137 protein-coding genes, 1 tRNA gene and 6 pseudogenes are annotated in these 166323 nt (G+C 71.0%); 59 read left to right on the forward strand and 85 right to left on the reverse strand.

What is annotated here, in order from left to right; genetic code table 11:
- Positions 1–799: 799 nt before the first annotated feature.
- Positions 800–1801 carry a tryptophan--tRNA ligase gene (gene trpS / locus ACFVXA_RS16885; protein ID WP_390025404.1) on the forward strand — a complete coding sequence of 334 codons (1002 nt, stop codon included), beginning with the start codon at positions 800–802 and terminating at the stop codon, positions 1799–1801.
- An 82-nt stretch (positions 1802–1883) separates the two neighbouring features.
- Here trpS and proC read toward each other — a convergent pair whose 3' ends face one another.
- The 3 genes from proC to ACFVXA_RS16900 form a co-directional block, all read right to left on the reverse strand.
- Positions 1884–2693, reverse strand: coding sequence for a pyrroline-5-carboxylate reductase (gene proC / locus ACFVXA_RS16890; protein ID WP_362028622.1), 810 nt, complete (start codon positions 2691–2693; stop codon positions 1884–1886).
- Between the two features lie 251 nt (positions 2694–2944).
- On the reverse strand, positions 2945–3775 hold the full coding sequence (locus ACFVXA_RS16895) for an ABC transporter permease (RefSeq protein ID WP_362028619.1): 831 nt from the start codon (positions 3773–3775) through the stop codon (positions 2945–2947).
- A complete protein-coding gene (locus tag ACFVXA_RS16900) occupies positions 3772–4638 on the reverse strand; it encodes an ABC transporter ATP-binding protein (RefSeq protein WP_389932338.1) in 867 nt (288 codons plus the stop codon). Before ACFVXA_RS16900 ends, ACFVXA_RS16895 begins: the two co-directional genes overlap by 4 nt.
- Positions 4639–5087: 449 nt before the next feature.
- Between ACFVXA_RS16900 and ACFVXA_RS16905 the strand changes: the two are divergent.
- Positions 5088–5348: pseudogene (locus ACFVXA_RS16905) on the forward strand (STAS domain-containing protein); the annotation flags it as partial.
- On the opposite strand, the gene ACFVXA_RS16910 reads toward ACFVXA_RS16905, so the two are convergent.
- The 3 genes from ACFVXA_RS16910 to ACFVXA_RS16920 form a co-directional block, all read right to left on the reverse strand.
- The gene (locus ACFVXA_RS16910) at positions 5312–6103 is read right to left on the reverse strand and encodes a class I SAM-dependent methyltransferase (protein ID WP_390025406.1); all 792 of its coding nucleotides are present in this window, start codon (positions 6101–6103) and stop codon (positions 5312–5314) included. The pseudogene ACFVXA_RS16905 and the gene ACFVXA_RS16910 sit on opposite strands and share 37 nt — an antisense overlap.
- Before the next feature lie 200 nt (positions 6104–6303).
- Positions 6304–6870: an EamA/RhaT family transporter gene (locus tag ACFVXA_RS16915; protein WP_390025408.1), complete on the reverse strand. Its 567-nt coding sequence runs from the start codon at positions 6868–6870 to the stop codon at positions 6304–6306.
- A gap of 43 nt (positions 6871–6913) precedes the next feature.
- Positions 6914–7234, reverse strand: a complete 321-nt coding sequence (locus ACFVXA_RS16920) for a peptidase (RefSeq protein ID WP_390025410.1) — start codon at positions 7232–7234, stop codon at positions 6914–6916.
- Between the two features lie 160 nt (positions 7235–7394).
- Between ACFVXA_RS16920 and ACFVXA_RS16925 the strand changes: the two genes are divergently transcribed.
- Positions 7395–9695: a PQQ-binding-like beta-propeller repeat protein gene (locus tag ACFVXA_RS16925; RefSeq protein ID WP_390025412.1), complete on the forward strand. Its 2301-nt coding sequence runs from the start codon at positions 7395–7397 to the stop codon at positions 9693–9695.
- Positions 9696–9844: 149 nt separating this feature from the next.
- Here ACFVXA_RS16925 and ilvD read toward each other — a convergent pair whose 3' ends face one another.
- The 4 genes from ilvD to ACFVXA_RS16945 all read right to left on the reverse strand — a co-directional run bounded on the left by ilvD (position 9845) and on the right by ACFVXA_RS16945 (position 14646).
- Positions 9845–11698: a dihydroxy-acid dehydratase gene (gene ilvD, locus ACFVXA_RS16930; protein WP_390025414.1), complete on the reverse strand. Its 1854-nt coding sequence runs from the start codon at positions 11696–11698 to the stop codon at positions 9845–9847.
- Between the two features lie 193 nt (positions 11699–11891).
- Complete coding sequence (locus tag ACFVXA_RS16935; RefSeq protein WP_362028598.1) at positions 11892–12509, reverse strand: TetR family transcriptional regulator; 618 nt, start codon at positions 12507–12509, stop codon at positions 11892–11894.
- Positions 12506–13330: a sugar phosphate isomerase/epimerase gene (locus ACFVXA_RS16940; RefSeq protein ID WP_362028595.1), complete on the reverse strand. Its 825-nt coding sequence runs from the start codon at positions 13328–13330 to the stop codon at positions 12506–12508. Before ACFVXA_RS16940 ends, ACFVXA_RS16935 begins: the two co-directional genes overlap by 4 nt.
- Positions 13331–13713: 383 nt before the next feature.
- Positions 13714–14646 (reverse strand): Ppx/GppA phosphatase family protein, encoded by a 933-nt coding sequence (locus tag ACFVXA_RS16945; RefSeq protein WP_362028592.1) that lies wholly within the window; start codon positions 14644–14646, stop codon positions 13714–13716.
- Between the two features lie 71 nt (positions 14647–14717).
- On the opposite strand from ACFVXA_RS16945, the gene ACFVXA_RS16950 reads away from it, so the two are divergent.
- The gene (locus ACFVXA_RS16950; RefSeq protein ID WP_383739819.1) at positions 14718–15566 is read left to right on the forward strand and encodes a hypothetical protein; all 849 of its coding nucleotides are present in this window, start codon (positions 14718–14720) and stop codon (positions 15564–15566) included.
- A gap of 123 nt (positions 15567–15689) precedes the next feature.
- On the opposite strand, the gene ACFVXA_RS16955 is transcribed toward ACFVXA_RS16950, so the two are convergent.
- Positions 15690–17450 (reverse strand): hypothetical protein, encoded by a 1761-nt coding sequence (locus ACFVXA_RS16955; RefSeq protein ID WP_390025416.1) that lies wholly within the window; start codon positions 17448–17450, stop codon positions 15690–15692.
- Between the two features lie 485 nt (positions 17451–17935).
- Here ACFVXA_RS16955 and ACFVXA_RS16960 point away from each other — a divergent pair, with 485 nt between their 5' ends.
- From ACFVXA_RS16960 to disA, 5 genes are all read left to right on the forward strand, one after another.
- Positions 17936–18754 (forward strand): PaaX family transcriptional regulator C-terminal domain-containing protein, encoded by an 819-nt coding sequence (locus ACFVXA_RS16960; RefSeq protein ID WP_362028651.1) that lies wholly within the window; start codon positions 17936–17938, stop codon positions 18752–18754.
- 264 nt (positions 18755–19018) lie between these two features.
- Positions 19019–20374 (forward strand): alpha/beta hydrolase, encoded by a 1356-nt coding sequence (locus tag ACFVXA_RS16965; RefSeq protein ID WP_383739825.1) that lies wholly within the window; start codon positions 19019–19021, stop codon positions 20372–20374.
- A 169-nt stretch (positions 20375–20543) separates the two neighbouring features.
- A complete protein-coding gene (locus ACFVXA_RS16970; protein WP_390025418.1) occupies positions 20544–22130 on the forward strand; it encodes an MFS transporter in 1587 nt (528 codons plus the stop codon).
- A 246-nt stretch (positions 22131–22376) separates the two neighbouring features.
- Complete coding sequence (radA, locus tag ACFVXA_RS16975) at positions 22377–23786, forward strand: DNA repair protein RadA (protein WP_362028579.1); 1410 nt, start codon at positions 22377–22379, stop codon at positions 23784–23786.
- A gap of 68 nt (positions 23787–23854) precedes the next feature.
- A complete protein-coding gene (disA, locus tag ACFVXA_RS16980; protein ID WP_362028575.1) occupies positions 23855–24979 on the forward strand; it encodes a DNA integrity scanning diadenylate cyclase DisA in 1125 nt (374 codons plus the stop codon).
- Between the two features lie 302 nt (positions 24980–25281).
- On the opposite strand, the gene ACFVXA_RS16985 is transcribed toward disA, so the two are convergent.
- The gene (locus ACFVXA_RS16985; RefSeq protein WP_390025420.1) at positions 25282–26076 is read right to left on the reverse strand and encodes a hypothetical protein; all 795 of its coding nucleotides are present in this window, start codon (positions 26074–26076) and stop codon (positions 25282–25284) included.
- A 291-nt stretch (positions 26077–26367) separates the two neighbouring features.
- Between ACFVXA_RS16985 and ACFVXA_RS16990 the strand changes: the two genes are divergently transcribed.
- The 5 genes from ACFVXA_RS16990 (at position 26368) to cseC (ending at position 30893) form a co-directional block, all read left to right on the forward strand.
- Positions 26368–27276, forward strand: coding sequence for an A/G-specific adenine glycosylase (locus ACFVXA_RS16990; RefSeq protein WP_383739836.1), 909 nt, complete (start codon positions 26368–26370; stop codon positions 27274–27276).
- Between the two features lie 239 nt (positions 27277–27515).
- Entirely contained in the window at positions 27516–28067 is a 552-nt protein-coding gene (locus ACFVXA_RS16995) for a SigE family RNA polymerase sigma factor (RefSeq protein ID WP_362028566.1), read from the forward strand.
- Entirely contained in the window at positions 28055–28699 is a 645-nt protein-coding gene (locus tag ACFVXA_RS17000) for a hypothetical protein (protein ID WP_362028563.1), read from the forward strand. Before ACFVXA_RS16995 ends, ACFVXA_RS17000 begins: the two co-directional genes overlap by 13 nt.
- A 98-nt stretch (positions 28700–28797) precedes the next feature.
- Positions 28798–29502 (forward strand): two-component system response regulator CseB, encoded by a 705-nt coding sequence (gene cseB, locus ACFVXA_RS17005; RefSeq protein WP_362028560.1) that lies wholly within the window; start codon positions 28798–28800, stop codon positions 29500–29502.
- An 80-nt stretch (positions 29503–29582) separates the two neighbouring features.
- Positions 29583–30893: a two-component system sensor histidine kinase CseC gene (cseC, locus tag ACFVXA_RS17010; protein ID WP_362028557.1), complete on the forward strand. Its 1311-nt coding sequence runs from the start codon at positions 29583–29585 to the stop codon at positions 30891–30893.
- A gap of 246 nt (positions 30894–31139) precedes the next feature.
- Here the strand turns inward: cseC and ACFVXA_RS17015 are convergent, their stop codons facing one another.
- Entirely contained in the window at positions 31140–32741 is a 1602-nt protein-coding gene (locus ACFVXA_RS17015; protein WP_362028554.1) for an MDR family MFS transporter, read from the reverse strand.
- Positions 32742–32877: 136 nt separating this feature from the next.
- On the opposite strand from ACFVXA_RS17015, the gene ACFVXA_RS17020 reads away from it, so the two are divergent.
- Positions 32878–33465, forward strand: coding sequence for a TetR/AcrR family transcriptional regulator (locus tag ACFVXA_RS17020; RefSeq protein WP_362028551.1), 588 nt, complete (start codon positions 32878–32880; stop codon positions 33463–33465).
- Between the two features lie 12 nt (positions 33466–33477).
- On the opposite strand, the gene ACFVXA_RS17025 is transcribed toward ACFVXA_RS17020, so the two are convergent.
- A complete protein-coding gene (locus tag ACFVXA_RS17025; RefSeq protein WP_383739842.1) occupies positions 33478–34164 on the reverse strand; it encodes a M23 family metallopeptidase in 687 nt (228 codons plus the stop codon).
- 468 nt (positions 34165–34632) lie between these two features.
- Here ACFVXA_RS17025 and ACFVXA_RS17030 point away from each other — a divergent pair, with 468 nt between their 5' ends.
- On the forward strand, positions 34633–34761 hold the full coding sequence (locus tag ACFVXA_RS17030; protein WP_383740042.1) for a hypothetical protein: 129 nt from the start codon (positions 34633–34635) through the stop codon (positions 34759–34761).
- 321 nt (positions 34762–35082) lie between these two features.
- On the opposite strand, the gene ACFVXA_RS17035 is transcribed toward ACFVXA_RS17030, so the two are convergent.
- Entirely contained in the window at positions 35083–37608 is a 2526-nt protein-coding gene (locus ACFVXA_RS17035) for an ATP-dependent Clp protease ATP-binding subunit (protein ID WP_362028546.1), read from the reverse strand.
- A gap of 430 nt (positions 37609–38038) precedes the next feature.
- Here ACFVXA_RS17035 and ACFVXA_RS17040 point away from each other — a divergent pair, with 430 nt between their 5' ends.
- Positions 38039–38656, forward strand: a complete 618-nt coding sequence (locus ACFVXA_RS17040) for an SCO3374 family protein (RefSeq protein WP_390025422.1) — start codon at positions 38039–38041, stop codon at positions 38654–38656.
- On the opposite strand, the gene ACFVXA_RS17045 is transcribed toward ACFVXA_RS17040, so the two are convergent.
- The 10 genes and pseudogenes from ACFVXA_RS17045 to ACFVXA_RS17090 all read right to left on the reverse strand — a co-directional run bounded on the left by ACFVXA_RS17045 (position 38635) and on the right by ACFVXA_RS17090 (position 47093).
- Positions 38635–38970, reverse strand: coding sequence for an Lsr2 family protein (locus tag ACFVXA_RS17045; protein ID WP_330310228.1), 336 nt, complete (start codon positions 38968–38970; stop codon positions 38635–38637). The two genes, ACFVXA_RS17040 and ACFVXA_RS17045, sit on opposite strands and share 22 nt — an antisense overlap.
- Positions 38971–39195: 225 nt before the next feature.
- A complete protein-coding gene (locus ACFVXA_RS17050) occupies positions 39196–39771 on the reverse strand; it encodes an amino-acid N-acetyltransferase (RefSeq protein WP_390025424.1) in 576 nt (191 codons plus the stop codon).
- Positions 39772–39780: 9 nt separating this feature from the next.
- Positions 39781–40236, reverse strand: coding sequence for a BlaI/MecI/CopY family transcriptional regulator (locus ACFVXA_RS17055; protein ID WP_383740020.1), 456 nt, complete (start codon positions 40234–40236; stop codon positions 39781–39783).
- Between the two features lie 135 nt (positions 40237–40371).
- Positions 40372–40551, reverse strand: coding sequence for a hypothetical protein (locus ACFVXA_RS17060; protein WP_362028535.1), 180 nt, complete (start codon positions 40549–40551; stop codon positions 40372–40374).
- A 13-nt stretch (positions 40552–40564) separates the two neighbouring features.
- A complete protein-coding gene (locus tag ACFVXA_RS17065; RefSeq protein WP_389467266.1) occupies positions 40565–41176 on the reverse strand; it encodes a hypothetical protein in 612 nt (203 codons plus the stop codon).
- A gap of 320 nt (positions 41177–41496) precedes the next feature.
- On the reverse strand, positions 41497–42294 hold the full coding sequence (locus ACFVXA_RS17070; RefSeq protein WP_362028532.1) for a type III pantothenate kinase: 798 nt from the start codon (positions 42292–42294) through the stop codon (positions 41497–41499).
- A 71-nt stretch (positions 42295–42365) separates the two neighbouring features.
- Positions 42366–43337 (reverse strand): annotated as a pseudogene (gene nadC / locus ACFVXA_RS17075) (carboxylating nicotinate-nucleotide diphosphorylase); the annotation flags it as partial.
- A 5-nt stretch (positions 43338–43342) separates the two neighbouring features.
- A complete protein-coding gene (locus ACFVXA_RS17080) occupies positions 43343–45133 on the reverse strand; it encodes an L-aspartate oxidase (protein ID WP_390025553.1) in 1791 nt (596 codons plus the stop codon).
- A gap of 29 nt (positions 45134–45162) precedes the next feature.
- Entirely contained in the window at positions 45163–46155 is a 993-nt protein-coding gene (panC, locus tag ACFVXA_RS17085) for a pantoate--beta-alanine ligase (protein ID WP_389512441.1), read from the reverse strand.
- A complete protein-coding gene (locus ACFVXA_RS17090; protein ID WP_383739852.1) occupies positions 46152–47093 on the reverse strand; it encodes a Rossmann-like and DUF2520 domain-containing protein in 942 nt (313 codons plus the stop codon). Before ACFVXA_RS17090 ends, panC begins: the two co-directional genes overlap by 4 nt.
- Positions 47094–47265: 172 nt before the next feature.
- Between ACFVXA_RS17090 and ACFVXA_RS17095 the strand changes: the two genes are divergently transcribed.
- A complete protein-coding gene (locus tag ACFVXA_RS17095) occupies positions 47266–48546 on the forward strand; it encodes a threonine aldolase family protein (protein ID WP_390025426.1) in 1281 nt (426 codons plus the stop codon).
- A 301-nt stretch (positions 48547–48847) separates the two neighbouring features.
- On the opposite strand, the gene ACFVXA_RS17100 is transcribed toward ACFVXA_RS17095, so the two are convergent.
- Positions 48848–49060 (reverse strand): hypothetical protein, encoded by a 213-nt coding sequence (locus ACFVXA_RS17100; RefSeq protein ID WP_362028521.1) that lies wholly within the window; start codon positions 49058–49060, stop codon positions 48848–48850.
- A 165-nt stretch (positions 49061–49225) separates the two neighbouring features.
- On the opposite strand from ACFVXA_RS17100, the gene ACFVXA_RS17105 reads away from it, so the two are divergent.
- Positions 49226–50332 carry a DUF5937 family protein gene (locus ACFVXA_RS17105; protein WP_362028518.1) on the forward strand — a complete coding sequence of 369 codons (1107 nt, stop codon included), beginning with the start codon at positions 49226–49228 and terminating at the stop codon, positions 50330–50332.
- A 60-nt stretch (positions 50333–50392) separates the two neighbouring features.
- Here the strand turns inward: ACFVXA_RS17105 and ACFVXA_RS17110 are convergent, their stop codons facing one another.
- The 3 genes from ACFVXA_RS17110 to ACFVXA_RS17120 form a co-directional block, all read right to left on the reverse strand.
- Positions 50393–51025, reverse strand: coding sequence for an AAA family ATPase (locus tag ACFVXA_RS17110; protein WP_390025428.1), 633 nt, complete (start codon positions 51023–51025; stop codon positions 50393–50395).
- Positions 51026–51234: 209 nt separating this feature from the next.
- Positions 51235–51906 (reverse strand): response regulator transcription factor, encoded by a 672-nt coding sequence (locus ACFVXA_RS17115; protein WP_362028513.1) that lies wholly within the window; start codon positions 51904–51906, stop codon positions 51235–51237.
- A gap of 67 nt (positions 51907–51973) precedes the next feature.
- Positions 51974–53179, reverse strand: coding sequence for a sensor histidine kinase (locus ACFVXA_RS17120; protein WP_362028510.1), 1206 nt, complete (start codon positions 53177–53179; stop codon positions 51974–51976).
- A gap of 118 nt (positions 53180–53297) precedes the next feature.
- On the opposite strand from ACFVXA_RS17120, the gene ACFVXA_RS17125 reads away from it, so the two are divergent.
- Positions 53298–54407 (forward strand): SAM-dependent methyltransferase, encoded by a 1110-nt coding sequence (locus ACFVXA_RS17125; RefSeq protein ID WP_383739863.1) that lies wholly within the window; start codon positions 53298–53300, stop codon positions 54405–54407.
- Here the strand turns inward: ACFVXA_RS17125 and ACFVXA_RS17130 are convergent.
- A complete protein-coding gene (locus ACFVXA_RS17130) occupies positions 54372–55523 on the reverse strand; it encodes an NADH-quinone oxidoreductase subunit D (RefSeq protein WP_362028504.1) in 1152 nt (383 codons plus the stop codon). The genes ACFVXA_RS17125 and ACFVXA_RS17130 overlap by 36 nt on opposite strands.
- A 31-nt stretch (positions 55524–55554) precedes the next feature.
- Here ACFVXA_RS17130 and ACFVXA_RS17135 point away from each other — a divergent pair, with 31 nt between their 5' ends.
- Together ACFVXA_RS17135 and ACFVXA_RS17140 are read left to right on the forward strand one after the other, a co-directional pair.
- Entirely contained in the window at positions 55555–56049 is a 495-nt protein-coding gene (locus ACFVXA_RS17135; protein ID WP_362028501.1) for a PH domain-containing protein, read from the forward strand.
- Positions 56046–57500, forward strand: a complete 1455-nt coding sequence (locus ACFVXA_RS17140; RefSeq protein WP_390025430.1) for a PH domain-containing protein — start codon at positions 56046–56048, stop codon at positions 57498–57500. The genes ACFVXA_RS17135 and ACFVXA_RS17140 overlap by 4 nt, the downstream gene beginning before the upstream one ends.
- Positions 57501–57803: 303 nt before the next feature.
- Here the strand turns inward: ACFVXA_RS17140 and ACFVXA_RS17145 are convergent, their stop codons facing one another.
- The 4 genes from ACFVXA_RS17145 to ACFVXA_RS17160 all read right to left on the reverse strand — a co-directional run bounded on the left by ACFVXA_RS17145 (position 57804) and on the right by ACFVXA_RS17160 (position 61929).
- On the reverse strand, positions 57804–59252 hold the full coding sequence (locus ACFVXA_RS17145; protein ID WP_390025432.1) for a hypothetical protein: 1449 nt from the start codon (positions 59250–59252) through the stop codon (positions 57804–57806).
- Positions 59253–59447: 195 nt separating this feature from the next.
- On the reverse strand, positions 59448–60410 hold the full coding sequence (locus ACFVXA_RS17150) for an ABC transporter substrate-binding protein (RefSeq protein ID WP_390025434.1): 963 nt from the start codon (positions 60408–60410) through the stop codon (positions 59448–59450).
- Between the two features lie 104 nt (positions 60411–60514).
- On the reverse strand, positions 60515–61195 hold the full coding sequence (locus ACFVXA_RS17155) for an ABC transporter permease (protein ID WP_383906188.1): 681 nt from the start codon (positions 61193–61195) through the stop codon (positions 60515–60517).
- Positions 61192–61929, reverse strand: coding sequence for an ABC transporter permease (locus ACFVXA_RS17160; RefSeq protein ID WP_383739874.1), 738 nt, complete (start codon positions 61927–61929; stop codon positions 61192–61194). Before ACFVXA_RS17160 ends, ACFVXA_RS17155 begins: the two co-directional genes overlap by 4 nt.
- Before the next feature lie 163 nt (positions 61930–62092).
- On the opposite strand from ACFVXA_RS17160, the gene ACFVXA_RS17165 reads away from it, so the two are divergent.
- On the forward strand, positions 62093–63241 hold the full coding sequence (locus ACFVXA_RS17165) for an ABC transporter ATP-binding protein (protein WP_390025436.1): 1149 nt from the start codon (positions 62093–62095) through the stop codon (positions 63239–63241).
- An 18-nt stretch (positions 63242–63259) separates the two neighbouring features.
- On the opposite strand, the gene ACFVXA_RS17170 is transcribed toward ACFVXA_RS17165, so the two are convergent.
- Complete coding sequence (locus ACFVXA_RS17170) at positions 63260–64390, reverse strand: alpha/beta hydrolase (RefSeq protein ID WP_384398769.1); 1131 nt, start codon at positions 64388–64390, stop codon at positions 63260–63262.
- Positions 64391–64615: 225 nt separating this feature from the next.
- On the opposite strand from ACFVXA_RS17170, the gene ACFVXA_RS17175 reads away from it, so the two are divergent.
- From ACFVXA_RS17175 to ACFVXA_RS17200, 6 genes are all read left to right on the forward strand, one after another.
- Positions 64616–66421, forward strand: a complete 1806-nt coding sequence (locus ACFVXA_RS17175; protein WP_383739884.1) for a phosphatidylglycerol lysyltransferase domain-containing protein — start codon at positions 64616–64618, stop codon at positions 66419–66421.
- A gap of 149 nt (positions 66422–66570) precedes the next feature.
- The gene (gene folP, locus ACFVXA_RS17180; RefSeq protein WP_362028477.1) at positions 66571–67479 is read left to right on the forward strand and encodes a dihydropteroate synthase; all 909 of its coding nucleotides are present in this window, start codon (positions 66571–66573) and stop codon (positions 67477–67479) included.
- Complete coding sequence (locus ACFVXA_RS17185) at positions 67476–67970, forward strand: nuclear transport factor 2 family protein (protein WP_362028475.1); 495 nt, start codon at positions 67476–67478, stop codon at positions 67968–67970. Before folP ends, ACFVXA_RS17185 begins: the two co-directional genes overlap by 4 nt.
- Positions 67971–68218: 248 nt before the next feature.
- Entirely contained in the window at positions 68219–68578 is a 360-nt protein-coding gene (gene folB / locus ACFVXA_RS17190; protein ID WP_362028472.1) for a dihydroneopterin aldolase, read from the forward strand.
- A complete protein-coding gene (gene folK, locus ACFVXA_RS17195) occupies positions 68575–69186 on the forward strand; it encodes a 2-amino-4-hydroxy-6-hydroxymethyldihydropteridine diphosphokinase (RefSeq protein WP_362028469.1) in 612 nt (203 codons plus the stop codon). Before folB ends, folK begins: the two co-directional genes overlap by 4 nt.
- A gap of 50 nt (positions 69187–69236) precedes the next feature.
- Complete coding sequence (locus ACFVXA_RS17200; protein WP_362028466.1) at positions 69237–69725, forward strand: DUF3180 domain-containing protein; 489 nt, start codon at positions 69237–69239, stop codon at positions 69723–69725.
- A gap of 62 nt (positions 69726–69787) precedes the next feature.
- Here ACFVXA_RS17200 and folE read toward each other — a convergent pair whose 3' ends face one another.
- The 6 genes from folE to dacB form a co-directional block, all read right to left on the reverse strand.
- Positions 69788–70393 carry a GTP cyclohydrolase I FolE gene (gene folE / locus ACFVXA_RS17205; RefSeq protein ID WP_362028464.1) on the reverse strand — a complete coding sequence of 202 codons (606 nt, stop codon included), beginning with the start codon at positions 70391–70393 and terminating at the stop codon, positions 69788–69790.
- Positions 70394–70538: 145 nt separating this feature from the next.
- Positions 70539–72566 (reverse strand): ATP-dependent zinc metalloprotease FtsH, encoded by a 2028-nt coding sequence (ftsH, locus tag ACFVXA_RS17210; protein ID WP_362028462.1) that lies wholly within the window; start codon positions 72564–72566, stop codon positions 70539–70541.
- 201 nt (positions 72567–72767) lie between these two features.
- The gene (hpt, locus tag ACFVXA_RS17215) at positions 72768–73328 is read right to left on the reverse strand and encodes a hypoxanthine phosphoribosyltransferase (protein WP_010986089.1); all 561 of its coding nucleotides are present in this window, start codon (positions 73326–73328) and stop codon (positions 72768–72770) included.
- 54 nt (positions 73329–73382) lie between these two features.
- The gene (gene tilS / locus ACFVXA_RS17220; RefSeq protein WP_383906204.1) at positions 73383–74546 is read right to left on the reverse strand and encodes a tRNA lysidine(34) synthetase TilS; all 1164 of its coding nucleotides are present in this window, start codon (positions 74544–74546) and stop codon (positions 73383–73385) included.
- A gap of 192 nt (positions 74547–74738) precedes the next feature.
- A complete protein-coding gene (locus tag ACFVXA_RS17225) occupies positions 74739–75863 on the reverse strand; it encodes a zinc-dependent metalloprotease (protein ID WP_362028456.1) in 1125 nt (374 codons plus the stop codon).
- Positions 75864–76031: 168 nt separating this feature from the next.
- Positions 76032–77585, reverse strand: coding sequence for a D-alanyl-D-alanine carboxypeptidase/D-alanyl-D-alanine-endopeptidase (gene dacB / locus ACFVXA_RS17230; protein ID WP_362028453.1), 1554 nt, complete (start codon positions 77583–77585; stop codon positions 76032–76034).
- A gap of 79 nt (positions 77586–77664) precedes the next feature.
- Here dacB and ACFVXA_RS17235 point away from each other — a divergent pair, with 79 nt between their 5' ends.
- Both ACFVXA_RS17235 and ACFVXA_RS17240 read left to right on the forward strand, forming a co-directional pair.
- Positions 77665–78156 carry an inorganic diphosphatase gene (locus tag ACFVXA_RS17235; RefSeq protein WP_121406362.1) on the forward strand — a complete coding sequence of 164 codons (492 nt, stop codon included), beginning with the start codon at positions 77665–77667 and terminating at the stop codon, positions 78154–78156.
- A 177-nt stretch (positions 78157–78333) separates the two neighbouring features.
- Positions 78334–79992 carry a threonine/serine exporter family protein gene (locus tag ACFVXA_RS17240; protein ID WP_383739896.1) on the forward strand — a complete coding sequence of 553 codons (1659 nt, stop codon included), beginning with the start codon at positions 78334–78336 and terminating at the stop codon, positions 79990–79992.
- 97 nt (positions 79993–80089) lie between these two features.
- Here the strand turns inward: ACFVXA_RS17240 and ACFVXA_RS17245 are convergent, their stop codons facing one another.
- On the reverse strand, positions 80090–81082 hold the full coding sequence (locus ACFVXA_RS17245; protein WP_390025439.1) for a VTT domain-containing protein: 993 nt from the start codon (positions 81080–81082) through the stop codon (positions 80090–80092).
- 141 nt (positions 81083–81223) lie between these two features.
- Here ACFVXA_RS17245 and ACFVXA_RS17250 point away from each other — a divergent pair, with 141 nt between their 5' ends.
- Entirely contained in the window at positions 81224–81589 is a 366-nt protein-coding gene (locus ACFVXA_RS17250; RefSeq protein ID WP_362028444.1) for a YbjQ family protein, read from the forward strand.
- Between the two features lie 148 nt (positions 81590–81737).
- Here ACFVXA_RS17250 and ACFVXA_RS17255 read toward each other — a convergent pair whose 3' ends face one another.
- The gene (locus tag ACFVXA_RS17255; protein ID WP_362028441.1) at positions 81738–82505 is read right to left on the reverse strand and encodes a MerR family transcriptional regulator; all 768 of its coding nucleotides are present in this window, start codon (positions 82503–82505) and stop codon (positions 81738–81740) included.
- A 167-nt stretch (positions 82506–82672) separates the two neighbouring features.
- Here ACFVXA_RS17255 and ACFVXA_RS17260 point away from each other — a divergent pair, with 167 nt between their 5' ends.
- The 3 genes from ACFVXA_RS17260 (at position 82673) to ACFVXA_RS17270 (ending at position 86102) form a co-directional block, all read left to right on the forward strand.
- A complete protein-coding gene (locus tag ACFVXA_RS17260) occupies positions 82673–83959 on the forward strand; it encodes an ion channel protein (RefSeq protein ID WP_362028439.1) in 1287 nt (428 codons plus the stop codon).
- A 16-nt stretch (positions 83960–83975) separates the two neighbouring features.
- Positions 83976–85382, forward strand: a complete 1407-nt coding sequence (locus tag ACFVXA_RS17265; RefSeq protein WP_362028436.1) for a glutamate decarboxylase — start codon at positions 83976–83978, stop codon at positions 85380–85382.
- A gap of 102 nt (positions 85383–85484) precedes the next feature.
- Positions 85485–86102, forward strand: a complete 618-nt coding sequence (locus tag ACFVXA_RS17270) for a Uma2 family endonuclease (protein ID WP_362028434.1) — start codon at positions 85485–85487, stop codon at positions 86100–86102.
- Between the two features lie 6 nt (positions 86103–86108).
- Here ACFVXA_RS17270 and ACFVXA_RS17275 read toward each other — a convergent pair whose 3' ends face one another.
- From ACFVXA_RS17275 to ACFVXA_RS17295, 5 genes are all read right to left on the reverse strand, one after another.
- On the reverse strand, positions 86109–86837 hold the full coding sequence (locus ACFVXA_RS17275) for an ABC transporter permease (protein WP_383740031.1): 729 nt from the start codon (positions 86835–86837) through the stop codon (positions 86109–86111).
- An 80-nt stretch (positions 86838–86917) separates the two neighbouring features.
- Complete coding sequence (locus tag ACFVXA_RS17280; RefSeq protein WP_362028431.1) at positions 86918–87874, reverse strand: ATP-binding cassette domain-containing protein; 957 nt, start codon at positions 87872–87874, stop codon at positions 86918–86920.
- Between the two features lie 75 nt (positions 87875–87949).
- Positions 87950–88591: a PadR family transcriptional regulator gene (locus ACFVXA_RS17285; protein ID WP_383739909.1), complete on the reverse strand. Its 642-nt coding sequence runs from the start codon at positions 88589–88591 to the stop codon at positions 87950–87952.
- 122 nt (positions 88592–88713) lie between these two features.
- Entirely contained in the window at positions 88714–90174 is a 1461-nt protein-coding gene (locus ACFVXA_RS17290) for an aldehyde dehydrogenase family protein (RefSeq protein ID WP_384398757.1), read from the reverse strand.
- 125 nt (positions 90175–90299) lie between these two features.
- Positions 90300–91124, reverse strand: coding sequence for a helix-turn-helix transcriptional regulator (locus ACFVXA_RS17295; RefSeq protein ID WP_362028634.1), 825 nt, complete (start codon positions 91122–91124; stop codon positions 90300–90302).
- Positions 91125–91461: 337 nt separating this feature from the next.
- Between ACFVXA_RS17295 and ACFVXA_RS17300 the strand changes: the two genes are divergently transcribed.
- The gene (locus ACFVXA_RS17300; RefSeq protein ID WP_362028423.1) at positions 91462–92037 is read left to right on the forward strand and encodes an ATP-binding protein; all 576 of its coding nucleotides are present in this window, start codon (positions 91462–91464) and stop codon (positions 92035–92037) included.
- Positions 92038–92129: 92 nt separating this feature from the next.
- On the opposite strand, the gene ACFVXA_RS17305 is transcribed toward ACFVXA_RS17300, so the two are convergent.
- The 8 genes from ACFVXA_RS17305 to rpmG all read right to left on the reverse strand — a co-directional run bounded on the left by ACFVXA_RS17305 (position 92130) and on the right by rpmG (position 95947).
- A complete protein-coding gene (locus tag ACFVXA_RS17305) occupies positions 92130–92414 on the reverse strand; it encodes a DUF397 domain-containing protein (RefSeq protein WP_389467178.1) in 285 nt (94 codons plus the stop codon).
- Positions 92415–92629: 215 nt separating this feature from the next.
- Positions 92630–93103, reverse strand: a complete 474-nt coding sequence (locus ACFVXA_RS17310) for an SRPBCC domain-containing protein (RefSeq protein WP_362028417.1) — start codon at positions 93101–93103, stop codon at positions 92630–92632.
- A complete protein-coding gene (locus ACFVXA_RS17315) occupies positions 93100–93504 on the reverse strand; it encodes a metalloregulator ArsR/SmtB family transcription factor (RefSeq protein WP_362028414.1) in 405 nt (134 codons plus the stop codon). The genes ACFVXA_RS17310 and ACFVXA_RS17315 overlap by 4 nt, the downstream gene beginning before the upstream one ends.
- A gap of 7 nt (positions 93505–93511) precedes the next feature.
- Positions 93512–93991, reverse strand: a complete 480-nt coding sequence (locus ACFVXA_RS17320; RefSeq protein ID WP_390025555.1) for a VOC family protein — start codon at positions 93989–93991, stop codon at positions 93512–93514.
- A gap of 105 nt (positions 93992–94096) precedes the next feature.
- On the reverse strand, positions 94097–94330 hold the full coding sequence (gene rpsR / locus ACFVXA_RS17325) for a 30S ribosomal protein S18 (protein WP_362028410.1): 234 nt from the start codon (positions 94328–94330) through the stop codon (positions 94097–94099).
- 5 nt (positions 94331–94335) lie between these two features.
- A complete protein-coding gene (locus ACFVXA_RS17330; RefSeq protein WP_390025442.1) occupies positions 94336–95517 on the reverse strand; it encodes a GTP-binding protein in 1182 nt (393 codons plus the stop codon).
- Positions 95518–95519: 2 nt separating this feature from the next.
- Positions 95520–95777: a type B 50S ribosomal protein L31 gene (locus ACFVXA_RS17335; RefSeq protein ID WP_362028405.1), complete on the reverse strand. Its 258-nt coding sequence runs from the start codon at positions 95775–95777 to the stop codon at positions 95520–95522.
- 5 nt (positions 95778–95782) lie between these two features.
- Positions 95783–95947: a 50S ribosomal protein L33 gene (gene rpmG / locus ACFVXA_RS17340; RefSeq protein WP_030573688.1), complete on the reverse strand. Its 165-nt coding sequence runs from the start codon at positions 95945–95947 to the stop codon at positions 95783–95785.
- A gap of 72 nt (positions 95948–96019) precedes the next feature.
- Here rpmG and rpmB point away from each other — a divergent pair, with 72 nt between their 5' ends.
- The 4 genes from rpmB to ACFVXA_RS17360 all read left to right on the forward strand — a co-directional run bounded on the left by rpmB (position 96020) and on the right by ACFVXA_RS17360 (position 98181).
- Positions 96020–96256: a 50S ribosomal protein L28 gene (gene rpmB / locus ACFVXA_RS17345; RefSeq protein WP_362028399.1), complete on the forward strand. Its 237-nt coding sequence runs from the start codon at positions 96020–96022 to the stop codon at positions 96254–96256.
- Positions 96256–96561 (forward strand): 30S ribosomal protein S14, encoded by a 306-nt coding sequence (gene rpsN / locus ACFVXA_RS17350; RefSeq protein ID WP_362028396.1) that lies wholly within the window; start codon positions 96256–96258, stop codon positions 96559–96561. Before rpmB ends, rpsN begins: the two co-directional genes overlap by 1 nt.
- 54 nt (positions 96562–96615) lie before the next feature.
- Complete coding sequence (locus tag ACFVXA_RS17355; RefSeq protein WP_384398749.1) at positions 96616–97146, forward strand: hypothetical protein; 531 nt, start codon at positions 96616–96618, stop codon at positions 97144–97146.
- A 489-nt stretch (positions 97147–97635) separates the two neighbouring features.
- Positions 97636–98181, forward strand: a complete 546-nt coding sequence (locus ACFVXA_RS17360) for a DUF4232 domain-containing protein (protein ID WP_389752319.1) — start codon at positions 97636–97638, stop codon at positions 98179–98181.
- A gap of 24 nt (positions 98182–98205) precedes the next feature.
- Here the strand turns inward: ACFVXA_RS17360 and ACFVXA_RS17365 are convergent, their stop codons facing one another.
- Positions 98206–99381, reverse strand: a complete 1176-nt coding sequence (locus tag ACFVXA_RS17365; protein ID WP_389752317.1) for a DUF2786 domain-containing protein — start codon at positions 99379–99381, stop codon at positions 98206–98208.
- A 442-nt stretch (positions 99382–99823) separates the two neighbouring features.
- Here ACFVXA_RS17365 and ACFVXA_RS17370 point away from each other — a divergent pair, with 442 nt between their 5' ends.
- Both ACFVXA_RS17370 and ACFVXA_RS17375 read left to right on the forward strand, forming a co-directional pair.
- Complete coding sequence (locus tag ACFVXA_RS17370) at positions 99824–100561, forward strand: Clp protease N-terminal domain-containing protein (RefSeq protein WP_362028386.1); 738 nt, start codon at positions 99824–99826, stop codon at positions 100559–100561.
- An 84-nt stretch (positions 100562–100645) separates the two neighbouring features.
- Positions 100646–102346 carry a bifunctional 3'-5' exonuclease/DNA polymerase gene (locus tag ACFVXA_RS17375; protein WP_390025444.1) on the forward strand — a complete coding sequence of 567 codons (1701 nt, stop codon included), beginning with the start codon at positions 100646–100648 and terminating at the stop codon, positions 102344–102346.
- Positions 102347–102508: 162 nt separating this feature from the next.
- Here the strand turns inward: ACFVXA_RS17375 and ACFVXA_RS17380 are convergent, their stop codons facing one another.
- The 4 genes from ACFVXA_RS17380 to ACFVXA_RS17395 form a co-directional block, all read right to left on the reverse strand.
- Entirely contained in the window at positions 102509–105535 is a 3027-nt protein-coding gene (locus tag ACFVXA_RS17380) for a BTAD domain-containing putative transcriptional regulator (RefSeq protein ID WP_390025446.1), read from the reverse strand.
- A 298-nt stretch (positions 105536–105833) separates the two neighbouring features.
- Entirely contained in the window at positions 105834–106739 is a 906-nt protein-coding gene (locus ACFVXA_RS17385; protein WP_383739937.1) for a glycosyltransferase family 2 protein, read from the reverse strand.
- A gap of 133 nt (positions 106740–106872) precedes the next feature.
- On the reverse strand, positions 106873–107169 hold the full coding sequence (locus ACFVXA_RS17390) for a hypothetical protein (RefSeq protein WP_390025448.1): 297 nt from the start codon (positions 107167–107169) through the stop codon (positions 106873–106875).
- Positions 107170–107337: 168 nt separating this feature from the next.
- Positions 107338–107955: a hypothetical protein gene (locus tag ACFVXA_RS17395; RefSeq protein WP_362031431.1), complete on the reverse strand. Its 618-nt coding sequence runs from the start codon at positions 107953–107955 to the stop codon at positions 107338–107340.
- Between the two features lie 342 nt (positions 107956–108297).
- On the opposite strand from ACFVXA_RS17395, the gene ACFVXA_RS17400 reads away from it, so the two are divergent.
- The 6 genes from ACFVXA_RS17400 to ACFVXA_RS17425 all read left to right on the forward strand — a co-directional run bounded on the left by ACFVXA_RS17400 (position 108298) and on the right by ACFVXA_RS17425 (position 118246).
- Positions 108298–112275 carry an SGNH/GDSL hydrolase family protein gene (locus ACFVXA_RS17400; protein ID WP_390025450.1) on the forward strand — a complete coding sequence of 1326 codons (3978 nt, stop codon included), beginning with the start codon at positions 108298–108300 and terminating at the stop codon, positions 112273–112275.
- 78 nt (positions 112276–112353) lie between these two features.
- Positions 112354–112746, forward strand: a complete 393-nt coding sequence (locus tag ACFVXA_RS17405) for a hypothetical protein (RefSeq protein ID WP_383906236.1) — start codon at positions 112354–112356, stop codon at positions 112744–112746.
- A gap of 154 nt (positions 112747–112900) precedes the next feature.
- Positions 112901–114274 (forward strand): ATP-grasp domain-containing protein, encoded by a 1374-nt coding sequence (locus ACFVXA_RS17410; protein ID WP_389512355.1) that lies wholly within the window; start codon positions 112901–112903, stop codon positions 114272–114274.
- Complete coding sequence (locus tag ACFVXA_RS17415; RefSeq protein ID WP_362031439.1) at positions 114271–115404, forward strand: GNAT family N-acetyltransferase; 1134 nt, start codon at positions 114271–114273, stop codon at positions 115402–115404. Before ACFVXA_RS17410 ends, ACFVXA_RS17415 begins: the two co-directional genes overlap by 4 nt.
- Positions 115401–117224 carry an ABC transporter substrate-binding protein gene (locus tag ACFVXA_RS17420; RefSeq protein WP_389752308.1) on the forward strand — a complete coding sequence of 608 codons (1824 nt, stop codon included), beginning with the start codon at positions 115401–115403 and terminating at the stop codon, positions 117222–117224. Before ACFVXA_RS17415 ends, ACFVXA_RS17420 begins: the two co-directional genes overlap by 4 nt.
- Positions 117221–118246: a GNAT family N-acetyltransferase gene (locus tag ACFVXA_RS17425; protein ID WP_362031443.1), complete on the forward strand. Its 1026-nt coding sequence runs from the start codon at positions 117221–117223 to the stop codon at positions 118244–118246. Before ACFVXA_RS17420 ends, ACFVXA_RS17425 begins: the two co-directional genes overlap by 4 nt.
- Here ACFVXA_RS17425 and ACFVXA_RS17430 read toward each other — a convergent pair.
- Genes ACFVXA_RS17430 through ACFVXA_RS17445 form a run of 4 tightly spaced genes read right to left on the reverse strand, consistent with a single transcriptional unit; the run spans position 118198 to position 122299 of the window.
- Positions 118198–119202, reverse strand: a complete 1005-nt coding sequence (locus tag ACFVXA_RS17430) for an EamA family transporter (protein ID WP_383739958.1) — start codon at positions 119200–119202, stop codon at positions 118198–118200. The genes ACFVXA_RS17425 and ACFVXA_RS17430 overlap by 49 nt on opposite strands.
- Entirely contained in the window at positions 119199–120704 is a 1506-nt protein-coding gene (locus tag ACFVXA_RS17435) for a Cpe/LpqF family protein (RefSeq protein WP_390025452.1), read from the reverse strand. The genes ACFVXA_RS17430 and ACFVXA_RS17435 overlap by 4 nt, the downstream gene beginning before the upstream one ends.
- Before the next feature lie 9 nt (positions 120705–120713).
- Positions 120714–121037 (reverse strand): ferredoxin, encoded by a 324-nt coding sequence (locus ACFVXA_RS17440; RefSeq protein WP_383739964.1) that lies wholly within the window; start codon positions 121035–121037, stop codon positions 120714–120716.
- Positions 121038–121042: 5 nt separating this feature from the next.
- Complete coding sequence (locus tag ACFVXA_RS17445; protein ID WP_389467217.1) at positions 121043–122299, reverse strand: cytochrome P450; 1257 nt, start codon at positions 122297–122299, stop codon at positions 121043–121045.
- Between the two features lie 269 nt (positions 122300–122568).
- Here ACFVXA_RS17445 and ACFVXA_RS17450 point away from each other — a divergent pair, with 269 nt between their 5' ends.
- Both ACFVXA_RS17450 and ACFVXA_RS17455 read left to right on the forward strand, forming a co-directional pair.
- Positions 122569–123384 (forward strand): SDR family NAD(P)-dependent oxidoreductase, encoded by an 816-nt coding sequence (locus tag ACFVXA_RS17450; RefSeq protein ID WP_389752348.1) that lies wholly within the window; start codon positions 122569–122571, stop codon positions 123382–123384.
- Positions 123385–123714: 330 nt separating this feature from the next.
- A complete protein-coding gene (locus tag ACFVXA_RS17455; RefSeq protein ID WP_390025455.1) occupies positions 123715–125031 on the forward strand; it encodes a LysR family transcriptional regulator in 1317 nt (438 codons plus the stop codon).
- Here ACFVXA_RS17455 and ACFVXA_RS17460 read toward each other — a convergent pair.
- The 6 genes from ACFVXA_RS17460 to ACFVXA_RS17485 form a co-directional block, all read right to left on the reverse strand.
- Positions 125007–126662 carry an ABC transporter substrate-binding protein gene (locus tag ACFVXA_RS17460; protein ID WP_383906258.1) on the reverse strand — a complete coding sequence of 552 codons (1656 nt, stop codon included), beginning with the start codon at positions 126660–126662 and terminating at the stop codon, positions 125007–125009. The genes ACFVXA_RS17455 and ACFVXA_RS17460 overlap by 25 nt on opposite strands.
- A 144-nt stretch (positions 126663–126806) precedes the next feature.
- The gene (gene argJ, locus ACFVXA_RS17465; protein ID WP_389746370.1) at positions 126807–127997 is read right to left on the reverse strand and encodes a bifunctional glutamate N-acetyltransferase/amino-acid acetyltransferase ArgJ; all 1191 of its coding nucleotides are present in this window, start codon (positions 127995–127997) and stop codon (positions 126807–126809) included.
- A gap of 170 nt (positions 127998–128167) precedes the next feature.
- Positions 128168–129148, reverse strand: coding sequence for a clavaminate synthase Cs1 (gene cs1 / locus ACFVXA_RS17470; protein ID WP_362031457.1), 981 nt, complete (start codon positions 129146–129148; stop codon positions 128168–128170).
- A 22-nt stretch (positions 129149–129170) separates the two neighbouring features.
- Positions 129171–130112, reverse strand: a complete 942-nt coding sequence (speB, locus tag ACFVXA_RS17475; protein ID WP_362031459.1) for an agmatinase — start codon at positions 130110–130112, stop codon at positions 129171–129173.
- Between the two features lie 59 nt (positions 130113–130171).
- Positions 130172–131725, reverse strand: coding sequence for an asparagine synthase-related protein (locus tag ACFVXA_RS17480; protein ID WP_390025457.1), 1554 nt, complete (start codon positions 131723–131725; stop codon positions 130172–130174).
- 2 nt (positions 131726–131727) lie between these two features.
- Positions 131728–133449, reverse strand: a complete 1722-nt coding sequence (locus ACFVXA_RS17485; RefSeq protein WP_390025459.1) for a thiamine pyrophosphate-binding protein — start codon at positions 133447–133449, stop codon at positions 131728–131730.
- 476 nt (positions 133450–133925) lie between these two features.
- Between ACFVXA_RS17485 and ACFVXA_RS17490 the strand changes: the two genes are divergently transcribed.
- The 5 genes from ACFVXA_RS17490 (at position 133926) to ACFVXA_RS17510 (ending at position 141768) form a co-directional block, all read left to right on the forward strand.
- Entirely contained in the window at positions 133926–135572 is a 1647-nt protein-coding gene (locus tag ACFVXA_RS17490; RefSeq protein ID WP_389467228.1) for a penicillin-binding transpeptidase domain-containing protein, read from the forward strand.
- A gap of 297 nt (positions 135573–135869) precedes the next feature.
- On the forward strand, positions 135870–136679 hold the full coding sequence (locus ACFVXA_RS17495; RefSeq protein ID WP_390025461.1) for a BTAD domain-containing putative transcriptional regulator: 810 nt from the start codon (positions 135870–135872) through the stop codon (positions 136677–136679).
- A 332-nt stretch (positions 136680–137011) separates the two neighbouring features.
- Complete coding sequence (locus ACFVXA_RS17500; RefSeq protein ID WP_362031469.1) at positions 137012–138709, forward strand: hypothetical protein; 1698 nt, start codon at positions 137012–137014, stop codon at positions 138707–138709.
- Positions 138710–138834: 125 nt separating this feature from the next.
- The gene (locus tag ACFVXA_RS17505) at positions 138835–139833 is read left to right on the forward strand and encodes an MBL fold metallo-hydrolase (protein ID WP_390025463.1); all 999 of its coding nucleotides are present in this window, start codon (positions 138835–138837) and stop codon (positions 139831–139833) included.
- A 264-nt stretch (positions 139834–140097) separates the two neighbouring features.
- Positions 140098–141768: an APC family permease gene (locus tag ACFVXA_RS17510; RefSeq protein WP_390025465.1), complete on the forward strand. Its 1671-nt coding sequence runs from the start codon at positions 140098–140100 to the stop codon at positions 141766–141768.
- 83 nt (positions 141769–141851) lie between these two features.
- On the opposite strand, the gene ACFVXA_RS17515 is transcribed toward ACFVXA_RS17510, so the two are convergent.
- From ACFVXA_RS17515 to ACFVXA_RS17525, 3 genes are all read right to left on the reverse strand, one after another.
- A complete protein-coding gene (locus ACFVXA_RS17515; protein WP_390025557.1) occupies positions 141852–143300 on the reverse strand; it encodes a hypothetical protein in 1449 nt (482 codons plus the stop codon).
- A 549-nt stretch (positions 143301–143849) separates the two neighbouring features.
- The gene (locus ACFVXA_RS17520; RefSeq protein ID WP_362031475.1) at positions 143850–144509 is read right to left on the reverse strand and encodes a response regulator transcription factor; all 660 of its coding nucleotides are present in this window, start codon (positions 144507–144509) and stop codon (positions 143850–143852) included.
- Positions 144482–145771, reverse strand: a complete 1290-nt coding sequence (locus ACFVXA_RS17525) for a sensor histidine kinase (protein WP_383739993.1) — start codon at positions 145769–145771, stop codon at positions 144482–144484. The genes ACFVXA_RS17520 and ACFVXA_RS17525 overlap by 28 nt, the downstream gene beginning before the upstream one ends.
- A gap of 492 nt (positions 145772–146263) precedes the next feature.
- On the opposite strand from ACFVXA_RS17525, the gene ACFVXA_RS17530 reads away from it, so the two are divergent.
- The 3 genes and pseudogenes from ACFVXA_RS17530 to ACFVXA_RS17540 form a co-directional block, all read left to right on the forward strand.
- A complete protein-coding gene (locus ACFVXA_RS17530; RefSeq protein ID WP_383906279.1) occupies positions 146264–147001 on the forward strand; it encodes an ABC transporter ATP-binding protein in 738 nt (245 codons plus the stop codon).
- The gene (locus tag ACFVXA_RS17535; protein ID WP_390025467.1) at positions 146995–149502 is read left to right on the forward strand and encodes an ABC transporter permease; all 2508 of its coding nucleotides are present in this window, start codon (positions 146995–146997) and stop codon (positions 149500–149502) included. The genes ACFVXA_RS17530 and ACFVXA_RS17535 overlap by 7 nt, the downstream gene beginning before the upstream one ends.
- A 146-nt stretch (positions 149503–149648) precedes the next feature.
- A pseudogene (locus tag ACFVXA_RS17540) lies at positions 149649–149741 on the forward strand (integrase); the annotation flags it as partial.
- Positions 149742–150064: 323 nt separating this feature from the next.
- On the opposite strand, the pseudogene ACFVXA_RS17545 reads toward ACFVXA_RS17540, so the two are convergent.
- The 3 genes and pseudogenes from ACFVXA_RS17545 to ACFVXA_RS17555 all read right to left on the reverse strand — a co-directional run.
- Positions 150065–150310: pseudogene (locus ACFVXA_RS17545) on the reverse strand (nitroreductase family protein); the annotation flags it as partial.
- 356 nt (positions 150311–150666) lie between these two features.
- Positions 150667–151395, reverse strand: a complete 729-nt coding sequence (locus ACFVXA_RS17550; RefSeq protein WP_383906285.1) for an SDR family oxidoreductase — start codon at positions 151393–151395, stop codon at positions 150667–150669.
- A gap of 119 nt (positions 151396–151514) precedes the next feature.
- A pseudogene (locus ACFVXA_RS17555) lies at positions 151515–152160 on the reverse strand (nitroreductase).
- A 131-nt stretch (positions 152161–152291) separates the two neighbouring features.
- Between ACFVXA_RS17555 and ACFVXA_RS17560 the strand changes: the two are divergent.
- Positions 152292–152867, forward strand: a pseudogene (locus ACFVXA_RS17560) (tyrosine-type recombinase/integrase); the annotation flags it as partial.
- 95 nt (positions 152868–152962) lie between these two features.
- Here ACFVXA_RS17560 and ACFVXA_RS17565 read toward each other — a convergent pair.
- From ACFVXA_RS17565 to ACFVXA_RS17600, 8 genes are all read right to left on the reverse strand, one after another.
- Positions 152963–153036 (reverse strand) — tRNA-Thr (locus ACFVXA_RS17565).
- A gap of 107 nt (positions 153037–153143) precedes the next feature.
- Positions 153144–154724 carry an alpha/beta hydrolase gene (locus ACFVXA_RS17570; protein ID WP_362031481.1) on the reverse strand — a complete coding sequence of 527 codons (1581 nt, stop codon included), beginning with the start codon at positions 154722–154724 and terminating at the stop codon, positions 153144–153146.
- 418 nt (positions 154725–155142) lie between these two features.
- A complete protein-coding gene (locus ACFVXA_RS17575; protein WP_383740003.1) occupies positions 155143–156348 on the reverse strand; it encodes a DNA polymerase III subunit delta' in 1206 nt (401 codons plus the stop codon).
- A 138-nt stretch (positions 156349–156486) separates the two neighbouring features.
- On the reverse strand, positions 156487–159900 hold the full coding sequence (tmk, locus tag ACFVXA_RS17580; RefSeq protein WP_390025469.1) for a dTMP kinase: 3414 nt from the start codon (positions 159898–159900) through the stop codon (positions 156487–156489).
- 214 nt (positions 159901–160114) lie between these two features.
- Positions 160115–162928, reverse strand: a complete 2814-nt coding sequence (topA, locus tag ACFVXA_RS17585) for a type I DNA topoisomerase (protein ID WP_362031489.1) — start codon at positions 162926–162928, stop codon at positions 160115–160117.
- A gap of 246 nt (positions 162929–163174) precedes the next feature.
- Complete coding sequence (locus ACFVXA_RS17590) at positions 163175–163372, reverse strand: hypothetical protein (protein WP_362031491.1); 198 nt, start codon at positions 163370–163372, stop codon at positions 163175–163177.
- Positions 163373–163725: 353 nt separating this feature from the next.
- On the reverse strand, positions 163726–165258 hold the full coding sequence (locus ACFVXA_RS17595) for a methyltransferase (protein WP_390025471.1): 1533 nt from the start codon (positions 165256–165258) through the stop codon (positions 163726–163728).
- A 254-nt stretch (positions 165259–165512) separates the two neighbouring features.
- Positions 165513–166106 (reverse strand): small secreted protein, encoded by a 594-nt coding sequence (locus ACFVXA_RS17600; RefSeq protein WP_362031495.1) that lies wholly within the window; start codon positions 166104–166106, stop codon positions 165513–165515.
- Positions 166107–166323 lie beyond the last annotated feature (217 nt).

The following is a 166323-nucleotide window of genomic DNA, read 5'->3' on the forward strand; positions in this document are numbered from 1 at the left end:
CGAGGAATAATCGGAAGGTTCACAGCGTCCTCGCTGTGCGCCTGCCGGACACTGCCCGACAGGACTTTTTCAAAGGAACCTCGCCCCAGCCGAAATGGCCGGAGACGGGGTATCAACATATCTGGCGTTGATTTTTGGCACGCTGTTGAGTTCTCAAGGAACGGACGCTTCCTTTGTACTCACCCTCTCGGGCTTTCCTCCGGGCGCTTCCCTTCGGTCTTGCGTTTCCGACTCTATCAGACCGTTTCCGGTTCCGATTTCCTCGGCGCTTTCCAGGTTTCCGCTTTCGCGTTTCCCTTTCCGGCGGTTCCGACTCTATCAGATCCTTTCGGGCCTGATTCCCAGTCAGCGGGGCTTGTCTTCGCGGCTGTTGGGCCGTTCCGACGAGTGAGACTTTAGCGGATTCCTGGCTCCCGAGCTAATCGGGGTGGCGCCCTTTCGAACGCGGATTCCTCATTTCGCAAACGCGCATGAAAACGAGCTGACGACGAGTCGTCGTTCGTTGTGTGCTTGCTGCGGAATGGCTGTCCGGGGACCGACCGGAGTCGACGCTCACGTCGGACAGCTCGGAGAACATTACGTACGGGGCAGGGGTGTGTCAACTTCGCTCCGGGAGCCGTCCCGGAGGCGTAGCCTCGTACCCATGACTACGCATACGTGCACCCAGCAGTGGTGGGCCGCCTGACGGCGGCCGTACTCACGTATGTACTCAACGGCCGCCGCCTCGGCGGCCGTTTTCGTGTCTCCCTCCTGGAGCGCCGGCCGGCGGGCGCGGCGGCCTCGATCAGGAGGTGGCGGGATGACGCGGATCTTCAGTGGGGTCAAGCCGACCGGGCATCTGACGCTGGGGAACTATCTGGGCGCCGTGCGACGGTGGGCCGACGTCGATCAGCACCGGGCCGATGCCCTGTTCTGCATCGTCGATCTGCACGCGCTGACCGTGGACCACGATCCCGGGCGGGTGCGCAGGCTCAGCAGGCAGGCGGCGACGTTGTTCCTGGCGTCGGGGCTCGATCCCGAGCTGTGCACCGTGTTCGTACAGAGTCATGTGGACGAGCACGCGCGGCTGTCGTATCTGCTGGAGTGCGTCGCGACCGACGGGGAGATGCGGCGGATGATCCAGTACAAGGAGAAGGCCGCGCGCGAACGGGAGCGGGGCGGGAGTGTGCGGCTGTCACTGCTGACCTATCCCGCGCTGATGGCGGCGGACATCCTGGCGTACGGGACCGATGAGGTGCCGGTGGGGGACGACCAGACGCAGCATGTGGAGCTGACGCGGGATCTCGCGGTGCGGTTCAACCAGCGGTACGGGCACACGTTCGTCGTTCCCCGGGCCACGCGTCCGGAGGTCGCGGAGCGGGTCATGAATCTTCAGCAACCGACGTCGAAGATGGGCAAGAGCGATGACGTCGGGCCCGGGGTCGTCTATCTGCTCGACGAGCCGGATGTCGTGCGGAAGAAGATCATGCGCGCCGTGACGGACAGCGGGCGGGATGTGGAGTACGACCCGGAGGGGCGGCCGGGAGTCTCCAATCTGCTGGAGATCCTCGCGGCCTGTGAGGGTGGGAACCCCGAGGCCTTGGGCGGTGTATATGAGTCGTACGGCGCTTTGAAGAAAGACACCGCCGAGGCCGTGGTCGAACTCCTCAGGCCCGTACAGGACAGGCACAAAGAGTTGTGCGCGGATCCTGCGTACGTGGAGGGGGTGCTGCGAGACGGTGCGAAGAGGGCCAGTGACATGGCAAGACCAAGGGTGAACACGGCGTACGAGGCGATCGGCCTGCTGCCGGCAGCGGAGTAACCGACCGCCGTCACCGCAGGGGTTGTGCAAGGGGGCCCGGCCCGGGCGCCGGGTAAGGGCGAGCCCGGCGCCCGGGGAGGGGTCAGCTGTTGCCGGAGGCGAGCTCGCGGCTCCGGTCGCGGGCCGCTTCCAACGCCGCGATGAGCGCCGCACGCACCCCGTGGTTCTCCAGCTCACGGATCGCGTTGATCGTGGTGCCCGCGGGGGACGTGACGTTCTCGCGGAGCTTCACGGGGTGCTCCCCGCTGTCGCGAAGCATCACGGCGGCGCCGATCGCGGACTGGACGATCAGGTCGTGGGCCTTGTCGCGGGGCAGGCCGAGCAGGATGCCCGCGTCCGTCATGGCCTCGACCAGGTAGAAGAAGTACGCCGGTCCGGAGCCGGAGAGGGCGGTGCAGGCGTCCTGCTGCGACTCGGGGACGCGGAGCGTCTTGCCGACGGCGCCGAAGATCTCCTCGGCGTACGCGAGGTGCTCGGCGGTGGCGTGGGTGCCGGCGGAGATGACTGACATGGCCTCGTCGACGAGGGCGGGCGTGTTCGTCATGACGCGGACCACCGGGGTGCCTGGAGCCAGGCGCTCCTCGAAGAAGGAGGTGGGGATGCCTGCCGCGCCGCTGATGATCAGGCGGTCGGCGGGGATGTGTGGGGCGAGTTCGTCGAGGAGGGTGCCCATGTCCTGCGGCTTGACCGTGAGGATCAGGGTGTCGGCGCTCTTCGCCGCCTCCGGGTTGCTGACCGGGGTGACTCCGTGGCGCTCCTGGAGTTCTTTGGCCCGCTCGGGGCGGCGGGCGGTGACCAGCAGGTCCGCGGGGGCCCAGCCGGCTCGGATCATTCCGCTGAGCAGCGCTTCGCCGATTTTGCCGGTGCCGAGGACTGCGACTTTCTGGGTCATCAGGGGGTGCCCTCCGGGGGGTGCGTCGTCCGGGGTCCATCCTCGCACCGGAGGTGCCGGCGGGGCGGGGGTGTCCGTTGGGCGGGACGCCGGTTGCCCAGCTGGCCGGGGTCGGGGCTGGGCTCGGGGCGGGTGGGCCTACCGGCACCGGCGGGATGCCGCTCTCTTCGGGACAGGTGCCGCTCTCTTCGCTGCTCTCTTCGGGACGGGCGCCGCCCCTGACGGCACGCATGCCCGCAGCCAGGTCGGTTCTACGCCGTCCGCCTCCTCAGCGTTGCCGCGCCCAAGGTCAGGACCAGAAGGGCGCAGCCCGCGACGATCAGGGCGTCGCGGACGAAGCCGGCTGTCATGTCGGTGTGCTTGAGGACTTCGTTCATGCCGTCGACGGCGTAGGACATGGGGAGGACGTTGGAGATGGCCTCCAGGACGGGGTGCATGTCGGGGCGGGGGGTGAAGAGGCCGCAGAGGAGGAGCTGGGGGAAGATCACGGCCGGCATGAACTGGACCGCCTGGAATTCGGAGGCGGCGAAGGCCGAGACGAAGAGGCCGAGGGCGGTGCCGAGCAGGGCGTCGAGAAGGGCTACCAGGAGCAGGAGCCAGGGAGAGCCCGTGACGTCCAGGCCGAGGAACCAGACCGCCAGGCCGGTGGCCAGGGCCGACTGGACGATGGCCAGGGCTCCGAAGGCCAGGGCGTAGCCGGCGATCAGGTCGCCCTTGCCGAGGGGCATGGCGAGGAGACGTTCGAGGGTGCCGGAGGTGCGCTCGCGGAGGGTGGCGATCGAGGTCACCAGGAACATCGTGATCAGCGGGAAGATCCCGAGGAGGGAGGCGCCGATGGAGTCGAAGGTGCGCGCGCTGCCGTCGAACACATAGCGGAGCAGTACGAGCATCACGCACGGGATGAGGATCAACAGCGCGATGGTGCGCGGGTCGTGGTGGAGCTGGCGCAGCACGCGGGTCGCGGTGGCGGTGGTGCGGGAGGGGCTGAGCGCCCTCGGTCGTGGCGTCGTGCCGGAGCCGGCGCTGGGGTCCGCGCCCTTGCCCGTACCCGTGCCGGGGCTCGTGGCTGAGGTGGTGGTCATCGGAGGGTCTCCTTGCGGGAGGCGCCGGACGGGGAGTCGGGGTCGGCCGCGTCGCCCGTCGCGGTCCGGTCGGCCGCCGCGATCGCCTCGTCCACCAGGTGGAGGAAGGCGGCCTCGACGGTGTCGGAGTCGGTGCGCTCGCGCAGGGCGTCGGGGGTGTCGTCGGCGAGGATCTCGCCCTCGCGCATGAGCAGGAGGCGGTGGCAGCGCTCGGCCTCGTCCATGACGTGGGAGGAGATCAGGAGCGTCGCTCTCCGTTCGGTGGCGATGGTGTGGAAGAGGTTCCACAGGTCGCGGCGCAGGACCGGGTCGAGGCCGACGGTGGGTTCGTCCAGGACCAGGAGTTCCGGCGTGCCGAGCAGGGCGACCGCGAGGGAGACGCGGCTGCGCTGGCCGCCGGAGAGGTTTCCGGCGAGTGAGTCGGCGTGGGAGGTGAGGTCGACGTCGGCGATGGCCTGGGTGACGTCGGCGCGGCGGCGTTCGGCGGCGGCGCGGCCCGGGTCGAGGATCGCGGCGAAGTATTCGAGGTTCTGGCGGACGGTCAGGTCGTCGTAGACGGAGGGGGCTTGGGTGACGTAGCCGATGCGGGAGCGGAGGTGCGCGTGGCCCGCGGGGAGGCCGAGGACTTCCAGCGTGCCGGTGACCTTGGCCTGGGTGCCGACGGTCGAGCGCATCAGGGTTGATTTGCCGCAGCCGGAAGGGCCGAGCAGGCCGGTGATCTGGCCGCGCGGAACGGCGAAGTCGAGTCCGCGCAGGACGGTGCGGGTGCCGCGTACGACGCTGAGGTCTTGGGCGCGGACGGCGGCCGGTTGCGCGGGCTCGGGTGAGCCTGCGGGGTCGGGTGGGCGCGGGTTTATAATCATCACTCGATGAATATTCCTCCTGCGGGGCGTGCCGGTCAAGCCCGGTCGCATTCGACGGCGCAGGCGCGCATCGGCGCGATCGGAAGGGGGCACTCCGGCGCGAGTGGGGTGGCGCGCTTCCGCGTTCACGCCGCGGTCACACCGAAGGGGTGCTCGATCAACTCCCGTACCTGACAATGGATTTCAGTGCGCGGTCATATGCCCGAGCGCCTGTGCGTCTTGGGGCGCAGGCCCAGGTGTCATGGGTCCGGTGTCATGGGTCCGGTGTCATGGGTCCGGTGTCATGGGTCCGGTGTCATGGGTCCGGTGTCATGGGTCCGGTGTCATGGGTCCGGGTGTCATGGATCCGGGTGTCATGGTCTGGGGGCCCCTGGGCGTGTGGGCCCTGGGCGTGTGGGCGCGTCGTAGGTTCGCCGTGCCCTCCCCCGGCTCGGCGCCCACGCATCTAGACCGCGTGGGACATCAGCCATGTGCATGTGGAGACCGAGGACCGGGGGGCCTCGGGGCTGGTGGTGAGGGTGGTCGGGAACGCGACCTTCCTGCGGCTGCCCAAGCTGCTGGACGCCCTGGAGGCGTTGCCGCAGGACCGGGACGTACGGCTGGAGTTGGGCGGACTGCGGCATGTGGACCACGCGTGCGCGGCGGCCCTGGAGGGGTGGGCCGCCGGGCGGGATCACGAACGGGTCGCCACCAGTAGGTCGACGACGTAGGTCTCCTCCACGATTCCGTCCGGGAAGATCGGGAGGAGATGGCTTCTCTCCTCGGTGAGGAACGCCGTGGCGCGCTCCTCGCCGAGGACCAGGAACGCCGAGTGGCTGCCGATGTTGGCGAGGTGCGTGTCCAGCGGGACGCGGCGGCTCCAGCGGACCTGGTGGCGGTCGAAGGCGAGTCGGCCGCTCGGGTCGGCGGCGAGGGTGACGGCGGCTCTTGCGCCGCTGCCGCTCTTTTCGCCCACCTGGTCGATGCCGAGGTAGCGCTCGATGCGGGTGGCCGCCGCCGCGATCCACGGGACGTCCAGGGCGTGGGTGTTCCACCAGAGGGCCAGGGCACCGCCCGGGCGCAGGACGCGCAGTGCCTCCGGGACGGAGTGGGCCGGGTCGGTCCAGTGCCAGGACTGGGCGTACGTGAGGAAGTCCGCGGAGGCGGTGGCCAGGGGGAGGGCGTCGCCGCTGCCCCGGACGAGCGGGACCCGCGGGAGGGTGCGGCGGAATTCCGCCGCCATGCCGGCGCCGGGCTCCACGGCGATGACGTCCGCGCCCCTGTCGTGGAGGAGGGCGGTCGCTATGCCGGTGCCGGCGCCCACGTCGATGACCTTCGCGCCGGTGAGGGGACGGACGGCGAGGTCTTCGATCGCGTCGAAGAGGGTGGGCGGATACGAGGGACGGTTTGCGGCGTACTGGGCTGCGGCGGTGTTGAAGGAATGGGCCCGGGTGGTGTGGGAGGAGGAGTGGCCGCGCGTGGTCATGGGGTCATGATGGCGGGTGGTGCTGTGGGTGGGGTGAGGTTTCGTCCTTCTCTGTTTTTGCCCTCTGCCCTCTGCCCTCTGCCCTCTGCCCTCCCCCAAGGTCTCGGCTTCGCTCGAGCAGGGGCCCCCATGGTCCCTGGGGCTCCGCTCCCCGGACGGCGGTATCGGTCCGAACGGCCTCGTCCGCAAACGCCGGTCGGCTAAGGCCGCCTTTTCCGGGACGGGTTGCCCGTGCGGCGCTTGGTGCGGCGGGCGTACTGTTCGCGCGCCGTCTCGTACTCCTCGCGGTGGAGCTTCTCGCCGGGCGCCTCGGTGAGGGAGCGGAAGGCGTAGGCGAGGAGGGAGCCGATGAAGCCGATGGCCAGAAGGCCGCGGAGGGAGGCCTGGCGGTCGGGGTCGGGGCGCTTGGTGAACGCGTCCCAGGTGTGCCGGAACGCCAGGGCGCTGCACACCGCGAACATCACCACGACCATCAGAGTCACGGGCTTGCCGACGTCCGCGATGGCCAGGCCCTGGTAGGCGAAGCGCAGGACGAAGCAGGCGGCGACGGCGGCCGCGAGCGAGCCCACGGCCACGCCGACCCGGCGGCCGGTGTAGCCGCCGTCGTGCTCCACCCAGGTCGTGCCGAAGAAACGCAGGGGCTCGGGCTGGGGCCCCGCGGGGGTACCGGTCGCAGCTTGGGTCTCGTCGCTCACCCGATGATTATCGCTCCGGCGCCGCCGCGGCGGCTTCCGGCGCCCGCCGCGGGGGTTTCCGGCGCCCGTCATGGGGGTTCCGGCGCCCCCCGCGGCGGTTTCCGGCCACCGCCCGTCAGGAACACTTCGGGGCTACGTAGCCGTCGGTGCCCGTCTGTACGTAGGCGTCCGACACGAACTGGCCGTTGGAAATGTTGTCCCAGATCTTCGTCGTCCCGTACGGACCGCTGACGGTCTCGCCCGGGCACTGGCAGTAGATCGGGACGCGTGAGCCGGCCGGCAGGGTGCGGACGACGCTGAAGTGGGTGCCCGGGCCGCTGCGGACATTGACGTTGTAGCCCGGTGCGATCGGGTACGTGCGCAGCGCCTCGGCGCTCAGTGGCTCAACTGCCGCCGTCTCCCCCGCGCCCGCGATCTCTATCTCTTCCGTGGCCATCCTGGCCTCCCCCGTCGAATGGTTCACGTGAACGGTTCACGTGAACCGTTCACGCCAAATTTGTGATGCGGGCCGAGGCTAGCAAGCCGCCGAGGTTTCGCACGAAGCATCGACTAGGCTCTGCGCGTCGCGCATGCGGACGGACCCACGGGGGTGAGCGATGCCGCCACAGCGCAGCGCCGGTACTGATCCGGAAGCGGAACATCCGCGCTATGCCGGGCAGTACCTGCTGGAGGCGAAGCTCGGTTCCGGTGGCATGGGCATCGTGCATCTCGCGCGGTCCGCTTCCGGGTTGCGGCTCGCCGTCAAGGTCGTGCATGCCGAGTTCGCCCAGGACCCCGAGTTCCGGGGGCGCTTCCGGCAGGAGGTCGCAGCCGCCCGGAAGGTGAGCGGTGCCTTCACCGCGCCCGTCGTGGACGCCGACCCCGAGGCCGACCACCCGTGGATGGCGACCCTGTTCATCCCCGGCCCGACCCTCGCCGAGCACGTGAAGCGGAACGGCGCGCTGCCGCCCGCTCGGCTGCGCCATCTCATGGCGGGGCTGGCCGAGGCACTGCGGGACATTCACCGGGCCGGTGTCGTGCACCGCGACCTGAAGCCCAGCAACGTCCTGCTGGCCGGCGATGGCCCCAAGGTCATCGACTTCGGTATCTCGCGGCCTTCGGACAGTGAACTGCGCACCGAGACGGGCAAGTTGATCGGCACTCCGCCGTTCATGGCTCCTGAGCAGTTCCGCAGGCCACGGCAGGTCGGACCGGCCGCCGATGTCTTCGCGCTGGGCTCGGTGATCGTGCACGCGGCCACCGGGAGCGGGCCCTTCGACTCCGACAGTCCGTATCTCGTCGCGTATCAAGTCGTGCACGACGAGCCGGACTTGACAGGCGTACCGGAGGATCTGGTCGATCTCGTCTCCCGCTGTCTCGCCAAGGAGCCCGAGGACCGGCCCACACCGGACGAGCTGATGACCGCGCTGCGATCGGTTTCGGCCTCGTACGACACCCAGGCGTTCATACCCGAGCAGCGCTCCGGAGACGGGGAGTCGGCGCGGGCGGTGAAGGGGAGTCCTCCTGAGCCGAGGCGCGACCGGTCCGGCCCGGACCGCCGAGAGACGGCGACCCACGCGAAGGCTTCCGGTCCCCACAAGGGGTCGGATCCCCACGAGGCTTCCAGCCCTCGCGAAGCTTCAGGTCCCCACGAGGCATCGGATCCCCACGAGGCTTCAGGTCCCCGCAAGGCATCGGACGCCTCCAGGGTGTCGGATCCCGAGAAGGCTGCCGGGAACCGGCGTTGGCGGCTGCCCGCCGCGGTCGTCGCCGCCGTGCTCGTCGCGGCCGCCGGCGCCTTCACCGTACTCAACGCCGCTGACACCCCGGCCTCGGCGACCCACGAGGGGCGGCAGGCCCAGAGCAGCGACTTCAAGCCGTGGGACGTCGACCTGAGCGCTCCCGGCGCCAGAGCCGATGGTCTGCCGCAATGCACGTACACGCCCCGCACGTTGTACTGCGTGCGGCCCGGTGTCCTGGCCGCCGCGGTCGATCCGGCCGACGGCCGGGTGCTGTGGTCCCGGAGCGACACAGGACGGGCGAGTTCCTACGCCACGCCCCCGCCGGTACTGACCGGCGGGCTCCTGCACGTCGTCAGTCGGAACGGAAAGCGCCTGACGGCGCTGGACCCTGCCACGGGCGTGACCCGTTGGAGCCGCGACATCGCGCGCTACGACGGCCGGATCGCCCACGTCGGCGGCATCGTCCTGCTCACCGGTCCCGACTCCAAGGTCGTCGCGCTGGACGCGGCGACGGGCGAGGAGAAGTGGCGTCACGCGATCCCGGGGCAGGCCCTGCCCCAGTTCCTCGCGTACGGGGACGGGGTCGCCTACGCGATGACGCCGAGCGGGGACGAGACCCGGGTGGCCGCGGTGGACCCGCAGACCGGTGCCGTGGAATGGCAGCAGCGCATGGACGGGGTACTGAGCCTCGTGGGCGCCCATGACGGAGCGGTCTGGTTCACCTCGACCACGGTCGACCAGTACACGGACTCCGTCGTGCGATACGACGCCGCGAACCGCACGGCTCACCGCATCGCGCTGCGTCACGCGCTGCCGCAGGCGCAGGCCGTCGTACAGGGCGACACCGTGTATCTGCTGGGCGGCGACGGCACGCTGGTGGCCGTGGACACCAGGACGTCGGCCCAGCTCTGGCGTGTGGAGACCTCCGTCAGCAAGTCCTCGGCTCCGGTAGTGGCCGGACATCGGCTCTACTTCACCGCGGTGGACGGACGGCTCCTCGCCGTCGACACCGATCGCGGCACACTGCTTGGGCAGACGAAGCCACGGCTGGGCAGCGACCGGGGCTCGCTCGTCAGCGCCATCCCGGCGCCGGTCACCGCCGACAACAAGGTCTACTCCACCGCCCCCGACGGCTCCCTCTTCGCAGTCGACGCCCGCGACCCGTCGGGGTGGTGAACGGAAAGGGGGCCGCTCCCGAGAGAGCGGCCCCCTGATTCCCGTTCCGAGGCGTCAGGCCAATTTGGAGACATCTTCCAAGGCGTCAGCCCCCGGCTTGGAGACATCTTCCAATGTGCCAGCCCAGCTGGGTGACGTCTTCCAAGGTGTCAGCCCAGCTTGGAGACGTCCCGCACCGCGCCCTTGTCCGCACTCGTCGCCATCGCGGCGTAGGCGCGGAGGGCGGCGGAGACCTTGCGGTCACGGTTGGCCGGGGCGTAGACACCGTTCAGGGCGTCGCGGCGGGTGGCCAGTTCCTCGTCGGAGACCAGGAGCTCGATGGTGCGGTTCGGGATGTCGATGCGGATGCGGTCGCCGTCCTGGACCAGCGCGATGGTGCCGCCGGAGGCCGCCTCCGGGGAGGCGTGACCGATCGAGAGGCCCGACGTGCCGCCGGAGAAGCGGCCGTCGGTGATCAGGGCGCAGGTCTTGCCGAGGCCGCGGCCCTTGAGGAAGGAGGTCGGGTAGAGCATCTCCTGCATACCCGGGCCGCCCTTGGGGCCCTCGTAGCGGATGACGACGACGTCGCCGTCCGTGACCTGCTTGTTCAGGATCTTCTCGACGGCCTCCTCCTGCGACTCGCAGACGACCGCCGGGCCCTCGAAGGTCCAGATGGACTCGTCGACGCCCGCCGTCTTCACGACGCAGCCGTCGACCGCCAGGTTGCCCTTGAGGACCGCCAGGCCGCCGTCCTTGGAGTACGCGTGCTCGGCGGAGCGGATGCAGCCGTTCTCGGCGTCCTCGTCGAGGGCTTCCCAGCGCTCGGACTGGGAGAAGGCCTCGGCGGAGCGCTTGCAGCCGGGGGCCGCGTGCCACAGCTCGATGGCCTCGGGGGACGGGGAGCCGGCGCGCACGTCCCACGACTTCAGCCAGTCGTTCAGCGACGGGCTGTGGACGCAGTGCACGTCCTCGTTGAGCAGACCGGCGCGGTGCAGCTCGCCCAGCAGGGCCGGGATGCCGCCCGCGCGGTGCACGTCCTCCATGTAGTACGTGCGGTCCTTCGCCACGTTCGGGGCGACCTTGGCGAGGCACGGCACGCGGCGCGAGACCTCGTTGATCTCGTCCAGGCCGAAGGGGACGCCCGCCTCCTGGGCGGCGGCCAGCAGGTGCAGGATCGTGTTGGTGGAGCCGCCCATGGCGATGTCGAGGGCCATGGCGTTCTCGAAGGCGGCGTGCGTGGCGATGTTGCGCGGCAGGACCGACTCGTCGTCCTGGTCGTAGTAGCGGCGCGTGATGTCGACGACCGTGCGGGCCGCGTCCTCGTACAGGCCCTTGCGGGCGGTGTGCGTGGCGAGCACCGAACCGTTGCCGGGCAGGGACAGGCCGATCGCCTCGGTCAGGCAGTTCATCGAGTTGGCGGTGAACATGCCGGAACAGGAGCCGCAGGTCGGACAGGCGTTCTCCTCGATACGGAGGATGTCCTCGTCCGAGATCTTGTCGTTCACGGCGTCGGAGATCGCGTCGACCAGGTCGAGCGTACGGACCGTGCCGTCGACCAGCGTGGCCCGGCCGGACTCCATCGGGCCGCCGGAGACGAAGACCGTCGGGATGTTCAGGCGCAGGGCCGCCATCAGCATGCCCGGCGTGATCTTGTCGCAGTTCGAGATGCAGATCAGGGCGTCGGCGCAGTGGGCCTCCACCATGTACTCGACCGAGTCCGCGATCAGGTCGCGGGACGGCAGGGAGTACAGCATGCCGCCGTGGCCCATCGCGATGCCGTCGTCGACCGCGATCGTGTTGAACTCGCGCGCGATGCCCCCGGCGGCCGTGATGGCCTCACTCACGATCCGGCCGACCGGCTGGAGATGGGTGTGGCCGGGCACGAACTCCGTGAACGAGTTCGCGACCGCGATGATCGGCTTCCGTCCGATGTCCGCGCCCGGTACACCGGAGGCGCGCATAAGGGCGCGTGCGCCCGCCATGTTGCGGCCGTGGGTGACTGTGCGGGACCTCAGCTCGGGCATCGTCGCTCGCTCCTTCGGGGAGGCATGAGGAGAGTCATGACTGATGTCGAGCGTACGCCGGTGCTCCAGGATCCGGACAGGCCGTCCGCCATACGGGACGCGTGTCTCGACCAGCGGCCACTTCCGGACGGCGTACGTGCTGGTCAGCGGAGCTTCGGCGGATCCGCCGCACCTCGTCGGGGTGCCCGGTCGCTCACGGGTTCGTCAGATGTCCTTGGACCACGGGAGCGACCCGTCCGATGATCCGCTCCGGGTCCGCCGAGGCCAGCGGCTCCACCTGGATCACGTACCGCAGCATCGCGACCCCGACGAGCTGGGCGGCGGCCAGCTCGGCGCGCAGCTCGGCGTCCGGGAGGTCGAGCTGCCCGGCGATGCGGCGCAGCAGCTGGGTGGCGATGAGGCGGCGGAAGACGGCGGCGGCGGCCTCGTTGTTCACGGCGGAGCGCACGATCGCGAGAAGCGGGGTGCGGGTGGCCGGGTTCTCCCAGATGCCGAAGATGAAGCGGGTCAGGCGTTCGCCGACGCCGTCGAGGGGACCCTCCTCGACGGCGGCCGGGGCGTCCAGGGCGGGGGCGAAGGCGACCTCGATGGCCGCCTCGAAGACCTGCTCCTTGGTGCCGAAGTAGTGGTGGACGAGCGCGGAGTCCACGCCGGCGGCCTTGGCGATGCCACGGACCGACGTCTTCTCGTAGCCCCGCTCGGAGAACTCCTCGCGGGCCGCCTCCAGAATGCGGTCGCGGGTGGCGGGGCCCGCCTCCGTCTGCGTACGGGAGGGGCGTCCCCGGCCTCGGCGGGGGGCGGCGTTCGTCACCGGCGGGGCACCTTCACCGCGGAGGCGAGGTGGAGGCGGGTGAAGGCCAGGGCCTCCGCCAGGTCGGCCTCGCGTTCGGCGCTGGACATCGCGCGGCGGGTGTTGACCTCGATGACGACGTGGCCGTCGAAGCCGGTGGTCGCGAGGCGCTCCAGGAGTTCCGCGCAGGGCTGGGTGCCGCGGCCGGGGACGAGGTGCTCGTCCTTGTTGGAGCCGTTGCCGTCGGCGAGGTGGACGTGGCCGAGACGGTCGCCCATGCGGTCGATCATGTGCAGGGCCTCGGTACGGGCCGTCGCGGTGTGGCTGAGGTCGATGGTGAAGTGACGGTAGTCCTCTTTCGTCACGTCCCAGTCGGGGGCGTACGCGAGCATCTCGCGGTCGCGGTAGCGCCAGGGGTACATGTTCTCGACGGCGAACCGTACGTCGGTCTCGTTCGCCATCCGCCAGATCCCGGTGACGAAGTCGCGCGCGTACTGCCGCTGCCAGCGGAACGGCGGGTGCACCACGACGGTGCTCGCGCCCAGCTTCTCGGCCGCCGCCCGCGCGCGCTGGAGCTTGATCCACGGGTCGGTGGACCATACGCGCTGGGTGATCAGCAGGCAGGGGGCGTGCACGGCGAGGATCGGGATCTGGTGGTAGTCGCTGAGGCGGTGGAGGGCTTCGATGTCCTGGCTGACCGGGTCGGTCCACACCATGACCTCGACACCGTCGTAGCCGAGGCGCGCGGCGATCTCGAAGGCCGTCGCCGTCGACTCCGGATACACGGAGGCCGTGGACAGCGCGACCTTCGCATCCGGGATGCGCACCACTGGTTCTGCCACGAGGGACAGAGTACGGGGTGCCTCCGGCGGTTCGGCGGGGGTGGTGGGGGTCGGCCCGGAGGTCCGGTGCCCCCCAGCCGACCCCGGCCAAGGCCCCTTTTCGCCGGTCGCGGTTCACCACCGTGAGCGAGCCGGGCTCGATGTGGCAGGTCGCGCGGTTCACCACCGTGAGCGGGCCGGGCTCGATGTGGCAGGTCGCGCGGTTCGCCTCGTCCCCGCGCGGGCCGGCGGCCCTCTCGCGGGGTGCGGGGGCCCTACGGCTTCTTCGCTACTCCGATGCCGTCGGGGACTGTCCCGCTACCCCGATGCCATCGGGACTTTTCCGCTATCCCGATGCCGTCGGGGAGTGTTCCGCTACCGCGATGCCGTCGGGGCCCTTTCCGCTACTCCGACGCCATCTGGTCCAGGCGGCGCAGGATGACGCCCTCGCGAAGAGCCCAGGGGCAGATCTCGACGGCCTCCACGCCGAAGAGGTCCATGGCGCCCTCGGCGACGAGGGCGCCGGCGAGGAGCTGGCCGGAGCGGCCCGGGGAGACGCCGGGGAGTTCGGCGCGCTCCTCCGCGGTCATGGAGGCGAGGCGGGGGACCCAGTCCTCCAGGGTGCGGCGCTTGAGCTCACGCTGGACGTAGAGACCCTCCGTGGAACGGGCGGCGCCGGCCAGGCGGGCCAGCTGCTTGAAGGTCTTGGAGGTGGCGACCACGTGGTCGGGGGCCCCGAGGCGGGTGAACTCGCCGACCGTACGGGCGATCTGGGCGCGCACATGGCGGCGCAGCGCCTTGACGTCGGCGGGATCGGCGGGGTCGGTGGGCAGCCAGCCGGCGGTCAGCCGCCCGGCGCCGAGCGGCAGCGACACCGCCGCGTCCGGCTCCTCGTCCATGCCGTACGCGATCTCCAGGGAGCCGCCGCCGATGTCGAGGACGAGCAGTCTGCCCGCCGACCAGCCGAACCAGCGGCGGGCGGCCAGGAATGTGAGCCTGGCCTCCTCCGCACCGGTCAGCACCTGGAGCTCGACGCCGGTCTCGGCCTGCACCCGGGCCAGTACGTCGTCGGCGTTGCCGGCCTCCCGGACCGCGGAGGTCGCGAACGGCAGCAGAGCCTCGACGCCCTTGTCCTCGGCGGCCTCCAGCGCGTCCTGGACCGTCTGGATCAGTTTGTCGACGCCCTGGGGATCGATCGCCCCGCTCGCGTCGAGCAGTTGGGCAAGGCGCAGTTCGGCCTTGTGCGAATGCGCGGGCAGCGGTCGCGCGCCGGGGTGGGCGTCCACCACCAGCAGATGCACCGTGTTCGAACCCACGTCGAGGACACCGAGTCTCATGTACGGAACGCTACTGCGCGTGCGGCGCTCGGCCGTCCCCGGAGTGGGCAGAAGCGACTTACCCTGGACGAGTGCCAAAGACGAAAAAGGCGAAGCCCGACAAATCGGCCAAGGGTTCTTCGCAGGCGACGGCCACCAAGCCCAAGAAGTCCCCGAAGAAGACGTCCGTGTCCGACGAGAAGGGGCTCGACTTCGCTCGCGCATGGGTGGAGTTTCCGGATCCCGCCGACGAGGAGCAGGTCTTCCGGTGCGATCTGACATGGCTGACCTCTCGCTGGAACTGCATCTTCGGAAGCGGCTGCCAGGGCATCCAGGCAGGGCGCGCCGACGACGGCTGCTGCACGCTGGGGGCCCACTTCTCGGACGAGGACGACGAGAAGCGGGTGGCCGGGCATGTGGCGCGGCTCACGCCGGAGATCTGGCAGAACCATGACGTGGGCGTGGCGACCGGCTGGGTCTCGCAGGACGAGGACGGCGACCGCCAGACCCGCCCGTACCAGGGCTCGTGCATCTTCCAGAACCGGCCCGGCTTCGCCGGCGGAGCGGGCTGTTCGCTGCACATCCTCGCCCTGAGGGAGGGCCGCGAGCCGCTGGAGACCAAGCCGGACGTCTGCTGGCAGCTGCCCGTGCGGCGGACGTACGAGTGGATCGACCGGCCCGACGACACCCGGGTCCTCCAGGTCTCCATCGGCGAGTACGACCGTCGCGGCTGGGGTCCCGGCGGCCACGACCTGCACTGGTGGTGCACCTCGGCGACCTCCGCGCACGGTGCGGGCGACCCGGTGTACGTCTCGTACCGCCCAGAGCTGATCGAGCTCATGGGCAAGGAGGGGTACGACCGCCTGGTCGAGCTCTGCGAGGAGCGGCTGGCCTCGCAGCTGCCGCTGCTGGCACCGCATCCGGCGGACCCGGTCACCTGACGCTCGACGGGAACACTTGGACGGGACTGGACGGGAACTGCTTCGACGGGACTGACGGGAACTATCTCGCCGGGACTGATGAGAACTATTTCGTTGGGACTGACGGAGCTGCTTCGCCGGGGTTTACGAGGTGGACGGGCTCGGGTCGCCGCTGTCGCTGGGCGGTGGCGTCGAGCCCCCTGGGTCGGAGGGGGCCGAGTCCGTGGGGGTCGGCTGAGGGTCGGACGGGGTCGGGTCGCTGGGCGTCGGGGTCGGATCGCTCGGGGTGGGATCCGGGTCGGTGGGGGTGCCCGGGGCGCTGGGCGTCGGGTCGGGGTCGTGGCTGCCCGGGGCGGACGGGCCCGCGTTGCCATACCCGTCGATCGTGACCACGGCGCCCGCCGGGGCGATCGACACCCGCGCGCTCCAGGGGCCCACCGGCTCGCGAAGATGATCGACGTACACCTTGATCGTCAACGATTCGCCGGGTTCGAGCGTTCCCGACGACTGGCTCAGGTAGAGCCAGGGCGCTCCGGTGTGCGCGGACCAGTGCACCGGTGAACTGCCGGACGCGGTCAGCCTGACGAGGGTCGTGTCGCCGCTGCTGCCCGCCGCCACCGAGAGATGTCCGCCACCCGGGGCCGCGGTGCTTCCGGGGGCGCTGATGACCTCCACGGAGACGTCGGGCGAGCGGCTGCCCTTGGTGAAACGGCCGTCGGGTCTGGTGCTGGCGTTGCCGGCGTTCTCGTAGCCGCCGCCCGCTTCCTCGCCGTTCATGCCGTCGGGGCCGTGCGCCTCGCTCGCGGTGACGGGACGGCCGTCGGTGCCCTCGCCGGTGAGGGGCGCGCCACGATAAGCCGCCCAGAGGGCGAGCACGGGCGCGGCGACGACCGTGGCGACGACCGTGGTCGTGACGGCACGCGCGCGGAGACGGTCCCTTCGCGCGGCGTGGTCCTTGGGGTCCATCGGGAAACCGCGCCGGTCGAAGCGCGGAGCGCTGCCCCGCGCGCGCGGGGCGTGCCCGATGGCGATGTGCAGGGCGGCGCGCGGGGCTTCCAGGACGGGGAGCGCGGCCGGGGTGACGCTGGTGCCGGGCCAGGCGCCGGGGACCGCGCGCTCGGCGGTACGGCGGCAGCGCGGGCAGTCGTCGACGTGCCGGACCAGCTCACGGCGCAGGGTGGCGCTCAGGACGAGCTGGTTGTCGCCGGTCAGGCGGGCGACACTCGGACAGGTTCCGGTCTCCACGACGGCGAGCGCGGCGCGGGTGCGTTCGACCTCGCAGGCGGCGGAGGCGAGCAGCTCGCGCGCCCGGGCGAGGTCCATGCCCAGGACGGCGGCGACCTCGTGGGCGGCGAGCTGATGGCGCACGGCGAGTTCGAGCGCCTCGCGCTGCTCCGGGGTGGTGCCGGCGGCCTCCGGCCAGGCCAGCAGGGCGAGTTCGCGCCGGCGCTGCGCCTGGGCCTCTTCGGAGACGGGGACGCTCAGCGCCTCGGCCGCGCGCCGGTCGGCGGCGCCCTTGTGGTCCTTGGGGCTCGCGCGGCGCCCGGAGGCGTGCGCCGCCTGGCGCCTGCGCCGGGCCTCGGCGAGTTTGCGCAGGCAGGCCCAGCGGGCGAGCGCGTACAGCCAGGCCCTGCGGTCGTCCGCGGCCTCCGGGGCACGCACGCCCCGGCGCTCGGCGAGCGCGAGCGCGTCCCCGAGCGCGGCGGTGGCCGCGTCGTGGTCGCAGAGCACGGACAGGCAGTAGGTGAACAGGCCGTCCAGATAGGGCTCGTAGCGCGCGGGAGGGCGCTGAGCCATCGTGCGGGGGTTCGCGCCATGGGGCGCGGCCACCCGCTTGCGCGCGTCTCCGTGCGCCCGGTGTGCGCCGGTGCTGTGCGTGGAGGTCTCCGGACTGCTGCTCATCACCCGTGCGACCGTAGGTGCCCGGGGGTGGCCCCTTCTTCCACCTTGAGCACATTTAATCCGTACGGGTGAAACGATCCCTCATAAGGGGACAGGAACCCCCGATGCCGTGGCCTGGGCCGTCACGGGCGGCAATGGCAGTCCATGGCATATGACACGGCGCCGGGATCGCGTCTGCGGCTCCGGGACGACGTATGGCGGCTTCGCTGGGGCGACTCCGATGCCTCGGCTTCGCTGGGGCGACTCCGATGCCTCGGCTTCGCTGGGGCGACTCCGATGCCTCGGCTCCGTTGCGGCGGATTCGCCGTGTCGGCTTCGCTGGATCGGATTCGCCGCGTCGGCTTCGCTACGTCGGCTTCGCTGGATCGGATTCGCCGCGTCGGCTTCGCTACGTCGGCCCCGCGTTCGCCTCGTGCCGTCTCGTACCGTCTCGTGGTCTACCGGCGGTCCCCCGCCGGGCGCCGGCGTCGTACCGTACCTCCGTGCCCATGGACAACGCCCCGCGCCCGCAGTCCCTGATGCTGTCGTTTCTCGGCGATCAGGTGCTGGGCCGGGGTGTGTGCGTGTACTCGGGGAGCGTCATCGAGGTGTTCGCGCGGGCCGGGGTCGGCGAACACGCGACGCGCTCGACGCTGACCCGGATGGTGAACCGCGGCCTGCTGCGTCGCCGGCGCGAGGGCCGCCGCATGTACTTCGGGCTCACGGAACGTTCCGAGGCGATCCTGCGCGACGGCGAGCGGCGCATCTGGAAGACCGGCGCGGTCAACCGCGACTGGGACGGCACCTGGTCGCTGCTCGGCTTCTCGCTGCCCGAGTCGTGGCAGCGGCAGCGGCACGATCTGCGCGCGCAGCTGACCTGGGCCGGTTTCGGGCCGCTGTTCAGCGGTCTGTGGATCGCTCCGGGCGAGGTCGACGTCTCCGGGATCGTCGCGGAACTCGGGCTCGCGGCACACGTCAAGGTGTTCCGCGCGCGGGCCGACATCGGCATGGACATCGCCGAGATGATCAACGACACCTGGGATCTGGCCGAACTCGCCGACCACTACCGGGCGTTCGACCGCGCCTGGCGCCCGTTCAGGGAGCGGCCCGAGGCGCGGCCGGACGACGCCCTCGCCCAGCGGCTGCGGCTGTCGGCGGAGTGGCTTCAGGTCATCCGCAGCGACCCCCGCCTGCCCGTGCAGCACCTGCCCGCCGACTGGCCCGCCGGCCCGGCGGAGGAGACGTTCCGCGTGGTGCACGCGCACCTGGACGCGCCCGCGCGGGAGGCGGCGCGACGGGTGCTGGAGACGGTGCCGACGGAGGCGTAGGCCTCGACTTACCGGGCCACGTCCGCCGCACCCCCTCACGAACCAGCCCCGCCCCCTCACCCGTCACCCCTCACCCTTCACGAACCGACGCCGTACCTCGCCACGTCCTGGCCTCGCGCACCTCCGCACCTCCCTCACCGATGATGTTGTGCATTCCATTGACGGCAGTCAGATAACAGCCCTACATTCCAAGCATTCAGTGCACTGAGCATCCCCCGCACAGCGCTCCCCGCACTCCCTGCCTGCAGATCGGAGCCCCGGAACATGCCCGCACGCGTCCGCCTGGCCCGCACAACAGCCGCCCTGGGCACGGCAGTAGCCCTCTCCGTCACCGCGCCCGCCGCGCACGCGGAGACGACCACCCCCCGGCACCTGACCGGCACTCTCGCCGACGGCGCCACCTGGATCGCCGACGTCCCGGCCGAGTGGAACGGCACCCTCCTCCTCTTCAGCCACGGCTTCGGCCCGACCGTCGCCCAGGACGCGCCGTCGGACGCCGCCCGCAGCGAACTGCTCGCCGAGGGCTACGCGCTGGCCGGTTCCTCGTACGACCCGAAGGGGTCCATGTGGGCGTTGGAGAGCGCCGAACGCGACCAGTTCGCCACCCTCGGTGCCGTCAAGGCGGAGATCGGCACACCCAGGCGCACGTACTCCGTCGGGCAGTCCATGGGCGGCCTGGTCAACGCGCGGATCGCCCGGGACGGCGCGGGTCGCGTGGACGGCGCGCTCGGCCTGTGCGGCCTGGTCGCAGGCGGTACCGACCTGGACAACTACCAGCTGGACGCCGAGTACGCGATCGCCCTCCTCCTGCTGCCCGCCGAGGACCTGAAGCTGGTGAACCCCGATTCGGCGGCGGAGGCGTCCGCGACCGCCGACCGCCTCACCGCGGCCGTCACCGCCGCGCAGGCGTCCGCCCAGGGCCGGGCCCGCGTCGCCCTGGCCGCCGCCTTCCTCAACCTCCCCACCTGGGCCCCGGGCCGAGACCGCCCCGCGGACGACGACTGGGCGGGGCAGGAGGAGCAGCAGTACGCGTGGCTCGCGCAGGGCCTGCTGTCCTTCATCGAGGGCGGCCGGTACGCCGTCGAGCAGTCCGTCGGCGGCAACAACTCCTGGAACCGGGGCGTCGACTACGGGCGTCTCCTCGCGCGATCCGTCCACGCTCCGCAGGTCCGCGCGCTGTACCGGGCGGCGGGACTCGACCTGCACGCGGACCTCAAGGCCCTCACCCGAGGCGCCGACATCACGGCGGACCCGGCGGCCGTAAGCACGGCTCAGCGCACCTCCTCCGCCGGTCAGGGGCTCGCCGTCCCGCTCCTCGACGTCCACACCACGGCCGACAACCTCGTCCCGGTGGAGCAGGAGGAACGGTTCGCGGACCGGGTACGGGCGTCCGGCGACGGCGCGCTGCTGCGCCAGGCGTACGTCGAACGACAGGGCCACTGTGCGTTCACCGCGGCCGAGACGGTCGCGGCCCTGCACGCCGTCGAACACCGCGTGACCACCGGCCGCTGGGGCGACGCCGCCACCCCGGCCGCCCTTCAGCAGGCGGCGCTCGGTCTCGGACTGGACGGGGCGGCGTACGTCCCTTACCGGCCGGGGGAGTTGACGGTGGGGCGCTGAGCGCGGGCATGTCCTCGCCCCCTCCACCCCTGGTCCTCGCCCCTCCGCCCCTGCCCGTCCCGTACCTGGGGAGCTCCGCCCCCAGCCCTCCGTATCGGCGGCCTGGACGGCCTCGTCATAAACGCCGGACTGGCCGAAAGATCTCGCCTCAGCGACCTAGGGACTCCCCATGCCTCCATCACCCTCACCCCGTCTGCCTCTTGGCACCCTGATCGCCGGTTGCCTCGCCGTGTGTCTGGCACAGATCGGGATCGCGATCCCGGCCACCCTCAACGGCCTCTTCCAGGAGCATCTGCACCCGGTCGGCTCGCAGTTGACGTGGATATCCGACGCCTTTCTCCTCCCGGTCACCGTCCTCGAGCTGTCCTTCGGGGTCCTCGGCGACCTCTTCGGCCGCAAGCGTCTGCTGGTCGGCGGCGCGGTCCTGCTCGGCGCCGGCGAGGTCGTCGCGGCCGCGAGCTCCGGCGTCCACCAGTTGTGGATGGGACAGGCGCTGGCCGGGCTGGGCGCGGCGGCGCTCTTCCCGACCTCGCTCGCGATGATCGCCGCGGGCACGCACACACACGCCCAGCGGGCCCGGGCGATCGCCGTGTGGGCGTCCAGCCTCTCCGCGGGCGGTTTCCTCGCACCGCTTCTCGGCGGGATCACGGGCACATACGGATCGTGGCGCTGGTCCTTCGTGGTGGTGGCGATCGTCGCCGCGGTCAGCGCGCTGGTGAGCGTCCTGCTCGCCACCGACTCCCGCTCCCCGGAGGGGCGTTCGCTGGACATCGGCGGTCAGATCACCATCGGGGTGGGACTCTTCGCGCTGCTGTACGCGGTCATCCAGGGGCCGACCGACGGCTGGGGGTCGGCACCGGTGGTCGTCGCGTTCGTCGTCGCGGCGGCCTTCCTCGTCCTGTTCGTCACCGCCGAGCGGCGCGCCGCCTCCCCGCTCCTGCGGCTCGACCTGTTCCGCAACCGCTCGTTCGCGGTGGCGTCCGTCGTGGCCGTCGTGGGCATGTTCAGCTTCCTCGGCACGGCCTACGGGGCGAGCATCCGGCTCGGCCCGATCCAGCACCAGAGCCCGATGCGTACGGCCTTCGCGTTCCTGCTCCTCAACGGCATCACCCCCTTCCTGACCCCGCTCACCTCACGCCTCCTCGCCCGCGTGTCCGCGCGCAGGCTGCTCACGGCCGGCCTGCTGCTGATCGCGGCCGGTGACTTCCTGGCGGCCACGCTCGCGGTCGACGACCGGGCGCTGACGTCGCTGATCCTTCCCCTCGGACTGGTCGGCGTCGGCTTCGCGTTCACCGTCTCGTCGATCACGGCGACGGCCGTGAACACCGTGCCGGTGCCTCTCGCGGGCATGGCCAGCGCCTCCACGAACCTGCTGCGCGACTTCGGCTTCACCCTCGGCCCCGCCGTCATCGGCGCGGTCGCCCTGAGCCAGGCCGCCTCCCAGGTCACGAAGTCGCTCGCCGGTTCGCAGCTGGCCCCCGCGTCCCAGGCCGCGGCCCACGAGGTCCTCAAGGAGGGCGGCCCCCTCGCCCTCAACTCCGTCCCCGCGAGCTCCCCACCGGGCGCCGCCCGCGCGTACGCCCTCGATGCGCTCGGCCACGGCTACTCGATCGGTTTCGTGGTGTGCGGCTCGGCAGCCCTGTTCGCGGCGCTGCTGGTGCTGCTCGCCCTGCGCGGCGGTACGGCGCGGGAGCCCGAGGCGGCGATGGACGAGGGGGTCGAGGGGGTCGGGGTCGAGGGTGCCGTGACGGGGTGATCCCGAGCCGGACCGACCAGCGCCACCCCGGATGCCGGTCTCCCCAACCGGACCGCCCAGCGCCGCCCCGGGAAACCGGCCTCCCCCAACCGGACCGCCCAGCGCCGCCCCGGGAAACCGGCCTCCCCCAACCGGACCGCCCAGGCCGCCCCGGGAAACCGGTCTCCCACGCTCGTACGACCGGTCTCGGGCCCGCCTCACACGGCCGGCCCCGCGCTGTCAGTGGCCTCGGCTACGGTTCCGTGCATGGCTGCCCGTACGAAAACCGCGAAGGACCGGCCGTCCTACCGCTGCACCGAGTGCGGCTGGCAGACGGCCAAGTGGCTCGGCCGCTGCCCCGAGTGCCAGGCCTGGGGGACGGTCGAGGAGTACGGCACGCCCGCGGTCCGCACGACCACACCCGGCCGCGTCACCACGTCCGCCGTGCCCATCGGGCAGGTCGACGGCCGTCAGGCCACGGCTCGCAGCACCGGCGTGCCCGAGCTGGACCGCGTCCTGGGCGGCGGCCTGGTCCCCGGCGCGGTCGTCCTCGTCGCCGGTGAGCCGGGGGTCGGCAAGTCCACGCTCCTGCTGGACGTGGCGGCGAAGTCGGCGAGCGACGAGCACCGCACGCTCTATGTGACGGGTGAGGAGTCGGCCGGCCAGGTCCGCCTCCGCGCGGACCGCATCAAGGCGATCCACGACCACCTCTATCTCGCCGCGGAGACCGATCTGGCCGCCGTCCTCGGCCACTTGGACGCGGTGAAGCCGTCCCTGCTCATCCTGGACTCGGTCCAGACGGTCGCCTCCCCGGAGATCGACGGCGCGCCCGGTGGCATGGCGCAGGTGCGGGAGGTCGCGGGCGCGCTCATCCGGGCCTCGAAGGAGCGTGGCATGTCCACCCTCCTCGTGGGCCATGTCACCAAGGACGGCGCGATCGCCGGCCCGCGGCTTCTCGAACACCTCGTGGACGTGGTGCTCTCCTTCGAGGGCGACCGGCACGCGCGCCTCCGTCTCGTCCGAGGGGTCAAGAACCGTTACGGGACGACGGACGAGGTCGGCTGCTTCGAGCTGCACGACGAGGGCATCACCGGCCTGACCGACCCGAGCGGTCTGTTCCTCACCCGCCGTGCCGAGCCGGTCCCCGGCACCTGCCTGACCGTCACCCTGGAAGGCCGCCGCCCCCTGGTCGCAGAGGTCCAGGCGCTGACCGTCGACTCGCAGATTCCCTCCCCCCGCCGCACCACCTCCGGTCTGGAGACCTCCCGCGTCTCGATGATGCTCGCCGTCCTGGAGCAGCGCGGACGGATCACCGCCCTCGGGAAGCGGGACATCTACTCGGCGACGGTCGGCGGTGTGAAGCTCTCCGAGCCGGCCGCGGACCTCGCCATCGCGCTCGCCCTCGCCTCCGCCGCGAGTGACACCCCGCTCCCCAAGAACCTCGTGGCGATCGGCGAAGTCGGGCTCGCGGGCGAGGTCAGACGGGTCACGGGCGTCCAGCGCCGGCTAGCCGAAGCGCACCGCCTCGGCTTCACGCACGCCCTTGTCCCGACCGACCCGGGCAAGATCCCTCCCGGCATGAAGGTCCTGGAAGTCGCGGACATGGGCGACGCGCTGCGTGTCCTTCCACGCTCCCGTCGCAGAGAGGCCCCACGGGAGGACGAGGACCGCCGGTAGACTTTGCCCTGGTCTCGCCCGTCCGTACGAACCGAGGGCGACCGGAAACCCGCGACCGGAGGAGTGCAGTGGCAGCCAACGACCGGGCAGCAGCTCCCGGAAAGTCCGGTGGGAGCTCCGGTGCCGATGGCCTGATGCGCGCCTCGCTGAGCGCCGTGGCACCCGGCACAGCGCTGCGCGACGGGCTCGAGCGGATCCTCCGCGGCAACACGGGCGGACTCATCGTGCTCGGCTCCGACAAAACCGTCGAAGCGATGTGTACGGGCGGTTTCGTGCTGGATGTCGAGTTCACCGCGACCCGGCTGCGCGAGCTGTGCAAGCTCGACGGCGGCATCGTGCTCGACAAGGACATCACCAAGATCCTGCGGGCGGGCGTGCAGCTGGTGCCCGACCCGACCATCCCGACGGAGGAGACCGGCACCCGGCACCGCACCGCGGACCGGGTGAGCAAGCAGGTGGGCTTCCCCGTCGTCTCGGTCTCCCAGTCGATGCGCCTGATCGCCCTGTACGTCGACGGTCAGCGCCGCGTCCTGGAGGACTCCGCCGCGATCCTCTCCCGCGCCAACCAGGCCCTCGCGACCCTGGAGCGCTACAAGCTCCGCCTCGACGAGGTCGCGGGCACGCTGTCGGCGCTGGAGATCGAGGACCTGGTCACCGTCCGGGACGTCTCGGCGGTCGCCCAGCGCCTGGAGATGGTGCGCCGCATCGCCACCGAGATCGCCGAGTACGTGGTCGAACTGGGCACCGACGGGCGGCTTCTCGCGCTCCAGCTGGACGAGTTGATCGCGGGTGTGGAGCCCGAGCGCGAACTCGTGGTCCGTGACTACGTGCCCGAGCCGACCGCCAAGCGCTCCCGCACGGTCGACGAGGCACTCGCCGAGCTGGACGCGCTCAGCCACGCGGAGCTGCTCGAACTGTCCACCGTGGCACGGGCGCTGGGCTACACCGGCTCCCCCGAGGCCCTCGACTCCGCCGTCTCTCCGCGGGGCTTCCGGCTCCTCGCCAAGGTGCCCCGGCTGCCCGGCGCGATCATCGACCGGCTCGTGGAGCACTTCGGCGGTCTGCAGAAGCTGCTCGCCGCCAGCGTGGACGACCTTCAGACGGTCGACGGCGTGGGCGAGGCACGGGCGCGCAGCGTCCGCGAGGGCCTGTCGCGACTGGCGGAGTCGTCGATTCTGGAGCGGTACGTCTAGCCTCTGCGGCTTCCAGCGGCGACCCAGGGCAACGTTGTCCCGGTCTGGCGCCCGGCGCCGGAGCCACGTGGCCGACGCCGAGCACTGCGGAGGGGTTCTGGCGCCTGGCGCCGCGGAGTGGCCCTGGCTCAGGCGCCGCGGAGGGGCCCTCGTGCCAGCGCCGCGGACGGAGCCACAGGACGGACTCACCAACTCCTGTCGGCCCGGCGCCCGTAGCGCCTGTCGGTGCCCCGTCGCCCGTAGCGCCTGTCCGTGACCCGGCGCCGTAGCGCCCGTAGTTCCTGCCGGTGCCCCGGCGCCCGTCAGTCCTTGGACAGGACGAACGACGTCTGGGCCTTCGTCAGGCCGGGCGCCTTCGCCTCCAGCAAGTACGTGCCCGCGGACGCGGAACCCGCCGGAGGCGTGGCGCACCGGGGGGCGCTCGCCGTCCGGTCCCACTCCACCGTGTAGACCACCTGGTCGTCGGCCGGGACGCGGAAGAGCAGGCTCCCGGCGCTCTTCGGGCAGTCGTCCGAGGACCAGAAGTCGGCGTCGCTGCTCGCCTGAGTGATCGTCAACACGGCGTTCTTCGGGCCGAGATCGACCTTGCAGTCGCTGCCGGAGGAGTTCTTGGCGATGAGCCGGAACGTGGGCTTCTCGCCGGGGGCGTACGCGTTGTGGACGCTGCGCAGGGTCAACTTGACCGCGCCTGCGGTGCAGTTGGGGAGGCTGGAACCGGCTGGGAGTTGTCCGTCCGTCCCGCCGGTGGCGTTGGACCCGTCGCCGGAACCGCCGGCCGACGTGCCGCCGGAGCCCCCGGAACCGGATCCCGATCCGCCGCCGCTTCCGCCGCTACCGGTGCCGCCACCGCTCGACTCGTCGCGTCCGCCCGGGTGTTGGCTGATCGCCGGGCCCGAGCCGGAGGGGCCCGGAGTGATCGTGGGCGCGGGATTCTTGCCGTTCGAGCCGTCCGAGTTGTTCTTGCCGCCTCCACCGCCGGAGCCGACCACCCAGACGATGAGCAGCGCCAACAGGGCGACCGCGGACAGCAGAACGGCCCTCCTACGCCAGTAGATGGTGGAGGGAAGCGGCCCGACCGGATTGCGCAGTGATCCCACGGCGCAAACTGTACGAGAGATCCGCCCGGGCGCTCGCCCCACCCGCCGCCCCGGCGTCAACTTTTCCGGATCATCATCCCGGAGACAGAGGGTTGTTCACCCTGGACCGCGCCCTGAAGCAGCGCGGGGAACCGCGCGACAAGCCCCCACCACCCGCGGCCGAAGGACCACCCAGGGCGTCTGGGCGCAGCCCCGGGATGGGACGGGTAGGGGCGGAGAGGGCGAGAAACACCCCAGCCACCGGCCGCCACCACGCGCCCCCCACCTCCATACATGGCAGGATCGACCCCGATGACTGCACCCACCAAGCTCCCCCAGAACGCCCCCGGCGAGACCCTGCACACCCCCGTCATCGCCTGGTTCGACGAGCACGCCCGTGATCTCCCGTGGCGGCGTCCCGACGCCGGACCGTGGGGAGTGATGGTCAGCGAGTTCATGCTCCAGCAGACGCCGGTGAACCGTGTGCTGCCGGTGTACGAGCAGTGGCTGGCCCGCTGGCCCCGCCCCGCCGACCTGGCGAAGGAGGCCTCGGGCGAGGCCGTCCGCGCCTGGGGCCGGCTCGGCTACCCCCGGCGCGCGCTGCGGCTGCACGGCGCCGCGGTGGCCATAACGGAACGGCACGGCGGCGACGTACCCACCGAGCACGCGCAGTTGCTCGCGCTGCCCGGGATCGGGGAGTACACGGCGGCCGCGGTCGCGTCGTTCGCGTACGGGCAGCGGCACGCCGTGCTCGACACGAACGTCCGGCGGGTCTTCGCCCGCGCGGTGACCGGTGTGCGGTACCCGCCGAACGCCACCACAGCCGCCGAGCGCAAGCTCGCCCGCGCGCTGCTCCCCGACAGCGAGCGCACGGCCTCCCGCTGGGCCGCCGCCTCCATGGAGCTCGGCGCGCTCGTCTGCACCGCGAAGAACGAGGACTGCCGGCGCTGCCCGATCGCCGCGCAGTGCGCGTGGCGGCTGGCGGGCAAGCCGGAGCACGAGGGACCGCCGCGGCGCGGTCAGACGTACGCGGGCACGGACAGGCAGGTCCGCGGGAGGCTCCTCGCCGTTCTCAGGGACAACGCCGCGCCGGTTCCGCAGGAGGCCCTGGACCGCGTATGGGACGAACCGGTACAGCGGGCCCGCGCTCTCGACGGCCTGGTCGCCGACGGACTCGTGGAACCGCTTCCCGGCGGTCTGTATCGCCTCCCGCTGACATAGCCGTTGGCGCGACAGGGGTGATAAATCCAGCCCGGACCGGACATAAAATCACCTTGCCTTACCCCGCACCTACATCCGTTACACAACCGACGGACAGCCGATTGCTTGCCGCAGGCTGGCTCGGACACCCCCGTGACAACAGCTCCGTAGCTTCATTTGCGTACCGCACACAGGGCGGCGCAGAGGTAACGGACAACCGGCAGCAGGCAGGTCGGAAACGGGGATGGAGGCGGTTGATCATGGCGCACGGCGAGGTGCTCGAATTCGAGGAGTACGTCCGCACTCGACAGGACGCGCTGCTGCGCAGTGCCCGCCGTCTGGTCCCCGACCCGGTCGACGCCCAGGACCTGCTGCAGACCGCGCTCGTGCGGACGTACGGACGCTGGGACGGCATCGCGGACAAGCGGCTGGCCGACGCCTACCTGCGCCGGGTGATGATCAATACGCGTACCGAGTGGTGGCGGGCCCGGAAGCTGGAGGAGGTCCCGACCGAGCAGCTGCCGGACGCGTCCGTCGACGACTCCACCGAGCAGCACGCGGACCGGGCGCTGCTGATGGACATCATGAAGGTGCTGGCTCCCAAGCAGCGCAGCGTCGTGGTGCTGCGACACTGGGAGCAGATGTCCACTGAGGAGACGGCCGCCGCGCTCGGCATGTCGGCCGGAACGGTCAAGAGCACACTGCACCGGGCGCTGGCCCGGCTCCGCGAGGAGCTGGAGAGCCGGGACCACGAGGAGCGCGGCGCCCGCGCGCTCGAACCGGGTGAGGAGCGGGAGCGTTGCGCGGCCTAGGAACTCGGGCCAGGCAGGTCCTGAAGGCGGGGAGTGCGGCGGCGGCCGTGCTCGCCGCCCTCGGCCTTTTCCTTACCGCCTGCGCCACCGGCGGTACGGGCGCCCGCGACGAGGGTCCGGCGGGCAGTGAGGCGGTGGCCAAGGGCGCCACCACGTCCCCCTCCGCCTCGCCCGGCAAGCCGCCCACGCGGGTGGACGCGGTCCAGCTCGTCAAGGACGACCCCGAGGTCAGCACGTCGGTCAAGCGCGATCTGAAGCCGTGCGTCGCCGACGAGTACCCGGTCGACGTGTCGTACGGAGACCTGACGGGAGGCTCCTCGGACGACGTCGTGATCAACGTGATGACCTGCGGCGATGCCGTCGGCGTCGGCTCGTACGTGTACCGCAGGGAGGGCGGCAGGTACCAGAATGTCTTCAAGGCCGAGGAGCCGCCGGTCTACGCCGAGATCGACCGGGGCGATCTGGTGGTCACACAGCAGCTGTACAAGAAGGGCGACCCGGTGTCGTATCCCTCCAGCGAAGAAGTGATCACCTACGGCTGGTCCGCGACCCGGTTCACCGAGGAGTCGCGGATCCACAACGACTACAGCAACGCGGTGGGCGGCACCGAAACGCCCGCCCCCTCGAACTGATCACACTCGGCCCCCTCGAAGCGACCGACACCCCCCGCCCCCTCGAACCGACCGACACCCCCGCCCCCTCGAACCGAGAGCACACGGAGAGCAGCCGGATGGCAGAGCAGACCCACGTCCTGTTCGTCGAGGACGACGACGTCATCCGCGAGGCCACGCAGCTCGCCCTGGAGCGCGACGGCTTCGCGGTCACGGCCATGCCCGACGGACTGTCCGGCCTGGAGGCCTTCCGCGCCGACCGCCCCGACATCGCCCTGCTGGACGTCATGGTGCCCGGGCTCGACGGAGTCTCGCTGTGCCGCCGTATCCGGGACGAGTCGACCGTGCCCGTGATCATGCTGTCCGCCCGCGCCGACTCGATCGACGTCGTGCTGGGGCTGGAGGCCGGCGCCGACGACTACGTGACCAAGCCGTTCGACGGTGCGGTCCTGGTGGCCCGGATCCGCGCGGTGCTGCGGCGCTTCGGGCATGCGAACGGCGGCGCCCAGACAACCGAGGGCGCCTCGTCCGTCGACGGCGGGGTGCTCGCCTTCGGCGATCTGGAGATCGACACCGAGGGCATGGAGGTCCTCAAGGGCGGTACGCCGGTGGCGCTGACGCCCACCGAGATGCGGCTGCTCCTGGAGTTCTCGTCCGCTCCGGGTACGGTGCTGAGCCGCGACAAGCTGCTCGAACGTGTGTGGGACTACGGCTGGGGCGGGGACACCCGCGTCGTCGACGTCCACGTGCAGCGGCTCCGCACGAAGATCGGCCAGGACCGGATCGAGACGGTCCGCGGCTTCGGCTACAAGTTGAAGGCCTGAGCGGGAGTATGCGGGGGATATTTCAGCGACCGGACCGGGGCGGTGCCGCCGGCGGCCCGGACAGACCCACGGGTGACGGTATGAGCCTGCGCACCGGCATCCGGTGGAAGCTCAGCGCCGCGATCGCCATGGTCGGCGCGCTCGTCGCGATCGCGTTGAGCCTGGTCGTGCACAATGCGGCGCGCGTCTCGATGCTCGACAACTCGCGCGACCTGGCGGACGAGCGCATCCAGCTCGCGCAACGCATGTACGGGCCCGGCCGGCCGCCCCCTTTCGGGGCCAAGATCGACGACCCTGCCATCCCCCCGGACCTGCTCGCGAAGGTCTCGGCGGGACGTCGGGCGACCTACGTCTCGGAGGGCGCGAACGGTGTGCCGGACATCTGGGCCGCCGTACCGCTGCGGGACGGTCGGGTGCTGTCCTGGCACGAGCGGTTCACCGACCGCAACACGAAGGTCATGAAGGACCTCGACCAGGCCCTCGTGATCGGCTCCATCGCGGTCGTCTTCGGCGGCAGCGCGCTCGGTGTGCTCATCGGCGGCCAGCTGTCGCGCCGGCTGCGCAAGGCCGCGTCCGCCGCGAACCAGGTCGCCAAGGGCGAGACCGAGGTCCGCGTACGGGATGCGATCGGCGGGGTCGTGCGTGACGAGACCGACGACCTCGCGCGGGCCGTGGACGCCATGGCGGACGCGCTCCAGCAGCGCATCGAGGCCGAACGCCGGGTGACGGCGGACATCGCGCACGAGCTGCGGACGCCGGTGACCGGGCTGCTGACGGCGGCGGAGCTGCTGCCGCCGGGGCGGCCCACCGAGCTCGTCCGGGACCGGGCGCAGGCCATGCGCACCCTCGTCGAGGACGTCCTGGAGGTCGCCCGGCTCGACGGCGCCTCCGAGCGGGCCGAGTTGCAGGACATCATGCTCGGCGAGTTCGTGACCCGGCGGGTGGCGGCCAAGGACCCGGACGTCGAGGTGCGCGTGGTGCACGAGTCGGAGGTCACGACCGACCCGCGCCGCCTGGAACGCGTCCTGTTCAACCTCCTCGCGAACGCCTCCCGGCACGGCAAACCGCCCATCGAGGTCACCGTCGAGGGCCGCGTCATCCGCGTCCGCGACCACGGGCCCGGCTTCCCCGAGGCGCTGCTCGCCGAGGGCCCGAGCCGCTTCCGCACGGGCAGCACCGACCGGGCGGGCCACGGCCACGGCCTGGGCCTCACCATCGCCGCCGGCCAGGCCCGGGTGCTGGGCGCCCGCCTGACCTTCCGCAACGTACGCCCCGCCGGGGCACCGCACGACGTACCCGCCGAGGGCGCGGTCGCGGTCCTGTGGCTGCCGGAGCACGCTCCGACGAACACGGGAAGCTATCCGATACTGCCGCCGACGACGGGGAAGTAGCCCCGAGGGTTCCACCCTGTGCACGGAGCAATGGCGCCAAGGACTCCACCCTGTGCACAGGGGAATGCACCGCGGATTCCACCCCGTGCACGGGGGAATGGCACCGCGGATTCCACCCCGTGCACGGGGGAATGGCACCGCGGTTTCCACCCCATGCACGGAAGAAGTAGCACCGAGGACTCCACCCCATGCACGGAAGAAGGCCCCCGGGGCGGACAACGCCGGGGGCCTTCGAACCAGGAGGGGTCAGACCACCTCGACCACGGTCGCCTTCGACAGCACGTCGTCCGAGGGCGCATCCGCCCCCGGTCCCGCTCCCTTCAGCGGAACCTCCTTCACGAACACCGCCGCGACCAGCGCGACGACGGCCACGATGGATCCGAGCAGGAACGCGGAGTGCGTACCGGCGGACACCGCGTGCTGGTAGGCCTCCCGGGCCACCGCAGGCAGCTTCGCCAGGCTGGCCGCGTCGAGCTGCGCGGACTGCTCGGTCACCTTGGACCCGATCGCCCCGGCCCGCTGGGTCATGACGTCCTGCACCCGGTGGTTGAACAGCGCGCCCATGATGGCGACGCCGAAGGACGAGCCGAGCGTACGGAAGAGAGTGGTGGACGAGGACGCGACGCCCATGTCCTTCATCTCGACGCTGTTCTGGGCGACCAGCATGGTGATCTGCATCAGGCAGCCCATGCCCGCGCCGAGCACCGCCATGTAGAGCCCGGACGTGAGACGCGTCGTGCCGGTGTCCATCTGCGCGAGCAGGAACAGCCCCACGATCATCAGCACGCTGCCGACGAGCGGGAAGACCTTGTAGCGGCCGCTGTTGGTGGTGACCCGTCCGGCGATCATCGAGACGACGAGCATCGCGCCGAGCATCGGCAGGAGCAGCAGCCCGGAGTTGGTGGCGGACGCACCCTGCACGGACTGCTGGTACAGCGGCAGGAAGAGCACCGCGCCGAACATCACGAAGCCGGTGATGAATCCGATGATCGACATCAGCGTGAAGTTGCGGCTCTTGAAGATGTGCAGCGGCACGACCGGCGCGGCGGCCTTGGTCTGCCAGAAGACGAAGCCGACCAGCGCGGCGACACCGATCCCGATCAGCTCCATGATCCGGGCGGAGCCCCAGGCGTACTCGGAGCCGCCCCAGGTGGTGACCAGCACGATGGACGAGATACCGAGGGCCAGCAGCCCGGCACCGAGGTAGTCGATCTTCGCCTCGACCCGCTTCTTCGGCAGGTGCAGGACGATGCTGACGGCGATCAGCGCGACGACGCCGAGCGGCAGGTTGATGTAGAAGGACCAGCGCCAGCCCCAGTGGTCGGTGATGGTGCCGCCGACCAGCGGTCCGAGGATCATGGCGAAGGCCATCACGCCGGCCATCATGCCCTGGTACTTGCCGCGCTCCCGCGGCGGAATCAGGTCGCCGATGATCGCCATGACGCCGACCATCAGACCGCCGGCGCCGAGGCCCTGAACGGCACGGAAGCCGATGAGCTGCCCCATGTCCTGGGCCATGCCGCTGAGCGCGGAGCCGAGCAGGAAGATCACGATCGAGGTCATGAAGGCGCCCTTGCGCCCGTACATGTCGCCGAGCTTGCCCCAGATGGGAGTCGAGGCGGCCGTCGCGAGCGTGTACGCGGTGACGACCCAGGACAGGTGCTGGAGCCCGCCCAGTTCGCCGACGATCGTCGGCATCGCGGTGCCCACGATCATGTTGTCGAGCATCGCGAGAAGCATCGCGATCATGAGCGCGAAGAGCACGACCCGTACGCTGCGCGGTTGTTTCTCCCCCGGCGCCCCTGGCTGCTCAGCGGTCTGCGCGACCGTTTCGGTGTTGTCCGCCATCGTTTCCACTCCCCTAGGTACCGCTGCCGCGGCCGGCCACTTACTTGCCGCCCGGCTAGTTGACTACACTCGGGAAGGTAGACCGGTAACTAGCCGGGCGTCAAGTAAGTTTTCAGGGAGCGCGAGGAGTACGAGGATGGGCGGCACCATGGACGGCACCAAGCGACAGCGCCGCGGGGACACCCGCCAGCGCATCCAGGACGTGGCCCTCGAACTCTTCTCCGAGCAGGGCTACGAGAAGACCTCGCTGCGCGAGATCGCCGAGCACCTCGACGTCACCAAAGCGGCGCTCTACTACCACTTCAAGACCAAGGAAGAGATCCTCATCAGTCTCTTCGAGGACCTGACGAGGCCGCTCGACGAGCTGATCGAGTGGGGCGGGCGGCAGCCGCACACCCTGGAGACCAAGCAGGAGGTGCTGCGCCGCTACAGCGAGGCCCTCGGCGGCGCGTCACCGCTCTTCCGCTTCATGCAGGAGAACCAGGCGACGGTCCGGGAGCTGAGCATCGGCGAGACCTTCAAGGACCGCATGATCAGCATGCTCGAGATCATCAAGGAACCCCAGGCGCCGCTGACCGACCAGGTCCGCTGCATCAGCGCGCTCTTTACGATGCACGCCGGGATGTTCGTCCTCAAGGACGTCGAAGGCGACCCCGAGGACAAGCGCAAGGCGGTCCTGGAGGTCGCGATCGATTTGGTGACGCAGGCGCACGGCGGCGCCTGAGCACCTGATGCGTCAGACGGTGACGCCCTTGCCGCGCAGGAAGGCGACGGGGTCGATGGCGGAGCCGTAGTTGGGGGTCGTGCGGATCTCGAAGTGCAGGTGCGGCCCGCTGGAGTTGCCGGTGTTGCCGGACAGCGCGATGTGCTGGCCGGTGGCGACGACCTGGCCGATCTTCACGTCGATCCGGGACAGGTGGGCGTACTGCGAGTAGGTCCCGTTGGCGTGCTTGACGACGATGGCGTTGCCGTACGCGGGACCGTCACCGGCGCCGTTGCCGCCGGCCTTGACGACGGTGCCGCCGTGCGCGGCGACGACCTCGGTGCCGCTGGCCACGGCGAAGTCCTGACCGGAGTGGGTGGACTGCCACATGGCGCCGGCCTGGTTGAAGCCGGCGGACAGGGTGTACTTCTTCACCGGGTCGACCCAGCCGGCGGCGCCCTTGGCGGCGGCCTGCGGGGCACCCTCGGCGGCCTTGGCGGCGGCCGCGGTCTTCGCCGTGGTGGCGGCCTTGGCCTGCGCGGCGGCCTGCGCCTGCACGGCGTTCGCCGCCGTGACGGCCTTGCCGCTGCTGAGGGTGTCGGCGGCGCCCGCTACCCCGGCGCCCAGTACGACCGAGGCGCCGAGTCCGACGGCCAGGACGGCCGCCCGAGTGCGGATACGGGACGTGTGGGAGTGACGGGACGTGACGCGCTTCGACATGGGTACCTCGCGGGGACGGGGACGGGGACACCACCACCCGGCGCACTGTCGTCCACCGGTGGGGGCATCCCTTGGTAACCCCGAACCCCACGGGCGCCCAAACCCGTCATCTACGACGTCCGGTCGTACTTCATCGCAAAACTTAACGATCCTTGACAGCGCCCGAACCCCTGTCAGGGATCTTCCGGATTTATCGCGGGAAACTCGGTTTAGACCCACTTGAGAAGGTCACGCCCCAACGGAATCCCCTATCTCGGCGACCACACCCCTCGATGCGCGACCCACCCTCCGCGTCCCGGGCCAAAGGTCCCTTTTGACCACTTTCGACTCTCCACTATTCCCCCTAGTAACGGACAAAACGCGTGTGCGTCATGTCACCGCGCGACAAGATCAAGGCCCCCGAGAATGTGACGGCGGCTACGCCTGCTGCCCTGCGTCAGCGGTAGGGGATCAGGGCTGTCAGGGCTCATGGGGGAGGTCGGCTACGAACGCTCCCTCCTCGACGCCGTCCGGACCGAGCCCGACCTCGGGCGCCTCCCCACCAACCCCCTGACGTGCGGCCTGATCTGCGCCCTGCTCCGCGACCGGCGCCCCTGAGATGGCTTTCGGTCGATTCCCTGCCGGGCCTCGAGAAGCCGGGTGCCCTGGCGCCGCTCTCGTCGTCCCGCGTCCTGCGCATGCTCGACGTCGGCATCGCGCGCTGCACGGCGACTCCGTCGACTCGGCACTTCCCCGGGGGCTGCCGCTGGAGTAGCGCCCGACGTGACCGACACGACCGACGTACCGGAACACCTCTTGGCGTTCTTCCTGGGCACTCCCGTCATCGAGCGGACCGAGGGCGTGATCCGAGCACACGAAAGGGGCTGCCCCGGGACCGAAGTCCCGGGGCAGCCCCTGTTCAGGCGAGCGCCGAAGCGCCTACGCCTCCTTGCTCAGGTTGGGCCCGGCGCCGCCGGCCGCCTGCTCGATCGGCGGGACGTCGGGGAGGGCCGACTTCTCCTCACCCCGGAAGGTGAAGGCCTTGGCATCGCCCTCGCCCTCCGTGTCGACGACCACGATGTGGCCGGGACGCAGCTCGCCGAAGAGGATCTTCTCGGAGAGGATGTCCTCGACCTCGCGCTGGATGGTCCGGCGCAGCGGCCGGGCGCCCATGACGGGGTCGTAACCCTTTTTCGCGAGGAGCGACTTGGCGGACGGGCTGAGCTCGATGCCCATGTCCCGGTCCTTCAGCCGCTCGTCCACCTTGGCGATCATGAGGTCGACGATCTGGATGATGTCTTCCTCGGTGAGCTGGTGGAAGACCACCGTGTCGTCGACACGGTTCAGGAACTCCGGGCGGAAGTGCTGCTTCAGCTCGTCGTTGACCTTGGTCTTCATGCGCTCGTAGTTGGTCTTGACGTCACCCGAGGCCGCGAAGCCGAGGTTGAAGCCCTTGGAGATGTCCCGGGTGCCGAGGTTGGTCGTCATGATGATGACCGTGTTCTTGAAGTCCACGACCCGGCCCTGGGAGTCGGTCAGGCGACCGTCCTCCAGGATCTGCAGCAGCGAGTTGAAGATGTCCGGGTGGGCCTTCTCGACCTCGTCGAAGAGGACCACCGAGAACGGCTTGCGCCGCACCTTCTCCGTCAGCTGCCCGCCCTCTTCGTAGCCCACGTAGCCGGGGGGCGAACCGAAGAGACGCGAGACCGTGTGCTTCTCGCTGAACTCCGACATGTCGAGAGCGATCAGCGCGTCCTCGTCACCGAAGAGGAACTCCGCGAGGGTCTTCGACAGCTCCGTCTTACCGACACCCGAGGGGCCGGCGAAGATGAAGGAACCACCGGGACGCTTCGGGTCCTTCAGACCCGCTCGCGTACGACGGATCGCCTGCGAGAGCGCCTTGATGGCGTCCTTCTGGCCGATGACCCGCTTGTGGAGCTCGTCCTCCATGCGCAGCAGACGCGAGGACTCCTCCTCGGTCAGCTTGAAGACCGGGATGCCCGTGGCCGTGGCCAGGACCTCGGCGATCAGCTCGCCGTCGACCTCGGCGACGACGTCCATGTCGCCGGCCTTCCACTCCTTCTCGCGCTTGGCCTTCGCCGCCAGCAGCTGCTTCTCCTTGTCGCGGAGAGAGGCCGCCTTCTCGAAGTCCTGGGAGTCGATCGCCGACTCCTTGTCGCGGCGCACGCCCGCGATCTTCTCGTCGAACTCGCGGAGGTCCGGCGGAGCGGTCATCCGGCGGATGCGCATCCGGGAGCCCGCCTCGTCGATCAGGTCGATCGCCTTGTCGGGCAGGAACCGGTCGGAGATGTAGCGGTCCGCGAGCGTCGCGGCCTGGACCAGCGCCTCGTCCGTGATGGAGACGCGGTGGTGAGCCTCGTAGCGGTCGCGCAGGCCCTTGAGGATCTCGATCGTGTGGGGGAGGGAAGGCTCCGCCACCTGGATCGGCTGGAAGCGGCGCTCGAGGGCCGCGTCCTTCTCGAGGTGCTTGCGGTACTCGTCGAGGGTCGTCGCACCGATGGTCTGCAGCTCGCCGCGGGCCAGCATCGGCTTCAGGATCGAAGCCGCGTCGATGGCGCCCTCGGCGGCACCCGCACCGACCAGCGTGTGGAGCTCGTCGATGAACAGGATGATGTCGCCGCGGGTGCGGATCTCCTTGAGCACCTTCTTCAGGCGCTCCTCGAAGTCACCGCGGTAGCGGGAGCCGGCGACCAGGGCGCCGAGGTCCAGGGTGTAGAGGTGCTTGTCCTTGAGGGTCTCGGGCACCTCGCCCTTGACGATGGCCTGGGCGAGGCCCTCGACGACGGCGGTCTTGCCGACGCCGGGCTCACCGATCAGGACCGGGTTGTTCTTCGTACGGCGGGACAGCACCTGCATGACCCGCTCGATCTCCTTCTCGCGCCCGATGACCGGGTCGAGCTTGGACTCACGAGCGGCCTGGGTGAGATTCCGGCCGAACTGGTCGAGGACCAGGGACGTGGAGGGGGTGCCCTCGGCAGGACCACCGGCAGTGGCGGTCTCCTTGCCCTGGTATCCGGAGAGCAGCTGGATCACCTGCTGCCGCACCCGGTTGAGATCGGCGCCCAGCTTGACCAGGACCTGGGCGGCGACGCCCTCGCCCTCTCGGATCAGGCCGAGCAGGATGTGCTCCGTGCCGATGTAGTTGTGGCCCAGCTGAAGAGCCTCTCGGAGCGACAGCTCCAGGACCTTCTTGGCACGGGGGGTGAAGGGAATGTGGCCCGAGGGCGCCTGCTGGCCCTGGCCGATGATCTCCTCCACCTGCTGGCGGACCGCCTCGAGCGAAATCCCGAGGCTCTCCAGGGCCTTAGCGGCGACACCCTCACCCTCGTGGATCAGGCCCAGGAGGATGTGCTCGGTGCCGATGTAGTTGTGGTTGAGCATCCGGGCTTCTTCCTGAGCCAGGACGACAACCCGCCGCGCGCGGTCGGTGAACCTCTCGAACATCGTTAATCGCTCCTCAGAGCGGTCAGGCAGTAAGGGGACGCTCCCCTCCCTGTCCTTCCGCAGCTTAGTCCCGCAAGCGGGGACCGCTCATTCCAACTGCCGACACCGTCCTTGGCCTCCTGACCCCGAACGCCGACATCTGCTCCAACCTGATGGTGCGAGACGATGTTCCCGCAGGCCAGGCAGATACCCTCACCATCTGTACGCCGATGGCGAACGTGAGATGCCCGAACCATGCGTGTCGCCCCTCCCACTAGGGATGTCTTACCCGTACGCACTGACACTCCATGCGGCGCGCACCGGTTCCCTCAGCTATGGGCGAACATCCTTGCGCCGCTCAACGCCTCCGCACGCCCCCCTTTCCGGCACTCTGTGCGCATGCCGGAACACCCAGCGTAACCCTGGGGGTCTTCCGGCTGTTGCTCCTGGCATGGTTCCCACAGTTCCCACCGTCCCTCTCCCGCGTCGGCCGCTCAACTCGAGCGATCCAGTGCGGCGGTGGTACGAGAACGAACTGGGCTGGGCGACCGTGCCCGGCCCGCCGGTACACCTCGTCACGGGCCTGCGCTTCGACGTGCTGGAGGCCCCCGCCGAGGCGGGATTCGCGGCACTGCGGCACCTGGGCCCGGGGTCTCCGGTGGCCTTGCGGGGGGACCGGATGCGGCTTCTGGTGGCCGCGGGCAGCGCGGACGAGCTGCCGGGGCTGCTCGACTGGCTGGAGTGGGGCGCCCTCGCGCCGGATCTGGATCTCACGGCGATCGGCGCGGACCGGAGCATCGAGGCCCCGCTGCCACCGGGTACGGCCGGGGCTCTGCGCTCATCGGGAATGCCCTCGCGGTCGAGGGTCCCGGAAAATTCACAGGGGGCCGCCGTGTGGCTGCGGCCCCCCGAAATGGGGCGCGAGGTCGAACCCTCGCTGCCGACACTGTCGGCCGTGGGGGGCGGTGGGGGCGCCCCCGATCTCGTACGACTCGTGGACACGATGGCGACGCAGTGCCATCGAGTAAGGCTGCGGCGCGCGTGCGCTCAGCCGTTGGCCTTCTCGTAGGCCTCACGAATGGTCGCGGGAACTCGGCCACGGTCGTTGACCTCGAAGCCGTTCTCCTTCGCCCACGCGCGGATCTGCGCGGTGTCCTGGCTACCGCCGGAAGCGACGCGCGCCTTTCCGCGTCCACCCGAAGCACGGCCCCCGGTGCGACGACCACCCTTCACGTAGGGCTCGAGAAGGCCACGGAGCTTGTCCGCATTGGCGGTCGTGAGATCGATTTCGTACGTCTTGCCGTCCAGCGCGAACGTCACGGTCTCGTCCGCCTCGCCACCGTCGAGGTCGTCGACAAGAAGGACCTGAACCTTCTGTGCCACCGGATTTCCTTTCATCGATAACTTCAGGGCCGGGGGTCAGCGGCATCCGCCGTTTCGCGGTCCCCTGTTATATGCAGTACTGCAGTACGTCGGAAAGCAAACCGCTTTTGCTGGAAAAACACAAACCCCTGGGGGAGACCGACAGGGCACCGGCAGACCGGAAACGTGCGCGTTTCGGACATAGGGCACCTGGGCAAGGCGGTCCGCCGGAATAGTCGGCGGCGATCACAGATGCAGAAGCATCCGGCTGTTGCCCAAGGTGTTCGGTTTCACTCGTTCGAGACCGAGGAACTCCGCCACACCCTCGTCATAGGAACGCAGGAGCTCGGCGTAGACATCGGTGTCAACGGGTGTCTCGCCGATCTCCACGAAGCCGTGCTTCGCGAAGAACTCGACTTCGAAGGTCAGACAGAAAACCCGTCGAACGCCGAGCCAGCGGGCGGTCTCCAGCAACTTCTCCAGCAACTGATGTCCGACTCCATGGCCCTTGACCACGGGGTTCACCGCGAGAGTGCGGACTTCCGCGAGGTCTTCCCACATCACGTGCAGCGCACCGCAGCCGACCACCTCGGCACTTGAGCCGGTACCGCGTTCCGCGACCCAGAACTCCTGGATGTCCTCGTAAAGCGTCACCGTCGCTTTGTCGAGCAGGATGCGGCGGCGGACGTTCGCGTCAAGGAGACGGCGTACGGCCGCGACATCGCCGGTCCTGGCCCGCCGGACGGTGATGGCTTTCGCGGTGGCTTCGCGATGGTCTGCCGGATGCTCCGCCGGAACCTCTGCGGGATGCTCTGCTGGCATGAACGGACGCTATCGCCCGGCGCCGCCCTCGGCGGCGGCGGGGTTCTCGTCCTCCGGGTTCCCCTCCGGCTTCCCGACCGGGTTCACCGGGTTCTCCGGCGCGGGGGTTTCCGGCGCTGCGGTTTCCGGCGCGGGGGTTTCCGGTCCCTGGACCATACGCACGGCATCGCGCAGGGCTTCGCGCTGTTCCGGGGACATCATGCCGAAGAAGGCGACGAGAGCGGCGGCGGGGTTGTCGCTCTGCGACCAGGCGTCGTTCATCAGCGCGGCGGCGTAGGCGGCCCGTGTGGAGACGGCCTCATATCGATAGGCCCGGCCTTCTGCTTCACGGCGGACCCAGCCCTTCTGATGGAGATTGTCCAAAACGGTCATCACCGTGGTGTACGCGATGGACCGTTCCTGCTGAAGGTCTTCCAGGACTTCTCGAACGGTCACCGGGCGGTTCCACTTCCACACCCGCGTCATCACCGCGTCTTCGAGTTCTCCCAATGGGCGAGGCACAGTTCAGAACAATAGTGGGAGATCGGCAACAAAAAGGGCGTACGACTCGAAAAACGTATGAGTCGTACGCCGATGAGGGTGTTGTACGTCGGTGTGGGATCAGGCCTCGGTGTCCCGGTCGGCCTGGCGGGCGTTCTCCGCGCGCGCGAGGGCGGCGTCGACGAACGCGTCCTCCTTGGACTTGTTGGCCCCGCCCTGGGTCTTCACGATCGTCACGATCAGCCCGATGAAGAACACGGCCATCACTACGGGGGGCACGAGCGCGGAGACGTAGTCCATGCCTCCAGAGTAGCTAGCCCGCCGCGAGCTGCTGAGGGGGGTTCGCCGTTGGCGGTCCGGGCTTGCGCTTCGGCGGGAACACCTCGCCCGGTGTCGGGATGGGCCGGTCCGGGCGCGGGGACCTGACCGGAGGCTGCTGCTGCGGCTTCGGCTCGGCGGGCTTGTCCGCCGGCTTCTTGGCGGGCTCCTCGGAGCCCCGGCCCCCGGGGAGGGCCAGCAGGCGCGTCCGGGACTGCGGGACCACGGTGACCGTGCGCCCGGCCAGCCGGGCGCGTACGTCCTGCTCCGCGAGGGTCCGGCAGCGGTCCAGGAGGGCGGCCGCGGTGGGGTCGCCGCGCAGGGCGCGGAGCGCGGCGAGGTCGTCGGGGTCCGGCCGGTAGCCGGTACCGAGGACCTCCTCCAGGAGGGCGAGGTAGCCGCCGGCGGTGCCCGGCAGGGCGGCCCGGTAGCGAGCCAGGTCGGCAAGCAGGAAGGCCCTGAGCCTGGCTCCCTCACGGGCCGCCTCGTCGACGGACTCGGCGAGACGGAGGCAGTCCTGGACGTCCTCGGCCGAGGCGGGGCTGGGGTGCAGGGCGAGGGCGAGAGCGCGACGGAGCACACGCAGCTCCTCCGCACCGAACGCCATGCCGCCCCGGGATCCGTATGGCGTGGGCATGGCCCGACGATACGCGCTAATCAGACAAAATCCGCATAGCACCGACCTGCGGCGCGTCCTCTCCGGAGGGGCTGAGTTTCAGCCCCTCCGGCCTTGGAGGGCGAGACCGTCCAGGCCGGAAAGCCGGGGCGTCCGAGCGGCAAGCAGGGGGTCAGGGGGAGGCCAGGGGGTCAGGGGAAGGCGCCAGGGGGTCAGGGGAAGGCGCCAGGAGGTTCAGGGGCATCAGGGGGCCGTGGCCTCCCGACACGGGACGATCAGGGGTGGCCGGGGCGGCCGGGGGCGAAGAACCCTTACGTACGCGACACGTTCCGCTCGTACACCAGCCGCAGCCCGATCAGCGTGAGCCACGGCTCGTGTTCGTCGATCACGGACGCCTCGCCGAGGACCATGGGGGCCAGGCCGCCGGTGGCGATGACGGTGACGTCGTCGGGGTCGTCGGCAAGCTCGCGGGCCATCCGGTTCACGACCCCGTCCACCTGCCCCGCGAACCCGTACACGATCCCGGCCTGCATCGCCTCGACCGTGTTCTTCCCGATCACCGCCCGCGGCCGGGCCAACTCGATCTTCCGGAGCTGCGCCCCCCGCACACCGAGCGCCTCCACGGAGATCTCGATACCCGGAGCGATCACACCCCCCGTGTACTCCCCGCGCGCGGACACCGCGTCGAACGTCGTCGCCGTACCGAAGTCGACGACGATGGCCGGCCCGCCGTACAGCTCGACGGCGGCCACCGCGTTGATGATCCGGTCGGCGCCGACCTCCTTGGGGTTGTCCATCAAGATCGGTACGCCGGTCTTGATACCGGGTTCGACGAGCACGGCGGGTACGTCGCCGTAGTAGCGCCGGGTGACCTCGCGCAGCTCGTGCAGGACGGACGGAACCGTCGAGCAGATGGCGATGCCGTCGATGCCGTCGCCGAGTTCCTCCCCGAGCAGCGGATGCATGCCCATGAGGCCCTGGAGGAGCACGGCGAGCTCGTCGGCCGTGCGACGGGCGTCCGTGGAGATGCGCCAGTGCTCGACGATCTCCTCGCCGTCGAAGAGGCCGAGGACGGTGTGCGTGTTGCCGACGTCGATCGTGAGGAGCATCAGCCCTGCTCCGCCTCGTCCGTCGGCACCTGGTCCGCCGACGGCTGGTCCGCCGACGCCTCGTCCGCCGCGGCCTCGCGCAGGTCGAGGCCGATGTCCAGGATCGGCGACGAGTGCGTCAGCGCGCCCACCGCCAGGTAGTCGACGCCCGTCGCGGCGTACGCCGCCGCGTTGCCCAGGGTGAGCCGGCCCGAGGCCTCCAGGAGGGCACGGCCGCCCACGAGGGCGACGGCCTCCTCGCACTCGACGGGCGTGAAGTTGTCCAGAAGGATCAGGTCGGCGCCCGCGTCCACGACCTCGCGCAGCTGGTGCAGGGTGTCGACCTCGACCTCGATCGGGACCTCCGGGAAGGCCTCCCGTACGGCCTTGAAGGCCTGCGCCACGCCCCCGGCGGCGACCACGTGGTTGTCCTTCACGAGGGCCGCGTCGGAGAGCGACATGCGGTGGTTGACGCCGCCGCCGCAGCGCACCGCGAACTTCTCCAGGGCGCGCAGCCCCGGCGTCGTCTTGCGGGTGTCGCGCACGCGGGTGTCCGTGCCCTCCAGGGCGTCCGCCCACGCGCGCGTGGCGGTCGCGATGCCGGAGAGGCGGCAGAGCAGGTTCAGCGCGCTGCGCTCGGCCGTCAGCAGGTCACGGGTGCGGGTCGTCACGCTCAGGAGCTTCTGGCCGGCCTCGACGCGGTCGCCGTCCTCGACGTGCCGCTCGACCGCGAACTCGTCGGTGCAGACCACGGAGATGACCGCCTCGGCCACCCGCAGGCCCGCGACGACGCCCGCGTCCCGCGCGGTGAAGTCGCCGGTGGAGACGGCGTCCTCGGAGATGGTCGCGACGGTCGTCACGTCCACGCCGTGGTCGAGGTCCTCCTGGATGGCCACGTTGGCGATGTCCTCGACCTCCAGGGGGTCGAGACCGGCGTCGGCGAGGAGCTGGGCGAGCGCGGGGTCGAGACCGCACTCCAGGTATGCCTCGTCCGCTTCGGCGCCACAGCCGCAGCCGTCGCCGCAGCCGCCGCTCTGGGCGAGGGGAAGGTCGGGGGTGCTCACTGCTGTCACTGCTCCTGGGGACGGGGCGCCGGCTGGGGCATGGGGGTTCCCCCTGCCCGGGCGAGACCGGGCGCTTGGGGGAGGGTCGGGGGGAAGTCTGCGGTGTCCGTGGTCCGTACGGCCAGCGTCCGGTCGGGATTCAGTCGTACGACGATGTGGCGGCGCCAGTCGGTGTCGTCCCGGTCGGCGTGGTCCTCGCGCCAGTGGCAGCCCCGGGTCTCCTCGCGGAGGCGGGCGGCGGCGACCAGGACCCTGGCCACGCACAGGAGGTTGGTGGCCTCCCAGGTGTCGACGCCGGGCTCGGAGGTCTTGCCGTTCTCGTCGAGTGCGTCACGGGCCTCGGTGTGGAGGTGCTGGAGCTGGTCGGCGGCCTGGGTCAGGGACTCGGCCGAGCGCAGCACGCCGGCGCCCTCCGTCATGATCCGCTGGATCGCGAACCGGGCCTCCGGGGCGAGCAGCGGGTGCGCGGGCTTCTCGGGGTGCGGGACCGGTGCGGGCACGCGCGCGTGGAGCCCGTTCTCCGACCGGCCCGCCGCGATGTCGGCGGCGATGCGCTCGGCGTAGACGAGCCCTTCCAGGAGGGAGTTGGAGGCGAGCCGGTTGGCGCCGTGCACGCCGGTGCATGCGACCTCGCCGCACGCGTACAGGCCCGGCACCGTGGTGCGGCCCCGGGCGTCCGTGCGGATGCCTCCGGAGGCGTAGTGGGCGGCCGGGGCGACCGGGACGGGCTCGGTGACCGGGTCGATGCCGTGCGCCCGGCAGGCGGCCAGGATGGTCGGGAAGCGGTGCTCCCACATGTCGGCGCCGAAGTGCCGGGCGTCGAGGAACATGTGCTCGGCGTCCCGCTCCTGCATGCGCCGCATGATGCCCTTGGCGACGATGTCCCGGGGCGCCAGCTCGGCCAGCTCATGCTGGCCCACCATGAAGCGCACGCCGTCGGCGTCGACCAGGTGGGCGCCCTCGCCGCGTACCGCTTCCGACACCAGCGGCTGCTGGCCCTCGGCGTCCGGGCCCAGGAAGAGCACCGTGGGGTGGAACTGCACGAACTCGAGGTCGGAGACCTCGGCGCCCGCGCGCAGGGCGAGGGCCACGCCGTCGCCCGTGGAGACCGACGGGTTGGTGGTCGCCGAGTAGACCTGGCCCATGCCGCCGGTCGCGAGGACCACGGCGGGGGCGTGCACGGCTCCCACGCCGTCGTGCTGGCCCTCTCCCATGACGTGCAGGGTGACACCCGCGGTGCGGCCGTCGGCGTCCGTGAGGAGGTCAAGGACGAGCGCGTTCTCGACCGTACGCAGGCCACGCGCGCGTACCGCCTCGACGAGTGCCCGGGAGATCTCGGCGCCGGTCGCGTCGCCGCCCGCGTGCGCGATGCGGCGGCGGTGGTGGCCGCCCTCGCGGGTGAGTTCCAGCTCGCCCTCGGTGGACTCGTCGAAGTGGGCGCCGGTCGCCATCAGACGGCGTACGGCGTCGGGGCCCTCGGTGACCAGGATGCGTACGGCCTCCTCGTCGCACAGGCCCGCGCCCGCCACCAGCGTGTCGTCGAGGTGCTGCTCGGGGGTGTCGCCGTCGCCGAGGGCCGCGGCGATGCCGCCCTGCGCCCAGCGCGTGGAGCCGTCGTCGAGGCGGGCCTTGGTGACCACGACGGTGTTCAGGCCGGCCGCCTCGCAGCGCAGGGCCGCGGTGAGGCCGGCGACGCCGGAGCCGACGACCACGACGTCCGCGGTCAGAGCCCAGCCGGGGGCGGGCGCGTGCAGTCGTATGCCGGTACCTGTGGCGGTATCCGTACCCGTGGCGATACCAGTACCAGTACCTGTGCCTTTGCCGGTCACGAGGCGGCTCCGAAGGTGAGGGGGATGTTGTCGATCAGCCGGGTCGTCCCGACCCGGGCGGCGACGGCGAGGACCGCCTCGCCGGTGAAGTCGTCCCCGACCTCTGTGAAGTCGGAGGGGTCGACCAGGGCCAGGTAGTCCAGCGCCAGCGGCGGCTGCATACGGGCCGCCTCGTCGAGGACCAGCCGGGCGGCCGCGCGGACGCCCGCGGGGCCGCCGGGGGCGGCCTTGGCCACGGCGTGCGCGTCGGCCGCGGCGCGGGATTCACCTATGGCGCTGAGGGCTTCGGCACGCGCGCGCGTGGCGGGCACTTCGCGGGCCCGCGCGCGCAGGGCCTCCTGCGCGGCATGCCGGTCGCGGCCCGCGAACAGGGCCTGCGAGAGGGCGAGGGCGGTGCGCCGCTCCTCGGTCGAGAGGTAACGGTTGCGGCTGGAGAGGGCGAGCCCGTCCTCCTCCCGCACGGTGGGCACGCCGACGATCTCCACGCCGAAGTTCAGATCACGCGCCATGCGACGGATCAGGGCGAGCTGCTGGGCGTCCTTCTGCCCGTACAGCGCCACGTCGGGGCGGGTGAGGTGCAGGAGCTTGGCGACGACGGTGAGCATCCCGTCGAAGTGGCCGGGGCGCACGGCCCCCTCCAGACGCTCGCCCATCGGGCCCGCGCTGACACGGACCTGGGGCTCGCCGCCCGGGTAGACCTCGTCCACGGAGGGGGCGAACACGACGTCCGCGCCCGACTGTTCGGCGATCTTGAGGTCGGCGTCGAGAGTGCGCGGGTAGCGGTCCAGGTCCTCGCCGGCGCCGAACTGAAGCGGGTTCACGAAGACCGTCACGACGACCTCACCCCGGTCTCCGGCGATCTGGCGAGCGGTGCGGATCAGCGTGGCGTGACCCTCGTGGAGCGCGCCCATGGTCATCACGACGACGCGGCGGCCCGCACGCGCGCGTGCGTGCAGTTCCTCGGCGGTGCGCAGCAGGGCTGTGGTCATCGGGCGTCCCCCTCGGTCCCTTCGGTCCCGTCGGTCCCGTCGTTGGCGAGCACGCCCAGGAGGTCCTCGGCGAGTTCCGGCTTGAGCAGCCCGTGGGCGAGCGCGCGGTCCGCGGTCGCGCGGGCCATCGCGAGATAGCCGGCGACGGTCTGCGGGGCGTGCCTGCGCAGCTCGGCGACGTGCGCGGCGACCGTGCCCGCGTCCCCGCGTGCGACGGGTCCGGTGAGGGCCGCGTCGCCCGAGCGCAGTGCGTTGTCCAGGGCCGCGCCGAGCAGCGGGCCCAGCATCCGGTCGGGGGCCTCGACGCCCGCGGCACGCAGCAGCTCCATGGACTCGGCGACCAGGGTCACCAGGTGGTTGGCGCCGAGCGCGAGGGCCGCGTGGTAGAGCGGCCGGTTCTCCTCGGCGATCCACTCGGGCTCGCCGCCCATCTCGATCACCAGGGCCTCGGCGGCCAGCCGCAGCTCCTCGGGGGCGGTGACCCCGAAGGAGCAGCCGACCAGACGCTGCACGTCCACGGAGGTGCCGGTGAACGTCATGGCGGGGTGCAGCGCGAGCGGCAGCGCGCCCGCCCTGAGCGCCGGGTCGAGCACCCGCGCGCCGTACCGCCCGGAGGTGTGCACGAGCAGCTGTCCGGGGCGCACGGCCCCCGTCTCGGCGAGCCCCTCGACGAGCCCCGGCAGGGCGTCGTCCGGGACGGTCAGCAGCACCAGGTCCGCGCGCTCCAGGACCTGTGCCGGGGACACCAGCGGCACGTCGGGCAGCAGCTGCGCCGCCCGACGCCTGGAGGCGTCGGAGACCCCGGAAACGGCCACCGGGCGGTGCCCGGCGAGTTGGAGGGCCGCGGCGAGCGCGGGGCCGACACGACCGGCGCCGACGACGCCGACGGTGAGCCGCGCGGGGCGGTCCCTGGGGTCTTGCTGTGGGGATGTACTCACTCGACGGCGGCCTTCCGTTCCAGTCCGCTCGGGGTACCGGACGATTTCTCGTCATGTTAACGCGATTGGTTCGAGGGCCGTTTCCGTTGTCCACAGGCTGTGGGTTTCCGCAGGTCGCGGCGGTGCGGAAATCCGGGTGCCGGGGCGGGGCCGCCCACGGGATGATCCGGGGATGAGCGATACGGCGGCGCAGGGCGAAGAACGGGTCGTGGCGGACTCGGCGGAACAGCGCGAGGAACGGACCGGGACGACCTCGGTCGAACAGGGCGAGGAACGGGCCGGGACGACCTCGGCGGATCAAGGCGAGGAACAGGCCGAGGCGGACGAGGCGGAGCAGCGACGGGAGCGGCGGACGGCCGCCTACCGGGGAGCCCGGCGCATCCTGGCGCGCCCCGGGCACCGGGCCACACTCCGCGAACGCCTCGCGGTCCTGGACGAGGCCGCGCACCTGTACGACCTGGACGAACCCGTGGACATCTACGGGAACCGCATCGTCGAGGCCCTGGAGGAGCGGGTCGCCAGTCTGCTCGGCGTGGAGGCCGCCGCCTTCTTCCCCACGGGCACGATGGCCCAGCAGGTGGCGCTGCGCTGCTGGGCGGGCCGCACCGGCAACGCGACCGTCGCCCTGCACGGTCTGAGCCATCCCGAGGTGCACGAACGCAACGCGCTCAGCACGGTCAGCGGGCTGCGCCCGGTCCGTGTGACGAGCGAGCCCCGGCTGCCTACCGCCGACGAGGTCCGGGACTTCGAGGAGCCCTTCGGGGCGCTGATGCTCGAACTGCCTCTCAGGGACGCCGGTTTCGTGCTGCCCTCCTGGGAGGAACTCTCCGAGGTCGTGGAAGCCGCCCGGGAGCGGGACGCGGTGGTCCACTTCGACGGGGCACGCCTGTGGGAGTGCACACCGCACTTCGGCCGCCCCCTGGAGGAGATCGCCGGCCTCGCGGACAGCGTCTACGTGTCGTTCTACAAGTCGCTCGGCGGCTACAGCGGCGCGGCGCTAGCGGGTCCCAAGACGCTAGTCGACGAGGCGAAGACCTGGCGCCATCGGTACGGGGGCATGGTCATCCACCAGTTCCCGGCCGTCCTGTCGGCGCTCGCCGGGCTGGAGCGGGAGCTGCCACGGCTGCCGGAGTACGTGTCCCACGCGCGCGTGGTCGCCGCGGCGCTGCGCGAGGGTTTCGCGGCGGCCGGCGTGCCCTGGGCGCGCGTCCACCCCGAGGAGCCGCACACCCACGAGTTCCAGGTCTGGCTGCCGTACGACGCCGAGGTGCTCGCGGACGCGTCGGTCGAGCAGGCCGAGGAGACGAAGACCTTCCTGTTCTCCGACCACTGGGACGCGCGCGGGCCCGGCCTGGCGGTCACGGAGGTGTCCGTGCGGGCCGAGGGGCTGGAGTGGACGGCGGACGACGTCAAGGCGGCCGTGCGGGACTTCGTGGAGCGGCTCCCCCACTGACCGTCACCGGCCCCCTCGGGCCGGCGGGTCGCCGGTTCCCCCCGGCCGACCGTCACCTGCCCCCCTGCTGACCGACAAAGCTCCTGCGCTGACCGTCATCGACTGCCCTGGCTGACCGACACGGCTTCCCCGCTGGGACCGCCACCGGCTGCCCCCGCTGACCGTCATCGGACGCCCCACCACCGTGGCACGGCTGTCCGGCCGACGGTGGAGCGGCTGCACGGCCGACGGTCGAGTGGCTGCACGACCGACGGTCGAGTGGCTGCACGACCGACGGTCGAGTGGCCGCACGGGCTCCGCGTCAGCAGCTGACGCGGCGGCCGTGCAGCCACCGGCTCAGCGCCTCCCGTATCCGCCCGTGTGCCGGGTGCCCGGCCACGACGGCCCGGAACTGCCGGTAGCCGCGCAGCTCGCGCGCGACCCGCACGTCGTGCGTGCCGGGCGCCGGAGGGGTGGGCTCGCCATGCTGTCGGGCCCGGTAGCTGTCGAGAAGGTACTGCTGGGTGATGCTCATGGCGGATCGTCTCCAGGGACGAGGGAGGGGATCGGAAGGCCCCGCGCGGACTGCCCCGGTCGTTGGTCGCTCCAGAATGACCCTGCTCACGGCGCCTGTCGCCCCGATTGACGGTCACCGTCAATCGACGGCGGCGTTGTCAGTGGCGGGGTGCACCATGGGGACATGAGCGTGCGCATCGACATCAACGGGCTGCGAGCGGAGCGGATCGCCGTCGTGCCGTCACCGCTGGCCGAGCTCGGGATGGCGCTGCATGCCCTGGCCGAGCCGGCGCACCACCCCGGACTGCAGGGCTGGGCGACAGGGGTGACCGCCCGGCTCGACGCGCACCTCGCGGACCGCATGTGCGAGGCGGACTTCCTGTGGCGTACGACGTTCTCAGACCTGTTCCTGCCCTGCGCGGGCATCCCCGGCGGGACCACGCTGCCGGGCGCGACGCTCGCCGAGGACCTGGACCTGCTGGACAAGCTCACCGACGAGCAGTTCGTGGACGCGGCCCTGGAGTTCACGTGCGCGCTGACGTACGGCTCGGAAGGGCCGAGCGCGCTCAGCGACCCGGGCCTGCGCCGCCGGGCCGTCGACCTGGCCGCCTCGCGCGGGCCGCAGCAGACAAGGTTCACCGAGCGGCTGCTGGCGGACCCGCCGAGCGTGCGAGCCTGGCTGAGGCAGTTCCTGCAGGACTGCGACGAAGCGTTCTTCGCCGAGACCTGGTCCCGGCTGCGCCACCAGCTGGCCGCGGAGGCCCGCCACAAGACGGACCTGCTCCGGCGCAAGAGCCTGACCGAGGCGCTGACCTCGGTCTCTTCCGCGGTGTCGATGGACGAGAGGGCCGGCCGGCTCACCGTCGACAAGCTGACCGAGGGTCACACGGTCACGGCGGACGGCGGCCTGCTCCTCGTCCCCACCAGCCTCGGCCGGCCGCACCTGATGGTGCTCCACCGCCACCGCTGGCAGCCGGTGCTGCACTACCCCGTCAACTCCCCCGAGCTCGCCACCCCGCCCTCCGTCGAGCAGCTCACCCTGCGGATGACCGCGCTCTCCCACCCGGTCCGGATGCGGATCTGCCGCCATCTGGCCCGCAGCGCGTACACCACGGGCGAGCTGGCACAGGTGCACGGGATGACGGCGCCCGAGATATCCCGGCACCTGAGCGTGCTGAAGAAGGCGGGGCTGATCACGACGAGACGCCGGGGACGGTATGTGCTGCACCAGCTGGACGTCACCGTGGTGGCCCGGCTGGGGAGCGACTTCTTGGAGGGCATCCTGCGCTGACTTCTTGGAGGGCATCCTGCGCTGACGCCGGTGTCTTCGAGACCCCCGGTGCCCCGGGGCTCAGTCGAAGCGGATGTGCTTGGCCCCGACCCAAGCCCTCCGCAGCCGTCCCCGTACCGCCCCGTCCCGATTCGGCGTGAGCGTCAGCCCCGCCAGCACGGCGATGCGGTCGGCCGTCTTGGCGACCGTGGTGTGGTCGGTCCACAGGTGCTCGGCGAACTCCGGCTCGCGCAGCCGCTCCAGGCAGTGGTCGAGTTGCGCCACGGCCCAACTCTCGTGCCGCAGCGGGGCGTCCTTGCCGGCGACGTACCGCAGGAGGTGTCCGAAACCGCGCTCGCGCAGCCGCTTCAGCACGGTCTCGCGCTCGGCGAGGAGCGCGAAATGCCGTACGTCGTGGCCCAGTTCGCGCAGCCGCCCGACGGTCTCCTCGAAGTAACGGGGATTCGTGACCGTCATGGGGACGATGACCACGCCGTCGTGCTTGCCGAGAGCGAGGTCGAGCACCTCGACCACGCCCTGTCGCCAGGACGCCAAGTCCTGGAAATCACCCCGCAGTTCGGCCGGCATCATGTGCCGAAGGCCGAAGCCGGCGTGTTCCGGGTCGCAGACGACGCTGCCGGGCAGCCGTCGTTGGATCTCGTGTGCGGTCTGTGTCTTGCCGCCCCCGAAGGGGCCGTTGATCCACAGGAGCATGCGCAGACCCTAGTGGGCGCCGGTCACGCGCCGGTCACGCCCCCCGGCGGCCGGAGCCGTGAGCCGAGCACAGTCGTCAGCCATGCCTGCCCGCCCGGGCCGTGAGCCGAGCACAGTCGTCAGCCATGCCTGCCCGCCCGGGCCGTGAGCCGAGCACAGTCGTCAGCCATGCCTGCCCGCCCGCCCGGGCCGTGGGACGTGCCGGGCCGTCAGCCGTGCCCGCCCGCCCGGACCAGCCCCGTCTCGTACGCGAGCACGACCACCTGCACCCGATCCCGCAGCCCCAGCTTGGTCAGGATGCGTCCGACGTGCGTCTTCACGGTCGCCTCGGACAGGACGAGGCGTGCCGCGATCTCCCCGTTCGACAGGCCCTGCGCGACCAGCACCATGACCTCGCGCTCGCGGTCGGTGAGCCGCTCCAGCTCCTTGTGCTGCGGCTCCTTGCCGGCGTTGGGCAGCATCGGCGCGAAACGGTCCAGCAGGCGCCGCGTGGTGGAGGGCGCGACCACGGCGTCACCGCTGTGCACGGAGCGGATGGCGGCCAGCAGCTCACCGGGCGGCACGTCCTTGAGCATGAAGCCGGAGGCGCCCGCCTTCAGCCCGGAGAAGGCGTACTCGTCGAGGTCGAAGGTGGTGAGGATCAGCACCTTCGGCGGGTTGGACTCGGAGCAGATGCGGCGGGTCGTCTCGACGCCGTCGAGCTTCGGCATGCGGACGTCCATCAGCACCACGTCGACCGCGGTGGCGCGCAGCACCTGAAGGGCCTCGACGCCGTCGCCCGCCTCGGCCACGACCTCCATGTCCGGCTGGGCGTCGAGCACCATCCGGAAACCGGTGCGCAGCAGCACCTGGTCGTCGACGAGCATCACGCGGATCGCCATCGGGGTCCTTTCAGGTATGTACAGGTGTCAATGACGGATATGTACAGGTGTCAGTGACGGACAGGTGTCAGTGTGCGGGCTTGAGCGGGAGCAGGGCGCTGATACGGAAGCCTCCGCCGGGCCGCGGCCCCGCGTCCAGGGTTCCGCCGACCATTCCGACGCGTTCCCGCATGCCGATCAGGCCGTGGCCCTGGCCGTCGGCGCCCCCCTCCTCGTACAGCTCGTGGGGTGCGCCCTTGCCGTCGTCCTCCACGAGCAGGCCGAGGCCGTCGTCGAAGTAGACCAGGCGCACGCTCGCTCCCGTGTTCGGGCCCCCGTGCTTGCGCGTGTTGGTGAGCGCCTCCTGCACGATCCGGTACGCCGTGAGTTCTACGCCGCTGGGGAGGGGGCGCGGGGTGCCCTCCACCTTGAAGTCGACGGGGAGGCCCGAGGTGCGGCACTGCTCGATGAGGTCGTCGAGCTGCTCGACGTCGGGCTGCGGCACATACTCGCCGCTCTCCTGGTGCTCGCCGGTGCGCAGGACGCCGAGCAGGCGGCGCATCTCGGCGAGGGCCTGGCGGCCGGTTCCGGAGATGGTCTCCAGGGCCTTCCTGGCCTGCTCGGGGGCGGTGTCCAGAACGTACGCGGCACCGTCCGCCTGGACCACCATCACCGAGACGTTGTGCGCGACCACGTCGTGCAGCTCGCGGGCGATCCGGGCGCGCTCGGCGGCGACCGCGACCTTGGACTGCGCCTCGCGCTCCTTCTCCAGGCGGGCGGCGCGCTCCTCCAGCTGGGCGAGGTAGGCGCGGCGGGTGCGGATGGAGTCGCCAAGGACCCAGGCGAGCGCGAACGGGACGGTCTGGAAGACCGCTATCAGGACGCTGCCCAGCGCGCCTGCCTGCCCGTCGGGCCAGCGGATCTGCGCGAGGGGCCCCGCGCAGAGGCCGCCGATCAGCGCGAGCCGGGAGGCCCAGCGTGCGCCGTCCGCGGCGACGGTGTAGATGATCACCAGCATCGCGAAGTCGGCCGACATGATCTCGACGTCGAGGATCAGCTGAGCGAGGCCCATCACCGCGGTCAGGACGAGCATCTTCTCGGGCATACGGCGGCGCAGCGCGACCACCACGCACAGGACGACGGCGATCGGGAGCGCCGCGGCGAGCGTCCCGTGGTGATCCGGAGCCCCGTTGACACTCGTGATGTTCACGCCGGTGATCCCGAGCAGGGCGACGGCCCAGAAGCTGTCGACCCACGTCGGGTGCCTGCGGAGGAAGTCATAGAGGCGCTGCACGTAACCCAGAGTAGGGAAGCGTGCAGTGTGCAGGGGTCAACCGGAGGACCGATCCGTAACCGACCTTCGTACTCCCCAAGGTGGAGGCTCCCCGATCCCTGACGCTTAGCCTGACCCCGTGAGACGTGAGGCGACAGGCGAATGGCGGGGCTGGCGCGAGGCGACGGAGGAGGCGCTGTACGGGCCTTCCGGCTTCTATCGCAGGCCCGAGGGGCCCGCCGGACACTTCCGCACCTCGGTGCACGCCTCCCCGCTCTTCGCGCGGGCCGTGGCCGAGCTGCTGTGCCGGGTCGACGAGGCGCTCGGCCACCCCGCCTCGCTCGCGTTCGTGGACATGGCGGCGGGCCACGGCGAGCTGGCGATCGGTGTGCTCGGCGCGCTCCCCGCGCACGTGGCATCCCGCACGCGGGCGTACGCGGTCGAGCGCGCCGCGCGCCCCGCCGGCCTCGACCACCGGATCGAGTGGCTCCCCGAGCCCCCGAAGGGGATCACCGGGCTGCTGTTCGCCAACGAGTGGCTGGACAACGTGCCCGTGGACGTCGCCGAGGCGGACTCCGACGGCGTACGACGCCTGGTTCTCGTACGCCGGGACGGGACCGAACGCCTCGGGGAGCCCGTGAGGGGCGCGGACTCGGAATGGCTGCGGAAGTGGTGGCCGCTGCCGTCCGGACCGGCGGCTCCCGAAGCGCCGGACACCGAGACGCTGAGCACCGAGACGTCGGCCCGCGACCCACTGTCCTGCGAAGGAACCCGCGCCGAGATCGGTCTCCCCCGGGACACCGCCTGGGCCTCCGCCGTGTCCACCGTCGGCCGGGGTCTCGCCGTCGCCGTCGACTACGCGCACCGCACCGCCACCCGACCGCCCTTCGGGACGCTCACCGGCTTCCGGGAGGGGCGGGAGACGGCGCCGGTGCCGGACGGTTCGTGCGACATCACGGCGCACGTGGCGCTCGACGCGTGTGCGGCGCGCGGAGGCCGCGGGGGGCGCGTGATCACCCAGCGCGCGGCACTTCGCGCGCTGGGCGTGAGCGGCGCACGCCCCCCGCTCGCGCTGGCCTCCACGGACCCCACGGCATACGTACGTGCCCTCGCGAGCGCGGGCGCGGGCGCGGAGCTCACCGCTCCCGGCGGTCTCGGCGACTTCGGCTGGCTGCTCCAGCCGGTGGGAATTCCACACGCTCCTCTTGGGGAGCTACTTGTCGATGTCGCCGACCACGAAGAACAGTGACCCCAGGATCGCCACCATGTCCGCGACCAGCGTGCCAGGCAGCAGCTCGGTGAGCGCCTGGATGTTGTTGAACGAGGCCGAGCGCAGCTTCAGCCGGTACGGGGTCTTCTCGCCCTTGCTGACCAGGTAGTAGCCGTTGATGCCGAGGGGGTTCTCGGTCCAGGCGTACGTGTGCCCCTCGGGCGCTTTCAGGACCTTGGGCAGCCGCTGGTTGATCGGCCCCGGCGGCAGTTCGGCGAGCCGGTCGAGGCAGGCGTCGGCGAGGTCGAGCGAGTTGTGCGTCTGCTCCAGGAGGCACTCGAAGCGTGCCAGGCAGTCGCCCGCCTGGCGGGTGACCACCTTCAGGGTGTCCTGGAGCTCCCCGTAGGCGAGGTACGGCTCGTCCCGGCGCAGGTCGAAGTCGACTCCGGAGGCGCGCGCGATCGGCCCGCTCACGCCGTACGCGTGCACGGCCTCCGGCGTGAGCGCCCCCACGCCCCGCGTACGCCCCCGGAAGATCTCGTTGCCGAGCACCAGGTCGTCGTACACGGCCATCCGTGAGCGGAGCGCGGCGACGGAGGCACGCGCACGCGTGGTCCATCCGGCCGGAAGGTCCTCCTTGAGCCCGCCGACGCGGTTGAACATGTAGTGCATACGCCCGCCGGAGATCTCCTCCATGACGTGCTGGAGTTCCTCGCGCTCGGTGAAGGCGTAGAAGATCGGCGTGATCCCGCCCAGCTCCAGGGGGTACGAGCCCAGGAACATCAGATGGTTCAGGACGCGGTTGAGCTCCGCGAGCAGCGTGCGCATCCACACCGCGCGCTCGGGGACCTCCATGCCGAGCATCCGCTCGACGCCGAGGACCACGCCCAGCTCGTTCGAGAACGCGGACAGCCAGTCGTGGCGGTTGGCGAGCATGATGATCTGGCGGTAGTCGCGCGCCTCGAAGAGCTTCTCCGCGCCGCGGTGCATATAGCCGATGACCGGCTCCGCGTGCTGGATCCGCTCGCCGTCGAGCACGAGCCGCAGCCGCAGCACGCCGTGCGTGGACGGGTGCTGGGGCCCGATGTTGAGCACCATGTCGGTGCTCTCCGCGGCGCCGCCGATACCGACCATGGTCTCCGTCGTAGGAGTCATGGGAACAGTCTGTCGTACGTACGCTTGCGACATGGAGACGGGGACCACGCAGAACGCCGAGGCGGAGCCGGTCTGGACCGGGCTGCCTCCGGGGCTGTTGCGGATGCGACGGATGTTGCTGGTGGTGTGGCTGGGGCTGCTGACGATCGCGGTGGGGCTGCTGCTCGGGCTGCTCGCCGGGCCGGTCTGGGCGGCCTTCGCGCTGCTGCCGCTCGCCCTGACGGTCTGGGGCTGGCGCATGCTGGGGCGCAACTGGCGATCCTGGCGGTACGCCGAGCGCGCGGACGACCTGCTGATCAGCCGCGGTGTGCTGTGGCGCGAGGAGACGGTGGTGCCGTACGGGCGGATGCAGCTGGTCGAGGTGACCTCCGGGCCCGTGGAGCGGCACTTCGGGCTCGCGAGCGTGCAGCTGCACACGGCGGCCGCGGCGACCGACGCGTGCATCCCGGGCCTCGACCCGGCCGAGGCCGAGCGGCTGCGGGACCGGCTGACGGAGCTGGGCGAGGCACGATCGGCGGGGCTGTGACGACGCCGATGCCGGGTACGGAGGACGCCGTACGGCAGGAGAAGCCGCTGGTCGAGCGGCGGCTGCACCCCGTGACGCCGTTCCGGCGCGCCTGGGCACCGGTCGCGGTGATCGCCGGCTGGGCCGTCCACGACCCCAACCAGGCGCAGGAGCAGCTGACCAGACTCACGACGACCGCGCTGCTCCTCGGGCTCGCCGTGATCGTCCCCGGAGCGGCCCTCTACGGCTTTCTGGGCTGGTGGTTCACGCACTTCGCGGTGACCGACACCGAACTGCGCATCCGTACTGGGCTGTTGTTCCGGCGCACCGCGCACATCCGGCTCGAACGGCTCCAGGCCGTCGACATCACCCAGCCCCTGCTGGCCCGCGTCGCGGGCGTCGCCAAGCTCAAACTCGACGTCGTCGGGACCGACAAGAAGGACGAACTGGCGTACTTGGGTGAGGGCGAGGCCCGCGCACTGCGCGCCGAACTCCTCGCCCGCGCGGCCGGTTTCGCGCCGGAGACCGCGCACGAGGTCGGCGAGGCTCCGGTACGGCAGCTGCTGCACGTCCCCGCGCGCGTGCTGGCCGTTTCCCTGGTGCTCACCGGCGCCACCTGGGGCTCGCTGGCCGCCGCGCTCGTCGTACCGCCGCTGCTGTGGTTCGCCACCCACAGCGTGTGGACGGTCCTCGCGACCGGGGTGCCGCTGCTCGGCGCGGCGGGCGCGAGCAGCGTGGGGCGGTTCGTCGGCGAGTACGACTGGACGGTGGGCGAATCGCCGGACGGCCTCCGCATCGACCACGGACTCCTCGACCGTACCCACGAGACGGTGCCGCCCGGGCGCGTGCAGACCGTACGGATCGTGGAGCCCTTGCTGTGGCGGCGGCGCGGGTGGGTGCGCGTCGAGCTGGACGTGGCCGGGTCGTCGAACTCCGTGCTCGTGCCCGTCGCTCCGCGCGAGGTTGCCGAGTCGGTGATCGCGGGGGTGCTGGCGGTGGTGACGGTGCCGCCGCCGCTGTCTTCTTCGGCGTCGCCCTTGTCTTCTTCCGCGTCGCCCTTGTCGGCTTCGGCGTCGCCCTTGTCGGCTTCGGCGCCGGCGTTGTCGGCCTCTCTGTCGTCGGCGTTGCCGTCGTCCTTGTCCCGGTCGCCGCGGCGGGCCGGGTGGTGCGTGCCGTTCTGGTGGCGGGGGTACGGGCTCGCCGTCACCGACACCGTGTTCGCTGCGCGGCACGGGCTGTTGCGCCGCAGCCTCTCGCTCGTGCCGCACGCGAAGGTGCAGAGCGTGCGGGTGACTCAGGGGCCGTGGGAACGGTTCAAGGGGCTCGCCGACGTGCATGTCGACACGGGGGCCGGCAAGACGGTGACGGCGCGGCTGCGGGGGGCCGGGGAGGCGGCGGAGCTGCTTGAGGCGCAGGCCGATCGGTCCCGTACGGGGCGGCGGGAGGCTCGGCCGGATCGGTGGATGGCGTGACGCCGGCCTTTCCGTGACGTCGGCCCTTCCGTGACGCCGGCTTTCCATGACGTCGGCTTTCCCGTGACGCCGGCCTTTCCCTGACGTCGGCCGGGCCTTGACGCCTGCGTCACGTCGGCTTTTCCGTCGCGCCTGGTTCATGGGCACCCCGGGTGGGGGCGGGCGTCCGAAGTGGGTGCGCTTGCCGGCGCTTGCAGGGTGCCGCTGCGCCCACCCGTGCCGCCCCAGCGGCACGATTGCCCGCAGCTATGACGATGACGGATTACGGATTACGGATTACGGATTACGGATTACGGATGATCGTCAGGAGGCCGCGCTGCGGAGGCCTGACATGTTGATTTGTTCTGTTTCGTCGTGGGCGGTCAGGTCGATGACCTGGCCGACGCCGCGGGCCCCCTCGTCCGCGGGCTTGAACCCGGCCTCGGCCTCGGCCTTGTGCAGGGCGAGCGCCTCCTGGCCGACGACGTCCGCGAGATCCTCGTTCTGCACGGCCTCCAGCGCCTGTGCCGACGACTCCTTCTGCGTACCGAAGAAGTCGAAGCCGCCCTCGACCGACGGGCGCCGCACGGGCGCCGCCGGTACGACGGCCACCGCGGTCGGCACAGTGAAGTGCCCGGAGGGCTTCACGGGCTTCGCCGCCTGGGGCGCCCTCGCGGCCGGGGTCGACTGGGGCGGCTTCGCCTCGGCGGTCGCGCGCTCGTGCCCGCCGACCGCCTCGGGCTTCCCCTCGGCGTCGCCCTCCTCCGCTATGGCGTCCGAGGACGGACCCGCCTCGGCGGAACCGCCTTTCGGAGGCTCGCCGTTCACCGCCTCAGAGCGCACCGCCGTAGGGCGCACCGCCTCAGAGCCCACCGGCTCAGAGCTCGCCGCCTCCGAGCGCACCGCCTCAGACTGCGCCAGCTCAGAGTGCACCGAGTCGGTCTTGGTCGAATCGGACTTCGTCGAGCCGGACTCGACCGGCCCGGCCGGTGCCGGGCGCTCCTCCGTCGCCGGAGCGCCGCTCGCGATCCGGTTCAGCGCCGCGTTGGCCCGCAGGAAGAGCGACGACCCGGAGGGAGAGAACACGTCGGGAGCCACCTCGTCCCCGGAAGCCACGTCGGCCTCGGGAGCCACCGCACTCTCGGAAGCCACCACACTCTCGGAAGCCACCGCATCCCCGGAAGCCGCAGCACCCGCAGCACCCGCGGCACCCGCAGCCACCGCGGGGGAAGTCACCGCGTCCTGAGACCCCTCGGACCCCGGAGTCTCCGACTCCCCCGGTGCCGTCCGGGCCGCCGGGAGCGCGCGTGCCGGAGCCGTCGCCTCTATCTCGAGCCGGCGGCGCCCTTCCAGGGCGCTCGCCCGCTCCGTCTCGGCCGTGGCGTACCGCCGGAGCAGCGCCGCGTGTTCGTTGCGCAGGCCCGCCAACTCGGCACGCTTGGCGCGCAGCTTGTGCTCCAGCTTGGTGCGCAGCTCGCGCGACTCGTCGAGGTCGGTCTCCAACTCGGCGACGCGCTCCTCGTGACGCCACTCGTCGCTCGCCCGCGCGCGCGTGAGGTCCGCGACGCGCTTGCCCGCCGCCGTGTCCCAGCGGCGCATGACGACCGCGCCGACGACCGCCGTCGCCGCGGCACCCGCGGCCAGCCCACGGAGCACCAGCGGCTCCGTGAACAGCCAGGGCCCCACGGCGCAGACGAGCGAGACGCCTGCGATCGCCGAAGGAGGCAGCAGCCTGTGCAAGGGCGGGGAATGGCGGTGACGTCCACGTGGCATGGCCAGAAACTTACCGCGCGTAGGCGAATCATGGTGGCCCGCCCGGTAAAAACACAGCCACCCCGAAGCCTTCACACCGCCCCGGCCGTCCATAGGGCCCACACTTGTCCCTTTACTTCTCAATCAGCCCCTTCGGCCAAGCCGTTCAGCCAAACCCTCGGCCCTCCTCGGCCACCGCTCGGCCAAACCCATCGCCTACTTCTTGATCAGCCCCTTCGCCCGCAGATACTCCTTGGCCACATCGGCCTCCTTCTGACGCTCCGCGTCGACCTTGCGGTTGAGTTCCACAAGATCATCGGTGCTGAGTGTGTCGGTGAGCTTCGCGAGTGCGTCGGCTATCTCCTGGCTGCCGGCGTCCTTCGCGTTCACCACCGGAAGGACGTTGTCCGCATTCTGCAGACCCTTGTCGTCCTTCAGGAGCACCAGGCCGAAGTTCTTCAGCGTCGCGTCCGTGGTGGTCGTCAGCACCAACTGGTCCGTGCCGTTCTTGACCGCCTGCTTGGCCTGCGTCGTACCGACACCCTTGGGGTCGATTCCGGAGACGTCGATTCCGTACGTCTTCTTCAGACCCGGCGCGCAGAAGGGCCGCGTCTCGCATTCGTCCCCGGCCGCGATCTTGACCTTGAGACCCGACTTCCCGAGATCGGAAAGCGTCTTGAGGTTGTGCTTCTTGGCGAATTCGGCGCTCACCGCGAACGCGTTCTGGTCGACCGCCTCGCCGGCCGGCAGCACCTTCAGCCCCTTCGGCTCGGCCAGCTTCTTCAACGCGGAGACGGTGGCGTCGACATCGCTGGAGGCGACGGCCTTCGCGTTCGCACCGTTCTTCTTGAGGTTGAGGAATTCCGCGAGCGTCGCCGCGTATTCGGGGACGACGTCGATGGCCCCCTTCTCCAGCTGGGGTTCATAGATCTCGCGGTTCTCGACGGTCCTGACCGTCACGCTGTACCCGGCGTTGGTGAGCACCTGCCGGTAGAGCTCGCCGAGCACCTTCGCCTCGGTGAATCCGGCGGCTCCCACGACGAGTTCGCCCTTGCCCCCGCCCGATGCCTTGTCGGAGCCGTTGTTCTCCAGGCTGTCCCCGCCGCACGCGGAGAGCCCGGCGGTCAGTGCGCCGGCGGCGACCGCCGCGACCGCCATTCGACGCGTTCTGCTGTTCATGGTCGTCCACCTATCGAGAGTTGAAAGAAGTTCTGCGCGTCAGAGCGTTGAAAGAGGACCCGCACGCCAGGGCGTCACCAGGGCGTCAAAGGAGGACCCGCACGTCAGCGCGTGGCACCCGCACGCCCACGCATGGGGTCGAAGAGCCGCCCGGCCATCACCAGCACGCCCTCCACCAGCAGGGCGAGCACCGCCACCAGTAAGGCGCCCGCGACCACCTGGGGCGTGTTCTGCAGGCTGAACCCGGCGGTGATGATCCGGCCGAGCCCCCCTTCGCCCGCCGACGCGGCGAGCGTCGCCGTGGCGATGATCTGCACCGTGGCGGACCGCACCCCGGTCATGATCAGCGGATATGCGAGCGGCAGTTCGACCTGGCGGAACACCTGGCCGCCGCTCATCCCCATGCCGCGCGCGGCCTCCAGGACCGACCGGTCCACCTCGCTCATCCCGATGTAGGCGTTGGTCAGCAGCGGCGGCACCGCGAACAGCACCAGAGCGATGAGCGTCGGCAGATCGCCGTGCTCACCGAGCGGCGTCAGCGTGAGCAGCACGAGCACGGCCAGCGTGGGCACCGCCCGCCCGACGTTGGAGAGGTTGACGGCGAGCCCGCCCCCCTTGCCGATGTGCCCGAGCCACAGCGCGAGGGGCAGCGCGATCAGGCAGGAGACGGCGAGCGTGACCCCGCTGAAGTACAGGTGCTCCGCGAGCCGGTGCCAGACCCCCTTCTCTCCCTGCCAGTTGGCACCGGTCGTCAGCCAGTCGTACGCCCCCGATATCGCGTTCATGCCGCTTCAGCCACCTTCGCGGGGCCCGAACGCCGTATTCGGCGTATGAGCCCTCTTCGGGGAGTGCGGCCCGCGCGCGCCCAGGGGGTGAGCAGGCGCTGGAGGGCGAGCAGCAGCAGGTCGGCGACCAGGGCGAGCAGCACGCAGATCACGGACGCGGTGAGCACCTGCGCCTTGAAGTCGCTGTGCAGTCCGCTGATGATCAGGGTGCCGAGACCGCCGTAGTCCACGATGTACCCCACGGTCGTCAGGGCGACGGTGGAGACCGTGGCGATGCGCACGCCGGCGAGCACGGAGGGCAGCGCGAGCGGCAGTTCGACCTCCCAGAGCAGCCGCAGCGGCCCGTACCCCATACCGCGCGCGGCCTCGCGGGCCTCTTCGGGGACGGCGTGCAGTCCCGCGAGGATGTTGCGGACCAGGATCGTCAGTGAGTACAGCACCAGGCCGGTGATGACCAGCGAGGCGGAGAGTCCGAAGAGCGGCAGCAGCAGCGAGAACATCGCGAGCGAGGGAATCGAGTAGAGGACGGTGGTCAGACCGAGGATCGGGCCCGCGACGCCGCGGTACCGCCGGGCGAGCAGCGCGAGCGGGAAGGCCACGACCACCCCGATGGCCACCGAGGCCGCCGTGATCCACACGTGCTGCACGGTCGCGTCGGTCAACTCCTGGCCGCGGGAGCGGACGTACTCACCGCAGATCCAGTCGTTGGCCACCAGACAGCTCTGCCCGCTCACCCCGCCCCACCTCCCCCGATGTCCCCGAATCGCGTCCCGGCCGCACGGAAGGACGACCTGCTGGCGACCCTAGCCCCCGCCACTGACAATGGCCGAGAGTCGCCGGGAGGCCGAAACATTGCCTTCACACAACTTCCGGCGCGCGCGGCCACAATGGGGAGTCATGATCCGGTTCGAGAACGTCACCAAGCGGTACGCGGACGGCACCACGGCCGTCGACGACCTGTCCTTCGAGGTCGCCGAGGGCGAACTGGTCACGCTGGTCGGTCCCTCGGGCTGCGGCAAGACGACCACGATGAAGATGGTGAACCGGCTCATCGAACCGTCGACCGGCCGGATATTCCTGGACGGCGACGACATAGCGGCCATCGACCCCGTCCGGCTCCGCCGTCGTATCGGCTACGTCATCCAGCAGGTCGGCCTCTTCCCGCACAAGACGGTGCTCGACAACACCGCGACCGTGCCGCATCTCCTCGGCGTCCGGCGCGCGAAGGCCCGTGAGCGCGCCGCCGAACTCCTCGACCTCGTCGGCCTGGATCCCTCGGTGTACGGCGACCGCTATCCCGAGCAGCTCTCCGGCGGCCAGCGCCAGCGCGTCGGGGTGGCCCGCGCGCTGGCCGCCGACCCGCCCGTGCTGCTGATGGACGAGCCGTTCGGCGCGGTCGACCCGGTGGTGCGCGAGCGTCTCCAGAACGAGTTCCTGAGGCTCCAGCAGTCGGTGCGCAAGACGGTGCTGTTCGTCACGCACGACATCGAGGAGGCCGTACGACTCGGCGACCGCATCGCCGTGTACGGACAGGGCCGTATCGAACAGTTCGACACCCCGTCGGCCGTCCTCGGCGCGCCCGCCACCGACTACGTGGCCGACTTCGTCGGCGCGGACCGCGGCCTGAAGCGGCTGTCCGTGACGCCCATCGAGGAGAGCGACCTGGAACAGCCTCCCGTGGTGCGCCTCGACGACCCGCTGCCCCAGAAGCTCGACGGCCACTGGGCGGTCGTCCTGGACGCGCGCGGCGATCTGCACGGCTGGATCTCCGCCGAGCACGCGCGCGTGGGGACCGGCACGGTCCGCGAGCACGCTCGCCGCATGGAGGCCTGGCTGCCCGTCGGGGCGTCCCTGAAGCAGGCGTTCTCGACGATGCTCCAGCACGACGCGGGCTGGATCGCCGTCATCGACCAGGAGAGCGAGGGCCGCTTTCTGGGCGTACTCACCCCCGCCCGGCTGCACGAGGCGCTGCGCCGCTCGACGGCCGCGGACGCGCGGGACATCGCGCGCGCGGACGTCGAGTTGGAGACCGTCAGCAGCTCTTGACCGGCCCCGGTGGGCGGTTCAGCGGTCGCTCAGCCGACCGCTCATCCACTGCAGCGTCGCCGGGATCTCCCGCCGCCAGGTGTTGAAGTTGTGGCCGCCGCTGTCGAGGATGATCGACGAGATGCGGGTGAGCTGCTTGGACCTCACGAGGTCGATGAAGTCGAGCGTGGACTTGTAGTTGGCCTCGCCCACCTTGCTGCTGCTGACGAGCAGTGAGGTGTCGGGCGCGGGCCTGTTCTTCAGGTACCAGTGCAGGTCGGCGCTGTTCTGCAGCGCCTTGTCGCCGCGGAAGAGGTCGCCCGTGGTGGGGTCGATCGGCGCCTTGTAGTAGGGCGACAGGCCCGCGCCGGCGGCGTACGCCTCGGGGTGGTGGATGGCGAGCTTCAGCGCGCAGTAGCCGCCCGTCGAGTCCCCGACGATCCCCCAGCTGCCGGGTTTTTTGCCCACCCTGTAGTGGGCCGCCACGGCGTCGGTGAGGTCCTTGGCGAAGAACGTCTCGGTCTGCGGGCCGCCGGGGATGTCCACGCACTCGGTGTCCCGCGGCGGCGCGACGGTGGGCCGCATCATCACGAGGATCATCGGCTGCACCTTGCCGGTCTTGGCCAGCTCGTGGGCCGTCTGCGGGTAGTGCAGGCCCTTGATGAGCGCCTCGGCGGTGCCCGGATAGCCGGTGAGGACGGTGGTGGCCGGGAAGGTGCGGGTGCGGTACTGCGGCTGGAAGTACTCCGGAGGCAGATAGATGTACGCCGGTGTGGCGATGTGTGTCGTACGGCCGACGATGGAGACCTTCTGGATCTGGCCGCCGATCTGCGGACGGGAACCGCCGGAGACGTTCACCGGCTGGGTGTCGACCACTTGGAGGGGGCCGCCGGCCGTGCCGCCCGTGCCGTTGTGGTCGACGACCACGCCCTGGCCGCTCTCCTGGCCGAAGAGGTCCGCCCAGCTGGCGTAGAACCCGAAGGCCTGGTTCGCGGCAAATCCGATCGAGGCGAAGATCGCCACCTGGGTGGCCAGCAACAGGCCGACCCGTCCGATGACGGCCCGCCAGTTGCGCCGTGCCAGCCGCGGCCACCACCACACCGTGCCGACGAACAGCAGCACGGCGAACAAGACCGCCAGCACCAGCACCTTGTTGCTCGTGAGACCCATGAGCTGTTCCTGCCCGCGCTTTCCGTCCTCGGCCTGCGCAGCTCCTTCGCGTGCGCTTGCCCCGGACTTTCCTTGCCTTTTGAACCGGCTTTCCGAAGGGGAGTGAACCTGTCTCCCCAAGACACCGTCCTAGAGGGCGCAATGTCGCCGGATGCCGGAATGGCACCGGATTCAAGGTCTCTCGCAGAACTACGGGATGCGATGTCTGTCAGGATAGATGGGGAAATGTCGGGCGAGGTTCCGGGTCGAACAGGCCGGACGCGGCAGATACTCCGCGGTCCGCGCCCCGAGGCCGTCCCCGCCCTCGTCGCCAGGGCCTGCACACTCGTGGGACTCCTGGACATCGCCGCGGGTGTCTTCCCGCGCTTCCGGCGCAGTCGTATGCACGCCATCGCCGAGGTACTGCCCGGCGCGCTCGGCCCGTTCGCCGCCGCGCTGTCGCTCAGCGCCGGAGTGCTCCTCCTGCTGCTGGCTCACGGGCTGCGCCGCCGCAAGCGCCGGGCCTGGCGGGCCGCCGTCGTCCTGCTGCCGGCCGGCGCCGTCGCGCAGTTCGCGTACCGTCACTCGATCATCGGTGTCGTCATCTCCGCGGCACTGCTGGCCCCGCTGCTGCGCCACCGCGACGAGTTCGCCGCCCTGCCCGATCCGCGCAGCCGCTGGCGCGCGCTCGCCAACTTCGTGCTCATGGGCGCCGGTTCACTGGTCCTCGGACTCGTCATCGTCAGCGTCCACGAGAACCACATGGTCGGCGACCCCAGCCTGGCCGACCGCATCACCCACGTCCTGTACGGCCTGTTCGGCTTCGAAGGCCCCGTCGACTACACCGGACCCACGTCCTGGACGGTCGCCTTCTCCCTCGGCGCCCTCGGCTGGCTGACCGCCGTCACCACCATCTACCTCGCCTTCCGCCCCGAACACCCCGCCGCCCGCCTCACCGAGGACGACGAGACCCGGCTGCGCGCCCTCCTGGTGAAGCACGGTGCCCGCGACTCGCTCGGCCACTTCGCGCTCCGCCGCGACAAGGCCGTCGTCTTCTCGCCCAGCGGCAAGGCCGCCGTCACCTACCGCGTCGTCTCCGGAGTGATGCTCGCCAGCGGGGACCCCATCGGCGACGTCGAGGCCTGGCCCGGCGCGATCGAGCGCTTCATGGACGAGGCCAAGGCGCACTCCTGGACACCCGCCGTCATGGGCTGCTCCGAGACGGGCGGCGAGGTGTGGACCCGCGAGACCGGCCTGGACGCCCTCGAACTGGGCGACGAGGCGGTGGTGGATGTCGCGGATTTCTCCCTGGCCGGGCGCGCGATGCGAAATGTGCGCCAGATGGTGAAAAGGATCGAAAGGGCTGGATACGAGACACGGGTACGGCGCATCCGTGACCTCGGCGAGGGGGAGCTGGACCGCATACGTCGCGCGGCGGAGGCCTGGCGCGGCACCGACACCGAACGCGGCTTCTCCATGGCGCTCGGCCGCATCGGCGACCCGGCCGACGGCGACTGCCTGATCGCCACCGCCCACAAGACCGACGACCAGCCCGGCCCGTACGGCGACCTGAAGGCCGTCCTGCACTTCGTCCCCTGGGGCACCGACGGCGTCTCGCTCGACCTCATGCGACGCGACCGCTCGGCCGACCCCGGCATGAACGAACTCCTCATCGTGGCCGCCCTCCAGGCCTCACCCCGCCTCGGCATCGAGCGGATCTCGCTCAACTTCGCGATGTTCCGCTCGGCGCTCGCCCGGGGCGAGAAGATCGGCGCGGGGCCCGTGCTGCGCGCCTGGCGGGGCCTGCTGGTCTTTCTCTCCCGCTGGTTCCAGATCGAGTCCCTGTACAAGTTCAACGCCAAGTTCCGCCCGCGCTGGGAGCCCCGCTTCGTCGTCTACGGCTCCTCCCGCGACCTCCCGCGCATCGGCTTCGCCGCCATGCAGGCGGAGGGCTTCGTGAACCTGGCACTGCCCCGGCTGCTGCGCCGCCGCACGCCGGCTCCGCGCCCGTGCGCGCACGCGGTGGCGGAGCACGGGGTCAGGGCGGCGTAGGCGTCGTGGACAGGCCTGAGCGAGGGGCCGAACCGCCCAGCCCTGGGCCCTCGCTCAGGCCACCCCCCGGAAATACGGGCCGCCCTCGCACACCGGGCGACTCCCCCCGGGGGAGATTCGGCCCCCCGCCGGAGGCCTAGGCTGGACGTATGAGCACAGAGCGCGGGCGCGGCCGAGTCGCGGGACTGCCGACATGGGACCGCTGCGCGGTCATGGGGGTCGTGAACGTCACCCCCGATTCCTTCTCCGACGGCGGCCGCTGGTTCGACACGACGGCCGCGGTCAAGCACGGCCTGGACCTGGTCGCCGAGGGCGCCGACCTGGTGGACGTCGGCGGCGAGTCCACCCGCCCCGGCGCCACCCGCGTCGACGAGGCGGAGGAGCTCAAGCGCGTCATCCCCGTCGTCCGCGGCCTCGCCTCCGAGGGCGTCACCGTCTCCGTGGACACCATGCGCGCCTCGGTCGCCGAGCGGTCGCTCGCCGCGGGCGCCGCCCTCGTCAACGACGTCAGCGGCGGTCTCGCGGACCCCGCGATGATCCCCGCCGTCGCCGCGGCCGGCGCGCCCTTCGTCGTCATGCACTGGCGCGGCTTCCTCGAGGGCGGCAACGTGCGGGGGACGTACGAGAACGTCGTCTCCGAAGTCGTCGACGAGCTGCACGCGCGCGTGGCGGCCGTTCTGGCGGGCGGCATCGCCCCCGACCGCATCGTCGTCGACCCGGGCCTCGGCTTCTCCAAGGACCCCGAGCACGACCTGGCGCTCCTCGCCCATCTCGACCGGCTGCGTGATCTCGGCCACCCGCTGCTCGTCGCCGCGTCCCGCAAGCGGTTCCTGGGCCGCGTCCTGGCCGGCCCACAGAGCGCCCCGCCGCCCGCGCGGGAGCGGGACGCCGCCACCGCCGCCGTCTCCGCGCTCGCCGCCCACCAGGGCGCGTGGGCGGTCCGCGTCCACGAGGTACGGGCCACCGCAGACGCCGTACGCGTCGCCCGCGCCGTCGAGGGCGCCCGCGCCGCGGGAGCGCACGCCCCGGGCTCCCAGGCGGCAGAGGGAGCCCGGTGAGCACCCCCCGCACCGACGTCGAACAGGTCGAACTCGCCAACACCGCCTTCTACGAGGCGATGGAACGGGGCGACTTCGAGGCACTCTCCTCGCTGTGGCTGGCCCCGCTGGACACCGCCGACGACGACATCGAGGGCGAGGGCGCGGTGATCTCCTGCGTCCACCCCGGCTGGCCCGTCCTCAACGGCCGCGGCGAGGTGCTCCGCTCGTACGCGCTGATCATGGCGAACACCGAGTACATCCAGTTCTTCCTCACCGACGTGCACGTCTCCGTGGCCGCCGACACGGCCCTGGTGACCTGCACCGAGAACATCCTCAGCGGCGGCCCCGCCCCCGACGACAGCGACGAGCTCGGACCCCTCGTCGGCCAGCTGGTCGTGGCCACGAACGTGTTCCGCCGCACCGCCGACGGCTGGAAGCTCTGGACCCACCACGCGTCCCCCGTCTTGGCCGAATCCGGCGAGGAAGAGGACGAGGACACACCCGGTTGAGTGGGTAGGCGGCTCACAGGAACCAAGAAGTGGTTGGAATCACGTACCTCCGGGTAGGGGCGGCTACCAACCCGTGAGCCGCCGTGTTCCCCAGGGGAAACGCCCGGTGAAGCCTCCTGGCATTCGCCCGGGCACACGCCCCCATGGGCGAGCGCTGTCAGTGCCCGCAGGTAGATTCGATTCAGGCTGGTGCGCCGACCGCACTCGGTTCACGACGGCCGCTACCGACGATTGCAGGAGTGATTCGCGTGGATCGTGTCGCGCTGCGCGGCCTCAAGGCCCGCGGGCACCACGGCGTCTTCCAGAAGGAACGCGAGGAGGGCCAGACCTTCATCGTGGACCTGACGCTGGGCCTTGACACCCGACCGGCCGCCGCCGACGACGACCTGGCGAAGACCGTGCACTACGGCATCGTGGCGGAAGAGGTCGCCGCCGTCGTCGAGGGCGAACCCGTCGACCTCATCGAGACGCTCGCCGAGCGCATCGCCCAGGCGTGTCTGAAGCACGACGCGGTCCAGGAGGTCGAGGTCTGCGTCCACAAACCGGACGCGCCGATCACGGTCCCCTTCGACGACGTGACCGTCACGATCACCCGGAGCCGAGTATGACCGCCTTCTACACCGAGGGTCAGAGCGACCCGACCGTACAGCCGGTGCCCGCCTCCGTGGTGGAGCAGGTGGACGCCGCCGACACGACGCTGCAGAACCCCAGGCGCGCGGTGATCTCCCTCGGCTCGAACCTGGGCAACCGCCTGGAGACGCTCCAAGGCGCGATCGACGCCCTGGAGGACACCCCCGGCGTCCGCGTCAAAGCGGTCTCCCCCGTCTACGAGACGGAGCCCTGGGGCGTCGAACCGGGCACCCAGCCGACATACTTCAACGCGGTCGTGGTCCTCAAGACCACTCTCCCCCCGTCCTCGCTCCTGGAGCGGGCGCACGCGGTCGAGGAGGCCTTCCACCGCGTACGGGACGAGCGCTGGGGCCCGCGCACGATCGACGTGGACATCGTTGCCTACGCCGAAGTCGTCTCCGACGACCCGGTCCTGACCCTCCCTCACCCGCGCGCCCACGAAAGGGCGTTCGTGCTGGCACCCTGGCACGATGTGGACCCCGCGGCCCAGCTGCCCGGCCGCGGCCCCGTCGCCCAGCTCCTCGCGACGGTCACCCACGACGGCGTCGCGCCCCGCGCCGACCTGGAACTCCGGCTGCCCGAGTAGTCGTTAAGGTCAAGACGACCACCAGGCCACGGACGACCGATAGGGGCAAAGTGAAAGAGCTGCGCATCAGGACGCTGGTCGCCGTGTTCGTCGTGGCCGGCGTCCTGTCCTGGGCGGGCGCCCGCCTGTGGAACGCGGTGGGCACCCTCCCCCGGGTCCCCCTCGCCGCCCCCATCGTCCTGGCCCTCATCGCCGTCGTCCTGCTCGCCACGGCGCTCTCGCTGCGCGCCCGCCTCAAGGCCCAGCGCGAGCGCCGCCCCGGCGCCAAGGGCGTCGACCCGCTGATGGCGGCCCGCGCGGTCGTCTTCGGCCAGGCAAGCGCCCTGGTCGCCGCCCTGGTCGCCGGTATGTACGGCGGCACGGGCGCCTTCCTTCTGGAATCCCTCGACATCCCCGCCCGCCGCGACCAGGCCATCTACGCCGGCTTCTCCGTCCTGGCCGGCATCGGCGTCATAGCGTCCGCCTTCTTCCTGGAGCGCGTCTGCAAGCTCCCGGAGGACGACGACGAGAACCACGGCGGCGCGGCTCGGGCGGCGTAACTCCAAAGCGCCCGACGGGCGCGGCCGGCAGGAGGTCCTGACGGCCGCGCTGCTGACAGCAGCTAGCGCGCCATGATGAGGCTCATCGCCTCATTGCGCGTGGCCGCGTCCCGCAGCTGTCCGCGCACCGCCGACGTGATGGTCTTCGCGCCGGGCTTGCGGATACCGCGCATCGACATGCACATGTGCTCGCACTCGACGACCACGATCACGCCGCGCGGCTCCAGGATCTCCATCAGGGAATCGGCGATCTGAGTCGTCAGCCGCTCCTGCACCTGCGGGCGACGGGCAAAGACATCGACGAGCCGGGCCAGCTTGGACAGGCCGGTGATCTTGCCGCTGGTGGCCGGAATGTAGCCGACGTGCGCGACCCCCCTGAACGGCACCAGGTGGTGCTCACAAGTGCTGAAAACCTCGATGTCCTTCACCAGGACCATCTCGTCGTGCCCCAGGTCGAACGTCGTCGTCAGCACGTCCTCCGGCTGCTGCCACAGGCCCGCGAATATCTCCCGGTACGCCCGCGCCACCCGGCCCGGCGTCTCGCGCAGGCCCTCGCGGTCCGGGTCCTCGCCGACCGCGATGAGGAGCTCCCGTACGGCGTTCTCCGCGCGCTTCTCGTCGAACTCGCCGATCACGCCCTCGCCGTCCAGCGTCACGGGGTCGGTCATCTGGTCCTCGTTCCTGTGGATCCTGCGCGTGCCGGTCGACGCGTCCCAAACGTACGGGCATACAGAGATGCCACACCCCCCAGGCTAAAACCTGGGGGGTGTGGCATTCATTCCGGGGCTGGTCAAGCCACCGGGAGCCGGTCGGTCAGCTCTCGGTGCGGTCCTCCGGGACGGCCTCCGTCGCCGGGACGGACTCCGTCGCGGTGGCGATGGCCGGCGTCGAGCCGTTCGCCCCGTTCGTCAGTGACAGCTCCTTGGGGGAGAGCACCGGCGGGCGGGTGGACGGGGTGCGGCGGGAGGAGCCGGTCCACGCGGGGCGGGCCGGACGCTTGACGATGGGAGCGAAGACCTCGGCGATCTGCTCCTTGCTCAGCGTCTCCTTCTCCAGCAGCTGGAGTACCAGCGCGTCGAGGACGTCGCGGTTCTCGACCAGGATCTCCCAGGCCTCGTTGTGCGCGTTCTCGATGAGCTTCTTGACCTCTTCGTCGACGAGCGCGGCGACCTCTTCCGAGTAGTCGCGCGGGTGCGACATCTCCCGGCCCAGGAAGGGCTCGGTGTTGTCGCCGCCGAACTTGATCGCGCCGAGACGCTCGGTCATGCCGTACTGCGTGACCATCGCGCGGGCCGTGGCGGTGGCCTTCTCGATGTCGTTCGCAGCGCCGGTGGTCGGGTCGTGGAAGACGAGCTCCTCGGCCGCGCGGCCGCCCAGCATGTAAGCGAGCTGGTCCAGCATCTCGTTGCGCGTCGTGGAGTACTTGTCCTCGTCCGGCAGGACCATCGTGTAGCCGAGGGCACGGCCGCGCGACAGGATCGTGATCTTGTGGACCGGGTCGGAGTTCGGAGACGCCGCCGCGACCAGGGCGTGGCCGCCCTCGTGGTACGCGGTGATCTTCTTCTCCTTGTCCGACATGATGCGGGTCCGCTTCTGCGGGCCCGCGACCACACGGTCGATCGCCTCGTCGAGCATGTTGTTGTCGATGAGCTTCTGGTTGCTGCGCGCGGTGAGCAGCGCCGCTTCGTTCAGCACGTTCGACAGGTCGGCACCGGTGAAGCCCGGCGTACGCCGCGCGACCGCCGACAGGTCGACGTCCGGAGCGACCGGCTTGCCCTTCTGGTGGACCTTGAGGATCTCCAGACGGCCCTGCATGTCCGGACGGTCGACCGCGATCTGGCGGTCGAAGCGGCCGGGGCGCAGGAGGGCCGGGTCGAGGATGTCGGGCCGGTTCGTGGCGGCGATCAGGATGACGCCGCCCTTCACGTCGAAGCCGTCCATCTCGACGAGCAGCTGGTTGAGCGTCTGCTCGCGCTCGTCGTGACCACCGCCGAGGCCGGCGCCGCGATGGCGGCCGACCGCGTCGATCTCGTCGACGAAGACGATCGCCGGAGCGTTCGCCTTGGCCTGCTCGAACAGGTCACGGACTCGGGAGGCACCGACACCGACGAACATCTCGACGAAGTCGGAACCGGAGATCGAGTAGAAGGGGACGCCGGCCTCGCCCGCGACAGCGCGCGCGAGCAGCGTCTTACCCGTACCAGGAGGCCCGTACAGGAGCACGCCCTTGGGGATCTTCGCCCCGACGGCCTGGAACTTCGCCGGCTCCTGGAGGAACTCCTTGATCTCCTGGAGCTCCTCGACCGCCTCGTCCGAGCCCGCGACGTCCGAGAACGTCGTCTTCGGGGTGTCCTTGGTGATGAGCTTCGCCTTGGACTTCCCGAAGTTCATGACCCGGGAGCCGCCGCCCTGCATCTGGTTCATCAGGAACAGGAAGACGACGACGATGAGGACGAAGGGGAGCAGCGAGAGCAGGATCCCGACGAACGCGTTCTGCTTGGTCGGCGAGACGGTGTAACCGTCCGGGATCTGCTTGTTCTGGTACTTGTCCTGCAGGGTGTTGGCCAGGTTCACGCCCTGGTCGCCGATGTAGCTCGCCTGGATCTTCGAGCTGCCATCGACCTTCGAGCCGTCCTTGAGCTGGACCTTGATGGTCTGCTCGTCGCCGGTGGTGATCTTGGCCTGCTGGACCTTGTTGTCATTGATCGCCTGGACGACCTGGCCGGTGTCCACCGTCTTGTAGCCGCCGGACGAGCCGACGACCTGCATCAACACGACCACGGCAAGGACGGCCAGCACGATCCACATGACCGGCCCACGGAAGTATCGCTTCACGTCCATCCATACGGAGCGGTGTCGCCCCGTCCCTCCTGCCATAGTGAGTTTGATAAAGACTGTTCTTCGGACGGTACCCCAGCATTGTCACCCGAAGCCGCAGGGGACTGCTGGCAATCCCGCCTACGCATGCTCCAACGGCGCGAAACCCGCTGGGGTTCCCGAACGTCCTAACGGGTCCGAGCCGCCCTCGAAAAGGGCGGGTGCTCAGCCGCCGTAGACGTGCGGCGCGAGCGTACCGACGAACGGGAGGTTGCGGTACTTCTCCGCGTAGTCGAGGCCGTAGCCGATCACGAACTCGTTCGGGATGTCGAAGCCGACCCACTCCACGTCGATCGCCACCTTCGCCGCCTCCGGCTTGCGCAGCAGCGTGCACACCTTGAGGGAGGCGGGCTCGCGGGAGCCGAGGTTGGAGATCAGCCAGGACAGGGTCAGCCCGGAGTCGATGATGTCCTCGACGATGAGGACGTGCTTGCCCTTGATGTCGGTGTCGAGGTCCTTGAGGATCCGCACCACACCCGAGGACTGGGTGCCCGCGCCGTACGAGGACACCGCCATCCAGTCCATGGTGACGGGGGTGGACAGCGCACGCGCGAGGTCCGCCATGACCATCACGGCACCCTTGAGCACCCCGACGATCAGCAGGTCCTTGCCCGCGTACTCCGCGTCGATCTTCGCGGCCAGCTCGGCCAGCTTCGCGTCGATCTCTTCCTTGGTGATGAGCACCGACTTGAGGTCGGTGCCCATGTCTTTCGCGTCCACCCGCATCACTTTCGGTCGTCCCACCGGCTGCCCGACCCCTCCCCGGAGGGGGGGTGGGATTCAGCCTTGCCGAATCACCAGTCTGCCACCCTGCCGCTGGGCGACGACTTTGCCCGGGAGATTGATGACTCCCTGGCCGCGCCAGCCGGTGATCAGCCGGTCGACTTCTTCGATGTGGCGGGCGAACAGGGAACCGGCCGGGGCGCCCGCCTCGATGGCGGCGCGGCGCAGGATGCGGCGGCGTACGGCGGGCGGGAGGGCGTAGAGCTTGGCGCACTCCAGCAGGCCCGCGGCGTCGCGTACGGAGGCCTCGGCCTGGCGGGCCCAGGTGTCGAGGGCGTCGGCGTCGTCGCGGGAGAGCTGGGCCGTACGGGCGAGGGCCTCGACGACGCCCTTGCCGAGCGCCTTCTCCAGGGCGGGCAGGCCCTCGTGACGCAGCCGGGAGCGGGTGTAGGCCGGGTCGGCGTTGTGCGGGTCGTCCCAGACGGGCAGCGACTGGACCATGCAGGCCTTGCGCGCGGTCTGCCGGTCGAGGTGCAGGAACGGGCGGCGGTAACGGCCGTCGGCCCCCGAGACCGCGGCCATTCCGGACAGGGAGCGGATGCCGGAGCCGCGGGCGAGGCCGAGCAGGACGGTTTCGGCTTGGTCGTCGCGGGTGTGGCCGAGCAGGATCGCGACGGCGCCGTGCCGCTCGGCGGCGGCGTCCAGGGCGGCGTACCGGGCGTCGCGGGCGGCGGCCTCGGGTCCGCCGTCGCGGCCGACGCTGACGGCGATGGACTCGGCCGGGCTCAGTCCCAGCTCGGTGAGGCGCAGCACGACTTCGTCGGCGCGCAGGTCGGAGCCGGCCTGCAGACCGTGGTCGACGGTGATGCCACCGGCGCGGATGCCGAGTTTGGGGGCTTCGAAGGCGAGGGCGGAGGCGAGCGCCATGGAGTCGGCGCCGCCGGAGCACGCGACGAGCACGAGCGGCGCCGTAGGCCGCTCGTGCGGGGGGTTCTGGGCGCGGGTGATCGTGCGCCGCGTGCCGGGGGCGGGCACGCGCTCGCCTTCGGGGGCGCGCGTACCGGGGGCGGGTACGCGCTCCGCGTCGGGAGCGGCAGGGCGCGCGGCACCGGTGAAGGGCGCGCGCCGGGTGTCGGAGGCGGGCGGGTGCTCGGTAAGGATGTCGTGGAGTACGCGGCGGACCGCCAGGCGTATCGCCGCGACCGCAGGATGGGGACCCATGTCCGGTTCCCTTCATGAAGTTTTCGGGGGGTGAGCCCGGGTTCGGTCACTCAGAGTGTGTAGATGGTGACAGAACCGGGCCGTTCCCCGAGCATTGCACGCCTGTCCATGCCCCACGGTCCCTCGGACGGGTGATTGGAGGGGCGTTTGCCTGCCGTCGGCCGGATTCGTTTCACGACCTTGCCGTAGGGTTCACGACTCTGCCCTGCGGTGCACCCGCGCGACCCAGTCCGCCGGTTTGGCGATCTCCGTCTTGGTCGGGAGGGTGTTCGGGGAGGTCCAGACGCGGTTGAACCCGTCCATGCCGACCTCGTCGACGACCGCCCGGACGAACCGCTCTCCGTCCCTGTACTGCCTCAGTTTGGCGTCCAGACCGAGCAGCCTGCGCAGCGCCAGATCGAGCCGGGAGGCTCCCTTGGCACGGCGCTGCTGGAACTTCTCGCGGATCTCGCCCACGGACGGGACCACGGCCGGGCCCACGCCGTCCATGACGAAGTCCGCGTGGCCCTCCAGGAGGGACATCACGGCGGTCAGCCGGCCGAGGATCTCGCGCTGGGCGGGCGTCTGCACGATTTCCACCAGCGAGCGGCCGCCGTCGTCCTCCTCGGTGTCGGGGCGCGAGCCGGCGAGCGACTGGGCCGCTTCCCTGATGCGCTCCAGGACGGTCATGGGGTCGATCTCGGTCTCTGCCAAGAACGACTGGATTTCGCCCTCCAGGTGGTCGCGCAGCCAGGGCACGGCCGTGAACTGGGTGCGATGGGTCTCCTCGTGCAGACACACCCACAGGCGGAAGTCGTGGGGTTCCACGTCGAGTTCGCGCTCCACGTGCACGATGTTCGGCGCGACGAGGAGGAGCCTGCCGCCGCCGTTCTCACCGGCGGGCAGTTCGCGGCTCGCGGGGGCGAAGGTCTCGTACTGGCCGAGGACCCGCGACGACAGGAACGAGAGCAGCATGCCCAGTTCCACGCCGGTGACCTTGCCGCCGACGGCGCCGAGGACGGCTCCGCCCGGGGTGCTCCCCCGGCGCTCCTGCATCTTGTCCAGGAGCGGCTTGAGGATCTCCCGGAACCCGGCGACGTTCGCCCGCACCCAGCCGGGGCGGTCGACGACGAGTACGGGGGTGTCGTGCACGATCTCGTCGCCCATACGAGTAAAGCCCCGGACGTGCTCCTCCGAGGCCTTCGCGTGCCGGCGCAGTTCCGCGACGACGGACCTCGCCTCGTCGCGGCTCACTTCGGGGCCCGGCCGCACGAGCCGGGTCGCGGTCGCGACCGCGAGATTCCAGTCGACCATCTCGGCACCACCGATGCTCGTCATGCGTCAACCGTACGTGAGCGTGTCCGGCTGCGGTTAGAGGTACGGGGTGCCGGGCGCCCCTCGCCTCGGGCCGGCGGTGCCATCGGTGCCCCTGGGTCGGCAGGGGCGCGGACCCCCGTCTCCCTCCTTGGACGACTGCCCACGGCAGTGGCAGCAGTGACCGAGCGCCTATCTGCAGCCGCAGGCCGCCAGCGCCGTGGCCGTGTGGTCCAGGGCTGCTCGGGCCTCCAGGGCGTTCGGGGGGCTGGCCTCGTCGGAGGTCAGGAAGGCGAAGGCCAGCAGGCGGCCGTCGGTGTCGACGACCGTGCCGGCGAGGGTGTTGACGCCGGTGAGGGTGCCGGTTTTGGCGCGGACCACGCCGGTGGCGGTGGGGGCGTCGGTGTAGCGGGTGCTGAGGGTGCCGGTGAAGCCCGCGATGGGGAGGCCGGTCAGGACCGTGCGGAGTTCGGGGTGGGCCGGGTCGCCGGACTTGGCCAGCAGGGCGGTGAGCAGGTCGGCGGAGAGCCGGTCGGCGCGGTCGAGGCCGCTGCCGTCCTCGAAGTCCGCGCCGGACAGCGGGAGTCCGAGCTTCGCCAGCTGCGTGTGGATCGCCTTCGCGTCGCCGTCGAAGCTGGGCTCCTCGCCGGAGGCGAGGGCGACCTGGCGGGCCAGGGCCTCGGCGATGTCGTTGTCGCTGTTGGTCAGCATCCGTTCGACCAGGGTGGACAGGGGCGGCGAGGAGACCGAGGCGAGGGACTGGGAGCGGCCGGTCGCCTTCGAGGGGCCGGGGGACGAGGTCTCGATGCCCTGGTCGTGGAGGAGGTCCGCGAACTTCTCGGCCGCGTCCCGCGCCGGGTCCAGGCTGCGCGTGACCGGCCCGCTGGTCGAGTCGTCGGGGCGCGCCTCGTCGACCATCAGAGCGGTGACCGGGGCGAGGTTGTCGTTGGTACCGATGGGGTGCAGCGTGGGCCCCGCGTACAGCGAGGTGTCGTACGAGAGCGTCACCTGGTCCAGGTGACGGGCCTTCAGGGCGCTCGCGGTCTCCTCGGCGAGGGTGCGCAGGCCGGCCCAGCCGGCCGTCTTCTTCTTGGCGGTCAGCGTCGGGTCGCCGCCGCCGACGAGCACGACCTCCTTGGTGTCGGGCTCCAGGACCGTACGCGTCTCGATGCGGTGGTCGGGGCCCGGCGCCGTGAGCGCCGCGACGGCGGTGGCGATCTTCGTGGTGGAGGCCGGGGTCTGGACCTCGTCGGCGCCCTTGCCGTACAGCCGCTTGCCGGTCGCCACGTCGACGACGACGGCGGTGCGCCGCGCGCCCAGGACGGCGTTGTTCAGCAGCGGGTCGAGGACGTCCGCGAGGGCCTTCCCGGCCGGCGCGGGCACCGTGCCCGTGGAACCGCCGAGCCCGGCGAGGACGGAGGCGGCGCTGGGCGCGGGCCGGGGCGTCGTGGACGTATCGGACGTACGCCCGTGATCTGCGCCACCCTCGCCCTCCCGCGATGCGGCCCAGTCACGCTCGGCCGTACGCTGACCGGAGGAGTCCCAGGGACCGGCCGCGGTCACCGCCCCGGCCGCGAGCGCCAGGCCCACGGTGGCGGCGACGGCCGTGAGCTGCGGGGTCGTGAACTGCACGGTCCGCGGCCGCACGGCTTGGGTGGCCCGCGCCACATGCGGTTTCACCGTCCGCGCGACCCGCACCACATGCGGTCTCGCGGCCCGCCAAGCCCTCAGCTCTGGCACGACCACCAGCCCCTTTCGCGATCACACACCTGCGTGAGGGACACTTAATCACCAGAACTATGTGTTGATCATGGAGGAGCCACCGGTGGAGTTCGACGTCACGATCGAGATTCCGAAGGGTTCACGGAACAAGTACGAGGTGGACCACGAGACCGGTCGGATCCGCCTGGACCGTCGACTCTTCACCTCGACCAGCTACCCGGCCGACTACGGCTTCGTCGAGAACACCCTCGGCGAGGACGGCGACCCGCTGGACGCGCTGGTCATCCTGGACGAGCCGACCTTCCCCGGCTGCCTCATCCAGTGCCGCACGATCGGCATGTTCCGTATGACCGACGAGGCCGGCGGCGACGACAAGCTGCTGTGCGTCCCGGCGCACGACCCGCGTGTGGAGCACCTGCGCGACATCCACCACGTGTCGGAGTTCGACCGCCTGGAGATCCAGCACTTCTTCGAGGTCTACAAGGACCTGGAGCCGGGCAAGTCCGTCGAGGGCGCCAACTGGGTGGGCCGCACCGAGGCCGAGGCCGAGATCGAGCGTTCCTACAAGCGCTTCAAGGAGTCGGGCGGTCACTGACCCTCCCCCGCTTCCGTCCGGGCCGCGCGATCCTCAAGGGGTCGCGCGGCCCGTTCGCTTGTCCGTACGCATACTGAGGCATACAGAAGTACTGAGGCATACGTAAGGCCTGTACGGCAACAGGACATCTGTACAGACGAAACAGACGCCCGCGCGCGAAAGGCAAGGCACGAGCTGGTGGCGGACCCGGAGGCGGAAGACCGCAAGCCGCAGTCGGACGAGGCGAGGAGCGCCTTCGCCCAGCCCGCCGGTGTGGCGACGCCCGCGCCTCCCACGGCGGACGAAGAGTCGTCGACGACGTCCGAGTTCGCGCTCCCCAAGGGGCTCGACGTGCCGCAGTCGCCCGGCGCCGAGGCGGAGGGTTCGGCGTTCAGCACCCCGCACACCTACAGCGCGAAGCACGCTCCGCCCGCCTTCACCCCGCCGGCCGGCATCCCCGTGGTCAGCCTGGCCAAGGACGCGCCCTGGCAGGACCGGATGCGCACCATGCTGCGGATGCCGGTGACCGAGCGGCCCGCGCCCGAACTGGTGCGGAAGGTGGACGAGTCGGGGCCCGCCGTCCCGCGTGTGCTCGACCTGACGCTGCGTATCGGCGAGCTGCTGCTCGCGGGCGGTGAGGGCGCCGAGGACGTGGAGGCGGCGATGTTCGCCGTCTGCCGCTCGTACGGGCTCGACCGCTGCGAGCCGAACGTCACCTTCACGCTGCTCTCCATCTCGCACCAGCCGTCCCTGGTGGACGATCCCGTGACGGCGTCGCGGACGGTACGCCGCCGGGGCACCGACTACACGCGCCTCGCTGCCGTCTACCGGCTCGTCGACGATCTGAGCGCCCCGGAGAACGAGATCTCCCTGGAGGAGGCCTACCGGCGTCTCGCCGAGATCCGGCGCAACCGGCACCCCTACCCCGGCTGGGGGCTGACCGCCGCGGGCGGCCTGCTCGCGGGCGCGGCCTCGGTGCTCGTCGGCGGTGACGCGATCGTGTTCGTCGCCGCGGCGCTCGGCGCGATGCTGGGCGACCGGCTGGCATGGCTGTGCGCGGGCCGCGGGCTGCCGGAGTTCTACCAGTTCACGGTGGCCGCGATGCCCGCCGCCGCGATCGGCGTCGCGCTGCAGCTCGCGAACGTCGACGTGAAGGCGTCCGCCGTGATCACCGGTGGGCTGTTCGCGCTGCTGCCCGGGCGGGCGCTCGTCGCGGGCGTGCAGGACGGGCTGACCGGCTTCTACATCACCGCGTCCGCGCGTCTGCTCGAAGTCATGTACTTCTTCGTGGGCATCGTCGCCGGTGTCCTGGTGGTGCTCTATTTCGGCGTGAAATTGGGCGCCGAGCTCAATCCGGACCAGGCCCTGAGCATCTCCGAGCGGCCCGTGCTCCAGATCGCCGCGTCCATGCTGCTGTCGCTCACCTTCGCGATCCTGCTCCAGCAGGAACGGTCCACCGTGCTCGCGGTGACGCTGAACGGGGGCGTGGCCTGGTCCGTCTACGGGGCGATGCACTACGCCGGTGGCATCTCGCCGGTCGCCTCCACGGCCGTCGCCGCGGGGCTGGTGGGGCTGTTCGGGCAGCTGCTGTCGCGCTACCGGTTCGCTTCGGCGCTGCCCTACACCACCGCGGCGATCGGGCCCCTGTTGCCAGGGTCGGCCACCTATTTCGGGCTGTTGTCGATCGCGCAGAACGAGGTCGACAAGGGGCTGGTCTCCCTGACGAAGGCTGCGGCGCTGGCCATGGCCATCGCCATCGGCGTGAACCTGGGGTCGGAGATCTCCCGGCTGTTCCTGCGGGTGCCGGGGGCGTCCGCGGCGGGGCGGCGGGCCGCCAAGCGGACGCGCGGGTTCTGAGCGCAGGGCGCCTGACGGCTCGGGGCTTGCTGTCACGCGGCGACCGCGGGTCCCTCGTGGCCGGTCGCAGCTCCGCGCCCCTGTCGGGGCGCCTCGCTCAGCCTCGGTTCTGCGGGTAGCCCTGGTCGTAGTAACCCTGGTCTCCCGCGTACGGCTGCTGCTGGTGGTCCTGGGGGTACTGGCCCTGGCCGTAGCCGTACGGCTGCTGGTACGGGTCCTGGTACTGCTGCTGCGGGTACGGCTCCTGGTACTGCTGCTGGGGCGGGTAGCCCTGGTCCTGGTGGCCGTACGGCTGCTGGTCCTGGTGGCCGTACGGCTGCTGGTCCTGGTGGCCGTACGGCTGCTGGTCCTGGTGGACCGGAGGTACGCGGCGCAGTTGGGTCGTCGCGTCGTCCATGGCCGGGGGCGCGGCCTGAGCCCGGGCCGCGGCGGTGTGCGCCGGGGAGGCGGGCTCCTGCGGCGGGTTCTTCTTGGCCTTGGAGCGGGCGCGCAGGAACTCGATCATGATCGGGACCACCGAGACGAGGACGATCAAGATCAGGATCGCTTCGATGTTCTTGTGGACGAAGTCGATGTTGCCCAGCCAGGAGCCGAGCAGGGTGACGCCCGCGCCCCACAGGACGCCACCGATGATGTTGAAGGTGATGAACGAGCGGTACTTCATGCCGCTGACGCCGGCGATGATCGGCGTGAACGTGCGCACGATGGGCACGAAGCGGGCCAGGACCAGCGACTTGGGCCCGTACTTCTCGAAGAACTCGTGGGCCTTGACCACGTTCTCCTGCTTGAAGAGGCGGGAGTCCGGGCGGGTGAAGAGCGAGGGGCCGACCTTCTTGCCGAAGAGATAGCCCGCCTGGTCGCCGAGGATCGCGGCGACGCAGATCAGGGCGACGGCCGCCCACAGCGGGAAGTCCAGCTGGTGCGACGTGATCAGCAGGCCGCAGGTGAACAGCAGCGAGTCGCCCGGCAGGAAGAAGCCGATGAGCAGGCCGGACTCGGCGAAGACGACGAGCAGCAGGCCCCAGAGGCCGAAGTTGTCCAGGAGCGAGTTCGGATCCAGCCAGCTTGGACCAAGGGCAAGCGTCGTCACGGTTCCGGGCTCCTGAAGGGGTGGAGGAAGATTCGGCGTCCTGGTACGGCCGCACAAAGCTACCAACGCAATGTGTCGGCCCCAGGTTCCACCGGTGTCTCCAGGATGCACTGTGGGTTCACTGGGACAAAGCTGTGAGCCATGGGCATCGATGAATACGGCGGCGGCCAGGGACCCCAGTCGGACGTCCTGGTCGTGACGACGAACGACGTACCCGGTTACCGCGTCCAGCAGGTCATCGGCGAGGTCTTCGGCCTCACCGTGCGCTCCCGGCACCTGGGCAGCCAGATCGGCGCGGGTCTGAAGTCGATGATCGGCGGTGAGCTCAAGGGGCTCACCAAGACGCTCGTGCAGACCCGCAACCAGGCCATGGAGCGGCTCGTCGAGCAGGCACGCGCGCGGGGCGCCAATGGCGTGCTGATGTTCCGTTTCGACGTGACGGAGGCGGCGGACGTGGGGACGGAGGTGTGCGCGTACGGGACGGCGGTGGTCCTGGCCAAGGAGTAGCCGGTAGCCGCACGCACGTGACGCGCGCAGCGCACGTAACGCAGGTAACGCACGTAACGCAGGTAAGGGGCGCCCGCCGTAGCGGACGCCCCTTACGCCGGGCTTCCCCCGCGGGCCGCCGTCAGGCTTCCCGCGCCCGCCGCCGTCGTCAGCGCTCTCCCGCGTGCCGTGCCACGTTCGCCACGATCGCGTCCCTCAGGTGCTCGGCGAGGCCCGGCCGCATGGAGTCGTAGGACGCCTTGAAGCGCTCGTCGGACACGTACATCCCGGCGATACAGCCGTGGAGTTCGTACGAACAGTCGTAGAACCACGTGCGGATGTGCTGCCGGTGCTCCTCCGCCAGATCCATGGCCGCCTCGCCGGTCGGCGGCTCGGCGGCGTCCATCAGGGCCTGGTAGCGCTCGCTCCAGGCGTCGGCCTCGGCCTGGATGCGCTTCCAGTCGTCCTTGGTGTAGCGGGCGGCCCGGCGCTGCGACTCGGCGTACTCCTCCGTGCCACCCCAGCGCTGCTCCACCTCCTCGGCGTACTGCTCGGGATCCTTGTCGCCGAAGACCTCGAACCTCTCCTCGGGCGTGAGATTGATGCCCATCTTGCGGGCCTCCATGGCGTGCTCCACGGCCGCGGCCATCTTCTGCAGCTTCTCGATCCGGGCGGTCAGCAGCTCGTGCTGGCGGCGCAGATGCGCGCGCGGGTCCGCTTCCGGGTCGTCGAGCAGGGCGGCGACCTCGTCGAGCGGGAAGCCGAGCTCTCGGTAGAACAGGATCTGCTGCAGCCGGTCGAGGTCGGCGTCGCTGTAGCGCCGATGGCCCGCGTGGCTGCGCTCGCTGGGTACGAGCAGGCCGATCTCGTCGTAGTGGTGCAGCGTGCGCACCGTGACCCCGGCGAAACCGGCGACCTGGCCCACTGAGTAGCTCACTTCCGCTCCTTCTCTCGGTACGCGCTTCAGGCTGAGCCCTCACGTCACGTGAGGTGCAAGCGCAATTCTGCGCAGGCGCCGTCGGGTCCGGTGCTGCCGATGCGGGGGGGGCGGGGACCCGAGATCCTCCGGATGTGATGTCCTGTTTGCCCGCTTAGGGTGACCGCGTGACCCACCACGCGGCCCGGCGGACACGGACCACCGCCCGGGCGACCCCCGCGCGGTCGCTGCTGCCGCTGATCCTCCCCGCGCTCGTCGTCGGGGTCGCGGCCAGTCTGTTGTTCGTCGGGGTGAGCGCGCTCGCCGAGAAGCTCCAGGGCGTCCTGTGGGGGAACCTGCCCGACGCGCTGGGCATCGGCCGGTACTCCGTGTTCTGGATGCTCGTCGTCCTCACCGCGACGGGCGTAATGGTCGGGCTGGTCGTCTGGAAGGCGCCGGGACACGCGGGCCCCGATCCGGCGACCCTCGGTCTGGCGGCGGCGCCGATGCCGCCCGTCGTCCTGCCGGGCCTGCTGGTGGCGACCGCGCTGATGCTGGCCGGCGGGCCGAGTCTGGGGCCCGAGAACCCGGTCATCGCCACCAACGTCGCGCTCGCGTTCTGGCTGGGCCGCAGGCTCGCGCCGCGGCTGCCGGGCGGTCTGTGGGCGGCGCTGGCCGAGGCGGGGACGATCGGCGCGCTGTTCGGGACGCCGGTCGCGGCGGCGCTGCTCCTCTCCGAAGCGCTCGCCGGGCAGCAGCTGAAGGGCCTGCTGTGGGACAACCTCTTCGCGCCGCTGGCGGCCGCCGCCGCGGGCGCCATCACGACCACCGTGGTGTCCCATCCGACCTTCGATCTCCACCTGCCCGCCCTGGGGCGGCCCACCTGGCGGGACGTGCTGGCCGCGCTCGTGGTGGCCTCCGCCGCCGCCCTGTTCGGCATGCTCGCGGTCTACGCCTTCCCGTACGTCCACGGCGCCTTCGCACGGCTCAGGCACCCCATGGTGGCGCTTCCGGTGGGCGGGCTCGTGCTGGGCCTGCTGGGCGCCCTCGGCGGGCATCTGACGCTCTTCAAGGGCCTCGACGAGGTCGCGGAGCTGGCCCAGGACCCCGAGGGCTGGTCGGCCGGGCAGTTCGCCACGATGACGGTGGTGAAGCTGGCGGCGCTGCTCGTCGCCGCGTCCTGCGGGTTCCGCGGCGGCCGGATCTTCCCGTCGGTCTTCATCGGCGCCGCCTTCGGCCTGTGCGCCCACGCCCTGGTGCCCGCCGTCCACCCGGCGCTCGGTGTCGCCGCGGGGGTGCTGGGCATGCTCCTTGCGATCACCCGGCAGGGCTGGGTGAGTCTGTTCACGGCCGCCGTCCTGGTGGCCTCTCCCTCGATCATCGCCCTGCTGTGCATCGCGTCGCTGCCGGCCTGGCTGCTGGTGACCGGCAGGCCCCAGATGCAGCTTCACGACGACGGAACCCCGGTCCGCTAGCACACGAGGAGACCCCATGCCGCTCCACAAAGGCCACGCGAAGCCCGACGAGCGCCCGATGTCCGTCAACCCCTTCTACGGGGAGACGAATCCGGTCAGCGGCATGGTCGAGGCCCCGCCCAAACACCGGCTCCCCGAGACCCCGCTGCCGCCCACGACCGCGTACCAGATCGTCCATGACGAGCTCATGCTGGACGGCAACTCCCGGCTGAATCTCGCCACCTTCGTCACCACCTGGATGGAACCGCAGGCCGGCGTCCTGATGTCGGAGTGCCGGGACAAGAACATGATCGACAAGGACGAGTACCCGCGCACGGCCGAGCTGGAGCGGCGCTGTGTGGCGATGCTCGCCGACCTGTGGAACGCGCCGGATCCGGCGGCGGTGGTGGGCTGTTCGACCACCGGATCGAGCGAGGCGTGCATGCTCGCCGGGATGGCGCTGAAGCGGCGGTGGACCCAGCGCAACGCCGACCGCTATCCCGCGGCCCGCCCGAATCTGGTGATGGGCGTCAACGTCCAGGTCTGCTGGGAGAAGTTCTGCAACTTCTGGGAGGTCGAGGCGCGCCAGGTCCCCATGGAGGGCGACCGGTTCCACCTCGACCCGCGGGCGGCGGCCGACCTCTGCGACGAGAACACCATCGGCGTGGTGGGCATCCTCGGGTCCACCTTCGACGGGTCGTACGAGCCGATCGCCGAGCTGTGCGCGGTCCTCGACGAGCTCCAGGAACGTACGGGCCTGGACATCCCCGTCCATGTCGACGGCGCCTCCGGAGCGATGATCGCTCCCTTCATCGACGAGGACCTGGTCTGGGACTTCCGGCTGCCGAGGGTGTCGTCCATCAACACCTCGGGACACAAATACGGCCTGGTCTACCCGGGTGTCGGCTGGGCGCTGTGGCGGTCGCCGGCCGAACTGCCGGAGGAACTCGTCTTCCGGGTCAACTACCTGGGCGGTGACATGCCTACCTTCGCGCTCAACTTCTCCCGGCCGGGCGCGCAGGTCGTGGCGCAGTACTACACGTTCCTGCGCCTCGGCCGTGAGGGCTACCGGGCCGTGCAGCAGACCACCCGGGACGTGGCCCGCGGCCTGGCCCAGCGCATCGAGGCGCTGGGCGACTTCACCCTCCTCACCAGGGGCGACGAGTTGCCGGTGTTCGCCTTCACGACGGCGCCCGAGGTGACCGCGTACGACGTCTTCGACGTGTCCCGGCGTATGCGGGAGCACGGCTGGCTGCTGCCCGCGTACACGTTCCCGGCGAACCGCGAGGACCTCTCCGTGCTGCGCGTGGTGTGCCGCAACGGCTTCACGACCGATCTCTCCGACCTCTTCCTGGAGGACCTGACCCGCCTGCTGCCCGAACTGCGCCGCCAGCAGCACCCGTTGACCCGCGACAAGGACAGGGCGACGAGCTTCCACCACTAGAGCCGCAGGAACGTTGTCCCCTCACTCCGGCGAGTGACACTACTGTCGTACGGGGAACAGCTGAGAGCACCACCACTCACGATCTCCTTCATGGGAGCAGTCATGGCCGCAGAGGCACACACCGGCGAGCAGGCGTTGCGGGCCACCTCCGAGAACTGGATGTACCCGCCCGAGGAGGGCTGGACATGGGACCAGGTCAAGGAACTGGACGTCCCGTTCGACTGGGATCTCGTGGATGGGAACATCGTGGTACGTGGGGTGACGACGTGGTGGCACGACCGGGTCCGGAACGAGTTGTACTTCCGGCTGAGGAGCGCCCAGCGCCCCCCATACGGAACCGACGTCGAGCGCTGGACCCAGTTCGATGATCACAATGTCCCGAGGCCGGACATCGTCGTGTACGACAAGACCGAGGTCGACATCCGCACCATGGACTGCACGCCCGTCGCGAGCGTCGTCCTCGCCATCGAGATCGTCTCCCCTGGTTCACGCACCGACGACCGCTTCCGCAAGCCCGGCATGTACGCCGAGGCCGGAATCGCCCACTACTGGCGCGTCGAGCGCGGCGAGGACGACGTTCCGGAGGTGCACCAGTTCTGGCTCGACGAGGACAGCGGGGTCTTGATCCCGCGCCCTGACCGCCCGGTCCACACCGACAAGCTCACCACCGTCGTCCCCTTTCCGGTCGACATCGACCTGCGCAGCCTGATGGAGGCCTGACCCCCACTACACACTGAGCCGCCCGAACCGCCGTACCGCCAGCGGAAAGAACACCGCCAGCAGGGCCAGCGGCCAGATCACCGCCGCCCACACGTGCCCCGGCTCGCCGCCCGGGCCGCCGAACAGGTCGCGTACCGCCGTCGCCGTCCGGGACATCGGGTTCCACTCGACCGCCGCGCCCAGCCAGCCGGGCATCGAGTCGGGGGTCGCGAAGGCGTTGGACAGGAAGCCGACCGGCCAGACCAGGATCTGGACGGCTTGGACCAGCTCCGGCTTCCCGGCGACCAGCGCCAGCTCGATGCCGATCCACAGCATCGCGAAACGGAACAGAAGGAGCAGCCCGACGGCTCCCAGGAAGGCGCCCGGGCTGCCGTGGGGGCGCCAGCCGATCGCGTACCCGACACCGATCAGGACGGCGAGGCCGAGCCCCGACTGGAGCATGTCGGCCGCGGAACGGCCCACCAGGACCGCGCCGTTGGCCATGGGCATCGCCCTGAAGCGGTCGATCACGCCCTTGTCGAGGTCCTGGGTGACGGCGAGCATCGTGCCCTCCAGGCCGAAGGCCATGGTGAGCGCGAGCATGCCGGGGACCAGATAGTCGACGTAGTCGCCCTCGACGCCCCGGCCACCGCCGATCAGATAGCCGAACATCAGCAGCAGCATCACGGGGAAGGCGAGAGCGACGACCACCTGAACCGGTTGCCGTGCCCAGTGGGCGAGTTCGCGGCGGGTCATGGTCCAGCAGTCGGCGAGGGCGTACGCCCCCGGGCGGCCGGTCTCGTACCTACTCACGCGGCCTCCTTCGTACGTCGTGCTCACACGGCCTCCTTCACTCGCTGGTCGTCCCCCGTGAGGTGCAGGAACACCTCGTCCAGCGTCGGCCGCCGCAGGGCGATGTCCTCCGCCTCGATCCCGGCCTCCTCCAGGGCGCGTACGGCTCCGGCGAGCGCCGCCATGCGGTCGGTGACCGGGGCGCTGAGCAGACGGCGGTCGGCGTCCACCGAGACGCCCTCCGCGGGGAACGGCAACAGGGCTACCGCCGCGCCCAGTTGGCCACCGTCCCGCAGCACCACGTCGATGTGGTCGCCGCCGGTGCGGGCCTTCAGCTCGTCCGCCGTGCCGTCCGCGATGACACGGCCGTGGTCGACGACCGAGATCCGGTCGGCGAGCTGGTCGGCCTCCTCCAGGTATTGGGTGGTGAGCAGGACCGTGGTGCCGCCGCCGACCAGGGAGCGCACCGCCGCCCACACCTCCGTGCGGCCGCGCGGGTCGAGCCCGGTCGTCGGCTCGTCCAGGAAGAGCACCTCCGGGTCGGTGATGAGGGAGGCGGCGAGGTCCAGGCGGCGCCGCATGCCGCCGCTGTACTGCTTGACCGCCTTGCGGCCGGTGTCCGCGAGACCGAAGCGCGCGAGGAGCTCGTCGGCCCGCACGCGCGCGTGCCGGGCGCCGAGGTGGAAGAGCCGCCCGAACATCTCCAGGTTCTGCCGGCCGCCGAGTGCCTCGTCGAGCGCGGCGTGCTGGCCGAGCAGGCCGATGCGCGGCCGTACCCGGCGGGCCTCGCGGACCACGTCGTGCCCGGCGACCTCGACACGGCCCGCATCGGGCCGCAGCAGCGTGGTCAGGACCCGGACCAGGGTCGTCTTGCCCGCGCCGTTGGGGCCGAGCACCCCGTGCACGGTGCCGCGGCCGACCAGCAGGTCGAGCCCGTCCAGTGCCTGTGTCCCGCCGTACTTCTTGCGTGCCCCTTCGACGGTGATCGCCGCGTCGGCCACTGCACCCTCTCCCTCGCTAGTCAAACTTGACTACCTCTCGAAAGTAACCCCGGCAGACCCATTCGTCAAACTTGATTAGCCGCGGTCCCCGGGATGCGGGGTCCCCGTCGCGTACGGGTTCTCCTCGCCCTCCGCCAGAACCCCGACGAACGGCTCGCCCTCCCCCGCGAACGTGTAGGCCCCGCCCTCGATCCGGGCGATCAGGCCGCGCGTCCACTCGGCGTCGGCGTCGGCGGAGTGCACCCAGAGGTTCATGATCTCGCCGATGTGGCCGAGCTGTTCGGGGCCGTCCTCGGGCACATAGTGCTCGGTGACGGCGGCCCGCCACTCCTCGATCTTCCGGATCCGCTCCTCCAGGAGCGCCACCGCCTCGCCCCTCGGCAGGTCGACGATGAAGCCGATCGCCGCCGACCGGACGTCCATCTTCTGGTCGTACGACGTCAGGGACTCGCGCAGCAGCGCCAGGAACTCCTCGGTGCCCTTGTCGGTGATCTCGTACTCGGTGCGCGGCGGGCCGCCGGCCGTGGACGGGGCGATCTCGTGGGCGTGCAGCAGTCCCTGCTTCGCCATCTGCTTGAGCGCGTGGTAGATCGAGCCGGGCTTGGCGTTGGACCACTCGTGCGCGCCCCAGTACTCCAGGTCGTTGCGCACCTGGTAGCCGTGGGCCCGCCCGTGCTGGCGGACGGCGCCGAGCACGAGGAGACGGATCGCTGACATGCGGTCCAGCCTAGGGCGCACGAGGCCGGCTCCAGGACGTGCCCTGCCCGCCCTGTCTCTCGCCCGCCTGGAGTCGCGCCGTCCTCGAGGTCCTCCAGCTGCCGGGCGTCTGGGCCGAAGGCTCAGAACGGGAAGAAGCTGCGCCCGTGCTGGACCGAGATCCACTTCTGGGTGGTGAAGGAGTCGACGGCCGTCTCGCCGTTCAGGCGGCCGATGCCGGAGTGCTTCTCGCCGCCGAAGGGGACCAGCGGTTCGTCGTGCACGGTGCCGTCGTTGACGTGAAACATGCCGGTGTCGATCTGCTTGGCGAAGTTCACGCCGCGCTCGATGTCGCCCGTGTGGACGGCGCCGCTCAGCCCGTACGGCGTGTCGTTGGCGATGCGGACCGCCTCCTCCTCGCCGTCGAAGGGGATGAGGAACGCGACCGGCCCGAAGATCTCCTGCCGGAGGAGGGCGGAGTCGGCGGGGACGTCCGTCAGGACGGAGGGCTCGACCAGGTTGTCGGTCGTCGTCCCGTGCACGAGGGCCGTGGCACCCTCGGCGATCGCCTGCTCGACGGCGCCCGAAATCGCGTCCGCCTGCGAGGAGTTGATGACCGGGCCGATGATCGTCTGCGGGTCGCTGGGGTCGCCGACCTTCAGCTTCCTGACCTTGGCGACGAACTTCTCGGTGAACTCGGCCTCGATCGACCGGTCCACGAGGATGCGGTTGGCGGCCATGCAGACCTGGCCCTGGTGGACGTACCGGCTGAAGACGGCCGCGTCGACCGCGTAGTCGAGGTCCGCGTCGTCCAGGACCACGAACGCGCTGTTGCCGCCGAGTTCGAGGACCGAGCGCTTGAAGTTGGCGGCGCAGACGGTGGCGACGTGGCGGCCGACCTTGTCGGAGCCGGTGAAGGAGATGACCTTCGGGACCGGGTGCTCGATGAAGGCGTCGCCTATCTCGGCTATGTCGGTGATGACGACGTTGAGGAGACCGCCCGGCAGGCCCGCGTCCTCGAAGACCTTGGCGACGAGCGAGCCGCCGACGATCGGGGTGTTCTGGTGCGGCTTGAGGACCACGGCGTTGCCGAGCGCGAGGGCGGGCGCGACGGACTTCAGCGAGAGCAGGAAGGGGAAGTTGAAGGGGCTGATGACGCCGACCACGCCTACGGGGACCTTGTAGAGGCGGTTCTCCTTGCCGTCGGTCGGCGAGGGGAGGATCTTGCCCTCGGGGCGCAACGCCAGCTGGACCGACTCGCGCAGGAACTCCTTGGCGAGGTGCAGTTCGAAGCCGGCCTTGAGGTGCGTGCCGCCGAGTTCGGCGATGATCGCCTCGGTGATCTCGGCCTCGCGCTCCTCGATGATCCGCAGCGCCTTCTCGAAGACCGCGCGCCGGGTGTACGCGTTGGTCGCGCCCCAGGCCTTCTGGGCACGCTCGGCCGCCCGGTAGGCCTCGTCGACCTCGTCCACCGTGGCTATCGTGATCGAGGCCAGCTTCTCGCCGTCGTACGGGTTGAAGTCGATGATGTCCCAGGAGCCGGTGCCCGGGCGCCACTCGCCGTCGATGTACTGCTGAGCCAGGTCGGTGAAGTAGGACGACATGTGCTCCCTCAATCCCTCAGTCCCTGCGCTGCCGAGGCAGACATCCGATCAACGCCTGATCAGACGTCATCGTACTTGTGTTTCAAGGGAGTTGGAGAACAGCTCCGGAGAACCCGTGAAGGCCCTCAGGAGAGCTGGAGCAGGCCCCGGAGCAGGTCGCGGCTCTCGGACGGGCCGGGACTGTCCTGTTGCAGCTGCTTGAGCGCGCCCTCGTACTGGGTGACGTCCTCGCGTTTGTCCAGGTAGAGCGCGCTGGTGAGCTGCTCCAGATAGACGACGTCCGACAGGTCGGACTCCGGGAAGCTCAGGATGGTGAAGGAGCCGCTCTCCCCGGAGTGGCCGCCGAAGCTGAACGGCATGATCTGAAGCCGTACGTTGGGACGCTCCGACACCTCGATCAGATGCTGGAGTTGGCCCCGCATCACCTCGCGGTCGCCGTACGGGCGGCGCAGCGCGGCCTCGTCGAGGACGATGTGGAACTCCGGGGCGTTCTCGGAGACGAGGTACTTCTGGCGCTCCAGGCGCAGCGCCACACGCCGGTCGATGTCGGCGACGGACGCGCCCCGCATGCCGCGCGCGACGACCGCGTGCGCGTACGCCTCGGTCTGCAACAGGCCGTGCACGAACTGCACTTCGTACGAGCGGATCAGGTGGGCCGCGCCTTCGAGGCCGACATAGGTCGGGAACCAGCTGGGCAGGACGTCGGAGTAGCTGTGCCACCAGCCGGCGACGTTGGCTTCCTTGGCGAGCGAGACCAGGGAGGTGCGCTCCGCCTCGTCGGTGACGCCGTAGAGCGTCAGCAGATCCTCGACGTCGCGCGTTTTGAAGCTCACCCGTCCCAACTCCATGCGGCTGATCTTCGATTCGGAGGCACGGATCGAGTAACCGGCCGCTTCCCGGGTGATGCCACGCGCCTCTCGCAGGCGCCGCAGATGTGACCCCAGCAGCATGCGCCGCACCACCGAGCCGCTCGACTCACCAGCGCTCACGTTCGTCCGCCTCCCCAACCGTCTTCCGGGGCCGAAGTCTGCCACTAAAACACTTCAAGCAGTACTCGTTCGATTACGGAAACGGAAAGTAGCCAAAGGAGTCACACAGGAAAAGATCAGGAGAGGGACAACAAGAGGGAAGAAGGTGGCAGAAGAAATGCTCAAGAACCGGTAGAGGAAGGTCCAATTCGGGCGCGTGCACGTGCATCTGCCCTTGCATCTGCTGTACGCATTCGGAACCATGGTCCTCGCGCCACCGCTGCATCGCAACGACCGCGAACACCCGGGAGTGCCTCGCATGGGGACGAATGGATCGACCATGCTCGAGCCCTTACGGCAGGGACTTCCGCCGCTCGATCCCGCGGCCGTGTCCGACGCCGCTTCCTGCGCCCTGCCCGCCCGCTACGAAGCGGTGCGCGAAGCACGGAAGTTCACCCGCAGAACGCTGGACCAGTGGGACATCGGCGACCGCTTCGACGACGTCTGCCTGGTGGTCTCCGAGCTCGTCACCAACGCGCTGCGGCACGGCCTGCCCCTCTCCCGCCACCACCCTTCCAACGAGGCCCTGCGGGCCGCACCTCTTGACACCTCGGACACCCCCCGCAAGGACGATCAAGGCCCGCCCGTGCGGCTGCACTTGATGCGGTGGACCTCACGTCTGGTGTGCGCGGTGCGCGACCCCAGTCACGACAGTCCGGTCGCGGGTGACTCCGAGGACTTCTCGGCCGAGTCGGGCCGCGGGCTGTTCCTGGTCGACTCGTTCGCCGACGGCTGGGGCTGGCACCCGCTCGCGGGCACCCTCAGCGGCAAGGTCGTGTGGGCGCTGTTCCGGCTGAGCCCGCCGGGCACCCCGGCCGCCGTTCCCGCCGAATGACGAACCGCGGCGCCTTTTGGCGCCGCGGTTCTACGCGCGTTACGCGACGTTGAGTGACCGTCGCGCCAGGTCGCGGGCTCAGCTGCCCGGCATCAGCTCGCGATCAGGTGGTCGAACTCGCCGTCCTTGATGCCCAGGAGCATCGCTTCTATCTCGGCGCGTGTGTAGACGAGCGCGGGCCCTTCGGGGAACCGCGAGTTCCGCACCGCCACGTCACCGCCGGGCAGCCGTGCGAACTCCACGCAGGAACCCTGCGAGTTGCTGTGCCGGCTCTTCTGCCAGGCCACCCCGTTCAGCGCGGTCGCGGCCATGCCGTTGTACACGTCGTCAGCCATGCCGTTGTACACGTCATCCACGTCGTACACGTCGTGGTCCACAGGTCGCTCCCCGGTCGTGCAGTGGCTGAAGTGGCCATAGATGCAGTGGTCAACTGACCCGGATCATAGCTCTGTTCACGTGCAGATGCATGGGCAGATGCACGTGCACGCGGGGTGGTCCTGCGGTTACAGCTTTTACCGGTACTTGACTACCGGCCGTCGCGCGCCTGACTACGGCCTGCTGCTCTCACCGTCTGTATACGAACCGAGTCCGGCTACATCCGGTCCAGCGCCTGCCCCAGAGATCGCAGGACATGCGACCTCCAGCCCCCGTCCATGATCTTCCGCGCCATCATCTGTGCGGGATCGTCCGGATCGAATCCCTCGTGCACTAGGAAGAGACGCGTACCGCGCCCTTCCTGTTCCAATGTCCACGTGATGGTCCAGTCCGCGGGATGGGCGGGGTCGGCGTCGGCCCACCGGACGCGCAGCATCCGCCCCGGCTCGTAGGCGAGAACCCGCACGTCAACGCTGCCGGAGAAGTTCGTGTTGGGTCGCGGCACGGAGGTCAGCGTGTACTGGTGGCCGACTTCGAGGCGGAAGTTCTCCGACCCCCGCATCTGCCACTGCACGAGCAGTTCGGGCTCGGTGAGGGCGCGCCAGACCTTGGCCGGAGGGTGCGGGAGGAACTGGTCGACGCGGATCGTGGTGAGGTCGTTCTCGGGCACGGATTCTGGAACGGGGCTCATGTCTCGTCATCGTCGGGCATGCGGTCCAGGAGATCGCCGAGGCCCTTGAGCCTGTCGCGCCAGAACCGCTCGTACGGATGGAGCCAGTCCTGTACCTCGGCGAGCGGTGCGGCTTCGAGGCGGTAGATCCGCTGCCGCCCCGCGCGTTCCTCGGACACGAGTCCGGACTCCCGGAGCACCTTGAGGTGTTCCGAGAGGCTGGGACGGCGCATGTCGAAGTGGTCGGCGAGCGCCTGGACTGGCTGGGGTCCCTCGTCGCGCAGCAGCCGGAGGACTTCGCGGCGGGTGGCGTTGGCGAGCGCGGCGAAGAGTCGGTCCTCGCGGGCGCCGGCATCGGCCTCGGCCCGGATCCCGGCTCCGGCCGCTTCCCCTGCCCCGACCCCAGTCCCAGTCACCGTCATGGCGCGATCAGAAGCCTTCCTTCTCCGTGGCCTTCTCCGTGGCCTTCTCCGTGGCGTTGCCCGCGGCCTTGCCCATGGCCTTTTCCGTGAGCAGCATCAGACCGTTGCCGTCCGGGTCACGGAACGAGGCCATCCGGCCCCAGGGCAACTCGTCGGGCCCCTCCACCGCGACACCCGCGGCGGCGAGCCGCGCGCAGTCGGCGTCGACATCGGTCGTCACCAACATGATCCCCCGGGTCTCACCCGGAGTGAAACCACCCATGTCCGGACCGGACAGCGTGAAGACGGTCTGCGCGCCCTCGGGGGCGACCTGGAGCCAGCGGCCGGGCGGCACGTCCAGGTCGGCGGTGACCTCGAAGCCGAGCACGTCCGTGTAGAAGCGCAGGGCGCGGTCCTGATCGGCGACGGGGAGGGTGACGAAGGAGGCGTGGGTGATGTTCGTGGACGCGGTGTTCGTGGGCGTGCAGTTCGTGGACGTGGTGTTCATGGGCGTGCTGTTCGTGGGTGCGCTGTTCATGGAACGACAATAGGTAGGAGATTCCCTACGAGTCAACCGTAGGGAATCTCCTACCTATGAGCCGCCCGGCCGGGCCTACCGGGACGAGTACGGCAGCAGCGCCATCTCCCGCGCGTTCTTGATCGCGCGGGCCAGCATCCGCTGCTGCTGCGCGGTCACGCGTGTGACGCGACGACTGCGGATCTTGCCGCGGTCGGAAAGGAACTTCCGCAGCAGATCGGTGTCCTTGTAGTCGACGTACGTGATTCCGGCCTGATCCAGCGGATTCGGGCGGGACTTGACGGGCTTGCGGTCGATCTTGCGGGCCATGCGGGTCAGACCTCCAGGAGGGTGTCGAAGGCGGGCGGCAGCCGTTTCCAGGCGGCCCGCCCGGCGGCGTACTCGGCGTCGGTCAACAGGCAGGACTCCAGGAGCAGTTCGAGTCCCTCGCGGTCGAGTCCTGGCGAGGTGAAGACGAGGTGCTGGCAGCAGTCGCCGTGCTCCGGGTGCCAGTCGAGAGCGGCGGCGGCCCGGCGCACCGGCGGGACCATCTCCCACGCCGCGTCCGGCAGCGAGGCGAGCCAGGGGCCCGCGCTCTCCACGCACAGCGCTCCCCCGGCCGCGTCCCAGTGCAGCAGCGTGTCGGGCCGGTCGGCGAGCCAGAACCGTCCCCGGCTGCGCGCGGCCGCACACGTCAGGTCCTCCAGCGCGGCATACAGCCGCTCCGGGTGGAACGGCCTTCGGCGGTGCCATACGAGCGTGGAGACGCCGTGGTCATCGGCCTCGGCCGGAAGCAGCGCACAGGCCGGATGCTGTGCGGCGGCAGCCGCCTCCACGTCGAACCCAACGAGCGCGGCCTCGGCGAGCGCCGACCTGTCCGGCCCCAAGTCCGTGCTCGACGCGTCCAGGCCTTCGATCGGCACCTGGCGGGCCGTCGGGTGCAGTTGGGCGAGCAGGGCTCGGTCTTCGTCGTCGGCGTCCGGCGAGTCGATGACGGCGAGGACGGGGGCGTACTCCAGTTGGCGGGCGAAGGTGTCGGCTACCGTGCGCTGGTCGGTGGCGGCCGCGGCGAGGCCGACGTCGGCGAGGTCGTCGCCGTTGCCGAGGCAGGGGAGCAGCAGCGCCGGGTCCACGGCGGTGATCACGCCGGTCAGCGTCAGGCCGCTCGACGCCACGACCTCGGCCATGGCCTTGGGCTCGACGGAGTCCCACAGCTCGACCACGGCCAGCCGGGTCAGCCCGGCATCGGCGAGTCGTTCCAGCTCGGGCACCAGGTCCTCGCGCAGGGCGCAGCACGCGCAGTCGTTGACCAGCGGCGCCTCGCCGGCGGAAAGGATGCCGGTGCGGTCCCGGATCGTACGGACGACCGTGCCCGCGGCGGCGGTCGCCAGGTCGTGGTGGAGCGCGACACTGCCGGGGACGGCCGCGAGCAGCTGCTCGACGGCCGCCCTGCGGGCATCGGCGTGCAGTCCGCCGACGATCGCGACGGAGAGCCGGGGCCGGGAGAGCTCGGCCACCGTCAGCTCCGCTTTCCGTAACGGCGCTCGAAGCGCTCCACGCGTCCGGCCGTGTCCAGGACGCGCGCGTTGCCCGTGTAGAAGGGGTGGCTGACGTTCGTGATCTCGACGTCGACGACCGGGTAGGTGTTGCCGTCCTCCCACTCGATCGTCTTCTCGCCCGCCGTGGCGGCGAGCGTCGAGCGGGTGAGGAAGGCGTGGTTCGCGGCGCGGTCGCGGAAGACGACCGGGCCGTACGCCGGGTGGATTCCCTCGCGCATGGCGGTCAGCGCTCCTCTCGGAAGTCGACGTGGCGGCCGGCGACCGGGTCGTACTTGCGCAGGGTCATCCGGTCCGGGTCGTTCCGGCGGTTCTTGCGGGTGACGTAGGTGTAGCCGGTCCCGGCCGTGGACCGGAGTTTGATGACCGGACGGAGTTCGTTGCGTGCCATGCCTGGTATCTTACTGAAAATGAATCCCATTACCAGTCGCTACTGGTCACCGATCAGGAGAGGTGCGTCACCGTGTCCGCCCACTGCATGCTGACCGGGGCCCGGCCGGGCTTCGGCAACTCCATCTCCCACTCCCACCGGCGCACCTCCCGCCGCTTCGACCCGAACGTCCAGCGCAAGCGCTACTGGCTGCCGAGCGAGGGCCGCTACGTACGGCTGCGGCTGAGCGCGAAGGGGATCAAGACCGTCGACACGATCGGCGTCGAGGCGGCCGTGGCGCGGATCCGTGCCCGAGGGGTGAAGGTCTGATGGCGAAGAAGAGCAAGGTCGCGAAGAACGAGAAGCGCCAGGAGATCGTCGCGCGGTACGCCGCCCGGCGGGCCGAGCTGAAGGAGATCATCCGCCGGCCGTCCTCGACCGCCGCCGAACGGGCCGCCGCCCAGAACGAATTGCGCAGGCAGCCGCGCGACGCCAGCCCCACCCGCGTACGCAATCGCGACAGTGTCGACGGCCGTCCGCGCGGTTATCTGCGCACCTTCGGCCTCTCCCGGGTGAATCTGCGTGAGCAAGCGCACGCCGGATTCCTCCCCGGCGTGCGCAAGTCCTCCTGGTAACTTGCTGCGGTCGTTCAGGCGACCCCGGCATCACCACCACCTTTGGGGGCTTCAGTGACTACGGCGAGTTCGGCGACCTTCCCGCGTACCCGCACCCGCACCCGCACGCGGGCGCGCATCGCGGCCGCGGCGGCGGGTCTGGCGGTCGCGCTCGTGCTGACCGGTTGCGGCAGTGGCGGCGACGGCTCCGGGGACAAGTCCGCGACCCCGAGCACCTCCGCGACGGAGAGCGCCGACACGGGCGGCGGCTCGGGCGGCACCTCCACCGGCGGCGGCAAGCTGGCGGGCAGCTGGCTGGCGACGACGGACGGCAAGGCCGTGGCACTGGTGATCACCGGTAATCAGGCCGCGCTCTTCGCCACGGGGGGCTCCGTGTGCAGCGGCACCGCCGGCGACGAGGCGGGCATGCAGATGATCCACCTGAAGTGCACGGACGGGAACAAGGACCGCGCGTCCGGCATGGTCACCCACATCGACTCCACGTCCCTGCGGGTCAAGTGGGCGGGCTTCGGACAGGAGATCTACACGAAGTCCGAGGGCGGACAGTTGCCCACGGGGCTGCCGACGGCGAGCCTGGGCTCCTGACCGCGCTCACCGCTCGGCGCTCGGCGTCTCTTCACGGGCCACGGGCCACCGACCACCGGCCATCGGCCATCGGCCATCGGCCATCGGCCATCGGCCATCGGCCATCGGCCATCGGCCATCGGCCATCGGCCATCGGCCATCGGCCATCGGCCGCGGAATCCTTCGGGTTCCGCGGCCGTTCGCGTGGCCGTCCCAGGCGTACCCGCCCCAGGCGCACCCGTCCCGTGCGTACCCGTCCCGTGCGTACCCGTCCCGGGCCGCCCAGCTCGGCACGGCCAGGGGTTCGAGACGTCGCCGCTCGATCGTCAAGCACGCGCGCGTGGTCTGCCTCAGCGCCCGGAGCCGGCTCGACGCGCCGACGCAAGGGATATTCATGGGCATTCACGGCATGGTTGGGGTGAACGACCCGGGGACCGCACACCGTCCGAAGGGAAATGCGTGATGATCCCCCATGAACACCGTCACCGGCACCACCCCCCGGGGGAACCCATGCGCGCCCTGCCCATCGCCGTCACCGTCCTCGCCGCCGCCCTCGCCCTGACCTCCTGCGACAGCAGCGGCGGAGACAGCGGAGGCAACAGCGACGGCGGCAACAAGACGACCGGCACATCATCCGGCACCTGCAAGATCGACCAGGTCGGCATCCAGGTCGGACCCGCCAACGCCGCCCCCGCCGCCGGGGACACGGGCAACGTCCCGGTCACGATCACCAACCGTGGCTCCAAGTGCCTCCTGGAGGGCTTCCCCGGCCTCGAGGTCCAGGCCGGCGGCACCTCCACGGACATCGTCGCGGACAAGGCGGCGAAGCCGGAGAAGCTGACCCTGGCGGCGAACGGCACCGCGTCCTTCACCATCAGCTACGTACGAGGCAAGGCGGACGACGCGAAGACCCTCGACCTGAAGACGCTGAAGATCAGCTTGCCCGGAGCCACCGCCGCGCAGGACTTCACGTGGTCGTACGGGCCCGTCGCGGGCAAGGGCCGGGCGGGTGAGCTGGACGCCTCCGTGACGCCGTTCCAGCCCGCGGGGGACTGAGTCCCTCCACACGCGGTGGTCCCGTCACGGGATCGGGCGGCGGCCCTTGACCTGTGCCCGGTCGGCCGCCGCGGAGCCCTCGTGCCAGCCGGCCGCGTCGGTGACCCCGCGCAGCCTTGTCGTCACCGTTTCGGGGAACAGCCGGTCCATGTGGTCCGCGACCGCCACGTCGCGGGCCGCGAGCACCGGCAGCAACTCCCCCTCCGTGGCCGTCACCTGGCCCTCGGCGACGGACGCGAGGCGGTCGCCGATCCGGTGCGCGTACGCGGCGAGGAAGGACTGCCGGAAGGTCTTCGTACGCTTCCGGCCGCTCGCCCGCTGCGCCGCCTCCGCCTTCGTCATCGCCGCCGTGGCCTGCACGAGCAGCGAGGTGTAGAGGAGTTCGACCGCCTCCAGATCGGGTTCGAAGCCGACGACGGTCGAGAAGCCGAGGGCCTCGTTCCACACGGCCCGGCAGCGGTTCGCCCCGGCCACCGCGTCCAGGAGGACCGCCTTGGCCGTCTCGTACGGCGCCTCCATCCCGATACGGCAGGCGCCGGGCGCGTCCTTGGCGTGCGTACGCGCCGCGAGCAGCGCCTCGTCGATACTGTGCCGCGCCATCAGCTCCTGCGCCTTGGCGCTCAGCGCCTCGGCCTCCTCCGGGAACCCGGTCGCCTCGGCCTTCGCCAGCAGCGCGCGGATACGGGTGAGCATGCGGGAGTCGTGCGGGGCGGCGGCCGCCCGAGGTATGTCCAGCGGCTCGATGGCGGGGAGGCGTAGGAGCAGCCGGTACAGCTCCAACGCGGTGGTGGCGTACGAGAAGCGGTCGGTGCGGGGGGTCCGGGCCTCGGGGGCCAGGTCTTCGAGCTGGGCCGCCCAGCGCGGGCCCCGCGACGGACCGCCGCTCCCATCGCTCTCGCTGCGCTTGGCGTTCTCGGTGCGCTTGCGGCTCTCGCTGCGCTTGCTGTTCTCGCTCAGGATCAGCGCCGACACCAGGCGTACGTGTACGTCGTCCAGCTCGCGGCGCACGATCCGTACGACGTCGGCGGGCTGCCAGCCGCGTCGCCAGGCCGCGGTGACGAACTCCTCGCCGCGCCGGGTGAGTTCGGCGTCGGCCGCGGGGTCGGCGGCGAGCAACGAGGCACCCGTGTCGAGGGCCGCGTCGGTCTCGGCGTAGAGGGCGGCCTCGAAGGCGCGCTCCACGGTGCTGGACGTACTCATTCCTCGATCGTGTCACGGGCTCACGGGCTCACGGGCCCACGGGCCCACGGGCCCTGGCAGGGCCGGCCGCCACCCGCAGGACGCCGGGGTCGGGCCGGAGCGGGTGCCGTGTCGAGTCGGGCCGCGTCGAGTCGGGCTTGCCCCCGTGTCGCGGGAATCGGCGTATCCACACCCTGTGGACAGTGAACCGGCCGGCCACCTGGGGGAATTGGGGCGGGTGCGGACGAATGGATCAGCGCGGGACGCGGTGGCGGCGACGCTCCCGTCACGGACGTACGACAGCTCGCCGCGGACGTACGACAGCTCATCGCGGGGCACGTCGGCTCGTCGCAGGAAGGGCGGTCGGCCCCCCACGCCCCCCGGGACGGGGCGGGTGGCCCCCGGCAGCGGCGAGTGTCAACTTTGGGTTGACACTCCGGGACTGTCAACCTACGGTTGACGCATGACGAATCCACTCGGCACGGCATCCGTACGGCTCGACGACCTCATCGAGGCCATCAAGAAGGCCCACCCCGACGCACTTGACCAGCTCCAGGACGCGGTGATCGCCGCGGATCACCTGGGCGACGTGGCCGACCACCTGATCGGGCACTTCGTGGACCAGGCGCGGCGTTCGGGCGCGTCCTGGACGGACATCGGCAAGAGCATGGGGGTCACCCGGCAGGCGGCCCAGAAGCGTTTCGTCCCGAAGGCCGAGTCGGACCTCGATCCGAGCCAGGGCTTCGCGCGCTACACCCCGCGGGCCCGCCAGGCGGTCATGGCCGCGCACGCCGAGGCGAAGGCCGCGGGCAATGCCGAGGGGCTGCCCGCACACCTCGTCCTCGGTCTCCTCAGCGAGCCCGAGGCGCTCGCCGCGCAGGCGATCACCGCGCAGGGCGTGTCCCTGGACGCGGTGCGCGAGGCGGCGAAGGCGGCGCTTCCGCCGGCCGTCGACGAGGTCCCGGAGCTCGTCCCGTACGGTCCCGCCGCCAAGAAGACCCTGGAACTCACCTTCCGCGAGGCCCTCCGCCTCGGCCACAACTACGTCGGCACCGAACACATCCTGCTGGCCCTGCTGGAGTACGAGAACGGCGAGGGCGTCCTCAGCGGAGCCGGCGTCGACAAGGCGACGACCGAGGGGCACATCGCGCGCATGCTCGAGGAGATCGTGAAGGGAAAGGGCGCGGCCGGCACGGGCTGAGCGAGCCGGCGGGGCCAGGAGCGCTCAGGTGCGTCGGCGCGCGTGGCCGGGGCGTTGTCAGACCCGGCTGCGAGACTCGGAATCATGACCGAGCGCTGGGCTCTCGCGCCGGCCGAGGACGGTGGCGTGGAGGTCGCCGCCCTCGGCCCCGGCGGGCTGCCCGCCGGGCCGGTGCGCCGGGAGCCGGATCTCGCCGAGGCCGTGCGATCGCGGCCGGAGGTGAGCCGGTGGGTCTGGCGGTCCACGGCCGAGGTGTATCCGCGACTGCTCGCCACGGGGGTGCGAGTGGAGCGGTGTTACGACATGGAGGCCGCGGAGACCCTGCTGCTCGGGCACGAGGGGCGGCTCGGCGAGCCCCGGTCGGCGGCCGCCGCGCTGGCGAGGCTGCGCGGCGGCCCCGTACCGGCTGATCCGCCGCAGCGGTCCGCCGAGCCCGGCTCCCAGTCGTCGCTCTTCGAGCCCCGCCCGGTCCACGTGCCCCTGCGAGATCTCCTGGAGGTGTACGCGGATCAGCAGCGCCGTCATGACGCCGGCGCGCACCCGGAGCGGATGCGGCTGCTCACGGCGGCCGAGTCGGCGGGAATGCTGGTGGCCGCCGAGATGAACGACGCGGGACTGCCGTGGAGCGCGGACGTCCACCGCGAGGTGCTGCACGAACTGCTCGGGGAGCGGTACGCGGGCGGCGGCGAGCCACGTCGTCTGGCCGAGCTGGCGGACGAGGTGTCGGCCGCCTTCGGGAGACGGGTCAGACCTGATCTGCCCGCCGATGTCGTCAAGGCGTTCGCGCAGGCCGGGACCAAGGTCAAGTCCACCCGGCGGTGGGAGATCCAGTCGGTCGACCATCCGGCCGTGAAGCCGCTGCTCGAGTACAAGAAGCTGTACCGGATCTGGGTCGCTCACGGCTGGTCCTGGCTCCAGGACTGGGTGCGCGACGGGCGGTTCCGGCCCGAGTACCTGCCGGGCGGCACCGTCACCGGGCGGTGGGTGACCAATGGCGGGGGTGCCCTCCAGATCCCCAAGGTGATCCGGCGTGCCGTCGTCGCCGATCCGGGGTGGCGGCTCGTCGTCGCCGACGCCGACCAGATGGAGCCGCGTGTGCTGGCCGCGATCTCCCGCGACCCCGGTCTGATGGAGGTCGCGGGCCGGGAGGCCGATCTCTATCAGGCCGTGTCGGACCGGGCGTTCGCCGGTGACCGGGCGCAGGCCAAGCTCGCCGTCCTGGGCGCGGTGTACGGGCAGACGTCCGGCGACGGGCTGAAGAACCTCGCCCTGCTGCGCCGCCGCTTCCCCAAGGCCGTGGCGTACGTGGACGACGCGGCGCGGGCGGGGGAAGAGGGCCGGCTCGTCCGGACCTGGCTGGGGCGGACCTGTCCCCCGGCGGCGGGGGCGACGGAGGGCGGCGGGGAGGAGGCGGGCCTGCCGCAGGACGACCCCGCCGAGACCGTCCCCGGCGCCCCCGATCAGGGCTGGGTTCCCGGCTATGCCTCGTCCAACTCCCGTGCCCGCGGCCGCTTCGCCCGCAACTTCGTCGTCCAGGGCAGCGCCGCCGACTGGGCGCTGCTGGTGCTCGCCGCGCTCCGCCGCAGCTGCGCGGATCTCTCGGCCGAGCTGGTCTTCTTCCAGCACGACGAGGTGATCGTGCACTGCCCCGCCGAGGAGACCGAGACGGTGGTGGCCGCGATCCGTGACGCGGCCGAGCTCGCGGGGCGCCTGACGTTCGGGGAGACACCGGTCCGCTTCCCGTTCACCACGGCGGTGGTGGAGTGCTACGCGGATGCCAAGTGATCACCCGTTCACACCGACCACTCCGCGTCCCCCTCACCGCCCCGAGGTCGCCTCACCGCTCCGTGGTCCCCCACCACTCCGGCTTTCCTCACAGCACTGTGGTCACCTCACCAACCACTCCCTCTTTCCCTCACCCTTTCCCTCACCGCTCCGCGAGTTCCCTCACCGCTCCGCGAGGAGTTCTCTCAGCTCGCCGACCACCGGGCTGTCCGTCTCCTCCAGTGCTTCCAGGGCCAGTTCCCATTGCGCGTAGGCCGCCTCGGTGTCCCCGCGTGTGCGCAGCAGCAGGCCCCGCTGGTGGCGGGCGAGACCCCCGGTGTACCGGTCGGCCCGACCGTCGGCCCGGCACAGCAGCAGATCGCACTCGCCCACGGCACGCTCCCAGTCCCCCACCCCGCGCAGCGCGCGCACCAGCCCGAGCCGGGTCTGCGACTCGCCGTGCCAGTCGCCGTGGCTGCCGAGGATGCGCAGGCTCTCCTCGAAGTGCGGTACGGCGGCGGCCGGTTCGCCGAGGGTGAGGTGGGCGTAGCCGATGTTGCAGTGCGCGGAGTGCCGGATGATGACGTCCCGGACCGTGTCACCGATCGCGAGGCTGCGCTTGTGGTGGTCGATGGCGGCCCGCGGGTCCGTGTGCTCGTACAGGTTGCCGAGGTGGCTGTAGGTGATGGCCTCCATGTGCGGGTCACCCAACTCCCTGGAGAATTCGAGGCTTTGGAGCAGAGCCTCGCCGGATTCGGCGTAGCGGCCGAGTCCTTCGAGGAGCATGCCGCGGTTGTTCAGTCCCCGGCGCACCCAGGACAGGACGCCGAGGCGGCGCCAGATCGCGAGTGCCTCGTCGTTCAGGGCGAGGGCGTCGCCCGCACGGCCCGTCATGAAGTGCAGTCCCGCGAGGTCTCCGAGCGCGTACGCCTCGGCGGCCTCGTCGCCGAGCCGTCGCGCCGCTCCGAGCGCGGCCCGCTGGAGGATCTCCAACTCGGCCACCCGGCCGCTGCGTTGGACGTACGGGTTGAGGAGGCGGACGAGGAGGGGGACGTACGGAGAGCTGCCGGCGGAGCGTTCCACCAGCGTCACCACGTTCTCCAGCTCCAGGTCGCCCCAGGCGAAGGCCTCCTTGGCGGAGTGGAAGGAGGGCGTGGCCGCGACGTCCACCGAGTGCGGGGGTGGCTGGGAGGTGGTGGGGCGGCTGCGGTCCTCGCGGTCGAGGCCGGGTTCGAGGATCGCCTCCAGGGAGCGCCCGGCTACGCCGGTGTACCAGCGGAGAGCGCGTTCGGTGACCGCTGAACTGTTGTCGGCCGGGGTCGAACCCGGTCCCTCGGCCGCCCCCGCGATCTCTCTCGCGAAGTCACGGACGAGGTCGTGGGGTGTGTAGCGGCCGTAGGCCGTCTCCTCCAGGAGGGCGACGTCGACGAGGCGGTCGAGGGCGGCCTCGGCACGGCGCTCGTCGGTGTCGGTGAGACGGGCGAGGAGGCGCGCCCCATACGTGGGAAGGTCGAGCGCGCCGATACGGCACAGGGCGAACGCCGCGTCCCGGTCGGCCTCGCGGTCCGAGGCGCGCAGCGCGTCGTGCGCGACGGCCAGGGAGCGGCGGACGCTCAGGTCGTCGTACTCCAGATGGTGCAACCGACCTTCCGTGGCGGCCAGTTGACCGGCGAGCACGTCCGGCGTGAGCGCGCGGCGCGCGGCGAGCCGGGCCGCGACGACGCGGAGGGCGAGCGGCAGCCGGCCGGTGAGTTCGACGAGTGGGTGCCCGCCGTCGAGACCGTCCCGGCGGCCGGAGACCGCGCGGAGCAGCGCCGCGCTCTCCTCGTCCGACAGCGGAGCGAGCGGGAAACGGTGCACCCCGTCCAGCACGGTGAGCGGCGAACGGCTCGTCACGATCACCGCGCACCCCGCGCCCGCGGGCAGCAAGGGCCGCACCTGGGCGGCGTGCGCGGCGTCGTCGAGCACCATCAGGGTGCGGGTGGGCGCCAGCATCGACCGGAGCAACGCGGCCGCCGCGTCCGGGTGTTCGGGGATCCGGCGAGGCTCCGCTCCGAGGTCACGGAGCAGTGCCGTGAGCGCCTGGCCGGAGGTGAGCGGGGTCATGCCCGGGGTGGCGCCGTGCAGGTTGACGTACAACTGACCATCGGGGAAACGTTCCCGCAGCCCGTGCGCCACATGCAGCGCGAGAGCGCTCTTGCCGACGCCCGCCATGCCGCTGATCACGACCACACCGGGGCCGGAGCGCTCCGGGAAACCCGGCCCCACCGCCGCACGCCCCGGATCCAGCGTGAGGCGCAGCGTCTCGCGGATGTCGGCGCGCCCCGTGAAGTAAGCCGGAGGCGGCGGGAGTTGGGCGGGGCGCGGCGGGCCGGGGTCCGCCGGGGCGGCGGCCGGCCCCCGTTGCGCTCGCTCGGAGTCCTCGGTGGGGTCCGGTGCGGCCGCCTCGTCGCCTCGATCCCGGAGGATTTCCAGGTGGGCCTCACGGACCGCGGGGCCCGGTTCGACGCCGAGTTCTTCCAGGAGGCGGGCTCGCAGGTCGCGGTGGACGGCGAGAGCCTCGGCCTGCCGGCCGGTGCGGTGCAGGACGAGCATCAGGAGGCGATGGAAGGCCTCGCGGAGCGGATGCTCGGCGGTGAGGGCGGCCAGCTCCGGGGCCAGACGGTCGCGGCGGGCGGCCGTGGGAGCGAGCTGCAGCTCGGCCTCGTACCGCCATTCCAGGACCAGCAGCCGGGCCTCCTCCAGTCGCTGGACGAAGGCGCGTCCCCCTGTCTCGGGCGGCAGTCCGCTCAGCGGGGTGCCGCGCCACAGCGCGAGCGCCGCGGCGGACTCGCGCAGCGCCCGTTCCCAGTCGCGCCGGGCGTGCGCGGTGCGCGCCGCCGTGGCGTGCTGTTCGAAGACGCGGACGTCCAACTCGCCCTCGCCGACCCGCAGGACGTATCCCGGCGGGACCGCGCGCAGCCGGTCGGGGTCGTCGAGGAGGCGCCGCAGCCGTGTCACATGGTTCTGGAGGGAGGCCTGCGCGGACGCGGGCGGGGCCCCGCCCCACAGCGCGTCCTTGAGGACGTCGACCGAGACGATCCGGCCGGGCTCCAGGAGCAGCGCGGCCAGCAGGGCACGCATCTTGCCGCTGCCGATCGACCGGAATTCGCCGTCGGCGGCGTACAGGACCGGCGGCCCCAGCAGCCCGAACCGCAGCCCGTTCCGCATCACGCCGCCCCACTGCCTTCCCGCACGACCGCTCCGGCCGCGCCCATGGCGACTTCGCGCCTTCTTCCGGCGGCTTCCTGCCGACCGTCTCACGGCCCCCGAGAGAACCGTTGGCCTCATGTTAGCGATCCGTTGGCGTGGCCTGATGTGATCACTCCATCGGATCTGGCCCGACGGTGCGCGCGTACGACGCGTAACTCGGGGGAGTGACGCCGCCGTGGCCGGATCCGGGGTCGCGCGAGGCCCCGGTCGTCGGAGGTGAACGACCGGGGTCTCCGTATGACCGTCCCGTCAGGTCTCAGATGACGGGCGGGCGGCCCAGGCGGGTGAGTCGCCACACCGTCCGCCAGCGCATCGGGCGGCGCTCTCCGCCCGGCTCCCGCAGCCCCTCCGCGAAGCCGCCGAACCAGGCCTTCAGGCCACCGATCGACCGGGTCCGTACGAGCGTGGCCAGAATCCAGATGCCCAGGTGCACCGGGATCAGCGGAAGGGGCAGTCGGCGGCGGGTGAGCCAGACCCGGTTGCGGGCGGTCACCCGGTAGTAGATGGCGTGCCGGGCGGGCGAGGTCTTCGGATGCTGGAGAAGCAGCCCGGGCTCGTAGAGCACGGTCCACCCGGCGTCGATGGCACGCCAGGCCATGTCGGTCTCCTCGTGCGCGAAGAAGAACTCGGCGGGCCAGTCACCGATCTCGGCGAGCATGGGCATCGAGAGCGCGTGCCCCCCGCCGAGGAAGCCGGTCACCGGTCCACCGCGCATGGGGTCCTTGGCGCCGACCCGGGGCACGTGCCGGCGCTGGGTCTCCCCGTTCTCGTCGGCGATGCGGAAACCGACGATGCCGAGCCGGGGATCGGCGGCGTACAGATCGCGTACCTTCCGCAGGACATCCGCGTCGACCAGCAGTCCGTCGTCGTCGAGCTCGACGACGACGTCGACGTCCGCCAGCTCGCTGAGGCGCTGGAGGGCGACGTTGCGGCCGCCGGGGCACCCTAGGTTCTCGTCGACCTCGATGGTGGTGACCTGCCCGGGCAGGCCGAGGCGTGCGGCGAACTCGGGCAGTGGACAGCCGTTCCCGACGATCACGATCCGCGCGGGCGCGACGTCCTGCTTGGCCACGGAGGTGAGCAGCGCGTCGACCTCGGCGGGCCGGTTGCCCATGGTCACCACGGCAACGGCAACCCGCGGCCCCTCCTCCGCCTGTGACACGACATCCACCCCATCCCGGCCGACAACTGTGCCGCGATGCTAGCCGTTCACCGGAATTCCCCCTCACGTCCGCCCCGGCGTACATCCGTAATACAACCGGATGTACGCCATCCGCCGTCCGCGGGCGCACCGTTCAGCCCGAGTAGGAGCCCCTGACCTCGAACTGCTCGGCGGTCGGCGGGCCGGCCAGCCAGTCCCTCAGGCCCGCCTGGAACTCGCGGAACTCCGCGATCGCGGTCAGCGGGTTCTCGATGCCGTCCGCGACTTCCAGGTGAACGACGTAGGTGACGCCGTCGGGCAGCCGGTACGAGGCGTAGCGCACGCCCGTCGGCCGCTCGCGCTCGATCGCGGTGAACATCCTCTTCAGGGCGTCCTCGAGTTCTCCGACGGACTCGGGCTTCACGGCGGCACGCACCATCAGAACGGTCATGTTGGTCATCTCCCTCTCACCGGCCCGCGTGCTGCGGCGCCGTCGCCTCCCTGACGCGCGGGAGGGCCGATGTGTGACGAGGAGACCGGGCCGCCCGCCGTGGGCCGGAAACCCGCTCCCCGCCGTGTGCGGGAGTCAGCGGTGTGCGGGAGCCGGCCGTGTGCGAAGTCAGTGGGCCACCGGTGGCGCGATGCAGGCCGTCTCGGGATAGGGGCCGGTGACCTCGGTCCACACGCCGTCCCCGGTCACCGTGCCGGAGATGCACGCGGTCCTGCCGACCCAGATGCCGTACGCGCTGCCCGGCACCTTCTCCGCGTGGTCCACCTTCCATGTCGACCACGGGTCCTGGACGCGCAGGTCCGCGGCGCGGAATCCGAGCGAGGCGAGGGCGGGGCGTACGTCCTCGGGGCTGATGCGCCCCTGCTCGCGCAGCTTCTCCAGGACCGGCTTGACCTTCTTGGCCTTCTCCTTGGCGGCCGCCTCGTCGGCGGGGGTCATGTCCGCCGGTCTGCGGCCGATGTTGTTCTCGGCGTTGTGCGGGGCGCTGTCGCCGTGGTCCGGCTCGGCCTGCGGGCTCGCGGGCGGCGAGGACGAGGTGGAGGTGGAGGGCGGCGAGTCGGGCGGGGTGCGGGGCGACTGCGCGCCCGTGGTCTCGGTTCCGCAGGCGGTGAGACAGACGGCGGCGGTCGCGAGTAAGAGGGCTGCGCGGGGAGCGTGCTTGAGGCTCGTACGGCTCGTACGGCTCTCACCGCTCCTATGGCTCGTACGGCTCTGTCGGGAAGGCATGCCGCCAGGTTGGCAGAGGGGGCGGCCGGGACACCTGAGTACGGACACTCATCCCCGCCGGAAAGAGCCGGGAGAGAGTCCGCGAAGAGCCCTCGGAGAGCTTTCGGCGAGTATTCGAGTGCCTCAACAGCCCGCGCCCTCAGGGGATTTGAAGGGGACGGCGCGAAGAGCGCCCGGTGCCACCATGCTCGCGCCTCCCCACAGGTGCGGCACGGGGGCGGCACACCCCCGCCCCCGCGAGCCGGCCTCCCCTGTCTGTCGACGTCGGTCCCGGGGTGCGGTCGCACGCCCTGATCAGGGCGTGAACCCCAGAAGAAAGACAGGAAGTTGAGACGCAGCATTGTGAGATATGCGCGTGTCCCGGTCGCCACGGCCGTCGCCATAGCGGTGGCCTGCGGGGTCGGTACGACGCAGGCCTACGCGGACGCAGTCCCGCCAGGAGCAACCAACGGCTGGTCCTCCGCCAAGGAGGCCACGAACGACGACAACCCCAGCTCGGTTCCCGCGAAGAAGCGGGCCGAACTGCTCGGCAAGGACTACAGGTCGTCCTCGGACCGGGCGTTCACGACATCGGGTGACGGCACCGGTTTCCATGTGATGGTGGCCGACGAGAAGAACGGCTACGCGTGGAAGACCGCGGCCTCGCTGTCCGAGCCGGGGTTCGAGACGGACACCTGGATCGGCAACGCCTGTGTGACCAAGTCCGGCAGGTACGCCGCGGTGGCGTACGCGCCGCGTACGTTCACCAACAAGCCCGAGCTGATGAGCCGGGGCGCCTTCGCCGCGATCGTGAACCTGGACAGCGGCGCCGTGCGCAAGCTGCCGTTCCAGGCCACGCTCGGCTACTTCTCGCCGGGCTGCGGCACGGGTGACGACGCCGTGTTCTCGCAGTTCACCGACGAGAACACGTCCAAGACGAACGAGACGCGGCTGGTCAGGGTCGCCGCCGCCACCGGAAAGACCGCGCGGACGAAGGTGGCCGGCCAGGTCACCTCGGCGGTCCCCGTCGACGGCAGGATCGTCGCGGCGCGCGGCAACCAGGTCGTACGGATCGACGGCTCCACGGTGAAGACGGTGGCCCGCACCCACGCCGTACCGTTCCAGCTCCAGCCCGACGCCGACGGCGGGGTCACCTTCATCGACCGGCTGCCCGGCGGCAAGAAGAAGTCGTCGGCCGACGACCAGGCCGCCGTCTCCCGTGTCACCGCGGGGGCGCTGGAGTCGGCGAACGGCAAGGCGCGGGCCGCCCTGCTCGCGCAGGGGTCGCTGACCGGCTTCGACCTCACGCGTACGTCGGCGGGAACCGTGTACGTCACCGGCAAGGCCCGTACCAACGGGTCGCTGCCGGGTGCCGTCCGCAACCCGGGCGGGATCGCCAAGGACGCCCGGATCTCCAGCCGCGGCGGCGCCGCGGTGACCACCGCGTGGGCCGACGGCAAGGACTCCAGGATCACGCAGCAGGACTCCTTCTCGGCGCGCGCCGCGAGGATCACCCTGAAGGCCCTGGACACCGGCAGGACGACCGTCCTCGACGCCGCGCCCGGGAACCGGATCGGCAGCGCGGGCGCCCAGCGCGCCGCGACCGCGACGAGCCCGGTCCTGACCGCTCCGGCGCCGTCCGGCAAGGCCACACCGATGGCGACCCCGGTCGACACGGACCGCACGTGTTCGGTCCCGCGCAACGACCCGAAGAAGCAGGCGTTCCAGCCGACCCCGCGGCAGATCGAGTGGGCCGTGGACCAGGCGGTCGTCGGCACCCTCAACAAGGGCGCCACCCGCGCGGCGAACTGGAAGAACACGGGGATGAGCGCGTACGCGCCGCAGACCCTGTTCCCGCTCCAGTCGCTCAGCGGCGGCAGCGGCGCCGACTGGCACATCCCGGCTCAGGTGATGCTCGGCGTCACCGCGCAGGAGTCGAACATGTGGCAGGCGACCCGCTACGCCGTGCCGGGTGTCACCGCGAACCCGCTGATCGGCAACTTCTACGGCGTGAAGTACTCCTCCGACGGCTCGCAGACCGACCCGTGGGCGATCGACTGGACCAAGTCCGACTGCGGTTACGGCGTCACCCAGGTCACCGACGGCATGCGGCTGCCGGGCAAGGGCCAGCCGACGAAGACCACGCAGCAGCAGGAGGCCATCGCGCTCGACTACGCGGCGAACATCGCGGCCGGCGTGAACATCCTGGTCGAGAAGTGGAACCAGACCCGCGCCGACGGGATCGTCATCAACGACGGCAGCCCGAAGTACATCGAGAACTGGTTCGCCGCCCTGTGGTCGTACAACACCGGCTACCACCTCAAGGCGGACGCGGGCAGCAACTCCGGCAAGTGGGGCCTCGGCTGGACCAACAACCCGGCCAACCCGCTGTGGAAGGAGAACCGCACGCCGTTCCTGGAGGACGCGGCCGGCGCCGACGACTACAGCCACGCCGCGCACCCGCAGGACTGGCCGTACGAGGAGAAGGTCATCGGCTGGGCGGCCCGCCCGATCTCGGCGATGTTCAAGCCCGGTGACTTCCAGGCCGGTTACCGCGCCGCGTGGTGGAACACCAACGCCTACCGCACGGCGGCCAAGCCCCCGATCGCCCTGTTCTGCGACAGCAGCAACAACTGCGACGCCTCGAAGATCAGCACGGACGCCACCAACAACACCGGCGGCGGACCCTGCCTGCTGCCCGGCGACCCGAGCACCTCCGACCCGCTGTACCTGAAGTGCTGGTTCACCAAGGCCGCGACCTGGAAGAACTGCACCTCCAGCGCCCAGTGCGGCAACCCGATCCACCGGTTCGACGACACCTATCCCGAGCAGCCGGACGCCAACTCCTACCCGCCACGCTGCACCACCGACCTGCCCTCCGGGACGTTCGTCGTCGACGACCTCGCCGACGGGACGATCCCGGCCGGATCCGACACCCGATCGTGCGGCACGGTCTCGTCCGCGGGTTCCTTCAACATGGATTTCGGGAGCGCCTCCTCCCGGATCGACCTGCACCAGATCGGCGCCGCCTACGGCAACCACTTCTGGTTCTCGCACACCAACAAGAGCGGGACCAGCGACGCGACCCGGCTGCAGACCACCGGCACCTGGACGCTGAACAAGCCGGACCGCGGCTGGATGCGGGTGTGGGTGCACCTGCCCGACCACGGGGCGCACACCCGTCAGGCCATGTACAAGGTCGGCGGCACCAACTCCACCAGCCCCAACCGCGCGCTGCCGCAGCGGGTGATGGAGAACAAGTGGGTGTCGATCGGCGTCTTCAACTTCACCGGGGCGCCCACGGTGGCCCTGTCGAACGTGACGCAGGACGGCAAGGGCACCGAGGACGTCGCCTGGGACTCGGTCGGCTTCCAGCCGCTGAGCAGCAAGGCGAAGAACACGATCGTGGCCATGGGCGACTCGTACTCCTCGGGTGAGGGCGCCTCGGAGAACGGCGGCGCGGACTACTACCCGGAGTCCGACTACTACGACAAGCAGCAGCCCGACACCGAGGACAAGTGCCACCGCTCGAAGTACGCCTGGTCGCGTCAGGCCACGCTGCCCGGCTACACCAAGTCGATCGGGGCGATGGCCGACGACCGCGACTCCGACATGGACTACCACTTCATCGCCTGCTCGGGCGCCCGCCACTACAACATCCTGCGCGAGGGCCAGAGCAGCGAGCTGCCGCAGATCAGCCAGGGCTACCTCGACCAGAACACCACGCTGGTCACCCTGTCCATCGGCGGCAACGACGCCCGGTTCGCCGACATCGTCCAGGAGTGCATCACGGCCCTGACCGTGTGCAACGACAACTCCATCGACGCCGTCGACCCGGACACCGGGCAGAAGAACGGCCAGTCGACCGGCCCGCTGAACGAGTGGGCACCGAAGTGGCTGCACGAGCAGATCCGGCCGCGCCTGGCCGGCATGCTCAACTCCATCCATCTGAAGGCGCCGAACGCCAAGATCGTCCTCATGGGCTACCCGAAGCTCCTGGAGAACGACGGGCAGTGCATCGTCGGCATCGGCACCGAGGAGGGGCCGTGGCTGAACAGCATGGCGGACACCCTGGCCACCGAGATGCAGGGCGCGGTCAACGACGCCAACGCCCAGTACGGCGCGAACGCGGTCTTCTCCGACCCGCGTGACGAGTTCGCGGGCAAGGCGATCTGCGGTGACCCGGAGGACGTGCACGGGATCGTCCTCTCCGGCCACTCGCAGGCGGACAACCGGGACTGGAACTGGCTGCCGGGCAATGTGGCGCCGTCCATGAAGTCCTTCCACCCGAAGATCGCGGGTGCGCGGCTGTACGCCGACAGCCTGCAGCACTCGCTGTAGGCAGACCCTGAAGAGGTGACGGGGGCCTGAGTACGCGTACTCAGGCCCCCGTTGCCCTGCCATGGAAGGCTGAGGGACATGACGAACCGCAAGGCCGTCGCCCGCTGGGTGAAGGGCGCCGTCGTCTCGGCGGTGTCCGCCGTCGTCTGCTACTGGATCTGGACGTCCTGCCGGGAGTGGGCGTCGGGGGTGCGGGAGGCCAACCAGGACGCGTTCCTGGCCGGTTCCCTGGAGTCGCTGCTGGCGGGCATCGCGGGCGTGGGGTCGATGCCGCTGCTGCTGTGGGCCGGAATGCGGGCGGTGAAGGAACGGGGCAATCACCTCCTCGTGCTGGTCGGCGCCGCTCTCTGGCTCTTCCTCGGCGGCCATGTGGTCGAGGACGACGTCAGTACGGCCGCCACCGCCGGGTTCCTGGCGCTCTTCGCGCTCTTCGGCGCGCTACTGGCAGGGCTCCAGCCGCGCGGCGAGTGAACGGGGGCGCCGTTCCTATGCGCCTCGCCCGCCGCCTATGCACGTGACCACCCGATTCATGGCCCCGCCGTGGCCCAGGCATTCAACTGGTGCTCAACGCCAGTCGACTGCAACGCCACCGACGTGTTCGGCGGCGGACCATGGAGGCGGTCCCATGACAACACCCCTGGCCGACTACGCGAAGTTCGCCGGCAGGCGCATCGCGATCGTCGAGCACATGCAGAACCACCCGTTCGTCCTGGGCCTGCACCAGGCCCGCGAGCACGGTCTGGAGGTGTGGCTGCTCACCGGCGACCGGGCCTGGTACACACACGGCCACGACTGGGACTCCCACCCGCTCGCCGCGGCCGTCGACCGCGTGATCGACGTCGACACCACCGATCTCGAAGCGGTGCTCTCCGCGGTGACCGGCGAGGACGGCGCCCCTCTCGTGGACGGTCTGACGTCGTTCTCCGACTACCACACGGTGCTCGCCGCGCAGGCCGCCCGGCGCCTCGGCCTGCCGGGTCCCGATCCCGCGGCCGTGGAGACCGCCAACGTCAAGGACCGGCTGCGCGTCGCACTCGGCGACGTACCGTTCAACATCCCCCACATGCTGGTCAGCAGCCGCGAGCAGCTCGACGCGGCGGCCGGCCGGCTGGGCTTCCCGATGATCGCCAAACCGCCCGCGGAGGCGATCAGTTACGGGGTCCGCCGGGTCGACGACATGGCCCAGCTGGTCGAGGCGTGGCAAGAGCTGTCCGGGATACGGCACAGTCTGCGCGGCCAGCCGCGTTCGGGAGACGTGCTCCTGGAGACGTACGTCGAAGGCGTCGAGGTCAGCGTCGAGACGATGACGGTGGACGGCTACACGCACGTCTTCGGCGTCACCTCCAAGGACCTGTTCGGCGACCCGGCCTACATCGAGTGCGGGCACACCTTCCCCGTCCCGCTCTCCGACGAGGAGCGCGACCAGCTCTACTCCGTGGTCCGCGGCACGCTCAAGGCGATCGGCTACGACCACGGGCCCTGTCACACCGAGGTCCGGCGCACCGAGTCCGGCTGGCGCGTCATCGAGGCCAACCCGCGGACGCCGTCGAGCTGCATGACCATGCTCGTCACGGACGTCACCGGGCGCAGCCCCATCCTGGACGCCTGGCTGCTGACGATCGGCGAGGTCCCGCCGATCGAGCCGGTCCGGCACTCCGGGGGCGCCGCCGTCCGGATGATCTACCCGCAGCGGCGCGGTGTGCTCAAGCGCGTGGACGGGGTGGAGGCCGCCGCCTCGGTGCCGGGTGTCCAGGTGCTGCTGCACGTGGAACCGGGCGACCACCTGTTGCAGCGCATGGACAACTCCTCCTGCGTCGGCTTCACCTACTGCAACGGGCCCGACCGGCTCGAAGCGCAGGCCCTCGCCGACAAGGCGGCCGCGTACCTCGACTTCGTGGTCGAGGAGGACGAGCCGGGTGAGACGGGCGAGGCGGGCAAGGCGGGCGGGACCAACACGGCCGCCGTGGCGGACGGGGCGGACGAGGCGGAGACGCTGTGAAGGGCTCCGGTCCGTATCTGGGCAGCCACGGCGACGTCCGGCCGGTGGCCGACGCCGCCGGGCTGCCCGCCGCCGGCTGGGACGGCCTGCTCGGCGCGGAGGACTTCTTCCAGACGTCCCGCTGGCTCGCGGTGCAGGAGCGCAACTCCGGCACCACGATGGACTTTCTCGTCCAGCACCGGGACGGGAGGCCGGTCGCGGGCCTCGTCGCCGCGTGGGCCGACGACTCCGTGCCGTGGCTGCTCGCCCGGCCGGACGCGATGCTCTCGCGGGCCCTGGAGGACGGCGGTACGCCGGAGGCCGTCGCCGTCCTGGACGAGGTGGCCCAGGGCGATCCGGCGGCCCTGCTGCCGTCGCTGGTGTGCGGCGGCCGGCACCTGGGCCGCACCCGGCCGCCGGCCGGTCCCGACGCACTGCCCTCGGACGTCGAGGCGCTGGTGGAGCGGGCCGAGCAACTCGGCGCGGAGCGCGGGGCGGCGACCGTCTGCTTCCCCCACGTCGACGTCCGCGACACCGGCCTGGTCGCCCTGCTGCGCCGCCGCGGCTACCGCTCGCACCTCTCCGCGCACTACGCCTGGCTGCCCATTCCGCCCGGCGGCTGGGACCAGTTCCTCGAAGAGATGAGCAAGCACCGGCGCCGCCGGGTGCGCCTGGAGCGCCGCGCCCTGGCCGAGGCGAAGGTCGAGGTCCACCTCGAACCGCTGACCAAGGCGCTGGCCCCGCGCCTGGGCGAGCTGGACTGCAACCTGCTGCGGAAGTACGGCAATCCGGCCAGCCCCGAGCACTCGGCCGGTCTGCTGAGCTGGATCTCCGAGGTGATGGGCGACGACGCCATGGTCTCGGTGGCCCGCAAGGACGGCAGCATCATCGGCTTCGGCATGGTGCTGCGCTCCCGGGCCCGCGGTGAGGAGCAGTGGTTCGGCCACCGCGCCGGCTTCGACTACGACGCCCAGGGCAAGCTGCCGCTCTACTACGACGTCCTGTACTACCGCGTCCTCGAAGCCGCCGCGCGCGAGGGCGTGTCCGTCCTGCACGCCGGGATCGGCAGCGTCGAGGCGAAACTCGCCCGCGGCTGCCTGGCGAGCGAGGAGTACTCGTTCCTGCTACGGCTGGGGGAGACCACACGATGAGGGCACGACTTTCCGCGGCGACGGCGGGTTCGGACACGACTGCGGATACGGGCACAGATACGGGTGCACGTACGGATGCGGGCCTACGTACGGACGCGGGCGCGGGCGCCGGCTGGGACGCCGCCGTCGGCTCGCTGGTGAACCCCTCGGAGCGGCGCGGTGGGACCCTGCGCCTGGTCTCCTCGGCCGACGTGGACTCCCTCGACCCGGCCCGCACCTACTACGTGTGGGTCTGGCTGTTGCAGCGCATGCTCAACCGCACCCTCATGGCCTACCCCACCGACCCGGGCCCCGCCGGGCTCGTCCCCGTCCCGGACCTCGCCGAGAGCCCCGGGCAGGTCAGCGACGGCGGGCGCACCTGGACGTACCGGCTGCGCGAGAACCTGCGCTACGACGACGGCACCCCGATCACCTCGGACGACCTGCGCCACGCCGTACAGCGGGTGTTCGCTCAGGACGTCCTGCCCGGCGGCCCCACCTACCTCGTACCGCTCCTGGACGATCCCGCACGGCCGTACCCGGGCCCGTACCGGACGGCCGACCCGCTGCGGTCCGTCCGCACCCCCGACGCGCGCACGATCGTCTTCCATCTGCGGCGCCCGTTCTCGGACTTCGACCATCTGATGGCGCAGCCCTGCGCCGCGCCGGTGCCGAGGCGCGCCGACACCGGGGCGGCGTACGGGAAGGACCCGCGCTCCAGCGGCCCGTACCGCGTCGCCGTCCACCGGCCGGGCGCGTTCCTGCACCTGGAGCGCAACCCGTACTGGGATCGCGCGACGGACCCGGTCCGCCCGGCGCTGCCCGACCGGGTGGAGCTGACCATCGGGGTGGACGTCGACGAGCTCGACGAGCGGCTGATGGCCGGGGAGTTCGACGTCAACCTCGAAGGCCGGGGCCTCCAGCACGCGGCGCAGGACCGGGTCACGACGGACGGCGTCCTGCGGTCGTACACCGACAACCCCCGGACGAGTTTCCTGCACTTCGTGTCGGTCCAGCCGCACATCCCGCCCTTCGACGACGTGCACGCGCGCCGGGCCGTGCACTACGCCGCCGACAAGATCCTGCTCCAGCAGGCGCGCGGCGGCCCGGTCACCGGCGGCGACCTCACCACCGCCCTGTTCCCGCCCCGGCTGCCCGCCCACCAGACCCTGGACCGCTACCCGACCGGCCCGGACCTGCGCGGCGACCTCGACGCGGCACGCGCCGAGCTGGAATCGGCGGGGCTTCCGGACGGCTTCGACGCGGTGATCGGCACCCAGCGCGGCAAGTTCCGGCTGGTCGCCGACGCGCTCGCCGAGTCGGTGGCCCGGGTCGGCATCCGGCTGACCGTGAAGGAACTGGACGTCGCGAGCTACTTCAGCCTGGGCGCCGGGCACCCGGAGACCATCCGCACGCACCGGCTCGGGCTCGTCGTCACCGACTGGGGCGCCGACTTCCCCACCGAGTACGGCTTCCTCGCGCCCCTCGTCGACGGCCGCCAGATCAAACGCAACGGCGGCAACTGGAACATCGCCGAGCTCGACGACCCGCGCGTCAACGAGCTCATCGACCGGAGCCTGCACACCACCGACCCCGGTGAGCGGGCCCGCCAGTGGCAGGCCGTCGAACGCCTGGTGATGGAGCACGCCGTGATCCTCCCCCTGGTCCACGACAAGACCCTGCACTTCCGCAACCCGTGGGTCACCAATGTGTACGTCCATCCGGCCTTCGGGCTCTACGACGTCCAGGCGATGGGCGTCGATCCCGAGCACGCCCACCCCGCCCACGGCACCCCGCGCACCCACCCCACCCACCGCACCGACCGGGAGAGCACCACGTGAACGACCTCACGCGCGAGCTGCGCTTCAGCCCGCTGTCCGCCGACGACGAGACCACGGTCGGCCAGTGGCTGCGGCTGCTGGCCGACTCCGCCGGCGACGTCCCCGGGTCCGCGCCTCCGTGCACCGCCGACATGACCGGCTCGCTGCGCTTCCCGCCGCCCGCCACCAAGCTGGAGGACTGGGTCGTCCGCCATGACGGGCACGGCGGCCGCGTCGTCGGCGCGCTGCGGCTCGCGCTGCCCGACGGCGCCGACGTGGCACGGGTCGACCAGCTCCTCGTACGTCCGGAGCTGCGCCGCCGGGGCATCGGGCGGGCGCTGTACGGGCGGGCGGTCGACATCGCCGCGGGACACGGGCGGTCCGCGCTCGCCGCGACCGTGGTGGAGGAGCTGCCCGGCGGTCCGGCGCGCGACCCGGGGCCGGCCGCCTTCGCGGCGGCGATGGGGGCGGAGCGCTCGTCCGTACCGGCCGGCGTGCACCAGTGGCTCGACCTGGAGGTTCATGATCCGCTGGCCGACGGCGTCCCCTCGGTGCCCGCGGGGTACTCCCTGGTCACCTGGGGGACCATCACGCCCGACGCGTACGCGGTACGGGTGTCCGTGCTCGAACAGTCGCTGGGCGACGAGGCCTTCGACGAGGACCAGGAGGTCGAGACCAGCTACGCCCGGGAGTTCGAGACCATGCGGGTGGGGCGGGGGCGGCGGGCGTACCACACGGGTGTCGTCCACGAGGCGAGCGGCCGGCTGGCCGGGTACACCAGCGTCTCGAAGACCACGGGGAATCCCGCGTACGCGCTTCAGGGGATGACGGTGGTGCACCGGGCGCATCGCGGGCATCGGCTCGGGATGCTCCTGAAGCTGGCGAATCTCGCGTACGTGTTGCGGCACGAGCCTGCCGTACGGCTCGTCGAGACCGCCAACGCGGAGGACAACCACGCGATGATCGCGGTCAACGCGGCCATGGGGTTCGTGCCTTATGAGCGGTGGGTGTCCTGGACGGGGCTCGTCGGTTCCGGGGACTGATTCCCCCTCCGGCCGTCGCTGGCACTTCGCGGCTGGTCACGCCCACGCGGCGGAGCCGCGGATGTCACAGCCCCGCGCCCCTCACGGGGCCCGGGGGTCCAGCCCGTTCCCAGGAGCACCCCCAGGACCACCGCCGACCCGCCCGTGAGCGACCAGCCCGTGAGCTCCTCCCCCAGCACCGCCCACGCCGCCGCGACCCCCACCACCGGCACCAGCATGGAGAACGGGGCGACGACTCCCGCCTCGTAGCGCTTCAGGAGGGTGGTCCAGATGCCGGAGCCGACGACCGAGCCCGCGAGAGCCGTGTACAGCAGGGCCACCAGGCCGGTCCAGCCGTCGGGCCCGAAGGAGTCGCCGAGGGCGCGCCAGCCCGTGGTGGGGCCCTCCATGGCGGCGGACAGGGCCAGCAGCGGGAGCGGGGGGACGACGGACATCCACAGGGCGAAGCGCAGGGGGTGGTCGGGGCGGGCCTGCCGGCTGGCGATGTTGCCGAACGCCCAGCCGAGCGCGGCCAGCAGGGTCAGCAGCAGGGGGAGCAGGGCGGCGCTGCGGGCGCGTTCGACCGCGATCACGGCCATGCCGAGGACGGCGAGGGCTATGCCGCCCAGCTGGCGCCGGGAGACCCGTTCGCCCAGGAACAGCGCGCCGAGCAGCATGGTGAACGGCGCCGACGCCTGCACCACGACCGAGGCCTGCCCGGACGGCATGCCCTGGTCGATGGCGAGGAAGAGCAGCCCGAACTGCAGGGCGCCGAAGCCCAGTCCGTAGACCACCAGCCAGCGCACCGGCGCCTTCGGCCGGGGCACGAAGAGGATCACCGGCACGGCGAGGACGACGAAGCGCAGCGCGGAGAGGAAGAACGGCGGGTAGTGGTCGAGTCCGATCCGTACGGCGAGGAAGTTCAGCCCCCACAGCACGGCGACGAGCACGGCGAGGAGCCGGTCCTTGACGCTCACCGGGCGGCTTTCCCGTCGGCTTCTCCGTCGGCTCTCCCGTCCGCTTTCCCGCCTGCTTCTCCGTCGGCTTCCCCGACTGCCTTCCAGTCGGCTTTCCCGTCGTCTTCCCCGTCTGCCTTCCCGTTGCCGCCCTCGCCGTGCGGTGGCCCCGCTTCCAGCAGACCGGAGTTGATGACCCGCGCACCGAGCCCGCGCAGCAACAGGCCGTCGCCGATGGGCTTCTGCTCGTCGGCGGCCTGCCGCAGCACCAGCACGTGGGCGGTGCCGTCCCGGTCCTGGAGCAGCCAGCAGAACATCATCACGCCGGGGCAGGAACCGGCCTTGAAGTAGACCCGTGGCCATCGGACGTGGTCCACCGGAACGCCGGGGTAGGCGGTCAGGATGTGCTCGACGGTGCCGGTGGTGTCGCGCTCGCTGTCCTGGCGGAGACCGTCGAGGACGTGGAGCACGTCGTACGCGGTCATGTGCCAGTCGAGGCCCAGCCGGTGCACCGTCGGGCCCAGGTCGGAGCCGCGTACGGTCATCGGCCGGGCGATCTGCCGCAGCAGCTCGCGGCGTCCGGCCTCGTCCCGTTCCACCCAGGCCGCACGCAACTCCGGTGCTCCCCAGCCGAGTTCGAAGACCTCGTGGCTGGTGAGGAAGGGGCGCAGCAGGGACGGGTCGTGGTGCCGGGAGGCGACCACCGCGCGCTCCACGGCGTCCCGGCCCAGCCGGTCCGCGAGCAGATCGGCGCCGGTGTTGTCGCTCATCGCGATCATCTTGTACGCCGTCTCGCGCACCGTGACGCGGGTGCCGTCCGGCAGATCCTGCATGTCGCCCGTAGGCAGGCTGCGCAGTTCGGGCCGTACGGTGACCTCGTCGTCCCAGCTCAGCCCCGTGTGCTGGAGGGCGTGGACGAGGGCTCGCATCACATAGAGCTTGTACGCCGACCCGGTGGGCATCGGCCGGGCGGCGTCCGACTCGTGCAGGACGACGGTTCCGGCGGGCGTGATGCGGGCGGCGAGCACGGAGTGGCCGACGCCGGGGGTGCGCAGCGCTTCCTCCAGCTCGTCCCAGGTGCGTATCTCGGGGATCACCGTCTCGGGCTGGAGGGCGAGAATGCGGATCAGCCCGGTGGAGTCGAGGGTCAGCGACAGCGTGTGGCGCACGCCGGTCGGCCCGGACAGGACGACCCAGCCCTTGTGGGCCACCGGCTGGTACTCCCGTACCGTGAACGGCCCCTCGGCCCGCCACTGGGCCAGCGTCGCGGAGAAGCCCCCCGCGTGCCGGGCGGGGAAGGTCGGCACGAAGCGGACGGCCGTGGACGCGTCCGGGGCGAGGCCGGGCGCCGTCAGCAGCCCTACCGCCCACCGGGCCGCCTTCCCCATCGGGGAGTCGTCGGCGGCGAGCGCCGCCGCGGCGGCGTCGGCTGCTGCCGCGTCGTCGGCGGCTGCGTCGGCTGCCGCTGCGTCGGCTGCTGCCGCCGAGCCGACGACGGCGTCGGAACCAGGGGCCTTGATCATCATCGCTCCTCAGTCCTCGGTGACCGTGATGGCCCCGCACGGGCACAGCTCGGCACAGAGCCGGGCCGCCGCGTGCAGTGCGGGGGCGGGGGTGGGGTCGAGCAGGACGACGGTGCCGGTGTCGGCGTCCTGGCCGAAGATGCCGGGCCCGGCCTCGGCGCACCGCCCCATGGCACAGCAGACGTCCCGGTCGACGGACACCGTCAGACGGCTCGTCCCGGGCACGGCGCTCAGATCGTTCTCGCTGCCCGCTTCGGTCACGCCACCCGCTTCGGTCACGCCGCCCGCTTCGGTCACATCGCCCGCTTCGGTCACATCGCCCGTTCCGGTCACGTCGCTCACCACGTCACCGGCAGCGCGCCGAGCCCGTAACTCGACACCTCGTGACGGAAGTCCAGCTCCTCGAACGGCACGGCCAGCCGCACGCCGGGCATCCGGCGCAACACGGCGGCCAGCATCTCCTCGATCTCGACCTTGGCCAGCCACTGCCCCAGGCACTGGTGGATGCCGTGTCCGAAGGCCAGATGGCGGCGGGCGTCGCGGTGCGGGTCGAGGGTGTCGGGCGACGGGAAGACCTGCTCGTCGCGGTTGCCCGCCGAGAGGGAGAGGACGACGCCCTCGCCGGCCTTGATCGTCACGTCGTCGAGCCGTACGTCCTCGGTGGCAGCGCGGGCCAGCCCGTTCTGCACGATGGAGTGGAAGCGCAGCAACTCCTCCACCGCCTTGGGCAGCAGGCCCTCGTCCTTGGTGAGCGCTTCCGCGAGGCCAGGGTCCGTGGCCAGGCTGAGCAGGCTGAGGCTGGCCTGGCTGGTGGTCGTGCCGTGCCCGGCCACCAGCAGCAGCCGGCACATCGGGACCAGTTCCTCGACGCTCAGCCGGCCGGGCCGTACCTGGTCGGTCACCAGGCGGCTCACCAGATCGGTGCCGGGACCGGCGACCCGCTCCTCGACGAGCTCCCGCAGAAATCCGTCCAGCTCATCGCGCGCCGCCGCCACTTGATCGGGCGTGTAACCGCGGTCGATGAGGATCGCGCTGCGGCTCTCGATGAAGTCCCGGCGGTCCTCGCCCACTCCGAACAGCAGGGCGATGACCCGGGACGGCACGGGGATGGTCAGACCGGCGACGAGATCGACCGGACGCTCACCGGCCACCAGACCGGAGAGCATCTCGTCCAGCAACTCCCGTAGCACGGGCCGCATTTCCTCGGCCTTGCGCGCGAGGAAGTCGCGGGTGAGCATCGAGCGCAGCCGGGAGTGGTCCGGGTCGTCCATGCGGATGAACGAGGCCGTGTGGGGTGCGGCGCGCACGAGCTGCGAGGTGCGGGTCAGCATCGGGAAGCCGGGAGCACTGGTGACGGCGGTGAACCGGCGGTCGCCCAGCACGGCCCGCACACCGGCGTGCGAGGTGACCAGCCAGACCTCGCTGCCGTCCCACAGCGTCACCCGGCTCGCGGCGCGGCCGGCCCGGAGCGCGGCGAGCGGGGGTGGCGGGTCCACGGGAGAGACGCGCGGCATGGGGTACGAGGGTGCCGCCGCCCTCTCCGCCCCGGGAGCCCCGTCGTTCTGCTCCTGGAGTGCCGCGTCGTTCTGCATCATCCACCGCCTATCGCTGCGCAGACCGCTGCACAGGAGTCGCGCCGACGTGCTGTCGCCGACCCAATCTGCCGTGCCCGCCCGGAGACGTCCTGGCCCGCGGCCCGGCACGCATAACCGGCCGGAAACAGTCATAACCTGAGGCACGGAAAGGCATTCACCGGTCGATGGAGCGGCTGATAGCGTCGCGACGGCCAGACCCTTTTCAGGCAGCACGCCATTCTCAGGTCTCGGCCATTCTCGCTCCCTGTCCGTCACCCACCGGGGGAATGATGACTTCAACACCGCAGACGGCCTCCGCACCGGAGAAGGTTTCCGCACCGCAGACGGCCTCCGCACCGGGGAAGGTTTCCGCACTGCACGGGAAAGTCGCGCTCATCACGGGCGCGAGCTCGGGAATCGGTGAGGCCACGGCGCGGGTGCTGGCCGCCGAGGGCGCCGCGGTGGCCGTCGCGGCCCGCCGCGTCGACCGGCTGCACGCCCTGAGGGACGAACTGGAGGCCACCGGCGCCACCGTCCACGTCCTCGAACTGGACGTCACCGACGAGCGGGCGGTGCGGGACGCCGTGCGCTCGACCGTGCAGACCCTCGGCCGGCTCGACATCCTGGTGAACAACGCCGGGGTGATGTTGCTGGGTCCCGTCGAGGGCGCCGACACCACCGACTGGACCCGCATGATCAACACCAACGTCCTGGGGCTGATGTACATGACCCACGCGGCACTGCCGCACCTGCTGGGGAGCCAGGGCACGGTCGTACAGATCTCTTCGATCGCCGCGCGCGTGGCGGGCCGCGGCGCCGCGGGCTACAACGCCAGCAAATTCGCCGTGAACGGCTTCAGCGAGGGACTGCGCCAGGAGGTCACCGAACGCGGGGTGCGCGTGGTGGTCGTCGAGCCGGGCACGGTCGAGACCGAGCTGCGTGAGCACATCACCCACGCGCCGACCAAGACGGCCATCGAGGAACGGGTGAGCAAGATCCGGCAGTTGCAGGCCGCCGACATCGCCGAGGCGGTGCGCTACGCCGTGACGGCGCCCGCCCACATGACGGTCAACGAGATCTTCATCCGCCCGACCGACCAGGCCTGACGGTCTCCGGCTCCGGGCGCGAGGAGAGCCCGGAGAGAGGACGTGCCTAACATCGCCGCAGCGAAGCCACCAGGAATTCCTTGAAGCACTGCGGACAATCAAGCGGCACAGTCCTTGACCAAAAGGAAACCGACATTGTCTTACGGGTCAGAACCAACGTCTGCGATAACGCCCACAATGGGGCCTGCGATAAAGTCTGTTCCCGTCCGGCCGAAATCCCTTCCCTCCCCTTCTTCCTCTTCTCCCGCCCTTTCCTCACCTTCACCCTCACCTTCGGCCTCCCCTTCCGCCTTTCCCTTCACCCGCCCCGACCTGTCGCTGCTGGACGCGGTGGGGCAGTGCGGTGATCTCGCGGAAGTCGCCCGGCGCACCGGGTCGCGGCACGGCGCCGTCGAGCGCCGGCTCGACCGCCTCGACGAGACCGTCGGCCTCCCGCTGACCCTGCGCAGCCGCCACACCGCGCGGCTGACCTCGGCGGGCTCGCGTCTGCTGGTGGCCGGGCGCCGTTTCTTCCGCCAGATCGATCTGGCCGTACAGACGAACATCTTCGGGCGCGGCTCCGAGGCGGTGGACGCACCCGCCGTCCTGGCCATCGCCTCCGCCGAACCGCTCCTGGAAGACGTGGTCGAGGACGCCGCGGCCACGCTGGACATCCTTCTGTCGGTGCACCACGACACCCCGCAGCAGGTCCTGCGCAGGCTGGCCGGCTACCACGTCGACGCGGCGCACACATGGAGCGTCGACGCCCCGCGCGACTCGGTCGAGCGGGCCGTGCGCACGTATGCCGTTCTCGACGATCCGCTCTGGGTCACGCTGCCCTTCGATCACCCGCTGGCCGGCCGGGACGCGGTCGCGCTCGCCGATCTGCGGGACGAGAACTGGGTCTCCGAGGTCGGCCCCGACTCCGAGGTCCTGGTGGCCCGCGTCTTCCAGGCCGCCGGTCTGCCCGCGCCCGCCGCACTGCATGTCACCGGCGCTTCGGTGGCGCGCGGCATGCTGCGCCGCGGCGACGCCATCGGGCTCGGCTCCCCCACGCATCCGGCCGTGCTCGCGCCCTCCCTGGTGCACCGCCCGGTCGTGGAGCGCCCGCACCGCACCACCAGCCTGCTCGTCGATCCGACCGTCGTCCCCCGCGCGCTGGCCGAGCAGCTCGCCGCGCTGCTCGCCGACCGCTATCTGCGCCGGTTCGCCCAGCACCACCAGCGTCTGCTGCGCGACCCGTGGTGGGCACGCTGGCACCGGGACGAGACGGCACGGATCACCCGCCCCGTACGCCCGGCGCGGGAGGCCCAGGCGCCGAGCGCGACCGCCGCCGCGACCAGGAAGTTCGACGTCGAGGACCTGCACGTGCTGCGGGCGGTGGCCAAGCACGGCAGCATCAACCGCGCGGCCACCGTGCTGTCCATCAGCCAGTCCGCGCTGACCCGCCGCATCCACCGCCTCGAAGTCGGCCTGGGCGCGGGGCTGTTGCTGCGCAGCGCGCGCGGCACGGAGCTGACCAGCCCCACCCGCCGGTTCCTGCACCAACTGGCCCGTTTCGAGGCCGAGTTCCAGGAGGCGGTGGCGTCCTGCCGGAGCATCGCCCTGCCGGCGCGGCACCGGCAGGACGACGCCCCTTGGGCTCAACTGGCACCGAGCGCCACGTAGTCGTACATGCCGAACGACCCGGTGACGTACACATTGCGGGCGTCCGGGTGCCGGTAGAGCAGGGAGCGCGGGTACAGATACGGCACGATCACCGCGTGCTCCATGGTCAGCCGGTCGATGCGGTGCCAGATCTCCGCGCGCTCGGCCGGATCACCCGAGGTGGCCCCGCGGTCGAGCAGTTCGTTGATCTCCGGATCGTCCAGCTCACCCATGTTCTGGTTGCCGCGCTCCTTGATCGCCCGCCCGTCGACGATCTGCTGCAGGAACCCGTACCCGTCCGGGAAGTCGGCGCCCCAGCCGAACATGATGATCCCGATCCCGTGCTCGCGCAGATAGGCCGGGCAGCCGCCGTAGATGTCGAAGTAGTCACCGGAGGGGAAGTCCAGGACCTCGGCCTCGATCCCGACCCTCGCCAGCCCGGCCGCCAGTGCCTCGGCGGCCCGGTACTCCTTGAGCCGGTCCTTGCGGGCGGCGATCTTCGTCCGGAAACCGTCCGGCATCCCGGCGGCAGCGAGCTCGGCCCGGGCGGCGTCCAGATCTCCGGTCCCGTCGTCGCCGACGGGATAGCGGTCAAAGGCCTGATACCCGTCGATGGTCGGCGGAAGGATGGTCGTGGCGATGTCCCCGCCCACCGAGCCGCCGTACGCCGCCTGCATGGCGGCCTTGTCCGTGGCGAACTGCACGGCTCGCCGGCAGTGGACGTTGTCGAACGGCGCGATCCGGCTCGACAGGCAGTAGATCCAGGTGAACCCGGTGAGCGGGTTGTCGGCGTTGGCGCGCAGCGCCGGGTCGGCGAGGATCCGCTCCTGGGTGGAGGGCTGCACCCCGAACCCGGCGAGGTCGATGTGCGCCTCCCCGGCCAGCAGCATGCGGTCCACCTCGTGCGGGTCCTTGCCGAGGTGCACCTCGATCCGCCCGGCGCGCTGCCTGCGGACCGGATCGGTCGCCGGGTCCCAGTGCGGATTGGGCTCCAGTACGGCGAGTTCGCCACGGGTGTACGAGACGACGCGGTACGGCCCGGTGGCGACCGGCCGCAGCCGGTACTCGGCGCCGGTGTCCAGCCGACGGGGCACCGGGGTGGTACTGGGCATGGTCGCCAGCAGATCCATCCCCGCGAAGGGTTCCCCGAGCCGCAGGACGAGGGTGCGCTCGTCCGGTGTCTCCAGAGTGACCGGCCCGTCGATGTCCGGCTCGCGCCAGGGCCCGCCGTAGTTCGTCCCCAGCAGATGCCGGAAGTAGGTGGGCCCCGCTCCCAGCACATCGGTCCCGTAATTGCTCCTGGCGATGGCGTACTTGACGTCCCCGGACGTCACCGGGCTGCCGTCCTCGTACCGGAGCCCCGCCCGCAGGCGGTACGTCCACACCCTCCCGCCTTCGGACGACTCCCCCAGCGACTCGGCGAGGTCCGGCACCAGGCGCTGGCCCGCCTTGCCCGGGGCGGTGTCGAAGGTGACCAGGGTCCGGCCGATGAGCCGGAGGAAGTTCCAGGTGTAGGCGTAGTACGTGTTGCCGGGGTCCAGCGAGTCGAAGTCGTCCGTCCGCACCAGCCGGAGTGTGCCGCCCAGGGTCCCGGTCGGCCTCACCACCCCGCGCGCCCCCGCACCAAACCCGTCTGCCCGAGTGCTCTCCATGTCCTGCGGCCCTCCTCGCCGGATGCTCTCCCCCCACATCTTGTGGGGGGAGGAGCGACCGAGGGCCGGCCCGGGCGGCGGCACGCATAGCCGGAAGCGGGTCGGTATACCCGGGGGCCGGGGAGAGCGCGCCCGGCGTCAACCTCAGGTCGTGTACTCCGAGTTCAGCCGCACATATCCCTCGGTGAGGTCGCAGCCGTACACGGTGAAGGCCCCGTCCGCGACACCGAGGTCGATCCCGATGACCACCTCGTCCCCCTTGAGGTGGTCCGCGACAGCGGCCCGCACCGCGTCCTCCTCCCCCGCATCGGCGGACCCGGGCGGATAGACCTCCGTCTCCCCGAACCGGATACGCACCACGTCCTGGTCGATGTCCGTGTCCTGCGAGCACTTCCCGATCGCCATCGCGACCCGCCCCCAGTTCGGGTCGCACCCGTGCACCGCCGTCTTCACCAGCGGCGAGTTCACCACGGTCTTCCCCACCCGCTTGGCCTGCGCGGCATCACGCGCCCCGGTGACCCGGACCTCGATGAGCTTGCTCGCCCCCTCCCCGTCACTCGCGATGTCCTTGACGAGGGCGAGCGCGGCCTCGTACAGGACCTCCTCGAAGGCGACGGGATCGACGTCCCCGGCGAGCCCGTTGGCGAACAGCACCGCCGTGTCGCTGGTGGAGGTGTCCGTGTCGATGCTCACCGCGTTGAAGGTGCGGTCCATCACCCGTCGGAAGATCCGGTCCTGCTCGGCCGCGTCGAGCCGGGCGTCCGTGGCGAAGAAGGTCAGCAGCGTCGCCATGTCCGGCTCGATCATCCCGACGCCCTTGGCGATGCCGACGAGCGTCGCCGCACCGCACCGCCGGCGGACCACCTTGGGCCGGGTGTCGGTCGTCATGATGGCGCGCGCGGCCCGGCCGAAGCCGCCCTCCGGGAAGGGCCAGGCCAGCGTCTTGAGGTGCTCGCGGATCCGCGGCATCGGGTACTGGCGGCCGATCACCCCGGTGGAGGCGATGAGGAGTTCGTCCGCGGGCACGCCGAGGGTGCGCGCGACGGACTCGCGCACCTCGCGCGCGTTGGCCTCACCCTCCCGCCCGGTCGCCACGTTGGCGTTGCGGGCCAGCACCACCACGCCCCGCGCCCGGCCGTCGGCGATCGCCTCCCGGCTCAGCAGGACGCTCGGCCCGGCGAACCGGGAGCGCGTGAACACCCCGCTGACCTGGGACGGAACCGTGGAGGCCAGCACGGTGAAGTCGTCCCGGCCGTCGTCGGCCAGCCCGACCGGCGCGGTGTGCACGACGAACCCGTCGGGCGTTTTCATCTCTTCGGAGTCGGACTCGGTCATCGTCATCGTCTCCCGTCTACCCCGTCCACCCTGCTTGCATTGCATTACTTCCAAAGAGTCAGCATATTCATGCATCGCCCCCATGGCGACGCGGACGACCCGAACGAGCCGCGGCCCCCTCCCACGGGTGGAGAGGGGGCGCGGTACCACCACACAACCGCCGGACGTGCCTACCGCCGCGGCGAGAACGACACGACGTCCCCCGCCCGCTCACCCCCCGACAGCTGCCCGTTCCGGTCCGTCCGGATGTAGACCCGGTGCAGCCACCGGTCCTTCCCGTCCCAGCGCGGGCTGAACGGCGTACGGGCGTGCGTGGTGCGGAAGTTGTCGATGATGAGGAGGTCGCCGGGGGTCAGCTTCACGGACTCCGTGACGTCGTCCAGGGCCTTGGACAGGGCGGCGACCGCCTCCTTGTCCGCCGGCTCCTCGGGGGCGAGCAGCTCACGGTCGTAGCCGAGGTAGGGGTCGTTCTCGTCCCCGTACAGCGGCCTGACGTTGGCGATGGCGCCCGGGTCCTCGACGCCGCCGCGGAAGGCCACGTCGACGCAGCAGGGCAGCTTGCGCTCGAACAGCCGCGCCCTGGTCGCCTCGTCGAGAAGCGGCAGCGCCTTGCGCACCGAACCGACCAGCGTCTCCGCCCGGCGCTCGTGGTCGGCGCGGGAGCAGGCGAGCATGACGTAGTTCGGCTGGAGGACGTGGTACGCCATCTCGGTGTGGAACTCGAGGAGTGTCTCGGAGGTCTCCGAGGACAGGTAGTGCGCGCCCGGTGACGGATACACGTCGTGGTAGACGGTGCCGGAGCGCAACTCGGCGTATCCGGTGTGCAGTCCGAGCCTGCGCCCGGTCACGGCGAGCATCGCCTCCATGACCAGCCGCCCCCGGTCCAGCGGCGCCGGGGTGGAGTCGGGCGTGGCGGGCAGCTGGTCGTCCGCCTCCAACGGCAGCCCGCGCAGCAGCAGATAGCCGTCCTCGGTGCCCTCGGCGTGGAAGGTGTCCAGCGCCGCCGCCAGTTCGCGCGGCAGCTTCGCGGACAGCTCCTTCGCCTTCTCCAGGAAGCCGTACAGGTCCGCGCGCGGCACCTCGGGCAGTTCGGCCGCGAGAGCGCGCAACTGCTCCCGGTGCGGTGCGCAGTCAATGATCGGAGAAGCCATGGGTGCGATGTCTCCTTTGCGTCTACAGCGGTGGGCGATGAGCGCGGGCGTACTGGTAGAGCAGCTCCGCACCGATCTCGGTGGCGAGGATGGAGGTGATCCCGGCGGGGTCGTAGAGGGGCGAGACCTCCATGACGTCGAAGCCGACCGGCTTGAGGTCGCCGACGCAGCGCAGCAGCCCCAGGAGCTCCCGCGAACTGAGCCCGCCCGGCGCGGGGGTGCCCGTCCCGGGTGCGAACGCGGGGTCGACGACGTCGATGTCGACCGACACGTACACGGGCCGCCGGCCCACCCGCTCCCGGACGAGATCGGCGGTGCCGGTGACGCCCAGCTCGCCGAACTCGTCGGCGGTCACCACGCGTACACCGTGTCCGCGGGCGTAGTCGAGCGAGTCCGGCTTCGGGTTGTGGCCGCGGATGCCGATCTGCACCATCGCGGCCGGATCGATGAGCTTCTCGTCGATCCCGTGCCGGAAGGGCGTGCCGTGGTGGTACTGGCCGCCGTAGAAGGCGGGGTTGGTGTCGGAGTGGGCGTCCAGGTGCACGACGGCGACCGGGCCGTGCTGCTCGGCCACGGCGCGCAGCGCGGCCACGGTCAGCGAGTGGTCGCCGCCGAGCATCATGAAGGCGGCGTTGCTCTTCAGCAGCTCCGCCAGGTGCCGCTGCGCCGTCGCGATCGCGATGTTCATGTCGAACGGCGTGAGATCGATGTCGCCACCGTCGACGCAGTTGATCAGGTCGAAGGTGCCGGGACCGCGGTCGATGCCGACGCCGTGGATGAGCCCGGACTCGTTGCGGATGGCCCGCGGGCCGAAGCGGGCGCCGGGCCGATAGCTGGTGCCCCCGTCGTAGGGAGCGCCGATGACGACGACGTCGTAGCCTCGGGGCTCCTGTTCGAGCGGCAGGCGCATGAAGGTGGGGATCTGGGCGTAGCGGGGCGAGACGTGCGAGTCGATGCGTTCCACGGCTCAGTCCCCCTCCGGGGTCTCGACGGCGGTCAGGGACAGGGAGCGGGCGTACGACGTCATGCCGCCCCCCGTTCGAGGCGGTCGGCCACCGACCGGACGACCTCGTCGGTGCTGACGTCCTCGGGGGCTTCGCCGCCCACCACGGTGCGGTCGAACAGCTCCCGCACCACTTGCTGCTTGGCCACGTCGACGGACCGCTCCGGGACGCCCTCCTCCAGGAGCAGCAGTGAGAAGGAGGAGGTGGTGCCCGAGCCTTCGTGGACGCCCAGCTTGGGTCGCTTGACGGTCTGTTCGGGCAGCAGCTCGGCCATCGCGGCGCGCAGCACCCACTTGTCCCGCCCGTAGCGGCGCTTGAGGCCCGCCTCCAGCGAGACGAGCAGATCGAGCACGTCGCGGTCCCAGTAGGGGTGGGTGGACCAGTGGCCGGAGACGGCGGACAGCACGGGCGACATCTCGTTGAGGCCGTCGTAGGTCGCCATGTCGTACGCCACCGCGGTGTCGAGGTTCGACAGCCGGTCCTCGCGGTGCATGCCCGCGAGCGGGATGTCGGCGCCGTACCCGGTCAGCACCCGGCGCGCCGGTCCGTCGAGCGCCCGGTACAGGGCGACGAGCGGCAGCAGGTACTCGATGATGTGCGGGTCCTCGGACTCCGATGCCCAGACCGCGTACGGGAGTTGGCCCAGCAGGTCGGCGGTGGGGACGGTGATCTCCCGGTGCCTGCTGCCGAGGTGGTCGGCGACCGCCCTGGCCTCGGGGAACTCGTCGGACACGTCGGTGCCCATCGACAGCGAGTCGACCGAGCCGGCCGCCCGGTGTGCGAGGGCGGCGACACCGGAGGAGTCGATGCCGCCGGACAGCACCACGAGCGGCGTACCGCCCGGGGCGACGCGCGCGCCGACGGCCCGGTCGAGTGCCGCGCGTACGGCCGCCACGGCGTCGTCCTCGTCCATGATCCGGCGGGCCAGTGGCGGGGCCCAGGTCCGGTGGGTCTCGGCGGTGCCGGAGTCGAGGTCGATGTCCATGACGGCGCCCGCCGGCACCTGGTAGACGCCCGGCAGGCCGCGCACCCGGCGGGCGTCCGCGAAGGGGAAGCCGCGTGGACTCCCCTGCCCGGAAAGGGTCCCGGCAAGGGTCTTGGCCTCGGTCGACGCGGTGACCTCGCCGGGGCCCGCGCACACGTACAGCGGAACCGATCCGGCGTGGTCGGTGGCGAGCAGGATCCGCCTGCCGGTGCAGACGGCGGCGGCGAACCGCCCGTTGAGGAGACGGAAGGCGTGCAGGCCGTAGCGGCGCAGCAGGCCGAGGACGAGCTGTGCGTCGCCCAACTGCCCGCTCTCCGGGCCGGCCGCGCCCAGGACGGAGAACAGGTCGTCGCGGTTGTAGATCTCACCGGCGAGCAGGACGGCGGTGTCGCCGTCGCGTGCCTGGGCCGAGTCGGGTGGGGTCGAGGGGGCGTGCACCAGGGTGGCGCCGAGGGTCTGCGCGCGCAGGCGCAGATCGACGCCGGTGTGGCTGCCCCGGGTGGCGAAGGCGGCGTGGGGGATCCGGCCCCCGCTCGGACGAGCGGAGGCCAGGAAACCGAAGGCCGCGGGAAGGTCCTGGGAGGCCATGATCAGATGCTCAGTGCTCCGAACCCACCGGGCTGGAAGTCGTAGGCGATGGGGACCTCGATGAGGAAGGGCCGGCCCAGCTCGGCGCCCTTGCGCAGCGCGGCGAGCAGCTCCTGGCGGTCCGTCGCCTTGGTTGCCTCCACTCCGTTGGCCTGGGCGAGGGCGACGAAGTCGACGCCGGTGAACTTCACCGCGGGGTCGTGGCTGCGGTGGTGGCCGATGTTCTGGTAGAGCTCGATCAGACCGTTGGTGTCGTTGTTCACGACCACCGTCACGATCGGCAGGTTGAGGCGGGCGATGGTCTCCAGGTCCGCGCTGTTGGAGTGGAAGCCGCCGTCGCCCGCGATCAGGAAGGTGGGCTGGCCGGGGCGGGCGAGCTGGGCGCCCATGGCGGCGGGGATGCCGTAGCCGAAGCTGGAGCAGCCGGCCGAGGTGAGGAAGCCGAAGGGCTGGTCGGCGCGCGCGAACAGGACCCCGTAGTGCCGGAAGAAGCCGATGTCGGAGACGATCGTGCCCTCCCCCGGCCCGGCGGTCTCCGCCATGACGGTGTTCATGGAGTCCATGACCTGGTGGACGCGCATGCCGTCCTCGTAGACCTCCGGGTCCGCGAGGAACTCCGCGACGCGGGCGCGCAGCGGCGCGATGTCGTGCCGCTCCTTGGCCGCCAGGGAGGCCGTCGCCGCGTCGAGGTGCTCGACGAACGCGAGGACGTCGGTGACGACGTCGACGGTCGGCCGGTAGACGCGCGGGATCGGGTTCGCGGTGGGCGAGACGCGGACGGTCTTCTTCTCGGCGCCCTTCTGCCACATGGAGGGCCGCAGGTCCTCGGCGTAGTCGTAGCCGACGGTGAGGATGAGGTCCACGGGCGCGAACAGCGTTTCGAGGGCGGGGAAGTTCAGGATGCCGTCCATGTAGCCGGTGACGGCACCGTAGTTGAGCTCGTGGCCGTGCGGCAGGACGCCCTTGGCGATGTACGTCGTGATCACCGGCACGTTGAGCCGCTCGGCGAAGGCACGGATGGCGGGCACGGCGCCGGAGCGGATCGCTGCGGCTCCGACGACCAGCACCGGGTGCTGCGCGCCCTTCAGGAGCTCGACGGCCCGGTCGGCCGCCTCCTGCCAGCCGTCGGCGACCGCGCCGATCGGCTTGGCCGGGGTGTGCGCCGGCGGGTGCTCGACGGAGGCGTCGATGCCCTCGGAGGAGCCGAGCAGGTCGACCGGCAGGGAGATGAACGAGGGACCGACGGGCTCGGTCATGGCCGCGGTCACCGCGGAGTCCACGAGGTCGGTGATCTCGTGCGGACGCTCCAGCTCCACCGCGTACTTGGACATCGGCGCGATGATCGACACCGAGTCCAGGCACTGGTGGGTGTCGTTGGGGAAGATGTCGTGCGACTCGGACTGGGCGGCGAGGGCGATGACCGGGGAACGGTCCAGGACCGAGGTGGCGATGCCCGTGGAGAGGTTGGTCATGCCGGGGCCCAGGGTGGCCCAGCAGGCCTGCGGGCGGCCGGTGATGCGCGCGAGGACGTCGGCGGCGACACCGGCGGTGAACTCGTGCCGGGTGAGGACGAAGTCGATCCCCTCGACCTCGTCGAAGAGGATCGACGCGGCCTCGCGGCCGACGACCCCGAACACCTTCTCCACACCATGGTCACGCAGTCGCGCCAGGAGGGCGTGCGCGGCGGTCGGCTTGGTGCTGGGGCCGGTCGAAACACGGGACATGGATGGTCTCCAGACTCGGTCAGCGGTGGACAGTTCGCGCCAACCCTGACCAGGCCCCCTCTTCACCGCCTCTCCCTCGGATATCGGGGAGCGCGCGGAGAGAAACAGGAGATCAGTGGAGCGAAAGACTCCGTTTCGGCACCCCTCGAGACTCCGCTTTCGTCCCCACCAATGCGGACACCCGGCGTCCGATTTCACTTGCCGCGCCTCCGCGAAGCCGCTTACTTCAGGCCACTGTTGGCCATGGCGCGGGCCATGTCGACGACATTTCCTTCGGAGGTCTAGACCATTTAAACCGGGCTCTCGACCATTCTCGGCCAGGTGCCCCTGCTGTATTCGGCCGAGACGATTGCGCCGACAAGCGGAGGAGACCTCCACCCGCCACCATCGGCCGACCATTTCTTTCTTCTTTACCTTGTCTTGAACTATGTGTTCGGGGAGAGACCGAAGAGAGAGGGGCGATTAATCTGCGCCACATGAATCGTTCCGATGGTTACGTTGACTACCCGCGGTACGACAGGCGCCGGTCCCGTCGTCGCGCGGTTGTATCAACGTTTGTGGCACTTGCGGTGACCGCTGGAATCGGCTACTGGGCGTTCAACGCGCTGGCCGGGGACGACGGAGACGATCCCCAGGTAGCCGCGGCCACCGGACAGCTGGACAAGTTTCTCGACGCGTGGGAGGCAGGGGACGCCAAGCGGGCCGGCGGACTGACGGACACGCCGGACAACGCCTCGTCGTTGATCAAATCCGTCATGACGAACCTGAAGCCGTCGAAGACGGAGATCACCGCCGGTGCCGGGAAGAAGGAAGCGGAAGGGGAAGTCGAGATTCCGTTCACCGTGAAGATGTCCCTTTCCGGGGCAGGCGATTACCAGTGGACCTCGAAGGCGAAGCTCGTTCAGAAGAACGACCGATGGACCGTTGAATTCCATACACCGCTGATTCACCCGAAGATGGTTCCCGGGCAGACCCTCGCACTGGAGTCACGGGAGCGGGCCGCCGTACTCGACAAGAATGGCGACGAGCTCCAGTCCGCTTCTCTCGTGGGCGCCGTGGACCCCAGGACCGGCAAGGGAATCTCCGGTCTCCAGGCCCGCTACGACAAGCAGCTCACCGGCGGCACGGGCAGCGCCCGGTCCGTCGTGATCGTGGAACGCGAGAGCGGACGCGTCGTCAAACAGCTCACCGGCACGGGAAGCAGCACGGGAAAGCCGGTGCGGACCACCATCGACCCCGCAGTGCAGGAGGCCGCCGCCGAAGCACTCGACGGAGTGAAGAAGAACGCGGCGATCGTCGCCGTCGACCCCAGCAACGGCCACATCCTGGCTGCGGCCAACATGCCCTCCGGCATGAACCGCGCCCTGGAGGGCCGTTACCCGCCCGGCTCCACCTTCAAGGTCGTCACCTCCGCCGCCCTGCTGAAACAGGGCATGCGCCCCACCGACCGGGCGGACTGCCCGAAGTTCGCCTACGTCAACGGCCAGCGCTTCGAGAACCAGAACCAGTTCGTCCTGCCGTCGGGATCGACCTTCAAGGACGCCTTCGCCAAGTCCTGCAACACGTTCTTCGTCGGCGCGCGCGGGAAACTGTCGGACACGGCCCTGCACGACACCGCGGAGGCCTTCGGCATCGGCGGATCCTGGGACGTCGGCACCACGACGTACGACGGCAGCGTCCCGGCCACCACCAGCGACAACGACAAGGCGGCGTCCACCATCGGCCAGGCCCGCCTCCAGGCGTCGCCCCTGGTCATGGCCTCGATCGCGGCCACGGTGAAGGCGGGCGAGTTCCGGCAGCCCGTCCTGGTGCCCGACGCCGTGAAGAAGACGTACGAGGCCCCCTCCAGGCTCGACGCGAACGTGGTCGGCAGTCTGCGCGAGATGATGCGCGCGACCGTCACCTACGGCGCGGGCTGGGCCCTCAAGGACCTGCCCGGCGAGCCGCACGCCAAGACGGGCACCGCCGAGTTCGGCAGCGAGACCCCGCCGCGCACCCACGCCTGGATGATCGGCTACCAGGGCGACAGAAACATCGCCTGGTCGGTCCTCCTGGAGGACGGCGGGTCGGGCGGATCCGACGCCGGGCCCATCGCGGCGAAGTTCCTCAAGAACCTCAACTGAAGCCTCACCCATGGCCGATGCATCCACCCATCGGTGACCGATCGATCCGTGCCCGACCCACCGCTGACGCCTCGGCCCCTGGCTGAGACGCCGGCCCGTCTGTGATCGACCCATCCGCGGCCCACCAACGGTCACGGAGCATCTGAGAGCCAACGGTACGGGGGACAGATCCGCACGATTCCACGAAGCGTCACCGTGGCCGGCCGAGCCGCGCCGCCGGTGACGGTTCCCCCGTATCCGTCAACACGTCAGCCCCTATGGGGCGACGGCTTGATCCACATACAAGGGGGAACCGTCATGGACAGCAGGACCAGTGTGACGATCCAGCTTCTCGGCCCCGTGACCCTGTCGAGAAACGGCGTTCCGATACCCATCCGGGGTCAGCGACAGCGACGTTTCCTCGCTTCGCTGGCGATGAAGCCCGGACAGGTCACCACCAAGGAAGCGATCATCGAGGACTCCTGGGACGGCGAGCCGCCCCTGACGGTCTCCGGCCAGCTGCAGACCTCGGCCTGGATGATCCGCACCGCCTTCGCCGAGGCGGGGCTCACCCGCGACGCGCTCGGCTCGCACGCCCTCGGCTACGAACTGCGGGTCCCGGCCCAGCGCATCGACGTGTTCGTCTTCCGCGACGCCGTGCGACACGTACGCGAACTGCACGCCCGCGGCCAGCACCAGATCGCCTCCGAACGCCTCGACGACGCACTCTCCCTGTGGCGCGGCGCGGCCCTCACCGACGTCACCTCGAGCCGGTTGCGCATGAAGGGAGAAGCGCTGGACCGGGAGCGCATGGCGGCCGCCGAACTCCGCGCGCTGATCGACGTCGGCCTCGGGCACTACGGCGAGGCGATCTCCCAGCTGTCGGAGCTGGTCGACCACGACCCGCTGCGCGAGGACCTGTACGTCGGCCTGATGAAGGCCTACTACGGCGAGGGCCGGCAGGCCGACGCGATCCGGGTCTTCCACCGGGCCAAGGAGATCCTGCGCGAGCAGATCGGCATCAACCCGGGAGCCCGGCTCAGGGACCTGATGCAGGCCATCCTGCGACAGGACGACCAACTGCTGCGGGCCACGGGGATTCCGCTGTCGGGAGACCGGGTGGGGTGAGCACGCTCGTGGCGGGCGACGAGGACGCCTACCAGAGTCGCTCGGACGAGAACCCGCACGAGAGTTGATCGCAGGAGATCCCGCACGAGAGCCGCTCGGACGGGAGCCCGCACGAGAGCCGCTCGCACGAGGACCCGTACGACAGCCGTTCGCACGAGGACCCGTACGACAGCCGTTCGCACGAGGAGCCGTACGAGAGTTGATCAAGAGAACGCCCGAGTTGGATGGCCCGTGACCGACGCGGTTCGTCGGCCACGGGCCGGCGCGCCATCCCCCGGGTGCTCCGGCCCGTTCTCCGCGGACGCGTTCACAGGACGACCGAGGGAGCACACATGCGGCGCCGCACCGGCCAGCTGATGACCGTGGGCTTACTGGCCCTGCTGCCAGGCCTCACCGGTCTCACCGGACCGACTACGATCACCGCGGCGCGGGCAGCCGCCCCGGCACGGGCAGCCGAGGCGGCGCCCTGTCCGGCGCTGCCCTGCGAGGGCGCCGACCCGTCCGCCGTGGACTCCTGGGCGGCCGCCCCCAGGCTGGTCCGGCAGAGCACCCTCCCCTCCGGCGCCCGGGTCAAGCTGATGGCGGGCAGGCCCTCCTGGGACTCGGCCACCGAATACAGCTGGGTCGAGGGACAGTTCACCGCTGGCAAGGGCCGGACCTGGCTGGTCTACGAGTACAACGTCTTCGACGCCGCGTACGCCTACCGCACCCCCGAGCACCCGCGCTCGTACCGCACCACCCCCGGCACCACGGGCATGTTCGTGAAGTCTCCGCGCAACGCCGGTGAGGACGCGGCCGGTTGTGTCTCCGACGGCGCCGACACCGCCTGTGTGGGAGGCGTCAACGAGGAGACGGTCAAGACCGCTGCGGCCGAACCCTGCGACCCGGTGTGCAAGATCGTGGACCCGGCCACGCAGGACCTCACCACCTGGGACTACGTCTCCCGCCCCGACTACCGCAAGGTGACACTGCCGTCGGGCGCCTGGGTGCAGCAGGTGACCGGCAGACCGAAGTGGGACCGCTCACCGCACTTCGAGTGGGCCGAGGCCGGCAAGCTGCCGGCGGGCGGCAAGGTCTGGCTGGAGGAGTGGCAGGGCGCCGGCCGCTGGGGCGAGGTGTACACCCGGGTCACCGACCCCAAGTCGGCACGCACCACGGACGGTTCCACCCACGCCTTCGCGCTGAACAACGTACGCGCCTGCGTGACGGACGGCACCGACACCAAGTGCACCCAGGACGGCGACACCACCGAGCCCCCGAAGGCGCCGTGCGACACGCTGCCCTGCGCGGGCGTCGATCCGGCGACGGTGACCGAGTGGACGCCCAACGGCGAACCGACGGTGGTGGAGGACGCGAACGTCTACCAGGGCGGCCGGCTGACGATCTACGAGGGCCGCCCTGCCTGGGACCCGGCCCACGACTACTACTGGGGCACGGCCGAACTCCCGCCGCGCGCAGGGGTGAACGCCCAGCTGATGACCCACGAGAACAAGGGCCCGGACTTCCGCGCCCAGCGCCCCGTGCCGATCCCCGGCGCCTCCCTGACCGCTTCGGGCACCACGAAGATGTACGCGCTGAACCCGCTCGCGCCGGGGAACACGCAGATCGCCGGGCTGGTCTACGACGGCAAGACCTGGGCGTTCGCGACCCACCAGGGCGACAACATGTACCAGACGGACGTGGAGGGCCCGCCGGCTCCCTGCGCCGCACAGCCCTGCACGGGCGTCCCCGCCGCCTCCGTCACCGCCTGGCGGGCGGGCTCGTCCGCGTGGCAGACCGCGCGGCTGACGTCGGGCGCCCAGGTCGCGCTCCACGGCGGCAAGCCGACCTGGTCGGTGAGCGACTTCTACGCCTGGGCCCAGCTGACCCAGGCCTCCGGCACCGCCACGGCGTGGCTGGAGGACCGGGCCCCGGACGGCTCGTACCGCAGGGTCGCCGACGCCGGGACCCTGTCCGCCACCTCGGGCGAGTACGTCCGGGCATGCGTCTCGGACGGCACCGAGACGGCGTGCACGACACCGAGCGCGTAACCCTTTGCGCGACCCCAGCCGTCGCTCCCGCACCGCCGGCCCCAATGACCGAAAATCACCCCAAACGCCATCACCTGCCATAGCGTTCCTCGCACTCAAGGTCGTCACAGGGAGCGTGGCAGAACATGGCCGGGCGACGTACGGTCCTCAAGGGGGTCCTGGCGGCATCGGGGGCGGCGGCGTCCGCGACCGGACTGACCGGAGCGGCACCGACGTCCCTGCGGGGCGCGCCGTACTCCACCCCCGTACAGATGCGCTGGCTGGGCGTCTCCGGCTGGGAGATCGTCATCGACGGCCGCCGCAGCATCCTCTTCGACCCCTATCTGAGCCGGATGCCCTACCGGGACGCGCAGGGCGCCCTGGACCCGCGGCTGCCGCTGCGCCTCGACAGGGCGGCCGTCGACCGGGTGGCGGCACGGCATCTCACCGGGCCGCCCGAGCTGATCCTGGTCAGCCACGGTCATTTCGATCACGTGGCGGACGTACCGCAGCTGCTGGCGCGCCCGGAGTGGGAGAAGCACCGCATCCGCGCGATGTGCGACGAGACAGTGGGTCATCTGCTCACCGCGATGGGCACACCCCGTACCCGTCTGGACGATCTGATTCAGGTCAAGGGCGGCGAGTACCTCCAGTTCGACGGATACACCGTGGAGGTCTTCCGCAGCCTGCACAGCCAGCAGGCAGACCACGGCTACTTCGCCCCCGGCCGCCTGACCGCCCCGCCCCGGCGCCCCACCACGCTGGGCGACTTGGTCGAGGGCGACACCCTCGCGTACCAGCTGACCGTGGACGGCGGACCGACCATCCTCCTCATGGGAGCCAGCAACTTCGCGGAGCGCGAACTGTCCGGCATCCGCCCGGACGTCGCGGCGATCGCGATGACCTCCCACTCGGCCCTCCACCGCTACCTCGAGCGACTGCTCACCGCCACCGGCCACCCGCCCCTCCTCATCCCCACCCACCACGACGACATGACCACCCCCCTCACCGACGCTCCCTCCCTCCTCGCGGCGGCCACCCCCACCACCGCGGCCAAGGAACTCACCGCGGCCGCCGCCTCGGCCTCCCGGGTCCTCGGCCCCCGCCACCTGAAGGCCGTCGACATCACGGCGGCACTGGCCTGACGGGCCCGAGGGGGCCGAGGGGGCCCGGGGCCCCGAGGGGGCCCGGCGCGAACCTTGGCCCGACGGGAACCTTGAGGGGAGCCGGGCGGGACCTTGAGGGGAGCCGGGCGGGCCTTGGGGGGCCGGGCGGACCTTGGGGGGCCGGGCGGACCTTGGGGGGCCGGGCGGTCCGTGAGCAGGCCCTTCCGGTCGCTGACAAGCGGGTTCGTGCTGGACGGATCATGCTGGAAGCAGCAACTCCGCGTTCTTGGCCCGGAGGGCGCCATGAGCTTGCCTTCTACACCGGTCCCGCCCGCGGCGCACCCCCCGCCCGGACCGGGAGTGACGGACAAGGGGCTCAAGAGCGGCGCGCTGGGGCTCTTCGCCAGCACGGTGATCGGTCTGGCCTCCACCGCCCCCGCCTACAGCCTCGCGGCGACCCTCGGCGTCATCGTCGGCATCGTCGGCTACCAGTCACCCGTCGTGATCATCCTCGCTTTCATCCCGATGTTCCTGATCGCCTACGGCTACAAGGAGCTCAACCGGGCGGACCCCGACTGCGGCACCACCTTCACCTGGGCGTCCAGGGCGTTCGGGCCCCGTACCGGCTGGCTGGGCGGATGGGGAATCGTCGCCGCCGACATCATCGTGATGGCCAACCTGGCGCAGATCGCCGGCGCGTACGGCTTTCAGCTCGTGGGCGCGAACGGGCTGGCGCGGGACACCTTCTGGGTCACGGTGGTCGGCGTGCTGTGGATCGCCGTGATGACGCTGATCTGCTACGTCGGCATCGAGATCTCGGCGAACCTGCAGAAGCTGCTGCTCACCATCGAGGTCGTGGTGCTGTTCCTGCTGGCGATCACCGCACTGGTCAAGGTGTACGGGGGGACGGCGCCGAGCGTCTCGTCGGAACTCTCCTGGTCGTGGTTCAACCCCGCCCACATCGGCTCCCTCGACGCCCTGACCAAGAGCGTGCTGGCCGGGGTCTTCATCTACTGGGGCTGGGACACCGCGGTCTCGGTCAACGAGGAGACGGTCGACCGCGACCGCACCCCCGGACGCGCGGCCGTCACCTCCACCGTCATCCTGCTTCTCGTCTACCTCATGGTCACGACATCGGCGCAGGCGTTCGCCGGAGTGGGGGACCACGGCATCGGCCTCGCGAACCCCGAGCACTCCGGAGACGTCCTCTCCAGCCTGGGCGCCGAGGTCTTCGGCAGCGGGGGCTGGGGCACGGTCGCCACCAAACTCCTGATCCTGATGGTGCTCACGTCGGCCGCCGCCTCCACCCAGACCACCATCCTCCCGACCGCCCGCACGACCCTCTCGATGGCCGCGTTCAAGGCCATCCCGGACCGCTTCGCCCGAATCCACCCGCGCTTCCTCACCCCGACCTGGTCCACCGTGGGCATGGGCCTGGCCTCCATCGCCTTCTACGTCATGCTGACCCGGGTGAGCGAGAACGTCCTGGCCGACTCGATCGGCTCCGTCGGCCTCATGATCGCCTTCTACTACGGCCTCACCGGCTTCGCCTGCGTCTGGTACTACCGCAGGGTCCTCACGCGCACCCCACGCGACCTCTGGACCAAGGGCATCATGCCCGCCCTGGGCGGCGTCCTCCTGCTCTACTTCTTCGTCAACGCCTGCGTGGTCTACGCCGCCCCCGACTACGGCAGCACCTCCTGGACCTTCCCCTTCCCCCCGCACTGGCATCTGGGCGGCGTCTTCGTCACCGGCATCGGCGCCCTCCTCCTCGGCGCCGTGCTGATGCTCCTGTACCGCGCCATCCGCCCGACGTTCTTCCGCAAGGAGACGATCCCTGTGTCGGCGTACGAACGGGACGGGCCCGAAGGGGACGGGCACGAACGCGACGGGCACAAGCGGGACGGGCACGAACGGAACGGGCACGAAGGGGACGGGGACAAGCGGGACGGGCACGAACGGAACGGGCGCTGAGCTCAGGCTGGTTCAGGCCGCTCGTACACCGTCACCCGCCGCGCCGCTCATACACCGTCACCCGCCGCACCGCTCACACACCGTCACCCGCCGCGCCGCTCGTACACCGTCAGTCGCCGCCCGCGGACCTGCTCGTCCTCCACAGCTGTGAAGTACTTCTTCAGGACGGCGGCCTTCACCTTGTCCCGTTCCGCCGACACCGGCCTGGCCACCTCGGGCACGTCAGTGACCAGCAGTATCCGCTGCTGTGCCAGCATCGCGGAACGTATCCGGCCCGGTCCCGCCTCCTCGCCCTTCAGCGTCCCCGACGCCGTAGGGCCGGCCGCCAGCGCTATGTCCCGCAGGCCGGCGAAGGCGTCGGGGGAGACCAGCGCGGTGTCGCGCCGGGCCGCCGGTACGAAGAGGACCGCGTCCCCTGACTTCTTCAGCTGCCGCACGTCCGCCGCCACCGCCAGCACGTCGTCCACCCGGCTTGCAGGGGACCGCTTGGCGACCAACTGCGGCAACAGCGCCGCCACCGCCCCGGCGACGACTACGGGCACGAGCCACCGCGAGGCCTTCGGGGACCGCGGCCTGATCGACCGTACCGCCGCGCCCAGCGCCGCACCGATCAGCAGGGCCAGACCCAACATGCTGAACAGCACATAGCGGTCCAGGAACAGCGGCTGGATCAAAGAGAGCCCGATCAGGCCGATCTGCGGCACCGCCAGCAGCGGCAGTGCGACGGCCGCCAGCGACAGTGCGCCCGCTCGCGGCCGATCCAGCAGGGCCCCGAGAGCACCGATGGCCAGCAGGACCGCCGGGCCGATCATCATGTGCCACGTCAGCGGCGGGATCCAGGACACCTGGTCGGACTGGCGCCGGCTGAACAGGATCAAGGGCAGCGCACCCGCCACGGCGGCCGTCGCGGCCGTCGCCCAGCGTTTCCATGTCCCGCGCCGTGGCCGCGTCCAGAACAGTGTCCCCAGGTGCGCGGCCAGAATCAGCAGCGACAGCCAGTTCAGCAGCGCGCACAGCAGGACCGTGCCCCAGTACGCCGCCCAGTGCACCGTCCGGCCACGTCCCTGCAACGCGGTCACCAGCAGCAGTGTGGAGATGCCGGCCCCCGCCGCGATCAGGGCGTACGGGCGTCCTTCTTGGAGGTAGAACTGCACGGCCGGAAGCAGCCCGAGCGCCAGTCCTCCCCCCAGCCCCGCCCAGACCCCGGCCAGCCGGTGGCCGATGACGGTCACACAGGCCGCCGCCACCGCCATGGCCAGCACGGAGGGCAGCCGCAGGGTCGTCGTACTGGGCCCGAAGCATTCGAAGAGCCCGTGCATCAGCAGGTAATAGAGCCCATGCACGGCATCGACGTGCCCCAGCATGTGCCAGATGTCAGCGGCGGACCGTCCCGCCACCTGCCAGGTCGCGGCCTCGTCCCGCCACACGCTGTGCTGCCGGGACAGCCCCCACAGGCCGAGGGCGAGGGTCGACAGCAGCGGGATCAGCCAGACGGGCAGGCGGCGCCCGAAAATGGTGATGTGGCACGTCATGAAGGCGTTCAGGTCCTTGGGGTGGCGGTGGTGCGTACCGAACTCAGCCACGGACTTCCGTGAGAAGAGCCGTCCTTTTCAGGTGCGGGTGCCTGCCTGGTCGCCCCTGCGTGTTCGCATCGGGGCCGCATCCGAGCGGCGTGTCGCCAGGCACGTCGGACGGCATCTCGACCGCAAAGAGCGAGACGGGATCCGACCGTTGGCCACCTACCCCCGAGCGCCACCCCCGCCGTCGGTCAGCCGACCGGGTGGACACGGAAGAACATACGGGAGGGAACGATCTTCATCCACTGATTACAGACGTGAACAGAATCACGGCCGACCCAATGAACCCGGAGCTCGCCCCGCTACCATATTGTTCCCATTTGCGAGCAATTGATGGCCCATCAACTCTTTCAAGACCCCGCCCAGCACGAGACCCCGCCCAGCATGGGCTGTGCGCCGCAGTCGGCCCCGTACCCCCGTCGGGCGGGCGCCGTGCACCGTGCGCCGTGCGCCGTGCGCCGTGCACCGGCTGACGGCCTCGACCAGAACGGTACGGGCCCGACGTCACGCCCGCAGATAGGCGAGGACTGCCAGCACCCTGCGATGGGTTTCGGTCGCAGGCGGCAGGTCCAGCTTGGTGAGGATGTTGCTGATGTGCTTGCCGACGGCCGCCTCGGAAACCACCAGTTCGCGAGCGATCGCCCCGTTCGACCTGCCTTCCGCGATCAGGGCCAGGACCTCCCGCTCGCGCGGTGTGAGCCGCTCCAGCGGATCGCGGCGGCGGCGCAGCAGTTGGCGTACGACTTCGGGGTCGACGACCGTGCCTCCGTCGGCGACTTCGCCCAGGGCGGCCACGAACTCCTCGACCTGGCCGACCCGGTCCTTCAGCAGGTAACCGACGCCCGTTCCGTCGCCGGAATCCAGTAGTTCGGACGCGTACGTCCGCTGCACGTACTGGCTGAGCACCAGAACGGGCAGCGTGGGCCGACTCTCGCGCAGCTGTACCGCCGCGTGCAGCCCTTCGTCCTGGAAACCCGGGGGCATGCGCACATCGGTCACGACGATGTCGGGGGCGTGCTCCTCGACCGCGGCGGCCAGGGCCACGGCGTCGCCCACGGCCGCGACCACCTCATGGCCACAGCGGGTGAGCAGACCGACGAGCCCTTCCCGCAGCAGCACGCTGTCCTCGGCCAGTACTACGCGGAGCGGTCTGTCAGTTCGCAAGGAAACTCCACACAGAGCAGGGTCGGTCCGCCCGGTGGACTGGACAGAGAGAGTCTGCCATCCAGCACGGACACCCGGTCCGCGAGTCCGGTCAGTCCGCTGCCGGTCCCCGCGACCGCGCCGCCCCGGCCGTCGTCGGACACTTGCAGGAACAGGAGTCCGTCGCGGTACCCGCCGGTCACCTCCGCGCGGTTCGCCCCGCTGTGCTTGGCGATGTTGGCGAGCGCCTCGCAGACGACGAAGTAGGCGGCGGCCTCGACCGCCTGGGGCAGCCGCCCGGACAGCTCCAGTTCGACGTCCACGGGAACCGCGGAGCGGTCCGCCGCGTCAGCTACCGCCGCCTGGATACCGTAGTCCGCCAGGACCTTGGGGTGGATGCCGTGGATGAGTTCGCGGAGTTCCGCGAGCGCCTTGCCCGCCTCCTCTTGAGCCTTGGCGAGTTGGTCGGCGAGCGGCCCGGGCGGCGCGTCCAGGCGGGCCAGGCCGAGTGTCATCGTCAGCGCCACGAGTCGTTGCTGCGCCCCATCGTGCAGATCGCGCTCGATGCGCCGCCGCTCCGCCTCGAAGGCATCCACCAACCGGAACCGCGAGCGCGTCAGTTCCACGACCTTGGCCCCCAGATCGCTCTCGCGCGGCGCGATCAGCAGACGCGTCAGTTCTGCCCGGGCACCGGCCGCGACCCCCAGCGCATAGCCGCCCAGGACCAGGAGGACGAGCCCGAGTACGGCGATCCCGAAGGCCGTCGGCCAGGAGGTGACCGTCCAGACCTTGAGCACCTTGGTCTCCTGGCCGTCGCCGACTGTCGCCAGCACGAGCGGGGTCGCGATCATCGCCACGGGGAAGAGCAGGCCTACCGTGATCGCGAAAGCGTCGACCGGCCACAACAGCCCGGCGAACAGCAGCGCGTATCCGAGCTCCCGCCAGGTCGTCCGTTCCCTCAGCCGCGTCGTCAGCCATGGTCGCAGCCCGTGGGCGGCGGGCACCTGGTGCTGGTCGGCGACCGGGTCACGGTCGATCAGGCGCAGCCTGTGCCGCTCCGCCCACGCCACCGGGATTCCGGCGAGGGCCACGACGACGAGCAGCGGAAGCCCCACGAGCACGATGGCGAGTACGCCGCCGACCACCGCCGTGCTCACGATCCCCACGAGAGCGACAGCGCCGGTCAGCATGCCGGTGAGCAGGTAGGCGACCGACCGCCACGGCCATGCCGAGAGCAGGAAGCCCGGCCCGGCCATGGCCTGCCACACATTCCGAGGGTGCATGCCGTCACCGTAGAAGGTCCGGCCCGGCCGGTGCCATCGGTCCAGGGGGCGGTCCGTGGGTAGGGCCGGCCCTACCTCCGGGGGTATGGCGGCCGGTCACGGCCTCCTCCCAACTCCCGCAGCGGCAGGCGCGGGTAGGCCTGGCCCTACCCCAGGACTCACCTCTGCCGCACTGCGCCGCGATGCCCCCACGCGGTTTCGTGGAGTCACCGAGCGGACGAGAGAGGCGGCGCCTTGATGACGGGATGGCTCGCGGAGCACTGGGCCCGCGGAGCACTGGGCCCGCCGAGCACTGGGCCCGCCGAGCACTGGGCCCGCGGGGCACGGCTGAGCCCGGCTGAGTTCGGTGACCGCCGGAAGCCCGAACGCCCGCCAGGGCACACCACTTGCTGCCGATGCAGACACCTGCCACCCGCCGCGCGGGCGCGCCGTTCTTGCACCACTCCGTCCCGCCGGATGCGCGGGAGGACCGACACCGAACAGTGGGGACAGATGAACAAGAACGCCATCCAATTGCGCTCCGTCAGCAGGCGGTTCGGGTCGGGTGACAGCGCGGTGACCGCGCTCGACCAGGTCTCGCTCTCCTTCCCGGAGGGCACGTTCACCGCCGTCATGGGCCCCTCCGGCTCCGGCAAGTCGACCCTGCTGCAGTGCGCCGCCGGGCTGGACCGCCCCACATCGGGCTCGGTGGTCATAGGCGGGACCGACCTGACGAAGCTGAACGAGACCAAGCTGACCCTTCTGCGACGCGAACGCATCGGGTTCGTCTTCCAGTCGTTCAACCTGCTGCCCTCCCTGACCGCCGAGCAGAACGTGGCGCTGCCCCTGCGGCTCGCCGGCCGCCGCCCGGCCAAGTCCCGGGTGCGCGAGGTGCTCGAGCAGGTCGGTCTCGGCGACCGGGCGCGACACCGGCCGACGGAGATGTCCGGCGGCCAGCAGCAGCGCGTCGCCCTCGCCCGTGCCCTGATCACCCGTCCCGAGGTGCTTTTCGGCGACGAGCCGACCGGTGCCCTCGACTCGCAGACCGGTCGTGAGGTGCTGAAGCTGCTGCGCGACATGGTCGACTCCGACGGCCAGACGGTCATCATGGTCACGCACGACCCGGTCGCCGCCGCGTACGCCGACCGCGTCGTCTGCCTCGTCGACGGACGGGTCAACGGCGAGATGGTCGGGGCGAGTGCCGACGACATCGCGACTCGTATGACCAGGCTGGAGGCCGCGCCGTGCTGAGTGTCGCCCTGCGCACCCTGCGCAGCCGCTCGATCACCTTCGTCGGCAGCTTCGTCGCGCTCTCGCTCGGTGTCGCGCTGATCGCCGTCATGGGTCTGGCCCTCGCCTCGTCGCTGCACGCGCCCGACCGGAAGCCGGAGCGGTTCGCCGCGGCGCCCGTCGTGGTGAGGGGAGCGGACACCCTGCGCGTGTCCACCCCGATCGGCGACCGGGTGCAGAAGCTCGCCCAGCCGCGCGCCGTGCCCGCCGCCGTCGTCGCGAAGCTGAAGAAGCTCGGCACCGTCGTCGAGGACCGGTCGTTCACCGTACGGGCACGGAGCGGGCCCGGCGAACTGGTCGGCCACCCCTGGTCCACGGCCACCTTCGGCCCGTACGAGATCGACGCGGGACGCGCACCCCACGCCGCCGACGAGGTCGTCGTCAGCGGCGGCTGGGCGAAGCCCGGCGAGCGCGTACGGACCGATCGCGGCACCGTACGCGTGGTCGGAACCGTACGCGTGGTCGGAACCGTACGCGTGGCCGGAACCGTACGCGTGGCCGGAACCGTCGCCGGACGCGGCTTCGAGAACGCCGTGTTCTACACCGACGCACGCGCGGCCCAACTATGCCCGACCAGCACCCAGTTGGCCGTGGACGCCGACCCGGCGGCCGTGCGTACGGCGGTGCGCGGCAGCGCCGGTGTCCAGGTCCTCACCGGTGACGCGCGCCGCTCCGCCGACGCCGACGCCGACTGGGACACCGAGGCCCTCACCGCGATGAACGCCATGTTCGGCACCGCGGCCGGCGTCACCACCTTCGTGTCGGTGTTCGTGGTGGCGTCCACCTTTGCCTTCTCGGTCGCCCAGCGGCGCCGGGAGTTCGGGCTGCTGCGCACGGCAGGGGCGACCCCGGGGCAGATCCGACGGATGGTCTTCGTCGAGGCCCTCTCGGTCGGCGTGCTCGCCTCTGCCGCCGGCTGCGTGCTCGGCTCCTACGGGGCACCCCGGCTCTCCGCCTGGGTCGTCGACGGCGGACTCGCCCCGGGCTGGTTCACCATCGGTTCGGCCACCTGGCCTTACTACACGGCCTGCGCGACCGGCCTGCTCGTCGCACTGTGCGGCGTGGTGACCGCGGCCTGGCGGGCGGGGCGCACCGGCCCCACCCAGGCGTTGCGCGAGGCGTCCGTGGACACCAGGACGATGACCCGGGGCCGCTGGCTGTTCGGCGCGGCGCTGCTGCTGACCGCCGCCGTGACCCTGGGCCTGGCCCTGTTCAGCGACCCGGGTGACCTGTTGCACCGCAAGACCTACGTGAGCCGTCCGATGCTGCTGATCACCGCGGTGGCACTGCTCGCGCCCGTCGTGGTGCGCCCGTTGACCCGGCTGATCGCCTGGCTTCCGACCAGGCTGCCGGGTGCCGGCGGCATGCTGGCGCGGGAGAACGCCGCCGCCGGTGTCCGGCGCACCGCCGCGATCGCCGCGCCTGTCCTGGTCACGGTCGCCCTCGCGGGCTCGCTGCTCGGGGCCACCGCGACGCTGAACGAGGCGAAGGCCACGGAGACCCGCGAACAGACGGCCGCCTTCGCCATCACTCCGGCGAGCGCCGCCGGCTTCGACGCGGCGACGCTGCGCAAGCTGCGCGCCGTGCCCGGTGCCGAGGTGTCCGCGACCTCGTCGAGCGCCGTCTACGTCCTGGAGGACGGCGTGTCGCTCATCAAGGACGAGGCTCGCGCCGCCGATCCCGGCCCGCCGGCCGCCACCGCACACCTGCCGATCGTCTCCGGAAGAGCCGGCGATCTCGACGACGACTCGATCATCGTCAACGAGGAATGGCAACGGCACACCGTGGGAGAGCACGTGCGGGTGTGGCTCGGCGACGGCACCCGCAAGACACTGCGGATCGCCGCGGTGATGACCGCCGGCACCGGCAACAACGGCGTCTACGTCACCCCGCGCAACACCCCGGGCGCGAGCGTCTCCCGGGTCGACGTCGCCCTCACCGACGGCGCCGACGCGCACGCCGTGGCCGCCGGGCTGCGTGCGGCGGTGCGCACCTCGGGCGGGCAGGTCTTCACCAAGGAGCAGTGGGTGCGGGCAAGTTACCCCGAGACGAACCGGACGACCCGGATGGGCTTCCTGCTGGTACTCGGCATCGCTCTCCTCTACACCGGCATCTCGCTGGCCAACACCATGGTCATGGCGACCTCCGACCGGGTCCGCGACCTGGCCGTGCTGCGCCTTGCCGGAGCCACCCGGTGGCAGGTGCTGCGACTGGTGGGCGCCGAGGCGCTGATGGTCGTGGCGGTCGGCGGAGTGCTGGGGCTCCTGGTCGCGGCGCTCAACCTGGCGGGCATGTGGAGCGCCCTGGCCCTGCTGTCGGTGCCGACCACGATCGAGCTTCCCTGGACGACCATCGGCGCAGCCGTGGCCGCCTGCGCGGCGCTCGCGGTGATCTCGTCCGTCGCCCCCGCCGCGATCACCCTGCGCCGCAGAGCGGTGGAACTGGCGGGCACCCGGGAGTGACCTTCCGCCCCGGCGCCGGCCGCCACGCTCCCCCACCCCGACCGGCGGCACTCCGCGACGCGCGGCATCCAGCCCCCGTGGCCCGCGCCGCAGAGCGCCGACGGCCGGGACGTCTCTTGGAAAGCGCCCCGACCGTCGGGGGTGCCCCGGGCAAGGTCACGGATCTCTTCGAGCGGCTCGTTGCCGCCTCCGGCCTCCCGCCGATCCGGCCACACGACCTCCGCCACGGCGCGGCCACCCGGCGCCCGAGCCGTGCGCCTCGCCACGCCCTGACCCGCCCCTGGAAAAAGCAAAAGCCCCAGATCACGGCGAGTGAGTTCTGGGGCTTCCACAGAGCCGCCTTCGGGATTCGAACCCGAGACCTACGCATTACGCGGGCCTGCAAGATCGTGACGGGTGGTGCTCCATGATCACACTCGGTCCTGTTTCCCCAGGTCAGGAACTTGTTGCCCGCGCATCCATGACGATACGTCCAACGGATGCTTCCCCGTCCGCTCACGCATCGCTCACGCAATCCGGCTGCTCCAGCCTTCAGGATCCGGGCCCGAGCTGCTTCAGCGCGGGGGGGGTACATCTCGTACTCCCGCTCGTCCCAGGGGTCACCTGAGGCCACGCGCTCGCCGGCGCGCCTCTTGAGTTCGGCCAGCGGTCCACCGGTCACCACGTAGGCGCGCCACGGCTGGAGATTCGATCCGGACGGCGCCCAGGCCGCGGCGGTCAGCACTCGCTCCAGCACCTGCCTCGGGACGGGCCGGTCGGTGAACCCGCGCACCGCCCGTCGGCTCGTGACCGCCTCATACACATCCAAAATCATCTACCTCCCTCATCTGCTTCAGGTGTCCACTTGCTTCAGTGTCCACTCGTGGACAATCCCGGCCCGCGAAATGCCCAAGGCCCTCTGCCCTTCGGCCGACCGGCGCCAGCGCATCCAGCGGGATCCAGCGGCATGCGTCAGCCGTCGACCGTCGCGACGCCCACGGTCCCTCCCACCCGAGAGCCGTGGCCCGTACATCTCGGCGGGACCGAATAGGTGCACGCGAGCCCCTCTCCGCCTGACCCGGGATCGGGGGGCGCAGCCGAGCCCCCGTCCGACGCAAGTCGCCACCGGGCGGGCGCAACGAACAGACCGCCGGGATGGGACGGGACATGCAGGAGGCCGTGATGTCAGGAGAGCCAGTCGATGTAGCGGGTGGGGGCGAGGTGGGCGTTCTTGTCGGTGAGGACGTCGCCCTTGACGACGGCGAACATGCCCGCGGTGGGGTCGGTGACGACGGTGCGGTGGTCGCCCTTGTGGGTGAGGGTGATCCGGCCCAGCTCGTCCAGGGTGAAGATGTCGGGGCCGGCGATGTTGCGGATGCCGTTCAGCGGGGCGCCAGCGGCGACCTCCGCCACCGCGGCGGCGACGTCCTTGGAGGCGATCGGCTGGATCGGCGTGGCGGGCAACCGGACGGTGCTGTCGTCGGCGGTCCAGGACAGAACGGCGTCCATGAACTCCATGAACTGCGTCGCCCGGACGATCGAGTAGGGGATCGTCCCGGCGGCGAGGAGGTTCTCCTGGAGCGCCTTGGCGCGGTAGTAGTCCAGTTCCGGTACCTGGTCCGTGCCGACGATCGAGAGGATGACGACGTGGCCGACGCTGCCCTTGCGGGCCGCGGCCAGGAGGTTGTCCATCGAGGTCTGGAAGAAGGCCGGGGAGGCTTCGTCGAAGGTCGGGGAGTTCGTCAGGTTAACGACGACGTCGGCTCCCGCCACCGCCTCGTCCAGTCCCTGGCCGCTGATGATGTCGACTCCGGTGGACTTCGAGTGCGGTACCGCCTCGTGCCCGGCGGCGGTCAGGTTCTTGACGACCTGCGACCCGATCAGTCCGGTACCACCGATGACTGCGATCTTCATGGCATGCCTTTCATGGGAGTGATGAGCGGAATATGGCATATGGATGCTGAATATGGCATATGGATGCTTACGTGGGTGTGGCATGAAACGGCACTCTGTCCGGCCGGGGAGGGGTGGCGTCACAGACCGTCGACGAACGTGACCATCTCGTCGAGCGAACCCCGGCCTATACGGGCGTCACCTGCGGTGACGTCCTCGAACCCGATCGACATGCCGCAGAAGAGGACAAGCTCGTCCGGTGGTGACAGGACCTCCCCGACTGTCCTGTGGAACTTCGCCCAGGCCATCTGCGGACAGCTGTGCAGTCCTTCGGCGCGCAGGAGCAGCATGACGGTCTGCAGATACATGCCGACGTCAGACCACTGAGGCCGGTCCATGTCACGCTCGATGTAGCAGAACAGGGCGCCGGGCGCTCCGAAACAGTCCCAGTTCGCGGCAGCGGCCCTCTGGGCGTGCCTTCAGATCCTCACGCGGAATCCCCAGAGCGCCGTAGCGCTGCTCCCCGAAGGCGGACCGCCGCTCCCGGTAGGGCGACTTCAGGGCGGCCGGGTACATCTCGTACTCCGGCTCGTCCCAGGGGTCACCTGAGGCCAGGCGCTCGCCGGCACGCTTCTTGATCTCGGCCAATGGCGCGCCGGTCACCACGTATGCGTGCCACGGCTGGATGTTCGATCCGGACGGCGCCCAGGCCGCGGTGGACAGCACCCGCTCCAGCGCCGCCGGACGGGCCCAACTCCCCGGCACCAGCCGCGGAGTCCGTTTCAACCGTAAGGGAGAAAGCGATGAACGTGGACGAGCTGTTCACCGGCGACCTGATCACCGGGGTCCCGGCCATCGAGGCCGCGCTGCTCGAAGAGCACCCCACCACCCGCCGCAACCACCCCACCACCCCCTGGTTCAATCCAGCCGCTCATGTCGAGATCGATCCCGTACGCAAGCCGAAGGCGATCGTGTGGACGGACGAGCGGGTCGCCAAGTGGGAGCAGACGGGCGAGAAGCCGTCGCCCGTGATGGTCTGGACGCCCCAACAGACCGGCGCCTTCCTCGACTTCGTCGCCGGGGACCGCCTGTACGCGATGGGGCACCTGATCGCCTTCCGCGGCCTGGGCCGTGGTGAGGCGTGCGGGCAGCCGTGGTCGGAGACGAACCTCGACACCCACTCCCTCACCGTGTCCTCGCAGCTCGTGCAGGACGGCTTGGAGGTCGAGGCATCCGACCCCAAGACCGACAGCGGCTACCGCGTCGTCGCGCTTGACGACGACACCGTCAGCGTCCTGAAGCAGCACCTCGAACGACAGGAGGCGGACCGCAAGGAGTGGGGCTCGGCCTGGGTCGAGACCGGCCACGTCTTCACCCAGGAAGACGGCTCCCGGCTCCACCCCGGCAAGGTGACCGACCTCTTCGATCGGCTCGTCGCCGCCTCCGGCCTCCCGCCGATCCGGCCACACGACCTCCGCCACGGCGCGGCCACCCGGCGCCCGAGCCGTGCGCCTCGCCACGCCCTGACCCGCCCCTGGAAAAAGCAAAAGCCCCAGATCACGGCGAGTGAGTTCTGGGGCTTCCACAGAGCCGCCTTCGGGATTCGAACCCGAGACCTACGCATTACGAGTGCGTTGCTCTGGCCATCTGAGCTAAGGCGGCGCGCTGTCCGCACTATGGTGCGATCAGCAACGTCGGTAAGTCTACACAGTTTCGGGGGGTGCTCCGTACACACCCCGGGGCACCCGCTCCCGGGGTGTGGGGCGGGGCTATGAGCAGCGTTTTCCCTTGGGGGGAAGGGTGCCGTGGAGCAGGTAGCGGTCGATCGCGGAGTCGATGCAGGCGCTGCCGCGGCCGTAGGCGGTGTGGCCGTCGCCGACGTAGGTGAGGAGGGTCGCGGAGGAGAGCTGGGAGGCGAGGGACTGGGCCCAGGGGTACGGGGTCGCCGGGTCGCGGGTGGTGCCGACCACCAGGATCGGGGCGGCGCCCTTCGCCACGATGCGGTGGGGTTCGCCGGTCGGCTTCACCGGCCAGTACGCGCAGTTCAGGGAGGCCCAGGCCAGGCCCTCACCGAAGACCGGGGACGCCTTTTCGAAAGCGGGCAGGGCCTTCTCCACCTGCTCGGGGGTGGAGAAGGCGGCGGGGAGGTCCAGGCAGTTCACAGCCGCGTTGGCGAACATCAGGTTCGCGTACTTGCCGTCGGCGTCCCGCTCGTAGTAGCTGTCCGACAGGGCGAGCAGACCCGAACCGTCCCTCTCCTTCATCGCCGAGGTGAGCGCCCCGCGCAGCTGCGGCCACGCCGCCTCGTCGTACATCGCCGCGATCACCCCCGTCGTCGCGAGCGCCTCGCCGAGCTTGCGGCCGTCCGGGTCGTCCGTCGGGATGGGCGCCTTGTCGAGCTGCTGGAAGAACGCCTTCAGGTTCTTGCCCACCTGCTCCGGACTCGTGCCCGCCCCGCCCAGCGGACAGTCGCTGTGGCGCACGCAGTCCTTCGCGAAGGACCGGAAGGCCGTCTCGAAGCCCGCCGTCTGGTCCTCGTTGAGTTTGCGGGCGCCGATGGAGGGGTCCATCGCGCCGTCCAGGACCATGCGGCCCACCCGGTCCGGGAAGAGCCCGGCATACGTCGCCCCCAGGAACGTCCCGTACGAGGCCCCGACATACGTCAGCTTCTGGTCGCCCAGCGCGGATCGCACGATGTCCATGTCGCGGGCCGCCTCCACCGTGGAGACGTGCCGGAGCAGCTCGGGCGAGCGCGCGCCGCAGCCTTCGGCGAACTTCTGGTACGCGTCGACCAGTTGCCCCGTCTCCTTCTTGTCGTCCGGAGTCGTGTCCGTCTGCGTGTACGTGTCCATCTGGCGGCCGTTGAGGCACTCGACCGGCTCACTGCGGGCCACTCCGCGCGGGTCGACCGCGACCATGTCGTAGCGGGCACGGACCTCCGCCGGGTAGCCGATACCGGCGTACTGCTGCAAGTAGCCGACCGCCGAGCCGCCCGGACCTCCCGGGTTGACCAGCAGTGAACCGAGGGGCTTGCCCGGCCCCGTCGCCTTCTTCCGGGCGACGGCCAGCCTGATGTCGCCCGCACCCGGCTTCGCGTAGTCCAGCGGCGCCTTCACCGTGGCGCACTCGAAGCCGGGGACCCCGCAGCTGCGCCAGTTCAGCTTCTGCCCGTAGTACGGCGACAGTGCCGACGGCGTGGAGCGCGGCAGCGCGGCCAGCACCGCGTCCGCCGTAGATGCCGTCGTCGTCGAACTCCCGGAGGAGCAGGCGGAGATGAGCAGCGCGGCGGCCAGCAGCAGGCCACTCGCACGGACGGGCCAGGTCGGCCGGAGGGTGCGCCTGATGTACATCCCGCGAGCGTAACCCTGCGCGATCAATTGATCACCTTCAGTCGCGGATGCGGCTCTTACGAGTGACTGGGTCAACTTGTCGGGCGGACCTGCATAGGCATGCACGACGGCCCGCCCATGCACGGCGGCACAGCCGAGGCGGATGCGGACGGCACGCTCGCCCCGGCCGGCACCGTCATGCACGGCGGAACAGCCGAGGCGGACGCGGACGGCACGCTCGCCCCGGACGGCCCGCCCATGCACGACGCCACGGCCATGCGCGACGACAACTACGACGCCGTACGTCCACCATGCACCCGGCGCGATGGTCGCGCCCGGGCACTCCGGTGCTCCAGCCCGCCCTCGGCCCGCCCTCGGCCCGCCCTCGGCCCGCCCTCCGCTCGCTCTCAGCCGGCCCTCGCCCTGCTTGAGCCCGGCTTCAGCCGGCCCGCAGCGCCATCGTCATGGCCTCCACCGCCAGCAGCGGGGCCACATTGCGGTCCAGGGCCTCGCGGCACGCGGCGATCGCTTCGATGCGGCGCAGGGTGGTCTCCGGCGAGCTGCCGCGCGCGAGGCGCTCCAGGACGTCCTCGGCGTCCATGTTGGCGATGGCCAGACGGGAGCCGAGCTGGAGGGCGAGCACGTCGCGGTAGAACCCGGTGAGGTCGATCAGGGCCAGGTCCAGGCTGTCGCGCTGCGTACGCGTTCTTCGGCGCTTCTGCCGGTCCTCCAGCTCCTTCATGATCCCGGCGGTGCCACGCGGCATACGGCCGCCCTGGGCCGCGCCGAGGGCCGCCTTCATGTCGTCGGTCTCCTTCACGTCGACTTCCTCGGCGAGCTGCTTGGCGTCCTCGGATGCCGTGTCGATCAGCTCCTGCGCCGCCTTGAGGCAACCGCCGATGTCGTCGATCCGCAGCGGGAGCTTGAGGACGGCGGCGCGGCGCGCACGGGCGTTCGGATCCGTGGCGAGACGGCGGGCCCGGCCGATGTGCCCCTGCGTCGCGCGGGCGGCGGCCGCCGCGATGTCGGGCTCGATGCCGTCACGGCGTACGAGGATGTCGGCGACCGCGTCCACCGGCGGGGTGCGGAGGGTGAGGAGCCGGCAGCGGGAGCGGATGGTCGGCAGGACGTCCTCGATTGACGGGGCGCACAGGAGCCAGACCGTACGAGGCGCCGGTTCCTCCACGGCTTTCAGCAGGACGTTGCCCGCGCCCTCCGTGAGGCGGTCGGCGTCCTCCAGGACGATGACCTGCCAGCGGCCGGTCGCCGGCGACATCTGGGCGCGTCGGACCAGGTCCCGGGTCTCCTTCACACCGATGGAGAGGAGATCGGTGCGGACGATCTCCACATCGGCGTGGGTGCCCACCAGGCTCGTATGACAGCCGTCGCAGAAGCCGCAGCCGGGGACTCCGCCCAGCGCGCGGTCGGGGCTCACACACTGGAGGGCCGCCGCGAACGCCCGCGCCGCCGTCGAGCGGCCCGAGCCCGGCGGGCCGGTGAACAGCCAGGCATGCGTCATCCTCGACGCCTCGGGCGGCGGGGTGTGGTCGGTGGTCGCGGTCACCAGGGCGTCGGCGTCACGGGCAGCGGCGGCGAGCTGCTCGCTCACCTTCTCCTGGCCCACCAGGTCGTCCCACACGGGCACGGGGCACCGCCCTTTCGTCGCACTTTGCCTTGCCGCGTCCATTGTGCGGGCCGCCACTGACAATCGGCCCCGCTCACCCCGGCCGGGGTGGGCGGGGCCGATCCCTCACGGTGCTCCCACGGCGCTGACCGCCGGCACTCAGCGGCGGCGGCCGCTCTGCCCCTCGTCCCAGTCGTCGTCCTCGCGCGGGCCCAGCAGCTCGTCCGCCAGGGTCGGGAGGTCGTCCAGCGGAGTCTCCTCGGCCCAGTCGGAGCGGGGGCGACGGCGCGGGGTGCCCGCCTCGTCGACCTGGGGCAGCTCGCGCGTACGGTCCCCGGAACCGTCCGGCCGGTGCTCCGGCCGGGGCTCCGCCCGCTCGTCCCGGAAGAAGCCCGGCGGCACGCGGTCCGCCGGATCACCACCGGGAGCACCACCCGTCGTGGCGGCACCCGCGGAACGGCCCGCACCCCTGTCCCGTACGGGAGGAAGCACCGCGGTCTCGTCCGCCGCGCCCGGCACCACCGGGGGCAGAATCGCCGTCTCATCGACCGCGCCCGGCACCACCGGCGGCAGAACGGCAGTCTCGTCGACCGCGCCCGGCACCACCGCCGTCCCGTCCGCCGCACCCTCCGGCGTCGTCGGCACCGGCGGCTTCGGCAGCTTTGCCGTCTCTTCCACATCGGACCTGGACCTGGACCTGGACCGGGAGCCGGAGCCGGAGCCGGTCCGCGAACCGGCAGGTCCCTCGCCCGCCCGCACCGGCGGCAGCACCGCGGTCTCGTCCACCGGGCCACCCGACGCGTTCGACGGCGTCACCACCGGCGTAGGCACAGTCGTCTCGTTGTCAGGAACGGAAGTCCCGCGAGCCGAAGTCCCTGCCGAAGCCGGACCCTCCCCAACCGGACCCGTCGCAACCGGACCCGCCCCAGCCGCCGGCCCCGAAGCCGACACCGACGCCTCCGCGGAAGCTGCCGCAGCAGCCGCCGAAGCCGCCGCCGCGTCCGCTGCCACCCGTCGAGCCTCCTCGGCCCTCAGCAGTGCCTCCTCGGCCTTCCGCTGCTTCTCCAGGCGGCGCTCCTCGGCCTCCGCCCGCAGGCGCGCCTCTTCCGCCGCCTGCTGGCGCAGCCGCTCCTGCTCGGCGGCCCGGACCTGCTCCTCGGCCAGCAGGCGCGCCCGCTCCTCCTCGGCACGGCGGCGGGCCTCCTCTGCGCGCTGCCGGGCCTCCTCCGCCTGGCGCTCGGCCTCGCGCCGCTGGGCCTCCTCCAGCTCGCGCCGCTTGCGCTCCTCCTCCTCGGCGCGCAACCGGGCGAGCTGCTCCTGGCGCTCGCGCTCCAGGCGCTCCTCCTCGGCCTTGCGCGCGGCCTCTTCCTCGGCCTTGCGCCGGGCCTCCTCCTCGGCCGCCTTGCGGGCCTCCTCCTGGGCCTTCACCTCGGCCTCGGAGAGGGGCAGCATCACGTCGAGCCGGTGGCGGACGACGGTGGTGACCGCCTCGGGCTCCTGCGCGGCGTCGACGACCAGGTACCGGCCCGGGTCGGCGGCGGCGAGCGTCAGGAAACCGGACCGCACGCGCGTGTGGAACTCGACGGGCTCCGACTCCAGCCGGTCCGGCGCCTCCGTGAACCGCTCGCGCGCCGCCTCCGGTGCCACGTCCAGCAGCACCGTCAGATGCGGTACGAGCCCGTCTGTCGCCCACCGGTTGATGCGGGCGATCTCCGTCGGAGACAGATCACGGCCCGCGCCCTGGTAGGCGACGGAGGAGTCGATGTAGCGGTCGGAGATGACGACGGCGCCGCGCTCCAGCGCGGGCCGCACCACCGTGTCGACGTGCTCCGCGCGGTCCGCCGCGTACAGCAGCGCCTCCGCGCGGTGCGAAAGGCCGGCCGAGGACACGTCCAGGAGGATCGACCGCAGCCGCTTGCCGACCGGTGTGGCGCCCGGCTCCCGGGTCACCACGACCTCGTGGCCCTTGGCGCGGATCCACTCGGCGAGCGCCGCCGCCTGAGTGGACTTGCCGGCCCCGTCGCCGCCCTCCAGGGCGATGAAGAAACCGTTCGAAGCGGGCGTCGGCGACGGGTCGTCACCGCCACGCAGCGCGTCGAGCAGATCCTGCCGCAGCGGCACTCCGGAGCGGTCGTCGACCTTGGCGAGCACCAGCGCGGCGACGGGCAGCAGCAGCGCGCCGACCAACATCAGAGTGAAGGCGGCGCCCCCGTGCGCGAACACGAACTTGCCGTTTTCCAGCCGATGCGGGCCGATCGCGGCGGCCACCACGGGCGCCACCAGCGCGCCGAGCGCCACGAAGACGCGTACGACGGCGTGCAGATGTTCGGTCGTCCGCGGCCGCCGGTGCTCCTCGGCCTCCTGGTCGAGCAGCGCGTGCCCGGTGTTCGCGGCGACGCCCGCGCCGATGCCGGCGAAGGCGACGATCAGCAGCACCGTGGTGACGTCCGGGACCAGCCCGGCGGCCAGCAGCGCGATGCCGGTGAAGGCGATGGCCAGCGCGAGCAGCCTGCGCCGGGACAGCGACGGCAGCACCGAGGGGGCCGTACGGATGCCGATGACGACGCCTCCGGTGAGGCCCAGCACCAGCAGCCCGTACGTCACCGGTCCGCCGCCCAGGTCCTTGGCGTGCAGCACGGACACGGCGACGGCGGCCGCGATCGCCCCGGCGACCGCCGCGCAGGCGAGCACCAGCAGCGGGATCACGCCGGTACGGCCCTTGTCGACACCGGTGCCGGTCTTGGGGCGGCGCAGTCCCTCCAGGGGCGAGCGCGCGCGCGGGGTGCGTGCGTCGGGCAGTTCGATGAAGGTGAGCACCGAGAGCGAGGCGGCGAAGAGTCCGGCCGCGACGTACGAGGCGAGGGCCGCCTGGTGCAGGTCGAACCAGTCGATCCCGGCACCCAGCAGGTTGTTGACGAGCGAGACCGCGACGAGCGTGGCGGCCGCGAGCGGCACCGCCATGAAGGCCGTACGCAGCGACAGGCGCCGCAGCGCGTCCATGTGGTCCGGCAGCGGGCGCACCGTGGCGCCCTCCGGGGGCGGCGCGGGCAGCAGCGCGGGCGCCGCGCTCTCCCGGCTCACCGTCCAGAACCGCTCGGCGACACCGGTCACGAAGGCGGTGACGAGGAGGACGGCGAGCACGTCGCTCGGGGTCCAGTCGATCCACAGGGGCGCGACGATGAGGAGTGCGGCCCGCAGGCCGTCGGCACCGACCATGGTCCAGCGCCGGTCGAGCGGGCCCTCCTGGGACGTCAAGGATGTGAGCGGCCCGAGGAGTACGGCTCCGAAGAGCAGCGTCGCCAGAACGCGCGCCCCGAAGACGGCCGCGACGGCGAGGGCCACGCCTCGGTAGCCACCGCCGAAGGAACCCTCGGAGATCGCCGCCTGGAGGGCGAGGACGACCAGCACAAGCAGGGCCAGGGCGTCGGCGACACCTCCTACGAGCTGTGCGCTCCAGAGCCGCTTCAACTGCGGCTGGCGCAGCAGCGCGCGGACGGCACGCTCGCGGGAATCTGCGACCAGGGCGTCGTCGGGGGCCGGAGTATGGGCCGTTGGCTGCTCGGCTCGCGTCATCCTGACAGCCTATCCGGACCCACTGACTCCCCGAAGGGGCGGCCGAACATACGGGCGCCCCCACACCTGACGGTGTAGGGGCGCACGCACATCGAGCACCGAGGGACGCGCCCTCCGGGGCCGCCGTCTTCGTACTGAAGGCTCAGCCCTCCGAAGCCGCCACCGTCGTACAGAAGACTCAGCCCTCCGAAGCCGCCACCGTCGTACAGAAGGCTCAGCCCTCCGAAGCCGCCGTCTTCTTCGCGGCGGTCTTCTTGGCGGGTGCCTTCTTGGCGGCCGTCTTCGAAGTCGTCGTCTTCTTTGCGGCCGTTTTCTTGGCGGGTGCCTTCTTGGCGGGCGCCTTCTTGGCAGTCGCCTTCTTCGCGGTCTTCTTGGCCGGGCCCTTGGCACGCTTCTCGGCGAGCAGTTCGAAGCCGCGCTCCGGGCTGATCTCCTCGACGCTGTCATCGGACCGCAGGGTCGCGTTGGTCTCGCCGTCGGTCACGTACGGCCCGAAACGGCCGTCCTTGACGACGACGGGCTTTCCGCTGACCGGGTCCTCGCCCAGCTCCTTCAGCGGCGGCTTGGCGGCCGCACGGCCACGCTGCTTGGGCTGCGAGTAGATCTCCAGCGCCTCTTCGAGCGTGATGGTGAAGAGCTGGTCCTCGGCCTGCAGCGAGCGCGAGTCCGTGCCCTTCTTCAGGTACGGCCCGTAGCGCCCGTTCTGCGCGGTGATCTCCACGCCTTCGGCGTCCTTGCCGACGACGCGCGGCAGCGACATCAGCTTCAGCGCGTCGGCCAGCGTCACCGTGTCGAGCGACATCGACTTGAACAGCGACGCCGTACGCGGCTTGACGGCGTTCTTGCCCGTCTTCGGGGTGCCCTCGGGGAGCACCTCGGTGACGTACGGGCCGTAGCGGCCGTCGCGAGCGATGATCTGGTGGCCCGACTCGGGGTCGGCGCCGAGCTCGAAGTCACCGCTCGGCTTGGCGAGCAGCTCCTCCGCGAGGTCGACCGTCAGCTCGTCCGGGGCCAGATCCTCGGGCACATCGGCGCGCTGGTGGTTCTCGGAGTCCTTCTCGCCGCGCTCGACGTAGGGCCCGTAGCGGCCGACCCGCAGCACGATGTCGTTGCCGACCGGGAAGGACGACACCTCGCGGGCGTCGATCGCGCCCAGGTCGGTGACGAGCTCCTTGAGGCCGCCGAGGTGGTCGCCGTCGCCGTTGCCGGCCTCGGCGGCACCGGCCGCCTCGCCCTCGCCGAAGTAGAACCGCTTCAGCCACGGCACGGCCTGCGCCTCGCCGCGCGCGATGCGGTCGAGGTCGTCCTCCATCTTGGCGGTGAAGTCGTAGTCGACGAGCCGCCCGAAGTGCTTCTCCAGGAGGTTGACCACGGCGAACGACAGGAAGGACGGCACCAGGGCCGTGCCCTTCTTGAAGACATATCCGCGGTCGAGGATCGTGCCGATGATCGACGCGTACGTCGACGGGCGGCCGATCTCGCGCTCTTCGAGCTCCTTGACCAGGCTGGCCTCGGTGTAGCGGGCCGGGGGCTTGGTGGCGTGCCCGTCGACCGTGATCTCCTCGGCGGACAGCGGGTCGCCCTCGCTGACCTGCGGCAGCCTGCGCTCACGGTCGTCGAGCTCGGCGTTCGGGTCGTCCGCGCCCTCGACGTACGCCTTCAGGAAGCCGTGGAAGGTGATCGTCTTGCCGGACGCGCTGAACTCGGCGTCGCGGCCGTCGGAAGCCCTGCCCGCGATCTTCACGGTGACGGAGTTTCCGACCGCGTCCTTCATCTGCGAGGCGACGGTCCGCTTCCAGATCAGCTCGTACAGCTTGAACTGGTCGCCGGTCAGGCCCGTCTCGGCCGGGGTGCGGAAACGATCACCCGAGGGACGGATCGCCTCGTGCGCCTCCTGCGCGTTCTTGACCTTCCCGGCGTACGTCCGCGGCTGCGCCGGCAGGTAGTCGGCGCCGTACAGCTGCGTGACCTGGGCGCGGGCGGCGGAGATCGCCGTGTCCGACAGGGTCGTGGAGTCCGTACGCATGTAGGTGATGAAGCCGTTCTCGTACAGCTTCTGCGCCACCTGCATCGTCGCCTTCGCGCCGAAGCCGAGCTTGCGCGAGGCCTCCTGCTGGAGGGTCGTCGTACGGAACGGTGCGTAGGGCGAGCGGCGGTACGGCTTGGACTCGACCGAGCGGACCGCGAAGTTCGTGTTCTCCAGGGCGGCGGCCAGCGCGCGGGCGTTCGCCTCGTCCAGGTGGAGCGTGTTCGCGCCCTTGATCTGGCCGAGCGAGTCGAAGTCGCGGCCCTGCGCGACGCGCTTGCCGTCGACCGATGTCAGGCGGGCGACCAGGGAGGACGGGTCGCTCGGGTCGCCGGCGCGGCCGGTGCCGAAGGTGCCGGTCAGGTCCCAGTACTCGGCGGAGCGGAAGGCGATGCGCTCGCGCTCCCGCTCGACGACGAGGCGGGTCGCCACGGACTGGACACGGCCCGCCGACAGACGCGGCATGACCTTCTTCCACAGGACCGGCGAGACCTCGTAGCCGTAGAGACGGTCGAGGATGCGGCGGGTCTCCTGCGCGTCGACCATGCGCTGGTTGAGCTCGCGCGGGTTGGCGACGGCGCTGCGGATCGCGTCCTTGGTGATCTCGTGGAAGACCATCCGGTGGACGGGGACCTTGGGCTTCAGGACCTCCAGGAGGTGCCACGCGATGGCCTCGCCCTCGCGGTCCTCATCGGTTGCGAGGAAGAGTTCGTCGGAGTCCTTCAGCAGGTCCTTGAGCTTCTTGACCTGGGCCTTCTTGTCAGCGTTGACCACGTAGATGGGCTGGAAGTCGTGCTCGACGTCCACGCCGAGGCGGCGCACCTCGCCGGTGTACTTCTCCGGCACCTCCGCGGCGCCGTTGGGGAGGTCGCGGATGTGCCCGACGCTCGCTTCGACGACATAGCCAGGGCCGAGATAGCCCTTGATCGTCTTCGCCTTGGCAGGCGACTCGACGATGACGAGTCGGCGGCCGCCGTGTGCGGTGTCGCTGGTCGGGGACAACTTCGCTCTTCTCTCCGGTCGACGCGAGGGTCTCCCCAGGTCTTGCTCCCGGGGGTCGGGTCGTGCTGACGCTGCGGAGTGTGACGGTACATCCCGCCCCCGTGTCAAACGGGAAAAGCCCGCAACGGCCACTCGAACGGTAACCCGACTACCGCCATTCCTGCCGCCCGGCGTGTCCACCAGCCCTTTCGGGTCTATCCGGAGCGTGACTTCTCAGTTACCGGAGGTGTACTCCTCACGCGCGTCCTACACGCGCGTGAGACACCACATCCCGAGCACCAGGGCACCGGTTCCGGCGACGCTCGCGAGCGTCGCCGATGCGACGCGGTTCACACCGAGGGCGACCGGCTCGCCCCGCCGCAGCCGGATCCCGGTCCAGGCCAGCAGTCCGGCCCCGAACAGGGCGAACACCGCCCCCGCGAAGATCGCCGGTCCGCTTTCCATGAGTGTGTGTCCTTCCGCCCCGAGTCCTCAGGACGGGGAGACTGACACGCCCCGGAAGCAGACGTACGAACCCGCGGTGAACGCCGGGCGACCAGCACGCCATGGGGCCGCTCGGGCCCTGCCGGGCGCCGACCCGGATGTTGGCCGGTTCACATCCCTGGGAAGCCGGCGGCCCCACCGCCGTACCCCGCGCATCGCCGTACGGGCTGCGCCGCCGTACGAGCCGCGCCCCCGCACTACGGGCACCGTCATGCGACCCGCACCGCCGTACGAGCCGCGCCCCCGGCACTACCCGCACCGCCATACGACCTGCACGACCGCACGACCGCACGACCCGCTTCAGGAACCCCGGGTCACCCGGCCGGCTCCAGGAACCCCTGCTCCACCAGCAGCCGGATCTGTGCGGGCGTCCGGTCACGCAGCAACACCGGGTCCTCGCCGACCAGTTGGGCGATGGCGTCGAGGATGCGGCCCGCGCTCAGCGTGCCGTCGCAGACGCCCGCGAAGCCCGCGCCGACCGTGTCCACCTTGGTGGCCCGGCGCATCCCGCGGTGCTGACGCAGCACCACGTGCTCCGGGTCCTCGGCGCCGGGCAGCCCGACCTGCTCCTGGACTACCTCGGCGACCAGCTTGAAGTGCCCGGCGAGCAGGGCCGCGTCGTCGTGCGCCCGCAGATAGTCGACACGGTCGAAGTGCGCGCGCACGGTCTCGCCGAGCGGCTGCTCGACGGGGTGCGGCCATTCCTCGACCGTGATCGCGGGACGGTCGGCCGCCGCCGTCCGGCGCAGGGTGATCCAGCCGAAGCCGACCGCCTTGACCTTGCGCGCCTCGAACTCGTCCAGCCAGGCGTCGTACCGCGCCTGGTACTCGGCCGGGTCCTCACGGTGGTCACCCGCGTCGCGCAGCCACAACTCGGCGTACTGCGTGACGTCCTGGACCTCGCGCTGCACGATCCACGCGTCGCAGCCGCGCGGCACCCAGGAGCGCAGCCGGTCCTGCCAGTCCTCACCCTCCACGTGCTGCCAGTTGGCCAGGAACTGCGCGTACCCCCCTTCGTTCAGACGATCCCCCGCCTGTTGAACGAGCGTGCGGCACAGATCGTCCCCGCCCATGCCGCCGTCGCGGTAGGTGAGCCGGGCGCCGGGCGAGATCACGAAGGGCGGGTTCGAGACGATCAGGTCGTACGTCTCGTCGTCGGCGATGGGTTCGAAGAGTGAGCCCTCGCGCAGGTCGGCCGCCGGGGCGCCGGAGAGCGCGAGGGTGAGCGCGGTGATGTGCAGCGCACGCGGGTTGAGGTCGGTCGCGGTCACGCGCGTGGCGTGCTGCGCGGCGTGCAGGGCCTGGATCCCGGAGCCGGTACCGAGGTCGAGCGCGGCGGCGACGGGCGCGCGGACGGTGATGCCGGCCAGGGTCGTGGAGGCCCCGCCGACCCCGAGGACGACGCCCTCCTCGCGGCTGCCGATACCGCCCGCGCCTCCGACGGCGCACCCGAGGTCGGACACGATGAACCAGTCCTCGCCGTCGGGCCCGCCGTACGGCCGGATGTCCACGGTCGCGGCGACCTCGTCCCCGCCCACCCGGGTCAGCCAGCCGCTGTCCAGACCGTCCTCGACCGGCAGCACGTCGGCCACGCGCGCGTGCGGCACCGGCTGCTGCAACAGGAAGAGCCGTACGAGCGTCTCCAGCGGCGTGTCGCCCCGGGTCGCCCGGAGCGCGGGCACGGTCTCACTGCGCGCCAGCGCCGCGTACGCGGCGGCGCCGAGCAGGTCGAGCAGTCCGTCGGCGGTGAACGAGGCGCCGAGCAGGGCGCCGCGCAGCCGAGCGGCAACGTCAACACGATCGAACGAGGGCAACGGTGACAGACTGGAGTGACTCACGCCCCCCATTGTGACCCGCGACCCGCAGCCGGGCCGTTACAGCGTCGCGGGCAGTCGTTCACCGCCGTGGCAGTCCGTTGAGCCGTGGGCGGTCGTTGACCGCCGTGAGCCGTCGTTCACCGCTCACCGCCGTGGGCCGTCGTTCACCGCTCACCGCCGTGGGCCGTCGTTCAGCCGGCAGTGCCGGGCGAATCGCGAGAAGGTCCAGCCCCGGCGCCGGCAAGGCGCACAGCACCCCGGCACCGGGGACCTCGGACGCAAGCTCAGCCCTGGGACGCCGCCGGAGAAGCGGACGCGCCCTTGCAGCTCTCCTGCTGCGCCATCGCCTTGCCCACATCCCCCTCCTCAAGGTTCTTCAGCGCGTCGTTCCCGCTCTGGCTCAGCTTGTCCAGCTGGGTCGCGATGTCCTTGAGGCCGTCCGCGAACTTGGCCTGGTCCTTGGTGTTGAGCTGGTCGACCTGCTTCTTCAGGTCGGCGTACGACGTGGAGATGTCGTCGAGCTCCTTGACCGCGTCCGTCTTCTTCTTCTCGCCGTCGGTGACCGCCGGCGCGCCCGCCTTGTCGACAGCGGTGCCGATCGCCTTGTAGGCGTCGGACATGTCCTGGAAGGCCTGCGCGTCCGTCTTCTGGACGTCTTCCGGCTTGCTGTTGTCCGAGGTCTCCTTCTGGATCGCGGCGTTGGCGGCCTCGATCTTCTTGGCCTGCGGCTGCACCGCGTCGCAGACCTGCTTGGCCCAGGAGTTCAGCTTGTCGTTGTTGTTGTTGTCGCTGCTGCATCCCGACAGCGCCAGTACGAGTACCGCACCGCCGGACAGTGCGGCCGCGAGCTTCTTGTTCACCGGATTGGTCCCTTCCATGGCTCTCGGCCCCGGAACATACACGCCGAGTGGACGACAGCCCCGAGTCGAATGTCCGCTAAGACTCCTTTTGAAGCCATTTGCACCAAGCGAGAGAAGGCTCACGGAGAGGGTGTGAACACACACAGGGCGGGGGGGGGGGGGCCCCCAAACCCCCCGGCCCCCCCCCCCTGTACCCCCACCCAACCCACCCCGGGGGCCGGGCCCCCCCCGCCGC

This window comes from Streptomyces sp. NPDC058246, from assembly GCF_042881985.1.
Classification (GTDB): domain Bacteria; phylum Actinomycetota; class Actinomycetes; order Streptomycetales; family Streptomycetaceae; genus Streptomyces.

Bases quoted from the DNA above. Each gene is read 5' to 3' on its own strand.
- cseC (WP_362028557.1), top strand. From the start codon at position 29,583: ATGAGCCTGCGCACCGGCATCCGGTGGAAGCTCAGCGCCGCGATCGCC.
- ACFVXA_RS16895 (WP_362028619.1), bottom strand. From the start codon at position 3,775: ATGACCACCACCTCAGCCACGAGCCCCGGCACGGGTACGGGCAAGGGC.
- ACFVXA_RS17250 (WP_362028444.1), top strand. From the start codon at position 81,224: ATGGGCATCGATGAATACGGCGGCGGCCAGGGACCCCAGTCGGACGTC.
- ACFVXA_RS17055 (WP_383740020.1), bottom strand. From the start codon at position 40,236: ATGACGCGGGTGTGGAAGTGGAACCGCCCGGTGACCGTTCGAGAAGTC.
- ACFVXA_RS17320 (WP_390025555.1), bottom strand. From the start codon at position 93,991: ATGAACACCACGTCCACGAACTGCACGCCCACGAACACCGCGTCCACG.
- ACFVXA_RS17335 (WP_362028405.1), bottom strand. From the start codon at position 95,777: ATGCGCGAGGGAATCCACCCGGCGTACGGCCCGGTCGTCTTCCGCGAC.
- ACFVXA_RS17145 (WP_390025432.1), bottom strand. From the start codon at position 59,252: ATGCCACGTGGACGTCACCGCCATTCCCCGCCCTTGCACAGGCTGCTG.
- ACFVXA_RS16925 (WP_390025412.1), top strand. From the start codon at position 7,395: ATGCCGCCACAGCGCAGCGCCGGTACTGATCCGGAAGCGGAACATCCG.
- ACFVXA_RS17285 (WP_383739909.1), bottom strand. From the start codon at position 88,591: ATGTCAGCGATCCGTCTCCTCGTGCTCGGCGCCGTCCGCCAGCACGGG.
- ACFVXA_RS17595 (WP_390025471.1), bottom strand. From the start codon at position 165,258: ATGGGGGGCGTGAGTCACTCCAGTCTGTCACCGTTGCCCTCGTTCGAT.
- ACFVXA_RS17505 (WP_390025463.1), top strand. From the start codon at position 138,835: ATGGCCGGGCGACGTACGGTCCTCAAGGGGGTCCTGGCGGCATCGGGG.
- ACFVXA_RS17310 (WP_362028417.1), bottom strand. From the start codon at position 93,103: ATGAGCCCCGTTCCAGAATCCGTGCCCGAGAACGACCTCACCACGATC.
- ACFVXA_RS17570 (WP_362031481.1), bottom strand. From the start codon at position 154,724: ATGTACATCAGGCGCACCCTCCGGCCGACCTGGCCCGTCCGTGCGAGT.
- ACFVXA_RS17500 (WP_362031469.1), top strand. From the start codon at position 137,012: ATGCGGCGCCGCACCGGCCAGCTGATGACCGTGGGCTTACTGGCCCTG.
- ACFVXA_RS17270 (WP_362028434.1), top strand. From the start codon at position 85,485: ATGGCCGCAGAGGCACACACCGGCGAGCAGGCGTTGCGGGCCACCTCC.
- ACFVXA_RS16965 (WP_383739825.1), top strand. From the start codon at position 19,019: ATGCCCGCACGCGTCCGCCTGGCCCGCACAACAGCCGCCCTGGGCACG.
- ACFVXA_RS17460 (WP_383906258.1), bottom strand. From the start codon at position 126,662: ATGGAGAGCACTCGGGCAGACGGGTTTGGTGCGGGGGCGCGCGGGGTG.
- ACFVXA_RS17300 (WP_362028423.1), top strand. From the start codon at position 91,462: ATGGGGACGAATGGATCGACCATGCTCGAGCCCTTACGGCAGGGACTT.
- ilvD (WP_390025414.1), bottom strand. From the start codon at position 11,698: ATGCCCGAGCTGAGGTCCCGCACAGTCACCCACGGCCGCAACATGGCG.
- ACFVXA_RS17040 (WP_390025422.1), top strand. From the start codon at position 38,039: ATGGTTCCCACAGTTCCCACCGTCCCTCTCCCGCGTCGGCCGCTCAAC.
- ACFVXA_RS17110 (WP_390025428.1), bottom strand. From the start codon at position 51,025: ATGCTCCTGTGGATCAACGGCCCCTTCGGGGGCGGCAAGACACAGACC.
- ACFVXA_RS17155 (WP_383906188.1), bottom strand. From the start codon at position 61,195: ATGAACGCGATATCGGGGGCGTACGACTGGCTGACGACCGGTGCCAAC.
- ACFVXA_RS16945 (WP_362028592.1), bottom strand. From the start codon at position 14,646: ATGAGACTCGGTGTCCTCGACGTGGGTTCGAACACGGTGCATCTGCTG.
- ACFVXA_RS17025 (WP_383739842.1), bottom strand. From the start codon at position 34,164: ATGTCGAAGCGCGTCACGTCCCGTCACTCCCACACGTCCCGTATCCGC.
- ACFVXA_RS17390 (WP_390025448.1), bottom strand. From the start codon at position 107,169: ATGACCGTTCTGATGGTGCGTGCCGCCGTGAAGCCCGAGTCCGTCGGA.
- tilS (WP_383906204.1), bottom strand. From the start codon at position 74,546: ATGGGTCCCCATCCTGCGGTCGCGGCGATACGCCTGGCGGTCCGCCGC.
- ACFVXA_RS16970 (WP_390025418.1), top strand. From the start codon at position 20,544: ATGCCTCCATCACCCTCACCCCGTCTGCCTCTTGGCACCCTGATCGCC.
- folK (WP_362028469.1), top strand. From the start codon at position 68,575: ATGACCGCCTTCTACACCGAGGGTCAGAGCGACCCGACCGTACAGCCG.
- ACFVXA_RS17225 (WP_362028456.1), bottom strand. From the start codon at position 75,863: ATGACGAGCATCGGTGGTGCCGAGATGGTCGACTGGAATCTCGCGGTC.
- cs1 (WP_362031457.1), bottom strand. From the start codon at position 129,148: ATGGCTTCTCCGATCATTGACTGCGCACCGCACCGGGAGCAGTTGCGC.
- ACFVXA_RS17060 (WP_362028535.1), bottom strand. From the start codon at position 40,551: ATGGACTACGTCTCCGCGCTCGTGCCCCCCGTAGTGATGGCCGTGTTC.
- ACFVXA_RS17420 (WP_389752308.1), top strand. From the start codon at position 115,401: ATGAGGGCACGACTTTCCGCGGCGACGGCGGGTTCGGACACGACTGCG.
- ACFVXA_RS17070 (WP_362028532.1), bottom strand. From the start codon at position 42,294: ATGCTCCTCACGATCGACGTCGGCAACACGCACACCGTCCTCGGCCTC.
- rpsR (WP_362028410.1), bottom strand. From the start codon at position 94,330: ATGGCCCGCAAGATCGACCGCAAGCCCGTCAAGTCCCGCCCGAATCCG.
- ACFVXA_RS16910 (WP_390025406.1), bottom strand. From the start codon at position 6,103: ATGACCACGCGCGGCCACTCCTCCTCCCACACCACCCGGGCCCATTCC.
- ACFVXA_RS17295 (WP_362028634.1), bottom strand. From the start codon at position 91,124: ATGCTGCTGGGGTCACATCTGCGGCGCCTGCGAGAGGCGCGTGGCATC.
- ACFVXA_RS17490 (WP_389467228.1), top strand. From the start codon at position 133,926: ATGAATCGTTCCGATGGTTACGTTGACTACCCGCGGTACGACAGGCGC.
- ACFVXA_RS17020 (WP_362028551.1), top strand. From the start codon at position 32,878: ATGGGCGGCACCATGGACGGCACCAAGCGACAGCGCCGCGGGGACACC.
- ACFVXA_RS17015 (WP_362028554.1), bottom strand. From the start codon at position 32,741: ATGGCGGACAACACCGAAACGGTCGCGCAGACCGCTGAGCAGCCAGGG.
- ACFVXA_RS17405 (WP_383906236.1), top strand. From the start codon at position 112,354: ATGACGAACCGCAAGGCCGTCGCCCGCTGGGTGAAGGGCGCCGTCGTC.
- ACFVXA_RS17485 (WP_390025459.1), bottom strand. From the start codon at position 133,449: ATGTCCCGTGTTTCGACCGGCCCCAGCACCAAGCCGACCGCCGCGCAC.
- ACFVXA_RS17365 (WP_389752317.1), bottom strand. From the start codon at position 99,381: ATGAGTACGTCCAGCACCGTGGAGCGCGCCTTCGAGGCCGCCCTCTAC.
- ACFVXA_RS17170 (WP_384398769.1), bottom strand. From the start codon at position 64,390: ATGGGTCTCACGAGCAACAAGGTGCTGGTGCTGGCGGTCTTGTTCGCC.
- ACFVXA_RS17100 (WP_362028521.1), bottom strand. From the start codon at position 49,060: ATGAGCATCACCCAGCAGTACCTTCTCGACAGCTACCGGGCCCGACAG.
- ACFVXA_RS17150 (WP_390025434.1), bottom strand. From the start codon at position 60,410: ATGAACAGCAGAACGCGTCGAATGGCGGTCGCGGCGGTCGCCGCCGGC.
- argJ (WP_389746370.1), bottom strand. From the start codon at position 127,997: ATGACCGAGTCCGACTCCGAAGAGATGAAAACGCCCGACGGGTTCGTC.
- ACFVXA_RS17035 (WP_362028546.1), bottom strand. From the start codon at position 37,608: ATGTTCGAGAGGTTCACCGACCGCGCGCGGCGGGTTGTCGTCCTGGCT.
- ACFVXA_RS17360 (WP_389752319.1), top strand. From the start codon at position 97,636: ATGCGCGCCCTGCCCATCGCCGTCACCGTCCTCGCCGCCGCCCTCGCC.
- ftsH (WP_362028462.1), bottom strand. From the start codon at position 72,566: ATGGACGTGAAGCGATACTTCCGTGGGCCGGTCATGTGGATCGTGCTG.
- ACFVXA_RS16900 (WP_389932338.1), bottom strand. From the start codon at position 4,638: ATGATTATAAACCCGCGCCCACCCGACCCCGCAGGCTCACCCGAGCCC.
- cseB (WP_362028560.1), top strand. From the start codon at position 28,798: ATGGCAGAGCAGACCCACGTCCTGTTCGTCGAGGACGACGACGTCATC.
- ACFVXA_RS17105 (WP_362028518.1), top strand. From the start codon at position 49,226: ATGAGCGTGCGCATCGACATCAACGGGCTGCGAGCGGAGCGGATCGCC.
- ACFVXA_RS17445 (WP_389467217.1), bottom strand. From the start codon at position 122,299: ATGATGCAGAACGACGCGGCACTCCAGGAGCAGAACGACGGGGCTCCC.
- ACFVXA_RS16990 (WP_383739836.1), top strand. From the start codon at position 26,368: ATGACTGCACCCACCAAGCTCCCCCAGAACGCCCCCGGCGAGACCCTG.
- ACFVXA_RS17380 (WP_390025446.1), bottom strand. From the start codon at position 105,535: ATGCGGAACGGGCTGCGGTTCGGGCTGCTGGGGCCGCCGGTCCTGTAC.
- ACFVXA_RS17115 (WP_362028513.1), bottom strand. From the start codon at position 51,906: ATGGCGATCCGCGTGATGCTCGTCGACGACCAGGTGCTGCTGCGCACC.
- ACFVXA_RS17375 (WP_390025444.1), top strand. From the start codon at position 100,646: ATGACCGAGCGCTGGGCTCTCGCGCCGGCCGAGGACGGTGGCGTGGAG.
- ACFVXA_RS16960 (WP_362028651.1), top strand. From the start codon at position 17,936: ATGGACAACGCCCCGCGCCCGCAGTCCCTGATGCTGTCGTTTCTCGGC.
- ACFVXA_RS17175 (WP_383739884.1), top strand. From the start codon at position 64,616: ATGTCGGGCGAGGTTCCGGGTCGAACAGGCCGGACGCGGCAGATACTC.
- ACFVXA_RS17265 (WP_362028436.1), top strand. From the start codon at position 83,976: ATGCCGCTCCACAAAGGCCACGCGAAGCCCGACGAGCGCCCGATGTCC.
- ACFVXA_RS17275 (WP_383740031.1), bottom strand. From the start codon at position 86,837: ATGACCCGCCGCGAACTCGCCCACTGGGCACGGCAACCGGTTCAGGTG.
- ACFVXA_RS17600 (WP_362031495.1), bottom strand. From the start codon at position 166,106: ATGGAAGGGACCAATCCGGTGAACAAGAAGCTCGCGGCCGCACTGTCC.
- ACFVXA_RS17590 (WP_362031491.1), bottom strand. From the start codon at position 163,372: ATGGAAAGCGGACCGGCGATCTTCGCGGGGGCGGTGTTCGCCCTGTTC.
- rpmG (WP_030573688.1), bottom strand. From the start codon at position 95,947: ATGGCACGCAACGAACTCCGTCCGGTCATCAAACTCCGGTCCACGGCC.
- ACFVXA_RS16915 (WP_390025408.1), bottom strand. From the start codon at position 6,870: ATGACGGGCGCCGGAAACCCCCGCGGCGGGCGCCGGAAGCCGCCGCGG.
- ACFVXA_RS17065 (WP_389467266.1), bottom strand. From the start codon at position 41,176: ATGGCGTTCGGTGCGGAGGAGCTGCGTGTGCTCCGTCGCGCTCTCGCC.
- proC (WP_362028622.1), bottom strand. From the start codon at position 2,693: ATGACCCAGAAAGTCGCAGTCCTCGGCACCGGCAAAATCGGCGAAGCG.
- ACFVXA_RS17410 (WP_389512355.1), top strand. From the start codon at position 112,901: ATGACAACACCCCTGGCCGACTACGCGAAGTTCGCCGGCAGGCGCATC.
- hpt (WP_010986089.1), bottom strand. From the start codon at position 73,328: ATGCGGGTGGACGCGAAAGACATGGGCACCGACCTCAAGTCGGTGCTC.
- ACFVXA_RS17495 (WP_390025461.1), top strand. From the start codon at position 135,870: ATGGACAGCAGGACCAGTGTGACGATCCAGCTTCTCGGCCCCGTGACC.
- ACFVXA_RS17435 (WP_390025452.1), bottom strand. From the start codon at position 120,704: ATGATCAAGGCCCCTGGTTCCGACGCCGTCGTCGGCTCGGCGGCAGCA.
- ACFVXA_RS17450 (WP_389752348.1), top strand. From the start codon at position 122,569: ATGACTTCAACACCGCAGACGGCCTCCGCACCGGAGAAGGTTTCCGCA.
- radA (WP_362028579.1), top strand. From the start codon at position 22,377: ATGGCTGCCCGTACGAAAACCGCGAAGGACCGGCCGTCCTACCGCTGC.
- ACFVXA_RS17515 (WP_390025557.1), bottom strand. From the start codon at position 143,300: ATGACGTGCCACATCACCATTTTCGGGCGCCGCCTGCCCGTCTGGCTG.
- ACFVXA_RS17480 (WP_390025457.1), bottom strand. From the start codon at position 131,725: ATGGCCTCCCAGGACCTTCCCGCGGCCTTCGGTTTCCTGGCCTCCGCT.
- ACFVXA_RS17530 (WP_383906279.1), top strand. From the start codon at position 146,264: ATGAACAAGAACGCCATCCAATTGCGCTCCGTCAGCAGGCGGTTCGGG.
- ACFVXA_RS17315 (WP_362028414.1), bottom strand. From the start codon at position 93,504: ATGACGGTGACTGGGACTGGGGTCGGGGCAGGGGAAGCGGCCGGAGCC.
- tmk (WP_390025469.1), bottom strand. From the start codon at position 159,900: ATGACGCGAGCCGAGCAGCCAACGGCCCATACTCCGGCCCCCGACGAC.
- ACFVXA_RS17095 (WP_390025426.1), top strand. From the start codon at position 47,266: ATGAGCGATACGGCGGCGCAGGGCGAAGAACGGGTCGTGGCGGACTCG.
- ACFVXA_RS17395 (WP_362031431.1), bottom strand. From the start codon at position 107,955: ATGCCTTCCCGACAGAGCCGTACGAGCCATAGGAGCGGTGAGAGCCGT.
- folP (WP_362028477.1), top strand. From the start codon at position 66,571: ATGAGCACAGAGCGCGGGCGCGGCCGAGTCGCGGGACTGCCGACATGG.
- ACFVXA_RS17510 (WP_390025465.1), top strand. From the start codon at position 140,098: ATGAGCTTGCCTTCTACACCGGTCCCGCCCGCGGCGCACCCCCCGCCC.
- folE (WP_362028464.1), bottom strand. From the start codon at position 70,393: ATGACCGACCCCGTGACGCTGGACGGCGAGGGCGTGATCGGCGAGTTC.
- ACFVXA_RS16995 (WP_362028566.1), top strand. From the start codon at position 27,516: ATGGCGCACGGCGAGGTGCTCGAATTCGAGGAGTACGTCCGCACTCGA.
- rpsN (WP_362028396.1), top strand. From the start codon at position 96,256: ATGGCGAAGAAGAGCAAGGTCGCGAAGAACGAGAAGCGCCAGGAGATC.
- trpS (WP_390025404.1), top strand. From the start codon at position 800: ATGACGCGGATCTTCAGTGGGGTCAAGCCGACCGGGCATCTGACGCTG.
- ACFVXA_RS17550 (WP_383906285.1), bottom strand. From the start codon at position 151,395: ATGAAGATCGCAGTCATCGGTGGTACCGGACTGATCGGGTCGCAGGTC.
- ACFVXA_RS17370 (WP_362028386.1), top strand. From the start codon at position 99,824: ATGACGAATCCACTCGGCACGGCATCCGTACGGCTCGACGACCTCATC.
- ACFVXA_RS17130 (WP_362028504.1), bottom strand. From the start codon at position 55,523: ATGACTCCTACGACGGAGACCATGGTCGGTATCGGCGGCGCCGCGGAG.
- ACFVXA_RS17135 (WP_362028501.1), top strand. From the start codon at position 55,555: ATGGAGACGGGGACCACGCAGAACGCCGAGGCGGAGCCGGTCTGGACC.
- ACFVXA_RS17030 (WP_383740042.1), top strand. From the start codon at position 34,633: ATGGGGGAGGTCGGCTACGAACGCTCCCTCCTCGACGCCGTCCGGACC.
- ACFVXA_RS17165 (WP_390025436.1), top strand. From the start codon at position 62,093: ATGATCCGGTTCGAGAACGTCACCAAGCGGTACGCGGACGGCACCACG.
- ACFVXA_RS16920 (WP_390025410.1), bottom strand. From the start codon at position 7,234: ATGGCCACGGAAGAGATAGAGATCGCGGGCGCGGGGGAGACGGCGGCA.
- ACFVXA_RS17290 (WP_384398757.1), bottom strand. From the start codon at position 90,174: ATGTCGTCCTACTTCACCGACCTGGCTCAGCAGTACATCGACGGCGAG.
- ACFVXA_RS17050 (WP_390025424.1), bottom strand. From the start codon at position 39,771: ATGCCAGCAGAGCATCCCGCAGAGGTTCCGGCGGAGCATCCGGCAGAC.
- ACFVXA_RS17525 (WP_383739993.1), bottom strand. From the start codon at position 145,771: ATGCACCCTCGGAATGTGTGGCAGGCCATGGCCGGGCCGGGCTTCCTG.
- panC (WP_389512441.1), bottom strand. From the start codon at position 46,155: ATGACCACAGCCCTGCTGCGCACCGCCGAGGAACTGCACGCACGCGCG.